General features: G+C 60.4%; 202 protein-coding genes, 3 tRNA genes and 4 pseudogenes (2 of these 209 cut by a window edge). 95 read left to right on the forward strand and 114 right to left on the reverse strand.

The window, feature by feature from the left end:
* The 9 genes from F0P97_RS22630 to F0P97_RS22670 form a co-directional block, all read left to right on the forward strand.
* Window positions 1–776, forward strand: partial view of an SDR family NAD(P)-dependent oxidoreductase gene (locus F0P97_RS22630; protein WP_182284398.1) — the 3' portion only. The gene continues 142 nt to the left of window position 1, outside the view; the window shows 776 of its 918 coding nt (coding positions 143–918); its start codon lies beyond the left edge, outside the window; the stop codon is at window positions 774–776.
* Window positions 777–802: 26 nt separating this feature from the next.
* Window positions 803–2,005, forward strand: coding sequence for a Rieske 2Fe-2S domain-containing protein (locus tag F0P97_RS22635; RefSeq protein WP_182284399.1), 1,203 nt, complete (start codon window positions 803–805; stop codon window positions 2,003–2,005).
* Window positions 2,006–2,152: 147 nt separating this feature from the next.
* Window positions 2,153–3,280: an acyl-CoA dehydrogenase family protein gene (locus tag F0P97_RS22640; RefSeq protein WP_232538024.1), complete on the forward strand. Its 1,128-nt coding sequence runs from the start codon at window positions 2,153–2,155 to the stop codon at window positions 3,278–3,280.
* A gap of 13 nt (window positions 3,281–3,293) precedes the next feature.
* Complete coding sequence (locus F0P97_RS22645) at window positions 3,294–4,430, forward strand: CaiB/BaiF CoA transferase family protein (protein WP_182284401.1); 1,137 nt, start codon at window positions 3,294–3,296, stop codon at window positions 4,428–4,430.
* A 20-nt stretch (window positions 4,431–4,450) separates the two neighbouring features.
* Window positions 4,451–5,437, forward strand: coding sequence for an ABC transporter substrate-binding protein (locus tag F0P97_RS22650; RefSeq protein WP_182284402.1), 987 nt, complete (start codon window positions 4,451–4,453; stop codon window positions 5,435–5,437).
* Between the two features lie 10 nt (window positions 5,438–5,447).
* A complete protein-coding gene (locus F0P97_RS22655; protein ID WP_182284403.1) occupies window positions 5,448–6,461 on the forward strand; it encodes a cupin domain-containing protein in 1,014 nt (337 codons plus the stop codon).
* Between the two features lie 16 nt (window positions 6,462–6,477).
* Entirely contained in the window at window positions 6,478–7,341 is an 864-nt protein-coding gene (locus F0P97_RS22660; protein WP_182284404.1) for a fumarylacetoacetate hydrolase family protein, read from the forward strand.
* Window positions 7,342–7,344: 3 nt separating this feature from the next.
* Complete coding sequence (locus tag F0P97_RS22665; RefSeq protein ID WP_182284405.1) at window positions 7,345–8,313, forward strand: PDR/VanB family oxidoreductase; 969 nt, start codon at window positions 7,345–7,347, stop codon at window positions 8,311–8,313.
* Window positions 8,314–8,318: 5 nt separating this feature from the next.
* Window positions 8,319–8,753: a bacteriohemerythrin gene (locus F0P97_RS22670; RefSeq protein WP_232538025.1), complete on the forward strand. Its 435-nt coding sequence runs from the start codon at window positions 8,319–8,321 to the stop codon at window positions 8,751–8,753.
* Window positions 8,754–8,762: 9 nt separating this feature from the next.
* Here F0P97_RS22670 and F0P97_RS22675 read toward each other — a convergent pair whose 3' ends face one another.
* The 18 genes from F0P97_RS22675 to F0P97_RS22760 form a co-directional block, all read right to left on the reverse strand.
* Window positions 8,763–9,470, reverse strand: a complete 708-nt coding sequence (locus F0P97_RS22675) for a Bug family tripartite tricarboxylate transporter substrate binding protein (RefSeq protein WP_182284407.1) — start codon at window positions 9,468–9,470, stop codon at window positions 8,763–8,765.
* Entirely contained in the window at window positions 9,460–9,579 is a 120-nt protein-coding gene (locus F0P97_RS27865) for a tripartite tricarboxylate transporter substrate-binding protein (RefSeq protein ID WP_182284408.1), read from the reverse strand. Before F0P97_RS27865 ends, F0P97_RS22675 begins: the two co-directional genes overlap by 11 nt.
* Before the next feature lie 246 nt (window positions 9,580–9,825).
* Window positions 9,826–10,530: a TetR/AcrR family transcriptional regulator gene (locus F0P97_RS22685; protein WP_182284409.1), complete on the reverse strand. Its 705-nt coding sequence runs from the start codon at window positions 10,528–10,530 to the stop codon at window positions 9,826–9,828.
* Between the two features lie 144 nt (window positions 10,531–10,674).
* Entirely contained in the window at window positions 10,675–12,186 is a 1,512-nt protein-coding gene (locus F0P97_RS22690; protein ID WP_182284410.1) for an MmgE/PrpD family protein, read from the reverse strand.
* Between the two features lie 22 nt (window positions 12,187–12,208).
* Entirely contained in the window at window positions 12,209–12,907 is a 699-nt protein-coding gene (locus tag F0P97_RS27930) for a hypothetical protein (RefSeq protein WP_332839862.1), read from the reverse strand.
* 72 nt (window positions 12,908–12,979) lie between these two features.
* Entirely contained in the window at window positions 12,980–13,162 is a 183-nt protein-coding gene (locus F0P97_RS22700; protein WP_182284411.1) for a hypothetical protein, read from the reverse strand.
* Between the two features lie 45 nt (window positions 13,163–13,207).
* Window positions 13,208–13,681, reverse strand: coding sequence for a hypothetical protein (locus F0P97_RS22705; RefSeq protein ID WP_182284412.1), 474 nt, complete (start codon window positions 13,679–13,681; stop codon window positions 13,208–13,210).
* 91 nt (window positions 13,682–13,772) lie between these two features.
* A complete protein-coding gene (locus F0P97_RS22710; protein ID WP_182284413.1) occupies window positions 13,773–14,903 on the reverse strand; it encodes a porin in 1,131 nt (376 codons plus the stop codon).
* Window positions 14,904–15,083: 180 nt separating this feature from the next.
* Window positions 15,084–16,460 (reverse strand): MFS transporter, encoded by a 1,377-nt coding sequence (locus F0P97_RS22715; RefSeq protein ID WP_182284414.1) that lies wholly within the window; start codon window positions 16,458–16,460, stop codon window positions 15,084–15,086.
* 61 nt (window positions 16,461–16,521) lie between these two features.
* Complete coding sequence (gene dctP, locus F0P97_RS22720; protein ID WP_182284415.1) at window positions 16,522–17,607, reverse strand: TRAP transporter substrate-binding protein DctP; 1,086 nt, start codon at window positions 17,605–17,607, stop codon at window positions 16,522–16,524.
* A 220-nt stretch (window positions 17,608–17,827) separates the two neighbouring features.
* Complete coding sequence (gene mhpD / locus F0P97_RS22725; protein WP_182284416.1) at window positions 17,828–18,625, reverse strand: 2-keto-4-pentenoate hydratase; 798 nt, start codon at window positions 18,623–18,625, stop codon at window positions 17,828–17,830.
* Between the two features lie 14 nt (window positions 18,626–18,639).
* Window positions 18,640–19,185 carry a DoxX family protein gene (locus F0P97_RS22730; protein WP_232538026.1) on the reverse strand — a complete coding sequence of 182 codons (546 nt, stop codon included), beginning with the start codon at window positions 19,183–19,185 and terminating at the stop codon, window positions 18,640–18,642.
* A 68-nt stretch (window positions 19,186–19,253) separates the two neighbouring features.
* Window positions 19,254–19,730: a hypothetical protein gene (locus F0P97_RS22735; RefSeq protein WP_182284417.1), complete on the reverse strand. Its 477-nt coding sequence runs from the start codon at window positions 19,728–19,730 to the stop codon at window positions 19,254–19,256.
* A 159-nt stretch (window positions 19,731–19,889) separates the two neighbouring features.
* Window positions 19,890–20,777: a LysR family transcriptional regulator gene (locus tag F0P97_RS22740; protein ID WP_182284418.1), complete on the reverse strand. Its 888-nt coding sequence runs from the start codon at window positions 20,775–20,777 to the stop codon at window positions 19,890–19,892.
* A 57-nt stretch (window positions 20,778–20,834) separates the two neighbouring features.
* Window positions 20,835–22,019: a flavin reductase gene (locus F0P97_RS22745; RefSeq protein ID WP_182284419.1), complete on the reverse strand. Its 1,185-nt coding sequence runs from the start codon at window positions 22,017–22,019 to the stop codon at window positions 20,835–20,837.
* Window positions 22,020–22,125: 106 nt separating this feature from the next.
* The gene (locus tag F0P97_RS22750) at window positions 22,126–23,298 is read right to left on the reverse strand and encodes a hydroxylase (RefSeq protein WP_182284420.1); all 1,173 of its coding nucleotides are present in this window, start codon (window positions 23,296–23,298) and stop codon (window positions 22,126–22,128) included.
* 58 nt (window positions 23,299–23,356) lie between these two features.
* Window positions 23,357–24,262, reverse strand: a complete 906-nt coding sequence (locus tag F0P97_RS22755) for a VOC family protein (RefSeq protein ID WP_182284421.1) — start codon at window positions 24,260–24,262, stop codon at window positions 23,357–23,359.
* Window positions 24,263–24,329: 67 nt separating this feature from the next.
* On the reverse strand, window positions 24,330–25,160 hold the full coding sequence (locus F0P97_RS22760) for an alpha/beta fold hydrolase (RefSeq protein ID WP_182284422.1): 831 nt from the start codon (window positions 25,158–25,160) through the stop codon (window positions 24,330–24,332).
* A 724-nt stretch (window positions 25,161–25,884) separates the two neighbouring features.
* Here F0P97_RS22760 and F0P97_RS22765 point away from each other — a divergent pair.
* The gene (locus tag F0P97_RS22765; RefSeq protein ID WP_182284423.1) at window positions 25,885–26,844 is read left to right on the forward strand and encodes an acetaldehyde dehydrogenase (acetylating); all 960 of its coding nucleotides are present in this window, start codon (window positions 25,885–25,887) and stop codon (window positions 26,842–26,844) included.
* 14 nt (window positions 26,845–26,858) lie between these two features.
* Window positions 26,859–27,896: a 4-hydroxy-2-oxovalerate aldolase gene (gene dmpG, locus F0P97_RS22770; protein WP_182284424.1), complete on the forward strand. Its 1,038-nt coding sequence runs from the start codon at window positions 26,859–26,861 to the stop codon at window positions 27,894–27,896.
* A gap of 100 nt (window positions 27,897–27,996) precedes the next feature.
* On the opposite strand, the gene F0P97_RS22775 is transcribed toward dmpG, so the two are convergent.
* Genes F0P97_RS22775 through F0P97_RS22795 form a run of 5 tightly spaced genes read right to left on the reverse strand, consistent with a single transcriptional unit; the run spans window position 27,997 to window position 33,340 of the window.
* Entirely contained in the window at window positions 27,997–28,824 is an 828-nt protein-coding gene (locus F0P97_RS22775; protein ID WP_182284425.1) for a TniQ family protein, read from the reverse strand.
* Window positions 28,821–29,795, reverse strand: coding sequence for a TniQ family protein (locus F0P97_RS28100; RefSeq protein ID WP_182284426.1), 975 nt, complete (start codon window positions 29,793–29,795; stop codon window positions 28,821–28,823). The genes F0P97_RS22775 and F0P97_RS28100 overlap by 4 nt, the downstream gene beginning before the upstream one ends.
* Window positions 29,788–30,753, reverse strand: a complete 966-nt coding sequence (locus F0P97_RS22785; RefSeq protein ID WP_182284427.1) for a TniB family NTP-binding protein — start codon at window positions 30,751–30,753, stop codon at window positions 29,788–29,790. The genes F0P97_RS28100 and F0P97_RS22785 overlap by 8 nt, the downstream gene beginning before the upstream one ends.
* Before the next feature lie 3 nt (window positions 30,754–30,756).
* Window positions 30,757–32,709: an integrase catalytic domain-containing protein gene (locus F0P97_RS22790; RefSeq protein WP_182284428.1), complete on the reverse strand. Its 1,953-nt coding sequence runs from the start codon at window positions 32,707–32,709 to the stop codon at window positions 30,757–30,759.
* Window positions 32,675–33,340 carry a TnsA endonuclease N-terminal domain-containing protein gene (locus tag F0P97_RS22795; RefSeq protein WP_182284429.1) on the reverse strand — a complete coding sequence of 222 codons (666 nt, stop codon included), beginning with the start codon at window positions 33,338–33,340 and terminating at the stop codon, window positions 32,675–32,677. Before F0P97_RS22795 ends, F0P97_RS22790 begins: the two co-directional genes overlap by 35 nt.
* Window positions 33,341–34,815: 1,475 nt before the next feature.
* Here F0P97_RS22795 and F0P97_RS22800 point away from each other — a divergent pair.
* From F0P97_RS22800 to F0P97_RS22815, 4 genes are all read left to right on the forward strand, one after another.
* Window positions 34,816–35,520 (forward strand): hypothetical protein, encoded by a 705-nt coding sequence (locus tag F0P97_RS22800; protein ID WP_182284430.1) that lies wholly within the window; start codon window positions 34,816–34,818, stop codon window positions 35,518–35,520.
* A 1,770-nt stretch (window positions 35,521–37,290) separates the two neighbouring features.
* Window positions 37,291–40,737, forward strand: coding sequence for a DEAD/DEAH box helicase (locus F0P97_RS22805; RefSeq protein WP_182284431.1), 3,447 nt, complete (start codon window positions 37,291–37,293; stop codon window positions 40,735–40,737).
* A gap of 340 nt (window positions 40,738–41,077) precedes the next feature.
* Window positions 41,078–42,961 carry an ATP-binding protein gene (locus F0P97_RS22810; protein WP_182284432.1) on the forward strand — a complete coding sequence of 628 codons (1,884 nt, stop codon included), beginning with the start codon at window positions 41,078–41,080 and terminating at the stop codon, window positions 42,959–42,961.
* 4 nt (window positions 42,962–42,965) lie between these two features.
* On the forward strand, window positions 42,966–44,309 hold the full coding sequence (locus tag F0P97_RS22815; protein WP_182284433.1) for a hypothetical protein: 1,344 nt from the start codon (window positions 42,966–42,968) through the stop codon (window positions 44,307–44,309).
* A gap of 629 nt (window positions 44,310–44,938) precedes the next feature.
* On the opposite strand, the gene F0P97_RS22820 is transcribed toward F0P97_RS22815, so the two are convergent.
* The 3 genes from F0P97_RS22820 to F0P97_RS22830 all read right to left on the reverse strand — a co-directional run bounded on the left by F0P97_RS22820 (window position 44,939) and on the right by F0P97_RS22830 (window position 47,913).
* Window positions 44,939–45,346, reverse strand: a complete 408-nt coding sequence (locus tag F0P97_RS22820; RefSeq protein ID WP_182284434.1) for a nuclear transport factor 2 family protein — start codon at window positions 45,344–45,346, stop codon at window positions 44,939–44,941.
* A gap of 54 nt (window positions 45,347–45,400) precedes the next feature.
* Window positions 45,401–46,837 carry an aldehyde dehydrogenase family protein gene (locus F0P97_RS22825; protein ID WP_182284435.1) on the reverse strand — a complete coding sequence of 479 codons (1,437 nt, stop codon included), beginning with the start codon at window positions 46,835–46,837 and terminating at the stop codon, window positions 45,401–45,403.
* 491 nt (window positions 46,838–47,328) lie between these two features.
* The gene (locus F0P97_RS22830) at window positions 47,329–47,913 is read right to left on the reverse strand and encodes an NADPH-dependent FMN reductase (protein WP_182284436.1); all 585 of its coding nucleotides are present in this window, start codon (window positions 47,911–47,913) and stop codon (window positions 47,329–47,331) included.
* Window positions 47,914–47,947: 34 nt separating this feature from the next.
* Here F0P97_RS22830 and F0P97_RS22835 point away from each other — a divergent pair, with 34 nt between their 5' ends.
* The 15 genes from F0P97_RS22835 to F0P97_RS22905 all read left to right on the forward strand — a co-directional run bounded on the left by F0P97_RS22835 (window position 47,948) and on the right by F0P97_RS22905 (window position 64,233).
* Window positions 47,948–48,664, forward strand: a complete 717-nt coding sequence (locus tag F0P97_RS22835) for a GntR family transcriptional regulator (protein ID WP_182287294.1) — start codon at window positions 47,948–47,950, stop codon at window positions 48,662–48,664.
* A 373-nt stretch (window positions 48,665–49,037) separates the two neighbouring features.
* Window positions 49,038–49,898, forward strand: a complete 861-nt coding sequence (locus tag F0P97_RS22840; RefSeq protein ID WP_182284437.1) for a fumarylacetoacetate hydrolase family protein — start codon at window positions 49,038–49,040, stop codon at window positions 49,896–49,898.
* A gap of 63 nt (window positions 49,899–49,961) precedes the next feature.
* Window positions 49,962–50,945, forward strand: coding sequence for a Bug family tripartite tricarboxylate transporter substrate binding protein (locus tag F0P97_RS22845; RefSeq protein WP_232538027.1), 984 nt, complete (start codon window positions 49,962–49,964; stop codon window positions 50,943–50,945).
* Window positions 50,946–50,968: 23 nt separating this feature from the next.
* Complete coding sequence (locus tag F0P97_RS22850) at window positions 50,969–51,547, forward strand: amino acid synthesis family protein (protein ID WP_003057011.1); 579 nt, start codon at window positions 50,969–50,971, stop codon at window positions 51,545–51,547.
* Window positions 51,548–51,564: 17 nt separating this feature from the next.
* Window positions 51,565–52,560, forward strand: coding sequence for a zinc-dependent alcohol dehydrogenase family protein (locus tag F0P97_RS22855; protein ID WP_232538028.1), 996 nt, complete (start codon window positions 51,565–51,567; stop codon window positions 52,558–52,560).
* Between the two features lie 19 nt (window positions 52,561–52,579).
* A complete protein-coding gene (locus F0P97_RS22860; RefSeq protein ID WP_182284439.1) occupies window positions 52,580–53,134 on the forward strand; it encodes a VOC family protein in 555 nt (184 codons plus the stop codon).
* A 1,739-nt stretch (window positions 53,135–54,873) separates the two neighbouring features.
* Window positions 54,874–55,818 carry an RNA polymerase sigma factor RpoH gene (gene rpoH / locus F0P97_RS22865; RefSeq protein ID WP_003071304.1) on the forward strand — a complete coding sequence of 315 codons (945 nt, stop codon included), beginning with the start codon at window positions 54,874–54,876 and terminating at the stop codon, window positions 55,816–55,818.
* Window positions 55,819–55,960: 142 nt separating this feature from the next.
* Window positions 55,961–56,959 carry a Bug family tripartite tricarboxylate transporter substrate binding protein gene (locus F0P97_RS22870; protein WP_182284440.1) on the forward strand — a complete coding sequence of 333 codons (999 nt, stop codon included), beginning with the start codon at window positions 55,961–55,963 and terminating at the stop codon, window positions 56,957–56,959.
* A 249-nt stretch (window positions 56,960–57,208) separates the two neighbouring features.
* Window positions 57,209–57,952, forward strand: a complete 744-nt coding sequence (locus F0P97_RS22875; protein WP_182284441.1) for a sterol desaturase family protein — start codon at window positions 57,209–57,211, stop codon at window positions 57,950–57,952.
* The gene (locus F0P97_RS22880) at window positions 57,953–58,885 is read left to right on the forward strand and encodes a fatty acid desaturase (RefSeq protein ID WP_182284442.1); all 933 of its coding nucleotides are present in this window, start codon (window positions 57,953–57,955) and stop codon (window positions 58,883–58,885) included.
* 17 nt (window positions 58,886–58,902) lie between these two features.
* Window positions 58,903–60,837, forward strand: coding sequence for an iron-containing redox enzyme family protein (locus tag F0P97_RS22885; RefSeq protein ID WP_182284443.1), 1,935 nt, complete (start codon window positions 58,903–58,905; stop codon window positions 60,835–60,837).
* Window positions 60,838–60,868: 31 nt separating this feature from the next.
* Window positions 60,869–61,807, forward strand: coding sequence for a DUF6999 family protein (locus F0P97_RS22890; protein WP_182284444.1), 939 nt, complete (start codon window positions 60,869–60,871; stop codon window positions 61,805–61,807).
* A 3-nt stretch (window positions 61,808–61,810) separates the two neighbouring features.
* Entirely contained in the window at window positions 61,811–62,452 is a 642-nt protein-coding gene (locus F0P97_RS22895; RefSeq protein WP_182284445.1) for a DMP19 family protein, read from the forward strand.
* Window positions 62,449–63,039 (forward strand): immunity 22 family protein, encoded by a 591-nt coding sequence (locus tag F0P97_RS22900; protein WP_182284446.1) that lies wholly within the window; start codon window positions 62,449–62,451, stop codon window positions 63,037–63,039. Before F0P97_RS22895 ends, F0P97_RS22900 begins: the two co-directional genes overlap by 4 nt.
* 30 nt (window positions 63,040–63,069) lie before the next feature.
* Window positions 63,070–64,233 (forward strand): hypothetical protein, encoded by a 1,164-nt coding sequence (locus tag F0P97_RS22905; protein WP_182284447.1) that lies wholly within the window; start codon window positions 63,070–63,072, stop codon window positions 64,231–64,233.
* A gap of 5 nt (window positions 64,234–64,238) precedes the next feature.
* Here F0P97_RS22905 and F0P97_RS22910 read toward each other — a convergent pair whose 3' ends face one another.
* From F0P97_RS22910 to F0P97_RS22930, 5 genes are all read right to left on the reverse strand, one after another.
* Complete coding sequence (locus F0P97_RS22910) at window positions 64,239–66,014, reverse strand: putative bifunctional diguanylate cyclase/phosphodiesterase (RefSeq protein ID WP_182284448.1); 1,776 nt, start codon at window positions 66,012–66,014, stop codon at window positions 64,239–64,241.
* A gap of 224 nt (window positions 66,015–66,238) precedes the next feature.
* A complete protein-coding gene (locus F0P97_RS22915; RefSeq protein WP_182284449.1) occupies window positions 66,239–66,853 on the reverse strand; it encodes an SCO family protein in 615 nt (204 codons plus the stop codon).
* A 6-nt stretch (window positions 66,854–66,859) separates the two neighbouring features.
* Entirely contained in the window at window positions 66,860–67,783 is a 924-nt protein-coding gene (gene cyoE, locus F0P97_RS22920) for a heme o synthase (RefSeq protein WP_182284450.1), read from the reverse strand.
* 74 nt (window positions 67,784–67,857) lie between these two features.
* Window positions 67,858–68,607 (reverse strand): hypothetical protein, encoded by a 750-nt coding sequence (locus tag F0P97_RS22925; protein ID WP_182284451.1) that lies wholly within the window; start codon window positions 68,605–68,607, stop codon window positions 67,858–67,860.
* Window positions 68,546–69,355, reverse strand: coding sequence for an SURF1 family protein (locus F0P97_RS22930; RefSeq protein ID WP_182284452.1), 810 nt, complete (start codon window positions 69,353–69,355; stop codon window positions 68,546–68,548). Before F0P97_RS22930 ends, F0P97_RS22925 begins: the two co-directional genes overlap by 62 nt.
* Window positions 69,356–69,369: 14 nt before the next feature.
* Here F0P97_RS22930 and F0P97_RS22935 point away from each other — a divergent pair, with 14 nt between their 5' ends.
* The gene (locus F0P97_RS22935; protein WP_057093433.1) at window positions 69,370–69,612 is read left to right on the forward strand and encodes a twin transmembrane helix small protein; all 243 of its coding nucleotides are present in this window, start codon (window positions 69,370–69,372) and stop codon (window positions 69,610–69,612) included.
* A gap of 130 nt (window positions 69,613–69,742) precedes the next feature.
* Here F0P97_RS22935 and F0P97_RS22940 read toward each other — a convergent pair whose 3' ends face one another.
* The 7 genes from F0P97_RS22940 to F0P97_RS22965 all read right to left on the reverse strand — a co-directional run bounded on the left by F0P97_RS22940 (window position 69,743) and on the right by F0P97_RS22965 (window position 76,365).
* Window positions 69,743–70,624: a cytochrome c oxidase subunit 3 gene (locus F0P97_RS22940; protein ID WP_182284453.1), complete on the reverse strand. Its 882-nt coding sequence runs from the start codon at window positions 70,622–70,624 to the stop codon at window positions 69,743–69,745.
* Between the two features lie 88 nt (window positions 70,625–70,712).
* Window positions 70,713–70,910, reverse strand: coding sequence for a DUF2970 domain-containing protein (locus tag F0P97_RS22945; RefSeq protein ID WP_003071276.1), 198 nt, complete (start codon window positions 70,908–70,910; stop codon window positions 70,713–70,715).
* Window positions 70,907–71,521 (reverse strand): cytochrome c oxidase assembly protein, encoded by a 615-nt coding sequence (locus F0P97_RS22950; protein WP_182284454.1) that lies wholly within the window; start codon window positions 71,519–71,521, stop codon window positions 70,907–70,909. Before F0P97_RS22950 ends, F0P97_RS22945 begins: the two co-directional genes overlap by 4 nt.
* Window positions 71,522–71,556: 35 nt before the next feature.
* Window positions 71,557–71,667 (reverse strand): cytochrome oxidase small assembly protein, encoded by a 111-nt coding sequence (locus F0P97_RS27745; RefSeq protein WP_232538029.1) that lies wholly within the window; start codon window positions 71,665–71,667, stop codon window positions 71,557–71,559.
* Window positions 71,668–71,677: 10 nt separating this feature from the next.
* On the reverse strand, window positions 71,678–73,321 hold the full coding sequence (gene ctaD, locus F0P97_RS22955; protein ID WP_182284455.1) for a cytochrome c oxidase subunit I: 1,644 nt from the start codon (window positions 73,319–73,321) through the stop codon (window positions 71,678–71,680).
* Window positions 73,322–73,355: 34 nt separating this feature from the next.
* Entirely contained in the window at window positions 73,356–74,930 is a 1,575-nt protein-coding gene (gene coxB / locus F0P97_RS22960) for a cytochrome c oxidase subunit II (protein ID WP_182284456.1), read from the reverse strand.
* A gap of 580 nt (window positions 74,931–75,510) precedes the next feature.
* Window positions 75,511–76,365 (reverse strand): class I SAM-dependent methyltransferase, encoded by an 855-nt coding sequence (locus F0P97_RS22965; RefSeq protein WP_232538030.1) that lies wholly within the window; start codon window positions 76,363–76,365, stop codon window positions 75,511–75,513.
* Between the two features lie 144 nt (window positions 76,366–76,509).
* Between F0P97_RS22965 and F0P97_RS22970 the strand changes: the two genes are divergently transcribed.
* The 3 genes from F0P97_RS22970 (at window position 76,510) to F0P97_RS22980 (ending at window position 78,277) form a co-directional block, all read left to right on the forward strand.
* On the forward strand, window positions 76,510–77,250 hold the full coding sequence (locus tag F0P97_RS22970) for a ComF family protein (protein ID WP_232538031.1): 741 nt from the start codon (window positions 76,510–76,512) through the stop codon (window positions 77,248–77,250).
* Window positions 77,251–77,320: 70 nt separating this feature from the next.
* Window positions 77,321–77,815, forward strand: coding sequence for a tRNA (uridine(34)/cytosine(34)/5-carboxymethylaminomethyluridine(34)-2'-O)-methyltransferase TrmL (gene trmL, locus F0P97_RS22975; protein WP_182284459.1), 495 nt, complete (start codon window positions 77,321–77,323; stop codon window positions 77,813–77,815).
* 87 nt (window positions 77,816–77,902) lie between these two features.
* On the forward strand, window positions 77,903–78,277 hold the full coding sequence (locus F0P97_RS22980) for a DUF4148 domain-containing protein (RefSeq protein ID WP_232538032.1): 375 nt from the start codon (window positions 77,903–77,905) through the stop codon (window positions 78,275–78,277).
* 103 nt (window positions 78,278–78,380) lie between these two features.
* Here F0P97_RS22980 and F0P97_RS22985 read toward each other — a convergent pair whose 3' ends face one another.
* Together F0P97_RS22985 and F0P97_RS22990 are read right to left on the reverse strand one after the other, a co-directional pair.
* The gene (locus F0P97_RS22985) at window positions 78,381–78,845 is read right to left on the reverse strand and encodes a MaoC family dehydratase (RefSeq protein WP_182284460.1); all 465 of its coding nucleotides are present in this window, start codon (window positions 78,843–78,845) and stop codon (window positions 78,381–78,383) included.
* 132 nt (window positions 78,846–78,977) lie between these two features.
* Window positions 78,978–79,610, reverse strand: a complete 633-nt coding sequence (locus F0P97_RS22990; protein WP_003075471.1) for a LysE family transporter — start codon at window positions 79,608–79,610, stop codon at window positions 78,978–78,980.
* 204 nt (window positions 79,611–79,814) lie between these two features.
* Between F0P97_RS22990 and kefC the strand changes: the two genes are divergently transcribed.
* Window positions 79,815–81,707 (forward strand): glutathione-regulated potassium-efflux system protein KefC, encoded by a 1,893-nt coding sequence (kefC, locus tag F0P97_RS22995; protein WP_182284461.1) that lies wholly within the window; start codon window positions 79,815–79,817, stop codon window positions 81,705–81,707.
* A gap of 16 nt (window positions 81,708–81,723) precedes the next feature.
* Complete coding sequence (locus tag F0P97_RS23000; RefSeq protein WP_182284462.1) at window positions 81,724–82,176, forward strand: DUF1841 family protein; 453 nt, start codon at window positions 81,724–81,726, stop codon at window positions 82,174–82,176.
* Window positions 82,177–82,331: 155 nt separating this feature from the next.
* On the opposite strand, the gene F0P97_RS23005 is transcribed toward F0P97_RS23000, so the two are convergent.
* Window positions 82,332–82,994 (reverse strand): c-type cytochrome, encoded by a 663-nt coding sequence (locus tag F0P97_RS23005; RefSeq protein WP_182284463.1) that lies wholly within the window; start codon window positions 82,992–82,994, stop codon window positions 82,332–82,334.
* A gap of 116 nt (window positions 82,995–83,110) precedes the next feature.
* Here F0P97_RS23005 and F0P97_RS23010 point away from each other — a divergent pair, with 116 nt between their 5' ends.
* The 7 genes from F0P97_RS23010 to F0P97_RS23040 all read left to right on the forward strand — a co-directional run bounded on the left by F0P97_RS23010 (window position 83,111) and on the right by F0P97_RS23040 (window position 92,517).
* The gene (locus F0P97_RS23010; protein ID WP_182284464.1) at window positions 83,111–83,953 is read left to right on the forward strand and encodes an AAA family ATPase; all 843 of its coding nucleotides are present in this window, start codon (window positions 83,111–83,113) and stop codon (window positions 83,951–83,953) included.
* 30 nt (window positions 83,954–83,983) lie between these two features.
* Window positions 83,984–84,205, forward strand: a complete 222-nt coding sequence (locus tag F0P97_RS23015; protein ID WP_003071240.1) for a hypothetical protein — start codon at window positions 83,984–83,986, stop codon at window positions 84,203–84,205.
* 11 nt (window positions 84,206–84,216) lie between these two features.
* The gene (locus F0P97_RS23020; protein ID WP_182284465.1) at window positions 84,217–84,819 is read left to right on the forward strand and encodes a GNAT family N-acetyltransferase; all 603 of its coding nucleotides are present in this window, start codon (window positions 84,217–84,219) and stop codon (window positions 84,817–84,819) included.
* 18 nt (window positions 84,820–84,837) lie between these two features.
* Window positions 84,838–86,025 carry a vWA domain-containing protein gene (locus tag F0P97_RS23025; protein WP_003071236.1) on the forward strand — a complete coding sequence of 396 codons (1,188 nt, stop codon included), beginning with the start codon at window positions 84,838–84,840 and terminating at the stop codon, window positions 86,023–86,025.
* A 121-nt stretch (window positions 86,026–86,146) separates the two neighbouring features.
* The gene (locus F0P97_RS23030) at window positions 86,147–87,937 is read left to right on the forward strand and encodes an autotransporter assembly complex protein TamA (RefSeq protein WP_182284466.1); all 1,791 of its coding nucleotides are present in this window, start codon (window positions 86,147–86,149) and stop codon (window positions 87,935–87,937) included.
* A 2-nt stretch (window positions 87,938–87,939) separates the two neighbouring features.
* Window positions 87,940–92,184 (forward strand): translocation/assembly module TamB domain-containing protein, encoded by a 4,245-nt coding sequence (locus F0P97_RS23035; RefSeq protein ID WP_182284467.1) that lies wholly within the window; start codon window positions 87,940–87,942, stop codon window positions 92,182–92,184.
* Window positions 92,185–92,241: 57 nt separating this feature from the next.
* A complete protein-coding gene (locus tag F0P97_RS23040; protein WP_182284468.1) occupies window positions 92,242–92,517 on the forward strand; it encodes a hypothetical protein in 276 nt (91 codons plus the stop codon).
* Window positions 92,518–92,555: 38 nt separating this feature from the next.
* Here the strand turns inward: F0P97_RS23040 and F0P97_RS23045 are convergent, their stop codons facing one another.
* Entirely contained in the window at window positions 92,556–92,831 is a 276-nt protein-coding gene (locus F0P97_RS23045) for a metal/formaldehyde-sensitive transcriptional repressor (RefSeq protein WP_182284469.1), read from the reverse strand.
* A 71-nt stretch (window positions 92,832–92,902) separates the two neighbouring features.
* Between F0P97_RS23045 and dmeF the strand changes: the two genes are divergently transcribed.
* Entirely contained in the window at window positions 92,903–93,844 is a 942-nt protein-coding gene (gene dmeF / locus F0P97_RS23050) for a CDF family Co(II)/Ni(II) efflux transporter DmeF (protein ID WP_182284470.1), read from the forward strand.
* 51 nt (window positions 93,845–93,895) lie between these two features.
* Window positions 93,896–93,970 (forward strand) — tRNA-Arg (locus F0P97_RS23055).
* A gap of 358 nt (window positions 93,971–94,328) precedes the next feature.
* Here F0P97_RS23055 and F0P97_RS23060 read toward each other — a convergent pair.
* The 17 genes and pseudogenes from F0P97_RS23060 to metC form a co-directional block, all read right to left on the reverse strand.
* Window positions 94,329–94,946, reverse strand: coding sequence for a YdeI/OmpD-associated family protein (locus tag F0P97_RS23060; RefSeq protein WP_182284471.1), 618 nt, complete (start codon window positions 94,944–94,946; stop codon window positions 94,329–94,331).
* 159 nt (window positions 94,947–95,105) lie between these two features.
* Window positions 95,106–96,461 carry a chromate efflux transporter gene (gene chrA / locus F0P97_RS23065; RefSeq protein WP_182284472.1) on the reverse strand — a complete coding sequence of 452 codons (1,356 nt, stop codon included), beginning with the start codon at window positions 96,459–96,461 and terminating at the stop codon, window positions 95,106–95,108.
* Window positions 96,462–96,800: 339 nt separating this feature from the next.
* Window positions 96,801–97,830 (reverse strand): annotated as a pseudogene (locus F0P97_RS23070) (hypothetical protein); the annotation flags it as partial.
* A gap of 101 nt (window positions 97,831–97,931) precedes the next feature.
* Window positions 97,932–98,249, reverse strand: a complete 318-nt coding sequence (locus F0P97_RS23075; RefSeq protein ID WP_182284473.1) for an MliC family protein — start codon at window positions 98,247–98,249, stop codon at window positions 97,932–97,934.
* A gap of 190 nt (window positions 98,250–98,439) precedes the next feature.
* Complete coding sequence (locus F0P97_RS23080) at window positions 98,440–99,909, reverse strand: sensor domain-containing diguanylate cyclase (RefSeq protein WP_232538033.1); 1,470 nt, start codon at window positions 99,907–99,909, stop codon at window positions 98,440–98,442.
* Between the two features lie 118 nt (window positions 99,910–100,027).
* A complete protein-coding gene (locus F0P97_RS23085; RefSeq protein ID WP_182284474.1) occupies window positions 100,028–101,050 on the reverse strand; it encodes a sensor domain-containing diguanylate cyclase in 1,023 nt (340 codons plus the stop codon).
* Between the two features lie 173 nt (window positions 101,051–101,223).
* Window positions 101,224–101,972, reverse strand: a protein-coding gene (locus F0P97_RS23090; RefSeq protein WP_420093890.1) for an IS5 family transposase whose coding sequence is annotated in 2 segments (ribosomal slippage) — window positions 101,224–101,645 and window positions 101,645–101,972 — 750 coding nt in all. Because the reading frame shifts where the segments join, the coding sequence is not laid out codon by codon here.
* A gap of 54 nt (window positions 101,973–102,026) precedes the next feature.
* On the reverse strand, window positions 102,027–103,394 hold the full coding sequence (locus tag F0P97_RS23095) for an ATP-binding protein (RefSeq protein ID WP_182284475.1): 1,368 nt from the start codon (window positions 103,392–103,394) through the stop codon (window positions 102,027–102,029).
* Entirely contained in the window at window positions 103,391–104,050 is a 660-nt protein-coding gene (locus F0P97_RS23100; RefSeq protein ID WP_182284476.1) for a response regulator transcription factor, read from the reverse strand. The genes F0P97_RS23095 and F0P97_RS23100 overlap by 4 nt, the downstream gene beginning before the upstream one ends.
* A gap of 146 nt (window positions 104,051–104,196) precedes the next feature.
* A complete protein-coding gene (locus F0P97_RS23105) occupies window positions 104,197–104,601 on the reverse strand; it encodes a hypothetical protein (RefSeq protein WP_182284477.1) in 405 nt (134 codons plus the stop codon).
* 85 nt (window positions 104,602–104,686) lie between these two features.
* A complete protein-coding gene (locus F0P97_RS23110; protein WP_182284478.1) occupies window positions 104,687–106,246 on the reverse strand; it encodes an ATP-binding cassette domain-containing protein in 1,560 nt (519 codons plus the stop codon).
* A gap of 284 nt (window positions 106,247–106,530) precedes the next feature.
* A complete protein-coding gene (locus F0P97_RS23115) occupies window positions 106,531–108,072 on the reverse strand; it encodes a Do family serine endopeptidase (RefSeq protein ID WP_182284479.1) in 1,542 nt (513 codons plus the stop codon).
* Between the two features lie 171 nt (window positions 108,073–108,243).
* Entirely contained in the window at window positions 108,244–108,624 is a 381-nt protein-coding gene (gene arsC / locus F0P97_RS23120) for an arsenate reductase (glutaredoxin) (protein WP_182284480.1), read from the reverse strand.
* 205 nt (window positions 108,625–108,829) lie between these two features.
* Window positions 108,830–110,332 carry an NAD-dependent succinate-semialdehyde dehydrogenase gene (locus tag F0P97_RS23125; RefSeq protein WP_182284481.1) on the reverse strand — a complete coding sequence of 501 codons (1,503 nt, stop codon included), beginning with the start codon at window positions 110,330–110,332 and terminating at the stop codon, window positions 108,830–108,832.
* 158 nt (window positions 110,333–110,490) lie between these two features.
* Entirely contained in the window at window positions 110,491–111,426 is a 936-nt protein-coding gene (locus F0P97_RS23130) for a uroporphyrinogen decarboxylase family protein (RefSeq protein ID WP_182284482.1), read from the reverse strand.
* 75 nt (window positions 111,427–111,501) lie between these two features.
* Window positions 111,502–112,497 (reverse strand): Bug family tripartite tricarboxylate transporter substrate binding protein, encoded by a 996-nt coding sequence (locus F0P97_RS23135; protein ID WP_182284483.1) that lies wholly within the window; start codon window positions 112,495–112,497, stop codon window positions 111,502–111,504.
* A gap of 57 nt (window positions 112,498–112,554) precedes the next feature.
* A complete protein-coding gene (gene metC, locus F0P97_RS23140; protein ID WP_182284484.1) occupies window positions 112,555–113,763 on the reverse strand; it encodes a cystathionine beta-lyase in 1,209 nt (402 codons plus the stop codon).
* 139 nt (window positions 113,764–113,902) lie between these two features.
* Here metC and F0P97_RS23145 point away from each other — a divergent pair, with 139 nt between their 5' ends.
* Entirely contained in the window at window positions 113,903–114,376 is a 474-nt protein-coding gene (locus F0P97_RS23145) for an Lrp/AsnC family transcriptional regulator (RefSeq protein ID WP_182284485.1), read from the forward strand.
* A gap of 49 nt (window positions 114,377–114,425) precedes the next feature.
* On the opposite strand, the gene F0P97_RS23150 is transcribed toward F0P97_RS23145, so the two are convergent.
* The 6 genes from F0P97_RS23150 to F0P97_RS23175 all read right to left on the reverse strand — a co-directional run bounded on the left by F0P97_RS23150 (window position 114,426) and on the right by F0P97_RS23175 (window position 119,442).
* Complete coding sequence (locus F0P97_RS23150) at window positions 114,426–115,187, reverse strand: lysophospholipid acyltransferase family protein (RefSeq protein WP_182284486.1); 762 nt, start codon at window positions 115,185–115,187, stop codon at window positions 114,426–114,428.
* A 187-nt stretch (window positions 115,188–115,374) separates the two neighbouring features.
* Complete coding sequence (locus F0P97_RS23155) at window positions 115,375–116,667, reverse strand: dihydroorotase (protein WP_182284487.1); 1,293 nt, start codon at window positions 116,665–116,667, stop codon at window positions 115,375–115,377.
* A gap of 186 nt (window positions 116,668–116,853) precedes the next feature.
* The gene (locus F0P97_RS23160) at window positions 116,854–117,816 is read right to left on the reverse strand and encodes an aspartate carbamoyltransferase catalytic subunit (protein ID WP_003051536.1); all 963 of its coding nucleotides are present in this window, start codon (window positions 117,814–117,816) and stop codon (window positions 116,854–116,856) included.
* Between the two features lie 2 nt (window positions 117,817–117,818).
* Window positions 117,819–118,337, reverse strand: a complete 519-nt coding sequence (gene pyrR / locus F0P97_RS23165; RefSeq protein WP_003075383.1) for a bifunctional pyr operon transcriptional regulator/uracil phosphoribosyltransferase PyrR — start codon at window positions 118,335–118,337, stop codon at window positions 117,819–117,821.
* On the reverse strand, window positions 118,334–118,846 hold the full coding sequence (gene ruvX / locus F0P97_RS23170) for a Holliday junction resolvase RuvX (protein WP_182284488.1): 513 nt from the start codon (window positions 118,844–118,846) through the stop codon (window positions 118,334–118,336). The genes pyrR and ruvX overlap by 4 nt, the downstream gene beginning before the upstream one ends.
* Window positions 118,843–119,442, reverse strand: coding sequence for a YqgE/AlgH family protein (locus F0P97_RS23175; RefSeq protein WP_003051525.1), 600 nt, complete (start codon window positions 119,440–119,442; stop codon window positions 118,843–118,845). Before F0P97_RS23175 ends, ruvX begins: the two co-directional genes overlap by 4 nt.
* Before the next feature lie 22 nt (window positions 119,443–119,464).
* Here F0P97_RS23175 and F0P97_RS23180 point away from each other — a divergent pair, with 22 nt between their 5' ends.
* The gene (locus tag F0P97_RS23180; RefSeq protein ID WP_182284489.1) at window positions 119,465–120,955 is read left to right on the forward strand and encodes a cryptochrome/photolyase family protein; all 1,491 of its coding nucleotides are present in this window, start codon (window positions 119,465–119,467) and stop codon (window positions 120,953–120,955) included.
* A 196-nt stretch (window positions 120,956–121,151) separates the two neighbouring features.
* On the opposite strand, the gene F0P97_RS23185 is transcribed toward F0P97_RS23180, so the two are convergent.
* From F0P97_RS23185 to F0P97_RS23210, 6 genes are read right to left on the reverse strand one after another with little or no spacing between them, the layout of a single operon-like run.
* The gene (locus F0P97_RS23185) at window positions 121,152–127,802 is read right to left on the reverse strand and encodes an Hpt domain-containing protein (protein WP_182284490.1); all 6,651 of its coding nucleotides are present in this window, start codon (window positions 127,800–127,802) and stop codon (window positions 121,152–121,154) included.
* Between the two features lie 59 nt (window positions 127,803–127,861).
* Window positions 127,862–130,105, reverse strand: coding sequence for a methyl-accepting chemotaxis protein (locus F0P97_RS23190; RefSeq protein WP_182284491.1), 2,244 nt, complete (start codon window positions 130,103–130,105; stop codon window positions 127,862–127,864).
* Window positions 130,106–130,124: 19 nt separating this feature from the next.
* Window positions 130,125–130,652 (reverse strand): chemotaxis protein CheW, encoded by a 528-nt coding sequence (locus F0P97_RS23195; protein WP_182284492.1) that lies wholly within the window; start codon window positions 130,650–130,652, stop codon window positions 130,125–130,127.
* A gap of 15 nt (window positions 130,653–130,667) precedes the next feature.
* Complete coding sequence (locus F0P97_RS23200; protein ID WP_182284493.1) at window positions 130,668–131,030, reverse strand: response regulator; 363 nt, start codon at window positions 131,028–131,030, stop codon at window positions 130,668–130,670.
* The gene (locus F0P97_RS23205) at window positions 131,030–131,434 is read right to left on the reverse strand and encodes a response regulator (RefSeq protein ID WP_003071158.1); all 405 of its coding nucleotides are present in this window, start codon (window positions 131,432–131,434) and stop codon (window positions 131,030–131,032) included. The genes F0P97_RS23200 and F0P97_RS23205 overlap by 1 nt, the downstream gene beginning before the upstream one ends.
* 50 nt (window positions 131,435–131,484) lie before the next feature.
* Window positions 131,485–131,637, reverse strand: a complete 153-nt coding sequence (locus F0P97_RS23210) for a rubredoxin (protein WP_034399566.1) — start codon at window positions 131,635–131,637, stop codon at window positions 131,485–131,487.
* Window positions 131,638–131,752: 115 nt separating this feature from the next.
* On the opposite strand from F0P97_RS23210, the gene thiD reads away from it, so the two are divergent.
* The 3 genes from thiD (at window position 131,753) to F0P97_RS23225 (ending at window position 135,932) form a co-directional block, all read left to right on the forward strand.
* Window positions 131,753–132,721: a bifunctional hydroxymethylpyrimidine kinase/phosphomethylpyrimidine kinase gene (gene thiD / locus F0P97_RS23215; protein WP_182284494.1), complete on the forward strand. Its 969-nt coding sequence runs from the start codon at window positions 131,753–131,755 to the stop codon at window positions 132,719–132,721.
* On the forward strand, window positions 132,705–134,009 hold the full coding sequence (hemL, locus tag F0P97_RS23220; protein WP_182284495.1) for a glutamate-1-semialdehyde 2,1-aminomutase: 1,305 nt from the start codon (window positions 132,705–132,707) through the stop codon (window positions 134,007–134,009). The genes thiD and hemL overlap by 17 nt, the downstream gene beginning before the upstream one ends.
* Window positions 134,010–134,159: 150 nt before the next feature.
* Window positions 134,160–135,932: an alkaline phosphatase D family protein gene (locus tag F0P97_RS23225; RefSeq protein ID WP_182284496.1), complete on the forward strand. Its 1,773-nt coding sequence runs from the start codon at window positions 134,160–134,162 to the stop codon at window positions 135,930–135,932.
* A 33-nt stretch (window positions 135,933–135,965) separates the two neighbouring features.
* Here F0P97_RS23225 and F0P97_RS23230 read toward each other — a convergent pair.
* From F0P97_RS23230 to F0P97_RS23265, 8 genes and pseudogenes are all read right to left on the reverse strand, one after another.
* Window positions 135,966–136,601: pseudogene (locus tag F0P97_RS23230) on the reverse strand (DNA-3-methyladenine glycosylase I).
* Between the two features lie 138 nt (window positions 136,602–136,739).
* Window positions 136,740–138,224, reverse strand: coding sequence for an amino acid permease (locus tag F0P97_RS23235; protein WP_182284497.1), 1,485 nt, complete (start codon window positions 138,222–138,224; stop codon window positions 136,740–136,742).
* 292 nt (window positions 138,225–138,516) lie between these two features.
* Window positions 138,517–139,212, reverse strand: coding sequence for a phosphatase PAP2 family protein (locus F0P97_RS23240; protein ID WP_182284498.1), 696 nt, complete (start codon window positions 139,210–139,212; stop codon window positions 138,517–138,519).
* A 113-nt stretch (window positions 139,213–139,325) separates the two neighbouring features.
* On the reverse strand, window positions 139,326–139,778 hold the full coding sequence (locus F0P97_RS23245) for a c-type cytochrome (RefSeq protein ID WP_182284499.1): 453 nt from the start codon (window positions 139,776–139,778) through the stop codon (window positions 139,326–139,328).
* Window positions 139,779–139,961: 183 nt separating this feature from the next.
* Entirely contained in the window at window positions 139,962–141,560 is a 1,599-nt protein-coding gene (gene purH, locus F0P97_RS23250) for a bifunctional phosphoribosylaminoimidazolecarboxamide formyltransferase/IMP cyclohydrolase (protein ID WP_034353954.1), read from the reverse strand.
* Window positions 141,561–141,647: 87 nt separating this feature from the next.
* Entirely contained in the window at window positions 141,648–141,881 is a 234-nt protein-coding gene (locus F0P97_RS23255) for a Fis family transcriptional regulator (protein WP_003071135.1), read from the reverse strand.
* Entirely contained in the window at window positions 141,878–142,942 is a 1,065-nt protein-coding gene (gene dusB, locus F0P97_RS23260) for a tRNA dihydrouridine synthase DusB (protein ID WP_182284500.1), read from the reverse strand. Before dusB ends, F0P97_RS23255 begins: the two co-directional genes overlap by 4 nt.
* A 154-nt stretch (window positions 142,943–143,096) precedes the next feature.
* Window positions 143,097–143,792 (reverse strand): M15 family metallopeptidase, encoded by a 696-nt coding sequence (locus F0P97_RS23265; RefSeq protein ID WP_182284501.1) that lies wholly within the window; start codon window positions 143,790–143,792, stop codon window positions 143,097–143,099.
* A 247-nt stretch (window positions 143,793–144,039) separates the two neighbouring features.
* On the opposite strand from F0P97_RS23265, the gene F0P97_RS23270 reads away from it, so the two are divergent.
* Window positions 144,040–144,561 carry a YqaA family protein gene (locus F0P97_RS23270; protein WP_182284502.1) on the forward strand — a complete coding sequence of 174 codons (522 nt, stop codon included), beginning with the start codon at window positions 144,040–144,042 and terminating at the stop codon, window positions 144,559–144,561.
* Window position 144,562: 1 nt separating this feature from the next.
* Here F0P97_RS23270 and F0P97_RS23275 read toward each other — a convergent pair whose 3' ends face one another.
* The 12 genes from F0P97_RS23275 to F0P97_RS23330 form a co-directional block, all read right to left on the reverse strand.
* Window positions 144,563–145,717, reverse strand: coding sequence for a carbohydrate porin (locus tag F0P97_RS23275; RefSeq protein WP_232538034.1), 1,155 nt, complete (start codon window positions 145,715–145,717; stop codon window positions 144,563–144,565).
* 456 nt (window positions 145,718–146,173) lie between these two features.
* On the reverse strand, window positions 146,174–146,794 hold the full coding sequence (locus F0P97_RS23280) for a response regulator transcription factor (RefSeq protein ID WP_182284503.1): 621 nt from the start codon (window positions 146,792–146,794) through the stop codon (window positions 146,174–146,176).
* A complete protein-coding gene (locus F0P97_RS23285; protein WP_182287299.1) occupies window positions 146,787–147,887 on the reverse strand; it encodes a sensor histidine kinase in 1,101 nt (366 codons plus the stop codon). Before F0P97_RS23285 ends, F0P97_RS23280 begins: the two co-directional genes overlap by 8 nt.
* An 89-nt stretch (window positions 147,888–147,976) precedes the next feature.
* On the reverse strand, window positions 147,977–149,302 hold the full coding sequence (locus tag F0P97_RS23290; protein WP_182284504.1) for a TolC family protein: 1,326 nt from the start codon (window positions 149,300–149,302) through the stop codon (window positions 147,977–147,979).
* Between the two features lie 38 nt (window positions 149,303–149,340).
* Entirely contained in the window at window positions 149,341–152,508 is a 3,168-nt protein-coding gene (locus tag F0P97_RS23295) for an efflux RND transporter permease subunit (protein ID WP_182284505.1), read from the reverse strand.
* Window positions 152,505–153,650 (reverse strand): efflux RND transporter periplasmic adaptor subunit, encoded by a 1,146-nt coding sequence (locus tag F0P97_RS23300; protein WP_182284506.1) that lies wholly within the window; start codon window positions 153,648–153,650, stop codon window positions 152,505–152,507. Before F0P97_RS23300 ends, F0P97_RS23295 begins: the two co-directional genes overlap by 4 nt.
* Before the next feature lie 418 nt (window positions 153,651–154,068).
* Window positions 154,069–155,067 (reverse strand): tripartite tricarboxylate transporter substrate binding protein, encoded by a 999-nt coding sequence (locus tag F0P97_RS23305; RefSeq protein WP_182284507.1) that lies wholly within the window; start codon window positions 155,065–155,067, stop codon window positions 154,069–154,071.
* A gap of 103 nt (window positions 155,068–155,170) precedes the next feature.
* Window positions 155,171–156,040 (reverse strand): carboxylating nicotinate-nucleotide diphosphorylase, encoded by an 870-nt coding sequence (gene nadC / locus F0P97_RS23310; protein ID WP_182284508.1) that lies wholly within the window; start codon window positions 156,038–156,040, stop codon window positions 155,171–155,173.
* Between the two features lie 150 nt (window positions 156,041–156,190).
* A complete protein-coding gene (locus F0P97_RS23315) occupies window positions 156,191–157,129 on the reverse strand; it encodes an NUDIX hydrolase (protein WP_182284509.1) in 939 nt (312 codons plus the stop codon).
* 46 nt (window positions 157,130–157,175) lie between these two features.
* Complete coding sequence (locus F0P97_RS23320) at window positions 157,176–158,564, reverse strand: sensor domain-containing diguanylate cyclase (protein WP_182284510.1); 1,389 nt, start codon at window positions 158,562–158,564, stop codon at window positions 157,176–157,178.
* Between the two features lie 230 nt (window positions 158,565–158,794).
* Window positions 158,795–159,346 (reverse strand): DUF3455 domain-containing protein, encoded by a 552-nt coding sequence (locus F0P97_RS23325; RefSeq protein WP_420093909.1) that lies wholly within the window; start codon window positions 159,344–159,346, stop codon window positions 158,795–158,797.
* A 72-nt stretch (window positions 159,347–159,418) separates the two neighbouring features.
* Window positions 159,419–160,012 carry a ferritin-like domain-containing protein gene (locus tag F0P97_RS23330; RefSeq protein WP_182284512.1) on the reverse strand — a complete coding sequence of 198 codons (594 nt, stop codon included), beginning with the start codon at window positions 160,010–160,012 and terminating at the stop codon, window positions 159,419–159,421.
* A 235-nt stretch (window positions 160,013–160,247) separates the two neighbouring features.
* On the opposite strand from F0P97_RS23330, the gene F0P97_RS23335 reads away from it, so the two are divergent.
* Together F0P97_RS23335 and F0P97_RS23340 are read left to right on the forward strand one after the other, a co-directional pair.
* On the forward strand, window positions 160,248–160,823 hold the full coding sequence (locus tag F0P97_RS23335) for a sigma-70 family RNA polymerase sigma factor (protein WP_182284513.1): 576 nt from the start codon (window positions 160,248–160,250) through the stop codon (window positions 160,821–160,823).
* An 18-nt stretch (window positions 160,824–160,841) separates the two neighbouring features.
* On the forward strand, window positions 160,842–161,642 hold the full coding sequence (locus F0P97_RS23340) for an anti-sigma factor (protein WP_182284514.1): 801 nt from the start codon (window positions 160,842–160,844) through the stop codon (window positions 161,640–161,642).
* 491 nt (window positions 161,643–162,133) lie between these two features.
* On the opposite strand, the gene F0P97_RS23345 is transcribed toward F0P97_RS23340, so the two are convergent.
* The 3 genes from F0P97_RS23345 to F0P97_RS23355 form a co-directional block, all read right to left on the reverse strand.
* The gene (locus F0P97_RS23345; protein WP_182284515.1) at window positions 162,134–162,418 is read right to left on the reverse strand and encodes a hypothetical protein; all 285 of its coding nucleotides are present in this window, start codon (window positions 162,416–162,418) and stop codon (window positions 162,134–162,136) included.
* 83 nt (window positions 162,419–162,501) lie between these two features.
* Entirely contained in the window at window positions 162,502–163,284 is a 783-nt protein-coding gene (locus tag F0P97_RS23350; RefSeq protein ID WP_182284516.1) for a molybdopterin-dependent oxidoreductase, read from the reverse strand.
* A complete protein-coding gene (locus F0P97_RS23355; RefSeq protein WP_182287300.1) occupies window positions 163,281–163,934 on the reverse strand; it encodes a cytochrome b/b6 domain-containing protein in 654 nt (217 codons plus the stop codon). The genes F0P97_RS23350 and F0P97_RS23355 overlap by 4 nt, the downstream gene beginning before the upstream one ends.
* 626 nt (window positions 163,935–164,560) lie before the next feature.
* Between F0P97_RS23355 and F0P97_RS23360 the strand changes: the two genes are divergently transcribed.
* The 5 genes and pseudogenes from F0P97_RS23360 (at window position 164,561) to F0P97_RS23380 (ending at window position 168,154) form a co-directional block, all read left to right on the forward strand.
* Entirely contained in the window at window positions 164,561–165,154 is a 594-nt protein-coding gene (locus tag F0P97_RS23360) for an HD domain-containing protein (protein ID WP_182284517.1), read from the forward strand.
* Window positions 165,155–165,246: 92 nt separating this feature from the next.
* Window positions 165,247–166,157 (forward strand): annotated as a pseudogene (locus F0P97_RS23365) (IS5 family transposase).
* A 139-nt stretch (window positions 166,158–166,296) separates the two neighbouring features.
* A pseudogene (locus tag F0P97_RS23370) lies at window positions 166,297–166,764 on the forward strand (IS110 family transposase); the annotation flags it as partial.
* A gap of 495 nt (window positions 166,765–167,259) precedes the next feature.
* Window positions 167,260–167,721 (forward strand): cupin domain-containing protein, encoded by a 462-nt coding sequence (locus F0P97_RS23375; RefSeq protein WP_039049792.1) that lies wholly within the window; start codon window positions 167,260–167,262, stop codon window positions 167,719–167,721.
* 190 nt (window positions 167,722–167,911) lie between these two features.
* Window positions 167,912–168,154 carry a heavy-metal-associated domain-containing protein gene (locus F0P97_RS23380; protein WP_182284518.1) on the forward strand — a complete coding sequence of 81 codons (243 nt, stop codon included), beginning with the start codon at window positions 167,912–167,914 and terminating at the stop codon, window positions 168,152–168,154.
* A gap of 335 nt (window positions 168,155–168,489) precedes the next feature.
* Here F0P97_RS23380 and F0P97_RS23385 read toward each other — a convergent pair whose 3' ends face one another.
* Window positions 168,490–169,722: a DUF4382 domain-containing protein gene (locus tag F0P97_RS23385; RefSeq protein WP_182284519.1), complete on the reverse strand. Its 1,233-nt coding sequence runs from the start codon at window positions 169,720–169,722 to the stop codon at window positions 168,490–168,492.
* Between the two features lie 200 nt (window positions 169,723–169,922).
* On the opposite strand from F0P97_RS23385, the gene F0P97_RS23390 reads away from it, so the two are divergent.
* The 3 genes from F0P97_RS23390 (at window position 169,923) to F0P97_RS23400 (ending at window position 171,475) form a co-directional block, all read left to right on the forward strand.
* On the forward strand, window positions 169,923–170,177 hold the full coding sequence (locus F0P97_RS23390; RefSeq protein WP_182287334.1) for a hypothetical protein: 255 nt from the start codon (window positions 169,923–169,925) through the stop codon (window positions 170,175–170,177).
* 549 nt (window positions 170,178–170,726) lie between these two features.
* The gene (locus F0P97_RS23395; protein WP_182284520.1) at window positions 170,727–170,960 is read left to right on the forward strand and encodes a hypothetical protein; all 234 of its coding nucleotides are present in this window, start codon (window positions 170,727–170,729) and stop codon (window positions 170,958–170,960) included.
* 146 nt (window positions 170,961–171,106) lie between these two features.
* Window positions 171,107–171,475 (forward strand): DUF1428 domain-containing protein, encoded by a 369-nt coding sequence (locus F0P97_RS23400; RefSeq protein WP_003071059.1) that lies wholly within the window; start codon window positions 171,107–171,109, stop codon window positions 171,473–171,475.
* Window positions 171,476–172,063: 588 nt separating this feature from the next.
* Here the strand turns inward: F0P97_RS23400 and ychF are convergent.
* The 3 genes from ychF to F0P97_RS23415 all read right to left on the reverse strand — a co-directional run bounded on the left by ychF (window position 172,064) and on the right by F0P97_RS23415 (window position 174,754).
* A complete protein-coding gene (gene ychF / locus F0P97_RS23405; RefSeq protein WP_182284521.1) occupies window positions 172,064–173,161 on the reverse strand; it encodes a redox-regulated ATPase YchF in 1,098 nt (365 codons plus the stop codon).
* Window positions 173,162–173,435: 274 nt separating this feature from the next.
* Window positions 173,436–173,759 carry a hypothetical protein gene (locus F0P97_RS23410; RefSeq protein WP_182284522.1) on the reverse strand — a complete coding sequence of 108 codons (324 nt, stop codon included), beginning with the start codon at window positions 173,757–173,759 and terminating at the stop codon, window positions 173,436–173,438.
* Window positions 173,760–173,866: 107 nt separating this feature from the next.
* A complete protein-coding gene (locus tag F0P97_RS23415; RefSeq protein WP_182284523.1) occupies window positions 173,867–174,754 on the reverse strand; it encodes an MOSC domain-containing protein in 888 nt (295 codons plus the stop codon).
* A gap of 163 nt (window positions 174,755–174,917) precedes the next feature.
* Between F0P97_RS23415 and F0P97_RS23420 the strand changes: the two genes are divergently transcribed.
* From F0P97_RS23420 to F0P97_RS23450, 7 genes are all read left to right on the forward strand, one after another.
* Entirely contained in the window at window positions 174,918–176,042 is a 1,125-nt protein-coding gene (locus F0P97_RS23420) for an FAD-dependent monooxygenase (RefSeq protein WP_182284524.1), read from the forward strand.
* A 128-nt stretch (window positions 176,043–176,170) separates the two neighbouring features.
* Window positions 176,171–176,878, forward strand: a complete 708-nt coding sequence (locus F0P97_RS23425) for a DsbC family protein (RefSeq protein ID WP_182284525.1) — start codon at window positions 176,171–176,173, stop codon at window positions 176,876–176,878.
* A gap of 94 nt (window positions 176,879–176,972) precedes the next feature.
* Window positions 176,973–178,790, forward strand: a complete 1,818-nt coding sequence (locus tag F0P97_RS23430) for a M61 family metallopeptidase (protein WP_182284526.1) — start codon at window positions 176,973–176,975, stop codon at window positions 178,788–178,790.
* A gap of 96 nt (window positions 178,791–178,886) precedes the next feature.
* Window positions 178,887–179,666, forward strand: coding sequence for an enoyl-CoA hydratase (locus F0P97_RS23435; RefSeq protein WP_179626843.1), 780 nt, complete (start codon window positions 178,887–178,889; stop codon window positions 179,664–179,666).
* Window positions 179,667–179,740: 74 nt separating this feature from the next.
* Window positions 179,741–179,817: transfer RNA gene (locus F0P97_RS23440), tRNA-Met, on the forward strand.
* 129 nt (window positions 179,818–179,946) lie between these two features.
* A tRNA-Met gene (locus F0P97_RS23445) sits at window positions 179,947–180,023 on the forward strand.
* A gap of 374 nt (window positions 180,024–180,397) precedes the next feature.
* Window positions 180,398–181,567 carry an MFS transporter gene (locus F0P97_RS23450; protein WP_182287301.1) on the forward strand — a complete coding sequence of 390 codons (1,170 nt, stop codon included), beginning with the start codon at window positions 180,398–180,400 and terminating at the stop codon, window positions 181,565–181,567.
* A 139-nt stretch (window positions 181,568–181,706) separates the two neighbouring features.
* Here the strand turns inward: F0P97_RS23450 and F0P97_RS23455 are convergent, their stop codons facing one another.
* Window positions 181,707–182,612, reverse strand: coding sequence for a LysR family transcriptional regulator (locus tag F0P97_RS23455; protein ID WP_182284527.1), 906 nt, complete (start codon window positions 182,610–182,612; stop codon window positions 181,707–181,709).
* A gap of 111 nt (window positions 182,613–182,723) precedes the next feature.
* Between F0P97_RS23455 and mdlC the strand changes: the two genes are divergently transcribed.
* The 4 genes from mdlC (at window position 182,724) to F0P97_RS23475 (ending at window position 187,433) form a co-directional block, all read left to right on the forward strand.
* On the forward strand, window positions 182,724–184,340 hold the full coding sequence (gene mdlC, locus F0P97_RS23460; protein ID WP_182284528.1) for a benzoylformate decarboxylase: 1,617 nt from the start codon (window positions 182,724–182,726) through the stop codon (window positions 184,338–184,340).
* Between the two features lie 28 nt (window positions 184,341–184,368).
* A complete protein-coding gene (locus F0P97_RS23465; protein ID WP_182284529.1) occupies window positions 184,369–185,310 on the forward strand; it encodes a ketopantoate reductase family protein in 942 nt (313 codons plus the stop codon).
* Window positions 185,311–185,414: 104 nt separating this feature from the next.
* Window positions 185,415–186,386, forward strand: a complete 972-nt coding sequence (locus tag F0P97_RS23470) for a Bug family tripartite tricarboxylate transporter substrate binding protein (protein WP_182284530.1) — start codon at window positions 185,415–185,417, stop codon at window positions 186,384–186,386.
* A gap of 30 nt (window positions 186,387–186,416) precedes the next feature.
* Window positions 186,417–187,433, forward strand: a complete 1,017-nt coding sequence (locus tag F0P97_RS23475; RefSeq protein WP_182284531.1) for a Bug family tripartite tricarboxylate transporter substrate binding protein — start codon at window positions 186,417–186,419, stop codon at window positions 187,431–187,433.
* Between the two features lie 163 nt (window positions 187,434–187,596).
* On the opposite strand, the gene F0P97_RS23480 is transcribed toward F0P97_RS23475, so the two are convergent.
* Complete coding sequence (locus F0P97_RS23480; RefSeq protein ID WP_232538036.1) at window positions 187,597–188,469, reverse strand: TOBE domain-containing protein; 873 nt, start codon at window positions 188,467–188,469, stop codon at window positions 187,597–187,599.
* Between the two features lie 97 nt (window positions 188,470–188,566).
* Here F0P97_RS23480 and modA point away from each other — a divergent pair, with 97 nt between their 5' ends.
* From modA to F0P97_RS23525, 9 genes are all read left to right on the forward strand, one after another.
* A complete protein-coding gene (gene modA, locus F0P97_RS23485; RefSeq protein WP_182284532.1) occupies window positions 188,567–189,361 on the forward strand; it encodes a molybdate ABC transporter substrate-binding protein in 795 nt (264 codons plus the stop codon).
* A 181-nt stretch (window positions 189,362–189,542) separates the two neighbouring features.
* On the forward strand, window positions 189,543–190,223 hold the full coding sequence (modB, locus tag F0P97_RS23490; protein WP_182284533.1) for a molybdate ABC transporter permease subunit: 681 nt from the start codon (window positions 189,543–189,545) through the stop codon (window positions 190,221–190,223).
* Window positions 190,220–191,305: a molybdenum ABC transporter ATP-binding protein gene (gene modC / locus F0P97_RS23495; protein WP_182284534.1), complete on the forward strand. Its 1,086-nt coding sequence runs from the start codon at window positions 190,220–190,222 to the stop codon at window positions 191,303–191,305. Before modB ends, modC begins: the two co-directional genes overlap by 4 nt.
* Before the next feature lie 57 nt (window positions 191,306–191,362).
* The gene (gene fdhD, locus F0P97_RS23500; RefSeq protein WP_182284535.1) at window positions 191,363–192,226 is read left to right on the forward strand and encodes a formate dehydrogenase accessory sulfurtransferase FdhD; all 864 of its coding nucleotides are present in this window, start codon (window positions 191,363–191,365) and stop codon (window positions 192,224–192,226) included.
* Between the two features lie 96 nt (window positions 192,227–192,322).
* Window positions 192,323–192,727, forward strand: a complete 405-nt coding sequence (locus F0P97_RS23505) for a hypothetical protein (protein WP_182284536.1) — start codon at window positions 192,323–192,325, stop codon at window positions 192,725–192,727.
* 171 nt (window positions 192,728–192,898) lie between these two features.
* Window positions 192,899–194,227, forward strand: a complete 1,329-nt coding sequence (miaB, locus tag F0P97_RS23510) for a tRNA (N6-isopentenyl adenosine(37)-C2)-methylthiotransferase MiaB (protein WP_003071003.1) — start codon at window positions 192,899–192,901, stop codon at window positions 194,225–194,227.
* A gap of 188 nt (window positions 194,228–194,415) precedes the next feature.
* Entirely contained in the window at window positions 194,416–196,728 is a 2,313-nt protein-coding gene (locus F0P97_RS23515) for a hypothetical protein (RefSeq protein ID WP_182284537.1), read from the forward strand.
* Window positions 196,710–197,912: a hypothetical protein gene (locus F0P97_RS23520; RefSeq protein WP_182284538.1), complete on the forward strand. Its 1,203-nt coding sequence runs from the start codon at window positions 196,710–196,712 to the stop codon at window positions 197,910–197,912. Before F0P97_RS23515 ends, F0P97_RS23520 begins: the two co-directional genes overlap by 19 nt.
* Complete coding sequence (locus F0P97_RS23525) at window positions 197,909–198,622, forward strand: DUF1266 domain-containing protein (protein ID WP_182284539.1); 714 nt, start codon at window positions 197,909–197,911, stop codon at window positions 198,620–198,622. The genes F0P97_RS23520 and F0P97_RS23525 overlap by 4 nt, the downstream gene beginning before the upstream one ends.
* 62 nt (window positions 198,623–198,684) lie before the next feature.
* On the opposite strand, the gene F0P97_RS23530 is transcribed toward F0P97_RS23525, so the two are convergent.
* Together F0P97_RS23530 and ffh are read right to left on the reverse strand one after the other, a co-directional pair.
* Window positions 198,685–199,263 (reverse strand): C40 family peptidase, encoded by a 579-nt coding sequence (locus F0P97_RS23530; protein WP_182284540.1) that lies wholly within the window; start codon window positions 199,261–199,263, stop codon window positions 198,685–198,687.
* A 293-nt stretch (window positions 199,264–199,556) separates the two neighbouring features.
* Window positions 199,557–200,948, reverse strand: coding sequence for a signal recognition particle protein (gene ffh, locus F0P97_RS23535; RefSeq protein WP_003070990.1), 1,392 nt, complete (start codon window positions 200,946–200,948; stop codon window positions 199,557–199,559).
* A gap of 488 nt (window positions 200,949–201,436) precedes the next feature.
* Here ffh and F0P97_RS23540 point away from each other — a divergent pair, with 488 nt between their 5' ends.
* The 8 genes from F0P97_RS23540 to F0P97_RS23575 all read left to right on the forward strand — a co-directional run bounded on the left by F0P97_RS23540 (window position 201,437) and on the right by F0P97_RS23575 (window position 212,403).
* Window positions 201,437–202,243 (forward strand): cytochrome C assembly family protein, encoded by an 807-nt coding sequence (locus tag F0P97_RS23540; RefSeq protein WP_182284541.1) that lies wholly within the window; start codon window positions 201,437–201,439, stop codon window positions 202,241–202,243.
* Complete coding sequence (locus F0P97_RS23545; RefSeq protein ID WP_182284542.1) at window positions 202,240–202,485, forward strand: PP0621 family protein; 246 nt, start codon at window positions 202,240–202,242, stop codon at window positions 202,483–202,485. The genes F0P97_RS23540 and F0P97_RS23545 overlap by 4 nt, the downstream gene beginning before the upstream one ends.
* A gap of 4 nt (window positions 202,486–202,489) precedes the next feature.
* On the forward strand, window positions 202,490–204,295 hold the full coding sequence (locus tag F0P97_RS23550; protein ID WP_182284543.1) for a sensor histidine kinase: 1,806 nt from the start codon (window positions 202,490–202,492) through the stop codon (window positions 204,293–204,295).
* A gap of 47 nt (window positions 204,296–204,342) precedes the next feature.
* Window positions 204,343–205,809 carry a sigma-54-dependent transcriptional regulator gene (locus tag F0P97_RS23555; RefSeq protein WP_182287303.1) on the forward strand — a complete coding sequence of 489 codons (1,467 nt, stop codon included), beginning with the start codon at window positions 204,343–204,345 and terminating at the stop codon, window positions 205,807–205,809.
* The gene (gene ampD / locus F0P97_RS23560; protein WP_182284544.1) at window positions 205,802–206,440 is read left to right on the forward strand and encodes a 1,6-anhydro-N-acetylmuramyl-L-alanine amidase AmpD; all 639 of its coding nucleotides are present in this window, start codon (window positions 205,802–205,804) and stop codon (window positions 206,438–206,440) included. The genes F0P97_RS23555 and ampD overlap by 8 nt, the downstream gene beginning before the upstream one ends.
* A 505-nt stretch (window positions 206,441–206,945) precedes the next feature.
* Window positions 206,946–209,855 carry a ribonucleoside-diphosphate reductase subunit alpha gene (locus F0P97_RS23565; RefSeq protein ID WP_182284545.1) on the forward strand — a complete coding sequence of 970 codons (2,910 nt, stop codon included), beginning with the start codon at window positions 206,946–206,948 and terminating at the stop codon, window positions 209,853–209,855.
* Window positions 209,856–210,058: 203 nt separating this feature from the next.
* Complete coding sequence (locus F0P97_RS23570; protein WP_034357815.1) at window positions 210,059–211,150, forward strand: ribonucleotide-diphosphate reductase subunit beta; 1,092 nt, start codon at window positions 210,059–210,061, stop codon at window positions 211,148–211,150.
* A 179-nt stretch (window positions 211,151–211,329) separates the two neighbouring features.
* Window positions 211,330–212,403 (forward strand): hypothetical protein, encoded by a 1,074-nt coding sequence (locus F0P97_RS23575; RefSeq protein ID WP_182284546.1) that lies wholly within the window; start codon window positions 211,330–211,332, stop codon window positions 212,401–212,403.
* A 104-nt stretch (window positions 212,404–212,507) separates the two neighbouring features.
* Here F0P97_RS23575 and F0P97_RS23580 read toward each other — a convergent pair whose 3' ends face one another.
* From F0P97_RS23580 to F0P97_RS23615, 8 genes are all read right to left on the reverse strand, one after another.
* A complete protein-coding gene (locus F0P97_RS23580; protein ID WP_182284547.1) occupies window positions 212,508–213,407 on the reverse strand; it encodes a carbohydrate kinase family protein in 900 nt (299 codons plus the stop codon).
* A gap of 111 nt (window positions 213,408–213,518) precedes the next feature.
* Complete coding sequence (locus F0P97_RS23585) at window positions 213,519–214,760, reverse strand: zinc-ribbon and DUF3426 domain-containing protein (RefSeq protein ID WP_182284548.1); 1,242 nt, start codon at window positions 214,758–214,760, stop codon at window positions 213,519–213,521.
* 61 nt (window positions 214,761–214,821) lie between these two features.
* On the reverse strand, window positions 214,822–215,712 hold the full coding sequence (prmA, locus tag F0P97_RS23590; protein ID WP_034355260.1) for a 50S ribosomal protein L11 methyltransferase: 891 nt from the start codon (window positions 215,710–215,712) through the stop codon (window positions 214,822–214,824).
* Between the two features lie 143 nt (window positions 215,713–215,855).
* A complete protein-coding gene (accC, locus tag F0P97_RS23595) occupies window positions 215,856–217,214 on the reverse strand; it encodes an acetyl-CoA carboxylase biotin carboxylase subunit (RefSeq protein WP_003081083.1) in 1,359 nt (452 codons plus the stop codon).
* Window positions 217,215–217,338: 124 nt separating this feature from the next.
* A complete protein-coding gene (gene accB, locus F0P97_RS23600; protein WP_182284549.1) occupies window positions 217,339–217,800 on the reverse strand; it encodes an acetyl-CoA carboxylase biotin carboxyl carrier protein in 462 nt (153 codons plus the stop codon).
* A 147-nt stretch (window positions 217,801–217,947) separates the two neighbouring features.
* Window positions 217,948–218,499, reverse strand: a complete 552-nt coding sequence (locus tag F0P97_RS23605; RefSeq protein ID WP_182284550.1) for a TlpA family protein disulfide reductase — start codon at window positions 218,497–218,499, stop codon at window positions 217,948–217,950.
* On the reverse strand, window positions 218,492–219,094 hold the full coding sequence (locus F0P97_RS23610) for a hypothetical protein (RefSeq protein WP_182284551.1): 603 nt from the start codon (window positions 219,092–219,094) through the stop codon (window positions 218,492–218,494). Before F0P97_RS23610 ends, F0P97_RS23605 begins: the two co-directional genes overlap by 8 nt.
* Window positions 219,091–219,324: a hypothetical protein gene (locus F0P97_RS23615; RefSeq protein WP_182284552.1), complete on the reverse strand. Its 234-nt coding sequence runs from the start codon at window positions 219,322–219,324 to the stop codon at window positions 219,091–219,093. The genes F0P97_RS23610 and F0P97_RS23615 overlap by 4 nt, the downstream gene beginning before the upstream one ends.
* A gap of 43 nt (window positions 219,325–219,367) precedes the next feature.
* Between F0P97_RS23615 and mpl the strand changes: the two genes are divergently transcribed.
* A complete protein-coding gene (mpl, locus tag F0P97_RS23620; RefSeq protein WP_182284553.1) occupies window positions 219,368–220,786 on the forward strand; it encodes a UDP-N-acetylmuramate:L-alanyl-gamma-D-glutamyl-meso-diaminopimelate ligase in 1,419 nt (472 codons plus the stop codon).
* Window positions 220,787–220,866: 80 nt separating this feature from the next.
* Window positions 220,867–222,245, forward strand: a protein-coding gene (locus F0P97_RS23625) for an IS3 family transposase (RefSeq protein ID WP_182287200.1) whose coding sequence is annotated in 2 segments (ribosomal slippage) — window positions 220,867–221,359 and window positions 221,359–222,245 — 1,380 coding nt in all. Because the reading frame shifts where the segments join, the coding sequence is not laid out codon by codon here.
* 147 nt (window positions 222,246–222,392) lie between these two features.
* On the opposite strand, the gene F0P97_RS23630 is transcribed toward F0P97_RS23625, so the two are convergent.
* Window positions 222,393–222,710 (reverse strand): hypothetical protein, encoded by a 318-nt coding sequence (locus F0P97_RS23630; protein WP_012839818.1) that lies wholly within the window; start codon window positions 222,708–222,710, stop codon window positions 222,393–222,395.
* Between the two features lie 395 nt (window positions 222,711–223,105).
* Here F0P97_RS23630 and F0P97_RS23635 point away from each other — a divergent pair, with 395 nt between their 5' ends.
* Window positions 223,106–223,477 (forward strand): YqcC family protein, encoded by a 372-nt coding sequence (locus tag F0P97_RS23635; protein ID WP_182284554.1) that lies wholly within the window; start codon window positions 223,106–223,108, stop codon window positions 223,475–223,477.
* A gap of 94 nt (window positions 223,478–223,571) precedes the next feature.
* Here the strand turns inward: F0P97_RS23635 and F0P97_RS23640 are convergent, their stop codons facing one another.
* Entirely contained in the window at window positions 223,572–224,732 is a 1,161-nt protein-coding gene (locus F0P97_RS23640; RefSeq protein WP_232538037.1) for a 3-deoxy-7-phosphoheptulonate synthase, read from the reverse strand.
* A gap of 216 nt (window positions 224,733–224,948) precedes the next feature.
* Between F0P97_RS23640 and F0P97_RS23645 the strand changes: the two genes are divergently transcribed.
* Entirely contained in the window at window positions 224,949–225,251 is a 303-nt protein-coding gene (locus F0P97_RS23645) for an ABC transporter (RefSeq protein WP_182284555.1), read from the forward strand.
* Between the two features lie 72 nt (window positions 225,252–225,323).
* Here the strand turns inward: F0P97_RS23645 and tldD are convergent, their stop codons facing one another.
* Together tldD and rodA are read right to left on the reverse strand one after the other, a co-directional pair.
* Entirely contained in the window at window positions 225,324–226,784 is a 1,461-nt protein-coding gene (gene tldD / locus F0P97_RS23650; protein WP_003051333.1) for a metalloprotease TldD, read from the reverse strand.
* 385 nt (window positions 226,785–227,169) lie between these two features.
* Window positions 227,170–228,351 (reverse strand): rod shape-determining protein RodA, encoded by a 1,182-nt coding sequence (rodA, locus tag F0P97_RS23655; protein ID WP_182284556.1) that lies wholly within the window; start codon window positions 228,349–228,351, stop codon window positions 227,170–227,172.
* A gap of 178 nt (window positions 228,352–228,529) precedes the next feature.
* Between rodA and F0P97_RS23660 the strand changes: the two genes are divergently transcribed.
* Both F0P97_RS23660 and F0P97_RS23665 read left to right on the forward strand, forming a co-directional pair.
* Entirely contained in the window at window positions 228,530–229,114 is a 585-nt protein-coding gene (locus F0P97_RS23660) for a YqiA/YcfP family alpha/beta fold hydrolase (protein ID WP_182284557.1), read from the forward strand.
* A 168-nt stretch (window positions 229,115–229,282) separates the two neighbouring features.
* A protein-coding gene (locus F0P97_RS23665) for a ribonuclease catalytic domain-containing protein (protein ID WP_182284558.1) crosses the window boundary here: on the forward strand, window positions 229,283–230,686 show its 5' portion. 666 nt of this gene lie beyond the right edge of the window; 1,404 of the gene's 2,070 nt are visible here — the first part of the coding sequence; the start codon lies at window positions 229,283–229,285; its stop codon lies beyond the right edge, outside the window.

Raw genomic sequence — 230,686 nt, forward strand, 5'->3', positions numbered from 1 at the left:
ACTTTCTACGCGAGCGCGGACTTGAAGCCTTTGCTATGCAAGGCAATGCTCGCGTCGATGCCGACGTTAAACGCGCAGTGGACGAAACCATGGCCCGTTACGGACGCCTCGACATTTCGGTGAATATGGCCGGACGCGTTCACTGGAGCCATGTTCTGGACATGAAGCACGACGACTGGGACGACTCTGTCGCTAGCTTTGCTACCGCCGCGCTGATCACCACGCAACACTGTGCGCGTGCAATGATCAAATCAGGTAACGGTGGCAGCATGATCCACATCCTTTCCACCGCGGCACACTTTGGCGAAGCCGATGGCGCAGCCTACTGCTCTGCCAAAGCCGGCTTGCTAAGTTTCGTTCGCTCGTCTGCGCTGGATCTCGCACATCTGGGCATCCGTGTGAACAGCGTCACACCTTGCTCCATGGAACACCAACTATGGACCACCATGCGGGACGAAATGTTCAATCCCGAATGGAAGACACCCACTAGCAAGGGCTTCTACTCGCGCCAGGAATATCTCGATCAGATGCCGCTTCGTCGCTTTCCACGCGCATCCGATCTTGCATGGGCGACCGTGTTCCTCGCATCCGACGAGTCGGCGTGCATGACGGGCTCAGACATGGCCGTAGATGGGGGGTTGCGGCACAAGTATCCCACTTGGTCCCCGGGTCGCCACTACCCGCTAGACGTCAAGGACTACGCCCGCTCCATTGAGTGGACGAAATATGGTGAACCACAGGGCCCGCTCACGGACCTGATGGGCGAACCCGTCTGACCCCCACCCTGCATCGGAGACAAACAATGAGTCAACTCGACGAGCGCCGCCTCGCACGCGCCGCGCAATTCAACCGCCTCACCGAAAGCAGTCCCCACACAGACATGGGCAAGCTGCTACGCCAGTTCTGGCAGCCCATCGCGCTGAGCGAAAGCGTGGAAGTGGGGACGGCCATCCCGCTCAAGATAATGCACGAGGAGCTGACGCTGTATCGCGGCGCGAGCGGCAAGTTGCATCTCGTGGGCGGTCGCTGCGCACACCGCCGCACGTTGCTCCACACCGGATGGGTCGACGGCGAGCAGATCCGCTGCATCTACCACGGCTGGCAGTTCGACAGTACTGGCTCCTGCGTCAACCGCCCCGCCGAAGCCGACACCGGTATGCCGCGCACCAAGATCGCGGGTTACCCCGTCAAGGAATATCAGGGTCTGGTGTTCGCCTACATGGGTGAAGGCGAAGCCCCCGAGTTCGATCTGCCGCGCAAGCTGCTGACCGAGCGCGAAGGCGCCATCGTTGCCAACGGCATGGAGCGCTGGGACAACAACTGGTTCCAGCAAGTAGAGAACTCGATGGACGCAGTGCACGTGAGCTTTGTGCACATGGCACTCACCGTCGGCGCCTTCGGCAAGGCCGTGACCACCGGCATTCCCGAACTAAGCTACGAAGAAACGTCTGCCGGCATCCGCCAGACTGCTCGCCGCAGCAAGGACAACATACGCCAGAGTGACTGGACTTTCCCGAACAACAATCACATCACAGTGCCAGGCCTGACGCCTGACGACCCGTGGCTCGACGTGTTTGTCTGGATGACGCCCAACGACGATCTGAACACCACGCGCTTCATGATCTACAGCCTGCCGCCGGGTGCCAGCGAAGCCTCGCGCATGCGCTTCAAGGCCTACTTCGCCAAGTACGGCAAGTACGACCCGGCGGACCACCATGACGAGTTGTTCAGCTCGCGCGTCTGGAAGGATCCGGAAGACACCTTCGTGGGCCTGACCGCCGCGCAGGACTACCTGTCCATCCGTGGACAGGAGCGCGTGACCAAGCGTGAGGACGAGATTCTAGGTCGCTCGGACCTTGGCATCGTCACGCTGCGCAAGCTGTTCTGGCGGGAGCTCGATCTGGTACGCGCAGGTCAGCCAATTAAGACGTGGTCGTCGCTTGATGAACCTGTCGAGCTGCCACATCAGCCCGGAGACGAGCCCGCAGTCGCCGCACAGGCCTGACGCAATCGCCCCTGTGCCGACACCGTCGTCCCACGGCGGTGTCGGCGGAGCGCTGCCCATTTCTCTTTCGCTTTTCCCCTCGATTCTCTTTCAGGTATGTCGATGCTCGACCTCACCCCTCACGAAGCGCTCCCCGAAGAGTTGCTGATGTTTCGCGAATCTGTGCGCCGCTTTGTCGAGAAGGAACTGATTCCACTCGAGCATAAGCTGGACTCCGCCGGTTTGCTGGATGATGCCACCGCACAGCAGGTGCGCGAGCGCGCCAAGGCCGCTGGCCTCTGGCTGCTCGATGTCCCCGAAGAAATCGGCGGGCAGGGCCTCTCGCTGTTGCCGCTCACCGTCTTCTGGGAAGAGGTTGGACGCAGCACGGTCGCCTCGTGGGTGCGCGATCACGGTCTCTTCGGACCGATGGTCGGCCCCATCCTGATGGGCCTGAACGAAACGCAGCGCAAGGAATACCTCTACCCCGTCGTGGAAGGCCGCAAGCGCTTTTGCTTTGCCCAGACCGAGCCGGATGCGGGTTCCGATCCGTCCGCCATGCGCACGCGCGCGGTCAAGACCGACACCGGCTATCGCCTCAATGGCGTGAAGCGCTTCATCACCCGCGCGGCCAAGGCCGATTTCGCGCTGGTGATGGCGGTGACCGATCCCGAGAAGCGCGCGCGCGGCGGCATCTCATGCTTCATCGTGGACATGAAAGCGCAAGGGGTCACGTTGGCCAGTTCCGAGAAAACCTTGATGGGTGATTCGCCGTGCGAGATCGCTCTGCAAGATGTAGATGTCCCCTTCGACAATCTGGTGGGGGTCGAAGGCAAGGGCTTTGCATTGGCACAGGGCTACATCAATCACGGCCGCATCCGTCAAGGTGCACATTCCATCGGCGCTGCCGAGCGTTGCCTGAATCTCACGGCCGAATATGCCTCACAGCGGAAGACTTTCGGCGAGCCGCTGTCCGAACGCCAGGGCGTGCAATGGATGCTCGCCGACGGCTTCACCGAGGTCTACGCCTCGCGCCTCATGGTCTATGACGCGGCGCGCAAGGTCGAAGCCGGCGTGGACGCCAAGCTAGAGACTTTCATGATCAAGACCTTCGCCGTGGAGATGGGCTTTCGCGTCCTCGACACCTGCATGCAGCTGCATGGCGGCATGGGCCTCACGCAGGACACGCCCATCGAGCGCTTCTGGCGCGACCTGCGCAGCTACCGCATCACCGAAGGGCCGACCGAGGTGCTGCGCACCACGCTCGCCCGCCAGATTCTCAAGAACTTCGCCTGATTGGACAGACATCGTGAAAGACGCACTGAAAGACGTTCTGGTCATTGAACTGGGCACCGTGCTGACCGCCCCGCTGGCCGGCATGATGCTGGCCGATCTGGGCGCACGCGTGATCAAGGTCGAGCATCCCGAAGGCGGCGACCCCTTCCGCCGCCACGCGGGAAAGCTCTACAGCCCGCATTTCGCGGCCTACAACCGCAACAAGGAAAGCATTCAGCTCGATCTTCAATCCGAAGCGGGCAAGGCGGACCTCGCCAAGCTGATCGCCAAGGCCGACGTGCTGCTAGACAACTTCCGCGCGGGCGTGCTGCCGCGCCTGGGCTTCGGCGACGAGGTGCTCAAGGCTATGAATCCACGCCTGATCCATTGCTCGATCACCGGCTTCGGCGCCGAAGGCCCCTATAAGGACCGTCCCTGCTACGACGCAGTGGCGCTCGCCATCAGCGGTCTGGCCAGCCAGAAGCTCGACCCCGAGCGACCGATTCTCAACGGCCCATCGCTGTCGGACAACATCACCGGCATGTACGCGGCCTACGGCATTCTCGGCGCCCTGCACGCCCGCGAGCGCACTGGACAGGGCGAGCGCGTGGAGATCAACATGCTCGAAGCCTCCATCGCGTTCTCGCCCGAAGGCTTCTCGCAGTTCACACGTCTGGGCGTTGCGCCCACGCCGATGTCGCGCGTGGCGATCTCGCAGTCCTACGCCTTCCGCTGCGCGGACGGCAGGCTGCTGGCCGTGCATCTGTCCTCGGTTGAGAAGTTCTGGCTGGCGTTCGTCAATGCGCTGGAGCGCCCCGAGCTGCTCACCGACGAGCGCTTCAAGACGGCCGCGCTGCGAACCCAGCACTACACGCTGATCGCCGAACTCGTCGCTCAGGTGTTCGCCGAGCATGCCTATGCCGAGTGGGAAGCACGCTTGACGGCGGCTGATGTGCCTTTCGCCCCGGTCAAGACCGTCCCCGAAGTCATACAGGACCCACAGGTGCAGACGCTCCAGCCGTTCTACACCATCCAGCACCCAGAACACGGTGAACTCGTCGCCATCCACCGCCCCGTAAAGATCGGCGGAAAGCGCGGCCCGAGCGAGCTTGCAGCCCCCGTGCTCGGCGAACACAGCGCCGCCATCCGCAGCGAATTCTCGCTGTCCTGAAACCCACACAGAGACGCACCATGTCCAAACTCGAACTCTCTCTTGCCATCGGCAACTACGACCGCTGCCGTCCGCTCATCGACGGCGCCGTGCAGATCGACGGCGTGAACCCCGTCATCATGACGCTGTCGCCCGAGGAAATTTTCTTCCGCGCATTTCGCGGTCAGGAATTCGACATCTGCGAGCTCTCGCTGTCCAGCTCCACGCTGCAAGCCGCGCAAGGCAATTTCCCCTACGTCGGCATTCCGATCTTTCTGTCGCGCGCCTTCCGCCACACGGCCATCTACTGCCGCACCGACCGGATCCAGAAGCCGGAAGACCTCAAGGGCCGCAAGATCGGTCTGCCCGAGTACCAGCTCACCGCCAACGTCTGGGTGCGCGCGATCCTGCAGGATGACTACGGCATCGCTCCGTCGGATGTGACCTGGGTGCGCGGCGGCATGTCGCATGCCGGTCGCCCCGAAAAAATCAAGATCAAGCTGCCCGACAACGTGCGCGTGGAAGATGCGCCCGAAGGCGAAACCATCTCCAGCCTGCTCGCCAAGGGCGAGATCGACGGCTACGTGGCCCCGCGCGCGCCGGACGTTCCCGCCGGCACGCCCAACATCGGCTGGCTGTTCCGCGACCCGGTGGAGGCCGCCAAGGACTATTACCGCCGCACCAACATCTTCCCGATCATGCACATCCTCGGCGTGCGCCGCGAACTGGCCGATCGCCATCCGTGGCTGCCGGGCGCCATCTACAAGGCGTTCGAGGAATCCAAGACCAAGGCGCTGGAGCATCTGTCCGAAACCTCGGCCACCAAGATCACGCTGCCATTCGTGGAAGAACGCCTCAAGGAAGCACGCGACCTGATGGGTCAGGACCACTGGTCCTACGGCATCAAGGCCAACCGTCATGTGCTCGAGAACTTCTTCAAGCACCACCACGCGCAGGGCCTGTCGCCGCGTCTGGTCACGCCCGAAGACCTGTTCCACCCCGGCACGTTCGAGCAATTCAGCCTCTGAGGAAAACGCCATGTCCTTGAGCAGCGAACAAATCTTGCAGCAGTGGCATGCCGCGCGCCTGGCGCCCTTGTGGAACAGCCCGAACGCGCACAAGCCGCCGCCGGGCCCGGTGCCCAGTCATCTGTGGCGCTGGAGTGACATGCGTCCGCTGATCGAGCTGGCGTTTCAGGAGACTTCGCCGCAAGCGGTGCAGCGCCGCGTGCTGCAGATGCTCAGTCCCGAAGCCGAATCGCTGACAGACGAGCACACCTGCGGCAACGTGCTGGCGGCCTACCAGTGCCTGCTGCCCGGCGAGACCGCGCGCCCGCACCGCCACACCATGAATGCGCTGCGCTTCATGCTAGAAGGCTCGGGTGTCATCACGCTGGTGGACGGCAAGGAATGCCCGATGGAATTCGGCGATCTGGTGCTCACCCCCGGCATGACCTGGCACGAACATCGCCATGACGGCAGCGAGCCGGTGGTCTGGCTCGACGTGCTGGACGTGCCGCTGCACATGTACATGGGCTCGGTGATATTCCAGCCCGGCCCGATTCCCGAGCCACCGGTGACCATGCCCGATGCGGCCTTCGCCTACGCCAATGTGGCACCGCTGGTGACGCAGGGCCGCACGGACCACTCGCCAGTGTTCCGCTACCCGTATGCCAACGTCGTCGGCGCGCTCCAGCATGCGCCCAGGAGCGCCGACGGCGTGCGCCGCGTCCGCTACATCAACCCGCTGAATGGCCAGGGCGCGCTCCCGCTGCTCGAAGCCAGCATGATACAGGTTGACGCGGACACGACTTCGCTGCCGATGCGCAGCAATGCCAATCTGGTGATCGCCGTGGTCGAAGGCGAAGGCGAAAGCCGGATCGGCGAGCAGAGCATCCGCTGGTCGGCCCGCGACGTCTTCACGGTGCCGCAGCACAACTGGGCCTCGCACCAGGCCTTCGAGCAGGACGCGCGCCTGTTCGTGGTCTCCGATGCCGATGCCATGCAGCGCCTGAATCTGCTGCGCGAAGAAGTGGGCGCGCCTGCGCCCTGAGAGAAAAGAGAACGATATGAAGATTTGCTGGTTCAATGAACAGCGTCTGGGTGTGGTGGCCGATGGCCGCGTGGTTGACGTCACCGATGCGCTCAAGGCCCTGCCTGCGCCCTCCTACCCGCAGACCACGGGCGACCTCGTGGTCGCGAACCTGCCCCAGTTGCGCGCGGAAATCGAACGTCTGCAACCCACCGCCGCATCGCACCCCGTCGACTCCGTGCGCTTTCTCAGCCCCGTGGCGCAACCCGGCAAGATCATCGGCGTGCCGGTGAACTACCAGGCGCATGTGGAAGAAGCCAATCGCGACGTGGCCATCTTCACCAACCGCTACACCGGCAGCGTGAAGGAGCAAGGCCTGTTCCTCAAGGCCAACAGCTCCCTCATCGGCTGCAGCGACGCGGTGAAGATCACCATGCCCGAGCGCCTGACGCACCACGAGATCGAACTCGCCGCCATCATCGGCAAGAAGGTCTCGAACGTGTCGAAGGAAGAGGCGCTGTCCTGCATCGCGGGCTACGCCATCGCGCTCGACATGACCGTGCGCGGCCCCGAGGACCGTTCGCTGCGCAAGTCGCTCGACACCTACTCGGTGCTCGGCCCCTGGCTGGTGACGGCCGACGAGATCGCTGATCCGCAGAAGCTCGACCTGCACCTCACCGTCAACGGCGAGACCCGCCAGATCACCAACTCTTCGCAGATGATCATGTACATCGCCGAGCAGATCGAATGGGCATCGAGCTTCTACACGCTCTATCCCGGCGATGTGATCATGACCGGCACCTGCGAGGGCGTCGGCCCGGTCGTGCCCGGTGACGTGATGCACGCCACCATCGAATCGGTCGGCGACATGCGCGTGCGCGTCGAAGCGGCAGGAGCCTGAGCGATGACGGACACCACTTCATCGGCGCACGAGAAGCTCACGCTGCGCGTGCAGTCGATCACCTATGCGGCCAAGGACACCTATCTCGTCGAGCTGACCGATCCACAGGGCACGCCCCTGCCGTCGGTCACCCCGGGCTCCCACATCGATCTACATCTGGGCAACGGCATCACCCGCTCGTATTCGCTGGTGCAGTCGGGTGACGATCCTGCGTCCTATGTCGTCGGTGTGAAGCTCGACGCCAAGAGCCGCGGTGGCTCGCGCTACGTGCACGAACAGTTGCGCGTGGGCAGCCTGCTGCCGGTCTCCATGCCGCGCAACCACTTTCCGCTGCACGAAGATGCCGCACACACGGTGCTGATCGCTGGCGGCATCGGCATCACGCCGATCTGGTGCATGGCCCAGCGCCTGGCCGCCATCGGTGCCTCGTGGGAACTCTGGTACAGCGTGCGCTCGCGCGCCGACCTCGCCTTCGTGCCGCTGCTTGAGGCCATGGGCGCGCGCGTGCATCTGCATGTCGACGAAGAGGCCGGCAAGATTCTGGATCTGCCCGCCATCGTCGCCGCGGCTCCGACTGACACGCATTTCTACTGCTGCGGCCCCACCCCCATGCTCGACGCCTACGAGGCCGCCGCTGCAGCGCGCTTTCCTTCCGAGCAGATCCATCTTGAACGCTTCGCGGCCAAGCAGGCGGCATCGGTGGATGGCGGCTTCGTCATCTCGCTGGCCCGCTCCTGCCGCGACCTCGTCGTGCCGCAGGGTGCGAGCGTGCTCAAGGTGCTTCTCGACAATGGCATCGAAGTAGATTCCTCCTGCCAAGAAGGTATCTGCGGCTGCTGCGAGGTCGCTGTACTCGAGGGCGAGGTTGATCACCGTGACGCCATCCTTACCGAGGCCGAGCGCGCCGCCAACAAGACCATGATGGTCTGCTGCTCCGGTGCCAAATGCTCGCGCCTCGTGCTAGACCTATGATGCCCATGACCTGGGGTGAACATCTCCTTCTCGGCCACTCCGAAATGGATGGCCTGCACGAGGAGTTCGTCGAGTTGATCGGCCAACTGCAGACCGCGAGCGACGCACAACTGCCCGAACGGCTTCAGGCTATGCGAGCGCATCTAGAGCAGCATTTCAAAGAGGAGAATGAGTGGATGAGACGATCCGCCTTCCCGCCGCGCGATTGCCATATCGACGAGCACACTGCGGTGCTGCGCTCTGTGTGCGAGGTCTGTGAGCTGCTCGCCGAGGGCAACGTCGCCATCTGCCGCGATCTGATCAACGCGCTGGCGGATTGGTTTCCCAAACATGCCACGCATCTCGATTCGGCGTTAGCTCACTGGCTTTCCAAGCAACGCTTTGGAGGAAAGCCTGTCGTGCTGAAACGCAGCGTCAAATCCCCTCCCGTTGCACTCTGAGCCACAGAGTCACTCCACTTTGGCACCTACAGCCCGCACCACATCGCCCAACCGTTGAATATCGCTTTGCATCAACGCACGCAACTCGGAGGGCGTGGAGCTCAATGCCTCGACGCCTTGCTCTGTCATCTGTCGCTTCACCCCGGGTAGAGCTAATACGGCAGTGAACCTCCGCTGGATCTCCTGTACTTCGGACATTGAGGTTCTGGCCGGAGCAACCAGGCCAAACCAGTTCTGTAGCATTACCTGATCAAACCCGACTTCTCGCAATGTTGGCACTTGAGGCAGGACCATGAGTCGACTTTCCCCTGCCACCGCAAGAACGCGCAAATTTCGCTGCTCTACCTGCTTCTGGATCGAGCTGTATGAAACGAAAAAGCAGTCCACGCGCCCGGCGAGCAGGTCGATCACAGCCGGAGCCGCCCCTTTGTAAGGCACATGAATGAACTGTGCGGTACTTTGCGCCCTAAGCATTTCTCCCAGCAGATGACCGCCAGATCCGCTGCCTGCGGAAGCGTAAGTAATACCACCCGTTCGCTGCCTCGCTAGCGCCACCAACTCAGCTACCGTTTGTGCGGGGCTGTCAGCTGGAACCGAAAGGACACTCGGAAAGCGCCAGAGCAACGAAATAGGTGTGAAGTCTTTCAACGCGTCATAAGGCAAGCGCTTTCCATACAACGACGTGTTGATGGCATGCGAGCCAACATTAGGCAACATACAGAGTCTTGCCATCGGGCACCGCATGCTTGACATATTCCGCACCGATGATGCCGTTGGCGCCGGGCCGGTTGTCAACAAGAATGGTCTCACCCGAAATGCGGGTCACTTCTCGTGCCAGTAACCTTGACAGCAGATCGACACTCGCACCTGGTGCAAACGGCACTATTAATGTCGTAGGTTTGGCGGCGCTAGCCGTTAGCGCGAAGCTGGCGCTCCATGCGGAGCAAGACGGCAGAGCGCGCAGCAATTGTCTTCTGCGCATATCAGTCCTTCACGAGTAAGTCGATCAATTCTTATCAACTCGCCTGTGAGGATCAACACTCGAGTCCGCAACGCAGATATACCGTTTTCTTCAAGCTGCTTTGGCGCTTGCAACCCGAGCGCGCTTCGGCTTTTCCTCCAAAGCTCCATTCAGACCGACTTGGGCCTGAGCCACCAAATGGATGAGGCACGATACCAATGTGCTCTGGAAATCATCCAGAGACTCTCCTGATGCGCCCGCTATGGCATTTCCATCTTGCATGGCCAATGTGAAAGAGGCTAGCTTCTTCGGAAGTCCCGGCTGAGACTTCAGCAGCGATGCAGGAAGAATGCTTCGCCACCAAGTGGCTAGCTCTTCGCGCTGGGTCTCGCGAATGTTCAGAAATTGCGAACGAGCAGTCTGTTCAGGCACAGATTTTTCGACGCTTAATATCACACCAAGTCGCCAGAAGTCGGCCGCGAAATACTTGGGTGTGGTGGTACTTCCGAAGATGCGAGTGACGTGCTGCTCGAAACTTTCCTTTGGCAATGGCTTGTTGCGCTCTGCAGTCTCACGATGCCAACGCGAGAAGCTGTCCTCGATCATCGCGTTGAGCAGTAAATCCTTGCTTTCGAAGTGCCAGTACACGCTGCCAATGGGCAGGCCCGACATACTCGCCACCTTCGCCATCGTCATGCCGCTATAGCCATTCGTCGAAATGACGTTAAAGGACGTCTCGAGAATGCGTGAACGAACGGCAGCACTCGACTTGTGCTCGCCATGCTTGCGGGTTCGACTGTTTTCGCTGGTGACCATTGGGCTGAATTTTTATTTGGCTCATGTCGCTGGATTGGTGGCCCGGCATCCGGGTACCTCTCCAACATGTCTCCACAAGCTATCTGTATTGGTGAATTGTTGATGGTACCCAATGTTGACGTGCATGGGCCCATCCCTCTGTTTTCAAATCGCCATCGCAGTCTGGAGCGCAGACACATCAACCTCAGCTTCCAGATTCTGGATGCGCTGCAGAATCCGCTGTGCCTGCCCGCGCCTCATGCCTGCTGCATCAGTGCATTCGAACAACTTCTTATGGAATTCGGCGACTGTCATCGGGTTTTTGGGATCACCCTTGGCAAATTCGACCTGCTTGGTGAAGGTCTGACCATTGCGTGTCTCAATCTCTACACGGGCAAAGCCAGGGCCGCCATCCGGACGCACCAGATTCTTGTCCTCGACAGTTACGATCCGCGCAGTCAACTCCTTGAGGTCTCGGCGTTGCAAAGCCTCAAGCGTGAAATGTCGAAGACCGACCTCACGGTCCTGAATTGCTGCAGCCACCATCCAGGGATTGCTGAACTGAGCCTCAACGATCGTCTTGGGATTGCGCTTCTTTTCAAGGGGCGCTCCTAGCAGCATCATCTCTGCCGGTGGGCTGTAGATCGTGACTTTGGCCACCTGATCTGGGCGCAGGTCGTTCACCATTACCAGCTCTGTCGTGGCGTCGATAGCCACATGGCCACCGCGGCAGGAGGGATAGGGTTTTGGCGCGATATCCGGCCCAGCAAAGCTGCTACCCAACCCTCCGAGCAGGGACTCCTTCGAATACTTTCCACCGTGGTATTGTTTGAACAGGCCCTTGAGTCCCTCTAGAACATGATCGGAGCCGAACACGCCATGCTTAGCTAGGCGGGCCGACATCATCCCGCCATAGGCCGCAAAGCCCGCGCCGAGGCGCTTGGCGAGCGTGCCATCCACGCTCGCCTGGGCGTTCCCGGACATCTGGTGATAGGCGAGCCCCACGGCCGCAACCACCTGCTCACGCGAGAGCTTCATGAGACGACCAGCCACCATCGTCGCCGATAGAAAGCCATACATAGGTGTGGGATCCCACCCGACGACGAAAGGCGACACGCCCGGCGAACCCGCACGCGAGAGGCGGCAGGCAAGATCAGTGCCGACGGCTACTGCGGCTACCAACTCTTGGCCGCTCACGCCCTTGACCCAGTCGGCCGTGGCCAGCGCGGTTGGAATGGTCACGCAGGACGCATGCATCAGCGAGGGCTCATAGGTATCGTCGAACTCGAGCGCCGCAGCCATAGACGCATTCAGCCGCGCGGCGCTCTCTGCCGGCACACGCACATTTGTGCCCAGCACAAGACTCTCACCCTTACCACTGGTTTCGCGCGTCCAGTCATACAGTTGTCGTATGCCATCCGATTTCAACGCGGGCAAAGCCACCGCCACCGTATCCAGAATCTGGAACTTGGTCGCTTCAACCACTTTTGCAGGCAGCGCCGCATAAGGTGTTTCGAGGCAATAGTCCACCAGCGCGTAGATTGCGTCGGGCAGCGCGCGAGATGGTGTCGCAGAAAGTGCTGCCTTTTCCTCGGAAAGTGCCCAGACTGCTCCGGTTGTGCTACCGGCCGCGAACAGAGCTGCGAACTGAGTAAAGCCTCTTCGATTCAAATTCATGTTGTGACTCCTTTGTTTTTGTTCACGCCGGCGTGACTTCTCGGTTCATGCGCTGGGACGCGGAACCCGCCTTGTCGATCAGCATGGCGATCAAAGTCAATAGGAGCGCTCCCACCGGAGGACCCCAGTCATAAATGCGCAAGGGACGACTTCCCATAGAGGTCGAGAAGCCGATAACGACCACAGTCCATACCACCGCAACGGCGATGATCAGAAACATATCCTTGGATCGCACCGTATACGGTTGCGTACTGTCGGCTGCGAGCAGCGCGCGCCCTTCAGATGGTTGTGGCTGCCAGAGGAAGCCCGGCTTGGCGCGTAGTTGAAAGAGCCCGACAAAGCTCTTGCCGTATGCCAGGATCAGTAGCCCGCAGAGCAACAGTTCCTGAGTTCCGGTGAACAGTTGGCGTGGATGCGGCGAAACGAACAGGTTCAGATAGATGATCTGGAACGCGATTCCAGCCATGAACGCCAATGCCACCGGCACGAGAACATTGAACAGCAGCATGGAGCCGAGCACGATCTCCATGTACTTGACCAAGGGATAGAACCCCACAACGTTCATTTCGTGCATGTAGGGACCCACCGCCCCGGCTTTGCTGAAATCCGGCACAACGCCAAACACGGCGAAGTTGATGCCCGACTTCAAAAAATGAATGGCGTAGTAGTACCGCAACCAAAGGATGAGGTATTTCCAGGGACCGTCTTGTGCCTTGATCATTGTGTCTCCTTGACGTTCGGTTCTTGTGCTTTTGCTCGGGGTGTGACTTATCAGTCGCGCCGCGCTTGGACTTCAGTCCCGATTCCGATCGCGGTACAGGTAATAGATCAGACCCACCCACGATGCGACGAAAGCCACGATGTCGTAGTTGCGGATCGGACGGTAGGTGGTATAGAACAGGCCCGTAGAGCCAATGAATGCGGCGGCCGTCAGCACGAGGCATACGAAGACGGCGATCCATTTGTTCTTGTTCATGATTTCAGCTCCAGACAAAAGAAAGTTGCGAGTGAAGTGTGTGCTTCAGTCGACGATGCGGCGGCCGATGTCCTGCTTGTAGGCCATTGCTCCGTCCCAGAGCCACAGCGGTTCGAGCTTGGGCTTCACGGCGGCGAATATCCAGCCGCTGTATGCGAGTAGCAGAATGCCGTTAAGGAACAATTCCTGCGGGCCGGTGAAGTATTGGCGCGGCATCGCAGGCGAAGCGACGATGACGGTGTTAAGCCAGAAGATGTTGACCGTAGCCGGGAATTCGAGAATCAGACCGAGCAGGGGCAGGCGGTTGAAGAAGATCATCGCACCGGTGATGATCTCCAGATACTTGATGATCTGGTAGAGATAGATATTGGCATTGGCCTGCACCCATTCGCCACCGATGCCAGGAATGTCGGGCACGTAGCCCGTAGTCGCGTAGCGGATGCCAGAGAACAGCAAGTGGGCGCCGAAGTAGAACCGGATCCAGTGAATGATGTAGTACCAGGGTGAGCGCGAAGCCATGGCGTTTGTCCTTGCAATTTGAAATGTTGGAAGTAGGAGTGCGTCTAGAAAGCACGCTCGTTTCTAGCGAGACGTACTTTCTGGAAGGGCCTTAGAAGCGCGAAGTGATACCGAGAATGACGCCATTCACCGAGTTGCCGGCATTAGGAATGGGACTTTGGAACACTGGCCAACGAGATTTGCCGTTCTGGGTAAGGCGTGTGACCGCCGCCATCAGCATTACTGAGCGACTAACGTCGTATGTATAGGCGACGCCATAGCTAGTGGCATCGCTTTCATCGGTGCCGCTTGAGTATCGGCCGACGGTCATACGTAAGTTGCCTCGCTCAGAGACAGGAATAACCGCTCCCAGCAGCTTCACGGATTCTGAGCTTCCGTTAAGCGCCGCGCCGTTGCTACTCAGTGTTGGGTCGGTAGTGTCACGGTGTATATAGGTGAAGTATGGCTGGACTGGCCCCGCCTTGTAGCTCGCACCCAGCGCATACTCGGTGTTCGACTTTGTCGGACGCACGCTGCCCGAGCCAGGTGTACTGGAAGCCCGCACAAGCAGAGCTCCAAGGGTCAATGGTCCATTGTCATAATCCACCGCAGCCTCTATTAACTTAGGCTGAGTCTGAGATCCTTCATTGAAGCTGTAAGACAGCTTGGCCTGAAGACCGCTCCAGCGCGGCGAGATATAAGCAAGTGTGTTCTCTGTTCGCTGTGTCGGATTAATAAGAAATCCTGTGGAGACCCCCCTACCTGAAGCACTACCTGGAGCACCCGACCCCAAGGTTGTCAGCACGCCCCAGGCATCCATCGCGGGCAATAGCATAGGATCAAATTTCGGGAAAAAATTGTAGGTTGGCCCCTCCAGTCGTCCAGCACGAATTGCTCCCCAGGCCCTGCTCTCTAGTTCGACATATGCTTGACGGCTCCAGAATCGGTTAGGCATGCCATTGGTGGAGCTTGATGTACCGGAATCAAGATTGATGCCAGCCTCAAGCCGCGCGTTTGCCTTTAACCCTTGCCCCAAGTCTTCACTAGAGAGGAATCCCAGACGAGATCCGGATCCTCCTGCGTGCATCGCTGTTTTTGATTGACCGGACGTCCGGTAATGAGCAACAGCAAGATCAGCGACACCATAAATGCGCACCGAGCTTCCTGACGAATCCTGCTGCTGTGCATTTGCCATCGAAATGGCCCCCAAAGCAGCTACCCCAATAATCCACTTTCGCTTCATTTTGTCTCCTGGTTTTATTTTGAATACACCCGTTCTGTCCGTGCCATGCGCAGCGCTCCTCTGACGGAACATGCCTGCCATCGAAGATCGTGGATGATTGCGCGCGATGTGCACCGATCTCGCACTGGAAAGATTGCATGTGCGGTCAAATCCAAGTCCGTTACCGAACTTGAGTGCCTGTCATGCCATCTGTTTGGTACATGCCTGACTGGTTGAGGACACTTCCTTCTCGTCAGGCATCGTGTATGCCGCGAGTTCTTTGTCGAAGCGCTCGTTGCCCATCCAGTAAGCAATTGCGCTCACCAGGCAGACCGCTCCAAAATACGCAGCGACCCATTCAGGATGCTTTCCACCGGACGCTGCAAGCAACATCGCCGCGATAAGAGGTGACAGACCTGCCCCAAGCGTGGAAGCAATCTGGAATGTCAAAGCAATTCCGCTGTAGCGCACATCCGCGGCGAACTTCTCGCTAATCCAAGTGTTGAACACGCCCCCCATCAATGCTTGGATCACGGGCATCGCAAGCACCATGGCTAGCATCAATGCCAGGAAGCTAGGCTGCTGAACAAGTAGAAAGATCGGCCAGATCAGGATCACTCCGGAAATTGCACCGGTGAGCATCAGCGGCCTGCGGCCGATGCGATCGGAGATCGCGCCGAACATCGGCAGTGTGAATATGTTGAAGAAGTTCGCCACGGTCATCGCTAGTAGAGCGCTGGTACGTGTGTGCCCAACTTCCACGGCATAGTTCAGCAGGAATGCAGCGGCAAACGTCGAGAATGACAATGGCGCTAGACCACCCAGCACTCCTGACAGAATCTGCCCCTTGTTGTAGCGCAGCACAGTTACCAGTGGGATGGACTTTGGTCCACCCTTGGCTGCTTGCGCTTTGCGTGCTGCTTCGTATTCCGGTGTTTCCGTAACGCGCAAACGAATCAACAGGCCAACCACCATCAGCAAGGCACTGATGAGGAATGGGACACGCCACCCCCAGCTCAGAAACTGCTCACTTGGCAAAAGAGAAAACGGTGTCATCACTAGGGTGCCAAGCACTGCGCCCGTAGGCCCACCTGCACTCACTATGCTGACGGCGAGACCACGTCCCTTGGGCTTAGCATGCTCCATAGACATAAGCGTCGCGCCTCCCCACTCGCCGCCCATTGCCACTCCCTGCATGAGCCTCAAGAGCACAAGTAACACCGGAGCAGCGACACCTACTTGAGCATAGGTTGGCAAAAGGCCGATCAGGGTACTTGCTACGCCCATCATGATCAGTGTGACCACCAGCACATTTTTTCGTCCAAGCCGATCACCAAAATGACCGAAGACGATCGCACCAAGCGGGCGTGCGAAGTAACCCACAGCAAAGGTCGCAAACGAAGACAACGTTGCAGCGAAGGGATCGAGCGTCACGAAGAAGATCTTCGGAAATACCAGCGCAGCGGCAATCCCATACAACAGAAAGTCGTAGTACTCCAGCGTGGTGCCGAGATAGCTGGCAAGAATCGCTCGCCGCTTCTGCTTTTCACGCTCTTGCATATGGGTGGAATGAGTCATAGGAATTAACTGTCTCGTGGGTTAAGCAAAAGGGAGAAAGGGATACACAAGTCCCTGTTATTCATTGCGCTAAAGTAGCTTTGGCCAGTGAGGCAGTGAACTCAGGAGTCAGATGGTGTACCTGCATACCAGCGCGCTCGAGAGACTGCAAAGCCTGCAGCTCCTCCTCGCGCGCACGCAGGCGCTGGACCCGAGCAGCTTCCTCGGCGGCAGCTTTCAGCCAACCCTGCTGTGATTCATTCAGTGATCGCCAAGCACTAGTGTTGATTACCAATGTCTGAGCTCCATAAGAATGTTGAGTCAGCCAAAGATGCTTCTGTGTCTCAAATAAGCGGCCCTGCAGTAACTGCGATACAAAGCCTTCTTGTGCCTCGATGGCACCCCGCTCCAACGCTTGGCGCACCTCTGCTGCCGCGATAGGAACCGGCACAGCACCCCAAGCAGTGAAAGTATTTATGGATGTCTGGACAGGCAGTGTGCGAACCTTCATACCGCGCAGATCACTGAGGCTGTGCAGCTCGGTCCGTGTTGTGCTGAGTTGTCTGAAGCCGTTTTCCATCCAAGCCAAGCCCACCAGGCCGAAAGCGGGCAAACTGTCTAGGAGGGCACGTCCCCTAGGACCTTCTACAATCGCGTCCACCTGTGCTAAGTCGCGCACAACATAGGGCTGATCAAACCACGCAAACTCTTTTTGCAGCTCAGCCAAACCAGTGGCGGCGACTAGCATGATCTGCGGTGCACCTAGCCTCGCGTTTCGTAAAGCGTCGATCTGCTCTGCCGGGTTTCCTGAGACGGTGCTGGACAGCACATCGACTTCCAGCAGCCCATTGCTTCGACGCGCGACTGCTGCAGCAAAATCATTTAAGGCGCGGCGCACTGAATGAGTTTCAGCGAGATACGGCCGGTAATCCGCCACACTGAGTCGCCAGGAGGGCCCCGGAACTGTTGCAGTTTGAGCAGTAGCCAGTGTTGTTAGCGGCATCCCGAGCATCGCGAACCCGAGGTGTCTGGACGTGCGCATAAGGCTACTCACTCTGAAAGCAAGCCCTCTCAAAACCACCACTTCGAGTGATCTCGTTCCCGACACACCTGCGTCGCGCAGACCGCAACAGCGCGCCACACGGTCGCGCAAACGTGTCAACTGCATTGATTTGTCTCCAATATTTGGTGCTTCCAGCTTTATTTCTGGAATTTATTTTCTAGAATTTTTATACCAAATTTGAAGAACATCAATATGAAGCAATGCCATCTCTGCTATGTCAACATCGCATAAGAGTGCATGCACTACAGCCACGCTCCACAAAAAACGACAAAAAAGGCGCTCATGGCAATGAGCGCCTTAAGTAAGTTATGCGGCGCAGAGCGCCTCAATCAGTTGCGAAACGAGCCCGAACTATGCCCACGCCGCTGATGTTCGCTTCGAAAATATCACCGGGATTCACCGCCACCATCGGACCGAGCGCGCCGGTGAGCACAAGATCACCAGCTCGCAAAGGATGGCCCAACATTGCCAGCTTTCTGGCCAACCACAATGCAGCGTTTAAAGGATGTCCCAGGCAAGCACTACCAGTGCCCTGAGAGACAAGTTGCCCATTGCAGGTCATACGCATCTCTACCATCTTTAGATCAAGGTTCTCGAGTGGAACCTTCACTCCGCCAAGCACAACCAAACCACTTGAGGCATTGTCTGCAACCGTGTCAGCGAAGTGAATATTCCAGTCAGCAATCCGGCTACCGACAACCTCAATGGCAGGTAACACATACGCTGTCGCTTCAATCAATTCCACAAGTGTTGTATCAATGCGCGGTAGATCGTCACCGAGAACCAGAGCGACCTCTGCTTCCACCTTCGGCTGAAGCGTTCGCTCAAGCCCAATCGACTCGTCATCGCCATACAGCATGTCTGCGAATAACGTTCCGAAGTCGGGCTGATCAACTCCCAACTGCTTTTGTACCGCCAACGAGGTAAGGCCTATCTTGCGACCAATGACACGGCGGCCTTGAGCTTGCGCATGTTTTACGTTGGCTTGTTGGATCGCATAAGCTAAACGCTCGGCGTCACCATGCATTAAGTCTCGCAATGGACCGATCGGCGTACGAGTGAGCTCAGCCTCGCGCAGAAGCGCGGCAAGCTCCAAAATTTTTGCTTCATCTTGCTGTTCCATTTGGTGTCCCTCTGTCATTCACTCTTGGTCTGTTCTTCCGTATGGAAAATGTTCTTGAGTAGGCGAAGATCCTCCACCTTGCCGACTGGGGCCTTGAATTGCAGCATGGGTATGTAGTACTTCACATAGGCCAACAGCAGCACTACGTTCATGTATGTGCACCAGACTGCCATGAAGAAGCTAAATAGTCGCTCAAAGCGTAGGTTCAAAACGATCGAGTTGTAAAACACAACCAATCCCAACGGCAAGGCAATCACAAGTGCAAGAGGCACGAATCGATTGAACACCAGGCACAGTCCCACAAGCAATTCAGCAACCTTCACATAATCGAAAAGGCCGGTCTCAATCATGGTGACCAGCATGACGTTAGATAGGTGCAGCGTGCCCAGCGGCTGCGGGTAGATATTGGGCAGACCCCACATCGGCAGCAGATGGTTGAGGCCGTTCACGATCATCCATGCGCCCAGCATGAGCCGGAAGAAGGTGATGAGCAGGGTTCCGGTGAACCATGCGTCGATTTTGATGGCATCCTGGCTTTGATTGTCAGAGGCGGTTTTCATGGTGCGGTCACTTCGTGTGTTGTCTGGCGATGTCGATGGGCGGAATGGTGCGTGGTTCGGTGCGTTGCTCATCGGCTGGCCTTTGGCCATGACACCTGATCGCAGGTCTTGCCGGCGGGCAGCGCCTGGCTCGACGGCCGTGCGCGGTCCATGATGCGACCGTTATTGGTGCGGAAGAAGTCCACCGTCTCCATGCTCTGTCCATCGCTTCCATCGATGCAATGCCAGACCACGACGTTCAGGCCTTCCGCCACCACACGGCGGATCGTGTGCTTGATAGGAGCGCCATCCTTGCGGTCCGCCGCATCGGGTGCGAGGTCGACGGTCTTGGGTGTTGTGTAAGCCACCAGAGCCTGCGCGCCATGACCCTCGTCGTAGGCCATCTTCATGAAGCCAGCGACAACCTCGCGCGGCAGCTTGCCCACGCCCGGTCCTTTGTCTCCCGCCCAGCGCGGATTGGTGGCCATGTTGTGCGCCACAGCGGCTGTCAGCGCAATGCCGACGATGACCGATAGAGCGTTGAAGGTTCGGGTCTTGATCTGCATGAGTCTCTGTTTCTCAATTGTTATGGGTTTATCAGTTGCCGCGTTGCCAATCCATAAGCTGGCACAGCGCGTTCATTCTCGAATCAGCCATCCGGCCCTTCAAGACCGGCATCTGCATCTCAGCTATGCGCATTCACCATGGGTCAGCGCCTGTGTCGTTCAGTACAGCTCCTTGAGTGTTTCCTTGACCACCAGAGCGGCTGCGTCCGCCAGCTTGCTGCGCGGCTGCTTGGTCGATGTGATCATGCTTATCGTGGCCTCCAGCGGCGGATTGACGATCTTCTGCCACGACAGTTGCGGCAATGAACGCAGGGACTGCAGGCTGCCCGGCATGATGGAATATCCCCCGCCGCTGGCGACGATTTCTGTGGTGGATGCCGTTGAATCGATTTCCAGTTCGATGCGCAGACGCATACCGAGCTTGGCCGCAGCCGTTTCCACGGCGGGCCGTGTCCATTGGTTGCTGTGCGGCAGAATCAAAGGCAGATCGACCAACTCCTGAAGCCCGATTTCGGAGCCACCATCGCCCGCAGGCTCCGGTCCGATCAGATACAACTGTTCGTTGGCCAGCGGCTCGATGGTGAGATGTGGCGAGCTTGCGGGACTCAGCACCAGGGCGAAGTCCACCTGCCCGAGGAGCACCTTTTCATAGAGCGCGCCAGAGAGCCCCTCCGTCAGTCGAACCGAGGCCAGTGGGAAATTTTTCTTCAGCAGCGGTGCTAGCGTGGGAATCAGAATCCGGCCAATGCTGGGCGTGAGCCCGATGACCAGTTGGCCGGCATAGACTGAGTCGTTGTCGCGTACCGAAACCAGAGCGGCATCCATCGTGTGGATAACCGAGCGCGCGTATTCGACGAACTTGGCACCCTTTTCAGTAAGGCGCACGCCCCGGCCATGGCGATGAAAGAGGCTGGCCCGCAGCTCCAGTTCGAGCGTGCGCACCTGTCTGCTCAGCGTGGGCTGAGGGATGTTCAATACATCGGCCGCCTTGATGTAGCTGCCCGCTTCCGCCACAGCAACAAAACTACGCAATTGACAGATATCCATGGCAGTTCAGTGCTCCGTTTTAAGATGGGCTGCGACAAACAAGCAGGCAGGTCCGGCTCATTCAGGAATGCAGGCAATCAGGCGCTCGACGCGCTGGGCCGCATCCTGCAAGCGCTCCAGCAGCGCCTTGACCTTCGCACCCGGCAGTTCTGCCGGAAACTCGCTCAGACGTAATGCCAGCACCGTCTCGCCGCGCTGGTTCTGCACCGGGACGGTCAGGTGCAGCAATTGGTAGATCTGCGCATCTTCAATCTGCACCGGCTCGTGCATATCGAACATGGCGGAGACGGTTGAGAGAAAGCGCCGCTCCTGCTCCGGCGTGCGGTGCGGGCATGAGTACAGTTCGAGCGCCGCATCTAGCGCTTCGGAGCTCTGGTCGCCAAGCAGTGACATGGACCAGCGGCGCTCGCGCACGCGCTGTAGCTGATCTCTGGCACGCGACCGAGTTTCTTCGCTGCACTTGCCAAGACGCGCAAGCCAAGCATCCTCCGCAATCGCATTGACGCTGTCCACGAACAGCGCCCCCAGTGGCGGCGTCAGTGGAGCACGCGCGCCGAGGCGATTCTTGCCGCGCTGCGCACTCGAATGGTCTGCCACTGCGACATAGATGGAATCGATGCCAGCCGGTGCGACCACGCTGCAACCCATGCCCAGTTCCTTGGCCACGGCCTCGATCTCGTCACGCGCTGCCTCGGCCAGACGTACCGACTGGAACACGTCACGGTCGTTGACCAGCATCAGCGGTCCCGTCGAAAAGCGCCCATAGCCGCGCTGGAAGAACAACAGCGGCAGGGCGTCGCGCTCCAGCCCCATCGTCTTGACGGCACCGAGCACGATAAAGTGATCGCCGCCATCGACGACGTTCGCGTACTCACAGTCGATCCATGCCACCACACCGTCGATGATGGGATTGCCCGCCGGGCTCGCGTGCCACTTCACCGCCTCGAACCTGCGCTCTCCCGGCGCGGCCAGTGTGCGACAGATGCCTTCCTGATCGGCGGCCAGCATGTTGATGCAGAAACGCTCAGAGGCTTCGCGCAGAACGTTGAACGAACGCGAGGTCTTCATCGGCAGGAACGCGACCAGCGGTGGATTGAGGGACACCGAGGTGAACGTGCCCACCACCATGCCCATCGGCTCGCCCGCCGCGTCAAGGCCGGTGACGACCGCCACACCCGTTGGGTAGTTACCCAGCACCGCGCGAAACTGATCGCTGTCGATTGGGCTTTGAACGTTTTCCATTTTCAGTCAGCTCCGCGTGGAAATTCACTTCACACAGGGACACGCCAGCATGGCAACCAGTGCCCGTACTGTCTTGCCCCATTCGCTCATCGGATCGACAAACCAATCAGATGATCACGCCGGCCGGCTTGGGAATGCCGTACAGCGAGCCCGCAAAGGCCGCGTATACCGGGTCTTCCACGTTGCAGGCGTGGCCCATTGCCACCGAGAGATCGCGGAACTGGCGTTGGATCGGGTTGGACAGGCGGTTCGCATTACCACCCGCGCTCTTGAACACTTCGGCCGCAGCTGCAGCCGCGCGATGCACGGAGCGCACCTGGTGAACACGTGCGCGCGCCTGCATGGCATCCGTCACGCGCTCACCGCGCTTGGCCACTTCATAGGCGTCGGTAATGTCAGTGAGTAACTGCATCTTGGCCGCGTCCAGATCGGCAATCGCCGCACCCAGCGCCGACATGTGATAGGGGTTCTGCGTCGCTTTCACGCCCATGCGCGAGACACGTTCACGTGAGTAGTCGGAGAAGTGACGCACCACGCCATCGGCGATGCCGATCGACGCCGCCGCAATCGCTCCGGGGAACAGCAGATCGAACGGAACCTGGTACAGCACCTTTCCCGGCTGGTACTTGCTGGCGTACTCACGGGAATTGAGCTTGCCGACTTCCAGCGTACGGTAGTCGGGCACGAAGGCGTCCTTGACCACGACGTCCTTACTGCCCGTGCCGCACAGGCCCATGACTTGCCAAGAATCCTGAAGAATTTCGTAGTCCTTGCGAGGCAGGATGAAGTGGAATGGTTCGACGAATTCGTTCTCGGGACCGCCCTGCTTTTCAGCCTTTCCACCCAGCACGACCCACTTGCAATGATCGGTGCCCGAAGAAAACGGCCATTGACCATTCAGAATGAAGCCACCATCCACACGCTTGGCGCGGCCGATGAAGGCGTACGGCGAAGCGATCCAGGTATCCTTGTCTTCGCCCCACACTTCTTGCTGTAGCTTAGGATCGGTCTGTGCGAATTCGAATGGATGCACGCCCACCACGCCGCCCACCCAGCCCACGGACGGAGCGCGCGCTGCCAATTCCAGCAGCACTTGATAAAACTCGCGGGGATGGGCCTCGTCGCCACCGAACTCCTTAGGCTGCAGCATGCGCACCACGCCGGCATCGCGTAGCAGGCGAGCCGCTTCATCAGTGATGTAGCCGCGCTTTTCTCCAGCGTCGACTTCGTTCGCAACAGCGTCTGCAAGCTTGGGCAGACTTTCGATTACGGAATGCATTCTCTATATCCTCTTGAGATGTGGTTTCTGTCCGGTGTCTGCACGTGTGCGTGCGGCCTCAACCGGCGGCTGCAGGCGCCTGGATCTCCAGGAACGGCGACAACTCTTTGTGCTGATGTTTGTGACCCCAGGTGCTGGTGCGGTCGTAGAAACGTGGCTCCCAGTGCGCGTCCACCTCGAGCCCACCCCATCCGTATTCGATGCGGAATCCGGCTGGCGATTGCAGGTAGAACGAGGTCATCTGGTCATTGGTGTGGCAGCCCAGCGTGCGGGTGACCGGCACCTTTCGGTCCTCGCACAGGTCCAGCGCGCGGCCCACGTCTTCCAGCGAGTTGACCTCCACCATCAGGTGCAGGAACGCTGCCCGGTCGTTCGGAGAGCGGGCGATGGCCAGCGAATGGTGACGGCCATTGACGTGATAGAAGTGCGCGAAGATCGGACCGTCCACCACTGTGTCCGACATCTGGAAGCCCAGCACATCACGGTAGAAACGGTCGCTCTTCGCGAGGTCTGGCACTGCCAGCACGACGTGGCCCAAGCCCTGATCGCCGGTGCGAAAGCCAGTCATCGCACGCCCTGGCCGAAACACATTGCGTGGACGCATCTGCCCCCATGCCAGTTCGTGGCGGAGGCCTGCCGGGTCGATGAACCACTGGTAGCCGATCACCTCGCGCGCGGCCGCCTCCTCAGGCGAAGCGCGGTGCGCGGTGATGCCATATTGCGTGATGCGATCGGCGATGACCTGCGCCGCCTCCTCTCCGGTCGTTGCCCAGCCGATGTAAGCCACCGCGTTTTTCTCGCCGGGGTGAATGGTCACCCGATGGGCCACCTCATCAAAACGCAGGCGCACCGCGCCATCGGGCCCCGGCTGTGCCAGTTCGCAGCCCAACACCTCGGTCCCGAACTGCTCCCAGTCCTTGAACGATGGAGATGTCGCACCGAAATATGCCAGCGACGTAATCATGCTGTATCCCTGTCTCCTGTTCCGGTCGGCACTTGCCGTCCGGAGGTTCATTTGTTATCGGATTCGCTCAGTGACCTTGGATGAACGACGCTACGGAACGGTTGAATTCGTCCGTATGCTCGAGTTGCACCCAGTGACCGCAACGAGTGACCAGCAGCAGTCGCGCATCGGGAATCTGGCGCACCAGATGCAGACCCGAAGTGAACGGCACCGTGCGGTCATCGCGACCATGGATCAACAACGCCGGTGCCTTGATCTCGGCCAATCGCGCCTGATCGATGCGCACCATGGGTTTGCCATGACCGCTGATCCAGCCTTCGATATGGTCTGGACGGGACAACAAAATGTCGACACGCTCTTGCACGAACGCGTCCGTCACATGGCGTGTGTCGAACGCCATCGTGGCGATGAACTTGCGCATCGACTCGGGACCCGGTTGAAAGTAGGCCGCCTCCAGCGCCTTTACGCCTTCACTCAGGCCGGTGGCGTCAAAGATGCTCGGCACGCCGGCCGATGAGCCCAGCGTGACCAGATGGCTCACCAGATCCGGGCGCTCGTAAGCCAGGCGAATACACGACGAACCGCCCATTGAGTTGCCCACGATCGCCACTTTGCCCAGGCCCAATGTCTCGATGAACTCGGCCAGTGCACCGCTGTTGTCACGCTGGTCGTACTTCACAGACTGAGATTTGCCCCAACCCGGCAGATCCAATGCGAATACGCGAAAGCGCTCGGACAAGTACGGCATGTTTGGATGGAAGTTGCTCCATCCCGAAGCACCTGGTCCACCTCCGTGAACCAATACCAGCGGCTGGCCACTGCCAGCTTCGTGATAGTGGATGTCCCAGTTTTTCGTCTTAACTCGTTTACTAGTGTTTTCTTCGGTCAGGGTTGTCATGTCTTGTCTCGGCTCGATATACGCCTTGCGCTCGGCAAAGCTCAGTTGTCAGGGGATCGTTACTGGACTGTCTTTCGGACATACAGCATGTGCGGTACTTAGCCTCCAGTAGATTTATATTACTAGAACTTGCATTCTAGAATTTATAATCGCTTACCCCACTGGTGAAAGTGCTGCAGTTCGTATAAAAGACAAGCCAATTTGTCTCGCGACTGATCGACGCGATGACGCTCTAGCGGAACGACGTGTGGTCGCTCATCCGGCGCTACTGCAATTGGAGGACTTGCAGACCTTGAGTGATACAGGCCCACTCGGCTATGCGCAGTGGCTCGCTGAGTACCGTGCACATAGCCTTCTTTAGGAAGTGGAGCTACACCACGGAACGGGACGCGACCAAGTACTGTGACCTCTAGTGGGAGTAGCCAAACACCGGGCCGCTTTTCCAAATGCTTGAGCTGACGCAACAGCTCAAGCTCTGCGTGCAAATTTCAAGAATCTCACAACATCGACTTATTCACGGCTCTGGACGAACTGGCCGCTAAGCATGGACGCCACAGGACGATGCAGTAATTAGAGACCTGTCATGTAGCTCGAAAAAGGCGATTTATAAATATATTTAACTTGTTAAATATATCGAAAATTGAATAACAGATTTACATGTCAATAAAACAGGGAATCTACCTAAACTACCCGCACGTTAGGCTGCATTTAAAGAAAGAGACACGTGTCAAACGCTCAACGAAAACTCAAGGCTGCCATCATCGGCAGCGGCAATATCGGCACGGATCTGATGATCAAGATCCTGCGCCATGGCAAAAACATCGAGATGGGCGCCATGGTCGGCATCGATCCCCACTCCGACGGTCTTGCCCGCGCCTCCCGCATGGGCGTGGCCACCACCCACGAAGGCGTGGAAGGCCTCACGCGCATGCCCGGGTTTGCAGAGATCGACTTTGTATTCGATGCCACCAGCGCCGGCGCACATGTGAAGAACGATGCCTTCTTGCGCAGCCTCAAGCCTGGCATCCGCATGATCGACCTGACGCCGGCGGCCATCGGCCCGTACTGCATTCCCGTGGTCAACGGCGACATGCATCTGGACGCGCCGAATGTGAACATGGTCACCTGCGGCGGCCAGGCCACCATCCCCATGGTGGCCGCAGTCTCTCGTGTGGCCAAGGTGCACTACGGCGAAATCATTGCCTCGATTGCCAGCAAGAGTGCCGGCCCCGGCACCCGTGCCAATATCGACGAGTTCACCGAGACCACCTCCAAGGCGATCGAGGTCGTGGGCGGCGCCACCAAGGGCAAGGCCATCATCATCATGAACCCGGCCGAGCCGCCCCTGATCATGCGCGACACGGTCTACACCCTGAGCGCGCTGGCCGACGAGGCCGCCATTGCCGCATCGGTAGAGCAGATGGCCGCTGCCGTGCAGTCCTATGTGCCGGGCTACCGCCTGAAGCAGAAGGTGCAGTTCGACCGCATCGATGCACCGATCCGCATCCCCGGCGTGGGCAATGCCCTCACGGGCCTGAAAACCTCGATCTTTCTAGAGGTTGAGGGGGCGGCCCACTATCTGCCCGCCTATGCAGGCAACCTGGACATCATGACCAGCGCCGGTCTGCGTACTGCGGAACACATGGCCGAGCGCATGCTGGCGACGCTCGCCGTGGCCGCCTGAGGAGACGACACACCATGACGCAAACCAAGAAAATCTACATCTCCGACGTGACCCTGCGCGACGGCAGCCACGCCATTCGTCACCAGTACAGTGTGGAACAGGCCAGACAGATCGCCCAGGCCCTGGATGAGGCCCGGGTCGACTCGATCGAGGTCGCCCACGGCGACGGCCTGCAAGGCTCCAGCTTCAACTATGGCTTTGGTGCCCATACCGACCTGGAGTGGATAGAGGCCGTGGCCAGCGTGGTCAAGCACGCCAAGATCACCACCTTGCTGCTGCCGGGCATTGGCACCGTCCACGACCTCAAGGCCGCCTACGACGCCGGTGTGCGCGTGGTGCGGGTGGCGACCCACTGCACCGAGGCCGACGTGTCCCGCCAGCATATCGAATACGCGCGTCATCTGGGCATGGAAGCCGTGGGCTTCTTGATGATGAGCCATATGCAGACCCCTCAAGGTTTGGCTCAACAGGCCAAGCTGATGGAGAGCTACGGCGCTACCTGCTGCTATGTCGTGGACTCCGGCGGCGCTCTGGGCATGAACGATGTGCGCGATCGCTTCAAGGCATTCAAGGACATCCTCAAGCCGGAAACCCAGACCGGCATGCATGCCCACCACAACCTGAGCCTGGGCGTGGCCAACTCCATCGTGGCGGTGGAAGAAGGCTGCGACCGCGTGGATGCCAGCCTGGCCGGCATGGGCGCGGGCGCCGGCAATGCTCCGCTGGAGGTGTTCATCGCAGCCGCGGAACGCCTTGGCTGGAACCACGGCACGGATCTCTACAAGCTCATGGATGCGGCCGACGACATCGTGCGCCCGCTGCAAGACCGTCCGGTGCGCGTGGACCGCGAGACGCTGGCACTGGGCTATGCCGGGGTCTACAGCTCGTTCCTGCGTCACTCCGAAGCGGCGGCGGCCAAATACGGACTCAAGGCCGTGGATATCTTGGTGGAGCTGGGCAAGCGCCGCATGGTCGGAGGTCAGGAAGACATGATTGTCGACGTCGCCCTGGACCTGCTGAGGCAACACGACGCAACAACCATAAAAACCTAGCTTGACGGTGACACTGGCATCGGCGGCATATCTCCGCCAATGCCAGTAGTAATTAGATGAATTACACAGTCAGATTCTCTTGAACGCGAGAGCCAATTTCTCATGACCTCTCGCGTGCACTTCTCCCTTCATAGAAGCCAGGGTGATTCCGCGAGGTCGCTTTACGCTGGTTTCGCCTGACCTGGAGAGACTGGTTGGAAAGCAAAAGAAGGTCATGCGGTAGAACACCCATCTTCTTGAAGCGCGTCAGGCTATCGAGAGAGTGTCTTTTGGCATTACCTGTGATGAAAAAGTGTCGATGGAAGATGGCCGCCAGCAAAGCCCTTCCATTTTCAAGAACAGCTTTTTCCCATCCTGCCACGAGTCCCTCTTTTAGAGGATGTGGCGTACTATCCCAACCAGTGTCCAAGCGCTCTGCACACTGTAGGCAATGGCCCAGATGGGCGACCCCCTCTCGCTTCAATCCCGCATTGAGCATGTCTCCAGGCAACTGCAAATCACACCTGCAATGAGGACAACTCTCGCCTAGCAAGCAATCGTGAATAGGGCACCAACGCCAAGCTTTAAATCGCCAGTGCAGAGGAAAATGCTTGCATCCAGGTTCATGCAAGCACGACGAGCAATACCTGTATCGAGGCATTCCATTCTTTGTCCAGAGCAAAAAATCTTCACCCGTAGGATCGATGCTGCGAACGCCGGAGAACATATGTTCCGCGAAGCCAAAGGATGAGACAGCTTGTCCGGTTAAGTTCGCCACATTCCAAAGAGCATTTCCCGCCAGCGTCAGGTCCGGATCACGCTTTACCGGCAGCCCCACATACGTCATCAACTCCTTCACTTCCACACCTTGGCTCAATGCTGCCCGGGTGAGCCAAGAGGCAGGACTTTCATAGCCATGAATAGGAGGAATGCCAACCAAACGTCTCATGTGGCAGCCCCTTCAAACAGATCCAACTGTCCTAGCTCCGGGTATCCGCGAACCACTAGATCCATTTCCTTTTGGCCAAAGATCCACTGAAACAGTTGGCGACCAATGGCTTCATCCTGGTAGCCTGTCGGACAAGTCATCAAGCTCACTAGTGGTGCGCGCGCAACCAAAGAGGCCCATGCACCGTCATCCTCGGCCCTGGCAGCAAAGGCTTGAAGGCGCCCAAGCGCTCGTCTCACGACTTCTTGAGCGTCAGCGGGAGCCAGACAACGAGAAAGCTCCCTCGGACATAGCGGTGACCATGAGCTTGGCAACAAGCCAAACGCATAGAACACTTGCATCCAACCATCAAGCGATAGACCTGTGAGCCACCTCGGGACGCCGGTGTCCTCTACCAGACCAGAACACGGCTCCGATCGAAGCGAAGCCTGCAAAATGCGCTGTGCATACAGAAGCTCAGGCGTTGCCAGGACTGCATTGTCTGTGCAGCCCAAGTGATGTCGACATCCACCCCACTGCACTCCCTTACGATCCCATTTGATCACTGCCTGGCATTGAGGACATATTCCTGTCAGGCACAGGCCGTGCTCCAGGCAGCATGTCGAAAGTGTCAAATCCCATACATCGAGCAAGTATCCCTTCTCAAAAACGCATTGCGGACATACCTGAGGCTGGTTCGTCCGCAACACTCCCGGCTGACGAAAAAGGTGTCCATAGCATGCCCGTCGTGCCCCCATAGACCGCGGCAAAGTTGCAGGCAAACGATGGGCAAGCCTCGCTTTGTCGACGCCGAACCATTGCGCAAGTCGTGGGGCATGTACAGACTTGAGTCGTTCCGAAGCTCCTATACCAAGTAGCCGATGCAGGGCTGACAGCCTCCCTCCATTCATGGCCACAGAGCGTAGACAGAAGCCAAGACCTGATTCGTCGTCGCGCAACTCACTGGAGATTGGAAATGGGCTTTCAGACAAAGGGATTACTCCTCAAAGTTGCCTGTCCACAGACTTGTTTGAAGGCGCTGCAGAAAGCCTCCTTGTCCACCGCAGAGTGACCACGGTCAAACGCGATAAGGATGGCTTCCGTCATCAGTCTTTTGAAAGCACGCAGATTTCCATCGGTGGCCAAATGCAAGAGCATCGCCACTTCCGGAGCATGAATGTACCCAAGATCAAACGACTGACATTGCTTTGCAAAGGCACGAACAAAGCCAACCCAGTTTCCGTCCGAGGTAAAGTTCTTCATCTCCTCTCGGATAGGGACTCGCGAAGCAAGATGAGACGCGGCATCAGGCAAGGTATCTAGCTCAGAGGTTCCAGCAAGAACCAAACTAATGTTGCATTCGTCCATAAGTTCTCTGAGGAATTCCGTCGCCTCGTTTTCCAAATCGCTGGAGGCAGAGACACGCCGCGGATAGAGCAAGTGATGTGCCTCATCGATCCAGATGAGACGTGTTTTGCAATTTTTCAGGGCGTCAAACACCAGAAAGCGTCGCATATACAACTGCTTGCCAGAACCACCAGCAAACGGATACTTGAGAGCCTTCAAAATGCCCTGTACCAGATGCCCAGTCTTCGGCCTGCTTTGCACCCGCACACCAATCGCAGCAAAGTCTTGCGAGAAAAGTGCGGACTGCGGCAATGACGCCCGGAAGTACTTGAATGAATCAGTTTTGCCAACCCCACTGGGGCCGATCAGGCACATTCCTTGAGGCATGCTGAACTCCGTTCCCAGCTGGAATAGCCTATCTAGTGCCTTGAGAGCACGAACCGCATCCGGAAACAGTACAAACGCTCGATCAGCTTCTGTTGCCACGCGCAAAGCACCCACGCTATACGTAGACAAGCGACGAGCATCCAATGCCAGTTGCTCCGGATCGGGGGCATCAAGCTGCATGGATTGGTCGAATATCTTTTTTTGGTCGTTTCGCATGATTTAAAACGCAAGAGATTCGAACTCTGGAATTTCTTTCTCAGAGATTCGGTATTCACTAGGAACAATGAGTTGTTTCGATTCAGAGAGCGGCAGTTGGGGCGACGAATCCGAGCTCGATAGGACCTTGTGGGATGTCATGTCTGCATAGCGCCCGGCGCGCAGTGCATCTGCCCGCCCTCGATGATTTGTCGCCTCCATCCAATGCTCATGCAGCCGTTGACGAGAAGCCAGCAACGACTCATACCTCTCTGGAGAGCTCAAATCCGCCTTTGCGAACTTCCTGATCAGTTGGTGCTGATTGAAGCTCAAACCCCTGGCATAGGCCGGCCACCGGCATACAGCGTCATGCCATGACAGCCCGTCGGGATCCAGCACCTTCATGATGGAGATGTCATCAGGATCGAACTTGCACAATAGTCTTTGCTTCGGCCCATACTTCTTGACAATGTCTTTGAAGGCATAGCTGCCATAGGGCAACCCGTGGAAGCCGATTCCTCCCTGATGCAGAGTCAACTGCTTTGACATTCCTGAAGCCCACGTCAATTGCTCCAAGCTGCCAGGAAAAGTAGCTGGTGGGCAACGCTGTATTCCTTCAGCAAACAACTCATAAGGCATTGCCATCTTTCTCCAGTTCGGTTGATGTGGGTACACATCCACCACAAACATGAGCAAGCCACGAACCAAGTCGCTGAAAGTGATCGAGGCATCCTTGTAAGGGTCGATCCTTGCGACGTTGGCCACGGATGGGCGAATACGCCCCTTCATCAATGTCAAGGTGTTCAACGTGGAAAAGAAGCGCTCAACGTGCGGTTTGAGCCATGGTGTCCTGACACGGCAGTACATCAAGTCAACGCCCAGTGCCATCGCCATGGTCTTGAACCCGAATGAGTGGAATTCGAGCCCGTTGTCGATCACCCACTCATCGCCAAGCCCCATGGATAGCCAATCACTTTGGAGATCGAGCCCATGCAAAAGCGGGGCCTTGGGCAAAAGCGCATTACGAACCACTCCGCATACAGAAGTCAGCCCGGGGCCATAAAAGGAGATATAGAAACCAAGGATGTAGCCCGAGTACGCATCAATCATCACCGTCAAAACAGGCCTCCCCAAAGGTAGCCCTGTACGGTCACAAATCACGACCCAGTTCAACGGGGTATGGTCAATTTCAACTCGCTGGTACGGATACGCAGCTACTCCCTCCGGGAAAGCCGTTCTGCAAACTATCCGAGCTCTCGCCACACCTTCACGAGCAGCAACTCGCGTATACAGATCAATGTCCTGAACTCTGCGTGCCAAAGTTGGAAAGCTCACCTGAGCCGTGTCTTGCTCCAACTGACCGCTCTTCACCAAGCGCTTGAGCTCGCTCTCAAGCTGGTCGTAGGTAAACCTCAAAGAGTTCCTATGTGGAGTTAGGTAGTGCTGCTTCAGCATCCTCCAGATAACGTCTTCCACAGAGTCGATCAAGCGCCGTGCTCTCTTTCGCATGCGGTGCTTGTTAACTAAAGCAAGTGCGTTATTTCCCGAGATTTCATAGTTGCGCATCCAGAGCATCACAGTGGTTGCCGATGGAACCGCCTCGCCTCTAGAGTTGGCCAACTTGGCGATGGCTTCTTCGATCTTCTTGCGTTGCCCTTTTGTAATGCCCTGTCGTCGCAGGCGACTGACGTAATCAAGTCGGCGCTCCAATTCGGATCTCTCGTGCTCCTTCAAGGCACTTAAGTCCAGCACGGAAACCACTGTTCTATTAGCAAACCGACCTTCGGGTGCACCTCCCAGCACCACTTGGTATTCCTTGCTATAGATTCGATGGATCAGCTCCGCAACGCCCAAAATCAGAGCCCGACGGGTAATCACGTCCTCAAATTGGTACTCTTGATCAGGTAATTCCCTGGTGAGTTCCAGGGTCCGTTGGCCCGCTCTAAGCGTCAAGCCAGTTTGCAAAGCGAATTGCATGGTTCTCCCCCGAAACAGATTGCTTAAACAACCGCACCTTCGCATTGCCTTCGTAGTGCAGGTCTGCACTGAGCAACACTTGACGACGCGTCACCATGTAAAGCATGGTTGCTTGGCTGATTCCAGCCTCAGTGAGCTCTTTCACTGGAAGCCCATGGTCCCCCACTTGCTCCAGTAGCGCCTTGCATTTGTGCATCGCCTCGGCGTCGCAAGCTCCTTTGGCATACCGGCGGATGTAAAGCGCGCGCTCCGCTAGCCCCTCGCGACGCAGCACGTTGTCTAAGGCCAGAAGAAAGGGGATACCAGATGTACTCAGCTTCAGACGAACTTGTTCAAAGTGCGCCTGGAAAGAGGCCACAAACTTCTCTGGCTTGACTTCAACTACCGCCCGTGACCCATCTTGGAACGTCACCAGATAGTCAGGTGTGTACTTTTTTCCCGAGGGTAGAGTGAGTTTGAAAGGCTGAGATTTGATTGATGTGACATTGGGAAAGAGCGCGGCGCAATGCACGAAGTCGCGCTCAACCGAGGAGTCGGCTTCGATTGCCTCGGGCTGAAGGTGTGGGAGGTGCAGCAACCGCACGGTATGGGCAGGCGAACGCTGAACCACTTTTCTCGTCGAGGGTTCCATGGTTCTCTCCTAGCTGCGGCAAGTTGGGCAAAGGAAGGGGAGTCCGGCACCCCGGTGTTTGCGATGCTTTCCATGTCTTGAGGAGACCAGGCGCAATCGATCATCGCCCCCTATTGCCATTGAGCTGGTTGCTCTCTCATGAACCCACGCATTTGCCACATCCAAGTCTTGCTCGACCTCCTTCATAAAGTCCCAGGTTTCATTCCTTAAGTCACTTCTGGTGAGATCAACAAGCAAACAAGGGCTGACAAAAGCCTGCGCCTGCAACTTCCTGAAAGAAGAGATAAGAGCCGCTGTTCTTGTCTCAAGGGCCGACGCTGAACCTGAGCACTCAGAGCTACTACGACGAAGCGGGATCTCGAGCTGGGTATGTTTCCAGCAGCATGAAGCTGCAACCATCGGCCATGGATGGAGCCCACTTCTTGATGAGTTGGGGGAAGGTGGTGCCTTATGAGTCATGAAAACTCCTGTCTGCGAGGATGAGTTGATCCAGCCCGCAGCAAAAATGCTGCAGGCATGGCTTGACGTTGCCAGCAGCACAGGAGTAAATTCCGACCTAGGGCTTCCAATCCTAGGTGGTCTCTTATCCTGAGCTACCGAGCAGCGCCAGTCTTCTGAAAAGGGGATTGGCGTTTGTTTTTCTGGTGGTGAATTTCTCCTTGTGTCTCGAGGTTAGGAACATCAGTTTTCTGGTGCTCGATAACGATCGCTAGCTATCTAGCAGTCCTTCATGTGCTCTGCATCACAGGTCTCGCCGCTACAAGCGGCGGAGGGCTCGGTTGCACCAAGCCTGCACTTCCATATCCACGTAGCGACCTCATGAGTCAGCGCGAACCGACCGCGCCTCTTCGGCATACCAAACACAGCTACAGGTAAATTTCCTCGTGATGCCGCCTGCCGAAAGGCTGCTGGGCTGGGGTAACCGAGTGCCTGCTGAAGATCTCGCCCCCCCATCACCAGACCGTGCCTAGCCGTCAGTTCCTCTAGCACTTCACGCTTGATTGGGTGGTCACCGCTGTCTCGCATAGCGCCTGTCTCACTTAGTTTCGCTCTGTCACCATCCTAAAGATGCTTTGCGGCATAGTCGAGGGGGCATATAGGGTCCAAATTTACCCGCTTTCATCTCAGAAAAAGCTATGCAAGCCGTTGAAAACAAAGACATATCGTTGCCTTTACCCGTCACTCCCACCCCTGACTTGGGACAAGATCCAGGAACGAAAAAGGCGCGACGATGTGATGTCGATGTCTTATCTACCGTGGCTTGGGTCCGATACCTCCAACACCTAAGCAAGAGCAAAAGCGCCTATGCACTGGGGCGCCTAATCGAGAGTGATGCTTACTGGAGAACTGAGGAAGGGATCGGCCATCACCGAAACAAGTGGTCCAAATATCAAAAAGGCCAACATCGGCCTCGATCCACACTTGTCAACACCGCCGATCGCCTATTTCCTGGAAGCGCACAGGTGATTAATTCTATGTTTTGGGTAATTCTAAAAAATACTTCAATAAATCAAAATCAAATATCTAAAATAGAATCAAAATTAAGTGCAGAGGTTAAGCTAGTAGTCGAAAAATGGAGAAATAATTTCCGCAATGGAAGAAACCCTGGAATTCGAAGATTAGCCCACAAACTTGAAATAATACATAACTTAGACGCCCTTGCAGCTATGATGCTAATGTGCCAGAACTGCTATATATCTAATAATGAAAAAGATGCACATGAGTGGAGCAGATATATTTATCGATATCTGGCAATTAATTCTGAATTCTTTCACATCAGTGGAGTAAAAGAAGAAATTTTTGAGAAAATCAAAGAAGTTTTTCTCCAGAAAATAAAATACAAAAACTTGAGATATACATACCCACTCTCAATGTATTCAACATTGCATCATTACCTTATGGTTGGATTAAGCGATGTAGGTAATTTAGACCATGCTAATATAAAAACAATAGAAATAATTTTTCATGCAAGAAAATCACTTAATGGAAATTATGGATGGGATTTACAAGCAGCTTTCAATCCTATTCTAGAAATAATCGACAACTCATCTATTGATCAGGAATTAATTGAAGACCAGATTAGAATAAAGTATGAGTTTGATTACGCATGGGAAGTACTAAAGCAAGGAAAAATAAAGAGATATCCACCAGAATATCATCTTCCATTGAAAATACCGTAATTAATATTACTTCACGGCTAAGCAATAAATGCTTTTATTGAGGCAGTCCAACACGAATTCATAGCAACAGCATGCTGATCAGCCGCGACCGGCACAGTCGGTCAATTTAGCTCATTTCTTCTTGTGAGCAGCACAGTCTGAATCGACTCGAGTTTTAAAATCCTCATGGATCCATTCCAAGAAAGTCTCAACAAAAAGTCAAGGCTATTCACGGTTTCAGCCGTAAGTGGCGCCCGACGCTTATAGATCCACCTCAGAGCCTCATTGATCGGCCTAATGACGCTAGCGTCATGCAGGAACTTTCTGCATAGCATCAATGTTGGAAAGGGAAGTCAGAACCATGTCCGAAACCTAGCACACAATCACTCGCAATTTGAGCTAGCACTCCATAATCCCTCCACGCGCATGGCACGGGTTTGACAAGCGTGAATTGTCTGTCTGACCTCGATCAACGCAGCCAAACTTATTGCATCGCAGGAATTAAGCTCTCCCCTTCGCTTAGCCACGCACCAGCTTCCACCGCACTCCATACAACCTCACTCACATCGTGCGTGATCGCACTGGGCCCACGTGCAACATTGGCAATCATCAACATAGTCAAGCATGGATCCTCCTCTGGAGGTGCACACAAGCGATATCTTCGACCGGATTCGGTTCTGACAATCCTCCGAGGAAGATCGATAGCACTAAGTGAGGTTGTCACTCGAAATGACCCTGAGTCCAATTGTGCAGCAATGCGCAGTAATCCAGAGCCTAGTTGCAGGATGCGCCAGTGGTACAGGTCAACTTCGGCCTGCGACTCAACGCTTGGTGCTTGACGGCAGTTGCTAACGTAAATCAGCATGATGGCCTCCATGGTGCAGCAGAAATTCCCCCCCAAATAGCCTAAAGCATGCCGACCACTTTTGCTGCATCTTTTGCCAATGATGACGTAGCCTGGAAGTTACGCTGTCGCCAGGAATTACCATGTGTATGCCAATGCCAACCGACTGTTCTCTCTAATGGAATTCTTGCCCACTGCTTAGTACCGGGCACCTTTATGTACCAGCAGGCAAAAATCATAAGAAAAGGTCGGTTACGTGTACCGAGAGCTTGGGCCAGAAGAACAATGGCGCAAGTTAAGGTCGCACTCGTAGTGATTGGTCAATGTTGGCCTTTGCAAGAAGCCTCGATGCTCCTTCTAGCATTCCCGGCTGGCAAGTTTTCTTAGCTGGCAGCTTCAGGCTGTGAGCGGCCTGTCACCGAATGGCAGACTTGATGGGGCAGCGCCACAAACCTGAGATACCCGTGAGCGGTCGTTCGCGTCGGCCAGCAATCGACCCACTCCTGCCGTTCGAGCCTCTTGGGTCTATGTCGGCGATGCAGCGGCTGCTGTCATTCGGCCATAGCTGAGGAATTCACGCTGGAGGCCGAATACCGGACATTGACGTGCTCGGCGTCGGTCCGTCGAAGCGCCGAGCGGAGGAGCGCTGCTGCGGTGGGCGGATTTGCGCAATGGCCCCATGTGAGAAACTCGTGCCCCGCCATGGCACGCCGGATAACGGGCATTCGCGAAAGCCGGTACGGCTCATCAACAAAATCCTCGGGTCGCCATACCAGCTATGGGTTTCATCAAACGGCTGTCAGATGGGGGCGTTATTAACACTTTGGATGGCCGCGGCGCAGACGAGGGTACGGCTGCGTCGCACTGCCTGATGCCGCTGGTGACACGGGAGTTATAAAAGAATGAAACGATCTGATCTAGACATCGCTGACCCTTCGAGCAGTGACATGTCCCGCCTCGGTGGTACCTGCTGTTTACCTGCCATTAAGGGTGCGGTCGAAGAGCAGTACTTCGAGCAAGCCATGACGGCTTTGATGAGCCAAAAGTTTTGGACAGCAGCTACCGATTCAACCTCATATCGGCCGACGAATGGCCTCTGGGCGCCCCAGCGTCGTGCTGTGGGAACGGCAGTCGCCTATCTTGGCGCTGTCGAGGGGACGACACCCACGGAGTCTGCGCTCATCAAGATGCCCACAGGAACGGGAAAGTCCGGCGTGATCGCCACCTTGGCGTGCGCGCTTCCAAAGGTCCGCAGGACGTTGATCATCACGCCACGGAGAGCGCTGGTTGACCAGATGCTTAAGGACGTTCATTGGAGGTTCTGGAAGCATTTTGGCCTCATGTACCGGAAGTCGGGGCTGAGCAAGATCAACCCTGGTGATGCAGAGCCCAAGGACACGCAGATGGCAGCCGATGGCGTAATGAGGCTGCTGCCATCGATGACATCGGCCTTGTGCGCCTATCCCCAGGGTCAGCGGCTGATCGTGGTGGGCACGTTCAGTGCACTGGCTCAGATCCTCAGGCCTCCACGCCCAGCACATCGGTTGACTGGCGCCTACCCAAACGAGCGCGAGGAAAGTCCGGCTGACGCACCTAGATCGGCTGAATGGAAACAACCCGATGCTGACATGGTCCGGGCTGTGCTGGCCGACTTCGACCTTGTCATCGTTGATGAGGGGCACTACGAGCCAGCGTTCGTCTGGTCACAGTGCATTCGTGCTCTGGCGCGCCCCACGGTACTGTTCAGCGCGACGCCGTACCGCAATGACTTCAAATACTTTCAGGTGCGTGGCAACTACGCGTTCAACCTTGGTTACGAAGAGGCGACGAGCCATCACCTGATCCGCCGCGTCGCATTCGCCGATGCCAAGCATCTTCCCAAAGCCAGTTGCAGTCCCCTCGACTTTGCCGCTGCCCTTATTGCATTCAAGACCAACGTCCTCGACAAGCAGCACTGGCCTACCAGGCTCGGCATCAGGCGCGTGATCGTCCGCTGCGCCAACTATGAGTCGCTGCAACGCATGCGCGACGCGCTTAGCACATTAGGTCGCAAGGCGGTGCTGATCCATGACAACGTGTTGCGCGACGATGTGAACAAGCTGGAGTTCCAAACGGTGAAGCCGGCATTGGACGCGGCCGAGGCCGCGCCCGTCGAATACTGGCTCCATCAATGGAAACTCCTGGAGGGTGTGGACAACAGCACCTTCGCCACCGTCGCGATCTATGAGGCATTCACCGCTTCACGGGCGACCATCCAGCAATTCGGCCGCGTCATCCGAGTGCTTGACCGCGACGCACCTAGCAAGGAAATCGCAACGGTCTTCGCCTGCGCGGACATCCAAGCCGACGCTCAGGCCCGTTTTGATCGATACACCCGCTATGAAAGGCATTTCGCCAACGATCCAAAACGGGCTCTCGAGCAAGAGTCGAACCTACCCTCGCTTCTTTTGGAGAGCGTGGCGCCCTATCAGTACCTGGCGGGCGACTTCCGAGAGCGCGTCCCGCTGAACGACCCCTACGAAGTTCCGAAATTCGCTGACTTCGCGGTCCCGCTGAGAACGTCGATCTATCGGTACTCCGGCCACGCCACGCTCGACGAATTGGCGAAGTCCTGTGCCGACGCCATGCAGCTCGAGGACCGGTATCACGTGACGATCCTCAAGCCCGGCGCTGCAGAGACTAATTCAGTCCGGTTGATTCACTACCTAACTTGCAAGAACTCGGAGCTCCTGGTCAGACACTCGCTGCCCATCTGGGGCCTGGGCGTGATGGTCATCGCCCAGATCGGCCAACGTGTATTCTTCCTGGATACCGAGGGGATCGTGATCGAGCTGGATGCTCTCGGGCTTGAGCCAGAGTCGGCGGAGCACCTGCAGCGCCTGATCCCGGCGGACCAGACCGGCGTCGCGTCCAGGGTGTCACAAGCGTCCGCCATTGGCTTGGACCTCTCGAAGACCGCGGTCCGTTCCATCACAGCCCGGATGCACGATTTCGCCAGCGACTTCTTCGACCTCTCACAGAACAGCCAGGCGCTGCATTCAGTGCGAGCATCCATGCGGCTGCAAAACACGCCTGTGACCCGTTACCTATCAATCGACCGAGCCAGTGTTTCCGACTACAGCGCCCGCACGCAGCGGCGCTCGGTGAACGAGTACTTCTCGTGGCTCCAGTTCTTGGCCGCGATCCTTGACTCGAACGCTCCCGTGAGTGGCGTGTTTGACCGATTCGCTCGTTCAGTGGCTGCACCGGCCGTCCAGGACGCAGAGCCGATGAACGTCCTTTTCGACTTCTACGATCTGCTGGACAACGCCGTCGACACGGCAGGCTGGCATGCCGCGAGATGCGAGTCGCTTCGACAAGCGGAAACCTGCGTTGACGTTGACAGCTCAGGAAAGTTCACGTTGGACGTCGCCGGTAAGAACTTGAGTGGGAAGATCACGTACACGGTCACCGGCAATGTCCGGCCCAAAGGGAGGTACGACATTGAATCGCCTGAACTCGACGCGTTCGTCAGAGATCCGAGCGCACCGTCGACAGAACCCGCGTCACTGGTCCGCGCTCTTAACAGGGAGCAGGCATTTCGGGTCATACCGAGCGGATCGGACCTCACGTATGCCAAACGGTTGTTCTATCGTACGGGACTGGACATCGTCGCCATTGCCCAAGGCCGTGAGGAAGGGTCACCTCTGGAGATGCTGACGCCTTCACCATGGCTTGAGCGGGTCACATCTGAGAAGGGGGGCGGAACGGCGGCGCAATGGGTGGCGCACTCGGTATTCGGCGGCATGTTCGCGGAGTTCGGTCTCTCAAAACATGGCGCGCCTTCGACGGCCAAAAAGCGGCCGCTGCGTACCTTGGATCCGACGCTCTCTCAGGAAATCGATACGTTTGATACGCTGGTGTGTGACGACGGCGGCCAGGAGCAGGCAGATTTCATGTGCATGGGTGAATCGCCAAGGCGCGTGGTGTTCATTCACGCAAAGGTCAACAACAGCCAGATGAGCGTCAGCGCCATGCAGATCGTTGGCCGGCAAGCCATGGCATCCCTCGCATTTATGGCACGAGGCGCACGACTTATGGACCGAACCGCCTGGTGGCAATCGCCATGGTCCACAGATGATCACCAGCAAGTTCCTCATCGCCTACTGAGAGCTGCGACCCCTGACCTCGCGACCACATGGAACGAGATCAAGCGCGGAATCCAATCTGCTCAATACGCCAAGGAAATCTGGATCTTCGCGGGCCGCACCCTTAGCAAAGCAGAGCTCATAAGGCAGCTCACTCGCCCAAGCGGCCCAACACCCCTATCTCTGCAGATGGTGTACTTCCTGGGAGCGCTTCAGACGTCGGCAGCGAGAGCGAACGTTGCCATGCGGATCTTCTGCTCCAACTAATGGCTGGCAGCCAGCAGGTCGAGGGGGCCAAGGGCGACGACCGCAAATGATCGAAGCAACCGTTCCTTTAGTGAGCGAAGACAGGCGCCTCCCACCCTGGGGCGGTCTTCTGCGAAGCCGGCTTTACATGCGTTCCGGCCCCTTGCAGCCAAGCTAGTCTTTGCACGATACACTCGGTAGAGTGCGCAAGCTGCGCAATACCTTTATGCATGCTACGGAATGCGGCGAAGACGTTGATTCGGTAGCGCTTACCTCGACTCTGTTTAGCCACCGTAGCAAAGGCAATGATGTCACCATGCGGAGCTTTGTGATCGAGTGACGGACCCAACGGAGGAAAGCATTGGATATTGAAACCGCTGGGGCCATCAGGCTTTTTTTCCCCAACCCATCGTTGACCTTGGTTTATTTCGAGGCGCTAGCCAATGCGCTTGATGCGGGTGCGACCGAAGTGTCCATCGATATTGATGTACAGGCGTTCGATAAGCCGAACACGCTAAAAATCGCGGTTTCAGACAATGGCGATGGGTTCACAGACGAAAATTTCGAACGTTTCAGGAAGCTATTGAGACCCAGGGACAAGTTCCACAAAGGCATTGGGCGCCTGGTATTCCTCAACTACTTCAGTCGGGTAGAGGTCACCAGCACCCGCGACAAATGGCGCAGGAGCTTTATCTTTAAAGATGGTTTCGATGGCAATGCACCACTCGAAAATTTGCAAGATGAGCAGCCAGCCAAAACAACGCTGGCATTCAATGGTTTTGCAAAAGATCGCATCAAATCCTATGACGATTTGAAGCCCGACGCACTCAAACCACTCTTGATTGAGCAATTCCTGCCGACACTGGATGCGCGCAAGCGTGATGGCACAGTATTCAACATTTCGATCAAGCTGAAGACCATAGAAAGCAACGCACAAAAGGAGTTTTTTCCACACGAAACGCTCATTACAGCCGATGACTTGCCTTCAATGACCAAGATCACCATCCAGGATGATTCTCTGGATGCGTTTTCGACCATTGACATGTACTACCACGTCGAACCGGTGTCGGGAAAAGGAAGCCTACTTGTTGCCTTCAGTATTGATGGTCGGACGATTCCAGTTAACTTGATACCGACATCGTCTTTCCCGCCTGGGCACATGGGTGTGTTCCTGTTTGAGTCGGAGATGTTTCACTCCAATGCTGACAGTTCGCGTCAAAAGCTAATACTGCCGGAAGGCCTTCAAGAGGCGAGTCTTTATCGCGTCTTGCGCCGGGAAGTTGGCAAGGTGTTGGCAGAAAAAATTCCGAAGATCACGGAGAAGAATGAAGAGGTAAAGGGAAAATTTGAAGAGCAATTCCCACATCTTCTTGGCTACTTCGAAAACGATACCGTTGGCTTGATTGATCGTGATGATGCTCTGGATATAGCGCAGCAGAAATTCTTCCGCGCTCAGAAGCAGGTGCTGCAATGCGAGACACTGACCGAAGCAGCATATGAGAAATCTCTGGAGTTGTCATCGCGCACGTTGACCGAATACATCTTGTACCGCGACAAGATCATCGGCCGTATGAAGGAAATGACGGCCGACAATGCCGAATCCGAAATACACAATCTCATCGTCCCGAGATTCAAGGAATTCTCGAAAGAAGCCATGCCTTCGGAGGTTTACCAGAACAACGCCTGGTTGCTGGATGACAAGTTCATGGTGTTTCGTACCATTTTGAGCGAGCAGCGGATGGATACCGTCGTCAATGCCATACGGCTCGACGAAGAATGCGAGAAAGATGCGGGCAGGCCGGACATTGCCATGATCTTCTCCGCCGATCCAAAAGATACCAGCGCAGTGGACGTGGTCGTCATCGAAATCAAGAAGAAAACGGACGATGAAAAAGAAAATCAGTATGCCATCAATCAACTGCTTGATCGTGCGGTGAAACTGGCGTCGCATTGCCCTAATATCCAGAGGATCTGGTACTACGCCGTCATCCAGATCAGCGACACGATGGGAACTCGGCTGCGTCAGCAAAACTGGGCACCACTGTTCTCCATGGGGAAACTTTACTACCAGGAATTTCGAACCGAACGACCGGATGGAACGGTGGTCCCGACTCCGACTTTCGTCGTGTCATTTGATGCCATCGTGGCAGATGCCGAAAGCAGAAACCACACATTCCTCGAAATCTTGCGCAACGGCATGAGGGAATACGCCGCACAACAGGCCACCGGCCAGGCAGGCAGCTAGTCAAATGGCCAAGGCAAACGGCTTTGCCGTACTCCTCGCTAAAGAACGAGTGGACACATTCCTTGGATGTGTGGCCGAAGAGCGGACGTTTGCTGAGCCTGTCGCTGACTTTCAACACAGCCGAACCGCACCACTGGTTTGCTTTGTGGTTAATGCTGGGAAGTTGACGCACATTGGTCTGGGTCGTCGCGGCGTGCGCGCCGGGACAGGCTTGAGCCGATTGAACATCGACAAAGCTGAGGAACTGTCGGAGCCAATATCAATTCGGAAGCTGCTCAACCGCTTGCCGAAGCGTAACGCAGCATCCATCCGCAAGCGGTTCCAGTCGGGCGGCTTGTTGACCGAGAAAGGCTTCTCCGCTGTTGTCGAAACTCTCCGACAGCTTGCACCCCAAGCCAGCACCTTGCTGGATCGGTTCAGTGAAACCAGAACTGCCCGCATCCGGCGATTGCCCGACAAGGCAAGGAAGAACCTGGCACAGCAGAAAGAAGCTGTGCTGACGGCGCTGTCGATTGCCGGACTTAGCCGCGACCCCGTTCAGGAATGGGCGCCCTCGGATGAAACGCCGGTCTCCTTTCTGGACGGCTTGCCCAGCGTTCGGCTGCGCGAAGACCCGATGGTGGTCAACGACCTGCAAAACCTGCCGGGCTTTGAGGTAGTCAAGAGCTACCCCTATGGCGCAGCGGTATTCGAGTCGGAGGAAACGTCAGAACGCCTCACCGTCATCCTTGCCAATCGTCTTCCGCTCGAAGAGCAAACCGGCACCGATCTCATCTACTTCAACGAAACCTACCAGAGCTTTGTGATGGTTCAGTACAAGGCGATGGAGCGTGAAGATAGGCGCAACAGGCCAGCCGAAGCCGTCTATCGGTTGCCCGACGCGCAGTTGAAAGAAGAACTCGACCGCATGGATGCCGTGCTCGGCACGTTGAAGGCATGTGCGCCCAACACCGACATTGGCGGCTACCGGCTGACCGAAAACCCGTTCTTCCTCAAGCTCTGCTCCCGGCTTGTATTCAACCCGGATGACGTAGGCTTGGTGCCCGGCATGTACCTGCCGCTGGATTACTGGAAGCTGTTGGAGAACGACCCTGGCATCCAGGGGCCGAGGGGTGGTCTGCGGATCACCTACGAAAACGCAAAGCGCCATTTCGACAACACCGCATTTACAACCGTGGTGTCCAAGGCGTGGGTTGGTACGACGCCCAGCCAGTCGACGGTTCTTCAGGATGTCATCCGAGCAACCCTAGAAACGGGTAAGGCAGTCGCCATTGCCATCAAACCGAAGAAGTCTGCCGAACACCGAACGGAAAGTGAAGAAACAGGCGAGGAAGCACTCGATGTCTGACATATTTTCCGCGAGCGCAGCCTTGTTATCTACTCGCCCCGACAATGCCTCGGCCAGACCTTCGTCTGCGACGACGCGCATAGCGAGCATTTACTCGCGCTGTTAGCGCAAAGGCTGAAAGATCCAGTATTCCGCAAACAGGAAGGTTTTCCGCAGGGAGCGGGCGAAGCGATCCTCCCTTGAAGTACGTGCTGCATCCAGCCGTTTAGAGAGGCGTATATGCCTACATCGGAGCGCTATTAGCCTCGTCGCAGTCGACAGAAATTCGAGTCGGTTCCCATCGAATCGTGCAGTCGAGCAGCCGATTCCAAAGGGTGCGGCTACGCGGCGCTCAATGTCTGGTATTGGCAGTTGCTGCTGTTCAGGAGCCGAACTTTGAATGACTCAGATCAGCCTGAAGCTGTAGTTCGGAGGTGCACTGTGGGTGTCTGCTCTTGGCCGATAGTGTGAGTATGTGTATGCGCCAGGAAGCAGGCACTCCGTCACGCGAGCCAGTTCGGAAAGGTCAGCTGTCAGCGAGGTCCGCGAACTGGTGCTACCGGCCTAAGCAGTCACTCAGGTTCATCAAATGAATAACGGCTTCTGACGGTGTCCAGTTAATTTGCAGCACCACAGTTGCGACGAACTGCTCAAGCAATGCTCATTTCAGTGGGCGTGGTCTGAAAGGCAATCTGACGCCATTGGCCCTCGTGTTGGGTCCAGACTTGAAGAACCTGAGAGTCAATCCGAACGGTGCCGCTTCCATCTTTTCTGACTGCGACCAGTAGCTGTCGGCCAGTCATCACGGCAGTTTCTCCCAGGACCTGGACGCGAAGATTGGAGCGATCGATCTGCTCATAGTTGACGTGCGTTCCGCCAGAGCGAAAATAGCTTTCATAGCTATCCACTTGGCCTTTCGCGTGGACATGTGTGAGGTCCGGGTGTAGCAACTGTTTGAGCCGATCAAAGTCGCCCCTTTTCATGGCATCGCATCGTTGCTTTTCGCGCTCCAGAATCTGGGCTTCGACTTGGGGTAATTCGGCTTGGGTATTAGTCATATCTTGGATTGGGTATACAGGAATCACGGCACCGATGGCAGTCGAGCTGCCTGTTCAGGCACAGGTGTAGGAGGTTTTGACAGCAGTGAAAAACTCCTGGGAGTAGCGACCTTGTTCGCGCGGTCCGTAGCTCGAACCCTTGCGTCCACCGAAAGGAACGTGGTAGTCAACTCCTGCGGTGGGCAGATTGACCATCACCATCCCGGCCTGGCTATGGCGCTTGAAATGTGTCGCGTGCTTCAAGGAAGTCGTGGCGATTCCCGCTGACAGACCAAAAACCGTATCGTTGGCGGTGGCCAGAGCCTCCTCATAGTTTTTCACGCGGATCACGCTGGCCACCGGGCCAAAAATTTCCTCGTTGTTGATGCGCATTTCGGAGGATGACTCGCTGAACAAGGCTGGCGACATGTAGTAGCCATCGTTGCCGAGCTGCAATCGCTCGCCTCCTGTTGCCAGAGTGGCGCCTTCGCTCTTGCCGATCTCGACATAAGCGAGGTTCTGCTCCAACTGCGACAAAGAGGAAACCGGTCCGATGTCAGTACCTGGGTCAAGTGCATCACCAATCCTGATAGGCGCCATGCGGGCCTTCATCGCCTCGATGAACCGTGGGTAGATACCATCTGTCACGATCAAACGGCTCGAAGCGGTACAGCGCTGGCCGGTCGAGTAAAAGGAACTTTGTACGCATAGTTCAACGGCCTGGCTGAGGTCGGCATCATCGAGCACAACTTGCGGATTTTTGCCTCCCAGCTCCAACTGCACTTTCTTGTGAGTTGCAACGCATCGAGCCGCAATATGACGGCCGACACCAGCCGAGCCCGTGAAGCTGATGGCATGAATGCCTGGGTGCTCAACCAATGCGCTGCCAATCACGCTGCCGCGGCCCATGACAAGATTGAACACACCCGCCGGGACACCAGAGCGGTGGATGATGTCCGCCAGGGCCCAGGCGCTGGCAGGTACCAGTTCGGCTGGCTTCAGAACCACACAGTTCCCGAAGGCCAACGCAGGTGCAATCTTCCATGCAGGAATCGCCATCGGAAAGTTCCAGGGGGTGATGAGGCCGACTACGCCCACCGGTTCGCGTGTGATCTCTATACCAATACCCGGACGCACCGAAGGCAGCAACTCCCCAGAAAGCCGAAGGCACTCGCCAGCAAAGAACTTGAAGATCTGGCCGGCGCGGGTCACTTCGCTCACGCCTTCGGCCTTGGTTTTGCCTTCTTCACGTGAAAGCAGCGTTCCAAGCTCCTCTTTGCGTACAAGAAGTTCATTGCCGATCTTGTCCAGTGCATCCGAGCGCATTTGGATGTTACTGGCTGCCCAGGCTGGAAAGGCTTGCGTAGCAGCAGCGACGGCGACGTCGACATCCGCTGCATCACCTTGCGCATATTCAGCGATGGCGTCCTCCAGGTTGGAGGGGTTGATGTTCGGCGCGTAGCTCGCCCCTCTTGTCCATTCGCCGTTGATCAATAAATCGTGCTGATTCACAAATAGCTCCGTTCGGGTTGTGAAAGACCAAGACGCCGATGCGCGAAGTCTGAATGCCACTGCTCGACTGCCGAGTCAGGGCGGAAAAAGCCACTGCGTCACACGCGGCCATCCTGCTCAGGGATCAAGAGGTTAGCGTGCGGACTCAATGTTTTGTGCGTAAAGTGTATTTTATGCACAAAATAATATTCAACAAAAGCTCTTTCCAGGTTGGTAAACCTGCATGACGTCTTCTGGCTTCGGGGAGGGAGAATCAGCGGTGTGCAGGTGGGTCCGGCGATCTGACCTCTGCGGGCCTCAAGGGCTTGGGCACCTCAAGCCTCTGGGCGGCGACAAATTTTCACCGCGAGGATGGCGAGAATCCGGTGTCTGGGTGTGCTGCAACGCCGTGCGCCAGGAGTGCCTAGCACCGGCGATGCATGGATACGAGGGGGCCGCCCTTTGATAAATGCAAAACAGCTTTCGATAGTGCCCTCGTAGCCGAGGCTGGATCAGTTTTGCTTTGTCCGTGCAGCTTGCCAGCGGATCTCATTGATCAGATCGTCCAAGCCTGCCTTGATGAAGTTCAGGGTCGGCTCGTCCACCAGCTTTCCATCCTGAATACGGGTTGCGACATTGGCAATGGCGATGTGCTGCCGCACCAATGGACGAGCAAGCGTCGCGGACAGGGCGTCTCGGATCTGGGCCTGGGCTCGAACGCCACCAGCCGTGCCAGGTGATGCGGTCATGATGAGTGCGAGCTTGTCCTTGAGCGGCGACGCAAACCCAGGGCGCGATGCCCAATCGATCGCATTCTTGAGCACACCAGGGATGCCGTAGTTGTACTCGGGCGAGCAGATCACCAAGCCATCCGCTTCTGCAATCGCAGTCTTGAGCCATTTCACTGCTGGCGGTGGCGTGTCCCCTTCGAGGTCACCGTTGTATAGCGGGACGTCATCCAGGGGCAACAACTCCATGGTGACTGTTGGTGGAAGCAGTGGGGTGAGGCTGCGAAGTACTGCTGTGCAGTGGGATGCACTCCGAATACTGCCTGAAATCGCAACGAGGCGAACCGGGGTGTTGATGTCTACTTTCACTGAGGTTTACTCCTTCTTTCAATCTCTTAAGTTTATGCATAAAATTAAAAACATGTATAAAAAAGACGCCCCCACCAAAGCCCCGACCTTGATCGATCAGGCATTTGCGCAACTGCGTCAGGATGTGCTCAACGGCACATACGGTGCCGGAGTGAAGCTCAAGCTCGATGAGTTGCAGACAGCCTACGGCTTTTCAAGCAGTCCGCTGCGAGAGGCTCTGAGCCGTTTGGCCCAAGAGGGATTGATACGCGCCGATGAGCGCCGAGGCTTTCGAGTTACCGCCATTTCTGCCGACGATCTTGCCGATATCACGCGCATGCGCATCATGTTGGATTCGCAAGCGCTTCGTGAATCAATTGCCTTTGGAGATGACGCATGGGAAGCGTCGGTTGTGGGCGCTTTTCACCGCTTAGAAAAAGTGGAAAGCCGGCTTAGCGACGGCCCCGTGGTGCTGGACCAGGGGTGGACCGATATGCACACGGCGTTCCATATGGCGCTGCTTTCGGCCACTCCTTCCGAGCGGCTGCGCACATTGAGTGCCAGCCTGTTCGATCAGGCTGAACGATATCGCCGCTATTCAGCTCGCTTTCGCAAGACCTTCAAGCACAAATCAAATGAGCACCGCAAGCTCATGGATGCCACGCTGCGAAGGGATGCAGACACAGCGTGCGCGCTACTGGAGGAACATATTCTCAGTACGCAACGGAATGTGATGGAGGTTCTGGAAAAGGTGGAGAAGCAGCCAAGCTGATTCCATGTTTCAGCGAAATGTCCGCCGAGTTATCTCCTGACGTAGAGGCCGCTCTCTTAGCTGGCCGGCGCCAGGCGAATGCTGTTGAAGCCATCCTTATGCTGATCATGTCGGCATGGCAGCCCTCTGCTGTTCCCCCAATGTGGACGTCTAGCTGCTAGCTGGCTGCAGCTTAAAAATTCCTCCTCGAATCAATGCTCACGCTCACGAGTCGTGAGCATTTTTTTTGTGCATTTTTTGGCACCTGGGGCAAACCCTATGCATCAAAACTATTTTTATGCACAAAAATAAGTTCATGCACAAAGTGGATTTGATGCAATATTGCACCAAAGCCGCATCCTTTTCACCACTCCTTATCGCTTGAAGGAATCCCATGAAACTGATGTCTTATTCGCTCGCCGGCCGTGAAACCTGGGGCGTCGTGATTGCCGATGGTGTCGCTGAGCTTGCTGCTCGTACGGGCTATGCCACGCTTGCCGATTTCATCGCCAGCCCTGACTTCGTGCGCCGCGATGCATTGACAGATGGTCTGGTTGCAGATGCAAAGTTGGCCGACGTGACGTTCTTGCCAGTCATTCCTCGTCCAGAAAAGATCGTTTGCGCAGTGCGTAACTACATGGATCATCACCAGGAAGTGCTGGCTGCAGGGATGCAGCGAGAACTCTCCGAGGAGCCCCCGATTTTTCTGCGTGTGTGGCGTTCTCAGACTGCACACCAAGGCCCGATCGTGCGTCCCCATGTTTCCGACTCGTTGGACTGGGAAGGTGAACTCGCCGTCATCATTGGCCAGGGCGGCCGCGACATCGCCGAGGCGGATGCCTGGGAGCACATTGCCGGCTACAGCTGCTACAACGATGCGAGCGTGCGGGAATGGCAGTTCCATGCCAAGCAGATCGCATCGGGCAAAAATTTCGAGTCCACCGGGGCCTTTGGCCCTTGGATGGTGACAGCCGATGAAATCTCGCCAGGCCGTGAATTGAAGCTCGAGACACGCCTGAATGGTGCCGTGGTGCAGTCTAGCCACACAGGACACATGATCTTCTCGATCCCACGCTTGATCGCCTATGCCTCCACCATCTTCACGCTGGTCCCGGGCGATGTGATCATCACAGGCACTCCGGCTGGCGTGGGCTGGAGCAAAAAGCCTCAGCAGTTCATGAAAGCAGGCGACGTCGTGGAAGTGGAGATCGAAGCCATTGGTCTGCTGCGCAACCCAGTGATAGCGCAGTCCTAATCCATCCCCTCAGACTTCATCCACTTCACACGGGTAGAGCCAGGCCCAAAGAGGCCGCCACCCATGGAGACAAACATGCATAGAAGACACTTCCTCGTCGCCAGCAGTGCGACGGCCTTGTCCTGGTCAACACTTCCGGTTATGGCTCAGACCTATCCGGATCGGGCGATCAAGCTGTATCAGGGCTTTGCCGCTGGCGGAAATGCTGATTCCATCGCCCGAGCCGTGGGTACGGAGATTGGTAAGGCCCTGGGACAACCCGTGATAGTGGAGGCCCAAACCGGGGCTGGTGGAACCATTGCGGCAACCACGGTGGCTCGTGCCAAGCCCGATGGCTACACCTTGTTGATGGCGACTGGTGGTCATGCGGTGGCCGGTGCGTTGTACAACAAGCTCCCTTACAACTCGGTAAGTGATTTTGAGATGATCTCAACGGTCACTTTCTTTCCGTTCCTGTTGGTGGTCAATACAAAGTCCAAGTTTCAAAGCTTGCGCGAGGTGCTTGCCAAGGCCCAAGCTGAACCGGGTACCGTCGCATATGGCACAGCTGGAGTGGGCTCCACCCATCATTTAGCTGGAGAGCTGCTGGCCAAGATGGGACGCGTGAGCTTGATGCATGTGCCTTATCGAGGCGACGCCGCAGCCGTCACCGCCCTGCTGGGGGATGAAGTGTCCTTCATCATCGCTCCGCCAACAGCCGTTCTTTCCAACATCCAGGCTGGCAAGCTGCGTGCGATTGCAACTAGCGGTGCACAGCGCTGGCCAGGCTTGCCCAATGTCCCCACAGTGTCTGAGCAAGGTGTGGCTGGGTACGACGTGCGCTCCTGGGCAGGGCTGATGGCGCCTGCCGGCACTGCGCGCGCAGTGGTCGAGCGTCTGAATACCGAGACGCAGCGGGCGCTTCAACTGGCCTCTGTGCGCAAACGTCTGGAAGACATCGGCGGTGAAGCACGAGGCAGCACGCCTGAAGAAATGAAAGCCATGGTTAGCCATGAGCTTGAGAAGTGGCGCCAGGTTGTAGCCGACGCCAAGATTCCTAAACAATAAATGCACTTACCGAAAGTTCAGTCATGACTTTGATAGCAATTCGCAAACGCAGCCTCAATATCGAGACCATTTACCATGAAGGCGGCCCACCGGCTGAGCAACCCTTACGCGTAGCATCGGCCTGTGCCGTGGTTCGCAACCCCTATGCTGGACGCTACGAACCCGACCTGTTGCCTTTCATGGCAGAGCTGCGCAGCCTGGGCACTTTGCTCGCAGAGGAACTGGTGGACACTTTGGGCAAAGAAAATGTCCAAGCCTACAGCAAGGCGGCCATTGTGGGCGTTAACGGAGAGCTGGAGCACGGTGCAGTTTGGCACGAGGCCGGTGGTTGGGCGATGCGCCATGTCCTGGGCGAGCCCAAGGCCATCGTTCCATCGGCAAAAGCGGTGGCTGCCACGGGCTACCGCCTGATGGTTCCTCTGCATTACATCCATGCCGCTTACGTGCGCAGCCATTACAACAGCGCGGAAGTCGGCATCCAGGACGCCCCGCGTCCTGACGAAATCCTCTTTGCCCTTGTGATGGCCGACGGTGGCCGTATTCATTCGCGCCTGGGCGGACTGACCCGCGAGCAAGTCTCGGTGCATGACGGGCAGCGCTGATCATGGAGGCGAGCACTATGACGATGAAAGCCGTGCAGCTGCAAACCACTGGCGGCCCAGAAGTGTTGTCGCTGGTCGACTTGCCTGTGCCCCAGCCAGGTGCTGGCCAGGTGCGCGTGAAGGCTCATGCCATCGGAGCAGGCGGCCCCGATGTGTTGATTCGCAATGGCACGTATAAGTGGATGCCGCCATTGCCCGCCATTCCTGGCAACGAACTGGCAGGTGTTGTGGATGCGGTGGGTCCAGGCGTGAGTCGCCTCGCTATCGGTGATCGGGTACTGGTCAGTGCGCGGGAGCTGCCTCAGCGCGGAGGCTGCTATGCGCAGGCTATCTGCGTTGCGGAGTCGGTTCCGTTCGTACTTCCAGACACCATTGCCTTCGATGATGCAGTGAGCCTTGGCAATTTCCAGCTCGCATTGGCTTTGCTGGCCAGCAATGGCAATTTGCCGGCGCAATCCATTCTGGTGCCTGGCGCAGCAGGTGGCGTGGCGACGGCTCTGGCACAGGTCGCCAGATCTCGTGGTTTACGTGTCATTGGCACAGCCTCCACCGCTGAAAAGCAGGCATTTGCGATAGAAAACGGTGTCACAGATTTGGTGAGCGGCGATGTGAAGACACTGCCTCAGCAGGTGATGGAACTCACTGCTGGACGAGGCGTTGATTTGGCCTTTGACCATGTGGGTGCCGATCTCTTTATCGCTTGTCTGCGCTCTCTGGCTCCGTCAGGTATGGCGGTGTCGTACAACATTCTGGCAGGCCCCCCGTCTGCTGATGTGTTCGACGAGTTGCGCAAATTGCTAGCCAGAAGCTTGGCCATTCGCACTTTCTCTATCCATGCGGTAGATGCAGACATCACGCAACGCCGAGGATTGATGGAGGAAGCCATCAGGCTCATGGCGAGCGGCTCTGTGCGTGCACCACGTGCCATGCGTATGCAGCTGGCACAAGCTCGACAGGCTCACGAGCTGCTCGATAGCGGTGGCACTCTGGGCAAGCTCGTCCTCATTCCCTGATTCCCTGGAGCTCGCTAGCATGAACCAACCCTATACCGCCAACCTGTCCCACTTCGGTATCTTTTGCCGCGATCTGGAAGTGATGAAGTCCTTCTACACGGGCGTATTCGATATGCAAGAAACGGACCGTGGTGTGGGCGTGACCTTTCGCTTCGAGATCGTGTTTCTGAGCGGACGAAATGATCAACACCATCAATTGGTGTTGGCCGGAGGACGCGGTGCCGATTCGCCGAGCACCGTGATGCAACTGTCGTTCAAGGTTCAGTCCATTGACCAGCTGCGCGAAGCGCGGCGTCGGGCACTGGCTTTGGGGGCAACGAAGATGCGCGGCCTCAACCATGGCAACGCGCTTTCGATCTACTGTATGGACCCTGAGGACAACACCGTGGAGGTTTACCTGGACACGCCTTGGTATGTGAGTCAGCCCCACGGAGACCCGTTAGATCTGGAGCAGAGTGATGAAGCCATTTGGGCGCAGACCGAGCGGGTCGTGCGCACAGACCCGAGCTTTATGCCTGTGGCCGAGTGGGCAGCCCAGTTTGAGCAGCGTCGTCAGGCTACTAGGAACGCATAGGCTCAGGTGGGCCGGCACTTGGAAAAGTGGCAAGCCATCGGCATTGAGCAATGTCCTCAATGCTGTATTGGCTTGTCCCTTCCCATGGCGGAAAGTTGTGCCGCCGCAGTCGATAAGCAGTTGTATGTTTTGCTTGCTCCTTGGCATCAGGAGCCAGCATCACAATCACTTAGACTCTTAGCAAGACATTCCCTTTGCGGCCCGGCAGCAAGCTTGCGGCTGCTGCCTGAGCAGCATCATTGAGATCGAAAATAGCTTCTGCCGGGGTTTTAGCTTACCCGACACATGGCTTTGTCGGAGGCTGTTGAAGGCCACGGAGGATTGGATCCGAGAGCTGATCCAGGCATTGGATAGATCTGAGACTGCTGCTCAGGCGCCATGAAATGCCCAAGAGCCGTCTGAGCCCACGCAGTCGTATCTTTGCTCTGCAGGCAGCGGCGACTTCAATTTCATAGCCCACTTTCAAATGGCCTCGCTTTAAGTCGACGTCGATCTGAAAGATTTATTGGAGTACTTGTTCAAGCCGGGGCATTGCCTACGCTATTGGTTGAGCGCACATCGATGAGAGGTTTGCCTAAGGATAGTTGTCTTGGAGGCAGGCTAATTCGTCTTTCAAGTAGCCAGTTGCTGCTCGAAGTCGGTTGCATCGTGAGATGAGTTCATGTGTTGGCTACTGAGTTGGGCCCGGCCTACCGCGACACTTGTCAAGGAACGGCGTGATATCCCCAATGCACTTCAAATCGGAAGGCTGAATGTGACTGGCAGAAATTGCTACGCAGCAGACATTTGCTGCCGGGGCTCGAACGACAGCAACGGGTCGACACGAGCCTGCCGGGGCACGCTGAAGCGGTCCTTCGGGCCAGTGCGTGGCAAACCGTGCAATCGAGCGGCCGGTCCCGAGGGTGAAGCGGCCGTTCAGGACAAGCAGCCTTCAACGGCTGGTGTTGGCCATTGCTGCCGTTCAAGCAACGAACCGTGAATGGCTCAGATCAGCCTGTAGAAGTCGTTCAGAGGTGCACTGTGGCCGTCCGCTCCTGGCCGAACTCAGTCAGTCACGACCAGCAGCCTAGTCAGCCACAACCCGCACGGGCGGTCAGCTCGACCGGAATACGCTTTGGAACCTGGCCGACATCTGGTCTTAGGCTACTACAGCCCGAAGTGACTGTGATCTAACTAGGTAAGCGCGACAAGCATTGTTGCGAACGCATAGGCAAATTGACTTGCTCAACACCGGGTCTGCGACTTGGTAGCCCTTCAAAAACCACCTGACGCCCCTTAGCGGCAAAAGAACCTGCAGAACTCGAATACGCAGCATAAGGCGCGCATCGTGCGAGGCTGCATGGGTATCAGTTCCTGCCTGCATGAGCCTGCCACAGCCGCGTCTGCACCAAGGTCAACTAGGGGAGTACGGATAAAACAAAGGCACAGGTTAAGTATTTCCGGTTTTTTTGAGAATTTTGCCTAAAAAAATAATCAATTTCAGCGGATGGCAACTTGTGAAAATCAAAATTTCACTAATTAAATCAATTGGTTATGCCAGTGTTTTGGCTTCAAAGCGGTACAAAACTCAGTGAGAAAAGTACAAATCTCAAGAAGAATCGACAACAAATTCAAGAAGAATCGACAGGCAGGTCACAACCTGCGCCGTCAAAAACCAACAAAAGCTGTGGGAACTTTGTCTTTAGCACTCTCTCTAACGGAGTGCTAATATGAAGATCATGGAAGAAAGGAAACCTGCAATGAAAACTGCCTCCGGCTCCATTGCTACTGCCCTGGCGCCCGCGAACCCCTGGGCGCTGGTACCTCCGCTGGGCAACCTGGATGCCTATATCTCGGCGGTCAATCGTATGCCAATGCTCACCCTTGAGGAAGAGCAGGACTACGCTCGCAAGCTCAAAGAACACAATGATCTGGACGCCGCCGGGCGTCTGGTGATGTCCCACCTGCGTCTGGTTGTCTCCATCTCGCGCCAGTACCTGGGCTATGGCCTGCCTCACGGCGACCTGATTCAGGAGGGCAATGTGGGCCTGATGAAGGCTGTCAAACGCTTCGATCCCGATCAGGGCGTGCGTCTGGTCAGCTACGCCATGCACTGGATCAAGGCGGAAATTCACGAATATATCCTGAAGAACTGGCGCATGGTCAAGGTCGCGACGACCAAGGCCCAGCGCAAGCTGTTCTTCAATCTGCGCTCGATGAAGCATGACCTGAAGTCCGATGCCGCCATGGCCGACGAAGAGCTGGCCCTGCGCGAAACCCTGACTTCGAACGAAATTGATGCGGTTGCTGCAAAGCTCAACGTCAAGCGCGAGGAAGTCATCGAGATGGAAACCCGTCTGGCCGGCGGCGATGTGCTGCTGGATCCTTCTCCCAGCGATGATGGAGAACAGGCCTTCGGCCCTATCGCCTACCTGGCTGATGCCAGTCACGAGCCTACAGCCATGCTTGAATCGCGCCAGCGCGATCATCTGGCAACCGATGGTCTGGTCATGGCCCTGGAGGGCCTGGATGACCGCAGCCGCCGCATCGTTGAAGAGCGCTGGCTCAAGGTCAATGACGACGGCTCTGGCGGCATGACGCTGCATGAGCTGGCTGCCGAATACGGTGTGAGTGCCGAGCGCATTCGCCAAATTGAGGTAGCCGCCATGAAAAAGATGAAAAAAGCGCTGGCCGAGTTTGCGTAAACGCCAACTTGCGCTTCAAGCCTTTAAAAGGCTGAAATGCTGAACCTCAAACCCGGATAATTTCCGGGTTTTTTATTTTTCGGCATTGGTGCATGCTTTCACGCACACCGATCGCCTATCAAGAATTCAAAAGAGACCTGCCATGCCTATTCGCACTTCGCGCATCTTGAAGAACCTGTCCCGCCGCAGCCTGGTTGCAGCAGGAGTCGCCATGGCGGCGACAGCAATGGCTCCGGCCGTCCTGGCAGCCGACAACTGGCCCGACAAGCCCCTGCACCTGATCGTGGGCTTCCCCGCAGGCTCCTCGCCCGACCTGACAGCCCGCGCGTTGGCCGAGCCATTGGAGAAGAAGCTGGGTCAGACCATCATCGTGGAAAACCGCGTGGGTGCTGGCGGCAATATCGCCGGCGAGTATGTGGCCAAGGCAGATGGCTACACCTTCAGCGTGATGATCAACGGCAATATGACCATTGCCAAGATGCTCAACCCTGCAGTGCGCTATGACCCCATCAAAGACCTGCAGCCCGTGAGCCTGATCGGCGTGGCTCCGCTGGTACTGGTGGCCCCTGCGTCGGCCCCACAAGGCAAGGCCTTCATGGAAGCGGCCGCCAAGGCTGGCGACAAATGGAGCTATGGCTCGCCCGGTGTCGGTACCGTGGGCCATCTGGGCATGGAACTGCTCAAGAGCCGCTCGGCCATCAAGGCCGTGCACGTGCCCTATACCGGCTATCCCCAGGTGTTCAACGGCATTCAGGGCGGCGATTTGAAGCTGTCCATGCTCCCTCCGGCACTGGCCATGGCACAGATTCAGGCCGGCAAGCTGCACGGCATCGGCGTGACCTCTGCAGCACGCAGCCCTCTGGCTCCCGGCCTTCCCAGCCTCAAAGAGCTCGGCGTCAACAACTTTGATCTGGAAATCTGGAACGCCGTCGCTGCGCCCAGGTCCATGCCCAAGGCCCATGTGGACAAGCTGGCGGCCGCCGTCAGCGAGATCGTGCGTACGCCCGAGATGCGCCAGAAGCTGTCCATGCAAGGCTGGCAAGCCGTGGGCAGCTCGCCCGAAGGCCTGAGCAACCGCATCCAGCAGGATGTGAAGGCGCTGGGCGCCATCATTCGCGAGCAGGGAATCACGGCGCAGTAAACACGCCCCCTGAGCCGCTTTGCGGCTTCCCCCGAGGGGGGACGACAGCCTCGCTGCGCGGCGGCGCTTGCTCGCTGTCACGCAGATGACGTGCGCCAGTTTTCCTCCATCCCACACGCTGAAGCAACTGCGGGTATCAACGAGAGCTACTGCGGCGTCCTTTATCATGCGCCCGACAGGCATGGGTTTACGCTATGCCGTCGGGCGCATTGTTGTATCTAGGGCAGCGCCACCGCTTTTGGAGCCTTCATGGACGCTGGTACCTGGTTCACGCAGCTCAATGCCTGGCAAGTCATGGCATTGGGCCTGGTTTTTTTCGGGGGTATTTATCTGCTGGGCGGCCTGCTTATGGGCGCTCTGACGGCATCTCTTGCCCGTGCCGGTATTGGCAGGCCGCTGGATATACGTCCGCTCAAGCCCGACCAGTTGCAGCGTGAATGGCGCCAGTCCTTTCATTCCATACTGATCTTCGGCATAGGCATGATCGTTCCCTGGGGCTTTCTGCAACTGGGCTGGGCCCAGCTCTCGCCCACCGCCAGTGCCGGACGCATCGCTGTGGAGATCTTTGCGCTGCTGATCTGGAACGATGTGCACTTCTGGATCAACCACCGCCTGCTGCACACGCGCCGCCTGGTGCGCTATCACGGCGACCATCATCGCTCCGTGGTGACCACGCCCTGGTCCACCTACAGCTTTCACCCCATCGAGGCGCTGATGCTGGGCAATATCATCTTGCTGCCCATGTTGGTGCATGACTTCAATTTCTGGTCGCTGGCCTCCGTGCCGGTGTTGAGTCTGATCCTGAATCTGATCGGCCATTCCAACTACGATTTTTTCCCTTCAGTCCCCGACACCCATCCACTGGCCGCCAGCCGCCGTCACCATCTGCACCACGCGCGCCCGGCAGGCAACTATGGCTTTGCGCTGGCCTTCATGGACCAGCTCATGCGCACGCGGGTCGCAGACAACACCCCCAAAAGCTCCAGTCACTGAATGAGCAGGCACCCAGGCCAGCGCCGGTATCCAGTCCTGCGCCACTGGCGGGACTGGCAATCCGTCTTCTACATGCTCCTGCTGCCGCTGCTCGTGTGGTGGCAATGGAGGCATGGCTTCAGCTTCATTCTCTACAGCATCGAGCTGTTTCTGACATTGGGAGTAGGCGTGATTCACCACAACCACACCCATGTGCGCATGTGGTGGGGACGCTGGACCAACCGCTTCACCGACTACTGGCTGACCCTGCTTCAAGGTCACCCCACCTTTGTGTTCTGGCCCGCCCATGTAGCCAATCACCATCGATTTCGCCATGGACCGCGCGATCTGGCACGCACCTACCGGCCTGAATGGGGTGGCGATACCAATCACCTGTGGGGCTATCTGCTTCACCCGGTTCAGGCGGCTTTCGTGCTGTATCCGTTGTTCTTTCGCTGGCTGAACAATCTGCGCCGTCACTGGCCTGGCGCCTTTCGCTACTGCATGGGGCAATACGCGTTGTGGCTGGGCAGCTGGAGCTTCTTTCTCTGGCTGGACTGGCAAAAGGCGTTGATCTTCATCATCGTTCCCCAGTTGCACGGCCTGCACTGGCTGCTGGCCACCAACTATCTGCAGCATGCCCACGCCGATGGCCGACCGCTGACCAGAGCGCAACGCAGTACTCCGGGTATCGAGCTGAACTACGCGCGCAACTTTGAAGGCCTGGTCAACCCCCTGCTTTTTAATATTGGCCTGCACACCGCGCACCATGAATGCCCGCATGCCCACTGGTCCGACCTGAGCGGGCTGCACGAACGCATTTATCGGCAACGGGTCACACCTTCATTGAACGAGGGTGGCCTGCTGCCCTATATGGGACGCGTGTTTGTATTGGGTCTGGTCTGGCCCGCGGCAAGAACCAAGCCGCAGATGCCAACCGACGCTGTGAAGTAAAAACCTGTTGAGGATCTATGCCTGTTTCCTATTCCAACGTCTATCTGCAATCTGCCGGCATGTTTCTGCCCGGCGCCCCAGTGGACAATGCTGGCATGGATGCGTTTGTCGCACCGCTGAACCGCATCTCCGAGCGCATCAAGCGCCGCATCCTGGCCGAGAACGGCATTCAGACCCGCCACTACGCCATCAATGGCGAAGGCCAGACGGTGTTCAGCAACGCCCGCATGGCAGCCGGCGCGATCGAGGAGACCCTGGCTCTGGCTGGCAAGAAGCTCTGTGATATCGGCTTTCTGTCCAGCGGCTCTTCGGGGGGTGATACGCTGATGCCCGGCTTTGCCAGCATGATTCAGGGCGAGATGGCCGCCCCGCCCATGGAAACGCTGTCCGTGCACGGGGTCTGCGCCGCCAGTGTGGGCGCCATGCAGGCCGCTGCCATGGCCGTGGAAAGCGGCGCCCATGCGTTGGCCCTGTCGGTGGCCAGCGAAATGCCTTCGCGCCTTTTCAAGCGTTCGCGCTTTGCAGCACAGGGCTATGACACCGACTTTGACGCCCACTTTCTGCGCTGGATGCTGTCCGACGGTGCGGGCGCCGTGCTGCTGGGCGGCCCCAAGGCCCTGCCCCAGGCCAACGGACTGCGCCTCAAGCTCAAGTGGACGCACCAGCGCAGCTTTGCCGGCGACTATCCCGTGTGCATGCAACTGGGCCTGACGGCCGATCGTGGCACAAGCCATCTGGACTTCCCCGCCTGGAGTGATGCCGAGGCCGCAGGCGCTCTGGCACTGCGCCAGGACATTCGCCTGCTGCCGCACCTGTTCGATGTCTGCATTCACGAATATGCAGCCCTTGCCCACCAGGGCTGGGTTCCCGAACGCGGCATAGACCACTTTCTCTGCCACTACTCGTCGGAGCGCTTCATCCCTGTTGTCGACGAGCTGCTGGACAAGGCCCAGCTCAGCATTCCGCGCGAGCGCTGGTGGAGCAATCTGGCATGGCGCGGCAACACGGGTGCGGCCTCCATCTTCATCATGCTGTCGGAGTTTCTGCAAAAACAGGGCCAGCGTCTGAAGGCCGGCGACACAGTGCTCTGCTTCATCCCCGAGTCGGGCCGTTTCACAGCAGGCTACATGCTATGGGAAGTAGAGCCGGATGCGAATACCGAGCAAACGCCAGAGGCCAGTTTCCGTCGGAAATCTGCACAGTCGACAGCACTGCCGGATGATGCTCTTCCCGATGTATCCACCATCGCCGCACCCCATGACCCGGCCGCTGCGCCATCGCAACTGGCGCCGCTGCTGACCGAGCTGGCCAGCATCTGGCAGGACTACCGCAGCAATGTCTGGCGCACGCCCCTGCTCCAGCGCATGCGCACGCGCCAGTTGCAGATTACCGACTATCTGCGCTGGATGAGCCACTGGATTCCCCAGGTGCGCGAAGGCAGTCTGTGGATGCGAGAAGGCGCGGCCTCGCTGACCGGTGACTACGCCACGCTGGCCTCGCTGATCGACCTCCATGCAGGCGAGGAGCAGAACGACTTCAAGATTCTGCACAGCGACTATCTGAAGGCCGGCGGCACCGAGACCGACATCAACCGCCTGCGCCGCAACCCCGGCGGCGAAGCGCTCAATGCCTATCTGCACAGCCTGGCTGCCACGCCCAACCCGATCGGCCTGCTGGGCGCCATCTACATCATCGAAGGCACGGGCCAGCGCATCGTTCCCAGCCTGCTGCCCCTGCTGCGCCAGAGCCTGCCGCTGCCGCCCGATGCCTTCCGCTTTCTCGAATACCACGGCGCCAACGACGAGAACCATCTGGAGCGCTGGCTGCTGGCCGTGCAGATGGCGCTGGAGCTGGACAGCGAAGGCACGGCCCAGCAGGCCATACTGCAAACTGCGCGCAATACGGCCGCCATGTACCTGATGCAGTTCCAACATGTGCTCGCCGAGCGATAACGAGAAACAGCAAGAAGCACCGGGAGGATTCATGAAGAACGAGTTCAACGACCATGTCTGGGACGAGCGCGACCCCAGCCCCTGGCTGGCGCTCTACCTCGACCAGAGCACACCTCTGCCCGATGACGTCAAGGCCGCCTGGCTGCGCGACTGCAGCAGCAGCTCGCGCCAGTTCTTTCTGCCGGCCATGCGGCCGCTGGCGCGGCTGTCCATGATCATCATTCAGGCGCTGAAGATCTTTCTGCCCAAGCGCTGGTCGCACTCCATGCTGCTGCACCGCCTGCTGGCCTTCGGCATGAAGAAGTTTCTCTCGCCAGAGGCCAACTGGCTCATCATGCGCCACTTTCACCTGGGCTCCCAGGTGCTGGCCTTCGTCGCCGCCAATGCCCCGACCAAGGTCAGCACCGCGCCCTTGATGCCCATGGAAATCGACGATGTGAAGGACGAACTGTTTCTCAAGCACGACCTCAACCTCTTCAACTTCGTGATTCGCCTGAACAAGGCACTGCGTGAGAACGGGCAGGAACTGGTGCCCGTGGCCGAGCCCGATTTCTCCATGATCCGCGAGCCCGATCTCAGACTCGAAGACATGCCGCGCGGGCGCTTCAACGTCATTGACCTGCAAAGCGCCATCGAGCTGTACACGCCCATCTACCAGTTGTTGCTGACCGACAACGACTTCTGGCGCGCCAGCAACTCGCTGCAGCTCGACGAAACCGTTGCCATCTACTGCGCCAAGATCCTGGCATCGCCAGAGCATCTGGTGCTGCTCAACAACAAACACCCCATGGTTCCCCTGTCTACGCTGTATGCAGCCTACCGCCTGGTGCTGCACGGCCTCTCCACCGAGATGCTGCACTCACTGCTGACACGCATGGCCAACGGCGAGCACCCCATTCCCGCGCGCGAGCTGGCCAAGATGCACCAGGCCGCCGAGACGGTGATGGATCAGACCCCCGCGCAAAGCTGAGCCATGGACCCACAGAGCAATCGCATCACAGGCGTTCGCATCGACGAGCAGACCATCTGGCTTGCACTGGCGGACGGACGTGAACTGGCCGAGCCCATCAAGCGGCATATCCGCCTGGAAAGCGCCGCGCCCGATCAAAGGCTGCACTGGGTTCTGACCGACGAGGATCACGGTCTGAACTGGCCGGCGCTTTGGCAGCCGGCTCCCGCAGGCATGGTCAGCGTCTGGGACCTGGATCAGGACAGTCTCTACAACCAGGCCATGGGCGCGCTGGCCTCCGCCCAATGGGACGTCACCCTGATATCCCCGGCCCAGCATCAGCTGGTGGCTCTGTGGCGCATGGAAGCCGATATCAACAACGGCGGCTTTCTGCAGTTTCTGGGCAACTGGGGAGTGGCGAACCATCAGCTCACACTGCAGGCTCTGCAGGCCATAGGCGCGCCCGTCACGCAGCAATGCCTGCAAGACATGTTTGCGGTGGTCAGGCGCTTTGAAGACATGCCAGAAAATGTGGACCTCTCCGATCTGCCTGCGCTGCTGACGGACGCCGAACACGAGCAATTGCAGGAACTGGAAGAAGCCTTCTGGGACTACCCGGAGCCTTTGAACAAGCTCGTGGTCATGCACTACGGACCCGCCCAATGAAGTCTGATAACCAATCCGGCGAGACCTATTCGCTGGCATTTCGCAAAGCCCTGGTGGACGAAGCGCTGAATCGCACACCCGGCGGCGGGTTTCCGGAGCTGGAAAAGCGCCACCGCCTCAGGCCCGGCACCCTGTTCGACTGGGTCGATGAGCTGGGCCCGACACCGCCGCCTGCGCCTTTTTCTGCACTGCATTTCTGGATAGGCAATACGCCGCTGGGCGAGCCGGAATTTGCCCGCTACTTTGAACATGCAGACAGTTACTGGGATCTGGAAGTCGAAGACATCGAGGGCAGCAGCGAAGATGTCACAGGCTGCGGCTTCTGCCAGGACCTGGGCAGAAAATTTCTGTTCGACGAAGACCTGCTGCTGGTGATCTGGCTGCCCGAGCCGGTCCCTGTCTCTGCCTTGGTGAGCCACAGCACCCTGGACTCCGATACATCGCTCGCACTCATCGTGCAGGCCTGCGAGGCCCAAGGCATTCGTACGGCCAACGCCATGTTTGTCTATGCCGACCCCTGCGAAACGATCACCGATCCGGACAAGCTCTACAACGGACTGAGCTACATCGGTCTTTTTGACGACTGACGCAGCTCAGACGCTTTTTCCATCTTCTTCATGCAAGACTTGATTGCCCAGATTTCGCAGCAATGGCTACAGCTGCCGGATTGCCAGGCCGAACACAAGGACGCAGCCAGAACACGCATTACCAGCAGCGCGGCAGCCGGCTCCATGGATGTCGAATTCTTTGTGCACCACGGTGGCAACGGTGCTTTCTCGGCCACCAGGTATGAGGAGGCCATGCAGCTGAGTGCGGAGCATCGGCTTCATGCCTGGATCACGCTGCGCGATGTGGCCGGTGAAGTCATACACCATGAGGTCAGCTGCAACCCCGGGCGCTTTGCACATCTGCTGCATGAATGGCGTATAGCGCCTGATGCAGCGCCGGAACAGGTCACCATCCAGGCCATGGCCTGCACTCCATCTCTCGCGGAAACTGAAGCCCGTGCCCCGTCAATGGATCAGGACCTGAACCTCGGCCTGCTGGACCAGCTCGCGGATGCCCAGCAGGCGCTTGAACGGCTCAAGGCCGATGTGGCCGCTGTCGACCTCATGCGCCTGCTTCAATCCTGGCCGCGCGATGATCGTGGACGACCTGCAGCGCGCACCACCGCCATACTCGCGGCCTATGGCCCCGCCACACGCAAGCGCCAGCCCTGCCTGCTGGTTCGATCGGTCATGCAGTCAAAGATGCCCTACTGGCAATTGCGTCTGTCGTCCGAGTTTCTCTACAACTGCCGCCATCAATGGAGCGATGCCCGCTGGCTGTGGTCGCCGGCAGAGCTCCCCAAGGACTCGGCTCTGGAGCGCAAGGCACGCAATCTGATGGCACAAGGCAAGGTCAGCGAGGCCTGCGCACTGTATGGCATCGAACTGCATGAACGCGTGCGTAGACTTGCCGCAGGTCAGTCATTCCAGCGCTTCTCCCCCGCGCCAGAGGCCTGGGGGCAAGAGCTGCGAGCTGCGCTCCTGCAACTGGCCCCGTGGCGTCTCACAGCAGGCCTGCAACGCATACAGGAGCACCTGATTCAGGCCAACCGCAAGCCTCCCCAGCCCGGCAGCTGGGAACGCAAGCTGTTCTGGTTCTCAGGCCAGCGCCAACAGGCGCGCTGGGGCCCCGGAGTGCGCTTCGACAAGGAGGGCAATCCGGTGCTGGACCTGATCGTCACCGCATCCAACGAGCATTTTCCCGAGCCTGACTGGAAGCAGCAGCCACGCTAATCCCGTCAAGCCACTGCCAGCCAGTCCCGCACCTGCTCGGCGGGCATGGCTCGCGAATGCAGCCAGCCCTGGAAAAACTCGCAACCGATGTCGCGCAGCAGCTGCAGCTGATCGAGCTCTTCTACACCTTCGGCCACGACCTCCAGATCCAGCGCATGGGCCATATGCACAATGCCGCCCATCAGTCTGTCCCGGCAAGGCGAGGGAAACAGAAACTCCCGCCCCAGCTTGACGCGCCGCAGCGGCAGATATTGAAGATAGGCCAATGACGAATGGCCGGTGCCGAAATCATCCAGTGCAATCGTCACTCCCAGCCGCGCCAGCCCCTGCAGCACTTCGCTCCCCTGAGCAGGGTTGATCATGGCCTGGGATTCGGTCACCTCCAGCTCCAGCCATTGCGGCGGTACCTGATAGCGCTGCAAACAGCTGCTGACCTGCTCGACCAGATTCACCTGCCGCAGTTGATAGGCAGAAAGATTGACCGCAACCCGCAGCGGCGTGCCAGCCCTGAGCCACAGCGCGATCTGCTTGCAGGCTGCGTCGAGGACATAGTTGCCCAGAGCCACGATCTGGCCCGAGGCCTCGGCTACCGGAATAAAGCGCGCCGGGCTGACATTGCCCAGCAAGGGATCATGCCAGCGAAGCAAGGCCTCAACAGCCACCACTGTGGCGCTCTCGACCTTGACCTGGGGCTGGTAATGCAGCTGCAAACCACCATAGCTGAGCGCCATGCGCAAGCGCTCGGCCAGTTGCACGCGTTCGGCCATTTCCTTGCCCATGGCGGGCTCAAAAAATACCGCATGGCCGCGCCCCCGGGCCTTGGCGCTGTACATTGCCATATCGGCGAAACGCATCAGGTCGTCACCGGTCTGCGCATCGTCGGGATAAAAGGCAATGCCCACGCTGGCACCAAAATCCAGCGCCAGCCCGTCATGCTTGAAGGGGATGGAGAGCGCAGCCAGTATCTGCTCGCTCCAGAAGCGGGCCCGAGCCGCATTCTCACCCACCAGCAGCACCATGAATTCATCGCCCCCCAGGCGTGCCAGCACGCCCTCGCTGCGCAGCTGGGACTTCAGCCGCCTGGCGACCTCCCGCAGCAGCTGATCGCCTGCTGCATGGCCGTAGCCGTCATTGATGGCCTTGAAGTTGTCGAGATCCAGCTGCAGCAGGGCCAGTGCTTCGCCGTCGGCCTGCGCCAGCTTGAGTTGCTCCTGCAGCTCCTGGCCGAATTGCCAGCGATTGTTGAGTCCCGTCAAGGTGTCCTTGGTGGCCTGGAACTTCAGGCGTTGCTGCATCTGATGCAGCTCCGTCACATCGCGCACAAAGGCAATGGCCAGGCCTTTGTCGTCATCGCCAAAATAGCCAAGAGCAATGTCCACCGGCACGGCATTGCCCTGCTTGCGCTTCAGCCACAGCACACCGCCAAGTCCCATGGGCCGGCGCGATGGCTGGGCAAAGTAGCTGCGCAGGTAATGACCATGCCCGGCCTGAAACTCGGGCGGCAGCAGCATGTCCAGCGCCTGCCCTTCGAGCTCGCCGCGCCCATAGCCTGAAATGGCCTGCATGGCGGCATTGGCCGTCACGATGTTACCGTCGCGGTCCACCAGCAAAATGCCGTCCGGAGCGGCATCCAGCGCCTGCTGCTCACGCCGGCTCAGCATGGCAGAAAGACTCACCCCCTCCTGCCAGGCCGACATGGCCAGTCGCAACCGGCGCTGGCATTCCGCCAGCGCTGGTTCAGACACCGGTTTGAGCATTGAAGAAAAAGGGCACTCGGCCATACACAGACTCCAGATATCCACTCTGGCGTCCCTGCGTGCAGCCACTCCCCATGCTGCATCAACGGCCTGCATGCCCAACTCTAGGAAGCCGGATCGAGCCTTGCCAAGTGTTTGAAGCGCTCACTATGCGCGTGACATCGCACGCTCTCATTGCGCTATATCAAACACCAACATGTAACAATAAATTTCAGAACCCAAAACCAATGCTGCTGGTCGCAACCGCTTCAGCCCAGCAGTGTCTTCACGTCCTGAGTCAGCAACTGCGGCCCCGCGCCGTAGCGCTCGTACACACGCAACCGGCCCTGGGGATCGAAAAGATAGGTACCGGCCGAATGATCGAGGGTATAAGTTCCTTCGACCTTGCCTGGCACCTTCTTGAAGAAAATCTTGAAATCCTTGGCCACGGCAGCAATCTCGTCTGCCGTACCGCTGAGCCCCACAAAGCTCTCGTCGAAATTGGCCAGATAGGCCTTGAGCACTTCAGGCGTATCACGCTCGGGGTCCAGCGACACAAACACGGCCTGCAGCTTGTCGCCATCGGCTCCCAAGGCCTGCTTTACTTCAAGCAGTTCCTGCAGCGTGGTGGGGCAGACATCGGGACACTGGGTGTAGCCGAAGAACACAGCCACCACCTTGCCCGAGAAATCCTTGAGGCTGCGCTTTTTCCCGTGAACATCGGTGAGCGGAATGTCCTTGGCATAGTCTGCGCCCGTCACATCCACGCCCTGAAATTTGGGCTTTTTATCGTCCTTGCAGCCAGTCAATGTCAATGTGGCCGCACCGGCCAGTGTTGCGGCGCCTAAAGCACCGAGTACGCGCAGCACAGCTCGTTTATCCATGGTCAGTCAGGCTAGGTAGTGATCCACCAGCAGCGCAGCAAACAGCAGGCTCAGATGGATCAGGGAAAAGCGGAAGGTCTTGCGTGCCAGCGCATCCGAGTAGTTGCGCAGCAGTGCCCAACCATAACCGCAAAAGCCCAACCCCAGAATCACTGCGGCAAAAAGGTAGAGATAACCGCTCATTCCCACCACAAAAGGCAGCAGACAACCGGCAAACAGCACCAGGGTATAGAGAAACACCTGCAGTCGCGTGAAGGCATTGCCATGCGTGACCGGCAGCATGGGCAGACCGGCGCGACGGTAATCCTCCACACGGTACAGCGCCAGCGCCCAGAAATGCGGCGGCGTCCAGAGGAAGATGATGAGAAAAAGCAGCAGGGCTTCATGCCCTACCTGTCCGGTCATCGCCGCCCAGCCCAGCACGGGCGGCATGGCACCCGATGCCCCGCCGATGACGATGTTCTGCGGCGTCAAAGGTTTGAGCACCAGGGTATAGATCACTGCGTAACCAATGAAGGTGGCCAGCGTCAGCCATAGCGTGAGAGCATTCACGGCCAGCAGCAAGATGGCGGCACCTGCTGCGCACAGCAAGGCCGAAAACAGCAAGGCCTGGGAATGCGAGAGCTCGCCGCGCGCCGTAGGCCGCCAGGCCGTGCGCTTCATGCGCGCATCGATGCCGCGCTCGACCAGGCAGTTGAACGCCGCTGCTGCCGCAGCCACCAGCCAGATGCCTGCGCAGGCCGCCAGCATGCGGCCCCAATCCTGCCAGCCGGGAACGCCCGGCACGGCCAGCACCATGCCGATGAAGGCGCAAAAGACGATGAGCTGCACCACCTTGGGCTTGGTCAGCGCGTGGTACTGTGCCCAGCGCGAAGAAGCCGCCATGGCGTCTGGAACAGCACCTTTCAAATCCGAGATTTCTGCCTGCATGCGGACCTCCTCGCTGACCATGATTCAGATCGCTGATAGCGCTTGCGAGAGCCGGCTATCGCGGGCTTCAACAGCTATTTCTGCACCGTGTCGGCCGTGGCTCGCCCAGCCTCGTCCCACGAGGCGGAAGCGCGCAGCAACCGCTCCAGATCGCGCTTGGCCTTGCCTGCCGCGGCTTTGTCCATGCTTGCCGGAAAGCGCATCATCCAATGGCCCTGCGGATCGACCACATACAGATGCTCGTCCAGCGCATGCCCGGCCTCGGGCTTGAGCCAGTTGCCGATGACTGCTGCAGGTACACGTAACGTTGTGGCTTGCTCGGCAGCCGGCAAGATTTTTTCAGGCACGGGCTGCTGGTCGCTGATGAGCCAGACCCAGTCCAGCCGGTCTTTTTCACGACCCAGGGTTTCACGCAGCTGGCGCTGCAGATAGAGATGATCCTGACAGCGCTGTCCGCAGTCCCCGGCACTGGTGCTGATCAGCAACCACTGGCCCTTGAGGCTGTTCAGATTCACGCTGCGGCCGTCCAGCGTCGTGGCCTGCACTTCGGGCAGGCCGGGCTGCTCGGCAATCAGCTCGCCATAGCTGCGCTGCTGCGTAGGACGCAATACGTAGTAGGTGAAGTAGGAGGCCAGCACCGGAGCTGCACAGACCAGCAGCACGGCCAGCATCTTCCAGCGACCGCTACGCGCCTGCTGCATCTGCCGTGTCTGGCTCTGCGCGGGATCGGGCAGGCTGTGAACCGCAAAGCTCAGCGGTTCATCACTGTGGCCGCGCTGCGTGGCGGCCGGGGTAATAGCGTCGGACGAGTTGAAACCAGACATAGAGCAACACCACCAAGACACTGAGTCCGAACCACTGAAATGCATAGCCGTAGTGCTTTTGCACACCGGCATTGATCTGCGGCCAGTCGCGCTGCAAGCCTTCGCTGGCGCTGCCGCTTTGCACCACGCTCAGCCCCAGCAGCGGCAAGCCGCTTTGCTGCGCCCACTGGGCAATGTCTGCATTCTGTCGGATGCGCGACTTTTGCCCATCAGGGTCTGCCCCGCCATGGGCAGCCTCCAGCTCCATCAGCCTGGATGGCGGCGCTTGCAGCCTGCCCTCGATGCTGACCATGCCTGCAGGTGTCTGCACCTCGGGCAGGACGGCGCGGTCCATGAAATTGCGCGGTGCCCAGCCACGCTGCACGACGACGACCCTGTGTCCGTGAGGCGCATTCAGCCTGAATGGCGTGAGCACGTAGAAGCCGGCCCGGCCCTGCATCTGCCGGTTGTCCAGAAACACGGTCTGCTCGGCCAGCCACTGGCCCTGCAGCTGCACAGTGCGATGCAGCAGCTTCGCCTGCTGCGCTACGTCAATGGATTCGGCTGCCAGCGGCACCTCGGCGGCCAGCTCTGCGTTATGCCAGGGCTGAAGCGCCTGCTGGCGCTCGATGGCATCAAAGATGGCCTGCTTCTGCGCTGCCCGGCCCAGCTGCCAGACGCCCAGCGATGCAGTGACGGCCACGCAGGCCAGGGCCGCCAGGGAGATCAGGAGAAACCGCCAGAGGTCTGGAAATCGGGAAATGCGCACCAGATAATCCGTTCATGAAATTCGTGATCATTCTCGCTTTTCTCGCCATTTTGGCGAGCCTTGGCAGTGCGCTGTTCTTCATGATGCGCAGGGGCGACGGCAGCGAAAGCTCGGAGGCCGACGATGCCGAGCGCAGCCGCAAGATGTTCCGCGCCCTGGCCCTTCGCGTGGCTTTGTCGATTGCGCTGTTTCTCTGCGTTCTGCTGGCTGCCAAGATGGGATGGATACAGCCCACGGGCTGGCAGCCCGGGCAATAGCCGGCTTGCTTGAGCGCTTTTTGCGCTCCCAAAATAAAAGCGCCTTGCGCCTGCCTTTCATGGAGTTCAGCGTTGTTTAATGCTGAACTCCATGCCGGCCTTGCGCAAGACGCTTCTATTTTTGAGAGTCTTACATCCAGTACACGAGAATGTAAAGAAAGACCCAGACCACATCCACAAAGTGCCAGTACCAGGCCGCACCTTCAAAGCCGAAATGGTGCTTGTCGGTAAAGTCTCCCTTCATCAGACGGATGGTGATGAAGAACAGCATCAGCATGCCCACCAGCACGTGGAAGCCGTGAAAGCCCGTCAGCATGTAGAAGGTGGAGCCGAATACGCCCGAGTTGAGCTTGAGGTTGTAGTCGTTGTAGAGATGGTGGTACTCGTAGCCCTGCACGCACAGGAAGACAAAGCCCAGAATCACCGTCATCCACATGAAGCTGATGCAGCGCGCCCGGTTGTTGACCTGCAGCGCATGGTGGGCGATGGTCAGCGTCACGCCCGAACTCAGCAGCAGCGCCGTGTTGATGGTGGGCAGCCAGAACGGCCCCACGGTCTTGAACGGCTCGACGATATTCGCGGGCGACGCCGTGGCACCGGGGGCAACGCTGGGCCACACGGCCTGGAAGTTGGGCCACAGCAGCTCGTTGGCCAGACTGCCCAGCGCCGGCACCGAGTGCGCGCGTGCCCACCACAGCGCGGTGAAGAAGGCGCCGAAAAACATCACCTCCGAGAAGATGAACCAGCTCATGCTCCAGCGGTAGGACAGGTCGATCTTGCGGCTGTTGAGACCGGCCTCGCTTTCGCGCGCCGCATCGCGGAACCAGACAAACAGCACGGCCAGCCACCAGACCAGACCGACGAACAGGGAATACATTCCCCAGTCATGACCATTGATCCAGGTGCCTGCGCCCAGAATCACAAAGAACAGACCGATGGCCGCCATCACGGGATGGCTGGATTCGGCTGGCACATAGTAGTAAGGGGTTGCGCCCTGCGGGGTTGCACTCATCACTCGGCTCCTGACTCTGTTGATCGTTGTTTTGACCGACGCTCCACTATCACTTGCACTGCATTCGCCACACCTGTTTCAGCAAAGGCTAAACGACCAGGTTGACGATCCATATCAACGCTAATACCAAGGCAAAAATCGCCACCAGCCCCACGGCAATCACATGCAGCGGCGTGATGCTGGCGAAATCCTTTTCGTACTCCTTGCCCTTGCGCACGCCCAGCATGGCCCAGGCGACGGCCACAATGCTTCGCCAGAATCCGGTCTTCTTGACATCCTGTGTCATGAGCTGCCTCCTGGCGTGACGACTGCAGCCGTGCTGCCTTCGGGCGCTGCCGGGGTCTTGCCACCGACCTCGAAGAATGTATAGGACAGCGTGATGGTCTTCACATCCTTGGAGATGCGCGGATCGATGACGAAGGCCACCGGCCACTCACGCTTCTCGCCGGGCTCCAGCGTGTACTGCGAAAAGCAGAAGCACTCCAGTTTGTTGAAGTAGGCCGTGGCCTGGCGCGGCGCATAGCTGGGGATGGCCTGAGCAGCCATGCGCCGGTTCTGCACGTTCTGGAATTCGTACATCACCGTGGCCAGCTCGCCGGGGTGGACCTGCACCGAACGCAGGGCCGGCTTGAAGTCCCAGGGCCCGCGTGCATTGGCATCGAACTCCACGGTGATGGTGCGGCTGGTGTCGATCTGGCTGTTGGGCGGAAGCTTCACGTCGCGGCCCGCCACGCCGGCACCGGGCACCTGCTTTTCGGACAGCGACAGGATGTTGATGCCCGTCAGCTCGCAGATATGCTTGTAGATGGGAATGAGCACATAGCCGAACGCAAACATGCCCAGGGCAACGATCGCCAGCTTGCCCACCATCTTCGCGTTTTCCTTGGCTATGCTCACCTCAAGCTCCTCCAATCGGTTGCCATCGGGCTGCCTCAATGCAGCCAGGCCATCTTCACCACAAAGCCGATAAAGAACACGGCAGCCGTGGAGGCCAGGATCAGTCCCAGCCTCAGGTTCGCCTTGCGCTGTTCCTGCGTCGTCATATGCGCCTCCTCAGGCTATCACCTTGGTGGCGGTTTCATCGAGCTTGGGCGGCGTCTCGAAGGTGTGGAACGGAGCCGGAGAAGGCACTTCCCATTCCAGGCCTTCGGCCGCTTCCCAGGGCTTTTGCGATGCCTTCTCGCCATGACCGCGCATCGCGGGCCAGACGACGAACAGGAAGAAATACACCTGCATCAGGCCGAAGCCAAAGCCGCCGATGGAGGCAATCATGTTGAAGTCGGCGAACTGCATGGGGTAGTCGGCATAGCGACGCGGCATGCCGGCCAGTCCCAGGAAGTGCATGGGGAAGAAGGTGATGTTGAAGAAGATCAGCGAGCCCCAGAAGTGGATGCGGCCACGTGTCTCGGAATACATCACGCCCGTCCACTTGGGCGACCAGTAGTAATAGCCGGCGAACATGGAGAACAGCGAACCGGCCACCAGCACATAGTGGAAGTGAGCCACCACGTAATAGGTGTCCTGCAGCTGGATGTCGATGGGGGCCATGGACAGGATCAGCCCCGTGAAGCCGCCCATGGTGAACACGAAGATGAAGCCCACGGCGAACAGCATCGGGGTTTCAAAGCTCATGGAGCCGCGCCACATGGTGGCCGTCCAGTTGAACACCTTCACGGCCGTGGGCACGGAGATCAGCATGGTCGCGTACATGAAGAACAGCTGACCCGTGACCGGCATGCCCGTGGTGAACATGTGGTGCGCCCAGACGATGAAGGACAGGATGGCAATGGCCGCCACGGCATAGACCATGGAGGTGTAGCCGAACAGCTTCTTGCGGCTGAAGGCTGGCACGATCTGGCTGACGATACCGAAGGCCGGCAAGATCATGATGTAGACCTCGGGGTGGCCGAAGAACCAGAAGATGTGCTGATACATCACCGGATCGCCGCCGCCCGCAGGATTGAAGAAGCTGGTGCCGAAGTGGCGGTCGGTCAGCGTCATGGTGATGGCTCCGGCCAGCACCGGCATCACGGCAATCAGCAGATAGGCGGTGATCAGCCAGGTCCAGGCAAACAGCGGCATCTTCATCAGCGTCATGCCTGGCGCACGCATGTTCAGGATGGTGACAATGATGTTGATCGCGCCCATGATGGAGCTGGCACCCATGATGTGCATGGCAAAGATGCTGGTGTCCATGGACGGGCCCATCTGCAGCGTCAGCGGCGCATACAGCGTCCAGCCGGCCGCCGGCGCACCACCGGGCATGAAGAACGAGCCCACCAGCATGATGCCGGCGGGAATCAGCAGCCAGAAGCTGAAGTTGTTCATGCGTGCAAACGCCATGTCGGACGCACCGATCTGCAGCGGCAGCATCCAGTTCGCGAAGCCCACGAAGGCCGGCATGATGGCGCCAAACACCATGATCAGCCCGTGCATGGTGGTGAGCTGGTTGAACAGCTCGGGGTTGACGATCTGCAGACCGGGCTCGAACAGCTCGGCACGGATCAGCATGGCCAGGATGCCTCCCACCATCAGCATGGTGAAGGAGAACAGCAGGTACATCGTGCCGATGTCCTTGTGATTGGTGGCAAACAGCCAGCGGCGCCAGCCCGAGGGCATGGCGTGGTGATGGTCGTCGTGCCCATGGTCGTGACCATGGCCCTCATGGGTGTGGACGGGAGGAACTACGGCGCTCATATTCTTTTCTCCAATCGGTCTCTATACCCGGGGCTTACTTCGCGGCCGTGATGTCAACACGGCGTGCCTGCTGGTCCGAGCCTGCAGCAGCCGTGATGGTCTCGGGCTTGCGCAGCTCGATGCGGTCTCCCGCAATGCCGCTGTCCTCCAGCAGCTTGGCCACGGCCTTGGCTCGCTCCTTGGCCAGCTCCGCGTTCTTGTCGGCATTGCCGGTGGAGTCCACAAAGCCCGACAGGGCAATCTTGCCGTCCTTGTGGGCACTCCAGTACTCGGCCGCCTTCTTCACCGCAGCCTGAGCCTTGTCGTCCAGCACGCTCTTGCTGGTCTCGAAAAAGACCTGATAAGGGCCGGCATCGCTGGCCGCAGCGGCTGCGCCTTGCGCAGGGGCGGCGGAGTCAGCCGCAGGAGCTGCGGGTGCAGTACTGCCTCCGCCTTCAGGAAACTTGCCGCCACGCGCAGCCACGAACTGGGCGGGCTGCACCAGCTGGCCGGTCTGGTTGCTCCAGTGGTTCTTGGCAAAGGTCACCACTGCAGCCAGTTCGGTGTCGCTCAGCTGCTTCCAGGCCGGCATGGCACCGTTGGCGCGGCCTTCGAGCACGGCATGCATCATGTCGGCCGTGGGGCCCAGCACCACGGGACTGCCGTCCAGCGGCTTGATGGGACCGGCCCCCTTGCCATTGGCCTGGTGGCAGGCTGCGCAGTTGGCTGCATAGACTTTTTCGCCACGTGCCACCAGATCGGCCAGCACCCAGACCTTGTTCGGATCATCGGCCTTGGCGGCCAGCTTCTTCTTTTCTCCGGCCACCCAGGCGGTGTAGGCTTCGGCAGACAGCACCTTCACGTGAATGGGCATGTAGGCATGTTCCTTGCCGCACAGCTCGGCACACTGGCCGTAGTAGTCGCCGGTCTTCTCGGCCTTGAACCAGGTATCGCGCACAAAGCCGGGAATCGCATCCTGCTTGATGCCAAAGGCCGGCACCATGAAGGAATGGATCACATCGTTGGCCGTGGTGATGATGCGCACCTTCTTGCCCACCGGCACGACCAGCGGGTTGTCCACCCTCAGCAGATAGTCGTTGGGCGCCTTGCTCACATCGCCGCTGTTGGACATCTGGCGCTGGGCGTTATCCAGCGTGGAGATGAAGCCCAGGCCTTCGCCCTCTCCGCTCAGATAGTCATAGCCCCATTTCCACTGATAGCCGGTGGCCTTGATGGTGAGGTCGGCATTGGTCGTGTCTTTCTGTGCCACCAGCACCTTGGTGGCAGGCAGCGCCATCAGAATCACGATGATGAAGGGAGCCACCGTCCAGGCCACCTCCACCTTGACCGACTCATGGAAGTTCGCGGCCTTGGCTCCCTGGGATTTGCGGTGCTTCCAGATGGAATAGAACATCACCCCGAATACCGCGATGAAGATCACCGTGCAGATGATGAGCATCATCCAGTGCAGCCAGTGCTGCTCCACGGCAATGCGTGTCACAGGCGGATGCAGATTGAGTTGGTTGACGGCAGGGCCTCCCGGCAGATCCTGCGCCGCATAGGCCATGGAACTACCCCACGCCGCCAAGGCCAAACTCCAGGGAACCAGCTTGGTGGAAATGTTTTTCATCGTTTTCACTTACCTCTAAGCCTCAGTTGTCCACTCGCTCACACCGCTTCGTGCCGCTGCCGGCCAGAAGGCTGTGACACTCACACTACCTCGCGAACTTCAACGCAGCATGCCCCAGAATTTGATAGCACTGTCTGCGCGCATTCACTAATGCATGTACCGGAAACTCATGCCAACCGGGCTTGCGCAGGCAAGCCTGACCGGACTTGAAACTCGTACTGGCAAGCGCATCTCACGGCAAGTGCCGGAGATGGCTGAAACTGGCCTGACAGCCAAGACAGAAGGGAAGAAGATGGGACGCTCCTGCACCGCGGCCACCGCCGGGCACAGGGATGCGTCAGCGCAGCAAAAGGCTGGCTTGTGGTGATGATGAAATGCGAAAACCGGCCGCTGTCGAACCCGCTGGCCAGTCCCCTTGGCAAAGCGAAACACCCGATATCTCCCCTGGCGGCTTGGGCCGCACTGTCTGTTTTCCTTCAGGCAGGAGAGAAGCCCGAAGAATTGCTGCTATCCATGAAATAACTTGGAGAAATTGTAGGCAGCTTTGTGTCGAATCAATGACCGGAAAACGACAGATGTGCTATCGCAAACCCGCGTTGCGTGGCTGCTTGAGCATGGCCTTCATGTCTTCCAGCGACACGGCACTATTTGCTTCCAGACGCAGCTTGGGCTGCGGTTTGTAGGCGTGGCCATAGACGATCTCGAAGGTCAGCGAGAGCTGGCCATCGGGCTGCTTGTCGGCCCAGCGCTCCTCGATTTTCTGCAGCAGCCCGGCCTTCCAGCCACGACCGCGCAGGCCGGCAAAACGCCCGGGGTGCAGATTGCGGCCCAGTTCGCGCAGCTCCTGCAACAGACGCTGCGGCGTGGCAAAGGTCAGGGTGATGCGCTCCATGTCCATCACCGGTTCGGCAAAGCCGGAATGCACCAGCATGTCGCCCCAATCATGCATATCGGTAAACGTATGACCTGCCGGCCCCCAGCCCAGTTCGGCGTAGAGCCGATGCAGTTGCTGCACGGTATCCGGCCCGAGGCAGGAGAACATGACATAGCCATCGACCTTGAGTGCCTTGTGCCAGCGCTCGATCAGAGTCTGCGGATCGGCTGCCGTATGCAGCAGCATATTGGCCCAGAGCATGTCCATGCTGCCGTCTGCAGGCGCGGTCATGTGAGCAGCAGCCCCCTTCCAGCGAGAGAGCTGCCACCAGCGGCTGCCGAGCTTGTCCTGCGCCACGACCTCGCGGCGAGCCACGGGTTCATAAATCGTGCATTCGGCCTGCGGATAGCGCTCGCGCAGCAACTGGTGTGCCTGCATGCCGCCGCGCACCGGCTCCCAGTGGCACCATTTCTCAGGCGGCTTCACTATCCAGTCCAGGCGCTGCTGCATGCGACTGGCCACCTCTTCGTGCAACCAGGGGGACTCGGCCGGAGCGGCCATTTGCCAATGGTTTGCAGCTGCAGAATCGATTGTTGGAGGCAGGACGTGGGACATGGGCAGACAAAAGCAGGCAGAGAGTCGAGCAAGCGAGCCGCTCGCCAACTGCCGGAGTGAAGATCAATGCGGCGCGAGTATATTGATTCCATGCCCGACCTTCATGCGACATGGCTTTCACACCTTCGCCGCCAGCAGCAGCGTTGGCTGGATGCCTTGCCCAGCCAGTGCGCAGTCTGTGGACGCTGGCCGGGGCCACGCGTCTGCCGCGACTGTCATGCACGCTGGGCTCTGCACAAGCATCGCTGCCACAGCTGTGCCCTGCCGCTGCCTGCACTGGTCAGCCTATGCGGCAACTGCCTCAAGCAACCACCCCGACTCAAGCGCTGCACCGCCGTGCTGGACTATGCCTACCCCTGGCAAAACCTCATCACACGCTACAAATTTCAAGCCGATCTGGGGCTTGTGCGCAGTCTGGGCAGGCTGATGGCCAATCACCCCGAAGTCAGGGAGCTGCTGCGGGCCTGCGATGCCTTGCTGCCCATGCCGGCCTCCAATGAGCGCGTGCGCGAGCGCGGCTTTGACCACAGCCTGCTGCTGGCACGCTCTCTCTCGGAGCAATACGACAGCCCTTTGCCCTTGCTGAGCGAGGCTGTGCAACGCCAACATCTGGAGCTGCCCCAACATGCCTCCAGCCGGGAACAAAGGCTGCGCCAGCTGCGCGGCATTTTCAGACTCGCCCCGGCTCGACAGGCTCTGGTGAAAGGACGGGAGATTTTGCTGCTCGACGACGTGATGACCACCGGTGCCACGCTGGATGCACTGGCAGACTGCCTGCTGTCGGCCGGCGCTGCATCGGTAAGCGCCGTCGTGCTGGCACGCACGCCTTGACCCATATTCGCCAGTCTGGAACTGCGCAGGCGGCAGCGTGGGTAACAGCCGGACTGCACAATAGCGCCCCATGTTTCATATCGTTCTTGTGGCGCCCGAGATCCCTCCCAACACGGGCAACGTCATCCGTCTGGCTGCCAATACGGGTTGCAGCCTGCATCTGATCGAACCGCTGGGCTTTTCCATGGAAGACCGGCATATGCGCCGCGCCGGACTGGACTATCACGAGTACGCCAATGTGGCCCGCCACGCCAGCTGGGACGTCTTCCTCGAAACCTGTCAACCGCAGCGCGAGCGCATGTTCGCCATGACCACGCATAGCAGCAGTCCGGCCCATACCATGGAGTTCAAGGCCGGCGACTGGCTGGTCTTTGGTTCTGAAAGCAAGGGCCTGCCGCCCGAAGTGCGCGCCCAGTTCCCCAACGAGCAGCGACTGCGCCTGCCCATGCTGGCCTCTCAGCGCAGCCTGAACCTGTCCAACGCCGTGGCCGTGACGGTGTTCGAAGCCTGGCGCCAGCAGGGTTTCGCGGGAGCTGCCCTTGCAGAGCCCAAGACGGTTCTTTAAGTTCCCGCTTATTGTCTCTATTTTCGGAACAATAAGTTGCGCAACAGGGGGTTTTTCTCGCAATTAGATCGTCCTAAAGTACGACTCATGGACTTGCAGCCGACCGACGATATCCGCCAGGACTGCAGGCCCGATGTACCCAAAGGACGAATCATGAAATACGCCAACCGCCTCGCCATCGTTGCCACTCTGGCCATGTCCGCCGCCGCTGCACAGGCCGCAGGCTTTGACTTCACCGGCGATCACTACCCTCCCGAAGTTGCAGGTCAATCCACCCTGACCCGTGCTCAGGTCAATGCCCAGGTGCAGGACGCCATGGCCAAGGGCCAGCTGCAGCTCGTTGGCGATGCCTATCTGCCCCTGTCCCAGCAACAGCAATCCAGCAACCTCAGCCGTGAGCAGGTGCGCCAGGAAACCATTGCCGCAGGCAAGGCCGGTTTGCTGGACAACTATGGCGAATGACAGACTCTGCGCAGCACCCTGCTGTGCAAGGTGCGGCTCAATAACAAAGCCCCAAGGCGCAAGCCAGGGGGCTTTTTTCATGGCTTGAAAATTACTCCGCGAATCAGGCCGCAGCACCAAAGCTGCGCGCCAGCGACTCGGCCACGCACACAGGCTTGTCGCTGCCTTCGCGCTCCACCGTCACCAGCCAGGTCATCTGAATGCCCTCAGGCTCGATGCGTTCCGCCGCCTGCAAGGTCATGCGAGCCCGCAAGCGGCTGTTGACGGGCACGGGAGCCATGAAGCGCACGCGGTTGAGCCCGTAGTTCACCCCCATCTTGGCGCCTTCGATCTTGAAAGTGCCTTCGAAGAACTTCGGCAGCAGGGACAGCGTGAGAAAACCATGGGCAATCGGTGCACCGAACGGCCCCTGGGCCGCACGCTCGGGATCGGTATGAATCCATTGCTGATCGCCTGTAGCGTCGGCAAACATTTGAATCTGGGCCTGGGTGATGGTGATCCAGTCGCTGACGGCGACTTCCTGCCCAATCGAGGCCAGCACTTCGGAGTAGGAGAGAAAGGTTTTCATGCCCCCAATGTAGAAGCCCCCTGCCCTGCGCCATGTCTGACGCGGGACAAGGGGCTTACCCTAAATCATTCGATCCAATATACCGCTAGCTCAATCTACTCATACACTGGCAGCTATGCTTTTCAAAGCGGCTCAGGCTTCGCTGGAGCGCTGAACAAAAAACAGGCCAGTGCCCACGGCCATCAGCAGGCCGCCGAAGACGCGGTTCTGATTGCGCATGGCGCGTGCGCTGCGCATCAGACCACGCAAGGCGCTGGCACCTGCTGCATAGCTATGCATCACCGTGGTGTCCACAGCCAGCATGGTCACGGCCAGAATCGCCAACTGAGGGGCCAGAGGACGGCTGGTGGTCATGAACTGCGGCAGCACGGCCACCATGAAGATGATGCCCTTGGGATTGGTGGCATTGGTCAGAAAGCCCGTCAGCACGCGCTTTTTGAGACTGGCCTCGGGCACGGCCTCTTGCGTTGCCAACGGCGAGCCACCGGAACGCCACTGGCTGATGCCCAGATAGATGAGATAGCCGGCGCCCACGATCTTGACGGCGTTGAAGGCCCACTCTGACGCCATGAGCAGCGAGCCCACGCCGGCACCTGCTATCAACAGGATGAGCAGCAGACCGAGTTGCAGACCCATGATGGTGGCGCTGGTCTTGCGCACACCGTAGGACAGGCCGTGGCTCATGGACAGCACGGCACCCGACCCAGGCGAGACCGCAATGATCCAGGAGGCCACAAAAAAAGCAAACCAGGTGTGCAAATCCATACTCACTCCAAACGCCGATCTAAAGCGCCAGTCACAAAGCGCCTATCTTAAAAGTTGCGCTGCCGACTTGCAGACGCATGGTTGACCAGGCGCTATAAGCACCAGGTAACCATTCGTCCCATTTTTCTTTCTGTCAAAAATCTGACGCCTGGTTGCGGGTGCCAAAATGGAATCTTTCTAGGGTTAACACCACATAACATTCCCATGGAACACGGCTCTCCCATCTGGCTGACTTACGGCTTCATCTATCTTACGGCGGCGGTTCTGGCTGTCCCCATCGCCAGAGCCCTGGGCCTGGGAGCCATCATCGGCTACCTGGGCGCCGGCATTGCCATGGGCCCCTGGGGTTTTGGCCTGGTGCGCAATGTGGACGACATCCTGCACTTTGCCGAATTTGGCGTGGTGCTGATGCTGTTCGTGATCGGACTTGAGCTGCAGCCCAAGCGCCTCTGGGAGCTGCGGCGACCGATCTTTGGCTGGGGCATGGCGCAAATGGCGGTCTGCACCGGGATTCTGTTTCTGGCCGCCTGGGCCTTTGGTCTGTCCTGGCGCGTCAGCCTGATTGCGGGCATGGGCCTGGCACTGTCGTCAACCGCTGTCTGCCTGCAGATCATGGCCGAACGCAATCTGATGCGCACTCCCAGCGGACAGGCCGCCTTCTCCATCCTGCTGTTCCAGGACGTGGCGGCCATCCCCATCCTGGCGCTGATTCCGATTCTGGGCGCTTACAAGGCCGCCCATGCCAGCCACGGCGACAGCCATGTCTGGCTGGCCATTCTCAAGACCGTGGGCACGATTGGCGCCGTCATCATTGGCGGCCGATTGCTGCTGCAACCGCTGCTGCGCTGGATTGCGCGCAGCAAGACCCCCGAGATCTTCACCGCCACCTCGCTGCTGCTGGTCGTGGGCATTGCGATGCTGATGACGCAGGTGGGCCTGTCCATGGCGCTGGGCGCCTTCCTGGCCGGTGTGCTGCTGGCCGACAGCGAATACCGCAGCGAGCTGGAAACCAATATCGAGCCGTTCAAAGGGCTGCTGCTGGGCCTGTTTTTCATGGCCGTGGGCATGAGCATTGACTTTGGCGTCATCCTCCAGTCTCCCTGGGCCATGGCCGCCATGGTGACGGGCTTTATTGCACTGAAGGCAGTGATGATCTTCGGTCTGGCCAGATTCATGCAGATTCCCTGGCGCGAACGCCCGGTGTTCACGCTGATGCTGGCGCAAGGCGGCGAATTCGCCTTTGTGGTGTTTCAGACCGCGGCGCAGTACAAGGTGTTTCGCCACAGCGTGTCTTCCATGCTGGTCGCGGCCGTGGCTCTGTCGATGCTGCTGGGCCCGCTGCTGCTGGTGCTGCTGGACAAACTGCTGCTGCGCCGCTTTTCCACCATCAAGGATGAGGAATGCGGCTCCGACAAGGCCAAGGAGATCTCCGAGCCTCAGGACTCGCCCATCATCATTGCCGGCTTCGGCCGCTACGGCCAGATCGTGGCTCGCGTGCTGCTGGCCCAGGGCATACGTCCGACCATCCTGGACCACAGCGTGGAAATGCTGGAGGCCGCGCAGATCTATGGCCACCGCGTGTTCTACGGCGATGCCACACGCATGGACCTGCTGCGCATCGCAGGCGCGGCCCAGGCCCATGTGCTGGTGATTGCCGTCGACACCACCGAGCAGTCCCTCAAGATAGCCAGTCAGGTGCGCAAGCATTTCCCCAACCTCGAGATCGTGGCCCGTACCCGTGACCTGGATCACTGGTTCCGCCTGCGCGATCTCGGGGTCGAGCATGCCCAGCGCGAAGTCTTCGAATCCAGCCTGATCTCGGCCCAGTCGGTGCTGGAGCTGCTGGGTCAGAGTCCGGCCGAAGCCAAACGCATCACGGCACGATTCAGGGAGCACAATCTGGCGCTGGCCGAGCGCATGTACCCGCATTACAAGGACAAGAACCAGCTGATTGCGGTGGCCAAGCAGGGCCGCCAGCAACTGGTGGAGCAGATGGCCAAGGAGCGTGCAGATCTGCTGGCCGACAACGCCGATGCACCCGATACGCCCCTGGCCAGCGAGCAAGACCACAGTCCGGCCGACGCTCGGCAGCCGTGATACGCTGCGCGCCATCATGTTCAACCCCAGCCAAGCCGACGTACGGCGATTTTTTTGCGGTGTGCGCGCCAAGATGATCAGCGGCGCGCCCATGGAGGCCATCGAGACGCTGGCCAGCCTGTGGATAGACGAGCACCCCGAGTACTTCGACGAGCTCTCCGACGTGGATGCCGCCGTGGCGCGCAACTACGACGCGGAGACCGAGCGTACCAACCCGTTTCTGCACCTGTCCATGCATCTGTCCATCAGCGAGCAGTGCAGCGTGGACTCGCCACGCGGCATACGCCAGGCCGTGGAACGGCTGACCAGAAAGCGTGATCTGCATGACGCCCATCACGCCGCCATGGAGTGCCTGGGCCAGATGCTCTGGGAAAGCCAACGTTCGGGACGCCCGCCGGATGGCGAGGCGTACGTCGCCGGAGTTCAGCGCCTGGCCACCACTGACGGCCGTTTTAAAAGTACCCCCTGATGCGCCGCGCAGCCTCCGCAGGGAGATGACACAATCGCGGCAGGAGGGCTCCAGCTCTGCCTCCCAAGCCCTGCGTACCGGGCCCCTGAGCTGCATACCGTTGAGAAAAAGCAAAAGCCCGTCTTCACGGGCTTTTGCTTTTTCTGAGACAAGGTCTATTTCTGGCCCAGGCGGAAGTGCGGCTGCGCCACTACCTGCATCTCGCTGTCCAGGCTACCGATGTACTTGGCGAGCTGCTGCAGCTCGTCGTTCTTGAACTGCTTGGCAATACCCGCCATCACGCCATTGCTGCGCCCGATGAGCGAATTGCCATCGGTTTTGTATGACTGCAAGGCGCGGAAAACATAGTCCGAATACTGCCCCGCCACCTTGGGGTAGGACGGGTCAATGGGTTTTGAAAAGCCTTCACCGTGACAGGAGAAGCAGGCACCTTTTTGCAGCAGCGCCGTGACGGCCGGGTTCGCCTCCTTGGCCTTGCCATCCTTGGCCTTGCCATGACCTGCATAGAAGGCCGCCACATCGGCCATGTCCTGCTCGCTCAGCGAGTCTGCAATGCCACGCATGGTGGGGTGTTTTCGTTCGCCTTTTTTATAGGCATTCAGGGCCGAGACGATATAGGCCTCATTCTGCCCGCCGATCATCGGCACCTTGTAAACCTCAGGGAAACTGGCCTGATAGCCAGTGATGCCGTGACAGCCTATGCACATGGCGATCTTGCCTTCGCCGGCCTTTGCATCGCCCTTGACAGCCTGAGCGTTTGCGATGCCGGTCACTGATGCGACAACTACTGCCAATACCGTGGTCCAAGTTTTTATCATTTTGCGCGCACAATCCTTCAAGAGTTCAGACGGGTGCTCAAATGCCTTGCTGCAGTGCAAACGATTATGGCAGTGAGAATTTCGCACGCTTATCAATACTTACGCTGATACCGCCCATGAAGTTTCAAGGTTCCGACAAATACGTGGCCACGCAAGATCTGATGCTGGCCGTCAACGCCGCCGCTACCCTGCAGCGCCCTCTGCTCATCAAGGGCGAGCCCGGCACGGGCAAGACCATGCTGGCCGAGGAAGTGGCTCAGGCGCTGGACATGCCGCTGCTGCAGTGGCACATCAAGTCCACCACCAAGGCCCAGCAAGGCCTGTATGAATACGACGCCGTGAGCCGCCTGCGCGATTCGCAGCTGGGCGACGAGCGCGTCAAGGACATTCACAACTACATCGTCAAGGGCGTGCTCTGGCAGGCCTTCACTGCGGAGCGCCCCGTAGCCCTGCTGATTGACGAGATCGACAAGGCCGACATCGAGTTCCCCAACGACTTGCTGCGCGAAATCGATCGCATGGAGTTCTATTGCTACGAGACGCACGAGATGATCCGCGCCAAACACCGCCCCCTGGTGTTCATCACCTCGAACAACGAAAAGGAACTGCCTGACGCATTTTTGCGCCGCTGCTTTTTCCACTACATCAAGTTCCCCGATGCCGACACCATGCGCCAGATCGTGAACGTTCATTTTCCCAAGCTGCAGGGCGAGTTGCTGAGCGCCGCCATGAAGGTCTTCTACGATGTGCGCAATCTGCCCGGCCTCAAGAAAAAGCCTTCGACCAGCGAGCTGATCGACTGGCTCAAGCTGCTGGTCGCCGAGGAAATTCCTGCATCGGCCCTGCAATCCGAGGAAGGCAAGGTCAGCGTACCGCCCCTGGTTGGCGCACTGCTCAAGAACGAACAGGATATGAGCCTGTTTGAAAAGCTGGTCTTCATGAACCAGCGCAACCGCTAACCTTCCTGAAGAACCGAGGAGACACAGCCCATGAGCACCGCACAACAACTGCTGCTGGAAGGCGGCTCCGACGCCATCGGCTTTGTGGGTGGAGCCCTGCTGGGCTGGGGCCTGTCCCATGTGCTGGGCCTTGACCTGTTTGCCCAGGGCTATGGTGCCGGCAGCATTGCCGCCATCGCCATGGTGGGGCTGGGCGGAGGCCTGGGGCTCAAGCTGGCACGACTCTGGCGCAGCAAGCGCAATCCACTTTGAGTGAGCAAGCTATGACCTTTGTAGAACCTGTGACCTTGCGCGACCGCGGCGTGCGACTGGAGCCGCTGGATCTGAGCCATGAGCCTGGACTGGCTGCGGCCGCAGCCGATGGAGAGCTGTGGAAGATTCGAGTGACTTCCGTGCCCGAGGCTGACGAGGTGCGCAGCTATATCGAAACCGCGCTGCTAGGCCGCGACCAGGGCCACCGCTTTGCGTTCGCCGTGCTCGACGATGCCACCGGCAAGGTGCTGGGCACGACCAGTTATCACGACATCGTGCCAACCATTCGCCGTGTGGAAATTGGCTACACCTGGTATGCCAAAAGCGTTCAGCGCACCCATGTCAACACTTCGGCCAAGCTGCTGCTGCTGGCCCATGCCTTCGGTACGCTGGGCTGCCATGTGGTGGGCTGGCGCACGGACAACTTCAACTTCGCCAGCCAGCGCGCCATCGAGCGGCTGGGAGCCAAGAAGGATGGCGTGATTCGCGGCCATGCTCTGCGCCGCGACGGCACGATTCGCGACACCGTGATGTACAGCATGCGCAGTGGCGAATGGCCTGAAGCCCGTGCACAACTGCTCTACCTTCTGGAGCAGCATGCACCCGCTGCATAAGCGCTGGAGGCATTTTTCATGCTGATCGATTTCTTCTATACCCTGCGTGCTGCCAAACTGCCTGTGTCGGTCAAGGAATTTCTGGCTCTGCTGGAAGCACTGGACGCGGGCATCATCGGCCCCAAGAGCGAGGATCGCTGGAGCCTGGACGACTTCTACCACCTGGGCCGAACCATTCTGGTCAAGGACGAGAAGCACTACGACAAGTACGACCGCGCTTTTTCCGCCTATTTCAAGGGCGTGGAGATGCTGGCCGACCTGACCAAGGAAATTCCGCAGGACTGGTTGCAAAAGCTTCTGGAGCGCGAGCTCAGCCCCGAGGACAAGGCCAAGATCGAAGCCATGGGCTGGGACGAGCTGATGGAGACGCTCAAGAAGCGCCTGGAGGAGCAAAAGGAGCGCCACGAAGGCGGCAACAAATGGATTGGTACGGGCGGCACCAGCCCCTTCGGTCATGGCGGCTACAACCCCGCGGGCATACGCATTGGCGGACCGGGCCGCAACAAGAGCGCCGTCAAGGTCTGGGAGCAGCGAGCCTACCGCGACTATGACGACACCCAGGAATTGGGCACGCGCAACATCAAGGTCGCTCTGCGTCGCCTGCGCAAGTTTGCGCGCCAGGGCAGCGAACTGGAATTGGACCTGCCGGACACCATCCGCTCCACGGCAGCCAATGCGGGCTATCTCGACATCAAGATGATTCCCGAGCGGCATAACAATGTGAAAGTGCTGCTGCTCATGGACGTGGGCGGCACCATGGACGAGCATATACAGCGCGTGGAGGAGCTGTTCTCGGCCGTGAAAAGCGAGCTCAAGCATCTGGAGTTCTATTACTTCCACAACTGTGTCTACGACTTCATGTGGAAGAACAACCGCCGCCGCTTTGCCGAAAAATTTCCGACCTGGGACATCATTCGCAAGTACAACAAGGACTACAAGCTGATCTTTGTCGGTGACGCGACCATGAGCCCCTATGAAATCCTGCAGCCCGGCGGCTCGGTCGAGTACATGAACGAGGAGCCCGGTGCCGAGTGGCTGCAGCGCCTGACGAATGCCTTCCCGCACTTTGCCTGGATCAACCCCGAACCTCAGGGCGTATGGCAGTACCGCCAGAGCATCAGCATCATCCAGCAGCTGATGGGGGACCGTATGTACCCTTTGTCGCTCAAAGGCTTGGAAGACGCCATGCGCATGCTGTCAAAATAGGGGCATGCCCCAGACCTTGCCCTTGAAAAAGCCGGCCTTGAGGCCGGCTTTGCTTTTGGGAGCCGCCTTGCTCCTCAGCGGCTGCAGCCTGCTTTCCCCCAAAGACAAAGAAGCCGAAGCCATGGGCATCGACACCAGCGGCCCCCCAGCCTTCACTCTGGAAGTCGATGCCCCCAAACAAGTCCGTGCGCTGCTGGAGCAGCATCTTGAACTCAAGCGTTTTCGCCACCAGCCCGATCTGCAGCGCCGCGAGCTGACGCGCCTGCTGGGCGCGACTGATGCCAACGTGCGCGAGCTGATAGGCACCCTTGGCTATTTCAGTCCCACGGTGACCGTGGAGCTGACCGATACTCCCGAGGAGGAAGCACCGCGCAAAGTGGTGGTCAGGGTCGATCCGGGCCCACCCACCATCATTGAGAAATCCGAGGTGCGTTTTGCCGGCATCAATGCCAGCGACGAGCTGGGGACCTCTCAGCGCCTGCAGATCGAGGAAACCTGGCCGCTGCAGGCCGGCGAGCAATTCTCGCAATCGGCCTGGAGCAGCGCCAAGAGCGGTGGTCTCAAGGAGTTGCAAAAGCGCCGTTACCCGCTGGCCCGCATAGATACCAGTCTGGCCGATGTGGATGCCGACACCAACAAGGCCCAGGTCAGCGTGAGCTATGACCCCGGCCCGGCCTATACGTTCGGTCCGCTGCAGATTGATGGTGCCGAGCGTTACGACCCGGTGCGCACGGCCCGTATTGCGCGCCTTCCGGAAGGTCAGGAATATGACTTGCAAAGCATGCTCGATGCGCAACAGCGCCTGGTCAGCAGCGGCTATTACGACTCGGTATTTCTCTCCCTGGCCGATTCGCCGCAACAGGCCGCTACCGACGCTGAGCGCGACGAACAGCGCAAGAATCAGGGTGCAGCCATCACCTCGCCGGTAATTGCCAAGGTGCGCGAAGCCAAGCTGCAGAAATGGGTGTTTGGTGTGGGTCTGAGCACGGACACCGGACCTCGTCTGTCCATCGATCACACTTACAACAAGGTCCCCGGTCTGAACTGGCGCGCCGTCAGCAAGCTGCAGCTGGACAGGAAGAACCCGCTGATCTCCACGCAGCTGGTCGGCCTTCCCGGAGAGGATCTCTGGCGCTGGTTTGCCAGCGGCAAGCTCGAACGTGCGCCTGCAGGCGACTTCTACACCAACAGTGCACAGATGCGCTTTGGCCGCTCCAAGGCCGAGGACCGCATAGAGCGCAATATGTACCTGCAGTACGACTACGCCAAGACCCAGGGCGCAGGTGCTCCGCCCGGTGCCTCCTCGCTGTTGGCCAACTATGGCTGGACGGCCCGCTATTTCGACAACAATCTGCTGCCCACCTCGGGCTTCGGCCTGGCCCTGGAGGCTGGTGCTGGCACCACGCTGACGCCGCAGCGCTCGCCGTTCGGGCGCCTCACTGGGCGCTGGCTCAGCCTGATACCGCTGGGCGAGCGCGACGAGGAAACCAGGCGCCACAGCCGCCTGCAGCTCAAGGCGGGAATCGGCGCCGTCATGGCCAAGAAAGATGTGGATCTGCCCACCACCATCATGTTTCTGACGGGTGGCGACAACACGGTGCGCGGCTACGGCTATCAATCTATTGGCGCTCGCACGGAAAACGATCGTGTGATTGCGGGTCGCTATCTGGCCATGGGCAGCGTGGAATGGCAGCGGCCCATCACCATCAAGGGCAATACGCAGGACTTCGAGCACGCCGTTTTCATCGATGCCGGCACCGTGGGCGATGACATCAACCGCCTCTACACCCGCGTAGGTTTTGGCACCGGCATTCGCTGGAAAAGCCCGGTTGGCCCAATTCAAGCAGATCTCGCCTGGGGCGCACAGGAGCAGCAACTGCGCCTGCACCTGCGTCTGGGCTTCACGTTTTAAGCATGGCAGAACAAAACACCTCCCCTCCCGCCAAGGCCTCCTCTTCGCCTCTCAAACGCCGCCGCTGGCTACGCGCGCTGGGCTGGACCTTTGCAGCGACCCTGCTCGCCCTGGTGGCGGCGCTTGGCAGCCTGCTGTGGTGGATTGGCAAGGACGACTCGCTCAACCAGACGCTGCAGCGTGTGGCCAGCTGGATGCCTGCAGACCAGTCCCTGGTCGCCAAAGAGGTCACGGGCAGTGTCAAGAACGGCGGCCGCATCGGCTGGCTGCAATGGCAGAGCCCGACCATGAAGGTCGAGGTCAGGCAAGCTCAGATCGGCTGGCAGTTCAGGCCTTTGCTACTGTCGCGCACGCTCAAGCTGGGCGAGGTTCGTATTGCCGAGTTGCGCATTGCCAGCACCCACGACCCCGACAAACCCGCCAGCGAACCGCTGCAGTCGCTGACCCTGCCGGTGAAGATAGAGCTGCCCTTCAAGGTCGACCAGATCATCTGGCAAGGCCCGCCCGAAGCCGTGGTGCAGGACCTGCACGGTCGCTATGAATACACGGGAACCAACCACGAACTCAAAGTCAGCAGCCTGCGCTTTGCCCAGGGCACCTATCAGGCCCAGCTGAAGCTGCAGGGCGCCGCTCCCATGGCTATGCAGGCCGAGGCCACCGGCGATGTGCAAATGCCCAACCCTCTGGACAAGGACGGCGACGCCGGCGCCACCATTGCCGTGCAGGCCAGGGTGACAGCCGAAGGCACGCTGGCCACCGAAGCGGCGAGGCTGGAGATCAAGGCCAATGCCAATGCCAGCGCCGAGATCTCCGGCGCAGACCGTCAAGGCAAAACAGCTCTAGCCCCCGAGCAGAGCAGCAACCGGCAGCCCTCAGGCTCGAAGTCCGGGCCAGCTGCAGACACTCCCCCCATGCAGGCGGATGTGGCGGCCAGCATCATGCCCTGGCGCGGTCAGCCGCTGCTGGCTGCCAAGGCCCAGCTACGCAATCTCGATGTCTCTGCATTCTGGCCTCAAGGACCGCGTACCCTGTTGACCGGCCAATTGCAGGCCGGCCCCGACGAAACGGTAGCTGCCGCTACGAACCTGGAGGCTCAGCCCTGGAACCTGAGCACCAGCTTCAGCAACGCGCTGCCCGGCCCCTGGGACCGGCAGCGCCTGCCCGTGGCCGAGCTGATGGCCGGAGCCCATTTCGACGGCCAGCAATGGCAGGTCGACGACTCTAGTATCCAGATCGGCAAGGGCAAAATCGCGCTCAACGGTCAGTTCACGCCGAGCACCCGGTTGTTTGAAGGCCTGGCGGTCGTGGAACAGCTCAACCCGGCCGATCTCTACAGCACACTGGAAGCCGCCCCTCTGGAAGGCGAAATCAGCGCCAAGGCTGTGCAAGCCGAGCCTGGCAGCGGCGATGCCGCTGCCAGCAAGATTGTGTTTGCCGCCAATCTGCATGCAGTGGACGGCAAGCGCGACAACAAGACGCTGCGCATTCAGACCCTGGCTGCCAAAGGCCAGTGGCAGGCCCCGCTGCTGCAGCTGGAGAAACTACAGCTAGAAGCCCTGCAGGCCAGCGTCGACGCCCAGTCCGTGGAGTTCAATACAGAAACCCAGCAGGCCAAGGCTCGACTCAAGGCTGCGGTGCCCGGTGCGCAACTGAACTTTGACGGGCAGATGAGCCCTGCCAGCGGCACTGTCCAAAGCCAGCTGCAGCTCAGCTCCATGAGCACGCTCACACAATGGCTGCGCAAACTGCCGGGCGTGAAGGACCCGCTGGGCGGCGCTCAACTCGATGGCAGCGCAGATTTGCAACTGGCTCTGAAGGGCGGTTGGGAGAATCTGCTCAAGCGCTTGAGCGCCGCCCATGGCGCGGCCATTCCCGCCAGTGGCTTGCAGATCCAGGCCAAGCTGCGCGCCGAGAAGATTCGTTATCTGCCTGCCGGCACCGCAGTCGACCAGGGTGCCGTCTTGCCTGCGCTGGCACTGAACATTGACGGCAGCCCCGAAAATGCCAGGATCGGTCTGGCCGCGCAGGCCCAGCAAGCTGGCAAAAGCATACAGATCGACACCGCTTTGCAAGCCGGCCTGACGGGCGGCAAGGGCACGGCGCCGCAGGACTGGCAAGCCAGTCTGCAAAAGCTGCAGGCCCAGCTCACACCCGACAAGAACAAGCCCGCCCCCTGGGTGGTGCAGTTGCAAGCCGGAGCCCCCGTGCTGATCAAGCAGCGCACCAGTGGCAGCACGGTGCTGAGCACCGTCTATCAGTTCAGCGCCGGCAAGCTGCAGATCACGCCCCCGAAGTTGGGCATCAGGCGTACCAGCAGCGAGCCGCTGGCACCTGCGCAACTGGCATGGGATGATGGCTCCGTCACCCGTACCGGCAGCGGCCAATGGGGGCTGCGCAGCGCAGGGCAAGCCCTTGGAATTCCGCTGGCCTGGGTCGATGCATTCAGCCTGGGCGATGACGATCCACCGCTGGAGGCAGCCGGCATTTCCGGCGACCTGAGCTTCAACACGCGCTGGAACCTGGACACCTTGGGCAAGGATCTCAAGGCCGATCTCACTGTCGAGCGTGCCGCAGGCGATCTGCGGCTGGCAGTAGACGATGGCTCCAGCACTACCGTCATCCAGACTACCGGCCCCACCGCCACACGCGCTGGCGGCACACGCACGCGCCAGATCAGCGGCGCAGGCATGCGCTCGCGCATCAAGGACATTCGCCTCAACGTGCAGGCACAGGGTAGTCAGGTCAACGCCAAGCTGCTCTGGGATAGCGAGCGTGCAGGCAAGCTCAGCGCCGACCTGCGCACCCAGCTCAGCTATCAGCAGGACCGCTGGACGCTGCCCGCCACGGCGCCTCTGTCCGGTCAGTTGCACGCCAATATGCCAGATATGGGACTGTGGGCCCTGTTTGCGCCACCAGGCTGGCGCATTCAGGGCACGCTGGCGGCGGACGCCAGCATCAGCGGCACCTTGCAGGACCCCAAGTGGCAGGGCGATATCAAGGCCGATGGACTCAATATCGTGTCTCTGCTCGATGGCGTTGACCTGCGCGACGGCATTCTGCGTGCCAAGCTGCAAGGCACCAGACTGGACATCACCGAACTGCGCCTCAAGGGCGGCAAAGGCAGCCAGGCGCGCATTCTGGGATATAGCGGCAACCTGACCCGTGCCCCCGAAGACGGCGGCCAGCTCACCGGCACGGGATATGCCCAATTCACACCGCCGGGTACAGGGAGCGAGTCAGGCCTGAGCATGAATCTGCAGGCCAAGGCCAGCAAGCTGCAGGTACTTGTGCGAGCTGACCGCCAGGTCAGCGTCTCCGGCGATCTGCAGGCACGACTGGAGCAAGGCCAGTTCACGCTGCGCGGCGACCTCAGCGTCGACAGAGCCTCCATCATCCTGCCCGAGGAATCCGCACCATCGCTGGACAAGGATGTGGTCGTGCGCTCGGCGGCATCGCGCAAGGCCGAAGAGGAAGAACGCCACCGCGCCGAGCAACAGGCCCGCAAGGAGCAGGCCCGGGCCACGCCGCGCAAGGTACCCGACATTCTCGTCAAGCTCGACATGGGCCGTGACTTTGCTCTGCAAGGCTTTGGCATCACCACGCGGCTGCTGGGCCAGCTCGAAGTACGAGGTGCCAGCTACATCGGCGGCCCGCCCAGCGTGACTGGCGAAATCCGTACCGAGCAAGGTCGCTACCGGGCCTGGGGCCAGTCGCTGAATGTGGAAACCGGCCTGATCCGCTTCAATGGTCCCTATAACAACCCCTCGCTGGACATACTGGCGCTGCGCCCGAATATTGCCGTCAAGGCTGGCGTGCAAGTGCTGGGTACGGCCAGCGCACCACGCGTGCTGCTGTACTCGGATCCCGCTCTGCCCGATGCAGAAAAGCTCTCCTGGGTGGTCATGGGCCGTGATCCCGCCTCTGGTGGGGCCAGCAGCGCCTTGCTTCAGCAGGCCGCCATGGCCTTGCTGGCCGGCGGCAACAGCTCAAGCGGCAAGATTGCGGGAAGCCTGGGTCTCGATGAGGTCGGCTTCAAGGGCGGCGGCGACGGCACGGATGCTGCAGGTGCTGCACTGACCATGGGCAAGCGCATCTCGGACAAGCTCTACCTGACCTATGAGCAGAGCCTGTCGGGAGCCATGGGCATCATCTACATCTTCTACGACCTGTCGCGCAGCGTCACCTTGCGCGCTCAGACCGGCATGACCAGTGCCATGGACATCGTCTATACCGTTCGCAAGGACTAAGCATGAAAACATCCTTTACCCCTTTCCTTGCATACGATAGACGCTATCAATTTTGCTATGCCACGCAACCGCACCGCGCTTGAGCAAGCCGCAGGCAAGCTCATACTCCGCATCCAGCAGGAATGGATTCTGGAACTGGGTGAGCCTGCGGCCGCAGACAGCGAGCAAGTCATGAACCGCGCCCATGACTTGCTGCAGGCCGCATCGGCCCGCCGGCCCGGCCTCGGGCTGCAGCAGCAGTCGATCGAAGAATTTCTGGGCAGGCAATGGCTGCACGGCCATCCTGGCGTGCAGCCATTCGTCAACGATCTGGCGGCGCTGGTGCAGTCCTGATCCATCTATTCAGGCCCTCAGCGGCCTGCTGCCACGCCTTATTTGACGTAGGAACGCAGCACCTTCACGACCAGTTCCAGGTCCTGCTCACGCTGCTCGGCCGTTGTCGCTTCGGCACCCAGGTGCTCGCGCACATGGCCTTCAAGCAACTCCAGCATCAAGCCATTGACAGCCCCGCGCACAGCCGCCAGTTGCTGCAGCACCACGGCACAGTCCCGCCCCTCTTCCAGAGCCAGCTCCAGTGCCTGCGTCTGCCCCTTGATGCGGCGAATGCGCGCGAGCAATGGTTTTTGATTCGAAACGGTATGCGACATGGGCAGGAATTGTAGTCCTCATGCCTGCGCGGAAAAAATACTGGGGTAGAGTATATAAAAACAAGCCAGCCATGACCTCATACACCGCCACCCCATTTACCCGACAGCACTCCCATAGCTTTGACCAAGGCAATCTGCTAGGTGAAAAAAATGCCAAGCAGGCCATGTTGCTGACGCTTGCCATGATGATGTTGGAAATCACCGCCGGCTATTACTTCAACTCCATGGCCCTGCTGGCCGATGGCTGGCATATGAGTTCCCACGCGCTGGCGCTGGGCCTGTCCGTCAGCGCCTATGCCGCTGCGCGCAAACTGGCCAATGACAGACGTTTCAGCTTCGGTACCTGGAAGATAGAAATCCTGGCGGGCTACACCAGCGCCATCTGCCTGTTGCTGGTTGCCGGCCTGATGGCTTTTGAATCCATACAACGCCTGCTCTCGCCTGCCGCCATTCACTATCAGCAAGCCATAGGTGTGGCAACTCTTGGCCTGCTGGTCAACCTGGCCTGTGCCTGGCTGCTCAAGAACGGGCACCACCATCACCACGGCCATGAGCCTCACCACGAGCACGACCATGCACATGGCGACCTGAACCTGCGCTCCGCCTATCTGCACGTGATTGCAGATGCGGCCACATCGGTCATGGCCATCGCAGCGTTGCTGGGCGGCATGCTCCTGGGCTTTGCCTGGCTGGATTCGATCATGGGTCTGGTCGGCTCCGTGATGGTGGCCATGTGGGCCTTAGGCCTGCTGCGCGATAGCAGCCGCGTGCTGCTCGATGCCGAAATGGATGCTCCCGTCGTGGAAGAAGTGCGTGAAGCTGTTGCACAGGGTCCGCAACCCGTCAACATCACAGACCTGCATGTCTGGCGCGTGGGCAAAAACCACTATGCCTGCATCATCGCAGTCGAGGGCGCTGCCACGGTCACACCGGACTACATCCGCCAGTTGCTGTCGGTACACGAAGAACTCACCCACGTCTCCGTCGAAGTCAACCGCACAGAGCAGGCATAAATACGTCGGTTGAAATCCGCAGGCTGGTAACGCAGGTAGAATCCAGCGTCCCTCCCCGTAGTTCAATGGATAGAACGGTCGCCTCCTAAGCGACAGATACAGGTTCGATTCCTGTCGGGGGGACCAAATTCAAGGCCGCGAAGGTGCATAACCTTCCGGCCTTTTTCTTTTCTCCCTCTGTAGACCTCAATTCGAAGTGCGCCAAAGTCCATGGAAGTGTGCCGCAATCCGGGGGCATCTGGGGGCACATTTGGGGGCATATTTTTAAAAGTTGGGGGCACATTTCAGATGCCCCCAGCTTTTGCCCCCAGGCTTCATCTCCCCCGCCCGTCGCCCAACCCCTGCCCGCGTCGGCGTGAATATAGACCAGCCCTTGTCTGGCGCTGGTATATGGGCCATGCTTTTCGACCCAGGCAGCCAGACAGCGCCAGGAATACTGGCCGCTCAATGCAAAATAATGTCCATACGCGTGCGAACTTCGCAATCAAGCCTTGGCACGGGGCGTGAAGAGATGGATGGTTTCGCCGCGGGCAAGCATCTCCACCAACTGAGCGATGCGCCTGGCACGTGTCTCGGCTCTCGCGGCCGTCTGGATACGCCAAAGTATCGCGTAGCGATTGGAAGCGTTGATGCTTGCAAAGAAGGCCTTGGCCGCCGGCTCGGCTTCCAGTGCAGCCAGCAGATCCTCAGGCACAGTGGACGTACGCGCACTGTCATAGGCCCGCGCCCAGCGCCCGTCAGCCTTGGCTGCCTCTATCTGAGCCTGACCCGGGGCCTGCATCCGGCCCGCTTCAATGAGTGCCTGTACCTTGTTGACATTGATTCTTGACCAGACGCTGCGCGCGCGCCTCGGCGTGAAGCGCTGAAGATAGTGCTGGTCGTCAAGACTTTTCTTCTGTCCATCGATCCAGCCCCAGCACAGCGCAATCTCCACCGCTTCGGGGTAGGTGACACTGGGCTCGTTGGCGCCTCGCTTGGCGATCTTGAGCCAGAGGCCTTCGGAAGCAGCGTGATTCTTCTTCAGCCAGGCCTCGAAGGCTTTGGCGCTTTTGAACAGCGTTGGAGCAAGTTCGAGCGGGACGATGGATTTGACGGTAGGCATCACCTGGACCTATGCGACATGAGCACCAGCGTGGCTCGTGACATAGAGACAGGAGCCTGATGGATGGTACGGCAGGGCAAGTTTAACCAGATCCCCAGGCCTGTGGCAGTCGCAAAATGCCCCACACCCTTGAGGCCCCCCGATCAGGGACTTGAGCAATCACCACAACTGCGCAAGCAATCCTGTCAGTCCTGCCGCCACAATGACGTAGATGACATTGATCTTGAAGCGGAGCAACGCGATGCCTGCTGCCAGCCCAATGACAATCGACGGCCACTCTATGTGTCCTGCGAAGCCTTGGGGCCAAATGACATGGTAGGCAAAGAAAACCGCCAGATTCAGGATGACACCCACGACCGCAGCGGTGATCCCGGCCAATGGCGCAGTGAATTTCAGCTTGCCATGGGTGGACTCGATAAAGGGGCCGCCCAGGAAAATGAAGAAGAACGATGGCAGAAAAGTGAAGAAGGTCACTATCACTGCTGCGACGACTCCTGCGAGCAGCAGCGAATCCGCACCGAAGATTGCTTTTGTCCAGCCGCCCACAAAGGCCACAAAGGACACCACCATGATGAGAGGGCCCGGAGTGGTCTCCCCCAAAGCCAGGCCATCGATCATTTGTGTTGCAGTCAACCAATGAAAGTTCTCCACTGCGCCCTGGTAAACATAGGGGAGCACCGCATACGCGCCACCAAAAGTCATCAGCGCGGCCTTGGTGAAGAACCACCCCATTTGTACCAAGGGTGACTTTAGGCCAAACGCCGTGGCGAGCACGCCCATAACGCTGCCCCAAAGCGTCAGGCAGACCAGCGACACCATCCAGAATCCTCGCCAGGAAAATTGTGCATGCGGCGGAGTTGGAGTGTCGTCATCGATCAATGCAGCCCCGAGTGGCTGACTCGCCTTGCCTTTTTCATGGCTGGAACCACCAAAGGCTTCAGGTCGCAATTTGCCACCGATGAAACCGATGACTGCAGCCGCAATGACGATGAGCGGAAACGGAACATTGAACGCAAAAATGGCGAGAAACGCAGCAGCTGCAATTCCCCAATGCCAGCGGCTCTTCAGCGACCTCGAACCCACTCGGTAGGCTGCCTGTGCCACAAGCGCCGTTACAGCGGGCTTGATGCCATAGAAAATGCCCGCAATGACCGGCATGTCGCCGTGGGCCATATACAGCCAGGCCAGAGCAATGATGATGAACAGCGATGGCAGGACAAAAAGAACCCCTGCAAAAATTCCGCCCCATGTCCGGTGCAGCAGCCACCCCAGATAGGTTGCAAGCTGCTGAGCCTCTGGCCCGGGCAGCAACATGCAGTAGTTAAGGGCGTGGAGAAATCGCTTCTCGGAAATCCATCGGCGGCGGTCTACAAGCTCCTCATGCATGAGTGCAATCTGACCTGCGGGACCACCAAAGCTGATGAATCCAAGCTTCAGCCAGAAACGCAGCGCTTCTGAGAGCGAAAGAGAGGCCGGCGCAACCGGATCGGTAGGCCTGGGTAAAACGGTGTCCATAAAAACTCCATAGAGAATATCCAGCTCTTGGACGGGACACCGTCTACCCTTGCGGGACGGGAGGCTGCTTTCCCGATACAGAAATTCTAGCCCAGTCTCCTGTGCTCTCATACACGCCGAAGACAAAGTCTGCAGCGACCGAGAGCAGCGCCAGTACGTAGAGCAGAGCTGTATTTGCTGTGTGCTACAAGGAAATGCATTTGAGTCCTCAACGCCCAGAGCTCCTTCGCTGCAGATCTCTCGCGCATACGAAGGCGCCGAGCGCCGAAATTCCCCCCTTGAAGCACGCCGCAGCTCGGATCGCTAGAACCGCATCACCGATGGAGCTGCTTTCAATATTCAGGCCGCTTCCACAATCGACGAGACATCCAGCACATACATCTGGCGCTGGCTCTCATGCACCGAGTCAATGCATACCTCCTTGCCATCACGGCTCCAACGTGGATGCAGGTCACAGCGGTTTTCCTTGCTCAGTTCCGGATTGGCATAGAAACTGCCCAGATTGCGACGCTCTCCGGTCTGCATGTCGAAAAGGAACAGAAAGCGTTCGTGTGTCCTGTCGTCCGGATAGGTGTCACTCAGCATCCAGCGGGTGCTCACCGGCGAGAATGTCATATGGCCATTTTCCACCAGTACGTCGCGGCCAATCACTTGCACCTCGCCTCCTTCAACGTCGTGATAGAGGTGGTAGTGAATCTCGCCGGCATGCGGCCCCCAGACAATGATGTGCTCGTTGTCCTGCCACAGGGGATGGGAGATCTGGCATTCCGACTTTTCATAGTCAAACGTGCCTACGGCACTGGGGTCGAAGTCGTCGGCAAGCTGCGGCAGCGGATGATCCGAGCACTCCATCAAGCGGATGTCCGAACCGTCCGGATTCATGGTGATCAGGCGATGCAAAAAGCAGGTCTCATCCTTCACACGCTCTGTCCAACGATGCAAAAACAGGATGCGTGAAGAAGCCGGATTGATCTCGATATGGCTTACCCAGTGAATGGCCTTGTCCATCGACGACACATGATGGAATGCCTTGAGTTGCGCATAGCTGACCAGCAATCGGGAATCGCCTGTCGCCAGCTCCATGCGCCAGATGCCGTCGTCGGGGGGCTAGAGGCAATTCAAAAGGCTGGCCGGGCTCGCTGTAACCAATGGTCTCGTGCGTGATGTACAGACGCCGGTAATTGACCGACAGCGCCCAGGCACTGCTGGGCGCTACCACATACACGGGCATGGGCAGAACGCGGCGCTCCTGCGTATCCACATCCAGCACCACGGCGCCAAAGCCTGGGTAACGAGCGGACATATCGCCCGTGCGATCGTTATAGATCAGCTTGCGGCCCAGCTCTGCGGCAAAGGCTAGCCACTCAAGAAAACTCCAGCGTCAGATGACGGCGAACGCCAAATGCGCCTCAAAGGCCTGCGCCTGCAGCCGAGCACATGCGCATGGATGCGGTTGAATTCTGGCGATAGTCAGAGGGCCCCTTGCCGGGCCCTGCATTGGATCGGCACCATGCGGCCGATCTCGACCGTCAGATCCAGTCCTTTTCCTCGGATGGTATTGGGCCCGTTGCTGTAAACGAATCCGGAGCCGCTTGGCTGCTGTGGAAGCTCTACGCCTTGACCGCCGCGTATCAAGACTGCCTTGTTGTTGGCAGGCGAGAAACGCACCGAAATGGATTCTCCGTTTGCACAGGTGAAGGCAACTTCTCGGTCTGCATCTTGAGACGGTGCAGAGCTGCAGGCACTGACGGCGATTGCTGCGAACATGGCAAGCCCGATGACTTTCATAGACTTCTCCCGTGATATTTCAAGGCCAGACTCAAGCAGCCATGAAGAACTCTGGTGTCTTGTAGCACTTCCAAAACTTGGCTGATCGCCTTTGGTCTTTGTCTCGACAGATTGAAATGCACCAACCCGCTACAAGCTCCTACAGTCGGACCGCAACGCGAAGCGGAACTGGATTGACGCATACCTGAGCTCAGGCTGAGCTCACACGCCTGTCGCGCTCCTTGTCCCGGTAAAGGCGTGCTTTTTCAGCATACATGGCCTTGTCCGCCCCTTGAACAATGGCCTCTATAGGCGTGCCTTCCTGGCCACAGGCATGGCCCATGGAAACCTGGATGCTGTGACCCGGATAGAACTGATTGTTCAGCTCCAGCAATGACAAGATGCGCTCCTGCAATGCCACGGCACCGCGCTCATCGGTTCCCGGCAAAAGGACGACAAACTCATCGCCGCCGATGCGGGCGGCGCAAGCCGGCGCATCCACCGCCTTGGAGAGAACTTCCCCCATACGCCTCAGCATGGCATCGCCTGCAGTATGGCCATGCTCGTCGTTGACGACCTTGAGTCCATTCATATCTATGGCAAGCATGGACAAGGGCCAGGGCCCTTTGCGCGACAGTCTGTTCAGCTCTTCGGTATAGAAAGCGCGGTTGCGCAACTGGGTCAACACATCATGCTTGCCCAGGTATTCAAGATAAGCCTCAGCCTTCTTGCGAGCGGTGATATCCACGAGTGACAGCAGCACCAAGCCCCATTTTTCCGCATGGCTGCTCATGATGGCGAACTCCATATGAATATGGAGCACATCGCCGGCCAGCCCGTAGTTCACCACCTCCCGCTGCTGCACCAGCTTACCTTCCCAAAGGTCTATCAGCTGCTCGGCAAACGAATCATACATTTCGCCCCTGAAAACCTTGGACAGATTCTGCAGCAGTTGCTGCTTGCTCTCGGCACCGAACATCTGCAGCGTCTGGCGATTGACATCGAGCACCTGGATTTCCTGCATGCAGCGGGTCACGAATTCCGGATGCACTTTCAGAAAAGTCCGGAAATCGGTGATTCCGCGCGCTCTCACATCGTCCATCAGGCGCTTGACCACGCTGAAGTCCTCGACCCACAGCGACACCGGCGAGTACTCGAACAGGTCTCTGGAGTATTGCTCGCTGCGCTGAAGCTTCACCGTGCTCTGCACCTCCGTCGTCACATCCTCCAGGGAGACCAGCACCCGGCTCCAGCTTTTCTCGTAGCCCGGCAGCACACGCGCCCTCACCTGCACATCAAGCCGCCTTCCATCCAGGGCATAGTTGACCGAACGGGTCTCGAAATTGAGCGCACCTTCCCAGAGAGCGACCAGTTCGCTCATGATGCTGTCGAGCATGTCGCCGCGAAAGACCTCGTTGAGCCTGCTCTTCAGGGTTTCCTCATCTGCGGCCTTGAACAGGTCAAGCGTGTATTGATTGACCCGCAGCACCTTGTAGGACTGACTGCAAAGCTTGAGCCGCTCCGGATCTTCTTTGAGAAAACTGAGCAGATCGCTCACGCCCTGCGCCCGCCATTGATCGAAAATCTGTCTCAGGCCGCTGTAATCCTCCATCCAGAGCGATACCGGGGCCAGGTTGAACATATCCTCGAAGTCCAGACCTTCTGCGAGCGAATTTTTCACAAACGATACCTCCGCCAACGATTATTACCGAGACTTCAAGCCTGCACGCAGCCCCCTTTTGCAAGGTCGACCGACTGTCGTGCAGCCATGAAAAAGACTCCCTGGGAGTCTTTTAAAGTCAGATCACCTCAGGCAGTCTCTGCCTTGCGGCTTTCACTTTGTACATCGCAGCATCGGCTTTCTGCAAAGCATCATCCACATCGGTGTCATCGGGTATCAAACAGACCATGCCCACGCTGGCTCCTGCGTACTCGATCTCACGTCCGTCGGCCAATTGCAAGCTGGCGGCAGAGGCTTTGCTCAGTCGCAACTGCATCTCCCTGATCACGGCTTCAGCGTCTTCATCCAGCAAAGGCCCTGCACCGACCATGACGAATTCATCGCCACCGAAACGAGCCAGCATGTCACTGCTGCGCAGTCCTGCTCGCAATTGCTCGGCCATGGCACGCAGCAACGCATCCCCAGCCTCATGACCAAACTGGTCATTGATCTGCTTGAAGCGGTCAAGATCCACAAAGCCTACGAGCACCCATTCACGGGTGCGGCGGCAATGAGCAATGAGCCGGTTTAGCTCCTCGGTCACGCAGCGACGATTGGGCAATCCAGTCAGGGAATCGAGCATGGCCAACGAGGCCAGCTCCTCGTTGGCATGCTGCAGCGATCTCACCAGTTGCTCGCGCTCGGCAAAACCTGCAATGATCTTGGCAAACAGGCGCAGCAAATCCTCGGCCTCTGCTGCCAGCGCGACGGAATGGTCGCTGGCTGCACACAAAGTGCCGAACAGCGCACCATTGGAAAAACGCACGGGCGTGCTCACATAAGTCTGGATACCCAGTTGACGCGCTGCATCCGAGTCGCCCCAGCACTCGCCGACATTGTCAGTAAAGGTACGCCCTTCATCGAGCGACCGCTTGCACAAGGTGTCGTGCCAGGGCACCTCCAACCCTTCAGGAATCTTCATTCCTCCCGTATTGAGGGAGTACAGAACATTCTGAATACCACGTGCCTCATCCACGGTGGTGAGATAGGCCGACTCCAGATCAGTCACTTCCACCATGATTTCCAGCAGAGGTCGCGTGAAGCTGGGCAGATTCTGAGATGCGGAGACGGTCTGGGAAAGGCGTTGAATAATTGATGGCATGGTGCAATTTGGGGGTACGGCCGCACGACAAGTGCAGCAGCTCAAGCAAAGCCGAAAGTCTAGGCATCATCACTTTCATTCGACTGAGACTATCTTTCAATCTTGCAATGAAAACCAGATCCCAACGCCCATATTTTCAAGCAATCGATTGTCAGACTAGGACGTGTTGAGATTTAACGTGAATTGATCACAGCCGATGCCAGCGTGATGACAGCAGCGAAGCTGCTGTCTGTCTTGTCGCTGCGCATTGCAATGCGCTTGAACTCCTTGAGCTTGCAAAAGAAGTTCTCGATCAAGTGCCGCCACTTGTAGACCTCTATATCAATCTGCAAGGGCGCTCGACGATTGGCCTTTTGTGCAATCACCACTTGGCAACCCTGTGCCAGCAAGTGTTGCTTCAGCCAGTCTGCGTCAAACGCTTTGTCGGCCAGCAATGTCCGCAGGTCTATGCCTTCGAGCAGCTGTTCTACACCTTGAAGATCATGCCGTTGGCCTGGCAGCAACACAAATCGGATCAAGTTTCCAAGGGCATCCGTCAGCGCCAATATCTTGGTGGTCAAACCACCTCGACTGCGACCTATGGCCTGGCTCGCAGACCCCCTTTTGCACCCTGTCCATGCCTGTGCACTCGCACAATCGTTGCATCCACCATCACGTATTCCATGTCCGGTTGATCGCTGACCGCGTCAAACAGCTTTTGAAAGACATCAGCTTTGACCCAGTCGCGAAACCGTTTGAAGACGGTGTTCCACTTGCCAAATTCAGGCGGCAGATCTCGCCAAGGGCTACCTGTACGCGCAACCCAAAGCACTGCTTCCAAGAACAGTCGATTGTTGGAGCCACTGCGTCCTCGATCCCCAATCTTCCCTAGACACAATGGGCTCATACGAGCCCATTGTTCATCTGTCAAAACGTATCGCATCACAGCGCGATTGTGACGCCACCCCGGAAGGTAAAAATCAAATCTCAACAGACCCTAGGACTGAGGCCACAGGACCCTGACACGCAAACCGCCCAGTTGCGGCGACTCGTCAAGCCACAGCTGGGCACCGCTGCTTTGTGCAATGCTTTGCGCAATGGCCAGGCCCAGGCCACTGCCACCGGCCATGCCACCAGCCCCCTGACCGCGCACAAAACGATGCAGGACCCGCTGACGCTCGGCCGGTGCAATGCCGGGGCCCGAGTCTTCCACCACCAGTGCACGTCCGTGCTCGTCCTGCAACCAGCCCACATCGACTCGTCCCCCTGCGGGAACGTATTTGATCGCGTTGTCCAGCAGATTGCGCAGTAACACCGCCAGTGCCTCGGCGTCTGCGGCCACGCTGAATGCGGACTGCTGCTGCGGGTCTTCACTCAGGCCCATGTCCAGCCCCTTGGCCTGGGCAGCCGGCGCGGCATCAGCCAGGGCCTGCTCGACCAGCACGCGCAAGTCAGCCAGCGGCGCATCTTCAGTCTGTGGCCTGGCTTCCTGCCTGGCCAATGCAAGCAACTGCTCCACCAGTCGCCTGGCGCGCTCGATCCCTTGCGCCAGACGGGCCTGCGCCGACTCGCGCTCGGCACTGTCCGTCGCTTTGCGCAGCAGCTGCAATTGCAGCTGCAACGCGGCCAGCGGCGAGCGCAGCTCATGCGCAGCATCTGCCACGAAATTCTGCTGGGCCTCAAAAGCCTGCCGTACGCGATGCAGCAGGCTGTTAAGCTCCTCTACCAACGGGCGCATCTCATCCGGCAGATCATGCTCCGCCACGGGTGCCAGATCCTGGGGCTGACGCAGGGCCAACTCCCTGCGCACACGCTGCACGGGAGTCAGTGAACGGCGAATCACCCACCACACGGCCAGCGCCAGCAGCGGCAACAGCAACACCACAGGCAGCAAGCTGCGCCAGGCGGCTTCACGCGCGAGCATCTGACGCACGCGCATGTCCTGTGCGATCTGAATCACCTGAGAGCGTGTCTGCAGTGAGAACACACGGTAGGTCGTGCCACGCGCAGGCACATCGGCAAAGCCCAGCACGGCCATCTGGGGCAAGGCATCGCCCAGAGCCGACTCGAAGATTCTCAGTCCCTCATTGGTCCAGACCTGGACGATGAACTCGTTGTTTTCATCTTCGGGCGGCGTTCCCTGCGGCCTGCCTTTGGCATCGACCGGCAGACCCGCCCGCAGCGCAAACGCCGTCTGCTGCATCTGGTAGTCGAACAGCGTATCGGTCTGCGCCAGTGCATTGCGATAGGCAAACACCCCTTGCAGCACGGCCACCATCAAAATCGCCATGCCGATGAAAAGCAACAGACGCCCGCCCAGCGAGCCAGGTAGCTTCAACCGCCGAAATGCTTGGTTTTCGCTCATGGCCTGGGCACCATATAACCAAGACCGCGCACATTGAGCACCGCTGCAGCGCCGAGCTTCTTCCGCAACCCGTGGATATAGACCTCCACCGCATTGCTGCTGACCTCATCGCCCCAGCCATAGAGTTTGTCTTCGATTTGCTGACGTGACAGCGTGGCCCCCGGCCTTGCCAGCAATGCCTGCAACACTGCCCATTCACGACCGGACAAAGTAACCGGCTGGCCATTCACGCTGGCCTCGCGAGTATTGGGGTTCAGCATGACGCCGCCATGTTCGTACACCGCCTCCAGATGTCCGGCCGCACGGCGCGCAAGCGCACGCATGCGCGCCAGCAACTCATCCATGTCATAGGGCTTGACGACATAGTCATCGGCCCCGGCATCCAGTCCGGCAATGCGATCACGCACAGCATCACGTGCAGTGGCAACCAGCACAGGCGTGGCATCCTTTCGGGCCCGCAATTGACGCAGCACCTGCAAGCCATCAAGCTTGGGCAATCCCAAATCGAGCAGCACCAGATCGTACTGGTGGCCATGCAAGGCCGTATCGGCCTGGGCTCCATCCTGAACCCAGTCCACCACATAGCCCTCACCGCGCAGCAGCGCCAGCACGGCCTGGCCGATCATGGTGTCATCTTCAACGAGCAGTAAACGCATGGCGCAAGGATAGCGCCGCTACAGCAGGAATGCCCAGCACCAGAAACAAAGGGTGCATCGCACGCAGCCTGCATGCCCGCAAGGCGGCAAGCGAGGCAGCCCCACCCCAAGCGGGCAAGCCGCCACCTCACATGAGGAGCTGCCGGTTACACCGCAGCTTCGATGCCGGGCATCGCCATGCGAGCCTTGGTCAATGCCATGCCCAGGTTGGCGGTACGGCGACAGACAAAGACTGCCACATAGTCGGGCACTGCCTTGCTACGCAGAAAGACGTGAATCAGGTTATCGCTGTTGACGATGATTTCCTGAAAATAGTGGTGACCATCATCACTGAGGCCGCGCGAACGCTTGAACAAGGTCTCGATCATGGAGATATTGGGGCCGTTGAACAGGTCGGCCGTAGCCGCCGCCACCAGATCAATCACCTCACGCGGATGGGAGTCCACGGTGCGAATCGACAGCAACATGCCCGAAGCAGCATCCACATAACCAGCGGCCAAGCACTCAGGGACCGAAGCCACGGCCTTCGTCAATACGGTATCCAAACTCATTACGCTCTCACTTTCCTGTTGCTAATCTTTCGTGTCATGGCCGTTTGCAGTCCGCAGCGGCCATGCTTTGGTGGTCTTGAAAACATCACGCCATCTTTTGCAGCAGTGCGTTTTCGAATTCATAAAGAAGCGCTTCCTGCGCCTCGGATTGCACATACTGAGCATCAATCAATCGCACACGGCGCAGCGCCTCTTCGGCAGTCAGGCCCTCGCGCACCAGCCAGGCGGCAAGCACGGTTCCGGTGCGGCCCAATCCAGCAAGGCAGTGCACGGCAAGCACTTCTCCACGGCGCAGGGCGACCGACATGCGTGCCAGCAGCATCTGCATCTGAGCCACTGTCGGTGGCTCTTGGTCATAGACCGGCAGGTGAAAGTTCTTGAGCCCATTGCGGGTCAAGGCATCCTGCGGGAAGTCCTTTTCCGTCAGCGTGATCAGCATGGTGATACCGCAACGGCTCAGAGCTCTGAGGTCGGCGTCCATGTCGTGCACCACGCCCGGCCAGGGCGTACCTGCCAGCCTCCCTGGCACCAGCCAGGAAAATCCGTTCGGGCCGCGGCTGGCTGGCATGGCATTTTCAGCAGCCAGCAATGGCTGCATTTCCATCAGCACAGCCGCATTCGGGGTGCGAGGCTGATAGCGGGCTGCGGGGGACAGGCCAGATGACGCGACCGCTGCCGGTTGCGGCAGAGCAGGTTCAGGCGCAGAGACCGACGTTGACGCAGGCAGCACGGGCTCCAGTTTGAGGGGAGCCACGACCTCACTCACGACCGCCGCAGATGCAGGCAGGTCGGAAAATTCGGCAATGGCCGCCAAGGCAGCGGCAGGCAAGGGAGGTGGCGGCAGCACATCGTCGGCCAGCTCATTCAAGGGGGTACCCGGCATGGGGACAGCGCAGCTGCCGGTACGCAGGAATTGCTGACCGGCGGCACTGAGCGGCCGCTGAGTGAACGCAGCCATTGCTGCGGCTTCCTGGATACGCCCGCCTGCGAGCAACAGCATCTGCTGCGCAGCAGCCTGGGCATGCTGCTGCTGATGCGTGATCAGCAGCACACTGCGCTGCTGACCGATCTGCCTGATCACGTCCAGCAGCAAAAATGCCTCATAGCCCTCCAGCTCGGCCGTGGGCTCATCGATCATCAACACCGCCGGCTTGGCCCAGGCCTCACGCAAAATGGCCACGGCGCGTTGCTGCACCGCACTCAACAGCATGGTGGGCTTGTCCAGCATCTGGGCCAGCTCGGCCAGTCCATAGTGCTGCAGCTGCTCGCTCACCCAATGGCGCCACTCCAGTGGCGCACGCGGATCCCTCTGGCGCGCCTTCTCGATCAGTGCATCCAAGGTGTTGGCGCGCATGAGCCGGGCATGCTGCTGTACCAGGCCCGGCAAGGCCTGCACGCCGTTGGCGCTCCAAGGCATGTCCAATGGCCGATCGGCATAGACCACCTGTCCCCAGCTGCGAAAGCGCGGATTGCTCGCATTCAGCCCGGCCAGCGTGCGCAGCAGCGTGGACTTGCCCGTGCCCGCAGGACCCAGCAATGCGGTTACGCCTGATTGCGGCAGCGTGAAATCCACTTCAGCCAGAACCACACGTTGACCAAATGAAGCGCCCAGGCCTTGCACCTGCAGACTGTGTTGCTGATTCAAAAACTCCTCCCGTCGCAACGCCTGCTCCGAGGAGCCGTCACGATGTATTTGCGGTCAAGCTGAATCGCCACCACATGACGTCAAAAAGACAAATGAATACGTCAACTCGACAGTCTATGGCATTACCTCTCCTGAAACTCGTTACTTCTTGAAATATGACAACATTATGTAAAAAATCATCGGATATTCATTTATTCATATATTTTTTGTTTTAAATCAATAAAAGCAGATAAAGAAAAACCGCAACCCGGGAGGTTGCGGTTTCTGCTTATTAAGTGCGTCTATCAGCCCAGTCGCACCGGCACAAAGATTTTGTTGCCATCACGCCAGATCAGCACAGCCACGGTCTTGTCCGCTTTGGCGACTGCGGCCCGCACCTCATCGATATTTCCGGCAGGTGCTCCATTAATGGACAGCAGCACATCTCCCTGGCTGATGCCTGCTGCTGCAGCCGGGCCGCTGGCCTGAGCCACCAGCAGGCCGGTGTCCACACCAATCTGCTTTTTCTCCTCTGGCTGCAGGGGGCGCAGCGCCAGTCCCAGCTTGCCCTTGTCTCCATCGGGTGAAGACTTGGCCACCTTCACCGCCTTATCGCTGGCATCGCCCAGGGTCGCACTCAGAGTCTTGGATTCACCCTTGCGCCAGACTTCCAGCGTTACTTTCTGCCCCGGCAAGGCCTGGCCGATAAAGGCTGGCAGATCGCCCGAACCAACAACGGGCTTGCCATCCACCTTGCGCACCACATCGCCTGGTTCCAGTCCGGCCTTGGCGGCAGGGCCATTCTTTTCGACACTGGCCACCAATGCACCTTCGGGCTTATCCAGCTTGAAGGAATCGGCAAAGGCCTGATTGACCTCCTGCACACTCACGCCCAGCTTGGCATGCTGTGCCTTACCCGTTGCCTGAATCTGCTGTTGCACTCGGGTTGCCAGTTCGATGGGAATCGCAAACGACACCCCTTGATACCCGCCCGAGCGGGTGTAGATCTGGCTGTTGATACCCACGACCTCGCCCTGTGCGTTGAACAGCGGGCCCCCAGAGTTTCCGGGGTTGATCGCCACATCCGTCTGCAGAAAAGGCACAAAGGAGTCGTCAGGCAGAGAGCGCCCCTTGGCACTCACCACGCCAGCCGTCACGCTGTTCTCAAAGCCGAAGGGCGAGCCGATCGCCAGCACCCAGTCGCCCACACGCAGCTGGCTGGTCTGACCCAGCTTGACCGTGGGCAGGCCGCTTGCGTCAATCTTGAGTACCGCCACATCGGTCTTGGGGTCGGCTCCCAGCACCTTGGCCCTGAACTCGCGACGGTCGTTGAGCTTGACCGTCACCTCCTTGGCGCCATGCACCACATGGGCGTTGGTCAGAATCACGCCATCGCTGGACACGATAAAGCCCGAGCCCTGTCCGCGCATGGGTGTATCGGGCTGCTGCGCACGTGGCCCCATGCCCTGACCACCGGGCATGCCTGGAATGCCGAACTGGCGGAAGAATTCAAAGAAGGGATCGTCGGGGCTGATGCCCGGGCCCTGTTGCTGGCGTTCGCTGGTCTGGTCGCCTTCATCGTCGCTCATGGCACGAGAGGACCCCACCACGCTGATATTGACCACGGCCGCGCCGTTGCGCGCCGTGATATCCGCAAAATTGGGAGCATTCACCGTAGGCAGGTTAAGCGCTGCGGGCTGCGCAGCCGCTGCAGATTGCGTCACCTGCGCCTGGGCAGCGCTGCGGGTTCCCACCAGGCCGGCGCCGGTGGCGCCCAGTGCGCCAATCGCACCTGCAGCCACCAGAGCCATCACCAGTCGGCGAGGTGTGGACAGAATTGTGTTCATGGTCATCCTTTCAAAAAAGCACCGGATCGGTGTCGTTGAAGGGAAGTTTGAACGTCCACACTTAGGCGAGACTTAGGCGCTTGAGGTATTCACCAATGCACCTGGGCCAGAAGCAGCCTGCATCTGCAGTTCAATGAGTTCAGGCCATTTTCAATCTGCCACCTGCCTCGCTCAGATCAGCTCCAGCACCAACTCTGGCGGGCGACAAAGCTTGGCCCCCTTGGGGGTGACCACAATGGGTCGATTGAGCAGCACCGGATGCGCAGCCACGGCCTGAATCAGCTGGACATCGCTGACCGCTGCGTTATCCAGGCCCAGTTCCTTGAACTGAGCTTCCTTGGTACGCAACAAGTCACGCACCGCAACGCCCAGGTGTGCCACCAGCTCTGCCAACTCTGGCGCCGTCAGCGGCGTGGCGATGTAATCCACGATATTGGGCTCGATGCCATGCTCGCGCAGCAGCGCCAGCGCGCCGCGCGAATTGCTGCAGCGGTTGTTGTGGAAAATGGTGATGTCAGGGCGATTCACGGGGGTGTCTGTACTTGTGCTCATGGCTGCAGTGTAGCCATGCCAGCCACCAATGGCCCCATGCAGGTCCATGCCTGCGTGGTCTGCGGCCAGGCCCGCCGACACACTGAGAAGGTACTTTCAGACCACGCTGAGCCCTGAGCTTGGGCACACAGCGCGGCCTAGTGGCTGCACTCTTCACGTCGCGCGCACCAGATGCCCTTCAACAGCGCAGCAGACCTGATCTGCCTCAGGCACCGGTCAATACATCTCCCACGCACAGGTACTTGATTTCCACATAGTCATCAATCCCGTGATGCGATCCTTCACGGCCCAGGCCCGACTGCTTGACGCCACCGAAAGGCACATGTTCGGTTGCCAAAATACCGACATTCACGCCCACCATGCCGAACTCCAGCTCTTCACCCACACGGAAGATGCGGCCCACATCACGGGTGTAGACATAGCTTGCCAGGCCAAACTCGGTCACATTGGCAGCGGCAATGACTTCCCGCTCGGTATGAAAGCGCAACACCGGAGCCAGCGGCCCAAAGGTTTCCTCACGCGCACAGACCATGCCGGCCGTGACATCGGCAAGAACCGTTGGCTCAAAGAACTGACCGCTGCCCAGATTGCTCAGGCGGTTACCGCCCGCCACCACGCGCGCACCGCCTGCCAATGCATCGTCAATGTGGCGCTGCACCTTCACCAGAGCAGCTTCTTCAATCAGCGGCCCCTGCACCACGCCATCCTCAAAACCATTACCCACACGGGCCTGACGGACGCGCTGCGCAAATTTTTCGACAAACGCCTCATACACACCGTCCTGCACATAAAAACGGTTGGTGCAGACACAGGTCTGTCCAGAGTTGCGAAACTTGCTGGCAAACGCACCTTCCACAGCGGAATCCAGATCTGCATCGTCAAAAACGATGAAGGGTGCATTGCCACCCAGCTCCAACGACAGCTTCTTGACCGTGGGTGCGCACTGGGCCATGAGAATACGACCCACTTCCGTGGAGCCAGTAAAGCTCAGATGACGCACGATGTCGCTCGCACAAAGCAGGCGGCCAATGGCAATGGAGTTGTTGCTGTCGGCACACAGCACGTTGATCACACCTGCCGGAATACCAGCGCGCACGGCCAGCTCGGCCGCTGCCAGTGCAGTCAATGGTGTCAGCTCTGCCGGCTTGACCACCACGGTGCAGCCCGCAGCGAGCGCCGGAGCGACCTTGCGGGTAATCATGGCCAGAGGAAAGTTCCAGGGCGTGATCGCGGCGCACACGCCAATAGCCTGGCGCAACACCAGCAAACGGCGGTTGTTGTCAAAGGTGGGCAGCGTCTCGCCGTTGATGCGCTTGGCTTCTTCCGCAAACCACTCCACAAAACTGGCGGCATAGGTCACTTCACCGCGAGCCTCAGCCAAGGGCTTGCCTTGCTCCGCCGTCATGATGCGGGCCAGATCATCCGCGTTTTGCTGGAGCAGATCGAACCAGCGGCGTAGCAGCTGGCTGCGCTCCTTGGCGGTCTTGCGACGCCATTCCAAGCCTGCTGCTTCGGCTGCATCAATAGCCTGCCGGGCCTGCTCTACTGTCAGGTTCGCTACATCAAGCAGATGCTCGCCCGTAGCGGGGTCATACACAGCAAAGCGTGAAGGGGCGGACAGCCACTGCCCGTTCACCAGTGCATCGGCACGCAGCAAAGAGGGATCTTTAAGCGCCAGCAGAGGGCGTGAAACATTGTTTTGAGTCATTTTTATATGATCAGTTCTGCGGAAAGAATGCCGCTGACGCGACAAAGAGTACAGGCGCAAAGTGATGCTGCAAGCAACAGCGGCCATCACGGTAGCCAGGCACCGCCCGACATTGCCAGCGCGCACGTTTGCCCGCTCGCGCTGCCAACTGCCGGACATCAGGCCTGCCCACTGGTGTAGTCGCGCAGGAAATGCAGATTGCGCTGCGAGGTGAACGACGGGATGGTGCAGCCAGGAGCCAGAATGAAGTTCTGACTGCCCACCTGCTGCAGGCAGTCATCGATTTCTGCAGCGATTTCGGGCAGTGTGCGCTCCTGAATGCGCGTTTCGTCGATACCGCCCATCAGACACTTGTCGGTCATGGCACGCAACTGGGACAGGCTGGGGTTGGTGGGCAGACGATCCGAAACACTGAGCACTTCAAAGGGGTAGCCGCCAATGCGCTCCATCTCCAGCGCACTTCCATGCACGTGCAGCACGCGTGCCATGCCTTCGGCGGCCTTCAGCACGGCAACCGTAAAAGGCTTCTGGAATTGTTCATGCTGCTCCTCGGTGGCCCCGCGTGCCATATGAGCAGGCATGGCTCCGTTGATAGACAGGAACATGCCCTCAATACCCAGTGCCTTGACGGCAGCCATGTACTCGCACATCACCTCGGTCACGACTTCCAGCGCAGCCAGCGCCTCGCCGCGATGGGCATACATGCGAGGGCCTTGAGAAAAGCCGATATTGCGCACGATCTGCTGGAAAGGCTCGAAACCGGTCTCGAGCAGCGGTGTCTCCGGGCAGGCATCCTGAATGCGCTGCAGACATTCGAGCTGGGCCACAAAGCCCGGGTCCTTGAGCGAGATGCGCGTGTAGGCACGCAGGCTCTCGGCGCTGTCCAGAGTCTGCACACCCGCCGGCACGGGGTAGCGATAGTCATTCATGACCTTGAGCACATCCCATTGGTACTCGCGCAGAAACTCAATATGCAGGTCGGCGGACTTGCTGCCGCTGAGGTGGTCGGAGAGAAAGTGCACCCATGCCGTGACAGGTGCTCGATCGACAGGCTGGCCTTTAACTGCAGCAAGAAAGCGTTGACGTTTATTCATGTTCCGGGGAAATCTCAAAAAGGGAAAGCAGGCAGCGTGGAGCTGAAAAAAGCGTTCTGAACCATGCGCCCGCGTTTACTGGGGTTGCACATTCGCACCGCGCAGCAGCTCACCCACCGTGGCCATGCTGTCTTGCAGACGCTTTTGGTAGGCCGCTGGCGATGCGCTGGGTGCCGGGAACATGGCCTGGCCTTCCACCGCAGTACGAAACTCAGGGTCAGCCACAACCTTGCTGATCTCGGCATACAGCTTGTCCAGGATGGGCTGGGGTGTACCACCGGGCGCTGCCACACCAATGCGGGTCACAAAACGGTAAGAAGGAAAGCCTGCTTCGGTCGTCGTGGGCACTGCGGGCAGCATGGGAAGGCGCTGGGCCGATGTCACCGCCAGTGCCTTGAGCTTGCCGGCCTGAATATGAGGCAGCGGTGTCTGGGGCAGATCGAACATGACCTGTATGCGCCCCGCCAGCAAATCCAGGATCGCCTGCGATGCACCCTTGTACTGCACGTGATTGAGTTGCACCCCGGTCTGGCCCGAGAAGTTCTCACCTGCCAGATGCAGGGTATTGCCCAGCCCGGCCGAGCCGAAGTTCACCTCTGCTGGATGAGCCTTGGCATAGTCCACGAACTCTTTCAGGGTGGACGCCGGGAACGACTTGGGCACGGAGATCACCAACGGCGACTCCACCAGGTTGGTAATGCCGGAAAAGTCCTTGACCGGGTCAAAAGGCAGCTTCTTGTTGAGAGCCTGCAGCGAGGCATGGGTCAGCTCACCAATCAGGTAGATGGTGTAGCCATCTGGCTTGGCCTTGGACACATGCTCGGCAGCAATGATGGTGTTGCCACCGGGACGGTTATCCACAATGAAGCTGTGCTTCATGTTGTCACCCATCTTGCGTACCAGCAGTCGTGCGACAAAGTCGGACGAGCCACCGGCAGCGTAAGGAACCACGATGCGAATCGGCGTATTGCCGGCGGGGTAGCTCCCTGCCTGGGCCTGCGACAAAGCCGGGGCTCCAGCCAGCAAAGCGGCTGCACCCCATGCAAAGCTGCGACGTGTAATCGAGGACATGCTTGTCTCCTTGGAGTTCGTTAAAAATTATTCAAGGGTCATTCGAGCAGTCGGCGTTTATCCAACTGCAACTAAAGCCCGCTCTGTATCTGGAATCAGCCGTTCGGCTGCCTCCAGCGCCTGACACAGATCAGCGGCCAGATCACCGGCATCCTCCAGCCCTGCATGGATGCGCACCAGCGGCCCCTTCAGATCCCAAGTCTGGGTATTGCGCCTTGGTGCGTCCATGGGTAGCACCAGGCTTTCATAACCGCCCCAGGACAAACCAATACCAAACAGCTGCAAGCTGTCGATGAAGGTCGCCAGGGCCTGGCGTTCCATAGGGCGCAATGCAATCGAAAAGAGTCCGCTGGCACCGGTGAAGTCACGCTTCCACAAGGCATGGCCTGGGTCCTGCGGTAGCGCAGGGTGCATGACACGCTGCACCATCGGATGCTGCTGCAGCATCTGCGCCAGGTGCAGCCCTGTGGCCCAGTGATGCTGCATGCGCAATGGCAGCGTACGCATGCCACGCAGAGCCAGGAAAATGTCGTCCGGCCCAATGGTCTGACCAAAGTCCTGCACGCCCTTTTGCAGCAGCGGCCAGGCCCGCTCGTTGGCAGTAGCCACACCAAGAATGGCATCCGAATGGCCCACGATGTACTTGGTTCCTGCCTGCACCGAGACATCCACACCATGCTCGAAAGGCTTGAAGAACAACGGTGTGGCCCAGGTGTTGTCCATCACCACATAGGCACCCACGGCATGAGCCTGCGCGGCAATGGCCGGAATGTCCTGCATCTCGAAAGTGCCCGAGCCTGGAGCCTCCACAAACACAACACGTGTGCTCTTGCGCATCTGTGTGGCAATGCCCGCACCGATGCAGGGATCGTAGAACTCGGCTTCGATTCCAAAACGTGCCAGCACGCGCTCGCTGAAGGCGCGGGTCGGGCCGTACACGCTGTCGGGCAGCAATACATGATCCCCTGTACTGACCAGCGCCAGAATGGCGTGCGTGCAGGCGGCCAGACCGGAGGGCAGGACGATGGAGCGAAAGCCCCCCTCAGCTTCGGCCATCGCTTCTTCCAGTGCACCCGTGGTCGGCGTCCCAAACCGCCCATAGGAGGCATAGGGGTTGTCAGGCCGCTTGCGACTCTCCCACTGCGCAAGGCTTGTCGAGATGATGGTGGAGCCTCGGTAAATCGGCGTATTCACCATCCCATGGTGAAGCTCTGGCCGGCGTGCGGCATGCGCCAAGAGAGTGGAGGCCTGGTGTGCAGTGGACATGTAGGAGGGCATCAATTAAGTCTTGTAATGCCTCCAGTCTAGGAACTACCCGCTAGAAAAGGGATTTAATTCTCAGACTGCTATTTTAAATTCATGCAAAATATTTCTAATAATATTTATTCTTTGAGAAAAATTTTTCATGGACCGCATAGACATAAAAATCCTATCCTTGCTTCAAGAGGACTCCAGCCTCTCCTTGCAGCAACTGAGCGAAGCTGTTCACCTCTCCTCCACACCGTGCTGGCGGCGGCTGCAGCGACTTGAGCAAGAGGGCTATATCCAAAAGCGCGTGGCCCTGCTATCGCCACAAAAGCTCAATCTAGGGGTCACGGTCTTTGTCTCCATTCGCACCACCCAGCACAACGATCAATGGATGCACAAGCTCACGCGAGTGATTGACGACATTCCCGAAATCGTGGAGTTCTATCGCATGAGCGGCGACATCGACTACCTGCTGCGAGTGGTCGTGCCCGATGTCCAGAGTTATGACGCCGTGTACAAACGCCTGGTCAAAGGCATAGAACTCTCAGGTGTGTCATCGAGCTTTGCCATGGAGCAAATCAAGTGGACTACCGCCCTGCCGCTGGACTACATTCCGATGTCCAAATCCTGAAGACAGCATGGCCTGCAAAGAGCTTCTGCTCCAGGCAGACTTGCAGCCTTCATGCGCTGCGCAGGCGGTCCACCTCGGTGTGCAAGTCCTTGGCCCAGGCGCGGCGGTCGCGCCCTTGTGCGCTCTGCGCCTCGCCATAGTGCACCACGGCAATCAGCTGGTCCGAGCAAAGCACGCGCCAGATGGAGCCCAGCAGGGTCTCATCGCCCACATAGGTGGCGGCATAGCTGGTGCCGCCTGTCTTGCCGTCGACAAAGCGCAGCCCCACGGGCTGCACCGGCGCATCGCATTGCACGGCGGCTTCGAGCAGATTGGAGTGAAACGAGAGCAGGCTGCGTCCATCGCCCGTCGTCCCTTCTGGAAAGACGGCAAGGATTTCGCCGCGCTTGAAGGCCTCTGCCATGGCTCCCACCATGCGCACCGCATCGCGGCGCGAGCTGCGCTGGATGTAGAGCGTGCCCGCAGCCGTCGCCAGCGTGCCGATGATGGGCCAGCCCTTGACGTCGGACTTGGAGATAAAGCGGCAATGGCGCGCCGCGTGCAGCAGCGGAATATCGAGCCAGGAGATATGGTTGCTGACCATGAGTACCGGCCCTTTGGCCGGTGGCTGCCCCTTGATCTCCAGCTGAACACCAGCGCGCAGCAGCAAGGTTGCAGCCCATGCCTGCACATGCTCGTGCTGCTGCAGATAGTGCAGCTGTGGAAAGCGAAACGCCACGATCCAGGCGCCCTTGGCCACATGGGCCAGCAGACGCAGTCCGCGCCATACCGCACGCGAGCCGGTTTTGATTTTTTGCAAGCCGTTTGCCATGATTTTCAAACAGTGTAGCGGCTCGTTGTGACTCAGTTGCTGCAACTTGAAACCGGCAAGCGCCTAAGACCGGCACAATGCAAAGTCAGAGGCACCGAGGAAGCGCCGCCGCGCACCGAAGGTGTCGTCCCCCTCCCGATGAAACGCATCGAGAGAGGGGGAAGCGGCAAAGCCGCTCAGGGGGAGCCTATCGTTGATAAGCGACAGCGCCGTCAACGATAGTCGTTACCACACGCACCGGCAGTTCGAAACCGTTGAATGGCGTGCTCTTGCCCTGGCTTTGCAGCGCCTTGGGATCGACCGTCCACTCAGCCTCGGGGTCGACGATGCACAGATCTGCCACGCCGCCCGCATTGAGCTGCCCCAGCTGGGACTGCTGCTCGCCCAGGGCGCTACCCAGCACGGCCACGGGTGCCGAAGTCACGACAGCCAGTGCGCGGTTCAGCGGCACCTTGTAGTCGCGGCTCCACTTCACGGCAATGGACAGCAGCAGCTCCACGCCGGTCGCACCGGGTTCGGCTTCGGCAAAAGGCAGCACCTTGGCGTCTTCGTCCACCGGGCAGTGATCGGAGACCAGCGCATCGATGGTGCCGTCAGCCAGCGCGGCAGACAGCGCATCGCGGTCGCGCTGCTGGCGCAGCACGGGCACCACACGGGCGCTGCTGTCGAAGTAGCCGATATCGTTCTCGGTCAGCAGCAGCGAATTGATGGACACGTCGGCGGTCACGTTCAGACCTTCGGCCTTGGCTCGGCGCACCAGCTCCACGCCGGCGGCGCTGGAGATGCGGCACAGGTGAACCCGGGTCTGCGAGCCACGGATCAGCTCGAAGATGGTGTGCAGCGCAATCGTCTCTGCCGCCACGGACACCCCGGCCAGACCCATGCGGGTGGCCAGCGCGCCGCTGGCGGCCACGCCCCTGCCCAGATCCTTGTCCTGCGGGCGCAGCCACACGGCATAGCCAAAGGTGTTGGCATAGCTCAGCGCACGGCTCAGCGTGGTGATGCTGGACAGCGGCACATCCGCCTGGCCGAAGGCCACGCAGCCGGACTCGGTCAGCTCGGCCATCTCGGTCAGCGTTTCGCCCTTGAGCCCCACGGTCAGCGCACCCATGGGGAACAGGCGCGACTTGTGCTGCTTCTCGGCACGGAACTTGAGCATTTCCACCAGGCCCTGCTCGTCGAGCACGGGCTCGGTATCGGGCGGGCAGACCAGGCTGGTCACGCCGCCGGCCACGGCAGCCGCCATCTCGGACTGCAGCATGCCCTCATGCTCGTGGCCGGGCTCGCGCAGGCGCACAGCCAAGTCCACCAGACCGGGCAGCACCCACTGGCCGGAGGCGTCGATTTCACGCTCGGCCACAAAACCTTCGGGCACCGTGCCGATGGCGGCGATCACGCTGCCATCGATGGCGATATCGGCCTGCTGGTCGAAACCTCGTGCCGGGTCCATCACCCGGCCATTGCGAATCAGAATCTTCATGGTTTGGCACCAAATTGGCTTCCAGCGCTTGCCACACAAGCGCTAGCAGCTACAAAAATACTACTTATCTGAAAACCGGCGCGCTCCAAGCCAGGGACGCCAGGCAAGAGCCGCCTCGCAGCGAAGGCGTCGTCCCCCTCCCGCGTAGCGAGAGAGGGGGAAGCCGCGCAGCGGCTCAGGGGGTGTTCAAGCCTCATTCCCCGCAACGATCGACATGACAGCCATGCGCACGGCGATACCGAAGGTCACCTGCGACAGGATCACGGCCTGCGGGCCGTCCACCACGGCGGAGTCGATCTCCACGCCGCGGTTGATGGGGCCGGGGTGCATGACGATGGCATCGGGCTTGGCCAGCTCCAGGCGCTTTTCGGTCAGGCCGAAGCTCTTGAAGTATTCCTGGCTCGAGGGCAGCAGCGCCCCGCTCATGCGCTCGTTCTGCAGGCGCAGCATGATGATGACGTCGCAGTCCTTGATGCCCTCCTCCAGATTGTGGAAGACGCGCACGCCCATGCTGGCCATGTCCGAGGGCACCAGGGTGCGCGGGCCTACCACGCGCACCTCGGCAGCGCCGAGCGTGGTCAGGGCGTGGATGTCCGAGCGTGCCACGCGCGAGTGCAGCACGTCACCCACGATGGCCACGCGCAGATTGGAGAAGTCCTGCTTGTAGTGGCGGATGGTGTACATGTCCAGCAGGCCCTGGGTGGGGTGGGCATGGCGGCCGTCGCCGGCATTGACCACATGCACATGGGGCGCCACATGCTTGGCGATCAGATAGGGAGCACCGGACTCGCTGTGGCGCACGACAAAGATGTCGGCCGCCATGGCCGAGAGATTGTCGATGGTGTCCAGCAGGGTCTCGCCCTTGCTGGCCGAGCTGCGCGCGATGTCCAGGTTGAACACGTCGGCCGACAGGCGCTTGGCCGCAATCTCGAAGGTGGTGCGGGTACGCGTGCTGTTCTCGAAGAACAGATTGAACACGCTCTTGCCGCGCAGCAGAGGCACCTTCTTGACTTCACGGTCGTTGACGCTGACGAAGTTGCTGGCCGTGTCGAGAATCTGGGTCAGGATGTCCTTGGACAGGCCTTCGGTGGAGAGCAGGTGGATCAGCTCGCCGTTCTTGTTGAGTTGGGGGTTGCGCTTGTACAGCACGATCAGGCCTCTTGAATGCGGAAGTGGAAAACACCGCCCTCGTCGCGCGCCAGCGCCAGGGAACGGTCGGCCGGCAGCGCCACGCGCGCTGCGGCAAAGTCGGCCTGGATGGGCAGCTCGCGCCCGCCACGGTCCACCAGGACGGCCAGTCGCACGCTGGCGGGACGGCCGTAGTCATAGAGTTCGTTGAGCACGGCGCGCACGGTGCGGCCGGTGTAGAGCACATCGTCGAGGACCAGCACATCGGCGCCGTTCACATCGAAGGCGATCTGGGTCTGGGCGCTGGAAGCCATGCCGCGCTGGGCAAAATCGTCGCGGTGCAGCGAGGAAGACAGCACGCTGGGCTTGCCCTTGAGGTTCAGATCCTTGTGCAGGCGCTCGACCAGCCAGGCACCGCCCGAGGTGATGCCCGCCAGACGGGTATTGGGGCCCATGATGCGCTGCACGCCGCGCAGCAGCTCGCTATACAGGGCTTCGGCGTCCAGGATCAGGCTGCCCTGACCCGCAATGGTTTCACTCATGGGAGACTCCTCAAAAACTGTTCAAGAATGATGCAGGCCGAAGCCGCGTCGGCGTCGCGTGCGCCACCCGCCAGGGCTTCGGTCGTGCTGTAGCGTTCGTCCACCTCGTACACCGGCAGCTTGAAGCGGCTTCTGAGCTGGCGGCCGAATTTCAGGGCCCGGGCCGTGTTCTCGTGGGCCGCGCCATCGGGGTGGTAGGGCACGCCTATCACCAGGGCATTGGGTTGCCACTCGCGGATCAGCTTTTCCACTGCGGCCAGGCGTGCATCCGCCCCTTCGGCCTTGATGGTGGGCAGCGGGTTGGCGCCGCCCAGCACGCGGTTGCCCGAGGCGCAGCCCGTGCGCTTGATGCCGAAGTCAAAGCCCAGGAACTGCTGGAAATGGGCCGGCAGCTCGGGCTTTTGCGGTGCGGGCGCCGCCGCAGACCTGGCAGCCGCATTTTCGGCCGAGGAAAAAGTCGAGGAAAAGGCCGCATCGGCGGCCTTGTTGGAAGAGGAAATATCGTTCATGCGCGACCCGACTCCGGGGACAACATCCAGCGCTGCAGGCCCAGCAGGCCCAGAGCGCGGTCATAGCGCTCGTCCACCGGGGTGCTGAAGATCACCTCGGGGTCGGCTTCCACGGTCAGCCAGGCGTTTTCGCCGATTTCGGATTCAAGCTGGCCCTCATCCCAGGAGGAATAGCCCAGCGTGACCAGCACGCGCTTGGGGCCGGCGCCGTCCGACAGGGCTTCGAGCACATCCTTGGACGTGGTCATCTCCAGGCCGCCTGGAATGGTCATGGTCGAGGCATAGGCCGATTCGTTCTCTGGTGCGCCTTCGATGACCATGGGCTCATGCAGCACAAAGCCGCGATCGGTCTGCACCGGGCCACCGGTAAAGACCTGCTGATCACGCAAATCATCGCGCTTGAGACCCAAATCCACTTTTTGCAGCAGGCCTTGCAGGCTGAGCTTGGAGGGCTTGTTGATAATCAGACCGAGCGCGCCACGCTCGCTATGCTCGCACAGGTAGACAACGCTGCGCGAAAACGACTCATCTTCCAGGCCGGGCATGGCAATCAGGAAGTGGTGCGTCAAGTTGATAGGCGCAGATTCTGCAGACATACGGCGATTTTACTGGCGATCCATGACTCCTTCTTACCCTGTGGGCTTGATCTGGCTGCGGCGCGACCTGCGTCTGGCCGATAACGCAGCCATTTATCATGCATTGCAGCAATGTGAAAAGCTGTATTGCGTCTTTGTCTTCGACGACAGCATTCTTGCCGCCCTGCCCCGCGCCGACCGTCGCGTGGAGTTCATCTGCCAGAGTCTGACCGAGCTGGATGCCGCCCTGCGCGAGACTGCGGGACGTCCGCAGACAGGGCTGATCACGCGGCGCGGCCTGCCCCAGGACATCATCCCGGCCCTGGCTCGGCAGTTGGGCGCGGGCGCCGTCTTCTGCAACGACGACGACGAGCCGGCGGCCCTTGCCCGCGACGCCCAGGTGGCGCGCAGCCTCAAGAGCCAGGGGCAGTTGCTGCTGCGCTTCAAGGACCACCGCATCTTTGCGCGCGACGAGGTGCTGACTCAAAGCCTGTCGCCGTTCTCGGTCTTCACGCCCTACAAGAACGCCTGGCTGCGAAAGATCACACCGTTCTATCTCTCAGCCTACCCCAGCGAGCGCAATCTCGCTGCCAGGCTGGCCGATCTGCCGGACACCGAGCGCCGCCCGATCCCCTCGGCTGCGGATCTGGGCTTTGCCCCGGACACGCTGGCCGGCCTGCGCCTGCCCACCGGCGTCAGCGGCGCGCGCCAGTTGCTGGCCGATTTTCTGCCGCGCCTGCCACAGTACAAGGCAGCGCGCGACTTCCCGGCCCTCAAGGGGCCCAGCTATCTCAGCGTGCATCTGCGCTTTGGCACCGTCTCGATACGCGAGCTGGCCCGCCTCGCCCACGAGGCGGCTCACAACGAGGACTGGTCTGCCGCGGCACGCGAAGGTGCGGCCACCTGGCTCAGCGAGCTGATCTGGCGCGACTTCTACTTCCAGATCCTGGCCCATCAGCCCTATGTGGTGGAACGCAGCTTCAAGCCGGCGTATGACGCTATCGAATGGGAGACGGGAGCCGAGGCCGACGCCCTCTTCGCCGCCTGGTGCGAAGGCCGCACCGGCTACCCGCTGGTCGATGCCGCCATGCGCCAGCTCAATACCAGCGGCTATATGCACAACCGGCTGCGCATGGTCACGGCCAGCTTTCTGGTCAAGGACCTGGGCCTGGACTGGCGCCGGGGCGAGGCCTATTTCGCCGAAAAGCTCAATGACTTCGACCTTGCGGCCAACAACGGCGGCTGGCAATGGGCGGCCTCCACGGGCTGCGATGCCCAGCCCTGGTTCCGCATCTTCAACCCGGTGACCCAGAGCGAGAAGTTCGACCCGGACGGCAAGTTCATAGCGCGCTACGTCCCCGAACTGACGCCCTTGCCGGCCAAACTGCGGCATGCTCCCTGGCTGGCCAAGCCGCTGGAACTGGCCGAAGCTGGTGTCGTGCTTGGAAGCAGCTACCCGTTGCCAGTGGTGGATCATGCTGTCGCCAGAGAGAAAACGCTGGCGCGGTATGGGGTTTTGAAGAAGGACTCCTGAGGTTTTTTTCTGCTTGGCTGGCGACAGAGGCCGGGAATTCGCCCCGGCCTCTGCATCAAAAACAAACCACAACGCGACAAGAAGCGCACAGCAAAAACAGAAGCGGCCTGCACCAGCTCCTTAAAGGTTTCAGATAATTTCCAATCCAAAACCCATCAAGAACAAGCGCAAGCCGCTCCCTTATCAGTAGCAAACCTTATTCGACTACAGCTCCCACCCCATCCACCACGGGCCCGCCAAGCGGGCTGCGCTCAGGTGCGGGGCCGCTGCGCTGCAAAGCGTAATGCTGGATCAGGCCCAGCAGCTCCTCATCGGAATAGGGCTTGCCCAGATAGTGATTGGCTCCCAGGTCACGGGCCATTTCACGGTGCTTTTGGGCAATGCGTGAAGTGATCATGACCACGGGCATGCCTTCGAGCTTCTGATCGGCGCGGATATTGCGCAACAGATCGAAGCCGTCCATGCGCGGCATTTCGATGTCGGACAGCACCAGGGTCGGGCGCTCGTCCTGCAAACGCTCCATGGCTTGCAGGCCGTCGGCAGCCAGCGTGACGCGGTAGCCTTCGCGCTGCAGCAGACGCTGGGTGACGCGGCGCACGGTGATGGAGTCATCCACCACCAGCACCAGTGGCACCGTGGTCTGTGCCGCTTCGGCGCCCAGCAGATCGGCACCGCCTGAACGAGCCTGCAGTTCGCCAGCGGCTGCGGCCTGCTCGGCCCTGGCCAGCATGGCTCGCACCTGCTCGCCATGGACGTTGGCCAGCGCCACCGGGTTGTAGATCTGCACCACGGCCCCCGAGGGCAGCACCGACATGCCGGTAAGCCCTGGCAGACGCGAAAGCTGCGGACCCAGGTTCTTGATCACCACTTCCTGGTTGCCCAGCACTTCGTCCACATGCAGCGCCACACGCTGCGAGGCACTGCGCGCTATCACCACGGGGCGCGTGCGCCCGAGGTTTTCCTCACTGTGCAGAGAGGTTTGCCACAGCGCGCCGGCCCAATAGAAAGGCATGACTTCGCTGCCGTCCTGGAACTCCTGCTTGCGGTAGCTGTCCTCCAGCACATCGACGGGCACGCGGCGCACGATTTCCACCAGGTTGGCGGGCACGCCCATCGACACGGCGCCCATGCGCAGCATCACCACCTGGGTCACGGCCGTGGTCAACGGCACAACCAGACGGAAGGCGCTGCCACGGCCTGGCTCGGTATGGGTTTCGATACGACCGCCCAGAGCATTCACTTCGGAACGCACCACATCCATGCCGATGCCGCGGCCGGCAACACCTGTCACCTCGGTGGCAGTGGTAAAGCCCGGCTCGAAGATCAGGCGCCCCGCGTCTTCAAGCGTCATATGACGCTCGTCGGTCCACAGCTTGAGACTGATGGCCTTGGCGCGAATCCGTTCCAGGTCCAGACCAGCCCCGTCGTCTTCCACGGACAGTGCCACGTCGTTGCGCTCCTGACTCAGCACAATCTCGATGGTGCCCACGGCCGGCTTGCCCAGCTCCTGGCGCCGCTCGGGCGACTCGATGCCGTGAGCCACGCAGTTGCGCAGCAGATGCTCGAAGGCCGGCATCATGCGTTCCAGCATGCCGCGGTCCATTTCGATGGTGCCGCCCAGGATGTTCAGGCGCACCTGCTTGCCCATTTCCTTGGACGTCTGGCGCACCACGGCATACAGACGCTCGGCAAAGGAGTCGAACTCCACCATGCGCGTGCGCAGCAGATCCCGCTGCAGATCACGTGCCTGCCGGCCCTGAGCAACCAGATCGTCTTCGGCAGCGGCCAGATCCCGCTGCAGATTGCGCTGCACGGTCGCCACGTCGTTGACCGATTCAGCCATCATGCGCGTGAGTTCCTGCACGCGCGTGAAGCGGTCGAACTCCAGCGGATCGAAACCGGCCGCCGTGTCCTTGGACAGGGCCAGACGCGACTGCATCTGACTTTCGGCCTGGACCTCGATGTCACGCAGCTGCGCGCGCAGTCGCTCCAGGTTGCCCGTCAAGTCATTGAGCGCCGAACGCGCCTGCGACAGCCGCGCATCGACACGCGAGCGGGCAATCAGCACTTCACCGGTCTGGGAAATCAAGCGGTCCAGCAACTGCGCCCGCACACGTACGGTCTGCTGCGACGCAGGACGCGGCACCACCGGAGCCGGCAGCTCAATGGCCTGCTCAAAATCTGCGGCAGTCTTTTCTCCGGCCTGAGCTTCCACTGCTGCTTGCGCTACACCAGACCCCGCCACACTCAGATGCAGAGGCGCCTGAGCAAGAAGATCGTCCAGTTGCGCCAGTGGCTGCTCGGGCTCCTGCTCACCGGCCATGCGCAGCACATCGAAGCTGGCTTGCAAAGCGTCAAAGCTGCTCAGCAGCGGCTCGATCGCGTCGGCTGCGGGACGCTCCTGGTCAATACGCTCCACCGCCGACTCCAGGCGGTGGGCCATCTCCCCCATGCGCATGGCACCCGCCAGGCGGGCACTGCCCTTGATGGTGTGCAAAGCGCGCAGGGCTTCGTTGCGAGCCTCATCCAGCGTCGGGCGCCCATGCCAGCGGCGCAGTGCAGCACCGAGCTTGGGCAGCAGGTCGATGGCCTCTTCCTCGAAAATGGGAAACAGGTCGGCATCGACCTGATCGAGCACATCGATATCGTCTTCGTCATCACCGGCATGCACCGCCAGAGCAATGGCTTCATCGATGCGGCGCTGCAGCTCTGCCTCATGCTCCACGCTGCCTGCGGCAGGCACCATGGAATACGGTGCCTGATCCGCGGCTTTTACCACGGCATCCAGCAACGAGTCGGCTGCCGATGCTCCCGCTTCCTCCTCGGCCACATCCTTGAGTCCATCACCCGCAAGCTCGGGCAAGGCCCCATCCTGCGAAAGCTCGGCAGCAAAGTCCAGCGGCAAGTCCTTGGGATCTGCAGGCAGCTGCAGCGCCTGCACCTCGGGCCACTCTGCCTCATCCTGCTCGGACAGCTCAAGATCGGCAGTTTCAGCTGCTGCACCGACATCGATCGGCGTATTCAGGATTTCACGCAGCGCGTCTTGGACAGCGGGCAAGGCGTCCTTGAGGAAACCTGCCGCAAACTGATGCAGCAAACGACGCACTTCATCGGCTGCGGTCACGCATTGCTGAATCTGCAGCGCACCGGCATAGCCCTGGGGCTGGAGATGCAGCAGCGCATGTTCGAGCAAACGCGCCAGCTCCGACAAGGCCTTGAAGCCCACGGTACCGGAGCTGCCTGCCAGGGAATGCGCCAGCGCGATCGCATCATCGGGAATGGTGGCAGCTGGCTCTTGCGACCACTGCTGCAACACCTCACCCAGACGCTCCGACCACTCGTCTGCTTCGTTGAGATAGACGTTGTACAGGGCTGCGCTGATGCGCAGCCCGTCAATATTGCGATAGCCGTCGTCCTGCTCACCTGTCTGCTCGAGCACCGCCTCAGTCGCCGAGACTTCGGGCTCTGGCACCTGGGCGGGTTCTTCGGCCACAACTGGACCGGGCACGCCATCCAGCAAGGCTTCAATGGCCTCCAGCTCGATCACGGCCTCTGCCGACGGCAGCTCGAGCGCCATCTCCACAGCGGTCGGCACCCCGGTAGCCACGTCCATGGCAGGGGGCTCCACGGCAGTCTGCATGTCTATGGCAGCCTGCTCGCTTTCACGCATGGCCGCTTCGAAGGCGGCGAAGTCCAGCTCCTGCAACTCTTCTGCCGCAGTGCTTTCCTGCAGCGAAGGCTGAACCTCCCCTGTGCCCTGCATCCGCTCCGGCTCGGGCCCTGCCGCCGACTCCAGAGCAGGCAGTGCGGACGCTTCGAGCGCATCGGGTGCCTGAAGCTGATGCAGCAGATCGTCAGGAATATCCAGCTCCGGCAAGGCAAAGTCGGCTACAGCCGCCTCCCGCTCGGCCACCGGCTCCTGATCTGGCAGTGCAGACAGTTCTTCTTGCGGGAACTCCAGCTCCGGCATCGCAAATACAGGCTCGATCCCGGCAGGCAGTGCATCGGGCCCGGGCTCTGCATCTGCATCTGCAACCACGGCCTGCGGCTCCTGTGGCCACTCCAGCTCGTCGATCAGCTCGGGCACTGCTGGCAACTCGGGCTGCTCCAGCACAAGTTCATCCGCAGCAGTTGCCCCCTCGGCCATGCCTGGAGCCGACTCCAATCGCTGGGCACGCTCGCCACGACGCGGAACCAGAGCCACCTCGGCGCGCTCGCCTTGCAGGCGCATGGCGTCTGCAGCGGCACGGAAGGCCGTGGCCGACCAGTTCTGCGCCTGCTGGTTCTCGATATCCTGTGCCCAGACGGCAAAGGCCTTCAGGGCATCCTGAGCCAGCTGCTGCATGGCCTGCGGCATGGGCCGCTGCTCTGCCAGCCATGCATTGAGCATCTGCTCCATGGCCCAGCCGGCTTCACCAAACTCATCCAACCCCACCATGCGCGAGCTGCCTTTTAGCGTGTGGAACGCACGGCGCAGCGTGGTCTGCTCGCTCAGATTGCCGGGCTCCTCCGCCAAAACCTTGAGGGCCTGCAAGCCGTTATCCACGACTTCGCGGGCTTCCTCCAGGAAGATGGACAGAAGCTCATCGTCGCCATCCAGATCTACAGTATTCAGTTCGGCTGCCGGCAGCATAGCAGCCGCAGGCACGCCCGCAGGAGCTGCGACTGCCGCTGCCAGATCCCGAGCGACATCCGCCTCGTCAGTTGCCTGCTTGCCCGACTGCATGCCCGCAAACACCTGAGCCATGGCGTCGGCCAGCGCATCGGAGCCCACGCCGGCCGACTCTGCCACGGCTGGTGCGGGTGTCGCCTCAAACTCGGGCAAGGCACCTGGCTCGGTCACTGCCCACGGCGGGGTGTCCTCGTCCTCGATGGGCCTGACTTGCAGCTGCTCTGGCTTCACCACAGCAGCGGGAACCGGTCTCACTTCGACAGGCGGTGGCGGTGCGGCGACCGAGGGCTCCACTGCCGGAGCAGCAATCACGGCAGCCGACGCGACCGGAGTCTGTCCAGAAGACGGTACGCCATCCATGGGAATATCCACGGTGGGACGGAAGGCTTCGGGGCCGCGACTGCGGCTATGGCCCATGACGATGCGCAGTTCGTCCTTTTCCTCGTCATAGACGAACAGCTTGCGCGCCATATTGCGCTGGTAGCTGAGCATGTCGATGAGAAAGCCCATGGCACCGAGACTGCTGCCCAGCTTCTCGAAGATGCGAGGCTGGTTCTCGACCGTCACCTCGCCAAGCATCAGGTGCTCGACAGTGTCACGCATGCGCTGCATGGCGGTCGCGGCCTGCTCGAATCCCAGCACCGACAGCACACCACGCATTTGCGCCATCTGGCCCGGTACCGAGGCCAGCACCGAGGTGTCCGCGGGATTGCGAAAGAACAGATCCAGCTGCTTCTCTGCCTCGCCAAGGGTGATGCGCAGCTCGCCAACCACCGAGCCCATGGTCTGCTGGTCGCTGGCCTGGCGGTAGAGCTCCTCCATCCAGATTTCCAGCGGCTCGGACTGCGCGCCATGCAGCGCCGCATCCAGACGCTGGACCAGCACGCTGGACTGGGCGGCCTGTATTTCGTCGTCATGCCCGGCCGTCATGAAGCTGGCCTGCAGATACAGTACCGCGGTCGCCACCTCCATGGCCAGCTCGGCCGGTGGCGGCTCGCCGATGCGCTCCACCGTCTCCGCCACACGAATCAGCGCACGCGCCAGCCCATGGCTGGCAGGCTGCAGCTTGACCAGCGACTCCGATACCAGCCCGAACTGCTCGGCCATGGATCTGATCTTGCTGCGGTCGCCGCCGGCGACCGCTGACCATGTCTCGGCGGCAGCAGCAATGCGCTTGCGCGCCTGCACCAGCACCGAGGGATCGAAGCGGCCATAGCGTGCCACGTGGTAATCCACCACCGGCATGTGCTCCATGGCATAAGCCTCGTGCACGGCCTTGAGGCTGTCGCCGGCCTGCTCGCGGGGTCTGGCCTGCGCACAGAAGAACATCAGGTCCTGCATCAGGCGTGCGGGTGGCAGGCTGTCGCCCTTGGCCATGCTGGCGTACTGCATGAGCACGCGCGAAGCCATGCGCTTGACGTAGATATCGGCAGTGATGAGTCCACGAGCCTGGCCATCGAAGAAGGCCGCAGCGATTTTCCAGAAACTGCGCGCCGCCACATCCTCGGCCTGGCCGGCCGCAAAGCGCCGGCAAAGCTCGCACATCTGGGCTGCCGCCTCGCGGTCGTCGCTCTTGACCATGCGCAGCACCACTCCGTCCAGCATGGCACGTGCATGTGGGCCATAGGCCAGCGGCTCGGGCATGGTCCCGGTCCAGCGGGGCTCGCGCGCACGGCGCTCGGCAGGCCATAGGTCAGCCGGGTGGGCCTTGTCGTTGCCGGCCAGCACCTGGGTCTCACGGTACTGAGGAAACAGGGCTACAGCCGAGACCTGCTGACCGGCCAGAACGGCCTCCAGAAATTCCATCAGCGCAAAATGTGTGCGCTCCAGCGTGCTCGCCGCTTCCTGCGTGCAGTATTCGGGACGCTGTACAAAGCGGTTGACCGCAGCCTCCATGCTGCGCAGCACCTGAGCCGGGGCGGTGACACCCACCATCTCCAGAGCGCCACAGGCCTGATGCAGCTGCTGGCGTGCAATGCGCAGTGCCGATGTATCCAACTCCTCTAGATCAGACAAACGGGCCGCATCCGCATCGCGCATGAAACGGCTCACAGCCTTGGTCGCGGCCTCCAGCGACTTGCGCACTTCATCGAGCACCCAGGCCAGCGGGCCCAGATCCTGCTCTGCAGTTGCAGACATGGCTGTACGTATTGGCGAGTCGTCAACCACTGACATGCTCTAGTTCCTTAACCCTCAAGGGTCGTGCATTTTTATGAGAGAAAGAGCCAGTCAAATCAGGCAATCTTGAATCGGGAAACAGACTGACGCAGCTCTTCAGCCATGTGGGAGAGCTCTCGCACCTGCTGCGCAGTGGTGCGGGTTCCCTCACCGGTTTGCTCGGTCACTGCAAAAATGTGCTGAATGTTTTCCGCCACGCCGTTGGCCATATTGGCTTCACGTGATGTGGAATTGGAAATCTGCTCGATCAGCTCGGCCAGTCGGCGCGACACGCTGTCGATTTCAGACAGTGCAGTACCAGCAGAGTCGGACAGACGAGCCCCCTCCACCACACCCTGGGTAGAGCGCTCCATAGCGGCCACGGCATCCTGGGTGTCGGTCTGAATGGCCTTCACCAGCGCAGCAATCTGTCGCGTGGCGTCTGCGGAACGTTCCGCCAGGCGCTGCACTTCTTCCGCCACCACCGAGAAGCCACGACCGGCCTCACCGGCGGACGCGGCCTGAATGGCGGCGTTCAGCGCCAATACGTTGGTCTGCTCGGTAATGTCCGAAATCAGTTCGGTAATTTCACCGATCTCCTGGGACGACTCACCGAGACGCTTGATTCGCTTGGAGGTATCCTGGATCTGATCGCGGATGGAGTTCATACCGCCGATGGCGTTCTGCACAGCCTTGAGACCCGAGTCCGCAGCCTGCAGCGATTGACGTGCCACCTGGGCCGATTCCTGGGCCTGCGCCGAGACATTGTTGATACGGCCGGCCATGTCCAGAATCGACTTGCCGGTTTCGCGAATCTCATGCAGCTGCTCGTTCGATGCTGCCAGCAGCTCGGTCGACGTGACGTCCACCTGCTCGGTGGTCTGGGCCACGCGGGTCACCGTGTTCTGCACCGATCCCACCAGAGCGCGCAACTCTTCCACCGTGTAGTTCACCGAGTCGGCAATCGCGCCCGTGATGTCTTCGGTCACGGTAGCTTCCTGCGTCAGATCGCCCTCGGCCACCGATTGCAGCTCGTTCATCAAACGCAAAATAGCCGCCTGGTTGGCGTCGTTGATGCGCTTGGCTTCCTGCTCCTGCAAACGGGCATCGACCTGGTGGCGCTCGGCTTCCTGCTGGCGCGCCCGGCTGTCCAGCAGCTGCACGCGCGAGATGCCGATAGCGCTCAGAACCGCGGCCAAAATGGCGACTGCCAGCAGCGCCAGCTGCAGCATGCTGGCCCCGCCCAGCCCCTGCAGCGCCGTCTGCAGCTGCTCGAGCTGCTGGCGCAGCGGTTCGCTGTCATTGTTGATGCTGGTCTGTGCTTCGCGGGCCGACACCAGCCCTTGCAGATTGCCCAGAATGGCGCTGGCCTGGGTACGTGTATCGTCGTACTGCTTGATCAGCGTCTCCAGCTGTTCACGCACCTGGGGATCGCGTGCCGCCGACAGCCGCATTTCAGCGCTGCCGTTGAGCAGACCTTCGGAGATTTCCTTGAAGGAGTTCAAGTCCTTGCCCAGCAGGAAAACGGCCTCGGGGCTCACGCCCTCCAGGGTCTGGAATTCGTTGGCAGACTTGGCAATACGCTGAGTCAACATCACCAGCTGACCGGCAGCAGAGATCTCGGCCGCGCCGGCGCCCTGCTGCAGCTTCAGCGAAGAGATGGTTTCCGCGGTTTCCAGCAGATCGGAGGACTGACGGTTGATGGTGCGCAGCGCGTCGCCCACTTGAGTCAGAGTCTTTTGCTGCCCGAGAATCAGACCGGCGCTCTTTTCCGCCCGCTCCGTCAGGGTGCTGATGGAGCTGAGCTCGTCCTGCAAGCCACCGCCCAGCGCGTTCACGCCCAGATCGGAATCGCCGGCAGCCAACGCTCGCACGTTGCGCGCCAAAACACCGACGCTGTCCTTGACGTCGGCAAACGCAGGAGCGGCCCCCGTCATGGCGATGGAAACCGACTTGGCCAGACGCTGCGACTGCATCAATGCCTGACCGGTTGCCGCCAGTTGCTGGTTGGAGTTGCCCGCTTCGCGCAGCATCCATGCCGACAGCACCACCAGCACCAGCACCGAGCCGCCCAGCAAGGTAAACAAGGTGCGCTGATGCTTGGCAGTCGTGGCCGTGCCAAGAATAGGCAGGCTCACCAGTTCGTCTGCCCGACCTGCCTCCTCGACACCGAAGACGGAAGGTGCCCCCTGCACGCTGTTGAGCGATCCGTCGTACATATCCTGTACGACCGTGTCTCCCATCATGCCGCTATCACCACTGACGGCAGCCGCGATGGGCTTGCGTCGGAACAACTGATTTATTTTCTGTGCAAAGGACATAGCGCTGTATCCAGGAACCTCAAGCACGAATGCTCAAAAATTTGGCGGTTTGAGACAGGGACTGCAATTTCAGCTCCTGCCAGCGGCGGCCGCTCGCATCGATATGGACGGCTCCGAAGAAACTCGGGGAATGCTCAGGCGCAGGCTCGGCCTTGGAAAACGCGTCCGCGGCACGCAGGCCCAGCAGACGATCGACCAGCAGAGCCGCGTTGACCTCCAGGGCAGGGTTGAAGGCCAGCAGACTGCAGTCCATCAGTTCCTGCTCATTGCGGACATTTCCATGACCCAGCAATTGAGCCAGGTCCACCACCCCCATCAAAGCACCGCGCAGATTGGCGATGCCCAGAAACCAGGCCTGTGTGTATGGGACGGGCTGAACGCCGGTCCAGGGAAAGATTTCTCCTGCCTGATTCAGCGGTAGCAAATAATCCCGTCCGCCAGCTTGCACTGCCAGCCAGGCAGCAACGCTGACGCCTTCGCTGCGTGCTGCCTGCAGGCGCCCGGCCAGACGGGATTGAAGATCTCGGAGGGCTTCACGGTTCGCCATAAGCAGCGCAGCTCGTTATAGCGCTGCGATCTTGGCTTGGAGCTCGGCGGCATCCACGGGCTTGGTGATATAGCCACGTGCGCCCTGACGCATGCCCCAGACCCGATCGGTTTCCTGATTCTTGCTGGTGCACATGATGATGGGCACATCGGCATACAGGGGATCGCGAGAAATGGCACGCGTCAGCTGGAAGCCGTTCTGTCCAGGCATGACTACATCCATCAGGATCAGGTCGGGCTTGTCTTCGGCCAGGCGCTTCATGGCTTCCTCGCCATTTTCCGCAGTACGCACCTGCATGCCCTGCCTTTGCAAAATATCACTCAGAGCCATCAGCTCCGTCTTGGAATCGTCAACGACCAGAACTTTTTGGATTGTCATCATGCAGCTCCCACATCTGCAGCTTGCAGCGCGAACTGTTGTACGGCTTGCAGCAATTGATCTTTGGTAAATGGTTTGGTCAGATAGTCTTGGCAGCCCACCATGCGACCTCGAGCCTTGTCGAATACACCGTCCTTGGATGACAGCATCACGACGGGCGTATTGGCAAAGCGAGCATTGCGCTTGATGATGGCGCAGGTCTGATAGCCATCGAGCTTGGGCATCAGAATGTCGCAGAAGATGAGCTGGGGCTGGTAGTCATTGACCTTGGACAGGGCATCGAAGCCATCATCGGCCAGAAGAACTTCGTGACCACCTTGCTTGAGGAAAATTTCAGCGCTGCGGCGGATGGTGTTGCTGTCATCCACGACCAGAACGCGCAAAGGCGCACCAGATGCTGTCACGGTGAAATTCCTCCCAATACGGTCGTTGATGGAGTGAGCGGCTCTTGCACTCAGATTTCCACCATTTCAAAATCTTCTTTGCGTGCACCGCATTCCGGGCATGTCCAGTTCATGGGCACATCTTCCCAGCGGGTGTTTGGAGCAATTCCATGTTCGGGGCAACCTTGGGCTTCGTCATAAAGCCAGCCACAGGTCAAACACATCCAGGTTTTAGGGTCAGTCACAGCTTAAAGGGGCTTCACATAGAATGCAACGATTGTATCTAGTCACAACCCCGGCTCCCACCCTTGCATTCCCGGGTGCAAACTGGGGTGCGCCATGGCATTGAACCCCATCTCCTCCACTCCCCCTCGCCGCACCCGCCAGGAAGAAGCGACAGAATCAGCACCCGTCTGCGTGCTGTCTTTCAACAGCAGTGACCCCAGCGGAGCCAGCGGGCTCTCGGCCGACATCGCCACCATCTCCTCCATCGGCGGTCATGCACTGCCGGTGGCCTGCGGCGCCTACGCCAGAGACACGGCCCGCATCTACGAGCACTTTGCACTCGACGATGACGCGGTGACCGAGCAGGCACGCATGGTGCTGGAGGACATTGCCGTCACCGCCATCAAGGTCGGCTTTGCAGGCAGCCCTGCCAACCTGGCCGCCATTGCCACGATCTCATCGGACTACCCCGACATTCCCATCATCAGCTACATGCCGGACCTGTCCTGGTGGGAGGATGACAAGCAGGATCAGTACCTCGACGCGTTCAAGGAGCTTGTCCTGCCTCAAACCTCGGTGTTGGTTGGAAACCACAACACGCTGTGGCGCTGGCTGCTGCCGGACTGGGAAAACAGCCGTGCGCCTACGGCGCGCGACATCGCCATGGCCGCTGAGGCGCTGGAAGTGCCTTATGTACTGGTGACAGGCATCCCCCTGCCCGACCAGTTCGTGGACAACGTGCTGACCACGGCCCAGTCCGTATTGGGCAACAGCAAGTACGAGATGTTTGACGCCACGTTCACAGGTGCCGGTGATACCCTGTCCGCAGCGATTACGGCCCTGCTGGCCACCGGCAACGACCTGGGCGCAGCAACCCTGGAGGCGCTGGAATATCTGGACCACAGCCTGGATGCCGGTTTTCGCCCCGGCATGGGCCACTATCTGCCGGATCGTCTTTTCTGGGCCCAGCCCACCGAGGACGAGGAGTCCGAAGACGAGCAGGCCGAAGACTCCACCGATGACGAACCCGACTCCAAGCCGATTGAAGGCTTTGTGATTCCCTCTCATGACACAAAACACTGATCTGAATATCGCATTGTTCGAACGCGCCAAGGGCGTGATCCCCGGCGGCGTGAACTCGCCCGTGCGCGCTTTTGCCGCCGTGGGCGGCACGCCTCGCTTTGTGAAGCGCGCCCAGGGCGCCTATTTCTGGGACCAGAACGATCAGCAGTTCACCGACTACATCGGAAGCTGGGGCCCCATGATTCTGGGCCACGGCCACCCCGAAGTGGTCGAGGCCGTGCAGGCCGCCGTGCTCGAAGGCTTCAGCTTCGGCGCCCCCACCGAACGTGAAGTCGTGCTGGCCGAGAAGATTCGCTCCCTCGTGCCCAGCATGGACATGGTGCGCCTGGTCAGCTCCGGCACCGAAGCCGGCATGAGCGCGCTGCGCCTGGCGCGCGGCTACACCGGCCGCAACAAGATCATCAAGTTCAACGGCTGCTACCACGGCCATGCGGATGCCCTGCTGGTCAAGGCCGGCTCGGGTCTGGCCACCTTCGGCGCCTCTTCCTCGGCAGGTGTGCCTGCCGATGTGGCCAAGGACACCATCGTGCTGGAGTACAACGACGTTGCCCAGCTCGAAGAGGCCTTTGCCAAGATGGGCAGCGACATTGCCTGCGTCATCATGGAGCCGATTGCCGGCAATATGAACTTTGTGCGCGCCTCGGTAGACTTCACCCGTCGCATCAGCGAGCTGACCCGCGAGCATGGCGCGCTGCTGGTGTATGACGAAGTCATGACGGGCTTTCGCGTGGCCCTGGGCAGCGCACAAAGCCTGTATGCCAGGGAAATCGAAGGCTTTGCGCCCGACATCACCGTGATGGGCAAGGTCATAGGCGGCGGCATGCCCATGGCGGCCTTCGGTGCCCGCCGCGAGATCATGGAAAAGCTCTCGCCGCTGGGCCCCGTCTACCAGGCCGGTACGCTGTCAGGCAACCCCATTGCCACGGCCTGCGGCCTGAAGACGCTGGAGCTGATCAGCCGTCCCGGCTTCCACGCCGAGCTTCACCTCAAGACCGGCCACCTGATGCAGGGCCTGAAGGCCGAAGCCAATGCCGCCGGCATTCCCTTCAGCGTGGACTGGCAAGGCGGACTGTTCGGCTTCTATTTCCTGCCCGAGCTGCCCACGCACTACGCCCAGGTCATGAAGACCGACGGCAAGGTCTTCAACAAGTTCTACCACGGCATGCTGGAGCGCGGTCATTACTTTGCTCCGGCGCTGTATGAGGCAGGCTTTGTCAGCGCGGCGCACAGCGACGAAGACATCGAACGCACCATCGAAGCGGCACGCGAAGTCTTCAAGACACTGTAAGTCCCCGCCCGCCCACCAGGCCCTGCAGCCCATGTCTGCAGGGCTTTTTCATTGGTGGCGGCAGACTGTGCCAGCACCGGCGGTCCGGCGTTTCACAGCCACGTCATGGACGCTTGCCACGCTCGCGTTTTTGTCAGCAATGAAAGCACCATGACCGACGAATCCAGCAAGCCGACGCTGCACAATCTGCTCAAAGACACCACCGCCGAAGCCAGCGACCTGAACCGCCGCCGCTTTGTGCGCCAGATGGCCTGGGGAGCCGGCGCCATGACCGTGCTGCCGCTCGCGGCCTGCGGCGGCGGCGATGACGGCAAGCCGACGACGGAGCCAGCCATCCCCAAGGTCAGCTTCGCCCATGGCCTGGCCAGCGGCGACCCGCTGTCCGACCGCGTGATGCTCTGGACCCGCATCACCCCGCCCGCCGGCCACCAGGCGGACATTCCCGTGCAATGGGAGCTGGCCAGCGACGCGGCGTTCGCCTCCATCGTGGCGCGCGGCGAGAGCAGCGCCACCGCAGCCAGGGACTTCACGGTCAAGGTCGATGCCGGCGGCCTCAAGCCTGCCACGGCCTATCACTTCCGCTTCCGTGCCCATGGCGTGACTTCGGCTGCGGCGCGCACGCGCACCCTGCCAACCGGCTCCGTGGCCCAGGTCAGGCTGGCGGTCTTCTCCTGCGCCAACTATCCGGCCGGCTACTTCAATGTATACGCCGATGCGGCCAGGCGCAGCGACCTGGACGCCACGGTACACCTGGGCGACTACATCTATGAATACGCGCGCGGCGGCTACGCCTCGGCCCAGGCCGAGGCCATGGGCCGCCTGGTCAATCCTGCCGGAGAAATTCTCTCGCTGGCCGACTACCGCGAGCGCCATGCCCAGTACAAGAGCGATGCAGACCTGCAGGCTCTGCATGCTGCCGCGCCCATGATTGCCATCTGGGACGACCACGAATTTGCCAACGACACCTGGAGTGCGGGAGCCGAGAATCACCAGCCCGGTGAGGGCGACTTTGCCATGCGCAAGGCCGCCGCCATGCAGGCCTACCACGAGTGGATGCCCACGCGTACCGCGAGCGCCGAGCTGATCTATCGCAGCTTCGACTTTGGCGATCTGGTCTCGCTGCACATGCTGGACACCCGCGTGATAGGCCGCGACAAGCAGCTGGACTATGCCGATTTCATGACCTCTGCCGGCATCGACTCGGCGGACTTCGCCACGGCCATGGCGAGCCCCACGCGCCAGTTGCTGGGTCAGACCCAGACACAGTGGCTGCAGCAGCAGATGGCGGCCTCCCGTGCCACCTGGCAGGTGCTGGGCCAGCAGGTGCTGATGGGACGCATGGACATTCCCGCGCCCATACTCATGGAGACCATTCAAGCCGGTGCGGGCGTATCGGTCTCGCAGTATGCAGCGCTGGTGGCCAAGGCACAGACCGCACCCGCGACGCTCACGCCTCAGGAGCAGGCCATCCTGGCCCAGCCCTCGATTCCCTACAACCTGGACGCCTGGGATGGCTATCAGGCCGCGCGCGAGACCGTTCTGGGCTCCGCGCGTGAGCTCGGCAAGAAGCTGGTAGTGCTGGCCGGCGACACGCACAACGCCTGGGCCAGCGAGCTGCAGGACATGAACGGCAAGGCCGTGGGCGTGGAGTTTACGACCTCCTCGGTCAGCTCGCCGGGCTTTGAGGAATATCTGCCGGGCGAAGACCCCGCCACGCTGGCCGCTGCGCTGCAGCAACTCATCAAGCCGCTCAAATACTGCGACACCTCGCGCCGCGGCTATATGCTGGTGACGGCCACGGCGGATGCCTGCCGCGCCGACTGGGTGTATGTGAACACCATCAGCAGCCGCCAGTTCACGGCCAGCACCGAAGCCTCCATGAAAGTCATGGCCAGCGCTCCGGGGCTGCTGGTCAAGGCCTGATCCCCGGGCCCGCAAGGCGGGACAAGCCCGCCCTCAGGGTCGCTGAAAAGCGGCTCTGGCGCGCTCCACTTCAGCTCTGGTGATGCAGCCCGGCGCATGGTCGTTGACCATGCCCATGGCCTACATCAGCGCATACATGGTGGTCGGCCCGACAAACTTCCAGCCGCGCTTCTTGAGCTCCTTGGACAGGGTTTGCGACTCCGGCGTCTGGGCCTGAATGGTCGTGCCTGTCGATGGCACAGCCGGCTGATAGCGCCAGAAGAACGCGGCCAGCGAGCCTTCGGCCTGGACCATTTCGATGGCCCGCCGGGCGTTGTTGATCACGGCTTCGATCTTGCCGCGGTGGCGCACGATGCCCGCGTCCTGCAGCAGGCACTGTACATCGGCCTCGCCAAACTGCGCCACGCGATGGAAATCGAAACCCGCAAAGGCCGCGCGAAAGTTCTCGCGCTTGTTGAGAATGGTCAGCCAGCTCAGGCCGGACTGAAAGCCTTCCAGACAGAGTTTCTCGAACAGGCGCTGGTCGCTGTCCACCGGAAATCCCCATTCGCGGTCGTGATAGTGCACATAGCCCGGCGTGGCCAGACACCAGCGGCAGCGCTGCTGGCCATCTTCGGCGGACTGGGTGGGGGAGCGGGTCGGCGTGGTCTCGGTGGGTTCGGTACTCATGCCCAGCACTCTAACCAATGCAAAAGCCCTGCAGAGCGCTCTCTGCAGGGCTTTTGTTTTGATAGCTTCTGACGCTTGATATAAAACAATTTCAGAGATAAAACATATTGAAATCGATGAATACAAAGCGCTAACAGCTCACTTTTTATCTGCCTGGGCTAGGCGCGAATGACGCATGCCATAGGCCATATAGATCACCGCACCCAGCGCCATCCAGCCAAGAAAGCGCAACCAGGTCAGCGTGGTCAGATTCAGCATCAGATAAAAGCACAGCAGGGCCGAGAGCACTGGCAGCACAGGCACAAAAGGTACGCGGTAGCCGGCTCCGGCGTCGGGACGCTTCTTGCGCAGCACCAGCACGCCGATGCTGACCAGCACAAAGGCCGACAGCGTGCCGATGTTGATCATCTCCTCCAGCAGCTCCACCTTGGTAAATCCTGCCAGCAGCGCCACGATCACGCCCACAGCCAGTTGCAGGCGAACCGGCGTCTTGCGCCTGGCCGATGTCACGCCCCAGCTGCGCGGCAGCAGGCCGTCGCGGCACAAGGCCAGCAACACGCGCGAGCTGCCCATCAGCAGCACCATGACCACGGTGGTCATGCCGATCAGCACCCCCACCGAGATGACCTGCGCCGCCCAGCCGGCGCCCACGGCAATGAATGCAGTGGCCAGCGACGGGTTCTCGGCCCTGGCCAGTGCCGTATAGGGCACCATGCCGGTCAGCGCCAGCGTGACCAGGATGTAGAGCACAGTCACCATCACCAGCCCGCCGAGAATGCCGCGTGGCAGCGTGCGCTGCGGGTCCTTGACCTCTTCGGCCGAGGTTGCCACCACATCAAAGCCCAGGAAGGCGAAGAACACCAGCGATGCGCCCGAGATCACGCCCAGCCAGCCGTACTGGCTGGGCTCGGCACCGAACAACCAGGCCAGCATGGGCTGCCCCCACTGGTCACCGCTTACGCCATGGGCCACCACGGGCAGCTGTGCGCTGGGCACAAAAGGCCTGAAGTTGTCGGTGTTCATATAGGTGAAGCCGACGACGATCACAAACACGGTGATCGCCAGCTTGATGACGGTGAACAGGTTGTTGACCTTGGCCGAGACCTGGGTGCCCGCAATCAGCAAGGCCGTGAACACGGCCACGATGAAGAACGGTCCCCAGTTCAGCGGGAAGCCGCCGATCTCGACGCTCTGCGCAATCTCCAGTCCTGCCGTGGAGAACACGGCCGACAGATAGATACCCCAGTACTTGGCCAGCACGGCAGCGGCCGAGATCATCTCCAGCAGAAGATTCCAGCCAATGATCCAGGCCAGGCCCTCGCCCAGCGTCAGATAGGTATAGGTATAGGCGCTGCCCGTGACGGGCACGGTGGAGGCGAACTCGGCATAGCACATGATGGCAAGCGCACAGGTCGCGGCCGCCAGAATGAAGGAGAAAATCACGGCCGGCCCGGCAAAGCTGCCGGCTGCGCGTGCCCCCACCGAGAAAATCCCTGCGCCCACGGCCACGGCCAGGCCCAGAATCATCAGATCGAAAACGCCCAGCGTGCGCTGGAGCTGTCGGCCCGGCTCGTCGGAATCGGCCAGCGCCTGTTCAATGGTTTTTGTTTTCAGCCACTGCATGCATATCCCCGGGCTCTTAGCCACGCTTTTGGCGCGGCGTCTTCGGCCCGGTCCTTTTGGTCAAAAAGGCATCCTAGGGATTTCACCAATGACGCGCAGATTCCCTGTAGCATCACCAGTCTATCTGCATGTTTTGTGCAGGCCTGGCTGCACACCCATCTCAAAACAGACTAGTCAGGCCCGCGCTTCACGAAGCCTGCACCGCGCTCAAAAATCGCGCTGCAGTCCTGCATGCAAGCGAGCACTGACGCAGGATTCAAAAAAGGCCCGAGGCAGAGCGATCCTGCCCGACTCAGATACGCGGAGGCTGTGGCGGCACATCGGCCGGGCGAATCAGCAGGCAGAGCACCGGCACCAGCATCAGCGCCGTGAACACATCCAGCACATGGTGCTGATGCACCAGCATGGTTGAGGCGCAGATGGCCGCGCTCCATAGCGCAATCAGCAGACACAGCCCCCGGCGACCACGCTGCCATTGCGCCTGGCAGATGGCCAGACAGGTCAGCGCCGTGTAGACGATGTGCAGCGAGGGCAGCAGATTGTGCGGCTTGTCCACAAAGAACATGGTCGCAAAAATGCTGCGATAGGGCTCGAACTCGGGAATCGCGCGCTCGAAGGCCAGATTTGCCGGAAACAGCACAAAGATCAGACCGCAGATCAGCGTACCCAACACCTGGCGCTTGCCCAGCGCCGCCGTGCCGGGCTGTCCCACCAGCCAGAACGGCAGGGCCAGAAACGGGAAGAACGAGAAATAGACAAAGATGAATTCCGGCACCAGCGGAATCATGGCATCCCAGCGCGTGATGAAGTCATAGCGCTGATCGCGCAGGCTGGCCAGCCAGTTGGCCGTGGGATAGATCGCGTAGGTGGCGATGTTCACCCAGATGGCCCAGAAGACAAAGCCACGCTGACGGGCCAGGTCATGCACAGGCCTGTGCAAGGCTTGATCGGTTTGACTCAGCGCAGGTGCGGGCGCGGGTTTTCTCATGTGACGATTATGAAAGCAAGGCCGGCCACCGTGCGCAGGCTGCAAAGCAAAAAAGGCCACCAGCGCAAAGCGCTAGCAGCCCTTGAATTCACGCCGGATCTCAGCGACCCGGCTTATCGAGCCACAGCCGATGGCGCCTGAGCCGACAGCACCCAAAGGGCCATCTGCAGAGAATCGGCCTCACTGATTTGCGGGTGGCGCGGCATGATCACATTGCCCCAGACACCCACACTACCGCTGCGAATCTTGGCCGCCAGATAGCTCTGGGCATCGAGTTGCGAGCCGTACTTCTGTGCGATCTCCGTAAATCCCGGGCCCACAAATTTGCGGTCCAGACCATGGCAGCGCATGCAATCTGCGCCCTCCACCAGCTTTCGGGCCGCCGCCAGCTCGGGCTTGGCAGCCACCAGCGCATCCGCCGCCTTCTCGGCCGTGCTGACCCGCATGATGCGCCAGCCAATATTGGCCACGCCCAGGGCCGACGCCAGCATGACCAGCCCGATCAGCCAGCCAATCCAGCGCGGCCTGGGCGGATAGTTTTCTTCGTCGTCGATAGGATCAGTCATACCAAAGCAGATTCGCAAAAAAGTATGGCCGGCAGACGCCAGCCATTGAGCACATTACCCCAACAGACATGTCCTATCAAAGGGACAGCGAGCAAGAGCCGCCTCGCAGCGAGGCTGTCGTCCCCCTCCCGATGCCAAGCATCGAGAGAGGGGGAAGGCGCGATAGCGCCTCAGGGAGAGCAATCAGTGCCTGAAATGGCGCACGCCGGTGAAGACCATGGCCACGCCACGCTCATTGGCCGCATCGATCACTTCCTGGTCGCGCATGGAACCGCCAGGCTGGGCCACGCAGGTAGCGCCCGCATCGACCACCACATCCAGACCGTCACGGAAGGGGAAGAAGGCATCCGACGCCACGACGGTGTTCTGCAGCGACAGCTTGGCAGCTTCGGCCTTGATGGAGGCGATGCGGGCCGAATCCAGGCGCGACATCTGACCTGCGCCCACGCCCATGGTCATGCCGTTCTTGCAGAAGACGATGGCATTGGACTTGACGAACTTGGCCACGTTCCAGGCGAACAGCAGGTCCTGAAGCTCTTCTGGGGTAGGCTGCTTGACGGTCACGACCTTGAGGTCGGCCAGCTTGAGCTCATGGTTGTCCGAGGTCTGCAGCAGCAGGCCCGAGCCGATGCGCTTGGACTCGATGGCGTTGCGGCCGTTGTCCCAGTCGGTTGCGCCGCCGGCGGGCAGAGCGATCTTCATCAGGCGCACATTGACCTTGGCCTTGAAGATTTCCAGGGCTTCGGCGCTGAACTCGGGAGCCATCAGCACTTCGACGAACTGCTTGGACACGGCTTCGGCAGCGGCCTTGTCCACAGCGCGGTTGAAGGCGATGATGCCGCCGAAGGCGCTGGTGGGGTCAGTCTGGAAGGCCTTGGAGTAGGCTTCGAAGGCGTTGGCACCCACGGCCACGCCGCAAGGGTTGGCGTGCTTGACGATCACGCAGGCAGGGGTGTCAAAGCTCTTGACGCATTCCCAGGCCGCATCGGCATCGGCGATATTGTTGTAGCTCAGCTCCTTGCCCTGCAGCTGCACGCCCGTGGCCAGCGAGCCGGGAGCGGGGTACAGATCGCGGTACCAGGCGGCTTGCTGGTGGCTGTTTTCACCGTAGCGCAGATCCTGCACCTTGATGAAATGGCCGTTGGACTGGCCGCCGAACAGGGCGCGCTCGGGCACGTATTCCTCGCTGAGCTTTTCGTCTTCGAACTTGACCGAGGACAGGTAGTCGCTGATGGCACCGTCGTACTGGGCAATGCGGTTGAAGGCTGCCACGGACAACGCAAAACGCAGCTTGTCGGACAGCTTGCCGTTCGCCTTGAGTTCGGCCAGAACGGCTTCGTACTGGTCGGCGGCGGTCAGAACGCCCACGTCTTTCCAGTTCTTGGCAGCGGAACGCACCATGGCGGGGCCGCCGATATCGATGTTCTCGATGGCGTCGGCCAGCGTGCAGCCAGCCTTGGCCACGGTAGCTTCGAAGGGGTAGAGATTGACCACCAGCAGGTCGATGGTCTCGATGCCATGTTCCTTCAAGGCAGCCATGTGCTCGGGCAGTTCGCGGCGAGCCAGCAGACCACCGTGCACCATGGGGTGCAAGGTCTTGACGCGGCCGTCCAGCATCTCGGGGAACTTGGTGACTTCGGCCACTTCGGTCACGGGCAGGCCCACGCCTGCCAGCAGCTTGGCGGTGCCACCGGTGGACAGCAGTTGCACGCCCAGGGCGTGCAGGGCTTGCGCAAATTCGACGATACCGGTCTTGTCAGAGACGGAGATCAGAGCTTTCATGGGCGTCAATTCAAAGTTTGGATAAAAACAAGCTGCAAGTGCATATATATCAAGCGCTTGCAGCTATGGATTCAGTAGCATCGTCGTTCAGAGCAACTCGTGATCGACCAGCTTTTTGCGCAGGGTGTTGCGATTCAGGCCCAGCCATTCGGCGGCGCGCGACTGGTTGTTGTCGGCCTGGCCCATCACCACTTCCAGCAGCGGTTTTTCGACAAGACGAATCACCATGTCGTAGACATTGGCCGGTGTTTCGCCCTCGAGATCGCGGAAATAGCCCTCCAGGCTATCGCGAACGACTTGTTCTAAATTCTGATTGCTCATGCAGCCATTTCTGCCGGTTCGTCCAGCTCGCTGCTTGCTTCAGCAGCGGCCGTGGCCGCCGGGATCCGCTCCATCTGCTGCCCCAGGGCATCCAGATAGTCGGCCACGGCCTGCCATTGCACCGCACAGTCCTCAATAGTGTTGATGTGTTTTCTGAACTCTTCCCCGCCCGGCAGAGCTCGCAGATACCACGCAATATGCTTGCGGGCGCTGCGCACGCCGACTCCCTCGCCATACAGGCTGTAGTGATCTTGCAAATGTTCGAGCAGCAGACGACGCAGCTCGGCCACCAGGGGGGGAGCCAGATGCTCTCCGGTGGCCAGAAAGTGCGCGATCTCGCGAAAGATCCACGGTCTGCCCTGAGCTGCACGGCCGACCATGATGGCGTCTGCCCCCGTATAGGCCAGCACATCGCGGGCCTTTTCGGGGCTGTTGACATCGCCATTGGCCACCACAGGCACTTTGACGGCCTGCTTGACGGCCGCAATCGTGTCGTACTCGGCAAAGCCCTTGTAGCCTTGCTCGCGCGTGCGGCCGTGCACGGTCAGCATCTGGATGCCGACATCTTCAAACTGGCGCGCCAGCAGAACTGCGTTCTTGTGCGTATCGCACCAGCCGGTGCGCATCTTCAGGGTGACTGGCACGTTGTAGGGACGTGCGGCCTCCACCACGGCCTGGGCAATCTCCACGGCCAGCGGCTCGTTCTGCATCAGGGCGGAGCCCGCCCATTTGTTGCAGACCTTCTTGGCCGGGCAGCCCATGTTGATGTCGATGATCTGCGCGCCGCGCTCGATGTTGTAGATGGCAGCCTCGGCCATCATGAGCGCTTCGGTGCCGGCAATCTGGACCGAAATCGGCCCAGGCTCGCCTTCATGGTTGGCACGGCGACTGGTCTTGAGACTGTTCCACAAGTCCTTGCGGCTGGTCACCATCTCGCTGACCGCATAACCGGCTCCCAGTGCCTTGCACAGCTGGCGAAACGGCCGGTCCGTCACACCCGCCATGGGAGCGACAAACAGACGATTTGCCAATGGAATATGACCAATGTGCAGGGCGGGCATGGAGAGAATTTGGTTTCTGCGGCAGGTAATGTCTGACACAGACCGGGCGCTGGAAAAGAGGGAACAATTATACCTGCTCAAATTTTCAGCAAAACCAAACTCCATGCATCACCCTGTGAGGCGAGTCACTATCGAGCAATGCACCACCGGCGTCTCAGTTTTCACGCACCGGCATATCAAAGTACTGCTCAGGATAGGGCTCGCTGACCAGCGTGTAATGCCACCACTCCTCTGGCAGGTTCTTCCATCCGTTGCGCTGCATCAGGCTGCGCAGCCAGCGGCGGTTGTGCTGCACATCCGGCGATTGCTGGGCATTGTCGGTATGCGACTGCTCGTCAAACAGATCGAAGGGCGTGCCCATGTCCACTTCGATTCCGTCGGCCAACGGCCCGCGCACCAGCTTTCTGGCGCGCTTGGCATCCACCACCAGCAGCGTCATGTCCACGGTGCTGGCACGGCTGTGACCCGATTTCTCGGCGATGTAGCCACGCTTGAAGAGCTCGCTCTTGGGCACGCGCGGGTAATACATATCCTTGTTTTTCTGATCGGCCATATCGCGCCCCCAGCGCACAAAGTCGTCGACGGCCGCCTGGGGTCGGTAACAGTCATAGACCTTCAGAGCCAGACCCTGTCCTGCCAGTTCCTTTTGAACAGTTGCCAGAGATTCGGCGGCCACGCGGCTGAGCCAGCAAACCCCGGCCTCATAGCCAGCCACGGGGCGGCCCATGAAGTTGTGCTTGGAGACATAGCGCATGTCCTGCTTGATGCCGGGCGCCAGCGTCGCCAGCGGCACCAGATCGGCAGCCGCCGTGACCGCTGGTTTGGCATCAGACGGCACGATGGTCTTCATGTTCGGTGCGCAACCAGCTATCAAAAGCAAAACGACCGCCAGGCCTGCTGCCTGACTCGATCGCATCATTTTTTTTAGAGGGCTGAAAGCCATTCCTACTCCCATTGATCTGGCGTTACCGGATAACACCCGTGTACGCATTTGAATAAGAAACCATATATCAACAGCCTGCAATCAGGCTGATGACCGAGAAATGACAGGATGCAAAGTTCAGGGAATTGAGCGACCCGCCTAAACTAGCCGCCCTATGGAAGCGTGGATACATCAGTTGCTGCAATGGCTGGCCCTGCCGGAGCTGGGCCTTAGCACCGTGTTTGTCGTGGCCCTGGTCTCTGCCACCCTGCTGCCGCTGGGCTCTGAGCCGGTGGTGGCCGCACTGGTCTCAGCCAACCCCGATCTGTTCTGGCCCGCCATTGTGGTCGCGACGGCTGGCAACACGCTGGGTGGGGCCATCAGCTGGTGGATGGGACTGGCCGCCAAACAGGCCTGGAACAAGGCCAAAAAGCTGCGCCGACATGGAGAGCCGCCGCCCCAGAACATGCACCACAAGTCACGCTGGAACCGCGTCGCCCGTTACTGGCTGCGCAAATACGGCGCCAAGGCCTGCCTGCTGAGCTGGCTGCCCGTCGTCGGCGACCCGCTATGCGCGGTCGCCGGCTGGGTGCGCCTGCCTTTCTGGCCCTGCGTCGCCTATATGGCAGTTGGAAAATTCCTGCGCTATACCTTGATGACGGCAGGCCTGCACCAGATCATCCTGCGGTTTTTCTAGATCAGAACTCGGTGTGCAAACGCACAGCCAGTGCGTTGACGGGCCCACGGTCCGCGTTGTATGCAGGGTTACGGATATGCTGCCAGTCAAAGCTGATGCTGGATTGTTTGCCGATCCCCACGCTGTAGAACATCTCGAAAATATTCTCGGGCTTGTAGTTCAGACGCCCATCCCCAATGAACGGCCCCACCCCGCCCTCTGCCAGATACTGGCGGTGTGTGGACGAGAGGAAATTGCGCGCCACGCCTATGCCCAGCGTATCGTTCGCCCGTCCCCATCTGCGCCCCTGGATCAGCAGACCCGCAGAAAGAGAGCGGTCGATTTCCGTGAAGGCATAGATTTCCGTCTTGCCATCGGCCCAGCTGCCACGGGCAAAAAGACCCACGTCCTCACTCAGCGCCTGCTCCAGGTTGATGCCGAAGCCGTGCTTGCTTCTGGCACCGTAGCGCGCAACATTCAGATCCGGCACCGCCCCGGTCTGCGCCGCCAGGCTGAGTGCATCGTCATAGCGCGTCATCACGGCATGGTTGCGGAAGACCAAAGCACGCAACTTGCCCGGCTGGCCCGCCAGCGTGTGTGCGTGGGCTACTTCCAGCTGATCGCCGTAGTGTTTGAAAATTCGATAGTCCAGCGGCTGGCCGTTGGGCTCCTTGGGCTGGATGAAGCGACCGAAGCGCACCTCCCAGTCGTCGTGAAACCACTCCAGCACCGCTCCCCAGCTGTAACCTCTGGCATCGGCGGCATAGTCAAACGCGCCTTGAGTCATCAGCGACCAGTTCATGAACTGCGTGCGCGGATCATGGCTGTAGCGGTTGTCGTCAAAGATATCGATGACCGCCAGATTGCCCACCGTGAGCACAGTACGACGCTTGTCCACCGTGCCCGCCAACTGCCTTGCCTCTGACTCCACCGCCTCTTGCTCACCGCCATGACTCCAGGTCTGGCGCAAGAATGCACGGGCGCGATAGAGCTTCAACCTTGCTCCCGAAGTCTTGGCCAGTTCCCCATTGGTAAAGCCACCCAGGCCTGCCAGTCCCGACAGAGGAATGCCCTGCGCGCCTTCCAGATCAAGATAGACCTCCCCTCCGGCCCATGGACGGTATCCGAGAGATGCAGTGGTCGTGAAGGAGTAGCTGCGCTCGCGCCCTGGCAACAAGCTTTTCTCGCCGGTATAGGGTGCAGAAAAGGACGGCTTGCGCTGCCAGACATAGGTGGCCTGGAACTTGGCATTCCACTTCTCAGGCTCTGTGTTTCCCCCACCCGCATCAGCTGCTGATGCTGTTGCAGAGGCTGCTTCACTGCCTGCATGGACTGGCTCTGCACTCTGCTGCGCATGAGCAGTCGGCCCCCATATCATGCACAAGGACATCAAACTGCCCGTGCAAAGCTTGCCGAAACCCATTTTGTTATTGAATGTTCTTTGCTGACGCATTGACCGCTCCTGGCGAGCCCGCCATTGTGAACTGGCAAACCCGCACACGCTCCAGAAAATTCATGCGCAATCTGCACATGGAAACCGACACGAACAATTTTTACGTTCGCCGTACAGGCACCCGCGACGCCTGCTGCGCCTGCGAAGTGCCAGCCCGGCAGGCCAACCATGCGGCTACCATCAGCGGATGCCCAGCTTCTCCAGCATGCGCACCAGCTCGGCAACCGAGCCAGCTTCCATCTTGCGCATGGCTTGAGATCGCCTGACTTTGATGGTGATTTCGCTGACATCCAGCTCTCCCGCGATCTGCTTGTTGAGCAGGCCTCGCACCACGCCAATCAACACCGACTGCTCCCCACTGGACAGCGAGTTCCAACGCGAACGCAACTCCAGCAACTGCCCATCCTGTGCACGACGCTGGCGATCAAGGGCAATACCTTGCTGTATGGCATCCAGCAGATCCTGATCACGAAACGGCTTGGTCAGAAACTCTATGGCCCCGGTCTTCATGGCCTCCACGCTCATGGGAATATCGCCATGGCCGGTGATGAAGATGGTAGGAAAACGCAGTCCCTGCTCCAGCATCTGGCGCCTGAACTCCATGCCGCTCTGGCCCGGCATGCGAATGTCCAGCACAAGGCAGGCCGGCCCCTCGGGCAGGCTCAGCTCCAGATGGGCGAGAAAGTCGCGCGTCGCACCGAAGGCAGACACGGCCAGACCCACGGAGAGAAGCAAATCCTCGATGGCCGCGCGCACCGAGGCGTCGTCATCGATCACATACACGGTTTCGAGCTCAGCCAAGCTTGTGTCCTCCTGATACGGGATCACCCGATGCGACGAAAGCCGCGATGGTCACATGAAACACGGCGCCGCTGTGCCCGTCCTCGCGGTCCGTGGCCCAGATGCGGCCACCATTGGCCTCGGCCATGTGGCGACTGATGTTCAGCCCCAGACCCATGCCCTCACGCTTGGTGCTCCAGAAGGCATCGAACAAATGGCTTTTGGCCAGCGGCGATAGCCCCACTCCCGCATCGGTGACTGTCAGCACCAGTTGCTGGCCCAAGGCCTGGGTAGCCACGGCAATGCGCCGCTGCACGGCCGGCGTGTCCTGCATGGCGTCCATGGCGTTGAGCAGCAGATTGCCCAGCACCTGCAAAAACTGCACTCGGTCGCACCAGGCCGGGGCCAGACCCGGCGCCAGTTGCAGGTCCATGGCAATGGCGCGCTGGTTCAGGTCCGCGCCCGACAGATTCACCATCTCGCGCACTGCCTCGTTGAGATCGAACTTCTGCTTGCTCGGTGCCTCGCCGCGCGCCATGGAGCGGATACGCGCAATGACCTCGCTGGCGCGCCGCGCATCACCCAGGATGCGCTCCAGCGCCTGGCCGGCTTTTTCGAGATTCGGTGGCTGCTGAGCCAGCCAACGCTGGCAGGCATTGCCGCTGGTGACGATGGCAGCCAGCGGCTGGTTGACCTCATGGGCGATCGAGGCCGTCACCTGTCCCAGGCTGGTGGCCTGAGTGATGCGCAGCAGCTGGGTCTGTGCTGCGTGGGCCGCATTCTGGGCGGCCACCATCTTCAGGCCCAGATAGGCCGTGATGACGATGGCCAGGATGCTGATGCCCGTGTTGATGAGTCCGGTGCGGTAGGCGCCAGCCGGCGTCAGCGCAAAGCTGGCCAGGGTGAGCGCTATGCACAGCACCGTGGTGCCTATCACCAGGCGCGGGCTGAACCAGCGCACCGCCACGAGGATGACGGCCGTGTGGAACACGGCGGCGGCCACCGCGTACTCGGTCAGCGTATCCAGCGCGAAGATGGCTGCCATGGTCGCTGCCATGCCGGTCAGGATCAGGGCCCGGCGCAGATGCAGGAAGCGTTGCGGTTTGGCTGTCATGGCATGCAGGGCGGAGCTCAGGGCGTGAAAGACCCGTTGATTGTGGCTCAAGATGCGCGCACGCCAGCCCCGCCCGCCTACTCCACTTATCACAGCGCGGGCCGCTGGCCTATGCTCAGTTGCAGATCGACCGTGGCCTTGGCCAGATCAGCATCGGCCTGCAGATAGCCGAGGTAGGCATCATCGGCCGAGCGCTGGGCCGACAGCAGCTCCAGCAATGAAGCCTGGCCGTGACGGTAGGACAGTCGGATGCTCTCGAGCACGCGCTGCGCATCCGCCAGCGCATTGCTGCGATAGCGCTCCACATTCTCCTGCGCCGCCGCGAAACGGAAGTAGGCGGAGCGCACATCAGCCTCGGCCTTGTGTTGCGACTGCTGCAGCCCCAGCATGGCCTGGGTCACGATGGCCTCGGCCTGCAGCACCTCACCGCGGTTCAGGCGCGAGAACGGGATGGGCATGCTCACCGAGACCGACAACATGCGCGAGCGGTTGTTCGCATCGAAGACATTGCCTTTGGCATCCACACCCGCAGACGTGGCTGGTATGGCGGTCAATCCCACGGCCAGCGTGGGATTGACCCAGCGGTTGGCCTGGGCCAGGCCTGCATTGTCGCGCGCATTGTCCAGCATGGCCTGGGCCACGCGCACATCACTGCGCACCTGCAGGGCCTGGACCACCAGGGCGTCAATGTTCTTGTCGTTCGCAAAGGGCTGGAAATCGCATTGCAGATCCTCGGAGCCGAAGACCTCCGAGAGCTTGCGCCCCAGCGGCACGCTCAGGGCCAGACGTGAGGTCTGGGCATCGGCCCGTGCCTGCGTCACGTCGGCCTGGAACTGGTCGCGCTCCACGCGAGACTGCCGCCACTCAACGGTGCCGACGTCGCCGGCCTTGCGTCGCACCTCGTTGGCCTTGACTACATCGGACAGAGCATTGAGCGTCTGCTCCTTGCGCTCAAGCGCCTGGCGATCGCGGCAGGCCTGTGTGAAGTCCTGGGCCGCATCGGAGAACAGCTGGGTGCGGAATCCCTCGACCTCCGCCTCGGCCAGCCGCACCTGGCTGCGTGCAGCGCGAATGCGAGCCGAGCGCTTGCCGCCGGTCTCCAGCTCCATGCTGAGTTCATAGGTCCGGTTCTGCGGGCGCGGCAGGCCGCTATTGACCTGCTCGCGCGCAGCTCCCAGCGAGAGCTGGGGATCGGGTCGTATGCCCGCGATGCCGACGCCAGCCCGGGCTGACACCACGTTCTGTTGCTGGGATTGCAGGTCCAGGCTGTGCTGCTCGACAGCGCTCAGGTAGTCGCTGAAGCGCAGCCCGGCGGCGGCAGGCTGCGCCGCGGCCTGGGCCAATGCCGTGCCACCCAGGCCCAGCGCCACCAGCAGCAGAGCCAGGCGCTTGAGGGAAAGAAAGGGAAATTGCATGGTGCATCCAAGTTTGTAGATATTGCGTGAACCCGAACTCAGGGGGCCATGCGCTCCGCAGTGGCGGTGGCAACGGGGGCTGCATCCTCGTCGTCGAGTTCCCCGCGCTCGGCCGCCCGCCGGCGCTTGCGCTCAAGCGCACGCTGGGCACGCAGCTCGATCACGTAATAGAGATTGGGCAGCAGCAGCAGGGTAAGCAGGGTGGCGCTGGCCAGCCCGCAGACCACCACGGTGGCCAGCGGCCGCTGCACATCACTGCCCAGGCCCGTAGCAAGCATGGCCGGCATGAGACCGAAGGCCGCCACCGTGGCCGTCATAAGCACCGGGCGCATACGGCTAGATGCCCCCTCGAGCACGGCCTCGCGCAACTCCAGACCGTCCTCGCGACGCAGCCGGTTGATCTGCGAAACCATGAGCACGCCCGACAGCACGGCCACACCGAACAGCGCAATGAAGCCCACGGCACTCGAGACATTGAGCGTCATGCCGCGCAGATGCAGCCCGGCAAAGCCGCCGATCATGGCCAGCGGCACCACGCCCAGCACCAGCAGCGGCTGGCGCAGATTGCCGAACTCGCCGAACAGCAGCACCAGCATGATGCCCAGCGTCAGTGGCAGGATGACCAGCAGCCGTGCCTCGGCACGCTGCAGGTTCTCGAACTGGCCGCCCCACTCGATATGGATCTTCTGGTGGTCGTACTGGAGCCGGGCATCGAGAGCCTCATGCGCATCCTTGAGGAAGCCTGCTAGATCACGGCCGCGCACATTGAGCTTGACCAGGATGTGGCGCTCGCCGCCCTCGCGCACGATCACGCTCTGACCCACCGTGGTGCTGATGCGCGCCACATCGGCCAACGGCACATGGGCACCGTTGGCAGCGGCCAGACGCAGCGCACCTATGGCTTCGGGGCTGCTGCGAGTACCGGGCGCGAAGCGCACCGTCATGTCGTAGCTGCGTTCACCCACATAGAGCTGGCCTATGGAGGCCCCGCCCACGCCCGTGGAGATCAGCTGGGCCACATCGGCCGCGTTGATTCCGTAGCGCGCGGCAGCCGCACGGTCCAGGTCTATGCGCAGATTGGGCAGCGGCGGCTCGATGTCCACGGCCACGTCGGCCGCACCGGGCACCTTGGACAGAATGCCCACCATCTCGTCTGCCACGCGCCGGTCCTCGTTCAGGTCCTGGCCGTAGACCTTCACGGTCAGATCGCTGTGCGCACCCGAGAGCTTGTCCTGCACGCCGTCGATCATGGGCTGCATGAAGCCCACGGTATAGCCGGGCATCTGCTCGAAGCGTTCGGCCATCTTGGCGATCAGTTGCTGCTTGTTCAGGCCCGACTTCCATTGGTCGTAGGGATGCAGGCCCACGCTGGCCTCGATGTGCGAAGGCGTCCAGTAGTCGGTGCCGTCATCGTTGCGGCCGGTCTGGGTCACGATATAGGACACCTCGGGAAACTGCAGCGTGGCCCGGCGCAGCTCGTCGGCCATGTCGCGGGCTTTGTCCAGCGTGATGCCGGGAGGCATCTGCACTTGCAGCCAGATCGAGCCTTCGTCCAGATAGGGCAGGAAGTCGCGGCCTATGGTGCCGGCCAGCAGCACCAGCGCTACCAACGCCGCCGCTACGGCCCCCACCAGCCAGCGCATCCGCCCCACGGCGACGCCGAGAAAGCGGTCATAGCGCTCGCCCAGAAAGCTGAGCACGGGGTTGTGGAAGATCTTGCGCGGACGGCGAAAGGCCAGCCAGGCCAGGCCCGGCGTGAGCAGCAGTGCCACGGCCAGCGCCCCCACCAGTGCCGCCCCAACGGCACTGGCCATGGGCGAGAACAGCTTGTACTCGATGCGCTCGAAACCGAACAGCGGCAGATAGGCGGCTGCGATCACGCACATGCCGAAGAAGATGGGGCGCGCCACCTGCAGCGTGGCCGAGACGGCGTCGCGCGGCGTCAAGGGCTTGTCCTCCTGGGCCTCGCGGCGGCGCAGAATGTTCTCGACCACGACCACAGCACCATCGACCAAAATACCGAAATCTATGGCTCCCAGCGACAGCAGATTTGCCGGAATCTTGGCGTGATGCATGAACACAAAGGCCAGCAGCAGCGCCATGGGAATCGTCAACGCCACGATCAGCGCCGCGCGCGGGCTGCCGAGGAACAGCAGCAGCACCAGAGTCACGACGATCATGCCTTCGGCCAGAGTCTTGCCCACGGTATGCGTGGTGCGCTCGATCAGCGTGGTGCGGTCCAGATAGGGCACGACCTTGACGTCGGGTGGAAGCAGCTTCTCGTTGAGCTCCTTCACCGCAGCATGGATGCCTTCCAGCGCCTTGGAAGGGTTCGCGTCCTTGAGCAGCAGCACGATGCCTTCCAGCGTGTCGGAGTTGTCGTCCTTGCCCAGAATGCCGCGACGCTCCACGTTGCCATAGGTCAGGCGCCCCAGGTCCTTGACCAGAATCGGCGTGCCGTTGTCCGAGGTCTTGACCACCACATTGCCCATGTCGTCGAGCGATCTCAGCAGGCCCACGCCGCGCACCACATAGGAGACTTCACCACGGTCTATGACGCTGCCGCCGCCGCTGGCGTTGTTGGCATTGAGGGCCTCAATCACCTGGGACAGGGTCAGCCCGTACTGCAGCAGGTGCGCGGGGTCGAGTTCGAGCATGAACTGCGTGGTCAGGCCGCCGAAATTCGTCACATCCACCACGGACTGTGCTTTCTTGAGGCGCGGAATCACCACCCACTGCTGCAGCTCGGACAACTCGCGCAGGCTGTGAGTGGGGCTTTCCAGCGTATAGCGGTAAACCTCGCCCGTGGGTGAGCTGTAGGGGTCGAGCGCAGCGCGCGCGCCATAGGGAAGATCGACCTCGTCCATGCGCTCCTTGAGGCGCTGGCGCGCCCAGTAGCCGTCGACCCCGTCCTCGAACACCACGGTGATCAGCGACAGGCCGAACAGGCTGCGCGAACGCAGTACATGCATGGCCGGTGTGGCCAGCAGCGCACGCTCCAGCGGAATCGTGATCTGCTGCTCGATTTCCTCGGCCGCCAGACCCGGCACCTGGGTGACGATCTGCGAGGTCACATCGGCGATATCGGGATAGGCCTCGAGCGGCAGCTGCTTCCAGCTGAACCCGCCATACAGGGCCGCAAAGATGAAGATCAGCCACACCACGCCGCGACGTGCAAAACTGAGATTGACGATGCGCTCGATCATTGCAGCAGCACTCCACCGTTGACGACGATGCGCTCGCCGGACGCCAGGCCCGAGCGGATCTCCACCTTGCCATCCTGCTGCGCGCCGACCTGCACGTCGCGTGGCTCAAAGAGGGCGCCCTTGTCCGTGCGCCCCTTGTCTACGAAAATCCGTGAGCTCACATTGCCCTGGAGCAGCGCCGTGGTCGGCACCATGAGGGCGTCACGACCCGGTCCGTCAAAGCTCACGCGCGCAAACATTCCCGGGCGCAACCGCCCTTCGCGGTTGTCCACGGCCACACGCACCTTGACGCTGCGCGTGGCGGCATCAACGATCTCACCCACGTATTGCACACGGCCTTCGAGCCTGAGGTCGGGATAGGCGGTCAGCGCGATATGCGCCTCCTGGCCCACGTCCACATGGGCCAGGTCGCGCTCGGGCACGCTGGCGCTGAGCCAGACCTTGCTGAGATCGGCCACGGTCATCACCGAGGCATTCACGTCATTCCAATAGCCGCCCTGCGAGCCCGCCATTTCCACCACGCGTCCGCTGATCGGCGACTTGATCACATAGCTGCCCCGCGAGCTGGCCTGCACATCGGCGCCAAGCTGGGCCAGGCGGTCGGTCGCAGCGCGCGCATCGGCGCTGGCTGCGGCCAGCGCCTGCTGCGCGGCCTCGTAATCCTTGCGCGCCGCGATCTCGGCATCAAACAGCAGCTTCTGGCGATCGAACTCCTGACGCGCCAGCAGCAGCGCGGACTGGGCCTTGGCATTGTCCGCCCGAGCGACCGAGATGTCGGAGGAGTCCATGGTGATCAAGGCCTCGCCGACCTTGACCGGGTCGCCAAGCTGTCGATGCAGACGCACCAGCCGGCCCGCGACCGGAGGCGTGATCTTGACCATCTTTTCAGGCTCGGCCTCGATATTCGCCGGCGCCGAGATCAGGGTTTGGACCTGCTCCTGGGTGGCTTGTGCCAGCTTCAGCTGCGCCAGCACGGGAGATTGCGACGGCACCACGACCAGATTGCCTTCGCGGTACAGCGCAGCCTGGCTATCGGCAGCAGCGGCCGGCGTCTGCTTGTCGCCATTGCAGGCAGCGAGCGCCAGACACAACAGCAGGCAGGCAGCCCCCACGGGACTGCAGGAGTTCAGGACTTGTTTCATAAGCAGCAAACAGTGGCATCGATATGGCCAGGGCAGGTCCCGGCCCAGGATTGATCCTGTCTCGCCCTTGCAACTTCTTGAATGCAGAAGCAGCTTTGCAGCAGGACAGAGAAGCGGGAGAGCATGGGGAAGCCGCGCGCCATAGCGCCGTCAAGGAATGGGCATCCAAGGGGGAACTTCTCCATGCGATGGGCGGCAAAGCATGCCGCCGTGGCGCCAGGGTCTGGAGCCCTGATCCCCGCCTTTGATTATCAAACCCGCCAGTCGACAAAGCGAGCCTGCCTTGGGAAGAGAGGCTTGGCTTTTGGTTGGTCCCAGCTATACCTTCGTATAGCGAACCCGTCATATGCCTGAAACAGAACAGGCCACCTTTGCAGGTGGCCCGTCACGAACATGGGCGTCTGGCGTCGGCCTGCACTCAATCAACCGTGAGCCCGAGCTGCGCGGTCACGGCCGCATAGCGCTCGATATCGGCGGCGATGAGCTTGCCGAACTGGGCAGCGGACTCCCCGGCCGGCGTATAGCCCTGCTCGCGCAGCGCCTGCAGCATCTCGGGCTCGGCCAGTATCTGCGTCAGCACCTGGTGCAGACGGGCGATCACAGGCTCCGGCGTGGCAGCCGGCGCCAGCAAGCCATGCCACTGCTCTACGGCAAAACCAGCCAGGCCCTGCTCGGCCATCGTGGGGACATCGGGCAGGGAAGCGACGCGGGCCGGTGCCGTGACAGCGATGGCCCGCACGCGGCCTGCAGCTATCAGGGGCGCGGCACTGCTGGCCGTGACCACGGCCACAGGTAGCTGTGTTGCGGCTACTGCAGTGATGGCCGGGCCGCAACCCTTGTAGGGCACATGCTGGAGGTTTGCATGGGCGGCCTGGGCCAGCATCTCGCCCGCCATGTGCTGGGGCGTGCCGTTGCCGCAGGAGGCAAAGGACAAAGGCTGGCCAATGGTCGCTCCAGCCAGCGCATCGTATAGATTGCGCACGCTGCTTTGGCTGGGCACCACCAGCACCGAAGCGATGCTGCCGACGTTGAATACAGCCTTGAAGTCCCGGCGCGGGTCGAAGTCCAGATGCCGGTAGACACCGGGGTTGATGGCAAACGAGCTGTTGACCATCAGCAGCGTGGCGCCGTCGGGTGCTGCCTCGGCCACAGCGCTCGCACCGATATTGCCGCTGGCGCCTGGCCGGTTCTCCACCACTACGGATTGGCCCAAGCGCTGCTGCATGGCAGCGCCCAGGCGGCGCGCCAGCAGGTCCGTGCCGCCCCCAGGCGGAAAGGTCACAACGATGGTGATGGGCTTTTCAAAACGGACTACCGCCGAGCCAGTGCAGGCATGCCAGATTCCCGCAGCCGTCACCGCCAGCGATGCAGCAACCGGTACCGCCCAGCTGTGGTACTTCTTCAGCATGGCCTTCATCAGTACACGCCCCAAGCAAGGGGCCGCAAGCAAGTGCCGCCGTCCCACGAGGCTGTCGTCCTCCCATGGAGGGAAGCGGCAAAGCCGCTCAGGGGGCAGGCCATCAGGCGTCAAGCCCTATATCGAGTACGCGCGCGCTGTGCGTGAGCCAGCCCACGGCAATCTGGTCCACGCCCGTGGCAGCCACTGCGGGTGCGGTTTCGGGGGTAATACGCCCCGAGGCTTCGGTAATGGCCCGGCCCTTGCACATGCCGACCGCAGTGCGCAAATCATCCAGGTTCATATTGTCCAGCAGCACCACATCCACGCCCAGTTGCAGCGCCACATCCAACTGGGCCAGCGTATCCACTTCCAGCTCGATCTTGACCATATGACCCACGCCGGCACGAGCACGCCCCACAGCCGTGGCAACATCGCCGGCCAGTGCAATGTGGTTGTCCTTGATGAGTACGGCATCGTCCAGGCCAAAACGGTGGTTGCTGCCGCCACCGACACGCACGGCGTACTTCTGCAAGGCTCGCAGGCCCGGCATGGTCTTGCGCGTGCAGGTCACCCGGGTGCCAAAGGGCTTGATGGCCTGGGCAATCGAATGCGTGGCGCTGGCCACGCCGCTGAGATGGCAAAGGTAGTTGAGCGCCGTACGCTCGGCCGTGAGAATGGCTCGGCTTTTACCGCGAATGCGGGCAATCTCCATGCCTGGCTGCAGCAGCGTGCCGTCTGCGCAGCGAACGTCAAACTCCATGTGTGCATCCATCAGCACAAAGGCCAGACGAGCCAGATCAAGTCCGGCCAAGATGCCATCCTGCCTAGCCACCAGACGCAGCTCGCCCGCTGCATCTGCGGGAACAATGGTGTCGGTGGTCAAGTCTGCGGCGCGTCCCAGATCTTCCAGCAAGGCCATGCGTACCAGCGGCTCCAGCATTACATCGGGCAGGGGAGGAACGGGCAAGGCTGCAATTTTATTAATGCTCATTTTGAGTATTTTTAGTTCAACAAAAAGCGCAAAGACTTCCAGATCGCTTTCAGGCCTTACGCAAACCGACTTATGCTAAATCTGAGCATTATTTAAGTCAAGCCGCCCCCACAGTGAAAAAAGTCCTGCATCCAAAGAGTGCGTCAGGGGCTAATGACTTCTTGCCAGCGGCAGCTTGTTGCCAGCTATGGCGCGCTCCAGCATTACATTGCGCCGGAAGCGGAACAGCTTGGCCGGGCGGCCCGCACCTACGGCCGTCATCTGGCCGGTTTCCTCAACCAGCGCCTGCTGCTCGATCAGGCGCCGGAAGTTCTGCTTGTGCAAGCCGCGCCCCGCCAACGCCTCCACCGTCTGTTGCAACTGCAGCAGCGAGAATTCCTCGGGCATCAGTTCAAACACCACGGGCCGATATTTGATCTTGGCGCGCAAACGGGCCATACCGGTAGCCAGAATGCGACGGTGATCATTACTCATCGCGGCACCGGGCAGCAATTCGGCTGCGCGTGCTTCATCACCCTCGCCCCAGGCTTCGGGCACCACAGCTGCCTCAAACAGCAGCTCGTAGCGCTGCAGAACCAGTTCCTCGTTCCATTCGTGCTCATCCAGACCAAAAGTCATTGAAGCTCTTTGCCATCGTGCGCTTCTAGCTACACTATCTGAAGCAGCTTCACTCCATGCATGCAGCGCTGGCGCAATGCGCTCGGCAATCACGCCGGGCATACCGTCGCGCCAGTCCTCCCATGGGAAGTAGCGATACCAGTCCTGCCAGCCCGGCTGTGCGGCGCCGACCTCATCCAGTTCCTGAGTCAGCGCCAGATAGCTGATGGAGATGACATGCATGCCCAGCTGCTGCGAGCGCTCCCGGTCTGCGAAGGTGTAGAGCTGCTCCACAAAGCCCAGAGGATGGTGGGTCTGTTTCTCCACCCAGGCACGCAAGCTGGCCTGCAGCGAGCGGTGGTTGCTGGTAAAAGGCCCGGCAGGCAAGGCTCGCCCGGACCCGGTGGTCAGGATACGGGGCTGGCCACCCGTGACGGCAACCAGCACTGCCACCAGATCGGCCTGCACGGAATGCAGTTCGGAATTGTTCAAACCACTCAAAAGCTATGAAGACGAGGACAGGGAGGAAGAGCAAATTCTACGGTGAGGCGGCCCCTGTCCAAGGCTTATCCGGACTCTTCCCCGAAAAGGTCAAGGAATCGCCCTGCGCCAGCAATTCGGGCGCTTGCACCAAAGGCATGTTCATCGACCCCGTGGCGATGGCCACCTGATTGCGCCCCCTATGCTTTGCCCTGTAGAGCGCCGCATCTGCGCGCTTGAGCAGATCATCCTCGGTTTCGCCTGGCTCCCAGAGCCCAACCCCTAAAGAAATGGTGAAACGCCCCACCTCGGGATCGGCGCATTCCGCCACGGCACAGCGAATGCGCTCTGCCAATCCTGCGGCCACACCGAGGCTGGCATCCGAGAGGATGATCAGGAACTCCTCCCCGCCCCAGCGCACGGCATGGTCATAGCGCCGAACCTTGCCGGAAAGCACCTGCGCCACCATCTTGAGCACGCGATCTCCGGCAACATGGCCAAAACGGTCGTTGACCCGCTTGAAAAGATCGATATCGCCCAATATCACGCCATAAGGCCGCAACTGATTCTGAGCCTGGAGCTGGTTGCGCTTGAGCTCGGTCTCGCCTGCATGGCGGTTGAGCAGGCCCGTCAGCTTGTCGCGGTTTGCGCGCTCGCGCAGCTCCATCTCTCGCTGCACCATGCGGCTGATGTCCTTGGATGCCCCCACATAGTGGCTGATCTCCCCTGACTCGTCGCGCAGAGCTGCAATGCTTTGCTCGGCGTAGTACACGCCGCCGCTTTTGTGACGGTTGATGAAGGTGGCGCGAAAATTGTGGCCAAGACTCAATGCTTCCTGCAACTGGGCATAGAACTCCGGCTCATGCAGGCCCGAGCGCAGCATCTCGGTGGGCTGACCCAGCAGTTCCGCCGCGCTATAGCCCGTGAGAACTTCAAAAGCCTGGTTGACAAAGACGATGGTGGAGTCGCGATCCGTGATCAAGATGCCGTCATTGGTCGCATTCAATGCCCTGGCGAGCAGCGCGCGCTCTTGCTCGGCTTGCACACGCTCCGAAATATCGCGCTGCACCGCCACAAAATGCCGAATGACGCCCTTCTCATCACGCACGGGGGAAATATTCCACTCCACGTGGTAGGTGCAGCCGTCCTTGCGGTAATTCACCACACTGCCCTGAAATGGCAGGCCTTGCTCCAAAGACTCATGCAAGCGCTGCAACACCAGTTGATCCGTCAGCGGCCCCTGGAACATGCGCGGCGAGCGACCCAGAAGCTCTGCTTCGGTGTATCCGGTCATATCGCACATCGCTGCATTGCAGTACTCGATGACAGGTCCCTCTCCACCCAGCCTGGCATCGGTAATCATCACTGCGCAAAAGGACTGAGCCATGGCGATCTCCAGCAACTGGCCGGTGATCGTTCGCTTTGCAATGGCATTGGCACGAATCATGTTTGAACCTCGAGCGCGCTTGCAGTCGTGAAGTCTCATTATTCGTTACTTTGCGTCACTTGCGTATACCAAAAACATCAGCATCTCAGCTTGTCCACGCCGAGCTACCCTCGGCTGTGCAGGCACCAAGCCATAAACCGGAATCAAAGCCCAAGCATCTCGTGCTCCAAGCTGAAAAAAGGCGCAACGTCCCGGCCTCTGACTGGGAAGGTGCGCCACTGGACTCTCTGTCAGACCGCTTTCCAGAAAATATAGTCGGCCTGATACTGCACGATCTGCTTGCTGCCCAGATTCGCAGCTCCGCAGGCCATGCTCGGCGCGACGCCCCCCTTGGTTGCCACACGCTGGATATAGGTCACCCCCTGCATGGCTCCCATTCCGGTGGCAGGATTGGCCTTGACCAGCTGCAGCGGGATATTACCCGCTCCGGCAGGAGCCACGGCAAGCTGCGTGGCAGTGACCTTGGAGCCGTCGTTGTTCTCCCAAGTCGCTGGCGGACCCCAGTATTTGCCGATGACCGTACCGCTTCGCGTTTGCAGCTTGGCATCAGGGCCTACAAACACCCATTCGTGCTCGGCTGCCATGTCCTTCTTGGCCCGACACTCATAGGTGATCTGGCCAACACCCACGGTCTCCATGGCCACTTTGTGTCCTGCGGGCACTTGCACGGTAGCCGGAAGTTCGGCTTGTGAATACATGGAGTGAGAGCCCATGGATGAGCAAGCGCTCAGGCCAAGCGCGGATAGGCACAGAGCGGTCAGCGAAAGTGTGTGTCGATGCATCATGAGTATTCCCTCAAACAAGATGAAAAAATGCACCGGGCGAGACTGCCCGGTACTCGGGGCTTCGCCAGGTCAGCCGCCAAATGACAAGGCATTGCTTGGCAAGGGGCGGCCGAGAGCCGAGATCAGGGCCGTGTAGTGCATGGTTTCATCGGCGGCCAGGCGTCCTGCGACCTTGGCCAGGTCACGGTTTTCGAAAGCTGGAATGACGCCCAGGTAGGCATTGGTCGCGCCAAGCTCCAGTCTTGCGGCCAGATTGAGCACATCGGCCTGACTCTTGAGGGTTGCGGCCTTGAGAGAGTCGGCATAGGTCTGCATCGAGGCCTCGGCCACCGGCTTTCCGCCCATCTTCTGGATGGTGGCAATCAGAGCGTCACGGTGGGCCTTGTGATGGCTTTGGAACAGCAGGGCCACATCCAGCACGGGCTTTTGCAGCAGGCCGCTACCAGCACCCAACTGGTAGGCGTTGATGGCCTCATGCTCCAGCCCCAGGGCCACATTGAGGATGGATACATCCTTGGCTGGATCATTGCCCATGCCTTGGGCCAGAGCCTCGTTGCCTGCCAACATGGCGACCGCCACGGCCGACAAAGTGCCGGTGGTGCCAAGAAATCCGCGACGCGAGGCCATGGGCGAGGCATGGCCTTCAAACAGATGGATGCTCATGATGACTCCTAATTGGATGTGGGGATCTGTCGGCCTTTGCGATGTCCGACACTTGGAATACGCATCCTTTGGCGCGGTGGATTCAAGTTTCTGAAAACTTTTTCAGCCATTTCGCGCGTTGTCCAAATCCAGTGGCTGGGTTGCTGCGTATAGGTGATTACCAGGAACTGCAACATGCCTTGGCAGTTATCCAACAGCACAACATGAAGCAGGTCCTACTGATCAAAATGGCTGCATGAGCGCCCAAACACCGGACAACCAACTGATGGACTTGATCGACCGCGTAGCAACCCGGGACGAGGTTGCTCTGAAGCTGCTGTACGACCAGACCGCCTCGCGGCTGTATGGCCTGGCTCTGCGCATACTTGGTAACAAGGAGTGGGCAGAGGATGTGCTGCAGGAGAGCTTTCTGGGAATCTGGCGCAGTGCGCAGACCTACCGGGAGTCGCTCAGCCCGCCCCTGGCCTGGATGGGCATGCTGGTGCGCAGCCGGGCCCTGGACTTTTTGCGCCGGCGCAGAGCCGAGCGCCTGCATCTCAATGTATCGATTGAGGACTTTGAGGAGTTGCCCCAGGACAAGGACACGCAAGGGCCAATGCAACTGGTGGAAGCAAGTGAACAAGCCGTGGTCTTGCACCAGTGTCTAGAAAAGCTGGAGCAGCCACAGCGCCAGGTGGTGAGCCTGGCCTATCTGAATGATTTAAGTCATAGCGAACTGGCCAGCAGCCTGAAGCTGCCGCTGGGTACCGTCAAGACATGGATGCGCCGCAGCTTGGAGCAGCTGCGCAAATGCATGGCACGCCATGTTTGAGCGCCAGGAGTCGACATCATGAATCTGACCCAGAACCCTGAATTACTGGACCGACTGGCTGCCTCCTATTCACTGGGAACTTTGCACGGAGGGGCACGCCGACGCTTTGAGCAGCTGGCACGCGAATATCCGCAGGTGCGCGCGGCTGCCTTGCTGTGGCAAGGCCGCTGGTCGGCCTTCTCCGAGGTTCAGACTCCGGTACAGCCCGATGCGGTGGTCTGGACACGCATTGCCAACCTGCTGCAGGCCGAAACAGCTAGAGCCAAGTTGGCCCGACAGCGTGAAGCCGCATCGAAGTCGGCATGGCCGACACTCGCGTGGTGGCGTGGACTGGCACTGGCAGGCGGTTTGGCCACGGTGGCGGCTATCTCGGTGGGGCTTTGGTCGCATCAAGGGCTCAGGGATGCATTGCACCAGAAATTGTCTGCGTTACAGACTCGGCTCCAGCTGGCGCAGGCTGAATTGCAGGCGGCGCCCCAAATTCAATATGTGGCGGTGCTCGCCGATGGCAAGGCTGATGCGTCCATGCTGGTGACCTTCGATCCCCGGCACCAGCAACTGGTATTGCAACGCGTGAGCGGCTTCAAGGAGGCTGATAACAAGTCTCTTCAATTGTGGGCCTTGCCTCAGCAGGGCGCGCCACGTTCCCTGGGGGTCATGGGTGATGGAAAGCTTGAGCAACTCACTGCGCAGGAGACAGACGTGAAAGCAATCCCGGCCCTGGCCATCAGCCTGGAGCCCAAAGGCGGCGTCCCCAGCTCAACGGGGCCGACTGGTCCGGTGCTGTTCAAGGGCGCGCTCATTCGCCGAGATCTCTGATTCCCGTCTCCATTGACACTGCAGCGAACTGTGTCCGAGCTGTCCAGAACCATTGAGGCTCCACGGCTGCCATAAGTAACGAGGCCTGTGACTGCTTTCCGCTGCAAACACGGTGTATCAGTCTGCTCCCCGAATGAGCGCTTCTAAATGCTTGGCAAATGCGCGGCCATCCTTCAGGCCTCTCGGAGGCGCAACATACGCTGCAACATCGCTCTGTATGACCACAGTCAGGACATGCTGACGCGGCCGCCCTGTATGGATGTAGCGACTACAGCCCTGATCTTCAGGCCAGCATCAACTCATCTTCCGGCAGCCTCGTGACAACTCAGCACGGCCAGGGTGGCCCGAGCGTTGAGATTGCAGGCACCAAATGCGCTTGATACTGCGTCAGCTTCGGACGCAGTACCTGCAGAACAATCTACAAAAATCGAGCATGGCTGAGCGTCGGGAGCGACAAGGCGTCGAGACGGCTATTGCCGCTCCCCTGCTTGCTATTTGCTCATGGTGCCCCTTGACATTCCTTCCTTACCCATGGCGTCCTTGCTCATCTTGTCCTTGCCCATGTGGTCAATAGAGGATTTTCCGTCCTTGGTCATTGCACCCTTGCTCATGCTCATGGAATCCTTGTGCTTGGAGTCCTTGTCCATGGAAGGCTTGTCCATGCCCATTTGATCTCTTCCCATTGACTCCTTGGTCATCGCATCGGCTGCAAAGGCCGAAGTGACGCTCAATGCCAGACACATGGAAAGCGCGGTGGTGATGAATGCGTGTTTCATGATGGTACTTTCTTGGCTCAGGTGGAAAAAGACGGCATGTGCCGCAGTGGGAACAGGAGAAATCGGATTGAAGAGGTGTTTCCTCAGCTACCGCCGAACCAGTTGTAGCCCTGGTCTTCCCAGTAGCCGCGGTTGAAGGAGTTGCTCACGAAGATGGCCCGTATGTGCTTGGGATTCTTGTAGCCCAGCTTGGTAGGCATGCGAAGCTTCATCGGGAAGCCGTATCTGGATGGCAGAGGCTGTCCATCCCAGTCGAGTGCAAGCAGCGTCTGAGGATGCAGGGCGGCCGCCATGTCGATGCTGGTGTAGTAGTCATCGACACATTGAAAGCCTACATAGCGGGCACTGAGGTCAGCTCCCACTGCTCGTAGAAAGTCACCAAAGCGTGGACCACCCCATTTGCCGATGGCGCTCCAGCCTTCCACACAGATGTGGCGCGTGACCTGCGTGTACTGCGGCAGCGCGCGCAACTCGTGGAGCGTCCAACTGCGCCTGTCGGCCACAAGACCTGTGACCTCCAAAAGAAAACTGGCTCCATCCACTTCCGGGACCCTGCTTTCAGCATAAAAAGCATTGAAGGGAAATGGCCTGGTGATCATGGATTCGGGGTAAGTGGGTGCAAGACGCGACGAGTCGAACAGCCAGCCCTGTATACGATCATTGAAGCGCGATATCCGGGAGAGCGCCTCTTCTGCTGTGGCGTTGTCGTCGATGCTGCATCCACTGAGCAGCCCGATACCGCCCAGCGTGAGACCTCGTGCCAGAAACTGCCGACGCGTTGATTGCGACAACTGCCTGCCGATCAGACGACTAGCCTCGGCAACCACTACTTCACCGTTGTCCCGATGCCAGAGGGATGTGCTCATGTCGTGCTCTCCTTGATCGCAGGGCGGAACGTCGGGCGGCCCAGCACCATGAGGAGCAAAGAGCGCGGAACCAGTAAAACCATGAGAAGATGAACGGCAACAAAGCAGACAATGGCCGCCATGCAGTAAAAATGAATGCGTCGTGCCATGTCGTAGCCACCCAGAAGCTCGCGCAGCAGCGGAAACTGCACCGACTTCCAGACCACCAAGCCACTGAGCACCAGCAATATCAAATCTGCAACGGCAAACAGGTAGGCAACGCGCTGCAGCTGGTTGTAGTGACTCAAGTCCGAATGCGACAAACGTGCCGTCAGTGCGAGCCAGGTGTCACGCAATATGCCGCGCACAGTGACGGCAAGCATGCGGCGCGCAAACCTGCCCGTGAACAGATTGAGCAGCAGATAGGCAAGTCCATTGAGCACAAACAGCCACATACCCGCGAAATGCCATTGCAGTGCGCCGCCCAGCCAGCCGCCCAGAGTGAGGCCGACAGGAAAGAAGAAGTCAAAAATGGGCGAGGCGTTGTAGATTCGCCAGCCGCTCATCACCATGACCAGCACAGCTAGTGCATTGATCCAGTGGGTCATGCGCAGCCACAGCGGCTGAACTGTGGCGCTGCGCTTCGACGGTTGATGTGCAGGAGAAGGCATGAGCGCATTGTTTTGCGCACCTGATCTCGAAGTCCTCACCGAAAGTTCAAAAAATCGTGATAGTTCGGCAAGCGCCGTTGATGAACCGAATCGAGCTGCTTCCACTAAGTGCCCAGCAATTGCCTTTGTTGTCAGTAGAACTCTGCAAACTTGCCGAATGCATGCCTCCATGCTTCAGGGCAATTGCAGTACCGCCAGGACCAAAGGCTTCCAGCCTATTTCTCGAGGGCTCACACTCCCCCTTCCTCTTGAACGACAGGGCTGTCGAGGATTCGCAGTTGAGCAAGGTTGCAGAACCCATGCCTGCGACGACTGACTGGCCGGTCACTCTGCTTTTCAGCAACTGGGCTCGGCTAGATGTCGGCATCAGACACCCCTGGTTGCGAGAGCGCTTCAAGCTTGACCAGGTTAAGGCGGATTGCTCGGGTTGCCCGATCAATGGTGATCGACTGCATCAGGCCAGAAGCAACCGGTTCACGGCTCTCACTCAAAGCTGGGCGCAGTCAAGGCGACCGCAGCTCCGCTCTCGACAAGCGCGAATGCTCATCTCCCGGCCTCCCTGGCTTTTCAGCAGGAGTTTTCGACATGCGACGACCGAGAACATGCGGGTCTTTATAGAATCGGGCATGGATATCGACAAGATCAAGGGCCGTCTGACCTTTCTGCAAGAAGCGGAAAAGCTCAAGAGCGTGCTCCGAAGCGCACACACGTCGACAGGCAGGACGGAGAGTACCGCCGAACATACTTGGCGCCTGTGCCTGATGGCGATGACATTCGAGGACGAACTGGCCGGCATGGACATGCTCAAGCTGCTGAAAATGTGCCTTGTGCATGATTTGGGCGAAGCGATTCACGGAGACATTCCTGCCATCGAGAAAGACCAGCATCCTGACAAAAGCGAGCAGGAAAAGGCCGACCTGCTGCATCTCACACGCTCTCTCGATAAGTCGCACCAAACCGAGATCCTCTCTCTTTGGCAGGAGTATGAGGATGCCGCATCGCCCGAAGCCAAAGCCGTAAAGGCACTGGACAAGCTGGAGACCATTCTTCAACACAATCAAGGGGTCAATCCGGCCGACTTCGACTACGGGTTCAATCTGACCTACGGTCAGAAACACACCAGTGCCGAACCTTTGTTTTCATTGGTACGCGGGATCCTCGACGAAGGCACACGCCAGAGAATGGCCGAAGCCTCCCGCAATCCTGAGCAATCGCTCTAGGCCGCCGTCACGCAACTTGCCGGCAAGGCATTTTCTTGTCTGAGAGGGCGTTGTTGCACAAACACAGAGCCTGCTCTCTGTAGGCTCGGTGCATGAGCCAGCACACACCCAAGAAACGTTATCGCACTACCGACTGGAAGCAGTACAACTCCTCCCTGAAGGCTCGTGGCTCCCTGACGATTTGGTTGATCAGAAGATGTCCTGTTTTGCCGCAGCAAGCGGCAAACGCGGGCGTAGCCCGAAGTTCTCCGATGCAGCGATCCAGTTCTGTTTGACACTCAAAAACCTATTTGGCTTGGCCCTTCGACAAGCCACTGGACTTGTCCAGTCAGTACTCGATCTATCCGGCCTCGTTTGGCCGGTGCCAGACTTCAGTACGCTGTGCAGGCGGCAGTTGAGTCTGGATGTTCAAGTCCCGTACAGGCGCAGTCAAGCAGGGCTGCAATTGCTCGTGGACTCCACAGGCATCAAGTTTTTGGGCGAAGGCGAATAGAAATGCAAAAACACGGCCCTGAGCGCCGTCGTCAATGGTGCAAACTGCACATCGGCATTGATGCACAGTCACTGCAAATACGGGCGATTTGCGTCACCAGCAACGAGGTAGTCGATGCGGCCGTTGTAGCGGATCTTCTGGTCTTAGCTCCTCACCGCGAGAGCATCCGGAGTCTTGCTGGCGATGGTGCGTATGACACTCAGACTGCCCATGAAGTAGCCATTCAAAGAGGTGCCATTCCCGTCATCCCTCCGAGAAAAAATGCGCGTGTACGCAAAGACGATGCCTTTGTGTACCGCATGCCGGCGTTTGGGCCGAAAGATATGGAAAGTGTGGAGCGATTACCACCGGAAAAGCTTGGTGGAGACCAAAATGAACTGCATCAGACGACTGGGCGAGCGGGTCATGTCCAGAGCCCTTGAACGACAAGCCAATGAACTGCACATCCGCGCAGCCATCCTCAATCGGTTCACTGAACTAGGGCGTCCGCAGACAGTGGCCGTGGCATAGCTGCGTCAGGGGTCAGGGGGTAACTCAACCTCGGGCGGATTTGAATACGAAGGACTTCCCGCCATCTTGGCCTGCTGGATACGCAGTGCCACGATGGATCGGCAAGCCAATTTCTTCGTCATTCATCAGGAGTCGTGGCATGCAAACCATTGTCCGTGTCGGGGTAGATCTCGCAAAGAATGTGCTGCAGGTCCATGCAGTCGATGCTCAAGGGCGGATGGTCACTAACCGGGCCATCCAGCGCAGCGAGTTCTTGGCATGGTGTGCGCCATTACCTGCAGCGTGTCTGGTGGCCATGGAAGCTTGTGGTGGTGCGTACCACTGGTGTCGGCAGTTGCTGTGCATGGGCTTGGATGCACGCATGATGGCAGCGGCACGGGTTGCACCCTATCGCATGCAGGGCAAGAGCGGCAAAAACGATGCCAATGATGCCGCTGCCATTTGCGAGGCAGCCAGCCGTCCTCAGATGCGCTTTGTACCCGTGAAGACTCCAGAGCAGCCGGGCATCCTGTGTGTGCATCGGCTGCGCGAAGGGTTCAAAGAGGAGCGCACAGCATGCATTAACCGCATTCGAGGCTTGCTCGCCAAGTTTGGCGTTGTGCTGCCGCAAAGCCCCCAGAGCCTTGCGCCCCCATTTGCACGATATCTTGGAAGATGCGAGCAATGACATCGCAAAGCAGTCTCCTGGCACACGACTGCATTGTGTCGATGCGTAACAGTCGCAAAACGTGCCGTTGTTGTCAATCGATTCTGCGATCTGCTGATTCCAGGGCCTCACTCCATATCAGACCCTGTGACGCCGCATACCGGAGCAAATTGCAGGTTCTGCAACCTCGCGCTTGGCAGCCGTGCCCCACCTCTGGCATCCCTTGGCCCCAGGTTGTCAAGAACCGGCAGCTACCGTGAGCTGCACACACAGACATTAGCTTTAGCATTGGCTTGGCTTGTAAACCCAATCTGCCTGCAATAGGCTTTGATACCTCCTGTCAACATCTGTGAAGTGCGCATGGCGGATCATCACAGCCCAATTCAGGAGGCTCGTCCCTGATGGCGCGTGCGATGTCAGCGGCGGTGTGTATGGGTCGCGCGCAAGGAGACTCTGATGTCTCATTTCTCGTTCGCTCGCTCGGCCAGCCTCGTCGCGCTGGCAGTGATTCCTATGGCATCCTGGGCCATCCACGGCACCGAAGGTGTCGAGTGGGGAGCACCGCCTCCGGTTCTCGCCAAAGGAGCCAAATTCGCGGTACTCCTAGGTGACCCCAATCAACCCGGCCCTTATGTGGTGCGTCTGTCCGTGCCCGCCGGCTATCGCGTCTTGCCGCATTGGCACAGCCAAGCCGAGAACGTGACCGTCATCTCGGGCACGGTCATGATCGGAATGGGCGACAAGTGGGACTCGAAGGCACTCAAAGTCCAAAAAGCCGGCAGCTTCGGCTCGATTCCGGCCAAGACCAATCACTTCGCCATGTTCAAGGTTCCAACAGTGATCCAGATCCACGGAGAAGGCCCATTCGACCTGAACTACGTCGATCCGGCAGATGATCCGCAGAAGGCGCACAAGTAAACCCAGGTTGCACTCCCAGCGTGCTCTCGGTGGGGCCGCTGGCGTGCCCCTCGTGCAGACCAAGCGCATCAAGAACAGCTTGGCAGATGGAGATGGCATCGTTCCCGGTCAGCACCTTTGACACAAGGCATTTGACATTCTCATGATGTCAGGGTTGAGACTTGACTCACAACCTTGAAAGGAGCATGCAATGACTGCTTTTCGTGTGACCGATATGACATGCGGTGGCTGCGCTGGGCGCATCAAACGATCAATTGTGGCCATGGATGACAAGGCCTGTATCGAGTTTGAGCTTAAGGAGCGAACCGTGCTGATATCGGGAACTGCATCTGACGCCGAGTTTGCAGAAGCCATCCAGGATGCGGGGTATACGCCTGAGCTGATTGATCCGGCCACCGCCCAGACAGGCAATGCAGGCCCAAATACTGCTTGATGCAAATGCCGGGCAGCTCATCCCGGTGTTCATGCTGCGGTGGCGATGAGGCACCCTCATGAGCTTCGACGACGACTCGGATAATGAGGAGACCGATTGGATCAAAGGGTCTCGCCAAAGCGATCGCTTCATCCCCTGAAGTGCAGGTGCATCCATCGTGCTCGTCATGACTCCCGGCGCTTCATATTGCGATTGCAACCCCGGTGATCCTCCTGGGATGAATTGAAAGCGGCCTAAAAGGCCGGCTTTCATTCTGGGAAGCACGCGACAGCACGAGCAGGACATGGATCCGGAATGCTACGAGCAGCATTTCGATCCATTGCCCAGTTTTTTCCTCAAGGTGCCAGAACCAGATCCTTGGTGGTCACACTGTTGGCGGTTGTCAGCGTCACGGCTGGCGCTGTGGTCTGAGTGGTGTAGCCGGCAGCGCTGCCCAAGATGTTGTACTTGCCTGCGGCAGCGGTGTCTGCAGTGAACGCCAAAGGCCCGCTTGCGACGTAAGGTGCCTTGTTGGGTGCCAGCAATGGCAGGTTCAGGCTGTAGTTTGCATTGGCAGGATCAACCAAAGTCCATGCAACATCAAGCCTCTGACCTGTGCCGAGTACCTGCTGGGCATTCACATCAGCATCGGTCAAAGGCGTATTGGATGTGTTTGTCACCTTGCCCGCAACAGTCGCCGAAGCAGATGCCGGCAGTGCAATGGGGGCCGTCGATGCGTTGAGCGTGGTAGTGCCAGCAGCGATCGAGACAGGAATGCCAGTCACGGCGGCGGTGGTCAGGTTCTGGCCTGCAACGACGACGGTGTAGTTGGTGTTCTCCGGCAGGTAGGCCAGCACGAACTTGCCTGTAGTGGCGTTGGGCACGGTGGCGCGCAGATTGTTGTCCGGGTCACGCGTGGACACCACGACGCTGGAGGCCAGAGCAGGATCCACATAGCCCACAATTGCTGTAGTCAACCGCTTGATGACGGCCACCACGGGCTTGAGGTTGTAGTTGCCGGAGTTACCTGCCTTGACAATGGACTTGCAGGCATCGAAGTCCAGAACCATATCGGCGACCTGGCCGCCGGTGACATTGAAGTTGGCCTTGAGCTTGAAGCCGCTTTGTTGACCGCTGGGAGTGGTCAGTGCGATCTCGTTGGTCGAACCCGACAGCACCAGTGCATTGGCCAACGGATTGGCAGATGTCGGGTTGGAAGGATTGTCAGCCAGCACCAAGCGGACCTGCTGGTAGTTGCCAGCCGGTAGCGGCAACGACCCCAATTCCTGCAGCACCCCATTGGTCAAGCCGAGCAGGTCGATGCGCTGGGCAGGAATCGTCAACTCGCTCCAGCCAGAATCAGTGGTACCTGCCGTAGCGCTCTGATGCACGCGGATTTTGGTGACTGTGACATAGACATGGTCGTAGCCACATGCCGGAGCGTCGGTCATGGCCAGCTTGAGCGTGCCTTGCTGTGGAGAGCTATCGCCACCACCACCGCCGCCACATGCTGCCAGGCCGGCAGCAATCAAACCCAGACCCGTCCAGCACAAGGCCTTGACAGGCCGAAATCCATGCAAGTTACTCATACGGTACCTTTTTGAAAACAAAGACAGCGCAATGCTAGGAGTGCCCTTGGATACAGTGTTACGACTCGTAGAACCCTGCATTCGAGCCGGTCTCTGAGCAGCTCCAATCATGCTCTACCTTCGGTAACAAAGCTATTGAAACCTGCCTCCATATGCCACGGTCATCGCCGAAAATAGGACATGGTCAAGGTGATTCAGGTATGGGGGTCCATGAAGGCTCGGATGCCAAGCCTGCATTGCCGCCATCGAACAACATTGATAGAGAAGTACAGACAAAAGCCATGCTGCGCAGCAAATTGGGAACACTGCTGGTGGTCAGTGCGGCACTTTCTTGTGCAGCAGGATTTGCCCTGGATGCCCAGGGCAGCATCGCGAACCTTGAGCTCTGGATAGCTTTGGCAGTCCTGCTACTCCTCAGCGGTGCAGTCCTGATCGTCTTGGGTCAGAACGACTAGCCCCTTGAGGCCGAACGGCGCTGTTGCCTGCATCAATCACGACGACTAGTTCCAGGCCCTGAGCAAAAGAAATAGTGACGCCACCGAGATCCCGCCGATCGTTCTCAAGGTCCCCTGCATCTCTCTGTGACATACGGAAGATCCAAAGGATTCATATGAAAAAAGCGCTAACGCTGGTCGCTACAGCTTTGCTGCTCAGCGGCTGTGTCGTGTATCCGAACGGCTACTACGACGACGGATACAGAAAGCCTCATCCTCATGGGTGCCCACCTGGGCAAGCCAAGAAAGGCAACTGCTAGCACTGAGCCTCCCAGTGTTCAGCCCGTATATTGCATGGAACGCTCGAATCTGCCAGCACCTGGGCGTTGTACAAGGCCAAGACGACAGGTCGCAACAAAGTTGTTGTATTCACCAAAAGTCCGACACAGCGAGCAGCAGACTTTCAGGACACAGCGAAAAGCCATAGCCAGTCCCTGATATGAAGCGGTCATGGAGGCGGCACCGGTGCTGATGTTCGATGAACACAAGAAAGAATGACGAAAGATTGCAATGACGCTCAACAATGTCTGCGTTGTCCTGGCAGCAGCAAAGGCTGCAACGGATCTTGCCGACGGCCAGAAGCTGTCTGTCACAAACTTCAGCTTTTGCGCTGGTGAGCTGCATTACGATCGACGCGAAAACTGCCACTACGTTCCCAGCGAGCCAATCGACCGACATCAAGTTGAGGAGCAGGATGCATGTGCATTGGCTGCTCAGATTCCCGGTCACCACAGACAATGTTGAGAGACCATGCTCAGCCTGGATTGCTGGAGCGTGATCTGCGAGCTCCAGGGAGTCCAGGCTGAGAGCACTGCAGCCACCGGCCCTGCGGGCATTGTGAATGCGGCGCTAGCTTCGCATCTAACGGTCAATTCAGCAGGAGTGAAGAGATGTCATATATCGATGGTTTCGTGATCGCTGTCCCCACCGCCAACAAGCAGAAGTTCATCGAGCACGCGCGCAAGCTCGACCCGATATTCATCGAGCTGGGCGCAATCAGGGTGATCGAGGCTTGGGGAGATGACGTCCCCGATGGCAAAGTCACCGACTTCCGTCGCTCGGTTCAGGCCACAGCCGAGGAGACAGTGGCTTTTTCATGGGTCGAATGGCCGGACAAGGCCACGCGCGACGCAGCCATGAAGAAGATGATGGAAGACCCACGCATGGACCCATCCGCCCCCGGTAACCCGCCCATGCCCTTCGACGGCAAGCGCATGATCTTTGGGGGTTTCGAGCAAGTCGTCGAAGTGAAGCCCTGAGGTCTGATATTCAGCTCATTGAGCTGTCAGGTTCAAACCCAGGCGACATCACCCTCTCACCAGCTGCTTGATGCAATGCAGCCTGGTTTCCCGGTGATCCCCGCGCCAGCCATGGCTAGCCGGCGTCCAGAGCGACTGCATAAAGACATCGCCCTTGCGCATCCGGGCATTCTCTCCTGGGGATTGATGGGTGTGGCGTGACGGCATGCAGGGGCTGTGCGTCATGAGCTCCACGAGCCGTGACGGTCAACCGCTACTTATTGCCGTGGGTTGTACCTGCAATTGTGGCAGTACCGCCGCCCCGGGAATTTGAGTCCGATGGGCTCAGCAAGCAGAAGCGGCCCGCCCTCGCTGGATTGATGCGCCACTTGCCGATACCGGCTATCGCCACCTCCGGCACAAAGCCGGAGCTGAGCGATGCCTTGTACTGCGTCCCGTTGGTGTTCGATAGCGGGGCTGGACTACCTCCGCGACACTGATTGATTCAATAATGCAGCCGCAGGCATCTGCCAGATGCGCCCTTCAATGACGATAGCACCTGGGCACACATGGGCATCCAAATGTGGCCGGGGTGCATGTCAATCGTGCTTATTTGGGAGAGAACAGGAAGTTCATCACATCGCCGTCCCTGACGATGTATTCCTTGCCTTCGGCGCGCATCTTGCCGGCATCCTTGGCACCCTGTTCGCCCTTGAAAGCGACGAAGTCTTCAAAGGCAATGGTCTGGGCACGAATGAAACCACGCTCGAAGTCACCGTGAATCACGCCCGCAGCCTGGGGAGCCGTAGCGCCGACACGCACAGTCCAGGCACGCACTTCCTTTTCACCGGCGGTGAAATAGGTCTGCAGGCCCAGCAGCTTGAAGCCTGCACGGATCAGGCGGTTCAGGCCAGGCTCTTCGAGACCCAGCTCCTGCAGGAACATATCGCGGTCTTCGTCTTCCATCTCGGCCATTTCGGCCTCGATCTTGGCGCAGATGGCCACCACGGGTGCGCCCTGAGCTTCTGCATATTCCTTGAGACGATCCAGAAAAGGATTGTTTTCAAAGCCGTCTTCGGACACGTTGCCCACAAACATGGCGGGCTTGGCAGTGATCAGACAGAAAGGCTTGAGCAGGGGCGCATCTTCCTTGGACACCGACACCACACGGGCGGGCTTGCCTTCATTCAGGGCTTCCTGAATGGGAGTCAGCAGTGCCACCAGCTTGGCGGCTTCCTTGTCGTTGCCGGACTTGGCGGCCTTGCTGTAGCGGTTCAGAGCCTTTTCCACCGTGGCCAGGTCGGCCAGGCACAGCTCGGTCTGGATGACTTCGATGTCGGAAATCGGGTCCACCTTGCCGGCCACGTGGATCACGTTGGGATCTTCAAAGCAGCGCACCACGTTGACGATGGCGTCGGTTTCGCGGATGTGGGCCAGGAACTGGTTGCCCAGACCTTCACCCTTGGAGGCACCGGCCACCAGGCCGGCGATATCCACGAACTCCACGATGGCGGGAACAATGCGTTCAGGCGAGATGATCTCGGCGAGCTGATCCAGGCGCGGATCAGGCACTTCCACCACGCCGGTGTTGGGCTCGATCGTGCAGAAGGGATAGTTCTCGGCGGCGATGCCGGCCTTGGTCAGCGCGTTGAAAAGAGTGGACTTGCCCACGTTGGGCAGGCCCACGATGCCGCATTTGAGGCTCATGGAAATTCCTTATGTATCAATGCACTACCCGGCACCACACCCATGTGGCGGAAGTGCCCGATCCGCATCGTCGCGAATCCGGTTCTTTTGAAGCGTGACCCATAGGCACTCTGTTCACCCAGAGTTTTGTCCCGGTTTGGCCACGGAAAGCCCCCGATTGTAATGACCCGGCAATCTCTGCTCATCTGCGGTAGATTGCGCCGCCGTTCCGGCCAGAAGGCAAAAAAGCCTGCGCAAAGACAGGCTTGGGAGAAAAAATCCGGGAAATGTCGGATCAATCAGCGGTCAACGCCAGCGAACTCTGTCGCATGGGGCCAAACAGTTGCTCCAGCCCGGCAGTCTCCTCCAGCCGTCGGAACTGGGACTGCGGACTGCATAGATACTTGGTCATGCAGGGAGTCCGACAGTTGCGCATCAAGGCGGGCACCTTCTGGGCAAACTCCAGCACCCAGTCTCCGGCCTCACAGCCAATATGGCCATGACCGTCCGGCAGACAGAAATCTCTGTCAGGGGCACGAAAAGTCAGGCGAGCGATCTTTCCGGCAAAAGCACTGCTCCCGGTGAGAACCACGAAATCGCCAGATTTGAATTCAGCCATGCCGCCCTCCCCTCGTTGCTGCTGCCAATGGCTTTATTGGACACTGGTTCTGCTGCATCACTATTACAGGTATGCCCCTGGTCTTAGAGGGTCAAAGGCCTACACCCTCAATCAAAGCGCAGATTGCCCGCCAGTTGCTGGCCCACAGCCAGCTCTGCTACGGCATCCGCAACGTCCGGCAAACCCAGCACTATGGCATTCATACCAAAAGTAATAGCACCATCCACACGCGGATCTTGGCGATAAATGGAGATTGAATCACCCACTGCCGCGCCGGGTATGGCAGTGTCGGGATCTATATCGGGAATCGGGCAGCGCGTACAGGGCTTGCAGGGCAGCAGGCTCAGACCGGGCAACTGGGGCAGCTCCAGCTGTTCCACTCGATCTTCGTCATGGGCCTCGATATCGGCAATCACGATATTCGGACGAAAGCGCCGCGCATCGACAGCTGCCTCACCGGCCTGCGTCAGTCGCTGATTGAGCTCGTCCACGGCCGACTGACTGAGCAGCAGCAAAGGGTAGCCGTCGGCAAAATGCACAGGAGCATCGCTATCGCCCACCCAGCGTTCGCTGGCCCGACGCGGTTGCGAACTATCAAAGCGCACCAGATGGCAGTCCTCCGCCAGAGCCCGACTCAGCCAGCAGCGTGCAGGTGCGGCCCATTCACCGAGGTCCCAGGCATCGACCGTATCCTTCCAGACCCGCGCACGGCATTTGCCGCCCTGTACCAGCAAAGGAATCTGCAAGCTGTCCATACCCGGAAAATGCAGCAGCAAGTATTCATCCGTAATCTCGGGCCGGATCAGCGCCATGCGCGGATGACTGCGCTGGGTCAAGAAATCGCCATTGGCATCGACCACCATCCAGTGCCTGTCCCATTGCAGGCCATGGCGCGAGAGCTCGGCCTTCGGCACGGCAATACCGGCGCAGGATTTGACGGGGTAGATCCACAGTTCGGCAATCCGGCCCTGCACGTCATAGGCGGTGTCGGTCATCACATCTCCTTCGATTACGGATTCTTCATCATTTTGCCGCCAATCCCTTGCCCGACATCCGCAGGCCGCTATCAACAACATAGTTGCCCGCAACGGGTGGTCAACGGGCCTGAGGTTTCCTCTATGAGCGCAGGCCCTGTCCGCGCCTCCTACAATGCCGGACATGGCGCAAACCTTTGATGTATGTATTCGTGGAGCCGGCATTGCGGGCCGGACCTTGGCTCTTTTGCTGGCGCGTGAGCGTCTGCGTGTCGCGCTGGTGGTGCCGCCGCAGGCCAGGTCACAGCACAAGGATGTGCGTGCCTATGCGCTCAATGCCAGTTCCAGGGCCGTGCTGCAGTCGCTGCGCTGCTGGCCTGACGACGAGGACGCCACACCCGTGCTCGGCATGCAGGTGTTTGGCGATCTCGACGGCCAGGTTCAGTTCAATGCAGCGTCCCAGGACGTGCAGGCCCTGGCCTGGATCGTCGACGTGCCTGCTCTGGAACAGCGCCTGGCCGAGGCCGTGCGATATCAGCCCCAGGTGGAGATCGTCGCGGAACCCGTAGAGGCAGCCCTCACCTCCGTCTGCGAAGGCCGCCACAGCAGCTCACGCAGCGAATTCGGCGTGGAGTTCTCCGTCACGCCCTATTCCCAACACGCAATTGCCACACGCCTGCGCTGCGAGCTGCCCCATGGCGGCATTGCACGCCAGTGGTTCACGCCCGAAGGGATTCTGGCCTTTCTGCCTTTGGGCGGACCCGACGGTCAGGAAGTGGCCGTTGTCTGGTCGCTGGAGCAATCGCTGGTGCCTGACTGGCTGGAAAGCGACGAAGAAAGCTTTACCACCCGCCTGCAGTCCATCAGCCAGGATGCGCTGGGCCAGCTGGAGCTGGTGGCCGAGCGCGCCACCTGGCCGCTGCAGCAGGCAGTGGCCGACCGCTGGTGCGGACCGCTGGACAGGAACAGCCAACAAAGCTGGGTGCTGGCAGGTGACGCCGCCCACAACGTCCACCCGCTGGCCGGCCAGGGTCTGAACCTGGGCCTGGGCGATGTGCAGACTCTGGCACGCATCCTTCAGGAGCGCGACTACTGGCGCAGCCCCGCCGATCTGAAGCTGCTGCGCCAGTACGAGCGTGAGCGCAAGGCATCTCTGGCCCCCATGGGCCTGGCCATGGACGGGCTGCAGCAGCTGTTTGCCCGCCCCGAAGTGCCGGTGCAGATGCTGCGCAACTGGGGCATGAAGGGTTTCGAGCGCAGCGGCCTGCTCAAGTCCTGGATGGCCAAGCAGGCCATGGGTCTGCTCTGAGAAGACGGCTCAGGGAACCCTTGACTCAGTCCGTACTCCAAGCATCAGCCCTGCCGTCCATGCATAGTGGATGGCAGCCGAACTCATTCTTTCCACGCTGCAGCGCACTGCAGCGCACGACATCTTCCATGAAACTTGCTGCCTGCCTGCTGGCCACCGCCAGCCTGACCTTCGGCCTGAGCGTGCACGCCCAGGACGCCAACCTCAAGAAGACGCTGACCGAGCGCATTCCCCAGCTCGAAAAAATCGACGAGGTGCGCTCCACCCCCATGAGCGGCCTGTACGAGGTCCGCGTGGGCACGGACATTTTCTACACCGATGCCAAGGGCAACTATCTGATTCAGGGCGAGCTGATCGACACCAAGGCGCGCCGCAACCTGACCGAAGATCGCATGACCCAGCTCACGGCCGTGGACTTCAAGCAGTTGCCCATCAAGGACGCCATCACCATCGTGCATGGCAAGGGCGAGCGCAAGATGGCCGTGTTTGAAGACCCGAACTGCGGCTACTGCAAGCGCTTTGAGAAAGACCTGCAGAGCGTGGACAACGTCACCATCTACCTCTTCCTCTACCCCATCCTGAGCCCGGACTCGGCCGAAAAGTCGCGCAATATCTGGTGCGCCAAGGATCAGGCCAAGGCCTGGCAGGATCAGATGCTGAACAGCAAGAATGCCGCTGCCGCCCAGTGTGACCCTGCCGCCATCCAGCGCAATCTGGCTTTCGGCCGCAAGTACAAGATCACCGGCACCCCCACCGTGATCTTCTCCAACAATGTTCGTGTGCCCGGCGCCATCTCGGCTGCCGAGGTCGAAAAGCACCTGGCCGCCGCCAAGTAATCTCTGTCTCATTGCCGGAGCAGCGCACACCTGATGCAGTTTCAGGCGCGCTGCGCTAGGTTCGCATGCTCCGGCCCGCATTTCTGGAGCTGCCATGACCTCTGTTCTCAACGCATCCGGCATTCGCCCCGACATCCGCTTCGCCGTGCAGGCCAGCGCGGTGGACGCCCATCTTTTCGATGTGCAGCTGCATATCGCCCGGCCTGCGGCGCAGCAGCTGCTGTCGCTGCCGGTGTGGATTCCTGGCAGCTATCTGGTGCGCGAGTTTTCCAAGAATCTGCAGGGCTTGAAGGCCACGCAGAACGGTGAGCCCGTGACCGTGCAACAGCTCAGCAAGAATCAATGGGAAATTGCCTGCAACGCAGGATCAGCATGCGTTATCAGCTATCAGATTTGCGCCTATGACACTTCGGTGCGCACGGCCTGGCTGGATCGCCGGCGTGGTTTCTTCAACGGCACCAGCCTGTGCCTGCGCGTGCATGGTCAGGAGGACCGCCCCCATGCGCTGGAGCTGCTCGGCAGCCCCGCCACGCAGGACTGGCAGGTGGCCACCGGCCTCACGCCCGCGCAAGTCGATGCCAACGGCTTCGGCCTCTACACGGCTGCCCATTACGACGAGCTGGTGGACTGCCCCGTGGAGATGGGGCGCTTCTGGCGTGGCAGCTTTGTAGCCGGAGGCGTGCTCCACGAATTCGTGGTGGCCGGTGCCGCGCCCAGCTTTGATGGCGAGCGCCTGCTCGCCGATACGCAAAAGATCTGCGAGGCCGAGATCGCCTTCTGGCATGCCGACGGCAGCCAGCCGCCCATGGATCGCTATGTCTTCATGCTCAATGTGGTCGATGACAACTATGGCGGCCTCGAGCACCGCAACAGCACGGCACTGATCTGCGGCCGCCGCGATCTGCCGCGCAAGGCAGAGGCCAAGGCCGGCGAGGGCTACAACACCCTGCTGGGCCTGATCAGCCACGAGTACTTCCACACCTGGAACGTCAAGCGCCTGCGCCCGGCCGAACTGGCCCGCTACGACTACGAGCAGGAGAACTACACCGAGCTGTTGTGGTTCTTTGAAGGCTTTACCAGCTACTACGACGATCTGTTCCTGCGCCGCGCCGGATTGCTGGACAACAGCCAGTACCTCAAGCTCGTCACGCGCACCATCAACCAGGTGCTGCAGACGCCGGGCCGTCTGGTGCAGTCCGTGGCCGAGTCCAGCTTCGACGCCTGGGTCAAGTACTACCGCCAGGACGAGAACACTGCCAATCACACGGTCAGCTACTACACCAAGGGCTCGCTGGTTGCGCTGTGCCTGGATCTGGCCCTGCGCGCCAACGGTACGGGCAGCCTGGACGATGTGATGCGCAGCCTGTGGCGCTGCAGTGAAGGCGGCCCCATCAGCGAAGCCGATGTGCTGGCCGTGGTCAGCAAAGTGGGCAACCCCGAGATTGCCGGACAGCTGCAAACCTGGGTGCATTCCACCGAGGACCTGCCGCTGCGCGAGCTGCTGGCCCGGCATGGCATCAATAGCAAGGCCGAGCCCGCACAGCTGGCGCAGAAACTGGGTCTGCGTGTCCAGGAAAATCATAGCGTGCAGATCAAGACCGTGCTGCGCGGCGGCGCTGCCGAGCAGGCAGGCATGATGGCTGGAGACGAATGGCTGGCCGTCGAGGCCTATGGTCAGCGCTGGCGCATCAGCAAACTGGACGATGTGCAGCTGTACGCGGCCGGCTCCAATCAGCTCACGGCCTGGGTAGCACGCGACCAGCAGATTCTGCAGCTGACGCTGAACACGGGCGGCCTGCTCGCCAAAGCCGCCAGCGAGGATGCAGATAGCGCCAGCCCCATCAGCAATCTGGGGCTCGAAATCAGCGACAAGGCCGCCGCAGAGCGCTGGCTGACGGGCATTGCGGCCTGAGCCCGACCCCAAAGTGGCGCTGCTGTGCGACAGCCGGCAGCCAGACTCAGCGGTTATTCTTGGCAGCAGCCATTCATTCTTTAGCAGGAGACAAACTTGGCCTACGAAACCATCGAAGTCCGCGTGGAAGCGGAAAAAGTCGGCGTCATCACGCTGAACCGTCCCAAGCAGCTCAACGCCCTGAACGACCAGCTCATGGACGAACTCGGTGATGCGCTCAGGAAGTTCGATGCCGACAAAAGCATTGGCTGCATGATCATCACCGGCAGCGAACGTGCCTTTGCCGCTGGTGCCGACATCGGTGCCATGGCCAAGTACAGCTTTGCCGACGCCTATGGCGGCGACTACATCACGCGCAACTGGGAAACCATTCGCAGCATCCGCAAGCCCGTGATTGCCGCCGTCAGCGGCTTTGCCCTGGGCGGCGGCTGCGAGCTGGCGATGATGTGCGACTTCATCATCGCTGCCGATAACGCCAAGTTCGGCCAGCCCGAGATCAAGCTGGGCGTGATCCCTGGTGCCGGCGGCACGCAGCGCCTGCCTCGCGCCGTGGGCAAATCCAAGGCCATGGACATGGCTCTGACCGCCCGCATGATGGATGCCAGCGAGGCCGAGCGCGCCGGTCTGGTCAGCCGCGTCGTGCCTTTTGACAAGCTCATGGAAGAGGCGCTGGGCGCCGCCATCATCATCAGCGGCTTCTCTCAGCTGGCCGTGATGGCTGCCAAGGAGTCCGTGAACCGTGCGTTCGAAAGCGGCCTCTCCGATGGCGTGATGTTCGAGCGCCGCCTGTTCCATGCCCTGTTTGCCACCCAGGACCAGAAGGAAGGCATGGACGCGTTTGTGAACAAGCGCCCCGCCAACTTCACCCATCAGTAGGCACCAGATTTTTCGCAAGAAATTTCAGCAAACCGCTTGAAGCAGCTATTTTTTTGCATATAATTGCTGTCTTCGGTCGTATAGCTCAGTTGGTTAGAGCGCAGCATTCATAATGCTGATGTCGCAGGTTCGAGTCCCGCTACGACCACCAGACAGGAAACCGCAGTGTTTGCAAAAGCACTGCGGTTTTTTCTTTGTCGCAACGCTCGCTGCAGTCTGCGCACAAAAATTCCCAACTTGGCTGCCAAGGCCATTTCTTCCTATACAATTGCGGGCTGTCGGTCGTATAGCTCAGTTGGTTAGAGCGCAGCATTCATAATGCTGATGTCGCAGGTTCGAGTCCCGCTACGACCACCAAATCCATGCCCCAGTTGCTCACGCAACTGGGGCTTTTCGCTTTTTACAGAGGCGACATTGCGCCGCACTGCCCTTCCTGCCCCGCAGAAATCAACGCAGTCCGCGCCGCCATGCTCCAGCCGCTCAAACCTCCCCTTCAAGGACTTTTTCGTGCCCGTTGCACCTCAAGGATGCTGCACGCACGCTGCGTGCCCGCGCGCTGGTCTTGCGCCCAGCGAGGACCTGCTTTTTTCTGCAAAAGCCGGCCTGCAGGCACCCAAAGTCCGTCTTCGCTCAAGGACTCTCCCGTGACCACACAAACCACAGGCGCCGTGGCAGGCATAGCCGCGCCCGCCGCTCCAACAGAAGTCAACGGATACAGCTGGAAAGCACTCATGGGCTCGGCCGTCGGCTACGCCATGGACGGCTTTGACCTGCTGATTCTTGGCTTCATGCTCTCGGCCATCTCCAAGGACCTGAACCTCACGCCCGGCCAGGCCGGCTCTCTCGTGACCTGGACCTTGATCGGCGCCGTCTTCGGCGGCATCGTCTTCGGCATGCTCAGCGACAAATACGGCCGCATCCGCGTGCTGACCTGGACGATCGTGCTGTTTGCCGTCTTTACCGGTCTATGCGCATTTGCACAAGGCTACTGGGACTTGCTGATCTACCGCACCATCGCCGGTATCGGCCTGGGGGGAGAGTTCGGCATCGGCATGGCACTGGCCGCCGAGGCCTGGCCCGCACGCCATCGCGCACGCGTCTCGTCCTATGTGGCCCTGGGCTGGCAGCTCGGCGTGCTGGGCGCAGCCATGCTGACCCCGCTGCTGCTGCCCTCCATCGGCTGGCGCGGCATGTTTCTGGTCGGCGTGATTCCTGCTGTCGTGGCCTGGGTCATCCGCAACAAGCTGCATGAGCCCGAAGTGTTCGTGGCACGCAGCAAGAAAGAGCAGCCCTCGGCCATGCAATGCCTGAAGCTGCTGATGAAGGACAAGGCCACGCGCAAGATCAGCCTGGGCGTGATCGTGCTGACCTCGGTGCAGAACTTCGGCTACTACGGCATCATGATCTGGATGCCCAGCTTTCTGTCCAAGCAGATGGGCTTCAGCCTGACCAAGTCGTCGGTGTGGACGGCCGTCACCATCGTCGGCATGTCGCTGGGTATCTGGGTCTTCGGCCAGTTGGCCGACCGCATCGGCCGCAAGCCCACTTTCCTGATCTTCCAGGTCGGCTCCGTGATCTCGGTGCTGGCCTATTCCCAACTCACCGATGCCACGGCCATGCTGTGGGTGGGAGCCATCATGGGTCTGTGCGTCAATGGCATGATGGGCGGCTATGGCGCCGTCATCAGCGAAGCCTATCCCACCGAGGCCCGCGCCACGGCTCAGAACGTGCTGTTCAACATCGGTCGCGCCGTCGGCGGCCTGGGCCCGGTCGTCATCGGTGCGCTGGCCATGGCCTACTCCTTCCAGGTGGCCATTGCCCTGCTGGCCGCCATCTATGTGCTGGACATGCTGGCCACGGTCTTTCTGATTCCCGAACTCAAGGGCAAGGAGCTTCATTAAAGATAGCTGCCATTGCAGATCCATCAAGCGCCAGAGCCTTAAAGCCTGGCGCTTTTTTATTGCCGCCGGGGCCCCTCACGTGGGAGCCCGGCGCAGGGTCAGCGGCCACACGAAGTGGGCATGTGTAGGGCTGAGCACCTTATCTGCGCTGCCCGAACACTTCGCTGACCAATTCCCGCAGCCACTGGTTCGCGGGCTCCTGCGCAAAGCGCCAGCTCCAGTGCAGAGAGACATCGAAAGCACTCTCTGGCAGATCGGCCTGCAGCACCACATATCCGCCCTGTGCTTCAAAGGTCTCGGCAATCTCGGCGGGCATGATGACGGCCAGATCCGTCTGATGCACGATGGAAGGCACGGCCATGAAGTGGGCCGCCGACAGCCGCACCTGATCCTGCAAATCGAGTTTGCGCAGAATGCGCAGCGTCTCGGAATGCGAGCGCACCGCCACATAGTCGAGCCCGCGCAAATGTTCAGCACTCAGCCTCTCGGTCTTCAAATCCTTGAGCACCGGATGCCCCTGACGCAGCAACAGGGCGTAGTGATCGGACAGCAGCACCTTCTGCTGCGTGCCCGTCACACCAGGCAGAAAGCCGATGGCGATATCCAGCGAACCGCGATCCAGTGCATCGGCAATCTCGCCCATGGGCATGGGCAGGGTTTCCAGCTGCACATGGGGCGCCCGGCCTCTCAAGGCCTGCATCAGTGGTGGCAAGAAGCGCGCCTCGCCGATGTCGCTGAGGTGAATGCGAAAGCACTGATTCGCCTGCAAGGGATCAAAACTGTGTGCCTCTGCCAAAGCCACCTCCAGCGTTGCCAGTGCAGTTCTTACCGCCTGAGCCAGCCGCTCGGCACGCGGCGTGGGGCGCACTCCCCCATGCATGCGTTCAAACAGCGGATCGCCCAGCAAATGGCGCAGCCGCGTCACCGCCTGACTGGCTGCGGGCTGGGAAAGACCCAGCTCCTGCGAAGCGCGGCTGACGCTGCCGTGGCGGAACACCGCATCGAAAACACGCAACAGATTGAGATCCAGACCTGATATATCCATTAAACGAATATCTCTTAGATGAATTATTCAATTGCTGGAAATTATCTCCAAAGGCAGGATTGATGCCAACAGTGCCAAGGCCCAGTGCCAGCCCGATCCAAGGAGAATTTTTTGCCCGCCAACACCGCCCCCAATGCCCAGACCGCCGAAGTCTTCACCGTACGCCATGCCGTCATCAACATGCTGCGCGAGCTGGGCATGACACGCATCTTCGGCAACCCGGGCTCCACCGAGCTGCCCCTGTTTCGCGACTATCCCGAGGACTTCTCATACATCCTCGGCCTGCAGGAGACCGTGGTCGTGGGCATGGCAGACGGCTATGCCCAGGCCACGCGCAACGCCAGCTTCGTGAACCTGCACTCGGCCGCCGGCGTGGGCCACGCCATGGCCAATATCTTCACGGCCTTCAAGAACCGCACGCCCATGGTCATCACGGCCGGCCAGCAGACGCGCTCGCTGCTGCAGTTCGACCCCTTCCTGCACTCCAACCAGGCCGCCGAGCTGCCCAAGCCCTATGTGAAGTGGAGCTGCGAGCCCGCACGCGCCGAGGACGTGCCCCAGGCCCTGGCGCGCGCCTACTACATCGCCATGCAGGAGCCGCGCGGCCCGGTCTTCGTCTCCATTCCCGCCGATGACTGGGATGTGCCCTGCGAGCCCATCACACTGCGCAAAGTCGGCTTCGAAACCCGACCCGACCCGCGCCTGCTGGACAGCATAGGCCAGGCGCTGGAGGGGGCGCGCGCACCGGCCTTCGTGGTCGGAGCGGCCGTGGACCGCAGCCAGGCCTTCGAAGCCGTCCAGGCCCTGGCCGAACGCCACCAGGCGCGCGTCTATGTGGCGCCCATGAGCGGGCGCTGCGGCTTCCCCGAGGACCATGCGCTGTTCGGCGGCTTCCTGCCGGCCATGCGCGAGCGCATCGTGGACAGGCTCTCGGGCCATGACGTGGTCTTCGTCATCGGCGCACCAGCCTTCACCTACCACGTCGAAGGCCACGGCCCCTTCATCGCCGAAGGCACGCAGCTGTTCCAGCTCATCGAGGACCCTGCCATCGCCGCCTGGGCCCCCGTGGGCGACGCGGCCGTGGGCAATATCCGCATGGGCGTGCAGGAACTGCTGGCCCGCCCCCTGGCAGGTCCGCGCCCTGCGCTCCAGCCCCGGCCTGCCATACCCGCCCCGGCGGCACCTGAGCCGGGCAAGCTGATGAGCGATGCCTTCCTCATGCACACACTGGCCCAGGTGCGATCGCGTGACAGCATCATCGTCGAGGAGGCACCTGGCTCGCGCTCCATCATCCAGGCCCACCTGCCCATCTACGCTGCCGAGACCTTCTTCACCATGTGCAGCGGCGGACTGGGCCACAGCCTGCCTGCTTCCGTAGGCATCGCGCTGGCCAAGCCCGACAAGAAGGTCATAGGCGTCATCGGCGACGGCTCGGCCATGTACGCCATCCAGGCACTGTGGAGCGCAGCCCATCTGGGGCTGCCGGTCACCTACATCATTGTCAAGAACCGCCGCTACGCTGCCCTGCAGGATTTCTCCAGGGTGTTCGGCTACCGTGAGGGCGAGAAGGTCGAGGGAACGGACCTGCCCGACATCGACTTCGTGGCCCTGGCCAAGGGCCAGGGCTGCGACGGCGTGCGCGTCACCGAAGCAGCGCAGCTGCCCCAGGTTCTGCGGGACGCCCTGCGCAGCCCGCGCGCCACGCTGGTCGAGGTCGAGGTCGCCTGACCCGGCCTCGCACCCTCGGAGACAAGACATGCACAACACACAAGAGCCGCAAGCGGCCACCGTCGGCATCCTGGGAGCGGGGGCCATGGGCACCCTGTTCGGCACGCGGCTGGCCCGGGCCGGCATCCCCGTCACGCTGGTGGATGTCAACGCGCAGTTGCTCCAGACCATACGTGAGCACGGCGTGCACTGCGAGACCGACCAGGGCCCGCTGCACGCCGACGTTCAGGCCCTGCAGGCCCATGAGCTGACGCAGCCGCCCAAGCGCTGGCTGATCTTCACCAAGGCCGCCCACACCCAGGCCGCGCTGCAAAGCATTGCCCATCTGATAGGGCCTGGGACCCTGCTGCTCAGCCTGCAAAACGGCATAGGACATATCGAGACCCTGCATGGATTTGCCGATGCCCGGCAGATCGCCGTGGGCGTGACGACATGGCCGGCACGGTTGCTGGCTCCAGGAAAAGTGAGTTCGCTGGGCAGCGGCAAGATTCGCTTCATGCCGCGCACCGGACAGGTGGACGCCGGCTTCCAGGACTTCGGCGACGACCTCAACCGCGCCGGACTGCATTGCGAGATCGATCCCGAGGTCGAGACCGCCATCTGGGAAAAGCTGGCCTTCAATGCTGCCTTCAACGGTCTGTGCGGCATCACGCGCCAGACCGTGGACGGACTGGCCAGCCCTCTGGGCCGCAGCCTGATCCGCGAAGTCCTGGACGAGGTCGTTGCCGTGGCTGCGGCCAACGGTATCGCTGTGGACGCCCACCGTATCCAGGCCACGGTGGAGGACGCCCTGAACCACCATATGGGACACCAGCCATCGCTGCTGCAGGACCTGCTGGCGGGGCGCCCCACCGAAACCGACTCCATCCACGGCGCGGTGGTGCGCGCGGGCGAGCGGCATGGCATCGCCACGCCCATGACACGTACCCTGCACCGGCTCATCAGCATGACGCAGCAGCGCACGCCATAGAACCAGGACTCGGCGAAGACGCATCAAAGGCTCGGGAAAAACAGCAAAAACAAAGAGAAAGACAGCAGGGACCGGGCCCACGGATTCAACAACAAGGAGACAACATGCGCAGAACCTTTCTCAAAGCCGGCGCTGCTTGCGGTGTACAGCTCATGCTGGGTAGGGCCCACGCCCAGCAGGCGTCCGGCAGGCCCATGGAATGGGTGGTCGGCTTTGCCGCAGGCGGCGGCTCGGATGCTGTGGCTCGGGGTGTAGCCGAGGCCTGGGCCAAGCCTATCCATCGCAACATCGTGGTGATCAACAAGCCGGGCGCCGGCACCAACATCGCCGCAGAATATGCGGCGCGCTCACGCGACTATGGCAACCTGGTCTTCACCGCCGACTTCGCAACCCTGGCCGCCAACCCGCATCTGTTCCCCAAGCTGGCCTACAACGCCGAGCAGGACTTCGTCCCCATCAGCCTGCTGGCACGCTTTCCGCTGCTGCTGGTCGTCAACAACGAATTGCCGGTGCGCAACTTCCAGGAGTTCGCGGCCTGGGCCAAGGCCAACCCCAGCAGGCTCAGCTATGGCTCTCCCGGGCTGGGCACCCCACACCATCTGGCCACCGAACTGCTGGCCCAGAAGATGGGCGCGAAGATGACCCACGCACCCTATCGCGGCGCCGGCCCGGCCATGCTGGATGTGATCGGAGGCCAGATTCCCTTCATGCTGGTGGACAGTGCCGCAGGCCTGCCCCACATCAACGCCGGCAAGGTCCGTGCCATCGGCGTGGCCAGCGCGCAGCGGCTCAAAAGCCTGCCCCAGACGCCCACGCTCATCGAGCAGGGCGTGGCCGGCTTCGAGGCCTTCGCCTGGCAGGGCCTGGTCGCTCCCAGGGGCACGGATGACGCCACCATACAGATATGGTCCAGGACGCTGCAGGAAACCCTGAAGACGCCGTCCGTGCAGGCCCGCTTCGAGGCCCTGGCCCTGGAGCCCCTGCCCAGCACTCCCGAGCAGATGCGGGAGTTCTGGCTCTCCGAGAAGAAGCGCTGGGGAGAGGTCATCAAGACCGCAGGCATCAAGCTGGACTGATCGATATCAATGACAAACAGGAAAACACCTATGGAGACCCCTATCACTCAACGCCCCTCTGCACACAGGCCGCTGCGCGCCCTGATCGCCAAAGGCTGGGCCAGCCTGGGCATGGCGCTTTGCCTGGCACCGGCCGCCCAGTCACAGACATGGCCGGATCGTCCCATCCGCCTGATCGTGAACTTCGCTCCTGGCGGCGCGGCCGATGTGATGGGGCGCGCTATCTCGCCCACCATGAGCCAGGTGCTGGGCCAGTCCGTGGTGGTGGACAACAAGCCCGGAGCCAACGGCAATATCGGTATCAGCGAAACCGTGCGCTCTGCCAAGGACGGCTATACGCTGCTGCTGAGCAGCGGCGGCGGCATCAGCATCAATCCGCTGATCTACAGCAAGCTGCCTTTCAATCCCGAAAAAGACCTGATCCCTGTGGCGGCCGTGGCACGCGTGCATGTGTTTCTGGAAACCAACCCCAGTCTTCCCGTGAGCAATGTGCAGGACTTCATCAAGCACCTGCAGGCCAATCCTGGCAAGCTGTCCTACGGCTCGCCAGGCCCGGGCAGCTCGCCTCATCTGGCCGGTGAAATGTTCAAGCGCGCAGCCAAGGTCGATGCCAGCCATATTCCCTACAAGGGAGCCGGTCCTGCCCTGACCGATGTGCTCAGCGGTCAATTGCAATACTGGTTCGATCCGGGCCCGGGCCTCAAGCAGGTCGAGGCCGGCAAGCTCAAGCTGCTGGCCATAGGCAGCCCGCACCGCTCGCCTCTGTACCCCAAGGTACCCACGCTGGCCGAAAGCGGCCTGCCGGGCTTCGATGCCGACACACTGTTCGGCGTCTACGCGCCGGCCGGCACGCCCGCCCCCGTGGTGGATGCCGTGCGCGCCAGCGTGATCAAGGCACTGGAGCAAAAGAGCGTGGTCGATGTGATCCAGGGTCTGGGCGCCACGCCCGAGCCGCGCATGAGCCGCCAGGACTTCGTGGACCACCATGCCAAGGAACGCGCCCGCTTCGCACCGCTGATCAAGGAAATCGGCTTGAAAGTGGACTAGGAAATATCAGTTCAACGTGGGAGTCCGGTTGCCCGAAAACTCCCTTTGACCGCCGGTCTGAAAGGATCGGCGGTCTTTTTTCGGTTTACGCAGACAAGAATGCTCAACAGGCCTGCCTGCCGACAAAACACCAAGCCAGATCCGAATTTGCGCAAATCGTGTTTCAGTGAGAGGCCACCGCCACGACTACCGCAGACTCGGCCACCTCCAGCCAGACATTGTCATTGGCCACCAGCCCGCTCATGGCCGGCGCAAAGCCCACGATCTGAGCACCCCAGCTCAAACGACAGATGGCTTCGTCGCAAGCCAGGCTCTCTTCCGTCACCGTGGCCGCGCCATAGGTCGCGCGCTGCACCACGGCAGGCCAGATATTGATGGGCTGCGCGGCCCCCGCAGGCCGCTCCTGCCCCAGCCAGACCTTGACGGCCGTGGCCTTGCACAGCGCCAGCACCTGCACACCGGGTGCCAGACCCAGCAGCTCATAGCTTTCGGGCGTGATGCGCGCGGCAATCGTCCAGTCCGAGCCTGCATCGCTTGCAGCACGCAGCCAGACACGGATCTGCCCGCCTATGGACTCGACCTTGAGCACACTGCAAGGCCACTGATTGCGCATGCTGGTCATCAGGCCCAGATTGGGTTGCCCGCCACCTGGCGTGCCGGCCTGCATGCGCTGCAGCAACTCGCTGCGCAAGTGCATCATGGCCTCGGCCGCATGCAGCAACTCCTCGCCCGCCGGCGTGATCTGTGCGCCGCCGCCCCCGGCGCCGCCCACACTGCGCTCGACCAGCGGCACGCCAGCCAGATTGGTCAGGGTATCGATGGCCTGCCAGGCCGCCTTGTAGCTCACGCCCACGTCACGTGCTGCCTGAGAGATGGAGCCGCTTTGCGCAATCCCGCGCAGGATGGCAATGCGACGGTCGGCCATGTCATAGCCCAGCGCCTGGGAAACCGAGTCGGACGACAGCGCGCCACCCGGCACAGCCTCGTCGCCGGCCATATCCAATTGTTCTTGTTCGAAATTTTCTGTGTCTGACATAGACCGCCATCATGCCCTGACAGCCAATTTCCCCGCTCGACCTCAGTTGTTCATTCACGCTACACTCGCTATTACATTAATGAATAGCGAAATTTCAATGACTCAGATCACTGCCCGCTCCACCGGTTTTTCCTTTCAACTGGCTCGCTCTTCGGCCGTGATCGGCACAGTCGTGCTGGGCCTGTGGTCTGCGCAGGCGCAGGCCGCTGAAGTGGCGGTCGCCGTGGCAGCCAACTTCACCGCACCCATGAAGAAGATTGCGGCCGAGTTCGAGAAGGATACCGGCCACAAGGCCGAGCTGTCGTTTGGCGCCACCGGCAAGTTCTACGCCCAGATCAACAACGGCGCGCCCTTCGGCATTCTGCTGGCCGCCGATGACACCACACCCGAGAAGCTGGCCAAGGAAGGCAAGGGCGTGACCGATTCGCGCTTTACCTATGCCATCGGTACGCTGGTGCTGTGGAGCCCCAAGGCCGGCTATGTGGACGACAAGGGCGATGTGCTCAAGAGCGGCGACTACAAGCATATCGCGATCGCCAACCCCAAGCTGGCTCCTTACGGAACAGCTGCCATGGAAGTGCTGAACAAGCTCGGCCTGAGCGCACAGGTGCAGCCCAAGGTGGTGATGGGCGAGAACATCGCCCAGACCTACCAGTTCGCTGCCACCGGCAATGCGCAGCTGGGTTTTGTGGCGCTGTCCCAGGTCATGGAGAACGGCAAGATCCGCGAGGGTTCGGCCTGGCAGGTGCCCGGCAATATGCATGAACCCATCCGCCAGGACGCCATTGTGCTCAACAGCGCCAAGGACAACGAAGCCGCTGCGGCTCTGATGAAGTACCTGCGCAGCCCCAAGGCACATGACATCATCCGCTCCTATGGCTATAGCTTCTGACGCTTGACCGGCAAGTCCTGGCGCTCAAACCAGTCCGCTCTACCCTTGGCGCTGCTCGGCTAAGCTGGGCGCTCCAAGGGTCTTTTTTTACGACTTGCGCAAATTCGGATCGGACAGGGTGCTTTGCCGATAGAAATGTCCGTTGTGCATGCTTGTTTGCGCAAGTCCTGTTTTTGATTCCATGCAACTGAATGTCGAAGACTACGCAGCCATCTGGCTCACGCTCAAGCTCGCGGGCGTGACTACCGTGCTGCTCATGCTGCTGTGCACGCCGCTGGCCTGGTGGCTGGCCCATACCCGTTCGCGCTGGCGCGGCCCGATCGGTGCCGTGGTGGCACTGCCGCTGGTGCTGCCGCCCACCGTCATCGGCTTTTATCTGCTGGTCACCATGGGCCCCAATGGCCCCATCGGCAAGCTCACGCAGGCCATGGGTCTGGGCAATCTGCCGTTCACCTTTGCCGGTCTGGTAGTGGGCTCGCTGATCTACTCGATGCCGTTTACCGTGCAGCCGCTGCAGCGCGCCTTCGAGGCACTGGGCTCGCGCCCCATGGAGGCTGCGGCCAGCCTCGGCGCCAGTCCGCTGGACCGCTTTCTGACCGTGGCCCTGCCGCTGGCGCGCCCCGGCTTCATCACCGCTGCCGTGCTGACCTTTGCCCACACCGTGGGCGAATTCGGCGTGGTGCTGATGCTGGGCGGCAATATCCCCGGCGTGACACGCGTGGTCTCGGTACAGATTTACGACCATGTGGAAGCCATGGAGTACGGCCACGCCCATATGCTGGCGGCCGGCATGGTGGTGTTCTCCTTCATCGTGCTGCTGGCTTTGAACTGGCTGCAACCCAAAGCGGAGCGCCGCGCATGACAGCCACCAGTTTCATCACCGCGCAGCTCAGGCTGAGCCGGCCCGACTTTGCACTCGATGTGGATCTGCAGCTACCCGGCCAGGGGGTCACGGCCCTGTTCGGGCCTTCGGGCTGCGGCAAGACCAGCTGTCTGCGCAGCCTCGCCGGGCTTGAGCGGGCGCAAGGTCGCGTCACCGTCAACCAGACCGTATGGCAGGACGACGCCAGCCGGCAATGGCTTCCCACGCACCAGCGCGCACTCGGCTATGTGTTCCAGGAAGCCAGCCTGTTTGCGCATCTGTCGGTGCAGCGCAATATCGATTACGGTCTCAGGCGCACGCCGCAGGAACGCCGCAAGGTCTCCAAGGAGCGGGCCGTTGAGCTGCTGGGCATCGCCCATCTGATGGATCGCATGCCCGCCACGCTGTCGGGCGGCGAACGCCAGCGCGTGGCGATTGCAAGAGCGCTGGCCACCAGCCCCGAAGTGCTGCTCATGGACGAGCCCCTGGCCGCGCTCGACGCCCAGCGCAAGGCCGAAGTCCTGCCCTATCTGGAGCAGCTGCAGCGGCATCTGCGGATTCCCGTGATCTATGTCAGCCACTCCATGGACGAGGTTGCGCGCCTGGCCCAGCATATGGTGTTGCTTGGTGCGGGCAAGGTGCTGGCGCAGGGCTCCGTCCCCGAGTTGCTATCCAGCCTCGATCTGCCGCTGGCCCATGGCGACGTGGCCTCCAGCGTGGTCCATGCCACGGTGCATGACCATGATGCTACCGACCATCTGAGCACGCTGATCTTTGACGGAGGCCGGCTCCAGCTCGTCATGGCCCGTCCGCGCGAATTGGGCAGCCAGGTACCGCTGCGCGTGCAGGCGCGCGATGTCAGCCTGAGTCTGCTCAGGCCCGAGGGCAGCAGCATTCTCAACATCCTGCCGGTGCAGGTGCTGGGCCTGCGCGAGGATGGGCCGGGGCAGGTCATGGTTTCGCTGCAGGCGGGCGACACCCGGCTGCTGGCCAGAATCACCCAGCACTCGGCCAAGGCCTTGCAGCTGAAGACCGGCATGCCGGTGTATGCACAGATCAAGGGAATGGCGCTGCTGGACTGAGCGCAGCGCATCCGCCCCTTGCCGGCAAGGAATGCGCCTGCTGACTATCATCAGCCCATGACCGAGTCCGCCTGCCCCATCCCTGCCCAGCCGATAGCACCGCTGCACACCCATGCCGTGAGCTTCTTCCACGCCGGGCAGCAGGAGCGGCAGGAGCGCGTGCTGGCGGCCGAGGTGCCGATCGCGCTGGTCTTCAACGGCATCTCGCATGCGGTGATGATGGGTTCGCCCACCGATGTGGAAGACTTTGCCCTCGGCTTTGCGCTGACCGAGGGCATTCTGGACAGCGTTGCCGATTGCTACGGCATCGAAGCCCGCCCCGTGTCTGCCGCGGCAGCCGGCCTGCCCGAAGGCATGGACGGCATGGAAGTGCAGCTCGACATCGCCTCGCGCTGCTTTGCGCGGCTCAAGGACAAACGCCGCAGCATGACGGGCCGCACGGGTTGTGGCGTCTGTGGAGTCGAGAGCTTTGCGGCGCTGGACCTGTCGTTTGACGCCCTGCCGCCCCAGGACTGGCTGGAGCGGGTCGACGCAGCCACCGTGCTCAAGGCGATTGACGCCCTGCCGCCACACCAGATTCTGAATGCCGAGGCCGGCGCCATCCATGCCGCAGGCTGGGCCACGCTGGCGGGCGACATCACGGACGTGCTCGAGGACGTGGGCCGCCACAATGCGCTGGACAAGCTGGTCGGCCGGCTGGCGCGCACGGGCCGCCTCGGCGAACCCGGCTTTGTACTGCTGTCCAGCCGCGGCAGCCATGAACTGGTGCGCAAATGCGCCAAGGTCGGCATCGCGGCGCTGGCCACGATTTCCGCGCCCACCTCCATGGGCGTGCGCATGGCGGAGCTGACGGGCCTGCGCTTCTGGGGGCTGTGCCGCCCGCCCCGGGCGGTTCTCTATGCCGCCGGCGGCAAAGCCTGAGCAAGCCCTGCTGCCAAGCGCCAGCCTCTAGAATCACGGCATTGCGGCCATGACTCCAGCTCTGACCGCCCCACGATCAGCCCCTGGATATACACCATGAACCGCTGCACCACCACCCGCTTCAGCCGTCGCCTTTGGGGCTGCGCCCTGCTGGCTGCCGCCGCCAGCGCCAGCCTGCCGACCCTGGCCCAGGGCCTGGCATCGGACGACACACGCAACTTTCCGCCCACGGCGCAGTTCGGCGAGCTGACGGTCACCAATTTCCCCGAAGTGGCCATCAACGGCACGGCCATTCGCACGACGCCGGGCTTTCGCCTGTTCAGCCGCGAACGCAGCCTGGTCTTTGCCAGCAACTATGCAGGCCAGAAGCTGCTGGTGGGCTATGTGATCGAGCCGCAGACCCAGGGCCTGCACACGGCCTGGATCCTGACCCCTGCCGAAATCGAGAAATACAAGCCGATCCAGCCGCGCACCCTGCTGCAGCGCGTTTTCGGCAGCTGAGTCCGGCCAACGCCGGCCGCTATTGATTTCAAAGCTGCTTGCGCCTTTTCTGCAAGCATTTCGAATCATTTACCTGTTCAAACCCAGTGATGGCGAGCGCCAGCCGCTATGACTTCGCGCTTGCAGACTCTGCAAGCCCCGCACCCGACAACACCTGACAAGAGCGCCCTCATGAGCAAGAAAGTCTTTATCAAAACCTTTGGCTGCCAGATGAACGAGTACGACTCGGACAAGATGGCCGATGTACTGGGCGCGGCCCAGGGTTACGAGCCCACGCAGAACGTGGACGAGGCCGATCTGATCCTGTTCAACACCTGCTCGGTGCGTGAGAAGGCACAGGAAAAAGTATTCAGCGATCTGGGCCGCATCCGCCACCTCAAGGAAAAAGGCGTGCTGATCGGCGTGGGCGGCTGCGTGGCCAGCCAGGAGGGTGCCGAGATCATCAAGCGCGCTCCGTTTGTGGATGTGGTCTTCGGTCCCCAGACCCTGCACCGCCTGCCCGAGCTGCTCAATCAGCGTGCGGCCAAGGCCAAGCCCCAGGTCGATATCTCCTTCCCCGAAATCGAGAAGTTCGACCACCTGCCACCGGCACGCGTGGAAGGCGCTTCGGCCTTCGTCTCCATCATGGAGGGCTGCTCCAAATATTGCAGCTACTGCGTCGTGCCCTATACGCGCGGCGAGGAAGTCAGCCGCCCGTTCGAGGACGTGCTGGTGGAAGTTGCGGGCCTGGCCGAGCAGGGAGTGAAGGAAATCACGCTGCTGGGCCAGAACGTCAACGCCTACCTGGGCAAGATGGGCGACAGCAGCGAGATGGCCGACTTCGCGCTGCTGCTGGAATATGTGGCCGAGATTCCCGGCATCGAGCGCATCCGCTACACCACCAGCCATCCCAACGAGTTCACACCGCGCCTGATCGAGGCCTACGCCAAGATTCCGCAGCTGGTCAGCCACCTGCACCTGCCCGTGCAACATGGCAGCGACAAGATCCTCATGGCCATGAAGCGCGGCTACACGGCCATGGAATACAAGAGCACCATCCGCAAGCTGCGCGCCATCCGCCCCGATCTGGCCATGAGCAGCGACTTCATCGTGGGCTTCCCCGGCGAGACCGAGGAAGACTTCCAGAAGATGATGAAGCTCATCCACGACGTGCGCTTCGACAACTCGTTCAGCTTCATCTTCAGCCCCCGCCCCGGCACGCCTGCGGCCAATCTGCACGACGACACGCCCCACGAAGTCAAGCTGCGCCGCCTGCAGGAGCTGCAAGCCGTGATCAACACCAACATCAAGGAGATCAGCGAAGAGCGTGTCGGCACGGTGCAACGCCTGCTGGTCGAAGGCGTGAGCAAGCGCGACGGCAGCGAGCTGATGGGTCGCACCTATTGCAACCGCGTGGTCAACTTCCCCGGCAACGAGCGCTTGATCGGCCAGATGGTGGATGTGAAGATTACCGAAGCCAAGGCTTACACCTTGCGCGGCGAAGTACTGGTCAAGGATTGACAGCCCGACAGTCCCTGGCCTCATCCACCAAAAGCCTGCCGGCAATGCCAAGGCAGGCTTTTTTCATGACTGGTTATAAATTCTGTAACAAATGGTGATGCCTTGCCGGATGGCACACGCCTCTTCAATCCGCCGCTAGGATGGTGGTCTATTGGGGCCAAGCTGCCTCGGATTGAACTCTGGACACCATGAACCAAACTGCCGCACTGCAGGGCGATTCCATCTACGCCCTGCTGGACCAAGCCCATGAGCTACTGAACGACTACAACGACGACAAGCCCGGCAGCATCAGCCGTCAGGACCGCATCGCCGCGGCGGTGGAATTGATGGGGCAGCAGAACTTTGCCCCCGCCACCGTGCAGGAGCTCGAGCGCATTCACGACTTCTGGCTCTACCTCGATCAGCCCGAAGCGGCCAACAAGCTGCTGCAGCAGCATCGCGACACCGCCCTTGCCGCTGCCGACGAACTGAGCCCCGCAGAAGCTGCGCTGCGCCTGAGCCTCAGCGACATCCAGAGCCGCATGGGCTTTGACCAGTCCTCCGCGCAAGCCCTGCTGGGTGCAGCGGCACAGGCCATTGCCCGGCTGCCCGAGGATGTGGACAGCGACAACTACTGGCATGGCTGGCACTGGATGGCCTCTCAGCTCCAGGCCTGGGAAGCTGCGGCCACAGGCCTTGAGCTGCAACGCGCACAGGAGCGTCGCAACCCCGATCTGGCCGAAGATGCGGCCTATCTCGATGCCATCCTCTGCGTTCGCAAGGCGGAAATGGCCCAGAAAAGCGGCCACGCCAGCGAGGCCGCCAGCCTGGTGCAGAACGCCATCAATCTCCTGCGCGATGCCGCGCCCGACCAGCAGGTGGACTTTGACCGCTGGATGACGCTGGCCGACCATGTGCTGCCGCTGGCCCCGCAAAGCCTGCCAGCCCTGCTCATGGCCTGTGAGCAACAGCTCGCCCGTCTGGAGAACCCGCCACCATCGCAGGCCGTCAAGGCGCATCGCCAGGTCAAGATCGTGCGGCTGCAGGCCCAGGCCTGCGCTCAGGCCGGTCAGCTGGAGGCGGCGCTGCAGCTGGCCCCTCAGGGACACTTCGGACTGACGGATGACTCGGGCGATCCCTTCACCGCCTCCTGGCTGGGCTGGCTGGAGCAGACCGGGCGCCTGAAGCAAGCCGCCGATCTGGCGCTTCAGAGCGTGCTCCACGCTCGTCCCGTCTCGGCCGTAGCCGCCTTCGAGCTGGCCAAGAGACAGTTCAGCAACGACCCGGAAAACGCCATCACCTGGGCCCTGGTTCTGGCCATTGGCCAGACCGACGAGGACATGCGCCAGCTGCTCGCGCAGGAAGAGAGGCCCCTGCACCCGGCGGATTTCTATCTGAACATGGTGCGCGCAGCCCAGCCGGCGCATCCGGTGCTGGCCTTGCTCGACGGCCTGCGTCTGGCACGCAAGCGCCAGATGGAGCAGGCTCTGCCGCTGCTGGAAATTGGCGTGGGCCAGCACCCCGAGATGGCCGACAGCGACAAGCTGCCCGCGCTCTGGGCTGCCCGCTTTGCCGCGTTACCGCTGGAAGAAGCGCTGGCTCGGCCTTTTCCTCAGGGCCATGGCGCGCACTGGTGCTACGCCGCCGGCGTGGTCCTTGACGATGCAGACGATCTGGCACCGCTGATGGGTGGCAAGAAGAAAGTGCCTGCGCAGGAGGTGCGCGAGCCTCTGGTCGTGCGCTACTACGAGGAAGGTCTCGCCCGCTTCGAGCATTTCTGGGCGACTGGCCAGGGCCGCTTCAAGGATGGCGACCTGCATGTGTACTCCATGCTCTGCAACAACCTGGCCATCAAGTACCGCTTCATGGACCGCTACGACGAGGCCGCCGACCTGCACCACAAGGGACTGGGCAGCAGCCCGTTCGCCGAGCATCACAACGGCCTGCTGTGGTGCGCCGTGGGCAAGGACGACGATGCGCAGACCGTGGTCGAGGCCGAGCGCCTGTGGCATTTCGCCCAGGAGCATGGCTACAGCCGCCATGAGCCCACGCGTTATTTCTCCACCGTCGCCCTGTCGCTCTACAAGCTCAACCGCGATGACGAAATCAGCATCTGGATGGAGCGTCTGGACCAATGGTTCCACGACCTGGATGAGGACGAGCAGCGCGACGTGCGCCGCAACTACCTGGCGTCCTTGATGTCCATGCTGGACTTTTTCTCCAGCACACGCCCCGAGCTGGTGCTGCCGCGCCTGCGCATGCATCAGCAAGAAGTCATTGCGCTGCAGGACTGCTATCCGCTGCGCCGCCTGGCCTGTGCGCTGGAAGCCTACCCCGAGCTGCTGGAAGAATCCGTGGCACTGCACAAGCAGGCCAACAGCTATCTGGACAAGGATGACGACGAGGATGAGCGGCGCATGTCGCTGTCCGGCATAGAGCGCGCCGAGCGCAAGCTGGCCGAGCGCGACGCCCAGGCCGGCGCTGCAGCATCGGGTCGCAAACCATGGTGGAAATTCTGGTGAATCAGGTCGTCGAAAAAGCCGCTGCCGCCAGTGCCTACAAGGCACGCGATGTCGTCAACGCCCCGGCCATCAAGCAGCGCATCAAGGAGCGCAGCGCAGAGCGCGGCGACGCAGCCGACGTCGCGGCCTGGCTGGGCAACCATTTCTACCGCCATGTGGTGGGCAATCTGCAGGCCGACGAGCCTGCCGTGCTGCGCATTGCCGACGCCCGGCAGTTGCAGGAGCTGGCGGGTCGGCAGGAGCCGCCAGCCTGGGCGCTGGAGCGGCTGGCGCGCAGGCAGGCCGGCTTCGAGCTGCCCGACCTCTGGTGGGTGCAGCCCGACAGCGCCGCCCTGCTCGCGCTTGAGACACGGCTGGTGGAATTTCTCTCCACCCGCAAGGGCACCTCTCTCGAAGGCAAGCTGCAGCGCGTGAACTGCCCACAGGCGCTGGCGCGCTGGACGCTGGAGCATCTGGCTTTCGAGAAAAAACAGAACAGCGGCCGGGTTGAGCATAGCCAGAGTGCCGTGCGCGGGCTGCTGCGTGGCCAGCACGGTACCTTTGTGGAGTTTGACGGCACAAGTGCGCAGATGCGCCAGGAAATGGCCTATGAAAGCCAGATGATGGGCCACTGCGTGGGCCAGTTTGCCAACCGCAAGTCCTTCAGCGGCGGCTATGGAGAACATTACGCCGAGGGACTCGAATCGGGGCGCATGCGGCTGTTCAGCTACCGCACGGGCACGGCCCAGCCCCGCATCACCGTCAATGCCTATGTGCAAAAGGACGGCAAGCTTCAGATCGAGCAGATCAAGGGCAAGCAGAACCGACCGCCGATTGCACGCTATATGCCCGATGTGGTGACTCTGCTCAACCATCTGCCGCTCAACGACGAAGTCCCCGAAGACGCTCTGTCCATGGGCATTGTGCGCCGCCCACCCGAGCTGCTGCAGGCCCGCCCCGAGCTGGCGCCCTGGTGCTCGGTGCAGGAGCTGCAGACCGACGACGAGCAACTGTGGCTGATGCAGCAGCACCCTGCCCTGCTGCCTCGGCTCAATCTGCAGTCACCACTGATGCAGTGGATGGTGGCGGCACGCAAGGATTCGCTGGACAGCGAAGTCATTGAACGCATGCCCAAATCCGCCGCACTGAAACAGAGCTTGCTGATGGCCAGAAAGCGCCCCGGTCGACCAGGAGTTCGCACATGAGCGGATGGACGATCTTTGTGCTCATCGTGGCCCTGATCTACTGGGTGCTGCGCGGCGGCTTCAAGCGCCTCAAGGAGGCCAAGCAACGCGGCGACATCATCAGCTACCAGGCGGGCAGTCCGGAGCGCAACTGGGCCCTGGCCCTGGCCCACCCCATGGCCTACCACGCCATGCAAGGTGGCTTTGCCAGCGATCTGCATGGCGCTGACGAAGCGCTGGCCAGGCAGCTGCGCCCCATGATCCTGCACCATCTTGGCCTGCGCACCGACCTCAGCGACGAACAGGTGCGCCAGCAACTGCCCGATGCACTTCGCCAGCGCTGGTTCATGCTGGATCTGCAGCGCCTGCAGCGCAGCGACGACGTGCGCGCCGCGATGGCGTTTGCCTGCGCGCGCGTGACCTTTTTTGTGCGCAGCGCCAGGCTGCTGGAATGGACGGACGAAGCCCTGCATTGGGATATCCTTCAGCTCAACGCCCAGCGCGCCCAGCAATGCTTCGACAGCTGGCTTGCTTTCGGCCAGGCCTATGCACAGGGCCGCGCTCAATGGCTGGCACAAGGTCGCAGCGATGTGCTGGGCAAGGCCTTCACGTCCGAAGAAGTGGCGCAATGGGTGACGCAGGAGCAGCACCCCTGGCATGCGATGAGCTGGAATCTGCCGCTGACCGGCGATGAGGCAAAGCCCGCCTCCGAGCCTGCGGCACAAGTGTGAGACACCCGCAGAAACCGAGGGACTGCCAGGCAGTCCCTTTTTTACATCCGCAGCGCAGGCGTTCAGGCAAAGATGCTTCGGGCTTCCGTGAATCGCTTGGCGAAGTACACATTGTCCATGCGTACCCGCTGCACCGTTCCGCCGCTGGACGGCGCGTGCACGAACTGTCCGTTGCCCACAAAAATTCCCATATGGGAATAGCGCCCGCCCAGGGTGTTGAAGAACACGAAGTCGCCGCGCATCAGATCGCGTCCATCCACCGGGTTGCTGGCCTGCGCCCATTGCGATGTGGTGCGGGGCAGGCGGATTTCCGTGATGCCCCCCACGGCCCACTGAATCAGACCGCTGCAGTCAAAACCGCCTTCAGGCGAGTTGCCGCCATAGGTGTAAGGCGTGTTGACCACCAGCATGGTGCGTGCCAGCAGCGACTCGCGCAGCTCAGCATCCAGACTCAGGGCATTGGCCGGGCGCGCGGAAGATCCGCCTTGCGCAGCAGGCCGGGGCCTGTCTTTGGTGGTGGAACACCCTGCCAGCACCGCAAGCAGCGAGCCCGCCAGCATCAGCGCGCAGCGGCGCTCCAGACATTGAGGCAGAGCTTGCCGCTGACCCGCCTCCACGAAAGTCCTGTCTTGTAGCTTCATGGAAAGGCATGTTCTCAGAAAGCCGCCCAAACAGCCACCGTCTACCCACAATTACTGCGCTTCTTTACAAAAAAGTGAGCTACTCTCGCTTGTCATGCCTTTGATTCAGATGCATTTCTCATCCAAATCCATAAACAACAAGCCAAGCAGCTCACTTTTTAAACACCCTTAGAAACTGACACGCCCCAGGAAAGGGACAGCCAGCAAGCGCCGCCGCGCAGCGAGGCTGTCGTCCCCCTTGGGGGCGCCCGGCCAGGGGAAGCCGCGCAGCGGCTCAGGGGGGTGATCAATTATCAGAAAGGCAGCTTGGGCATGCCGCCGCCGCCCATCATGCCCTTCATGGCTTTCATGCCGCCCATCTTCTTCATCATCTTCATCAGACCGCCGCCCTTGAACTTCTTCATCATGGTCTGCATCTGCTCGAACTCCTTGAGCAGGCGGTTGACTTCCTGCACCTGCACGCCGGCGCCGTCAGCAATACGCTTTTTGCGCGTGGCCTTGATCAGGGCGGGGTTCTTGCGCTCCTTGAAGGTCATGGAACAGATGATGCCTTCCTTGCGCTTGATCTCGCGCTCGGCCTTGTCCATATCGACCTGACCGGCCTTGCCGGCCAGCTCGGCGGGCAGCTTGTCCATCAGGGTCGAGAGACCGCCCATCTGCTTCATCTGCTGCAGCTGGGCCAGAAAGTCGTTGAGGTCGAAGCCGTCACCGCTCTTGAGCTTCTCGGCCATCTTCTGCGCGGCTTCCATGTCCACGCCCTTGGTGACCTGCTCGACCAGGGCCACGATGTCGCCCATGCCCAGCACGCGCTGTGCGTGGCGGTCGGCATCAAAGACTTCCAGGCCGTCGATCTTTTCCGAGACACCGGCAAACTTGATGGGCGCACCCGTGATCTGGCGCACCGACAGCGCCGCACCGCCGCGCGAATCGCCGTCGAGCTTGGTCAGCACGATTCCGGTCAGCGGCAGCGCTTCCTTGAAGGCCTTGGCGGTGTTGACCGCATCCTGACCCTGCATGGCATCGACCACGAACAGGGTTTCGACGGGTTTGAGCGTGGCGTGCAAATCCTTGATTTCGGCCATCAGCAGCTCGTCGATGGCCAGACGGCCGGCCGTATCCACCAGCAGCACATCGAAGAAATGCTTCTTGGCGTAATCAATCGCGGCCACGGCGATATCGTGTGGCTTCTGGTCGGGCGTGGAGGGAAACCACTCGGCGCCAGCCTGGGCCGTCACGGTCTTGAGCTGCTCGATGGCCGCGGGGCGATACACGTCTCCCGAAACCGTGAGCACCTTTTTCTTGCGCTTTTCGATCAGATGCTTGGCCAGCTTGGCCGTGGTGGTGGTCTTGCCTGCGCCTTGCAGACCCGCCATCAGAATGACGGCGGGAGGCTGGGCATTGAGGTTGATGTCGGCCACGCCTTCGCCCATGGTCGCCGCCAACTCCTTGTTGACGATGGACACCAGCACCTGGCCGGGCTGCAACGAGCTGATGACTTCCTGACCCAGTGCCTTTTCCTTGACGCGGGCAATGAAGTCGCGCACCACGGGCAGGGCCACGTCGGCCTCCAGCAAGGCCATGCGCACTTCGCGCAGCATGTCCTGCACATTGGACTCGGTGATGCGGGCCTGGCCGCGCATCTCTTTGACAAGGCGCGAGAGTTTATCGGTGAGTGCGGAGGCCATAAGCAAAAAGCATTCGAAAGTTATGGATGGACGGAAGTCGTGCGCGAGCGCGCAGCACGACTCTCCGGGCAGCTTGCGGGCCCAGCTCAGGCGAGGCGAAGCTGCATGAACAGGCATTTTACCCGCTGCCCTTGATTGACGATGCCCCGCAGACTTGTCCGTGATCTGCCTCAGGCGTGCAAAGTCGCTCCGCTGTGCTCCACAGCGCCCTCGAAAGAAACCGGGCCGGCCCTGAATCTCGAGCAGAATCGAGCTACCCTGAGAGTCCTGACTCTTGGTGGAAGACTGGCCTGCGGGGCGGGAAGCCTGAAGGCATCGTCCGACCGGAGAAAATCCTTGAAGACCGGGCTCAAGAGCCGACGATCTGCCCTGCAAACGCTCAAACCCGCGCTCATGACCGGGTTCAGGCAGTGCTTTATACGCAAAATTGACGGACGGCAGCGGCCTGCAAAAGATGAGTGCGGGCCAGCGGCACTATCATAGAAAGCATGCTCTCCCAACCGCTCACTGCAGCTGGCCCCATTGGCTGGATCCTGGCCATGGCAGCAGCCATTGCCTACGCCATTCCTGCACTTGCCACCCAGCGCCTGCAAGAAGCCGGTGCCCGTCGCTGCCTGCGCCTGGCCTGGGCACTGCATGCCCTGCTGCTGGGCTGGGGTTTGCTTGGCGAGCTGCCGCACTTCGGCTTTGCTCCCGCACTCTCGATCACTGCCTGGCTGGTGCTGACCGTCTATGTGGTGGAGCAGCAGCTCTACCCGCAGCTGCGCTCGCGCTGGCCGCTGTCCATCCTGGGAAGCGTGGCCGTGCTTCTGGCCGTGGTGTTCCCCGGTACACCGCTGCACGTCAACGCCTCGCCCTGGCTGCCTCTGCATCTGGCTCTGGGTATTGCTTCCTACGGCCTGTTTGCCGCAGCCGTCGTTCATGGCGCGCTGATGAGCCATGCCGAGCGGCAGATGCGCCAGGGCGGCGACCATGACAGCGGACTGCCGCTGCTGACGCTGGAGCGGCTGACCTTCCGTTTTGTCGGAGCGGGCTTTGTGCTGCTGACCGCCACACTGGCCGCAGGCTGGCTGTTTGGCGAACAGCTCTATGGCAAGGCATGGGTGTGGAATCACAAATCCATTTTCTCCCTGCTGTCCTGGCTGGCATTTGCCGTGCTGCTGTTCGGCCGCAAGCGATTCGGCTGGCGCGGCCAAAGCGCCGTGCGAGTTCTTTATATCGGCGCCATCTTCTTGCTGCTGGCCTATGTCGGCTCGCGCTTTGTGATTGAAGTCCTGCTGGAGCGCGCAGCATGAAGTATTTGCTGGTCCTGCTGGTCGTGGTGGTGGCTGTCGGAATCTGGCGCAGCAAGCGCCGTGCAGAAGTGGCTGAACAGACCAGGCCTGCCAGTGTCCCCAAGCACGCACAGACCATGGTAGCTTGTGCTCACTGCGGCCTTCACCTGCCGCTGGCTGATGCCGTGAGCGACGCCTCGGGCAAGATCTTCTGCAGCGCGGAACACCGCCGCCTGGCCCAGCAAGACACTGAGCGCCACTGACCGCATGGTGAACTCCGCCTCGCCCTGGCAGCACACCGCCATCCCGCTGGATGCGGCCATCAGCCGGCGCGCAGACGCCAGCCTCAACGCCCCGTTCGTGCGCCTGTGGCAGGCTTTCCTCAGCGGCCGCGTGCTTCTGGCGCTGGCCCTGGTGCTGCTGCAGACACTGAATCTGCAGCTGCAGAACATCAGCTCCCCCCTGGCCTGGCTGATCTGCTTCACCTATCTGACGCTGACCGTCGTGCTGCGCCTGACTGCAGGACGTCATTTGCCGGCGCCTCGCGCAGCCCTGCAATGGCTGCCCGTGATCGGCGTCGACATTGCCGTGATCTTTCTGCTGCAGCTCTTTCAGGTCGGCTCGCTCAACTACACCGCGCTGCTGGCCATTCCCGTCCTGATCTCCTCGGCCCTGGGCGGACTGATGCTGGCCTTTGGCACCACGGCCAGCATCACGCTGCTGACGCTGGCCTACACCTTCTGGCAATACCATGGCGGCCTCAACGACGGCGCCCAGTCTTATTACCAGGCGGCTTTTTCCTGCGCCGGCTATTTCTGCGTGGCCTATCTCACGCACGAGCTGGCCAAGCGTGTCCGGCGCGAGCGCTCCCAGGCCCTGTTCAACCGCTTGCGCACTCAGACCCAGGAGCAGGTCAACAGTCTGGTGATCAACCACTTCTCCGATGGCGTGCTGGTGGTCGACTCGAGCTTGCTGGTTCTGCAGGCAAACCCAGCTGCCTTGCAGCTGCTGGGCCTCGCCATGGATCACCCCCAGCCTTTTTCCCTGCAGGCCCACAGTTGGTGGGAGCCGCTGGCGCATTCAACACAAGCCAGCTTTGCCCATGCCCGCCCACTGTCCGCCACGATTCACCTGCAGGCTCATGAACGACACGGCGCCACGGGCATGCATGTGCGCACACGCATCACCGAAGTTTCGGCGCCCTATCTGGACGAGGGGCCACAGGCGCAAGCCAGCCATTCGCTTTGCGTCATGTTTCTTCACGACCTGCGCGAAATGGAAGCGCAGCTGCGCACCGAAAAGCTGGCCTCCATGGGCCGTATGTCGGCTGCCGTAGCCCATGAAATACGCAACCCGCTCGCGGCCATCACCCAGGCCAATGCGCTGCTGGCCGAAGACCTGGCGAGCCAGCCCGGCCCCCAACAGCTATGCCGCATCGTGGGGCAGAATGCCGACCGACTGGCCCGCATCGCCGAAGAAATCCTCAACCTGGCGCGCGTGCAGCAGGGCACAGAAACCCATCAGGGCCAGTCGCTGCCGCTGGACACCCTGCTGGCCCAGATCAGCCATGAATGGCGCATACAGGCCACTCCGCCGCGCCAGCTTCTGCTGCGGCTCAATGCAACGGCCCGCCATATCCTGTTCGATGAAGAGCATCTGCGCCGCGTGCTGATCAACTTGCTGGACAATGCCCAGCGCCACCGCAGCCATGCCGACAATGAGGCGGGCCTGCAGCTGATCAGCGGCCACGGGCCCTTGAACGGTCGGATCCAGGGTCTCGCACCGCAGGACGACACCTGCTGGTTCATGGTCTGGAGTGATGGGGCTCCGCTGGAGTCCAGCGTCGAGCGCCATCTGTTCGAGCCGTTCTTCTCCTCTCAAAGCCGCTCCAGCGGCCTCGGACTCTATATATGCCGCGAGCTGTGCCAGCGCTACGATGCCTCCATCAGCTATCAACGCCTGGCTCGCAAAACACCGCAAGGCGAGGTGAACGGCAATGCCTTTATCGTGACTCTGCGCAGCGGCCCTTCATCCCTCGCGAGCCACTCTCTGTTTGACTCGATCATGGTGTAAGCCCAGTGACATCATCGCCTCACTCATCCGCAGCGGCCAGCATTCTCGTGGTCGATGATGAACCGGATCTGCGCACGCTCTACGAGCTGACCTTGTTGCGGGAAGGCTACCGCGTGGAAACCGCGGGCTCGGTCCAGGAAGGCATGACTCAGCTGCAAGGCCGCAATTTCGATGTCTTGATTACCGATATGCGCCTGCCCGACGGGATCGGCATGGAGCTGCTGCTGCAGCTGCGCGATCAGTCGCGCAGCGAGCGCTGCATCGTCATGACGGCCTACGGCTCTGCCGAAAACGCCGTCGAGGCCCTGCGCGCGGGCGCGTTCGACTATCTGACCAAGCCCGTGGACCTGCGCCAGTTCCGCCAGGTCGTGGCCTCGGCCGTGCAAGGCATTGGCGCAGTGCTCAAGCCCGGCAACCCAACGACCAGCGATAGCTCGGCGGCCAGCGGCACTGGTGCGGGAACGCCAGCTGGCGCCCTGGAGGCTCTGGTTGGCCAGTCTCAGGCCATGCAACTGGTCAAGCAGCGCATTGCCAAGGTCGCCAAAGGTATGGCTCCCGTGCTGATCCACGGTGAATCCGGCACGGGCAAGGAACTGGTGGCACGCGCCCTGCACGGCTGCAGCCAGCGGGCCGACGGTCCCATGGTCGCAGTCAACTGCGGTGCCATCCCGGAAAGCCTGCTCGAAGCCGAGTTCTTCGGTGCCCGCAAGGGCTCCTACACCGGCGCCACCCAGGACAGGCCCGGCTACTTCCAGGCCGCACAGGGCGGCACCTTGTTTCTCGATGAAATCGGCGACCTGCCCCTGGCCATGCAGGCCAAGCTGCTGCGCGCCATTCAGGAACGCAAGATTCGTCCGCTGGGCAGCACCCAGGAAGAAGCCGTCGATGTGCGCATCGTCAGCGCCACCCACCGCGATCTGGGAGCGGAAGTGCAGGCCGGCAATTTCCGCCAGGACCTGTTCTACCGTCTCAATGTCATCGAAATCGAACTGCCCGCGCTGCGCGAGCGCCGTGAAGACCTGGGCCAGCTATGCCAGGCTTTGCTGCAAAAGCTGGCCCGCGAGTCCGGACTGGCTACGCCGGAGCTGGACGACATCAGCCTGAGCCAGATAGCCCAGCTCCCGCTGCCTGGCAATGTGCGCGAGCTGGAGAACGTGCTGCACCGCGCCATTGCACTGGGCGAGGAAGGCCCGCTGCGCCTGCCCGAATCCGGCGTTCCGGCCGAGGGCACTGGTGTGGCGGCAGCCGCTTCCTCGGACGCTTTGGCATCGAGCGCACCGCCGCCGCAAACTCAGCACGCAGGCAGTCCGGCCACGCTGCCGGAGGATCTGCAAGGCTGGCTGGATGAACAGGAGCGCAGCATCTTGGTCAGAGCCCTGCAGGACAACGGCTTCAACCGCACAGCCACGGCGGCCAGACTGGGCATCAGCCTGCGCCAGATTCGCTACCGCATCGACCGTCTGGGCATAGACCTGCCGGCCGAAGGCAGCAAACACCAGAGCGACAATGTCTGATCCCGCACCCCATTCTCCATCCTTGCCGCTGCCACAGCAGCCCTGGCAGGCCGGCTGGTATGGTGCGGCGCGTCCGCTGAGATCTCCCAATTTCGGCCCTCGCCCCGTGGATGCGCAGATCGACCTCGTCGTCATCCACTCCATCAGCCTGCCTCCGGGCCAGTACGGTACAGGCGCGGTGCAGCAGCTGTTCACCAATCAGCTGGACTGGGACGCCCACTCCTATTACCAGGGCATTCGCGGCCTCGAAGTCTCGTCACATTTCTTTATCACGCGTCAGGGCGAAATCTGGCAGTTCGTCAGCTGCGACGACCGTGCCTGGCATGCCGGCGTGAGCCAGTGGCGCGGGCGCGAGCGCTGCAACGACGACTCCATCGGCATCGAACTCGAAGGCCTGGAAGGCCTGAGCTTTGAAGCTCCGCAGTACCAGGCCCTGCAGCAGCTTTGCATAGCCATTGCGGCGCAATATCCGGTGCGCTACATCGCCGGGCACGAGCACATCGCCCCCGGACGCAAGCAGGACCCCGGACCCGGTTTCGACTGGCAGTGGCTGCAGCAGCAGCTGGCCAGCGCAGGCAGCACCCGAAGCTGGAAATTCCCCCCCGGTCCGGCAGACTCAGGCACTGCCTGAAATCTTCATAGCATCTCCCGCCTTTCAGCCGTCGATTTCATACATATTCGTAGCTGAAATCTTGTACTGGCAGGCGCTATGTGCTCCTCATTTTGAGAATCCCAAGCATCCATCGTTGCGGGGCTTCGAAACGGCATGTCAATGGCGCGCGCGCAACAACTGTCGCCTGCATCAAACACGCAAATTTTTTACATATTTCCGGCCCGATCTGCCGCCGCGCGCAACCGCGCCACAGGCCTTTATTCATGCGGGATGAAGTCGTTTTTGCGGCTGTCAAGCGACGCTAGAAATGCCAGATTCAGTAGTTTCATCAGGTCGCTCGGATTTAAGCGCGATACACTACCGGTAGTGTTTTGAAGAGCCTCAGACCCCATATCTAGTGTTTACAAGTTGTGCACACCCTGTGCAAACCATGTGTAAACCGAGGCGCCGAATCGTGTTTTTGATGGCCTGCCCACAGTGCAGGCCTTTGTCTGCCTATCCACATATTGACTCAGAGGAACTTATGCAAGAAGCGTTGAACTCACTGCCTTCTGCCGCACCTGCCGGTGCAGCCAATTCTTCCTCCCCCAATGACAGCTATCAGATCATCCGCCGCAGCGGCGATGTGGTGGCTTTCGCGCCCCAGAAGATTGCCGTGGCCCTGACCAAGGCATTCCTGGCTGTGCGCGGCGCGCAGGGCGCAGCGTCTGCCAGCGTGCGCGACACAGTCAACGAACTGACCGAAGGCGTGGTGCGCGCACTGGTGCGCTCGCGTCCCGATGGCGGCACCTTCCATATTGAAGATGTGCAGGACCAGGTCGAGCTGGGCCTGATGCGCGCCGGTCATCAGGACGTGGCCCGCGCCTATGTGCTGTACCGCGAGCGCCGCAACCAGGAACGTGCCGAGCAGAAGAAGGCCGCCGAAGTGGCCGCCGCTGCCGCCGCCAAACCCGTGCTGCATGTGACCGACAACGGCCAGCGCGTGCCCCTGGACCAGGAGCGCCTGGAGGCTCTGATCGTCGCTTCCTGCCGCAATCTGAATGCCGACATCCAGTCCGCGCCCATCGTGGCCGAAACCCTGCGCAATCTGTACGACGGCGTGCCTCTGGCCGAGGTCTACAAGGCATCCATCCTGGCCGCCCGTACGCTGATCGAAAAAGACCCTGACTACACCTACGTCACCGCCCGCCTGCTGCTGCACACCATCGTGCGCGAAGTCATGGGCCGCGACGTGCAGCCCGCAGAAATGCAGGCCGCCTATGCCGACTACTTCCCCGGCTTTGTGCAAAAAGGCGTGGACAACGAGCTGCTCAACCCCGAGCTGCTGAACTACGACCTGCCCCGTCTGGCCAAGGCCCTGAAGGCCGAGCGCGACGAGCAGTTCGACTACCTGGGTCTGCAGACCCTGTACGACCGCTACTTCCTGCACGTGCGCAAGACCCGCATCGAGCTGCCCCAGTCCTTCTTCATGCGCGTGGCCATGGGCCTGGCGCTGAACGAGCCCGACCGCAACGCCCGTGCCATCGAGTTCTACGAACTGCTGTCGTCCTTCGACTTCATGTCGTCCACCCCCACGCTGTTCAACAGCGGCACGCTGCGCTCGCAGCTGTCGTCCTGCTACCTGACCACCGTGCCCGACGACCTGGACGGCATCTACGAATCCATCAAGGAAAACGCTCTGCTGTCCAAGTTTGCCGGCGGCCTGGGCAATGACTGGACCCGTGTGCGTGCCCTGGGCTCGCGCATCAAGGGCACCAACGGCGAATCGCAAGGCGTGGTTCCCTTCCTCAAGGTGGTCAACGACACGGCCGTGGCCGTGAACCAGGGCGGCAAGCGCAAGGGCGCAGTCTGTACCTATCTGGAGTCCTGGCACCTGGACATCGAAGAGTTCCTGGAGCTGCGCAAGAACACCGGCGACGACCGCCGCCGCACCCACGACATGAACACGGCGAACTGGATTCCCGACCTGTTCATGAAGCGCGTGATGGAAAAAGGCCAGTGGACCCTGTTCTCGCCCGCTGACGCTCCCGATCTGCACGACCTGTACGGCGAAGCCTTCGAGAAGGCCTACACCGCCTATGAAGCCAAGGTCGACAGCGGCGAGCTCAAGCTGTTCAAGCGCGTGCCTGCCGTGGATCTGTGGCGCAAGATGCTCTCGATGCTGTTCGAGACCGGCCATCCCTGGATCACCTTCAAGGACCCCTGCAACATCCGCTCGCCCCAGCAGCACGTGGGTGTGGTGCACTCGTCCAATCTGTGCACCGAGATCACGCTCAACACCAGCGACACCGAAACCGCGGTCTGCAACCTGGGTTCCGTGAACCTGGTCCAGCACATCAAGGACGGCAAGATCGACCACGACAAGCTGCGCAAGACCGTGAACACGGCCATGCGCATGCTGGACAACGTGATCGACATCAACTACTACGCCGTGCAAAAGGCCAAGGACTCCAATCTGCGCCACCGCCCCGTGGGCATGGGCCTGATGGGTTTCCAGGATGCGCTGTATGAAATGCGCACCGCCTACGCCAGCCAGGGCGCCGTCGAGTTCGCCGACGAGGCCATGGAAGCCATCTGCTACTACGCTTACTGGGCGTCGACCGAGCTGTCCAAGGAACGCGGCACCTACTCCACCTTCAAGGGATCGCTGTGGGATCAGGGCATCCTGCCCCCCGACACTCTGAAGCTGCTGGAAAAGGCCCGCGGCGGCTATGTGGAAGTGGATCGCTCCGCCAAGCTGGACTGGGACGCCCTGCGCGCCAAGATCGCCAAGGACGGCATGCGCAACTCCAACTGCGTGGCCATTGCCCCCACCGCCACCATCTCCAACATCGTGGGTGTGGATGCCTCGATCGAGCCTTCGTTCGGCAACCTGTCCGTGAAGTCCAATCTGTCGGGCGAATTCACCGTCATCAACCAGTACCTGGTGCGCGACCTCAAGCGTCTGGGCCTGTGGGACGACGTGATGGTCATGGACCTCAAGCATTTCGACGGCTCGCTGCGCGCCATCGACCGCGTGCCGCAAGAGATCAAGAACCTCTACGCCACCGCGTTCGAAGTCTCGCCCGAATGGCTGGTGGAAGCCGCCTCGCGCCGCCAGAAGTGGATCGACCAGGCCCAGAGCCTGAACATCTACATGGCCGGTGCATCGGGCAAGAAGCTGCACGACACCTATATGCTGGCCTGGCTGCGCGGTCTGAAGACCACCTACTACCTGCGCACCACCAGCGCGACCAATATCGAGAAGTCCACCGTGCAAAGTCGTGTGCTGAACGCCGTGTCCTCCGGCGCTCCTGCTGCTTCGGCTGCCCCCGCGGCCAAGCCTGCGGTGAGCGCACTGGAAGCCGCTGCCGCTGCTGCACGTGCCCAGGCACCCGCCACGGACATCAAGTTCTGCGCGATTGACGACCCTGGTTGCGAGGCTTGCCAGTAACTGGCAACACCCCCTGAGGCGCTCCGCGCCTTCCCCCTTCCTCGCTACGCGGGAGGGGGACGACACCTTCGCTGCGAGACGGCTCTTGCTCGGTGTCTTTGGGTTGGAGGGCGCCAGTTTTCAGTGGCGCTTATTAAATAGATAAATCAGAAGGCTGGATGTTGAATGCACTGCACCCAGCTTTTCCCTTGAAGGAATAAATCATGCTGAGCTTTGACGACGACACCTTTGCCCCTTCCGCCACCAGCGCAGAAGCTGGCGCGTCCACCAGCACCCACAAGCGCGTGAATGCCGCCGACAAGCGCATCATCAACGCCAAGACCGACGTGAACCAGCTGGTCCCCTTCAAGTACAAGTGGGCCTGGGAAAAGTATCTGGCCACCTGCGCCAACCACTGGATGCCGCAGGAAGTGAACATGACGCGCGACATCGCGCTGTGGAAGGATCCCAACGGTCTGACCGAAGACGAGCGTCGCATCGTCAAGCGCAATCTGGGCTTCTTTGTGACGGCCGATTCGCTGGCCGCCAACAACATCGTGCTGGGCACCTACCGCCACATCACGGCGCCCGAGTGCCGCCAGTTCCTGCTGCGCCAGGCCTTCGAAGAAGCCATCCACACCCATGCCTACCAGTACATCGTGGAGTCGCTGGGTCTGGATGAATCGGAAATCTTCAATGCCTACAACGAAGTCCAATCCATCCGCGACAAGGACGAGTTCCTGATCCCCTTCATCGAAGCGATCATGGACCCCAACTTCCACACCGGCACGCCCGAAACCGACCAGACTCTGCTGAAGTCGCTGATCGTTTTTGCCTGCCTGATGGAAGGCCTGTTCTTCTACGTGGGCTTCACGCAAATCCTGGCCCTGGGCCGCCAGAACAAGATGACGGGCGCTGCCGAGCAGTACCAGTACATCCTGCGTGACGAGTCCATGCACTGCAACTTCGGCATCGATCTGATCAACCAGCTCAAGCTCGAGAACCCCCATCTGTGGACGGCCGAGTTCAAGCAGGAAATCACGGAGCTGTTCCAGAAGGCTGTGGAGCTCGAATATCGCTATGCCGAGGACACCATGCCACGCGGCGTGCTGGGCATGAATGCATCCATGTTCAAGGGCTATCTGCGCTACATCGCCAACCGTCGCGCCACGCAGATCGGTCTGGAGGAACTGTTCCCCGGTGAAGAAAATCCCTTCCCCTGGATGAGCGAAATGATCGATTTGAAGAAAGAACGTAACTTCTTTGAGACACGAGTGATCGAGTATCAGACCGGAGGCGCACTTTCTTGGGATTAATTGCTTCTAAGCAGGCACAATGCGAGTCATGACTTGCTTCACTTCATTGCTACAAAAAACTGAGATTTTTGGCGTGAAGCAAATTTGTGTTCCTAGCGATGCGTAACTCCACATCGCTTTGAATCGTCCGGCACTGCAAAGAACCGGACGTCTTATGCAAATCAACGAAGGAGAAAATGATGGCAACTGCGAAGAAGACGGCCGCCAAGGCCACAACCGAGAAAAAGACACCTGCCAAGAAGGCGGCCGCGCCCAAGGCTGAAGCTGTGAAGAAGGCAGCTGCAACCAAGACCGCCGCCCCCAAGGCCGCTGCTCCTGCCAAGGCTGCACCCAAGAAGGCTGCAACCACTGCCAAGGCTGCTGCTCCTGCAAAGGCTGCACCCAAGAAGGCTGCAACCGCTGCCAAGGCTGCTGCTCCTGCCAAGGCTGCACCCAAGAAGGCTGCAACCGCTGCCAAGGCTGCTGCTCCTGCCAAGGCTGCAACCAAGAAGGCTGCAACTGCTGCCAAGGCTGCTGCTCCTGCCAAGGCTGCCGCTCCTGCCAAGGCCGCCCCCAAGAAGGCTGCTGCTGCTGCCAAGGCTGCTGCTCCTGCCAAGGCCGCCCCCAAGAAGTCTGCAACTGCTGCCAAGGCTGCACCCAAGAAGGCTGCAACCGCTGCCAAGGCTGCTGCTCCTGCAAAGGCTGCACCCAAGAAGGCTGCAACCGCTGCCAAGGCTGCTGCTCCTGCAAAGGCTGCACCCAAGAAGGCTGCAACCGCTGCCAAGGCTGCTGCTCCTGCAAAGGCTGCACCCAAGAAGGCTGCAACCGCTGCCAAGGCTGCTGCTCCTGCAAAGGCTGCACCCAAGAAGGCTGCAACTGCTGCCAAGGCTGCTGCTCCTGCCAAGGCTGCACCCAAGAAGGCTGCAACCGCTGCCAAGGCTGCTGCTCCTGCCAAGACTGCACCCAAGAAGGCTGCAACCGCTGCCAAGGCTGCTGCTCCTGCCAAGGCTGCACCCAAGAAGGCTGCAACTGCTGCCAAGGCTGCTGCTCCTGCCAAGGCTGCACCCAAGAAGGCTGCAACTGCTGCCAAGGCTGCTGCCCCTGCCAAGGCTGCACCCAAGAAGGCTGCAACTGCTGCCAAGGCCGCTGCTCCCAAGAAGGCTGCCGCACCTGCACCTGCACCTGCCGCCGTGACCGAAACCACTGCACCCGTGGCGCAGACCCGCCTGGCACCTCAAGCGGCCTGGCCCTTCCCCACAGGTAACAAGCCCTGATCGGTTCGCTGACCTGCACGCCATAAAAAAGCCCGAGCTCTCTTGCGAGAGCCGGGCTTTTTTACATGCACCGCGATCAGTACCCTCAGGGCACCGACATCGCATCAGGGCTGGAAGTCCAGCTGATAGTTCTGCGGGCCGCGTTGCGCAATCTTCAGCGCCCCCAAGCGGTTGCCCAGTTCGGCGCAACGCAGCAGATCCCAGCCACGCTCCAGACCAAACAGGAAAGCACCGCGCCAGGCATCGCCACAACCCGTGGGGTCGACCACGGCGGCGGGCTTCACCGGCGCCACCAGGGTCTTCTCACCCTGCTGCCAGACTTCGCAGCCTTCGGCACCCAGGGTCACGACCAGGCCGCGCACCTTGCGCGAGATCTCGTCAAAGCTCAGGCCCGTGCGCTCGCTGAGCATCTTGCCTTCATAGTCGTTCACTGCCACCCAGTCGGCCTGCTCGATAAAAGCCTTGAGCTCGTCGCCATTGAACATGGGCAGGCCCTGACCCGGATCGAACACAAAAGGAATCCCTGCGGCCTTGAACTGGGCGGCGTGCTCGATCATGGCTTGACGACCATCGGGAGCAATGATGCCGATCTTGACATCGGCAGCCATGTCGGCGGTGATGCGGTTCTCGTGCGCCTGCATCATGGCGCCTGGGTGGAAAGCCGTGATCTGGTTGTTGTCATGGTCGGTCATGATCATGCACTGCGCGGTGTGCGTGCTCTGCAGCTGACCCACATGACGGGTCTCAATGCCCAGCTCCTTGAAGCGCTGCACATAATCCGCACCGTCACTGCCCACCATGGCCATGGGGTGTGCATCGCCACCGAGCAGTTTCAGGCTATAGGCAATATTGCCGGCACAGCCACCAAAGTCGCGGCGCAGCGTGGGCACCAGAAACGACACATTGAGGATGTGCAGCTGGTCGGGAAGAATCTGGTCGGCAAAACGACCTTCAAAGGTCATGATGTTGTCGAATGCCAGCGACCCGCAGATCAAAGCGGCCATGGTGCGTTCTCTTTCAGAAATGAATGAAGGGTGGCTTGCGCCAACAAGGATGTACAACGGGCATTTCTATTGACGAGACACCCTGCCTGATCCGAATTGGCACAAGCCGTATTAGGGATAAAAAACCAGCGCCCGGTAGCCCGCCACTGCAGCACCGAGGTCCTGCACCTGCACAGGAACGTTCACGCTCCACTCCTGGCGGGCATGCAGCTGCTCCGGGGCACCCAGCAGCCGCAGGTCGACCACCCGGCGCAGCAAAGGCCTGTCCTGTGCATCGGTCAAGGTCAGCTCGGCCATGGGCATGGCCACCGGCACATCGGAGCGGTTCTCCAATGTCAGGCTCCACTGGTACTGATGGTCATCGGCCAGCTGCTTGAAGCCCGAACCGCTGATCACCACATCGGCAATCGCGCGGCGGGCCTGCAGCTCGCAACCTGCCAGACTGCAGGCCTTGGCCAGCACAGGGGCCAGCGCAGGATATTGCGCAGCCAGCGCATCGCGCTGCAGCCAGGCATATTGGCCCACAACACCGACAACGGCTACCAGCGAGCCCAGCACCAGCGCCACACGCATGCCTGCAGAGTGCCAGAACGCCTGCCGGCGGGCCTGACGCACAAAGCCAGGTTCATCGCCAGCAATGGCAGCAAACTCATCCTGATCCGCATCCGTGACAGCCTGCGCCCGGTCCCTGGCGGGTTGTATAGCGCCGATATCGGCATGCAGCAGCGCCTCCCTCGAGACGGCTTCGGCCTGGACCTCGTCCTTGAGGTCCTGCGCGGCCTCGGGCATCAGGACCTCGCTCGGCGGCGGCTGCACAAGCAGTTCCGGCTCCGGCTCGCTCGCTTCCGGATGAGGATCATGCTGAGCAGCTGCAGCATCCTCTTCAGCCAGAGGACGCGCCTGATCGACAAACGAGGGCTGTGCGTCCGCCATTCCGGGCATGGACCCGGACGGCTCGGATTCGGAAACCACATCGGCAGGCTCTGCTGCCGGTGCGGCTTCTGCGGCCTGAGCAACCGTCGCTGCCGCGTCCACCGAATCCGACGCCAAATCCTGCAAGGCCTCAGCCTTCTGCATGTCGGGGGCGGGAGCATCCGCGGCATCCTGCTGCGACCAAACCGGCGTCCGTTGCTCTCCGGCTTCCGTCGGATGCACCTCCTGCATGGCAGGCATCTGCGGCGCATCAGCAGCTTCCGGCTGCAGCAGCTCGTCGGGCACGGACTGCAATTCCTGCGAGGCATCAAAGACGCTTTGGCACATCCCGCAGCGCACCCAGCCCTGCGAGATGCGCAGCTGGTCGGCGACCACTTTGAAGCGGGTTCCACAGGAGGGGCAACGGGTGACTTGACTCATCAGGGTTCAATTGTAGGCAGCAACCACCCGCACACCTGCTGGCTGCGGGTTTGCGTCGCAATCAGGCGGCTCGCTGTGCCGTCATGAGAATCCAGCCGTCTTCGCTGTCGGCCACCTCCAGCTTGAGATAAGGCGCATAGGCCTCCTTCAGCTCGTCGGCCTGGCGCTCCAGAATGCCTGCCAGCACCAGATTGCCGCCAGCTTGCACACGACCGCACAGCAGCGGCGCCAGCACCTTGAGTGGCGTAGCCAGAATATTGGCCAGCACGGTCCGGTACTCGCCGCCAGCCGCATCTGGCAGGCCGGCCCTGACTTCCACATGGTTGGCACTGGTGTTGTAGTTGGTCGATTCCACGGCCGCGGGATCGATGTCCACCGCATCCACATCGGTCGCGCCGAACTTGGCTGCACCAATGGCCAAAATGCCAGAGCCGCAGCCATAGTCCAGCGTGCGTCCCAGGGTGCCCTTGGGCTGGCGTGCAATCCAGCGCAGACACATGCGAGTAGTGGGGTGGGTGCCGGTACCGAAAGCCAGGCCCGGGTCCAGACGGATGCTGACCTTGGCCTGCTCGGGCAGTTCATGCCAGGTGGGCACGATCCAGAACTCGGGCGTGATATCCACGGGCTCGAACTGCGACTGCGTCAGGCGCACCCAATCCTGCTCGGGCACGGGCTTGAGGGCGAGAATCTTGCAGCCCTCAAAAAAGTCCTGCGGCAGCAGCAGATCACGCGCCTCGGTGGCTGCGGCTTCGTCGGGATAGAGGGCGATCACGCGGCTGCGATTCCAGCCTTCCTTCGGTGCGGGCATGCCAGGCTCGCCGAACAGTGCCTGCTCGGCTTCGGTCTGCGCATCGGCATCTTCGACGGATACGCTCAATGCATCGAGTGCATCCAGCGCTTCGCTAATGGTTTCGACCCGATCTTCGGGGCACAGCAGGCTCAGCTCGAACATGGCCATCCTTTCTAGCAACTGCGTCATCCATGCCGGCTCAGGCCTGATGGAGAGAACGCACTTGTACTTTCCTGAAAAACGAAAATGCTGGCCTCCGTTGCCAGAGGCCAGCATGGGAACTCAGAGCAGCAATGCTCCTGATCTCATCGCTTGTTGGGCGTGCGATGCGTCAGCCACTCTTCCAGATAGTGGATGTTGGTGCCGCCTTCCATGAACTTGGAGTCGACCATCAGATCCTGGTGCAGCGGAATATTGGTTTTGATGCCTTCCACCACGGTCTCCAGCAAGGCCGTGCGCATGCGGGCCATGGCCTGCTCGCGGGTATCGCCATAGGCAATGATCTTGCCGATCATGGAGTCATAGTTGGGCGGCACGAAGTAATTGTTGTACACATGGGTGTCAACACGCACGCCAGGACCGCCGGGAGCGTGCCACATGGAGATGCGGCCTGGCGAAGGGATGAACTTGTACGGATCTTCGGCGTTCACACGGCACTCGATGGCGTGCCCCTTGAACTCGACCTGGCGCTGGGTGAAAGGCAGCTTCTCGCCGGCAGCGATCATGATCTGGGTGCGCACGATGTCGATGCCCGTGATCAGCTCGGTGATGGGGTGCTCCACCTGCACGCGGGTGTTCATCTCGATGAAGTAGAACTCGCCGTTCTCGTACAGGAACTCGAAGGTACCCGCACCGCGATAGCCGATCTTCTTGCAGGCCGCAGCGCAGCGCTCGCCGATCTTCTCGATCAGACGACGGGGAATGCCGGGAGCCGGAGCTTCCTCGATCACCTTCTGGTGGCGACGCTGCATGGAGCAGTCGCGCTCGCCCAGATACACGGCGCTCTTGTGCGTATCGGCCAGCACCTGGATTTCCACGTGACGTGGGTTCTGCAGGTACTTTTCCATGTAGACGGCAGGATTGCCGAAAGCAGCGCCGGCTTCCGCCTTGGTCATCTGCACGGCATTGATCAGCGCAGCTTCGGTGTGCACCACACGCATGCCGCGACCGCCGCCGCCGCCCGAGGCCTTGATGATCACGGGATAGCCGATGGTCTTTGCAATGCGCTTGATGAGTGCGGGATCATCGGGCAGTTCGCCGTCCGAGCCGGGCACGCAAGGCACGCCGGCCTTGATCATGGCTTGCTTGGCCGACACCTTGTCACCCATGGTGCGGATGTTCTCGGGAGTCGGGCCGATAAAGGTGAAGCCGCTCTTTTCCACACGCTCGGCAAAGTCGGCGTTCTCGGACAGGAAGCCGTAACCGGGATGGATGGCTTCCGCATCGGTCACCTCGGCAGCCGAGATGATGGCCGGCATGTTGAGGTAGGACAGCGGGGAAGGAGCCGGACCGATACACACGGCCTCGTCGGCCAGCTTGACGTACTTGGCATCACGGTCGGCTTCGGAGTACACCATCACCGCCTTGATACCCAGCTCACGGCAAGCGCGCTGGATGCGCAGGGCGATCTCGCCCCGGTTGGCAACCAAAATTTTCTTAAACATGAAGTTCCTCGCAGCTTGGTGCCTGTGCCGCGGCACAGACTACTGCCAATGACTCAGTCGCGCAGCCAGTGGCTAGCGCACATCGGCGCTGCCATGCGAACTGCACGCAACGCCTCATGATCTATCACTCGATCACGAACAGAGGCTGGCCGTATTCCACAGCCTGGCCGTTTTCACCCAGAACGCGAACAATGGTGCCGGTCTTGTCGGCTTCGATTTCGTTGAGGATCTTCATGGCTTCAACGATGCAGATGGTTTCGCCTTCCTTGACCTGGCTTCCCACATCCACAAAGGGCTTGGCGCCAGGGCTGGAGGCACGGTAGAAAGTACCGACCATGGGTGACTTGACCACATGACCTTCTACAGCAGCAGGGGCAGCGGCCGCCACGGGAGCCGCGGCAACGGGAGCTGCCGCCAAGGGGGCAGCCATCACAGGAGCCGCTTGCACGGGGGCTGCAACGTATTGGTGAACCACACCTTCGCTCTTGACGATACGGACCTTGCCCTCTGCTTCGGTGATCTCCAGTTCCGACACATTCGATTCGGACACCAGATCAATAAGGGTCTTGAGTTTTCGCAAATCCATGGGAGCTCCAGCGACGTATTTCTAAACAGGGCGCGAATTTACCTCAAATTCGGCCTTCTGCGTGCATTGGCAGATATTTTTCACTAACGTCGCCATGGAATTTAGTTACCTACACTTTTCTGACGACAAGAGCAATGTTCCTTCGCTCTATTTGCTCCAATCTGTCAGATCTTCGCTGGAAAGCTCACCTATTTTACGTTGCCGCACTTGCCCCTTGGCATCAAAAAGAACCGTGAATGGCAAGCCTCCCTGCAAGTTCCCCAGGCTTCTGCTCAGTCCCAATCCCCCTTGCATGGCGATGGCCACGGGGAATTGCACAGGCTGACGCTGCAAAAAACGCAGCACGGCTTCGGATTTGTCAACCGCGAGGCCAACGACCTGAATACCTTTTGCACCTTGCTGCGCCGCAAATTCGCTGAGCATGGGCAGCTCCTTGACACAGGGCGGGCACCAGGTGGCCCAGAAGTTGACCAGCAAGGGGCGCCCCTGGAAACCAGCCATGGCAAAAGGCTTGCCATCGGGCGTTTCAAAGGTCTGACTCCACAGTTGCGCCTCGGCGCCAGGGCCCATGGCCTGAGGCTGGCTGCGCCACCAGGCCACACCGGCGCCGCCCCCGGCCGCCACGGCAGCCACTGCGCCAGTCAGCCACAGGCGGCGCGAGCCATTGGTCGTCTTGTTCTCAGAGGTGTTTTCACTCATTGCAGCTCTCCTGCAGCAGCTTGCGCAAGGCCTTGGCATCACCACGCGGGCTGCGGCCATGGCTGTCGGCCTTCATGGCACCGCGCATATCATCATGGTCGTAGACCAGCAGATGCACGCCCACGGTTTCATTGATCGGCTTGCACAGTGCGTGAATGGAAAGTGCCTCGACCGGCTTTCCCTGAAAGCCTGTGACCGTGCTCGGCTCGTATTGCACATGGTTGTTGATGAGTGCTATTTCGGCAGACTTGGGATCATCGCAGAACAGCTGCAGATAGATATCAGACAGCCGCGTGGCCGTGCCGCGCCAGACTGCTCCGGCCAGATGCGGGCGAAACTCCTGCAGCCTGTCCATCCAGACCAGGGCCAGCTCGCGCAGTGCCTGCAACTCCTGCGGCTGGGTGTCGCCGCAGAACAGCTCTATATATTCACGCACCGCTTCTTCAAGCTGGTCGTTGTCAGGCAGCGCCGTGCGGCCGGGCAGGCCGAGCTGACGCACGGCCCGTTGCTTGGCCGGACCCCATTCGAGGCCTTCCTCCACCACCAGGCGGGCCGCTGTCTGAGCGATTTCAGCAGTCACGTTATCCAAACTCATAGCGCTATTTCATCACGCCCGCCGCAGCAGGCGCGGCAGGTCATGCTTGCATTGTGACCCAGATGAATGACCGCACTTTGACCTGGACCGTACAGACCAAGGTTTTGATAGCTGCCAGCGCCCGTTTCGTATCGAACTGAAAGTAAAAATACATTTAGATCCATATAAATCATGCGAAACCAGCTATCAATTTGATAATAAAGGTTACCGTCAGTGCCCAGGCGGGGCATGGCTTGCCTCCAGGTCATGCAGGCAAACGTAGAATCCCCGGCCATGCACATACATATTCTGGGCATTTGCGGCACCTTCATGGGAGGCCTGGCCGCCTTGGCACGAGAAGCTGGTCACAAGGTGACGGGCTGCGATTCCGGCGTTTACCCGCCGATGAGCGATCAGCTGCGCCAACTGGGCATTGAGCTGATCGAGGGCTATGGTGCTGACCAGATTGCGCTCAAGCCCGATATGTATGTGGTCGGCAACGTCGTCAGCCGCAAACGTCTGCCCGACGGATTGCCCAAATTCCCGCTGATGGAGGCGATTCTGGACACCGGCGCCGCCTATACCAGCGGCCCGCAATGGCTGGCCGAACATGTGCTGCGCGGTCGCCATGTGCTGGCCGTGGCCGGCACCCACGGCAAGACCACCACCACATCCATGCTGACCTGGGTGCTTGAGTGCGCAGGTCTGCAACCCGGTTTCCTGGTCGGCGGCGTACCGCTGGACTTTGGCGTCTCCGCCCGCCTCGGTGCGGCCCAGCGCCCCGTCGCGGGCCCTGGCCCCGTCGGGGACGAACCCGTGTTTGTGATCGAGGCCGATGAGTACGACACCGCCTTCTTCGACAAGCGCAGCAAGTTTGTGCACTACCGCCCCCGCACGGCCGTGCTCAACAACCTGGAATTCGATCACGCCGACATCTTTGACGATCTGGCTGCCATCGAGCGCCAGTTCCACCACCTGATACGCACCGTGCCGTCAACCGGCCGTGTGGTGAGCAATGGCCTGGAGGAGAGCCTGACCCGCGTGCTGGCCCAGGGCTGCTGGAGCGAAGTGCGGAGCTTCGGCTCGGCTGTCAGCGACTTCAGTGCCGATGGCGATCCCAGCGACTTTGCCGTGCTGCACCGCGGCAAAAAAGTGGCGCAACTGCGCTGGAGCCTGACCGGCGTGCACAACCAGCTCAATGCACTGGCCGCCATCGCTGCTGCCGACCATCTGGGCGTCAGTGCCGAGCTGGCTTGCGAAGCCCTGTCGCGCTTTCAGAACGTCAAGCGTCGCATGGAGCTGCGCGGCACGGTCAACGGCATCGAGGTCTATGACGACTTCGCCCACCACCCCACCGCCATCCGCACCACCCTGGACGGCCTGCGCCGCAAGCTCGGGGCAGAGGCCCGCATCCTGGCAGTGTTCGAGCCTCGCAGCAACACCATGAAGCTGGGCACCATGAAGAGCCAGTTGCCCTGGTCGCTGGAAAGTGCCGATCTGGTCTTCTGCCACACTGCAGGCCTCGACTGGGATGCCGCCGAAGCACTGGAATCCATGGGCGTAGGCGCCGGCCAGCGCGCTCAGGTAGCAGCTGATATCGAGACCCTGATAGCGCAGATCAGTGCCGTCATCCGCCCCGGTGACCATATCGTCTGCATGAGCAATGGCGGCTTTGGCGGCATCCACGCCAAGCTGCTGCAAGCACTGAAATAAGCACTCCCAAAAAGCAAATGCCCGCTCAATGAACTGCACCCCAAAAGTTGGACACTGATCCAACCGAAGAGGTGTTGTTCATGGCGAGGCATGATTTAGATTTCAAAAGGACCGTAGTCCGGGAATATTTGGATGGCACTGGTGGATTCAGAGTGCTTGCAACCAAGCATGGGATAGACCGCTCCACCGTGCGCCAATGGGTAGATGTCTATCGGTGGCATGGAGATGATGGTCTGTGCCGCAAAGGACAGGGCGCGCACTACAGCGCTCAATTCAAGCTCCAAGCACTCAAGCGCATGTGGCGTGAGGCCCTGACGTACCGACAGGTAGTCGCTTTACTCAATCTGCGCGGCGGCACAGGCATCCTTGCCAGGTGGGAGCGTCAGTATCATGAGGGCGGCCCAGAGGCGCTTGAACCCCAGCGCCGTGGCCGCCCCAAGAAGATGCCCGCCCCCAAACCTCCCAAGCCACTCAAGTCTTCGTCCACATCCGTAGACGAGTCCAAAGCGCTGCAAGCACTGCGCAAAGAAAACGAATACCTGCGCGCGGAGGTGGCGTACCTAAAAAAATTGGATGCCTTGGTTCGGGCAAAGCAACAGGCAATGCTGACAAAGCGCAAGCCGTGACTGAACTGAGGCATGAATACTCTGTGGCGCAATTGCTCAAGGCTGCAAGGCTGGCTCGCAGCACGTTCTATTACCAGTGCCAGGTGCTTCGCTGCGGTGACTCCTGTGCGGGCCTAAAGGCCCAGATCCAAGGCATCTTCGACAAGCACAAGGGGCGGTATGGCTATCGCCGCATCACAGCGCATCTGCGCCAAGCGGGATGCGTCATCAATCACAAAGCCGTCCAGCGCTTGATGCAGGTGCAAGGTTTGAAGTCTCTGGTCAGACCCAAGAAGTACCGTGCCTACCGAGGCCCAGTCAATGCTCAGGCGCCTCATCTGCTGCAGCGCCAATTCCAGGCGGATGCGCCGCAGCAGAAGTGGGTGACGGATGTGACGGAGTTCAATGTTCGTGGCAGCAAGCTTTACCTGTCGCCGGTCATGGACCTGTACAACGGCGAGATCGTGGCCTATGAGATGCGTGACAAGCCAGACTTCCAACTGGTGGGCAACATGCTGAAAAAGGCGCTTGGCAAACTCAAAGGCCAGACTGCGCCTGTGCTGCATTCCGATCAGGGATGGCAATACCAGATGCCGGCCTATCGCCGCCACCTGGCCACCAAAGGTGTGGTCCAAAGCATGTCACGCAAGGGCAATTGCCTGGACAACGCTGCGATGGAGAGCTTCTTTGCGACAGTGAAGACGGAGTTGTTTTACATGCAGAAGTTCACAAGCGCCGAGCATCTGCGCGGTGAGTTGGTGAACTACATCCGTTACTACAACCATCATCGAATCAAGATGAAGTTAAAAGGCCTGAGCCCGGTGCAATACCGAACTCAGGCCATGTGCCCGTAATTTAACTGTCCAACTTTAAGGGGTCAGTTCACAACGGGCATTTTTCATTGTTCGGGCACTGAGCAAGCCAGAGACGCCAAGCAAGGGCCGCCCCGCAGCAAAGGCGTCGTCCCCCTGGGGGGAAGCCGCAAAGCGGCTCAGGGGGGGTCAATAACTAATCGACATCGCCGGCACATCCACCCGGATCAAGGGCTTGGACAGCACAGCATGCGCTGCCAGGGCATAGCTGTTGCGCCAGTCTTCGTTGTCAAACAGCTCGGGGCGATTGCGCGCTTCACGCGCCACCACCACCAGCTTGTCGGCCAGCAACACCTTGCCCGTGGCCCGCAAAGGCTCGCACTCGAGCGAGACAAACTGCTGATCCAGCCAGCGTCGGCCTTCGTCCGAACTGATAGGGGACAGGGACTGGGTATCGACCCGGTATTCACGGTCGCCATCCAAAACCACGATTACTTCACTACGCATAAATCTCCTCTGACCTGGTGACTCTTGCACCATTCGTTGTCGTGGCCACAGCTTAATAGTGACCGCGGTGCTGAAGACGCTGCAAGCTGACGGCTTGCAAACAGCTGCGGCAACCAATGCATGGCCTGAAAGACTTGCATCAAGCATCACAGTGGTTACAGGAACATGGCATGCAAAGCAATGAAAAATCTTTAAATTTCATAGCATTGCTCGCATGCTTGGCATGAATATAAGGGCAAAACCGTCTTTTTCAAGTGTCATTACGGACTCGTAACCCGCCAGTTATCTCCATCCAGGCTCCTGCCTTGAAAATGTGATGAGAGGACTTACATACTGGATAGATTTTTGACGAATACCCGTTTGCAGGCCTTGCAACGCCTTCAGGAACCATCACCATGACCGCTGAAAACATCCACAAAGAAATACGCGAGCATCTGCAACAACTGGAGGCCGAACTGCAGGTCCAGAAGCTCTGGTCCGCCGTAGCACCAGACCCCAAGGCACTGGAATCCACCACGCCTTTCATGTACGACACGCTCAAGCTGCACGAGTGGCTGCAATGGGTATTCATCCCGCGCCTGCACGCCGTGATCGATGCCAAGGGCAGCCTCCCCCACCAAAGCCATGTCTATCCGCTGGCCGATCACGAGTGGCAGCAGCGCACCGACTTTGACAAGCAGCATCTGCTGCGCCTGCTCAACCGCATCGATGCCACGCTCAACGGCTGCGAGATGACGCCGGAGCCGGCACCGGACACCAAGCACTGAGCCGGCAGGCGAGCCGCTCCACGCCATCTGGAAAAACAAACAGGCCACAGGGAACAATCCCTGTGGCCTGTTTCGTTCATGCCCGCTCTGTCGATCAGGCGAGCACTTCGGCTTCCTGCTTGCAGGCAGCCGCAGCCGCGCGGCGCTGGCTCACGGCCTGCGACAGCTCCTGCAGCGTTGCCAGGGAATCGTCCCAGCCCAGGCAGGCATCGGTAATGCTCTGGCCGTAGGTCAGATCGCAGACCTCATCCTTGCCGGGAGTGAACTTCTGCGCACCGCCGACCAGATGACCTTCGATCATCACGCCGAAGACGCTGCTGGAGCCACCTGCAATCTGAGCCGCGATATCACGGGCCACATCCTTCTGGCGCTCATGCTGCTTGTTGCTGTTGGCGTGGCTGCAATCCACCATCAGCGAAGGCGTGAGGCCCGCTGCCTCCAGATCCCGGCAGGCGGCTGCCACATGCGCCGCATCGTAGTTGGGCGTCTTGCCACCGCGCAGAATCACGTGACAGTCCTGATTGCCGCCCGTATGCACGATGGCGACCTGGCCGTTCTTGTGTACCGACAGGAAATGGTGACCTCGGCTGGCCGACTGAATCGCGTCGGTGGCAATGCGGATATTGCCGTCCGTGCCGTTCTTGAAGCCAATCGGTGCCGAAATGCCCGAAGCCAGTTCACGATGCACCTGGCTTTCCGTGGTGCGGGCACCGATGGCGCCCCAGCTGATCAGATCGCCGATGTACTGGGGCGAGATCACGTCCAGGAACTCGCTGGCCGCAGGCACACCCAGGCGGTTGATGTCGATCAGGAGCTGGCGCGCAATGCGCAGGCCTTCGTCGATGCGATAGCTCTGATCCAGGTAGGGATCATTGATCAGTCCCTTCCAGCCCACGGTGGTGCGGGGCTTCTCGAAGTAGACGCGCATCACCACTTCCAGCGTGTCCTTGTACTGCTCGCGCACCACGGCCAGACGGCGGGCATAGTCCAGGGCAGCGGCCGGATCGTGAATGGAACAAGGGCCGACGATGACCAGCAGACGATCATCCTGCGCACGCATGATGTTGTGGATGCTGCGGCGGGTGTCGCTGATCAGCGTCTCCACGGCAGTGCCGCGAATGGGGAAGAAGCGGATGAGGTGCTCTGGAGGGGGTAACACTGTGATTTCCTTGATACGTGCGTCGTCGGTCTGACCTGTCTTGGGAGAGCCGGCGCGATACCAGGAATCGGTGGCGGAAGTGTTCAGAGCAGTCATGGCAATCTTTCGTGAGGTGTTTGATCGTTGAAAACCGGGGGTGCTGAAACGTAGGGGTGAAAAAAAACCGCCGGGCTTTGCAGCTTCGGCGGTTCTTTGGGAGGTGTTTGCAGGGTGCGCGCGTTTACCTCTCAGCCGCCGGGGGCGAGAACCAAAAGTAAAAGAAATAGGCGCGTTGCGTTTGCATGTCTTTCAATGTAGCACAGCTCTTTTGCATTGCAACATCAGCAGCTCGCACCGCTGTTCTGTCCAAAACAGGCTTTCCCTCTGAAATGGCGCATTTTTCAAAATTCATCCAAATGCACTATTTCTGTGTTTTTTCTTGTTTTTCAGAATTTTATTGATATTAATTCCAATTTACCAAGAATCAATGCAATTTTTCAGCGAATCAACAATATTCAAGATCAACCCACAAAACACCGTACAAAAACCCTGCTGCCCGGCGACCTACAGCGTCTTGCCACAAGCTTTGTTGCCGCAAGCGGTCTGTGGCGAACGGTTTGCACCACGCTGAAATGAAAAAACCCCGCTCTGACATGCAAAGCGGGGTTTGGTGCTCGCGGCGGGCAGAGCCGCCATGAAATCTCTCTATCAGGCCGTGCCACCAACCGTCAGCCCATCAATGCGCAGCGTAGGCTGACCCACGCCCACAGGCACGCTCTGGCCTTCCTTGCCGCAGGTGCCCACACCCGAGTCCAGGCGCATGTCGTTGCCTATCATGCTGATGTGCTTGAGCGACTCCGGGCCGCTGCCGATGATGGTCGCTCCCTTGACGGGGTACTGGATCTTGCCGTTTTCCACCCAGTAGGCTTCGCTGGCAGAGAACACGAACTTGCCGCTGGTGATGTCCACCTGACCGCCGCCGAAGTTCGTGGCATACAGGCCCTTCTTGATGGAGCCGATGATCTCCTGCGGGTCCTTGTCGCCACCCAGCATATAGGTGTTGGTCATGCGCGGCATGGGAATGTGGGCATAGCTTTCGCGACGGCCATTGCCCGTGGGCTTGACGCCCATCAGGCGCGCATTCATCGAGTCCTGGATATAGCCCTTGAGAATGCCGTCCTCGATCAGCACATTGCTCTGGCTGACATGGCCTTCGTCGTCCACGTTCAAGGAGCCGCGGCGATCGGCAATCGTGCCGTCATCCAGCACGGTCACGCCCTTGGCGGCCACGCGCTGACCGATGCGACCGCTGAAGGCGCTGGAGCCCTTGCGGTTGAAGTCACCTTCCAGACCGTGGCCCACGGCCTCGTGGAACAGCACGCCGGGCCAGCCCGAGCCCAGCACTACGGTCATCACGCCTGCCGGTGCGGGACGCGATTCGAGGTTGACCAGGGCTGCATGCACGGCCTCGTCCACATACTGGCTGATCTGCTCGTCACTGAAATAGGCAAGACCGAAGCGACCGCCACCACCGGAGGAGCCCACCTCGCGGCGGCCCTTCTGCTCGGCGATCACCGTTACCGACAGGCGCACCAGCGGGCGCACGTCAGCGGCCAGCGTGCCGTCGGCACGGGCCACCAGCACCACATCGTATTCACTGGCGAGACCGGCCATGACCTGCACCACGCGCGGGTCCTTGGCGCGGGCCAGCTTTTCCACCTTGCCCAGCAACTCGACCTTGGCCGTGCTGTCCAGCGTGCTGATGGGGTCCAGCTCAGGATAGAGCGAGCGGCTTTGCGCAATCTTCTGCGCACCCGCCTTGACGCGGCGCGTCTGGGTGGCGCTGGAGATGGAGCGCACGGTACGTGCGGCATCCAGCAGCGAGGCTTCGGAAATGTCGTCGGAATAGGCAAAAGCCGTCTTCTCGCCGCTGACCGCCCGAACGCCTACTCCCTGATCGATGGAGAAGGAGCCGGTCTTGACGATGCCTTCCTCCAGACTCCAGCCTTCCGCGCGGGTGTACTGGAAGTAGAGATCGGCGTCATCCACCTGGTGCGAGCGAATTTCGGCAAGCGCACGCGCAAGATGGGTTTCGTCCAGGCCGAAGGGCTCAAGCAGCAACTGACGGGCCGTGGCCAAGCGTTCGATGGTGGGTTCGCGGGAAATCATGAGAGCATTGTAGAGATAGCTGCAAGCCCTGACTTGTCTCGGGCTGCGCATAAAAAAGAGCGGAATGCTGCCCCACCAGGCTGAACAACATTCCGCTCCATTCACTTAGCTTCGCACTTGCCGGGTTCCGCCCTGCCCGCTTTGCATTGCAGAACCCCACCTGGGTCTTTGCCGCTCCCGCTTGATCGGTCTTCTGACCCCCCCAGAACCGTTTGTAAACGCTGTTTACAGTCGAAGCAAGACCTTGGACGGAACTACTGACATTTTTCAACGATCTAAACGCGCTGCCCCGACGCGCAGTTTCACATAAAACTATTACTCAAAGCTTTCAGGACATGGGATAGAAGCTCTCCTTTTAAGAGCATCCAAGCCCTATCACGGGTCTTCACGAATGGGGAATATGCCCATCACCGCCGGGGAGTTGCCGCTGCGCCCGCGACACCGACATCAGCACACCCAGCGCCAGGCCCAGCGTGACCATGGCCGTGCCGCCATAGCTGATGAAAGGCAGAGGCACACCTACCACCGGCAGGATGCCGCTGACCATGCCCATGTTCACGAACGCATAGGTGAAGAAGATCATGGCCACGGCAGCTGCCATCAGTCGGCCGAACAGCGAGTTGGCATTCATGGAAATGGCCAGCCCGCGCCAGACAAGCAAGAGAAAGCCGACGATGATGAACAGATTGCCTATGAGGCCGAATTCCTCGGAATAGGCGGCAAAGATGAAGTCGGTGGTGCGCTCTGGAATGAATTCCAGGTGAGTCTGCGTGCCCGCCATAAAACCCTTGCCCCAGACACCGCCCGAACCGATGGCGATCATGCCCTGAATGATGTGAAAGCCCTTGCCCAGAGGGTCGCGCGTGGGGTCCAGCAAGGTACAGACGCGTGTACGCTGATAGTCATGCAGAAAATACCAGCTCACGCCGTCGGCACAGAGCTGGGGCTCGAACCAGACGATCAGGAAGATGCCGACCAAGGCCAGCAGCACGGGGGGCACGATGAGCTTCCAGGGCAGGCCGGCAAAAAAGATCACGGACAGACCTGCAGCCATCACCAGCAGCGAGGTGCCCAGGTCTGGCTGCTTCATGATCAGGCCCACAGGCACCATCAGCAACACAAAGGCAATGACAAAGTCCGAGGCGCGCAGATTTCCCTCGCGGCGCTGGAACCACCAGGCCAGCATCAGCGGCGTGGCGATCTTCAAAAGCTCGGAGGGCTGAATCACCACTCCCACATTCACCCAGCGCGTGGCCCCCTTCTTGGTGATGCCGAACAGCGCCACCGCCACCAGCAACACCACGCCCAGGGTGTAGAGCGGCACGGCCACCTTCATCAGTTGCTGGGGGGATATCTGGGCCAGCACGAACAGCAGACCCGCCGCAATCAGCATATTGCGGCCGTGGTCCACAAAGCGCGTGCCGTGATCGAAACCCGCCGAGTACATGGCCAGCAGCCCCGCCCCCGCCAACATGGCGATAAAGAGAAGCAACAGGAAATCAAAGCCGCGAAACAGCGGAACAATGCGTTGCAGCAGCGAGGGCTTATCGAATTCGATGGCGGACATGGGCCGCAATTATCGTGGGAGCCGACCGCCGTGCAGCTTGCAGGGTTGAGCTTTGCTGACGACTCAAGTCGGCCCAGGCTCATTCCCCCCGCCATAGGCCTTCTCCCCTGATAGGCTTGGGGCAGACAGTCCACAATGACCGAGACAGAAGTGTTTTTTACCAGAGGAGATTGCCGCTATGACGACCACCCACCTGCTGTATCTGCATGGCTTTCGCTCCTCCCCTCAGTCCAACAAGGCACGCATCATGGCGGACTATGTGGGCGCCAGGCATTCCAAGGTACGCTGGTGGTGTCCTCAGCTGCCGCCCTCGCCGCGAGAAGCGGCGGCCGTGATCGCCGAGGGCATCGCCAACTGGCCACGCCAGAACATGGCCGTCATGGGTTCGTCGCTGGGTGGCTATTACGCCAGCTGGGTGGCCCAGCTGGCACGCTGCAAGAGCGTGATGATCAACCCCGCCGTCAACCCGGCCCGCGACCTGGAAAAATACATTGGCGAGCAGTCCAGCTGGCATGACCCTGAGGAAACCTTCTTCTTTCGCCCCGAATACATTGAGGAATTGCGCCAGCTCGACACCCGCGCCATGACGCCGGCAGCACCCGAGATGGTGTTGATCGCCCAGGGCGACGAGGTGCTGGACTGGAACGAGATGAGCGAGCGCTACCCTCACGCCCTGCAATTGGTGCAAGAAGGCGGCGACCACGCCCTGAGCAACTTTGCCGAGTATCTGGACCGGATCGACGAATTCCTGGCCTTGGCCTGACCCCCTCGGCGACTCCATGCGCCGCCCCAGGGAACGGCTGTATCGCTATAACGCCCCCTGTTCGCAGCCCTTACCGCGCGGGTGCCGCGTCTGATATTGACCGATCTCAAGCATGAACTGAATCACTTCTGAGCGCCGAATGTTCGGCTCGTGGGAAAATGCGCGGTTATGCACGCACTGTTTGAAGAAGCCGGCAAATTTCTGGCCGGGCGCATCCTCTCCGAAGCCGAATCCTCTGCCCAAGTCGAGCTGGACTCGGGCAAGCGGGTCAAGGTCAAGGCCGCCAATATCCTGCTCAAGTTCGAGAAGCCGGCTCCTGCCGAGTTGATCGCTCAGGGCCAGGCCCAGGCCGCCGAGATCGATCTGGATCTGGCCTGGGAATTTGCGCCCGAGGAAGAGTTCGGCTTTGCCGACCTGGCGCGTGACTATTTTTCAGAATCCGCGACGCTGGCCCAGCAGGCCGGTGCGCTGTTCTGCCTCTACGACGCACCGCACTATTTCCGTCGTGCGGGCAAGGGCCGCTTCAAGAAGGCCCCTGCAGAAATCCTGCAGCAAGCCCTTGCCGCCATCGAGAAGAAAAAGCAGATTCAGTCACAGATCGACGCCTGGGCCGAGGAACTGGGCCGCGGCGAGTGCCCGCAGGCGATCCGCGAGCAGCTCTACAAGATTCTGTTCAAGCCCGACAAGAACGCCCCCGAATACAAGGCCGTGGTCGACGCCAGCCGCGCCACCAAGCTGGCCCCGCTGGAGCTGCTGCACCGCGCTGGCGCCATCGACTCGTCCTACCAGTTCCACTGGAAGCGCTTCCTGTTCGACAACTTCCCCAAGGGCACAGGCTTCCCCTCCGTGCAGGCTCCCCAGCCACCGGACGACCTGCCCGTGGCCGATGTACAGGCCTTCTCCATCGACGACTCGGCCACCACCGAAATCGACGATGCGCTGTCCGTCACCGGCCTGGGCACGGGCACCGTCACCGTGGGCATCCACATTGCCGCTCCCGGTCTGGCCATCACGCCCGGCGGCGAGCTGGACAAGCTGGGCCGCGCCCGCCTGTCCACCGTCTACATGCCCGGCTACAAGATCACCATGCTGCCCGACGACGTGGTGCATATCTACACGCTGGACGAAGGCCGCTCCAACCCCGCCGTTTCTCTGTATGTGCAGATCAACGAGGAGACGCTGGAGACCATCTCCAGCGAAACCCGTCTCGAGCGCGTGCCAGTGGAAGTCAACTTCCGCTACGACAAGCTCGATCACATCGTCACCGAGGAATGGCTGACGGACTCCTCAATCGAAGTTGAAAACACGCCCGATTCTTTGCTGGGAAAGCGCAAGGAGCTCACCTTTTTGCAGCGCTGGTCCAAGTTCCTCAAGGCCAATCGCGAAGTCGTGCGCGGCAAGCCCGAGAACTTCAACCGCCCGGACTACAACTTCCGTCTCGTCGGCAACGACGGCGCCGAGCCCAACGGCAGCGAGCAGGTGCAGATCACCGTGCGCAAGCGCGGCGCGCCGCTGGACCTGATCGTGGCCGAGGCCGCCATCGTGGCCAACAGCACCTGGGGGCTGATGCTG

The organism is Comamonas testosteroni, from assembly GCF_014076415.1.
Lineage (GTDB): Bacteria > Pseudomonadota > Gammaproteobacteria > Burkholderiales > Burkholderiaceae_C > Comamonas > Comamonas testosteroni_F.

Bases quoted from the DNA above. Each gene is read 5' to 3' on its own strand.
- F0P97_RS22635 (WP_182284399.1), top strand. From the start codon at position 803: ATGAGTCAACTCGACGAGCGCCGCCTCGCACGCGCCGCGCAATTCAAC.
- F0P97_RS22640 (WP_232538024.1), top strand. From the start codon at position 2,153: ATGTTTCGCGAATCTGTGCGCCGCTTTGTCGAGAAGGAACTGATTCCA.
- F0P97_RS22650 (WP_182284402.1), top strand. From the start codon at position 4,451: ATGTCCAAACTCGAACTCTCTCTTGCCATCGGCAACTACGACCGCTGC.
- F0P97_RS22655 (WP_182284403.1), top strand. From the start codon at position 5,448: ATGTCCTTGAGCAGCGAACAAATCTTGCAGCAGTGGCATGCCGCGCGC.
- F0P97_RS22660 (WP_182284404.1), top strand. From the start codon at position 6,478: ATGAAGATTTGCTGGTTCAATGAACAGCGTCTGGGTGTGGTGGCCGAT.
- F0P97_RS22665 (WP_182284405.1), top strand. From the start codon at position 7,345: ATGACGGACACCACTTCATCGGCGCACGAGAAGCTCACGCTGCGCGTG.
- F0P97_RS22670 (WP_232538025.1), top strand. From the start codon at position 8,319: ATGACCTGGGGTGAACATCTCCTTCTCGGCCACTCCGAAATGGATGGC.
- F0P97_RS22675 (WP_182284407.1), bottom strand. From the start codon at position 9,470: ATGTTGCCTAATGTTGGCTCGCATGCCATCAACACGTCGTTGTATGGA.
- F0P97_RS22685 (WP_182284409.1), bottom strand. From the start codon at position 10,530: ATGGTCACCAGCGAAAACAGTCGAACCCGCAAGCATGGCGAGCACAAG.
- F0P97_RS22690 (WP_182284410.1), bottom strand. From the start codon at position 12,186: ATGAATTTGAATCGAAGAGGCTTTACTCAGTTCGCAGCTCTGTTCGCG.
- F0P97_RS27930 (WP_332839862.1), bottom strand. From the start codon at position 12,907: ATGATCAAGGCACAAGACGGTCCCTGGAAATACCTCATCCTTTGGTTG.
- F0P97_RS22700 (WP_182284411.1), bottom strand. From the start codon at position 13,162: ATGAACAAGAACAAATGGATCGCCGTCTTCGTATGCCTCGTGCTGACG.
- F0P97_RS22705 (WP_182284412.1), bottom strand. From the start codon at position 13,681: ATGGCTTCGCGCTCACCCTGGTACTACATCATTCACTGGATCCGGTTC.
- F0P97_RS22710 (WP_182284413.1), bottom strand. From the start codon at position 14,903: ATGAAGCGAAAGTGGATTATTGGGGTAGCTGCTTTGGGGGCCATTTCG.
- F0P97_RS22715 (WP_182284414.1), bottom strand. From the start codon at position 16,460: ATGACTCATTCCACCCATATGCAAGAGCGTGAAAAGCAGAAGCGGCGA.
- dctP (WP_182284415.1), bottom strand. From the start codon at position 17,607: ATGCAGTTGACACGTTTGCGCGACCGTGTGGCGCGCTGTTGCGGTCTG.
- mhpD (WP_182284416.1), bottom strand. From the start codon at position 18,625: ATGGAACAGCAAGATGAAGCAAAAATTTTGGAGCTTGCCGCGCTTCTG.
- F0P97_RS22730 (WP_232538026.1), bottom strand. From the start codon at position 19,185: ATGAAAACCGCCTCTGACAATCAAAGCCAGGATGCCATCAAAATCGAC.
- F0P97_RS22735 (WP_182284417.1), bottom strand. From the start codon at position 19,730: ATGCAGATCAAGACCCGAACCTTCAACGCTCTATCGGTCATCGTCGGC.
- F0P97_RS22740 (WP_182284418.1), bottom strand. From the start codon at position 20,777: ATGGATATCTGTCAATTGCGTAGTTTTGTTGCTGTGGCGGAAGCGGGC.
- F0P97_RS22745 (WP_182284419.1), bottom strand. From the start codon at position 22,019: ATGGAAAACGTTCAAAGCCCAATCGACAGCGATCAGTTTCGCGCGGTG.
- F0P97_RS22750 (WP_182284420.1), bottom strand. From the start codon at position 23,298: ATGCATTCCGTAATCGAAAGTCTGCCCAAGCTTGCAGACGCTGTTGCG.
- F0P97_RS22755 (WP_182284421.1), bottom strand. From the start codon at position 24,262: ATGATTACGTCGCTGGCATATTTCGGTGCGACATCTCCATCGTTCAAG.
- F0P97_RS22760 (WP_182284422.1), bottom strand. From the start codon at position 25,160: ATGACAACCCTGACCGAAGAAAACACTAGTAAACGAGTTAAGACGAAA.
- dmpG (WP_182284424.1), top strand. From the start codon at position 26,859: ATGACGCAAACCAAGAAAATCTACATCTCCGACGTGACCCTGCGCGAC.
- F0P97_RS22775 (WP_182284425.1), bottom strand. From the start codon at position 28,824: ATGAGACGTTTGGTTGGCATTCCTCCTATTCATGGCTATGAAAGTCCT.
- F0P97_RS22785 (WP_182284427.1), bottom strand. From the start codon at position 30,753: ATGCGAAACGACCAAAAAAAGATATTCGACCAATCCATGCAGCTTGAT.
- F0P97_RS22790 (WP_182284428.1), bottom strand. From the start codon at position 32,709: ATGCAATTCGCTTTGCAAACTGGCTTGACGCTTAGAGCGGGCCAACGG.
- F0P97_RS22795 (WP_182284429.1), bottom strand. From the start codon at position 33,340: ATGGAACCCTCGACGAGAAAAGTGGTTCAGCGTTCGCCTGCCCATACC.
- F0P97_RS22800 (WP_182284430.1), top strand. From the start codon at position 34,816: ATGTTTTGGGTAATTCTAAAAAATACTTCAATAAATCAAAATCAAATA.
- F0P97_RS22805 (WP_182284431.1), top strand. From the start codon at position 37,291: ATGTCCCGCCTCGGTGGTACCTGCTGTTTACCTGCCATTAAGGGTGCG.
- F0P97_RS22815 (WP_182284433.1), top strand. From the start codon at position 42,966: ATGGCCAAGGCAAACGGCTTTGCCGTACTCCTCGCTAAAGAACGAGTG.
- F0P97_RS22820 (WP_182284434.1), bottom strand. From the start codon at position 45,346: ATGACTAATACCCAAGCCGAATTACCCCAAGTCGAAGCCCAGATTCTG.
- F0P97_RS22835 (WP_182287294.1), top strand. From the start codon at position 47,948: ATGCATAAAATTAAAAACATGTATAAAAAAGACGCCCCCACCAAAGCC.
- F0P97_RS22840 (WP_182284437.1), top strand. From the start codon at position 49,038: ATGAAACTGATGTCTTATTCGCTCGCCGGCCGTGAAACCTGGGGCGTC.
- F0P97_RS22845 (WP_232538027.1), top strand. From the start codon at position 49,962: ATGGAGACAAACATGCATAGAAGACACTTCCTCGTCGCCAGCAGTGCG.
- F0P97_RS22850 (WP_003057011.1), top strand. From the start codon at position 50,969: ATGACTTTGATAGCAATTCGCAAACGCAGCCTCAATATCGAGACCATT.
- F0P97_RS22855 (WP_232538028.1), top strand. From the start codon at position 51,565: ATGACGATGAAAGCCGTGCAGCTGCAAACCACTGGCGGCCCAGAAGTG.
- F0P97_RS22860 (WP_182284439.1), top strand. From the start codon at position 52,580: ATGAACCAACCCTATACCGCCAACCTGTCCCACTTCGGTATCTTTTGC.
- rpoH (WP_003071304.1), top strand. From the start codon at position 54,874: ATGAAAACTGCCTCCGGCTCCATTGCTACTGCCCTGGCGCCCGCGAAC.
- F0P97_RS22870 (WP_182284440.1), top strand. From the start codon at position 55,961: ATGCCTATTCGCACTTCGCGCATCTTGAAGAACCTGTCCCGCCGCAGC.
- F0P97_RS22875 (WP_182284441.1), top strand. From the start codon at position 57,209: ATGGACGCTGGTACCTGGTTCACGCAGCTCAATGCCTGGCAAGTCATG.
- F0P97_RS22880 (WP_182284442.1), top strand. From the start codon at position 57,953: ATGAGCAGGCACCCAGGCCAGCGCCGGTATCCAGTCCTGCGCCACTGG.
- F0P97_RS22885 (WP_182284443.1), top strand. From the start codon at position 58,903: ATGCCTGTTTCCTATTCCAACGTCTATCTGCAATCTGCCGGCATGTTT.
- F0P97_RS22890 (WP_182284444.1), top strand. From the start codon at position 60,869: ATGAAGAACGAGTTCAACGACCATGTCTGGGACGAGCGCGACCCCAGC.
- F0P97_RS22895 (WP_182284445.1), top strand. From the start codon at position 61,811: ATGGACCCACAGAGCAATCGCATCACAGGCGTTCGCATCGACGAGCAG.
- F0P97_RS22900 (WP_182284446.1), top strand. From the start codon at position 62,449: ATGAAGTCTGATAACCAATCCGGCGAGACCTATTCGCTGGCATTTCGC.
- F0P97_RS22905 (WP_182284447.1), top strand. From the start codon at position 63,070: ATGCAAGACTTGATTGCCCAGATTTCGCAGCAATGGCTACAGCTGCCG.
- F0P97_RS22910 (WP_182284448.1), bottom strand. From the start codon at position 66,014: ATGGCCGAGTGCCCTTTTTCTTCAATGCTCAAACCGGTGTCTGAACCA.
- F0P97_RS22915 (WP_182284449.1), bottom strand. From the start codon at position 66,853: ATGGATAAACGAGCTGTGCTGCGCGTACTCGGTGCTTTAGGCGCCGCA.
- cyoE (WP_182284450.1), bottom strand. From the start codon at position 67,783: ATGCAGGCAGAAATCTCGGATTTGAAAGGTGCTGTTCCAGACGCCATG.
- F0P97_RS22925 (WP_182284451.1), bottom strand. From the start codon at position 68,607: ATGTCTGGTTTCAACTCGTCCGACGCTATTACCCCGGCCGCCACGCAG.
- F0P97_RS22935 (WP_057093433.1), top strand. From the start codon at position 69,370: ATGAAATTCGTGATCATTCTCGCTTTTCTCGCCATTTTGGCGAGCCTT.
- F0P97_RS22940 (WP_182284453.1), bottom strand. From the start codon at position 70,624: ATGAGTGCAACCCCGCAGGGCGCAACCCCTTACTACTATGTGCCAGCC.
- F0P97_RS22945 (WP_003071276.1), bottom strand. From the start codon at position 70,910: ATGACACAGGATGTCAAGAAGACCGGATTCTGGCGAAGCATTGTGGCC.
- F0P97_RS27745 (WP_232538029.1), bottom strand. From the start codon at position 71,667: ATGACGACGCAGGAACAGCGCAAGGCGAACCTGAGGCTGGGACTGATC.
- ctaD (WP_182284455.1), bottom strand. From the start codon at position 73,321: ATGAGCGCCGTAGTTCCTCCCGTCCACACCCATGAGGGCCATGGTCAC.
- coxB (WP_182284456.1), bottom strand. From the start codon at position 74,930: ATGAAAAACATTTCCACCAAGCTGGTTCCCTGGAGTTTGGCCTTGGCG.
- F0P97_RS22965 (WP_232538030.1), bottom strand. From the start codon at position 76,365: ATGGCCGCTCCGGCCGAGTCCCCCTGGTTGCACGAAGAGGTGGCCAGT.
- F0P97_RS22970 (WP_232538031.1), top strand. From the start codon at position 76,510: ATGCCCGACCTTCATGCGACATGGCTTTCACACCTTCGCCGCCAGCAG.
- trmL (WP_182284459.1), top strand. From the start codon at position 77,321: ATGTTTCATATCGTTCTTGTGGCGCCCGAGATCCCTCCCAACACGGGC.
- F0P97_RS22980 (WP_232538032.1), top strand. From the start codon at position 77,903: ATGGACTTGCAGCCGACCGACGATATCCGCCAGGACTGCAGGCCCGAT.
- F0P97_RS22985 (WP_182284460.1), bottom strand. From the start codon at position 78,845: ATGAAAACCTTTCTCTCCTACTCCGAAGTGCTGGCCTCGATTGGGCAG.
- F0P97_RS22990 (WP_003075471.1), bottom strand. From the start codon at position 79,610: ATGGATTTGCACACCTGGTTTGCTTTTTTTGTGGCCTCCTGGATCATT.
- kefC (WP_182284461.1), top strand. From the start codon at position 79,815: ATGGAACACGGCTCTCCCATCTGGCTGACTTACGGCTTCATCTATCTT.
- F0P97_RS23000 (WP_182284462.1), top strand. From the start codon at position 81,724: ATGTTCAACCCCAGCCAAGCCGACGTACGGCGATTTTTTTGCGGTGTG.
- F0P97_RS23005 (WP_182284463.1), bottom strand. From the start codon at position 82,994: ATGATAAAAACTTGGACCACGGTATTGGCAGTAGTTGTCGCATCAGTG.
- F0P97_RS23010 (WP_182284464.1), top strand. From the start codon at position 83,111: ATGAAGTTTCAAGGTTCCGACAAATACGTGGCCACGCAAGATCTGATG.
- F0P97_RS23015 (WP_003071240.1), top strand. From the start codon at position 83,984: ATGAGCACCGCACAACAACTGCTGCTGGAAGGCGGCTCCGACGCCATC.
- F0P97_RS23020 (WP_182284465.1), top strand. From the start codon at position 84,217: ATGACCTTTGTAGAACCTGTGACCTTGCGCGACCGCGGCGTGCGACTG.
- F0P97_RS23025 (WP_003071236.1), top strand. From the start codon at position 84,838: ATGCTGATCGATTTCTTCTATACCCTGCGTGCTGCCAAACTGCCTGTG.
- F0P97_RS23030 (WP_182284466.1), top strand. From the start codon at position 86,147: ATGGGCATCGACACCAGCGGCCCCCCAGCCTTCACTCTGGAAGTCGAT.
- F0P97_RS23035 (WP_182284467.1), top strand. From the start codon at position 87,940: ATGGCAGAACAAAACACCTCCCCTCCCGCCAAGGCCTCCTCTTCGCCT.
- F0P97_RS23040 (WP_182284468.1), top strand. From the start codon at position 92,242: ATGCCACGCAACCGCACCGCGCTTGAGCAAGCCGCAGGCAAGCTCATA.
- F0P97_RS23045 (WP_182284469.1), bottom strand. From the start codon at position 92,831: ATGTCGCATACCGTTTCGAATCAAAAACCATTGCTCGCGCGCATTCGC.
- dmeF (WP_182284470.1), top strand. From the start codon at position 92,903: ATGACCTCATACACCGCCACCCCATTTACCCGACAGCACTCCCATAGC.
- F0P97_RS23060 (WP_182284471.1), bottom strand. From the start codon at position 94,946: ATGCCTACCGTCAAATCCATCGTCCCGCTCGAACTTGCTCCAACGCTG.
- chrA (WP_182284472.1), bottom strand. From the start codon at position 96,461: ATGGACACCGTTTTACCCAGGCCTACCGATCCGGTTGCGCCGGCCTCT.
- F0P97_RS23075 (WP_182284473.1), bottom strand. From the start codon at position 98,249: ATGAAAGTCATCGGGCTTGCCATGTTCGCAGCAATCGCCGTCAGTGCC.
- F0P97_RS23085 (WP_182284474.1), bottom strand. From the start codon at position 101,050: ATGCCATCAATTATTCAACGCCTTTCCCAGACCGTCTCCGCATCTCAG.
- F0P97_RS23095 (WP_182284475.1), bottom strand. From the start codon at position 103,394: ATGAGCGAAAACCAAGCATTTCGGCGGTTGAAGCTACCTGGCTCGCTG.
- F0P97_RS23100 (WP_182284476.1), bottom strand. From the start codon at position 104,050: ATGCGTTTACTGCTCGTTGAAGATGACACCATGATCGGCCAGGCCGTG.
- F0P97_RS23105 (WP_182284477.1), bottom strand. From the start codon at position 104,601: ATGAGTTTGGATACCGTATTGACGAAGGCCGTGGCTTCGGTCCCTGAG.
- F0P97_RS23115 (WP_182284479.1), bottom strand. From the start codon at position 108,072: ATGAACACAATTCTGTCCACACCTCGCCGACTGGTGATGGCTCTGGTG.
- arsC (WP_182284480.1), bottom strand. From the start codon at position 108,624: ATGAGCACAAGTACAGACACCCCCGTGAATCGCCCTGACATCACCATT.
- F0P97_RS23125 (WP_182284481.1), bottom strand. From the start codon at position 110,332: ATGACTCAAAACAATGTTTCACGCCCTCTGCTGGCGCTTAAAGATCCC.
- F0P97_RS23130 (WP_182284482.1), bottom strand. From the start codon at position 111,426: ATGAATAAACGTCAACGCTTTCTTGCTGCAGTTAAAGGCCAGCCTGTC.
- F0P97_RS23135 (WP_182284483.1), bottom strand. From the start codon at position 112,497: ATGTCCTCGATTACACGTCGCAGCTTTGCATGGGGTGCAGCCGCTTTG.
- metC (WP_182284484.1), bottom strand. From the start codon at position 113,763: ATGTCCACTGCACACCAGGCCTCCACTCTCTTGGCGCATGCCGCACGC.
- F0P97_RS23145 (WP_182284485.1), top strand. From the start codon at position 113,903: ATGGACCGCATAGACATAAAAATCCTATCCTTGCTTCAAGAGGACTCC.
- F0P97_RS23150 (WP_182284486.1), bottom strand. From the start codon at position 115,187: ATGGCAAACGGCTTGCAAAAAATCAAAACCGGCTCGCGTGCGGTATGG.
- F0P97_RS23155 (WP_182284487.1), bottom strand. From the start codon at position 116,667: ATGAAGATTCTGATTCGCAATGGCCGGGTGATGGACCCGGCACGAGGT.
- pyrR (WP_003075383.1), bottom strand. From the start codon at position 118,337: ATGAGTGAAACCATTGCGGGTCAGGGCAGCCTGATCCTGGACGCCGAA.
- ruvX (WP_182284488.1), bottom strand. From the start codon at position 118,846: ATGAACGATATTTCCTCTTCCAACAAGGCCGCCGATGCGGCCTTTTCC.
- F0P97_RS23175 (WP_003051525.1), bottom strand. From the start codon at position 119,442: ATGTCTGCAGAATCTGCGCCTATCAACTTGACGCACCACTTCCTGATT.
- F0P97_RS23180 (WP_182284489.1), top strand. From the start codon at position 119,465: ATGACTCCTTCTTACCCTGTGGGCTTGATCTGGCTGCGGCGCGACCTG.
- F0P97_RS23185 (WP_182284490.1), bottom strand. From the start codon at position 127,802: ATGTCAGTGGTTGACGACTCGCCAATACGTACAGCCATGTCTGCAACT.
- F0P97_RS23190 (WP_182284491.1), bottom strand. From the start codon at position 130,105: ATGTCCTTTGCACAGAAAATAAATCAGTTGTTCCGACGCAAGCCCATC.
- F0P97_RS23195 (WP_182284492.1), bottom strand. From the start codon at position 130,652: ATGGCGAACCGTGAAGCCCTCCGAGATCTTCAATCCCGTCTGGCCGGG.
- F0P97_RS23200 (WP_182284493.1), bottom strand. From the start codon at position 131,030: ATGACAATCCAAAAAGTTCTGGTCGTTGACGATTCCAAGACGGAGCTG.
- F0P97_RS23210 (WP_034399566.1), bottom strand. From the start codon at position 131,637: ATGTGTTTGACCTGTGGCTGGCTTTATGACGAAGCCCAAGGTTGCCCC.
- thiD (WP_182284494.1), top strand. From the start codon at position 131,753: ATGGCATTGAACCCCATCTCCTCCACTCCCCCTCGCCGCACCCGCCAG.
- hemL (WP_182284495.1), top strand. From the start codon at position 132,705: ATGACACAAAACACTGATCTGAATATCGCATTGTTCGAACGCGCCAAG.
- F0P97_RS23225 (WP_182284496.1), top strand. From the start codon at position 134,160: ATGACCGACGAATCCAGCAAGCCGACGCTGCACAATCTGCTCAAAGAC.
- F0P97_RS23235 (WP_182284497.1), bottom strand. From the start codon at position 138,224: ATGCAGTGGCTGAAAACAAAAACCATTGAACAGGCGCTGGCCGATTCC.
- F0P97_RS23240 (WP_182284498.1), bottom strand. From the start codon at position 139,212: ATGAGAAAACCCGCGCCCGCACCTGCGCTGAGTCAAACCGATCAAGCC.
- F0P97_RS23245 (WP_182284499.1), bottom strand. From the start codon at position 139,778: ATGACTGATCCTATCGACGACGAAGAAAACTATCCGCCCAGGCCGCGC.
- purH (WP_034353954.1), bottom strand. From the start codon at position 141,560: ATGAAAGCTCTGATCTCCGTCTCTGACAAGACCGGTATCGTCGAATTT.
- F0P97_RS23255 (WP_003071135.1), bottom strand. From the start codon at position 141,881: ATGAGCAATCAGAATTTAGAACAAGTCGTTCGCGATAGCCTGGAGGGC.
- dusB (WP_182284500.1), bottom strand. From the start codon at position 142,942: ATGCCCGCCCTGCACATTGGTCATATTCCATTGGCAAATCGTCTGTTT.
- F0P97_RS23265 (WP_182284501.1), bottom strand. From the start codon at position 143,792: ATGAAGACCATCGTGCCGTCTGATGCCAAACCAGCGGTCACGGCGGCT.
- F0P97_RS23270 (WP_182284502.1), top strand. From the start codon at position 144,040: ATGGAAGCGTGGATACATCAGTTGCTGCAATGGCTGGCCCTGCCGGAG.
- F0P97_RS23285 (WP_182287299.1), bottom strand. From the start codon at position 147,887: ATGACAGCCAAACCGCAACGCTTCCTGCATCTGCGCCGGGCCCTGATC.
- F0P97_RS23290 (WP_182284504.1), bottom strand. From the start codon at position 149,302: ATGCAATTTCCCTTTCTTTCCCTCAAGCGCCTGGCTCTGCTGCTGGTG.
- F0P97_RS23295 (WP_182284505.1), bottom strand. From the start codon at position 152,508: ATGATCGAGCGCATCGTCAATCTCAGTTTTGCACGTCGCGGCGTGGTG.
- F0P97_RS23300 (WP_182284506.1), bottom strand. From the start codon at position 153,650: ATGAAACAAGTCCTGAACTCCTGCAGTCCCGTGGGGGCTGCCTGCCTG.
- F0P97_RS23305 (WP_182284507.1), bottom strand. From the start codon at position 155,067: ATGAAGGCCATGCTGAAGAAGTACCACAGCTGGGCGGTACCGGTTGCT.
- nadC (WP_182284508.1), bottom strand. From the start codon at position 156,040: ATGAGCATTAATAAAATTGCAGCCTTGCCCGTTCCTCCCCTGCCCGAT.
- F0P97_RS23320 (WP_182284510.1), bottom strand. From the start codon at position 158,564: ATGATTCGTGCCAATGCCATTGCAAAGCGAACGATCACCGGCCAGTTG.
- F0P97_RS23325 (WP_420093909.1), bottom strand. From the start codon at position 159,346: ATGCATCGACACACACTTTCGCTGACCGCTCTGTGCCTATCCGCGCTT.
- F0P97_RS23330 (WP_182284512.1), bottom strand. From the start codon at position 160,012: ATGAGCATCCATCTGTTTGAAGGCCATGCCTCGCCCATGGCCTCGCGT.
- F0P97_RS23335 (WP_182284513.1), top strand. From the start codon at position 160,248: ATGAGCGCCCAAACACCGGACAACCAACTGATGGACTTGATCGACCGC.
- F0P97_RS23340 (WP_182284514.1), top strand. From the start codon at position 160,842: ATGAATCTGACCCAGAACCCTGAATTACTGGACCGACTGGCTGCCTCC.
- F0P97_RS23345 (WP_182284515.1), bottom strand. From the start codon at position 162,418: ATGAAACACGCATTCATCACCACCGCGCTTTCCATGTGTCTGGCATTG.
- F0P97_RS23350 (WP_182284516.1), bottom strand. From the start codon at position 163,284: ATGAGCACATCCCTCTGGCATCGGGACAACGGTGAAGTAGTGGTTGCC.
- F0P97_RS23355 (WP_182287300.1), bottom strand. From the start codon at position 163,934: ATGCCTTCTCCTGCACATCAACCGTCGAAGCGCAGCGCCACAGTTCAG.
- F0P97_RS23360 (WP_182284517.1), top strand. From the start codon at position 164,561: ATGGATATCGACAAGATCAAGGGCCGTCTGACCTTTCTGCAAGAAGCG.
- F0P97_RS23375 (WP_039049792.1), top strand. From the start codon at position 167,260: ATGTCTCATTTCTCGTTCGCTCGCTCGGCCAGCCTCGTCGCGCTGGCA.
- F0P97_RS23380 (WP_182284518.1), top strand. From the start codon at position 167,912: ATGACTGCTTTTCGTGTGACCGATATGACATGCGGTGGCTGCGCTGGG.
- F0P97_RS23385 (WP_182284519.1), bottom strand. From the start codon at position 169,722: ATGAGTAACTTGCATGGATTTCGGCCTGTCAAGGCCTTGTGCTGGACG.
- F0P97_RS23390 (WP_182287334.1), top strand. From the start codon at position 169,923: ATGGGGGTCCATGAAGGCTCGGATGCCAAGCCTGCATTGCCGCCATCG.
- F0P97_RS23395 (WP_182284520.1), top strand. From the start codon at position 170,727: ATGACGCTCAACAATGTCTGCGTTGTCCTGGCAGCAGCAAAGGCTGCA.
- F0P97_RS23400 (WP_003071059.1), top strand. From the start codon at position 171,107: ATGTCATATATCGATGGTTTCGTGATCGCTGTCCCCACCGCCAACAAG.
- ychF (WP_182284521.1), bottom strand. From the start codon at position 173,161: ATGAGCCTCAAATGCGGCATCGTGGGCCTGCCCAACGTGGGCAAGTCC.
- F0P97_RS23410 (WP_182284522.1), bottom strand. From the start codon at position 173,759: ATGGCTGAATTCAAATCTGGCGATTTCGTGGTTCTCACCGGGAGCAGT.
- F0P97_RS23415 (WP_182284523.1), bottom strand. From the start codon at position 174,754: ATGACCGACACCGCCTATGACGTGCAGGGCCGGATTGCCGAACTGTGG.
- F0P97_RS23420 (WP_182284524.1), top strand. From the start codon at position 174,918: ATGGCGCAAACCTTTGATGTATGTATTCGTGGAGCCGGCATTGCGGGC.
- F0P97_RS23425 (WP_182284525.1), top strand. From the start codon at position 176,171: ATGAAACTTGCTGCCTGCCTGCTGGCCACCGCCAGCCTGACCTTCGGC.
- F0P97_RS23430 (WP_182284526.1), top strand. From the start codon at position 176,973: ATGACCTCTGTTCTCAACGCATCCGGCATTCGCCCCGACATCCGCTTC.
- F0P97_RS23450 (WP_182287301.1), top strand. From the start codon at position 180,398: ATGGGCTCGGCCGTCGGCTACGCCATGGACGGCTTTGACCTGCTGATT.
- F0P97_RS23455 (WP_182284527.1), bottom strand. From the start codon at position 182,612: ATGGATATATCAGGTCTGGATCTCAATCTGTTGCGTGTTTTCGATGCG.
- F0P97_RS23465 (WP_182284529.1), top strand. From the start codon at position 184,369: ATGCACAACACACAAGAGCCGCAAGCGGCCACCGTCGGCATCCTGGGA.
- F0P97_RS23470 (WP_182284530.1), top strand. From the start codon at position 185,415: ATGCGCAGAACCTTTCTCAAAGCCGGCGCTGCTTGCGGTGTACAGCTC.
- F0P97_RS23475 (WP_182284531.1), top strand. From the start codon at position 186,417: ATGGAGACCCCTATCACTCAACGCCCCTCTGCACACAGGCCGCTGCGC.
- F0P97_RS23480 (WP_232538036.1), bottom strand. From the start codon at position 188,469: ATGTCAGACACAGAAAATTTCGAACAAGAACAATTGGATATGGCCGGC.
- modA (WP_182284532.1), top strand. From the start codon at position 188,567: ATGACTCAGATCACTGCCCGCTCCACCGGTTTTTCCTTTCAACTGGCT.
- modB (WP_182284533.1), top strand. From the start codon at position 189,543: ATGCAACTGAATGTCGAAGACTACGCAGCCATCTGGCTCACGCTCAAG.
- modC (WP_182284534.1), top strand. From the start codon at position 190,220: ATGACAGCCACCAGTTTCATCACCGCGCAGCTCAGGCTGAGCCGGCCC.
- fdhD (WP_182284535.1), top strand. From the start codon at position 191,363: ATGACCGAGTCCGCCTGCCCCATCCCTGCCCAGCCGATAGCACCGCTG.
- F0P97_RS23505 (WP_182284536.1), top strand. From the start codon at position 192,323: ATGAACCGCTGCACCACCACCCGCTTCAGCCGTCGCCTTTGGGGCTGC.
- miaB (WP_003071003.1), top strand. From the start codon at position 192,899: ATGAGCAAGAAAGTCTTTATCAAAACCTTTGGCTGCCAGATGAACGAG.
- F0P97_RS23515 (WP_182284537.1), top strand. From the start codon at position 194,416: ATGAACCAAACTGCCGCACTGCAGGGCGATTCCATCTACGCCCTGCTG.
- F0P97_RS23520 (WP_182284538.1), top strand. From the start codon at position 196,710: ATGGTGGAAATTCTGGTGAATCAGGTCGTCGAAAAAGCCGCTGCCGCC.
- F0P97_RS23525 (WP_182284539.1), top strand. From the start codon at position 197,909: ATGAGCGGATGGACGATCTTTGTGCTCATCGTGGCCCTGATCTACTGG.
- F0P97_RS23530 (WP_182284540.1), bottom strand. From the start codon at position 199,263: ATGAAGCTACAAGACAGGACTTTCGTGGAGGCGGGTCAGCGGCAAGCT.
- ffh (WP_003070990.1), bottom strand. From the start codon at position 200,948: ATGGCCTCCGCACTCACCGATAAACTCTCGCGCCTTGTCAAAGAGATG.
- F0P97_RS23540 (WP_182284541.1), top strand. From the start codon at position 201,437: ATGCTCTCCCAACCGCTCACTGCAGCTGGCCCCATTGGCTGGATCCTG.
- F0P97_RS23545 (WP_182284542.1), top strand. From the start codon at position 202,240: ATGAAGTATTTGCTGGTCCTGCTGGTCGTGGTGGTGGCTGTCGGAATC.
- F0P97_RS23550 (WP_182284543.1), top strand. From the start codon at position 202,490: ATGGTGAACTCCGCCTCGCCCTGGCAGCACACCGCCATCCCGCTGGAT.
- ampD (WP_182284544.1), top strand. From the start codon at position 205,802: ATGTCTGATCCCGCACCCCATTCTCCATCCTTGCCGCTGCCACAGCAG.
- F0P97_RS23565 (WP_182284545.1), top strand. From the start codon at position 206,946: ATGCAAGAAGCGTTGAACTCACTGCCTTCTGCCGCACCTGCCGGTGCA.
- F0P97_RS23570 (WP_034357815.1), top strand. From the start codon at position 210,059: ATGCTGAGCTTTGACGACGACACCTTTGCCCCTTCCGCCACCAGCGCA.
- F0P97_RS23575 (WP_182284546.1), top strand. From the start codon at position 211,330: ATGGCAACTGCGAAGAAGACGGCCGCCAAGGCCACAACCGAGAAAAAG.
- F0P97_RS23580 (WP_182284547.1), bottom strand. From the start codon at position 213,407: ATGGCCGCTTTGATCTGCGGGTCGCTGGCATTCGACAACATCATGACC.
- F0P97_RS23585 (WP_182284548.1), bottom strand. From the start codon at position 214,760: ATGAGTCAAGTCACCCGTTGCCCCTCCTGTGGAACCCGCTTCAAAGTG.
- prmA (WP_034355260.1), bottom strand. From the start codon at position 215,712: ATGTTCGAGCTGAGCCTGCTGTGCCCCGAAGATCGGGTCGAAACCATT.
- accC (WP_003081083.1), bottom strand. From the start codon at position 217,214: ATGTTTAAGAAAATTTTGGTTGCCAACCGGGGCGAGATCGCCCTGCGC.
- accB (WP_182284549.1), bottom strand. From the start codon at position 217,800: ATGGATTTGCGAAAACTCAAGACCCTTATTGATCTGGTGTCCGAATCG.
- F0P97_RS23605 (WP_182284550.1), bottom strand. From the start codon at position 218,499: ATGAGTGAAAACACCTCTGAGAACAAGACGACCAATGGCTCGCGCCGC.
- F0P97_RS23610 (WP_182284551.1), bottom strand. From the start codon at position 219,094: ATGAGTTTGGATAACGTGACTGCTGAAATCGCTCAGACAGCGGCCCGC.
- F0P97_RS23615 (WP_182284552.1), bottom strand. From the start codon at position 219,324: ATGCCCCGCCTGGGCACTGACGGTAACCTTTATTATCAAATTGATAGC.
- mpl (WP_182284553.1), top strand. From the start codon at position 219,368: ATGCACATACATATTCTGGGCATTTGCGGCACCTTCATGGGAGGCCTG.
- F0P97_RS23630 (WP_012839818.1), bottom strand. From the start codon at position 222,710: ATGCGTAGTGAAGTAATCGTGGTTTTGGATGGCGACCGTGAATACCGG.
- F0P97_RS23635 (WP_182284554.1), top strand. From the start codon at position 223,106: ATGACCGCTGAAAACATCCACAAAGAAATACGCGAGCATCTGCAACAA.
- F0P97_RS23640 (WP_232538037.1), bottom strand. From the start codon at position 224,732: ATGACTGCTCTGAACACTTCCGCCACCGATTCCTGGTATCGCGCCGGC.
- tldD (WP_003051333.1), bottom strand. From the start codon at position 226,784: ATGATTTCCCGCGAACCCACCATCGAACGCTTGGCCACGGCCCGTCAG.
- rodA (WP_182284556.1), bottom strand. From the start codon at position 228,351: ATGTCCGCCATCGAATTCGATAAGCCCTCGCTGCTGCAACGCATTGTT.
- F0P97_RS23660 (WP_182284557.1), top strand. From the start codon at position 228,530: ATGACGACCACCCACCTGCTGTATCTGCATGGCTTTCGCTCCTCCCCT.